A 230,686-nucleotide genomic window follows, 5' to 3' on the forward strand; every position below is an offset into this window, starting at 1 on the left:
GAATGAGGAAGACACCCGGATTGCCAATACCATCATCGACCTCGGCAAGAGCCTGAACCTGACGGTCATTGCCGAAGGGGTGGAAACCGCCGAGCAGGAATATTATCTCAGCCAGCGCGGCTGCCAGCTGGCCCAGGGCTACTACTTCAGCAAACCGCTTCTACCAAGCGATTTTGAGACCTTCGTAAAAGGCTTCCACGAGAAAATCCTGGAAAATAACACCTGATTCACCACCCTGAGGAGTTGCCATGGGAACTACCATCATTGGCCTGATTGTTATTGCTGTTGCCGTTATTTATGTGGTTTTTATCTACAACCGCCTGGTTTCCCTGCGCAATCAGTTCAAGAACGGCTTTGCCCAGATTGATGTTCAACTGCAGCGGCGCCACGACCTGATTCCGAACCTTGTTGAAGCGGCCAAGGCCTACCTCACCCACGAAAAGAGCACGCTCACCCAGGTTATGGAAGCCCGGAACAACGCCGTCAGCGCCCAGAAAGACGCCGCCGGGGACCCCGGTGAAACCACCAAGATCCAGCGCCTGGGCAGCGCTGAAAACCTGCTGACCAAGGCCCTCGCCAACTTCTACGCCGTGGCCGAGAACTACCCGGACCTGAAAGCCAACGAGACCATCCAGCAATTGATGGAAGAGCTTTCCAGCACCGAAAACCGGGTTGCCTTCGCGCGCCAGGCCTATAACGACGGCATAATGAGCTACAACATCTTCCGGGAGCAATTCCCCAACAACGTCATTGCCGGCATGTTTGCCTTCAGGGAAACTGCCCAGTTGCAACTGGATTCACCGGAAGCCCGCCAGGCACCGAAAGTGGCTTTCTGAGGCTCCGGGCCATGGCTCATTCCGGGTTCTTTCAGCGCCAGGCTCACGCCCGGCGCAACACCAGCCTGCTGGTGTTTCTGTTTCTGACCGCGGTCGCGCTTATCACCCTGGCGGTGTGCCTGGTGGGTTACTTTGTAACGCGCAGCGAATCCTCCGGCCTCGCCTTTCACCACTGGTTGCTCTCCAACCACGGGCTGCTGACCGGTGCCACTGTCATACTGCTGATTGGCCTCGGGTCCCTGCTGCGCTGGGTTGATCTGGCCGGCGGCGGCAGCCGGGTCGCAAAAATGGTGGGTGCGCGGCCGATTGAACCGGACACCCGGGATGGCGAGGAGCGCAAACTGCGCAACGTGGTTGAGGAAATGGCTATCGCCAGTGGTGTTCCGGTACCCGAACTCTATGTGATGGATCAGGAAACCGGCATCAACGCCTTCGTGGCGGGCTACACGGCCAACGAAGCGGTGATGGTGGTGACCCACGGGGCACTTACGCAGCTATCCAGGGACGAGCTGCAGGGTGTGGTTGCCCATGAGTTCAGCCACATCTTCAACGGCGACATGCGCCTGAACGTGCGTCTTATTGCCCTGCTGGCCGGCATACTGATGATTGGTCAGATCGGCGGTTTCCTGATGCGCGCATCCTTCTATCGGGGGCACCGCATTGGCCGGTCCCGGGACGGTCGGGCACAGGCCGCCATGGGCATTATCGGCCTGGCGCTGTTGGTCATTGGTTACGTCGGCGTGTTCTTCGGCCGGCTTATTCAGGCCGCTGTCTCCCGGCAGCGGGAAATGCTGGCAGACGCCTCTTCCGTGCAGTTTACCCGCAATCCCGACGGGATCGCCGGCGCTTTGTTCAAGATCGGTTTGAAGGGCGGCTACCTGGACACCACCAGCCACGCCAGCGACATGAATCATATGTGTTTTGGCGAGAGCGCACGGATGAAATTCACCAGCCTGCTGGCGTCTCACCCGTCTATCGACGACCGTATTAACGCGATCCAGCCCGGCATGCTGGCCCGGCTGCGCAGCCGGCTCCGGGATACCGAACCGGGTGCCACTCTGTATCGGGGCTCGGCCCCGGGCGATTCATCGGGGACATCCGCATTCACCGCCGCGGCATCCGAGATTCTGGGCCCGGTCACCGGACAGGCGGCGCGAACTTCGCCACTGGCTTCCCGGACAGAACCGGCAAACCGCCCGGTCCGCCGCTTCTCGAACCAGGTTGGCACCATCAACCGGCAAAGCGAGGATTTCGCCCTCGGCTTCCTGAGCCGGCTTCCGGCTACCTTCCGCAACCTTCTCTACACCCGGGCCGGTGCGGTGCAGCTTTGCTATGCCCTGCTGATCAGTGAGCTTCCACGGGACCAGCAGTTGGCAAGACTGACCGGGCTGGCATCTCACCCGGTGTTGGGCAGCCAGCCAGACCTGCTGGAAAAGCTGCTACCTGCCCTCGACAGCATTGGTGATGGAGTCCGCTTCCCGGCCCTGGAACTGGCCATGCCGGCCTTGCGCAAGCTGGACCCGGAAGAGCGGGAAATGCTCATTGCCAACGTTCAGAAACTGGTTGCGGCGGATAACCGGGTCAGCCTGTTTGAACTGGCGCTGACCAGCTTCCTGCACCGGCATCTCGGCACTGGTGCGGACCGGGTGGTTCCTGTTCGCTACAAGAGCTACAGGCCGGTATTGCCAGCCCTGCAGAGGCTTCTGGGCCTTCTGGCACGGGCCGGCTCACCATCCCTTGTGGAAGCGGAAACCGTTTACCGGGAGGCAATGGCAGGCTTTATTGATGCCGGGAGGCCGCCTGAGGAGGTACCGGAGAAAGTCACCATGCGCCAGCTTCAGGAGGCGCTAGTGGTGCTGAATGGCCTGTCGCCGCTGCTGAAACCCGCGGTCATTGACGCCTGCGGCCACTGCATTACCCACGACGGCAAGGTTGAGCCCCGGGAATACGAGCTGATGCGGCTGGTGGCGGACCAGATGGATTGTCCGATGCCGCCACTGCTGGTCTAGCGCTTACTGCACCCGTGTGCTGCTACCCGCGTCAAACAGCTCGTCGATAGGCGGCTGGGCACCTCGCTTGGGCAGGCCGAGCTTCTCCCGCACATTGAGATTGACGTCCCACAGCTCGCGGTATTTGACGTCAGTGGCCGCCACCGCGTCTGCCTTACCCAGCATAATGGTCGGCTTCAGGAACACCAGGAGGTTCCGCTTGACCCGGCTGGTGGATTCGGACGAGAACAAACGCCCGAGAAACGGAATGTCGCCCAACAATGGTACCTTGCTCTTGGTGACCTGGGTGTCTTCCCGGATCAGCCCGCCAAGCACAATGGTCTCGCCATCGTCGGCCAGTACCGTGGTCTTGATCTCCCGTTTGTTGGTTACGATATCCGAGGCATTCTCAATGCTGTCTGCAACGCTCTCCGTGGTCTGCTCAACCACAAGGCGTACCAGGCCATCCGCGCTGATGGTCGGGGTGACTCTCAGGGTGAGGCCGACGTCCCGACGCTCAATGGTTGTAAAGGGGTTGGTGGCACCATCGGCGTTGGCGGTGTATTGCCCGGTCCGGAAGGGCACGTTCTGGCCCACGGTGATTTCCGATTCCTGATTATCCAGGGTGATGATACTGGGTGTGGACAGCAAGTTGGCCGCCGTGGAGGTCGAGAGAGCCTGCAACAGCACACCCCAGCTCACGCCGTTTTCATTGCGCTCGCCGGCGCCGATGGTAATCCCGCCCACGGCCGGGGCAATCACGGAATTAGACAGTATGGCGGTGAGCACATCACCCAGGCTGCGCCCGACATTGCCGAAGTTGGTGCCGACCACCGGCGTCGATCCGCCGGACTCGTCTCCGGCGGCCAGCTGTACACCCAGATCACGGCCCATTTCATCACTGATTTCGACAATGGCCGCTTCGATCATCACCTGAGCCCGGCGTACATCCAGCGCCGCCACAATCTGCTCGGCCTCCTGCATCAGCGACGGTTCACCGCGCACCACCAGGGCATTCAGGCCTTCGTCGGCAAAGACCGCAAAGGAACTGCCCGGATTGCCGCCCCCCGACGCCGACGCGGCCGCGCCGGTGCCTTCTTTCGCCACTTCCCCCATGACACCTTTGAGGATCTCAGCGAGGTTTTTGGCATCGGCATGCTTCAGGCGAATCACCTTGGTGGTCCCGCCGGTTGCCGAAGGCTGGTCCAGCTGTTCAATCAGCCCCCGCATCTTGTCGCGGAAAGCTTTATCGCCCCTGAGAATCAGGCGGTTTGAACGCTCGTCAGCGGTAACACTGTAGTCATTGGCCCCGGCTTCTCCGGCGGTCTTACCCAGTTGGGCGGGCGCCAGTTCCTGCAGCAGAGTCACCATGTCGCCAACCCAGGCTTCGTCCAGCTGAATAACCTCCACCTCGTATTCCGGCGGGGTATCCAGTTCCCTGACAATCTGTTCGATCCGCTGGATATTGGAGGAATGGTCGCTGATGATCAGCGCATTGGCCGACGCCACACCGGCCAGGTGCCCGTATTTCGCCACCAGGGGCCGGAGAATCGGCACCAGCTCAAGGGCGTTAGCGTTTTCGATCGGGATGACCCGGGTAATCAGCTGTTCCGAGGGGGTTTCCTTGAACCGGGAAAGGATTTCGGCGGACTGTTTGGCATCCACCTGTTGCACAACCTTGATCACTTCCTCGCCGGGAATCGCCGTGAAGCCATGCACGTTGAGCACCGCCAGGAACAGGTCGTAAATCTCGTCCTTGTTCATGGGCGCGCTGGACAGCACCGTCACCTTGCCCTTAACCCGCGGGTCCACCACAAAACTGTAGCCGGTAATGTCTGCCACCTGGGTCACGAAGGCACGAATGTCAGCATCCTTCAGGTTCAGTCGCCAGGTCTCCTCCTGCCCGTATGCCAATGACATCATCGGTAACAGTATAAGCAGTGCAATGGCCCGTAACAGATTGGTCTTGTGGTTATACATCTGGCGATTTCTTCCTGTTTCGATGAACCCGGTCAGCGCCACTGCTCGGGTATGGCATAACTGATGGTGAGGATGGATCCGTCACGCTCGATTTCGATGTCCAGCCGGGGCTGGCCCCGCCAGCTTTCAAGCAGGGCTTTGTCCTGGCTGATATCCCCCAGCCGCTGGCCATTGATGGCGGTAATCACATCGCCGGCCTGCAGGTTGACAGCGTTGAGCATGGCGTTAGAGCCGTCATAAACATACCCGGACATGCCGCTGTCATCCACCGGGCTAAGCCCGTAGGGTGCCAGTGCGGCGATGCCCTGGCTATCAATCTGTTCACGGGCGGTGGCCAGAAACGCCTCGGGGGATGATTCTGCCGGCTCCGCTGCAACTTCTGCAACCAGATCCGAAGATGCCGGCTCTTCGAACGTCAGCGACTCATAACGCCCTGCCCGCCGAATCAGTACCCGCCCGGGCTCCACCTCCGCCAGCTCGGCATTGCCGGGCAACAGGTCCCCTACCTTGTAATACGCTGTTTCACCATTGCTTCCTGCAACTATAGCACCGGAGTCTTCCGGGCGCTGCGCCACCAGTACGCCTTCGAGCCGCAGACTCAGGCGGGTCTCCGGCGCGGAACGGCGAACAGCATCGGCAACCTTAACCGGCTGTGCCGAACGGCCAAAAAAGTCGTAGATGGCGATGGACCCGCCCGGACGCCCGCCGGAGGCCAGATTCTGTGCGCCATCCGATACCGGCGCGCGGGGAACCGGCCGGTCATCCCAGGCGATGAGCCAGGTAATCCGGGCCATGGCCACTGCCAGATAGAGCACCAGCGCCAGCAATAACAGATTGGCAAGGGTCCGGGCAATTCTGGCCTGGGCGTGAATACTCGGCAGTGGCATATTATCCGGCCCCCGGAATGAGTGGCTGACGCACCCGGAATACCACATCACCCGGGCTTGCAGAGTCCGGCCAGGACTGACCAGCCAGGTCCACCATGCGCTTGTAGACCCGCAACTCCATCATTCCGTTCCAGAGTATCGTTGCATCCGCCGCCGGGCCGTCGCCGCCCTGCCTGGCGATGGTGAGGGAAACGCCGCCCTGGCCGGCATCCACCGTATCGAGCGTCGCCTGCATCGGCGGGAACTCGGCCTGGCCCCGCTGATCTCCCATGGGCCAGGTGACCAGGCCGCCTTCCCAGCGCCCGAGGCCATCAGCCCGGGTAAGCCGGTTATCGGCCCAGGCCATTTCCAGGCGATCGATCGTCACATCACCCTCGATCATTGCCCCACCGCTCTGACGGATGAGTTCTTCAAACTCGGCAACCGTTACCCGGCCACTTGCATCCAGCCGGGCACTGGCTGGCCAGCCAAGCGTAACATCGCCTTCAAGGGAGGATTGTGACGATTCCACCACAATATTCAGCGGCAGTTCCAGGCTGGTTACCGAAGGCGCCTGCAGGCGCCAGTCCACACGGAGCGGAAAACCCGCCACAACAACGCCGGCCTCACCATCCCAGAGTGTGCCAGCGACTTGCTGCACCTGTACTTCTGCCGGTAATGGCACATAGCCGGACGCCTGCTGCCAGACCCAGCCGGCGGGCACCAGAAACACCAGTGACGCCAGATAAACCAGGGCACCCAGAAACAGCAGCAGAAACACCTTGCCGGGGCGCAAAAAAGACTTTTGTTCAGCGTCACTCATTCAGCTACACACAGAAAGCAGGCCGGAAGCCGAGTCTAGCAAAGGCATGGGGCAAGTTCATGACAAAAAAACAAAAAACCCCGCGCCGGTGTGAACCAGCGCAGGGTTTTTCAGGATAGATCGGGCCACTTTCCGAAGACCGGAAGGTGGCCGGGATCAGGCCGGCATTACATCATGCCGCCCATGCCTCCCATTCCGCCCATACCACCCATGTCCGGCATACCGCCGCCGGCTTTCTCGTCTTCCGGCTCGTCCGCAACCATCGCCTCGGTGGTGATGATCAGGGAAGCCACGGAAGCAGCCGCCTGCAGCGCGGAACGGGTGACCTTGGCAGGATCCAGAATACCCATTTCGAGCATGTCGCCATAGGCTTCGGTCGCAGCGTTGTAGCCGAAGGAGCCATCGCCTTCGCGAACCTTGGCAACCACCACAGAAGACTCACCGCCTGCGTTGTAAACGATCTGACGCAGAGGAGCTTCCATGGCACGGCGCAAGATGTTGACACCGGCTTTCTGCTCTTCGTTGATGGCGTCCACCTTGTCCAGGGCAGCAATGGCGCGGATCAGGGTGACACCGCCACCCGGCACGATGCCCTCTTCAACCGCAGCGCGAGTGGAGTGCAGTGCATCCTCAACCCGGGCCTTCTTCTCTTTCATTTCCACTTCAGAACCGGCACCAACCTTGATCACGGCAACACCGCCGGCCAGCTTGGCAACGCGTTCCTGCAGCTTCTCCTTGTCGTAATCGGAGCTGCTGTCTTCGATCTGCTTGCGGATCTGCTCAACCCGGGCTTCGATATCGCTCTGGGCGCCCGCGCCACCGATGATGGTGGTGTTTTCCTTGGTCACGTTAACGCGCTTGGCGGTACCCAGATCGTCCAGCGTGGTGTTCTCCAGAGTCAGGCCGACTTCCTCGGAAATCACGGTACCACCGGAGAGGATGGCGATGTCCTGCAGCATTTCCTTGCGGCGGTCACCAAAGCCAGGCGCCTTGACAGCGTTGACCTTCACGATACCGCGCATGTTGTTCACCACCAGGGTAGCCAGCGCTTCGCCTTCGATATCTTCGGCGATGATCTGCAGCGGCTTGCCCGCCTTGGCCACGGATTCCAGCACCGGCAGCAATTCGCGGATGTTGGAGATCTTCTTGTCGACCAGCAGAATGTACGGGTCTTCCAGCTCGGCAGACATGTTGTCCTGGTTGTTGATGAAGTACGGGCTCAGGAAGCCACGGTCGAATTGCATACCTTCAACCACGTCCAACTCGTCTTCCAGGCCACGACCTTCTTCAACCGTGATTACGCCTTCCTTGCCAACCTTTTCCATCGCGTCGGCGATGATCCTGCCGATGGTCTCGTCGCCGTTGGCAGAGATGGTGCCGACCTGGGCGATCATCTTGCTGTCATCGCACGGCTTGGCCATCTCGCGGATCGCCTTCACGGCTTCGGTAGTGGCCTTGTCGATGCCACGCTTCAGATCCATCGGGTTCATGCCGGCAGTCACTGCCTTCACGCCCTCGTTAACAATGGACTGGGCCAGAACCGTAGCGGTCGTGGTGCCGTCACCGGCAGTATCGTTGGTCTGGGAAGCGACTTCCTTGACCATCTGGGCGCCCATGTTCTCGAACTTGTCTTTCAGCTCGATTTCCTTGGCGACAGACACACCGTCTTTGGTGATGGTCGGCGCACCGAAGGATTTCTCCAGAACCACGTTACGGCCTTTCGGGCCGAGGGTTACCTTGACTGCGTCCGCAAGAATGTTGACACCCGCGACCATGCGCTTGCGGGCGCTATCACCGAATTTGACTTCTTTTGCTGCCATGTCTTCTATTCCTGTTCGTTAAACCGAAAATGTTGAACTCATCGGATTAATGAGCGTTCGCGCGAGTTGCCTCAGCGATCACTCAAGCACGCCGTAAATATCGCTCTCGCTCATGATGAGCAGTTCCTCACCGTCGATTTTGACGGTGTTTCCGGCGTACTGACCAAAGACCACGGTGTCACCCACCTTGACCGCCAGCGCGCGGGTTTCGCCGTTCTCGAGGATACGGCCATTGCCCACGGCAATCACTTCACCCTGGGACGGCTTTTCCTTGGCATTACCCGGCAGCACAATGCCACCTGCGGTTTTCTCTTCTTCTTCCTTACGGCGCACGACAACACGATCGTGTAGCGGACGAATTTTCATTGCTCGGTTTCTCCAATAGTCAGATTAATGTGGCAATGACATTGTTGATGTAGGTCGGATTAGCGAAGCGTAATCCGACAAATTGCCCGGCTTGATAACCAACTGTTTTCAGAGGAAATCAGCCCGCAGCGAACTTGTGGTTCCTATTTGGGGTAGCAGGTAGGGGTTTTCAACACCCCGGAGGAAAATTTTTTCACTTTTTTTCGATGCGATCGCGATCGGATTCCGTTTCATCCTGATACTCGCCTTCAATGATGTCGCCGTTACTGTCACGCTCGAACGGTCGCGAGCCGCCAAAGGGGTTCTCGCGGCCCCCAAACGGTTCCTGACCAAACGGATTGCCGCCGCCGGCTCGAAACGAAAAGCTCCGGCTCTGGCCAGCCACCACCATCCGCTTCAGTGCCTGGGCCGCCAGCCAGTGCCGGGTACCCGGAATCAGGCACAGGAAGCCGACGGTATCGGTGATGAACCCGGGAGTCAGCAATAGCGCCCCGCCCACCGCCAGAATCAGCCCTTCGGCAACCTCTTTGGCCGGCAACTCGCCACTGTTCAACCGCTGATTGGCCCTTAATAACGTCGCCAGACCCTGCTGGCGCAAAAGCCAGGCACCGATTACGGCGGTCAGCAGCACCAGCCCGACGGTATTGAACACGCCAATCATGCCGCCCACCTTGATCAGTACCGCCATCTCGGCAATTGGCAGGATGATGAATAAGAACAGAAACACGGACATCGGGACCTCAGGGTCTGAACAGGAATTTCGGAAGGTCTGGTATACTCGCAGCCCTTCAGTTCTAACAAGAAGCCACGCACATGGCTCGTCGCACCAGTGACACCGGGCCTCCGTGGAATGTTGGAGGCCATGGATGGCCGAAAACAAGCGTACATGGACGTACTTGCAGCGGTTCCACGGAGGCCAGGTGTCACTGGTGCCAGCACCCAAGCCGGATGGCAAAGGTCAAAAAGACGCACAGCAACCGTAAACCACCTGATAACAGTAGTTAGGGCAAAACATGAAACTTCAAGATTCCGTGATTGCAATTACCGGTGGCGGCCAGGGTCTGGGCCGTGCCATGGCCGAATACCTTGCTGCCAAAGGCGCAAAGCTGGCACTGATCGACCTGATGCCGGAGAAGCTGGATGAAGCCGTCACCGCCTGCGTGGCCGCGGGCGCCGAGGCCAGAAGCTACGTCTGCAACGTCGCGAAAGAAGCAGACGTTGAGGAAACCTTCGAAGCCATCGTAAACGACTTCGGGCACCTGAACGGCCTGGTTAACAACGCCGGCATCCTGCGGGACGGCCTGATGGTGAAAGTGAAAGATGGCGAAGTCGAGCGCCGCATGGAACTGTCCCAGTGGCAGGCCGTTATCGACGTCAACCTCACCGGCGTGTTCCTCTGCGGCCGCGAAGCCGCCACCCAGATGATCAAAAACGGCGACCAGGGCGCGATCATCAACATCGCCTCCATCTCCCGCGCCGGCAACATGGGCCAGAGCAACTACTCCGCCGCCAAGGCCGGCGTCTCTGCCCTGGTGCCGGTCTGGGCCAAGGAACTCGCCCGCTACGGCATCCGCTGCGCCGGCATCGCCCCGGGCTTTATCGAAACCGAAATGACCGCCTCCATGAAGCCGGAAGCCCTGGAAAAAATGACCGCCGGCATTCCGCTGAAGCGCATGGGCAAACCGGAAGAAATCGCCTCGGCGGCGGCGTTTATCTTCGAGAACGATTATGTGTCCGGGCGGATGATTGAGGTGGATGGGGCTTTGCGGCTCTGATCTTTTGGGAAGGATGATCGACAAGTGTCGGATTACGGCCCGCTGGGCCTAATCCGACCTACAATTGCGGCGCCACGGCCGCACCCCCCATAGCTCGGATTCCGTAGGTCGGATTCCGTAGGTCGGATTAGGCGAAGCCGTAATCCGACAAGAACCATCCTCCCCACCTCCAAACCTGATCCACCCACCTACTCCCGCCCAACCCCAACCAACAAATCCTCATCAGCCGCCCAATCCACTGGCAAAATCCCCTCTCGAACAAACCGATGAAAACTGGAATACGGCCAATCCGATGCCCTCGCCACATACCCATGCTTCACAGGGTTGAAATGGATGTAATCCACATGTCGCTCAAAATCACGACCATCCCGGATCGTATGCTCCCAGAACCGCTTCTGCCAGAGCGAACCATTTACGCAGGTTGGAAGCCCGGGAACACCTTTAACTCTCTTGGTGAACCCGGTTTTTATCAATCGCCAACGTCTGGAGAAATCATGATCGTCTTCGGGCAATGTCCATATGCTGTGGAGATGGTCGGGGAGTACCACCATGGCCTCTATTGAAAAAGGGAAACATCGCTTGACCGAGCTGAATGACGACCGCAGGCAGGCAACGGCAGTGGCGGAACTGAAAACAGGGGCGCGATTGGCAGTTACGACGGTGAAGAAGTAGGTGCCGCCTTGTACGCGGTTTCTGCGGTAGTTCATCATACGTCCTTGTATGGGCTGGTTTTGTCGGATCAAGGCCCGTCGGGCCAAATTTGACCTAGGTTGCTATTCTGACCTGCGACTTTGGAGCTCTGGGTTGTCGGATTACGGCTTTGCCGAATCCGACCTACTTTCAATCTGACCTATGGTTGCCATTGGAATTGGCGCATTTGGACGCGGCCGTTGGTGACCTCGACGCCCTCGCTCTTCAATCTGCCAACCTGGGTTTCGTAGGCATCGGAGCCTTGCGGGAAGGCGATCTGGCCGTTACTGCGGATGACTCGGAACCAGGGGATATCGTGGCCGGCGGGGAGCTTGCCCAGGGCTCGGCCTATGTATCGGGCTTGTCGGCCCAGGCCGGCCATGGCGGCCACTTGGCCGTAGCTGACGACGCAACCGGGCGGAATGGCGGCGACGACTTGCCAGATTTTTTGATCCTTGGTTGGTTCGGACATTTTTTCGGCGTCTCGTTCTTTGTCGGATTACGCTTTGCTAATCCGACCTACAGCGTCTGGATTTGTCGGATTACGCTGCGCTAATCCGACCTACGTTACTGCGCTGTCGTTTCACTCCTCGCAAATGTAGGTTGGATTAGCCGTAGGCGTAATCCAACGTTTTCTGTCGGATTACGCTGCGCTAATCCGACCTACGTTCCTGGGTATCAGGCTGTGCTTCATTTCTTGGCGCCAGGGCATCCAGGCGCCTGCCCTGGCGGATCAAAAACATCGCCAGCAGTACCGCGGGCACGCCCATTACAGCCGAGACCAGGAAGAACTCGGCATAGCCGAATCCTGCGACCACGATGCCGGAGAAGCCGCCGAGGAATTTGCCTGGCAGGGTCATCAGGGAGCTGAACAGAGCGTACTGGGTGGCGGTAAACGAAGCGCTGGTCATGCTCGAGAGCCAGGCGATCAATGCCACATTGGCGATGCCGCCGCTCAGGTTATCGGCACTGACCACCGCCGCCAGCGTCACGAGATTGGGCGGATACTGGGCCAGCAGAACAAACAGCAGGTTGGTGGCTGCGGTCAGGATGGCACCGAGCAGCAGAATGCGCCGCACGCCGTAACGGACCACCATCACGCCCCCAAGCAACGAACCGGCGATGGTCATAAAGAAGCCAAAGATCTTGGTTACGTCCGCCACTTCGGTCTTGCTGAACCCCATGAAATCCAGGTAGAACGGGTTCGCCATCACCCCCATGGCGATGTCCGCAATCCGGTACACCGCCACCATCAGCAGAATGGCGATGGCCAGTTCTTTATAACGGCGGAAGAAATCCAGGAAGGGCCCGGCCACGGCCGCATAGAACCAGCCGACCAGCCTCGCCAGCCGGGGATGGAGATGGGTGCGCTTGCCGGCCTCCTGCTCGATCTTGTGGGCAATGTCCTGGGCCGCCGCAAAATGGTTTACCCGGGGTTCGCGCACAATCAGAACCGTCAGGGCACCGACCCCCACCAGGGCCGCCATCACCTCGTAAGACACCTGCCAGGACCAGAATTCCGCCAGATACAGGGCGCCGGCACCGGCCACCAACAGAGCCAGCCGGTAACCGAAAATATAGGTCGCCGCCAGAGCCGCCTGCAGCCGTTCGCCGGCAATCTCGATGCGGTAGGCATCAATAGCGACATCCTGGGTGGCAGAGGAAAAGGCCACCAGCAACCCGCACAAAGCCATCATCTCCGGTGCCACCGTGGCATCCACATGGGCCATCAGGTAAAGCCCCGTGGCGATGCCGGCCTGCGCGAAGATAATCCAGCTCCGCCGCTTGCCCAGTAACCTGTCCAGCAACGGCAATTTCAGGCGATCGACCACCGGAGCCCAGAACACCTTGATGGAGTAGGTAATCCCGAGCCAGCTGAAGAATCCGATAGTGGCCGTTTCCACCCCGACATCCGCCAGCCGGGCGTTCAGGGTGGAAAACACCAGCAGAAACGGCAGACCCGCCGAAAAGCCCAGAAACAGCAGGGCAATTACCTGCCAGCGAGTGTAGGTGTACAGCGTATCCCGAATCAGGGAAAGGCGGGTGCCGGTTACGATGGTAAAACCTCCGGATCAGTCTCGGAAATTGTTGAACTGCAGCGGAATATCCAGCTCGGCTTCGCGCAGCAGGGCAATGGCTTCCTGGAGGTCATCGCGCTTCTTGCCGGTTACCCGGACCTTGTCGCCCTGGATACTGGCCTGGACCTTCATTTTCTGATCCTTGATCATCTTAACGATCTTCTTCGCCATATCCGTTTCGATGCCCTGCTTCAGCAACAGATGCTGCTTTACAAGCTTGCCGGACTTGCTGTCGCCATCCTCGGCCAGCGCCCGGGAATCAATATTGCGCTTGGCAAAGGCCATCCGCAGCATGTCCAGCAGTTGCTCCAACTGGAACTCCTGCTCGGCGCTGATGGTGATGCCCTTGTCGTCCAGTTCAACGTCTGCCTGAACGTTCTTGAAGTCCCAACGGTTGCCCAGTTCCCGCTTGGCCTGGTCCACCGCATTGGTGACTTCGTGCATATCGATTTCTGAAACAATGTCAAAAGACGGCATGGTCGTTATTCTCCGTTACGCTGAGCGGGTATACTGAGGAAAAGCTGAAAGTGGGGTCAGATGAAAGCGTTCATCTGACCCCGGGTTCAACCCCGGGTTCACATTCCGCGCCCGTTTGATTTGCAGGGAATCATACCAACCTGCAGCCTACACCGCACCTGACAACGGACTGGTAAAAGTAGATAACAATGCCAAATCTGGACCTTCCCATCCTCGTAGTAGACGACGCGAAATTCAGCAGTATGGTGGTTGGACGCACCCTGCGAAATGCCGGATATCGCGACGTACGCATCGTCAATAATGCCCCTGAAGCCCTGCAGCTGATCGAGCAGCGCCCGGTAAGCGTGCTGATCGCCGACTGGCTGATGCCCGAAATGGATGGGCTGGAACTGGCCGACCAGGTGCGCCAGCAGGACGAGCAGAACAACCACTACACCTACGTGATCCTGCTAACCGCCCGTGAAAGCGTGGAGGCACTTTCAGAAGCTTTCGACCGGGGCGTGGACGACTTTATCTACAAATCCGATATGACCAAGCAGCTGATCCCCCGCATCTTCGCGGCGGACCGCATGGCCGACCGGCAGAATACCCTGCTCCGGGCCAATTCGCTGCTGATCGAGAACAACCGGGAACTGGAGTCCACCAACATCATTGATCTGGAAACTGGCCTCTGCAATACCAAATACGGCAGAGAGCGGCTGAACAAGATGCTGCGCCATGCCGAATCCCGGGGTGGCTCTTCAGCCTATGTGCTCTGCGGCATCCGCAACTGGCAGGAACTGAAACGCAAACACCCGCCCACGGTAATGAGCGAACTGGCCATCGGCATCGCCCGCCGCCTGAGCACCCTGATCCGCCCCATCGATGCCCTGTGCCGCGTGGGCGACAACCAGTTCGCCATCATCGCCTACTTCCCGACCAGCGACCATTGCACCACCACCGCCTTCCGGCGCGTGTTCGACGGCATCAACCACAAGGCCCTGAAAACCACCGCCGGTTATATATCCGTGGAAGCCGGCATGGTGCTGTGCAAGGCCGATGCCCAGAAAGGCACACCCTCGATTCAGGAGGTAGAGCGGGCTGCCGTGCAGGGGCTGGTGGATGCCTACGATACCCGGCGGTTTACCGAGACGGCTCCGGAAGTTAGTGCAACGGCATAATCAGTTTGTCGGATTACGGCTTCGCCTAATCCGACCTACCCTTCCTTCGAAATAACCTGGGGTCAGATGAAAACGGGGTCAGATGAATAGTTCATCTGACCCCGTTTTCATCTGACCCCGCCTTCACATGCGGTAACACTGCGACACACTTCACAAACAGACAGGAAGGCGCGCAAGACTTATTCTGCAATTGTGGATTCAAGCAGTATCCCCCATGGCGGAGGAGCCGTGTAGTACCTCCGCCGCCATATGGGGAAACGAATCCACCGGATTAACGAATTTTTCAGGCACTTTCGTTCTTTCCTTGTTTTTTAGGCCAGCTTTTTAGCTGGCCTTTTTATTTTCTCCTCAAGTCCCCCGGCGTCTGCCCTGTCGCCGCTTTGAACTTCCGGTGGAAAGACGTCGTCTCGCTGTATCCCAGCCGGAAGGCGATATCCGGAATACTCATTTCCGTGTTTCGAAGGTAGTCCTCCGCCATCTGCTGGCGAACGTCATCCAACAGTTTCTGATAAGACATCCCCTCCTGCCCCAGTTTCCGCTGCAGGGTTCGGCTGGTCATCCCCAGATCCTCGGCAATCATGTCCTGCCGGGTAACGCCGTCTGCAAGTTGTTTCTGGATGCTCTGCTTCACCCGGCTAGTAAGATCCGTATCCGAATCCAACAAGGCCAGTTGAGATAACGCGTGAGCCTCGAGGGTCTTCCGCAACAACGGATCTGGCTGGCGCAGTCGTGTGGACATAAGACTCTGGTGCAGAACTACGCTGTTCTCGTCGGCCCCGAATTCCACCGGGCACTGCCAGCGCTCAAAGTAGGCTTTTTCATGAATGCCTCCCGGGGAGGAGCGCCGAAGCTTTACCCGTAGTGGCGAAGCCTCATGATCATCCGCCAGCCAGCGGGCATAGTTGATCCAGGAAGCAAACACATTGTCCACGACCTGAGGCCATACCACCGGATCGGTAAAGTTGCAGGTCCACACCAGGGCGACTGCATCACCTTTCATCCGCAAGCCCGTGGTGCCCATATCCCCAACCAGCTTTTCATAGGGAGCGATTCGGGTAACCGCCTCGGCCAGGGTGGCACAACTCATGGTGATGTAGCCCAGCACGCTGTAGGAGCCCGGTTGCACGTAATCACCGGTTTCCAGGCCCAGGACAGGATTGCCCGTTGCTTCGGCAAGCAGCCTGATAAACGTTTGGAACTGCTCGCCATTCAGGCGACCGTCGTCAGTATCGAGAATGATTGGCTCGAGGCCTGCTTTGCTGAAAAGAGGGGTGGTATCAATGCCTTTGGCATCCGCGTAGCGGACATATTGGCGAAAGGCGGAGACAGAGGCGGTTCCTAGAGGAGGCATGATAGCTGAGATCGTTGTTGGTATTTTGTCGGCCAGTATAACCAAAAACGTCGAAATGCGGATTAAACGGGGTCAGATGAAAAAGGGGTCAGATGAAAAGTTCATCTGACCCCTTTTTCATCTGACCCCAGGTTCACGCCTTAAAGCTTGCGGCCTTTCCCTGCAGCAATCCGCAGGCGCAAGGCATTCAGCTTGATAAAGCCTTCCGCATCTTTCTGATTGTACGCACCCTGATCTTCCTCAAAGGTGGCAATCTTCTCGTCGAACAGGGAATCCTCAGACTTGCGGCCCACAACGTCCACATTACCCTTGTAGAGCTTAAGGCGAACGGTACCGTTAACATAGTGCTGGGTCTGGTCGATCAGCGCCTGCAGAGCCTCACGCTCCGGGGACCACCAGTAACCGTTGTAGATCACCTCGGCGTAGCGGGGCATGATGCTGTCTTTCAGGTGTGCCACTTCGCGGTCCAGAGTGATGGACTCAATGGCACGGTGGGCACGCAGCATGATGGTGCCGCCCGGTGTTTCGTAACAGCCGCGGGACTTCATGCCTACGTAGCGGTTCTCGACGATATCCAGGCGACCAATACCATTCGCGCCGGCTACCTTGTTGAGGGTTTCCAGCACTTCATGCGCTTTCATCTCCTGACCATCGATGGCAACAATGTCGCCCTTCTTGTAGGTCAGCTCAACGTAGGTCGGCTCATCCGGCGCAGCTTCCGGAGACACACTCCAGCGCCACATATCTTCCTCGGCTTCCGCCCAGGGATCTTCCAGGTTGATGCCTTCGTAAGAGATGTGCAGCAGGTTGGCGTCCATGGAGTAAGGGCTCTTACCCTTCTTCTTCTCCACCGGAATGTTCCGCTCATCGCAGTAGGCCAGCAGCTTCTCGCGGGAATTCAGATCCCACTCACGCCAGGGCGCAATCACCTTCACACCCGGCTTCAGCGCGTAGGCACCCAGTTCGAAACGCACCTGGTCGTTACCCTTGCCGGTGGCACCGTGGGAAATGGCATCGGCGCCGGTTTCATTGGCGATATCGATCAGACGCTTGGCAATCAGGGGACGGGCAATGGACGTACCCAGCAGGTACTCACCCTCGTAGATGGTGTTCGCGCGGAACATCGGGAACACGTAATCGCGCACAAATTCCTCGCGCAGGTCCTCGATGTAGATTTCCTTAACGCCCAACGCCTCGGCTTTCGCCCGCGCCGGCTCCACTTCCTCGCCCTGGCCGATGTCGGCGGTGAAAGTCACCACCTCACAGTTATAGGTATCCTGCAACCACCGAACGATCACGGAAGTATCCAGGCCACCGGAATAGGCCAGCACCACCTTTTTGATATCAGACATGCCCTTGCTCCAGACTGAACCGAATGGATATGAACCGGGGATGAACATGGGGCCAGACGAACGCGTTCGTCTGGCCCCTCTTTAAGAAAGCCCCGAGTACACTCAATAAATAAGGCGCATATTGTACGGGAGAGCGGGGGGAATGGCTATTGGGAGGAACATGGAGTCAGATTGAACATGGGGTCAGATGAAAGCTTTCATCTGACCCCGTCTTCACTCAGACCGCCTGCTGCTGACCCATCGCTTCCTCACGAATACCATCCCAGCCTTCCTTGATGGAACGCAGCAGGTTAGCCACCTCGTCCAGCTTGGCCGGGTCATTTTTGGCGTTCGCCTCGAACAGCGACCGCTCCATGTAGTCATACAGCGCTTCCAGCCGAACCGCCAGTTCGCCCCCCTGGTCAAAATCCAGGAAGCCACGCAGCCCACCAATAATCTCGATGGCCTTGGTGATCAGCTTGCCCTTGCCCTCAAAATCCTTCGCCTGCATCCGGGCCTTGGCCATGTTGATGCGTTCCAGGGCGCCGCTGTACAGCAGCTGGATAAGCTTGTGGGGATCGGCATCGGTGATGCTGGTTTGGGTGTTTACCCGCTGGTATGCCTGTAAGCCGTTCATATTAGACCTCGCTTGTCTCAAAAAACCGACTCTCTGTCATCAGTTCTTCTGGTTGTTCTGGGGGGCCAGTGCGGCCAACTGCTGCGTGATGTAATCCCGGGTGCTGTTCAATTGCGCGATCAGCGAATCCGCGGCGCTGAACTGGGAAACCAGGCGTTCACGGTAAGAGGTCAGCCGCTCTTCAAGATCCAGCCGGTCCTGCTGAATATCCTCCAGGGATCGGTTCAGGCTCTCCGTGCGAGAGGCGATGGCACCGTCCGCACTCAGGATGCCGGTCACCAGGTTAACCGTCCGTTCAGCCACCCCTTCAATAAAAGTGATCGTGCCGCGGCTGCCGGTGTCCGTACCCGTCACCCTGACCTGAAGTCCGGACGCATCACCCCGGTCTGAGCCCAGAAACAGAACCTGGCCATCACCTTCGGCCAGTTTCCCATCAATGGTACCCGCTACGTCCTGCCCGGCGGTTCCAGTCGATACAGCCAGACCATAGACCGAACCATCCTCAACGCTGGTAATGCTTACATTTGAGCTGTCACCGAATTTCTCGGAGGTAAACCGTAAGGCGCCGGTGCTGTCCAGATCTACCGCCACTGACGTACCGGCGGCCTTCAGCGCGCCGCTATCATTGAACTTGGCCTGAATCTGATCAACCAGGTCCTGGGGCGTTGCATAGGTCCCCGCATCCAGCGTGATGGAAACAGACGTACCGCCGTTAACCTCAAAGGTAATTTCATCATTGGCGGTGGTAATGGAAACGTTCGAGCCAACCGGTGCGACACCCGAAAGGGAACCCTGGGTCGCAGCACGGGTGATATTGATGTCGTAACTGCCGGGAACTGTACCGGTGCCGCTGCGCACGAATTCGATCTGGCTATCGGAAGCCCGCCCCTGTTCCGCGAACAAAGCGGTCACATCGTCAGGATTCTGGGCCAGCTTCTCCTCAAATTTCGCCCTGTCAAGCTCAAGGCCGCCGGTGTCCGGATTGGTTGATATACCGACATCCGCCAGGGTTCTGACACTGGCATTCTCAAGCCCCGGAACCACCCGGGTCAGCAGATTGCGTAACTGGTTCTGGATACCGCGTACGGTGGAATCACCATTGAGAATCCCGCCCCGACCCGCTTCCGCATCATAACCCGCCAGGCTGTCGATCGTGCCCTGAAGCGCATTGAACTTGTCGACAAACGACTGGACACGATCGGCCACCGCGCCAAGGTCCCGCTCAACCTTGATAACCGACGTCACGCCCTCTTCCTTCACCTCAAAGCTCAGCCCGTCAATCACGTTTTCGATATTGTTGGAAGAACGGGAGATCTCGATACCGTTAATCCGGACCTGGGAGTCCTTGGCGGCAACGGTTTCGGTCAGATTGCTGGTGGTGCCATTAAAGGCGAACTGCGACAGGCCCACCGCGTCGGTGTTGTTGCCGTCATCGTCATTGACCGTCAGGGAGACGGCATTGGCAGTGCCGGTTTCCTCGGAGGACATCACCAGCCGGTAGCCATTGCCGGTATCGATTACACCCGCGGTCACACCCATACCGGATTCATTGATTTCGTTGGCCAGGCCCTGAAGCGTGTTATTGGTGCCGTCGATGGTAATCGTCTTACTGGAGTCCCCGGACTTCAGAGTAATACTGCCGGTGCCAACCGTGGTGGCATCCTTGTCGGCAAAGGTACCCGATGCAAGCGACTGTGCCTGGGCCAGGGTGAGTACCTCCACCGTGTAACTGCCCCGCCCGGCTTTGCTGTTATCCAGGCTCACTTCGACGCTTTCGTTGGAGGATGTCGCGGAATAGGCGGTCAAGTTGTCGGCCGCGCTCAGTTGGCGCATGGGAAGGCGTAGCTCGGTTACCGCACTGCGTAACTTTCCGTAGGCGGACAACAACGCTTCACTTTTTTGCGTTTCGAGCGTGAGCCGGTCCTCAGCAGGCTTGCGCTCTGCGGCCACCAATTGGTCCACGAGATCGGAGCTCAGAACTCCCGAGCCAATCCCTAATGATGAAATTCCGGCCATAACGGTGCCTCCTCATAGGGGCAAATTTCTCTACTGACTACTTTATCGGCAAAAGGCGGCAAAACTTTGCCATTTTCTTTCGCCTATTTGTAACAACCTGTAACCTGCCTGAAATTCCGAAGGCCAAGCCGGGGTCAGAAGAAAGCCTTCTTCTGACCCCATTTTCATCTATGCACAAAACGCAAAACACCGCCGAACCCTCTCAGGTGTGGCGGTGCTGAAATACCGTCGTTTCCATTAGTACAAAAGCGGCAAACCCTTACACTTTAATAATAAACAACGTCAGCAGTTCATCCATCTGCAATTTTTCTGCCAATCTCAACAGAGCTAGAGGTATTCATCGCTCAACTTACCACCCATTAAAAACAGCAGAAACCTGAAAACCGGGCGTTCTGAGTTTACTGTAGCAGAGACAAAACCTGCTGCGGCCGCGCGTTGGCCTGCCCCAGCACCGATATACCGGCCTGCTGCAAAACCTGAGCCTTGGAAAGCCTGGCGGTTTCTGCCGCGAAATCCGCATCCAGGATTCGGCTGTTGGAGGCGCTCAGATTCTCGACGGAGGTCGCCAGGTTGGCGATTGTGGATTCGAAACGATTCTGAAGCGCGCCCAACTCACTTCGTAGCCTGTTAATCTCGGTCAGCGCATTGTCTACACGAATCACCGAATCCTGCGTTCCTGCAACAGTTGTTATATCAACACCTTCAAGCGACCCCGCCGGGCTGGCTTCCGCCGCATCGAACGCTGCCACAAGATCCGTCAGGTTACCGGTCAGAACAATGGCCTCACTCGAGGTCACGCTCACCGTGCTGCTCTCTGGGTCCAACACCGCAAGCGCTCCGGGCACCTGGGCGTTGATAGCCGACACAAAGTCGGCCGTTGTTGCAAAGTCTCCCACAATGTCAACGGCCTCGGCATCGCCAACCTGTATGGCGAAATCGCCCTCGGCCAGGCCGTCGGAAATGGAAGGAACGCCATCAGTCGTATCAGCGGTGTTTGAAAAGCCTGGAAAAAACGCTGTACCGCTGTCGAATTCCGTCGTTGAGAAGTTCGTGCCATCCTCCCGCAAAATCGACAAAGTTCCATTAGTAATGGCCTCCGTCAGATCTGCCGAAGCGCCAAGATCGAGGCTGTACCCACTCTGCACACCGCTTCCATCATTCCCAAACCCCGCGCCGGTAAAGCCCGCGACCATTTGGGCAACTGTCACGCTGCCGAACGGGGTGTCGTTGGCCTGAACCATGAGCGAGTTGCCGTTTCCGTCATCAAACGTCAGTTGGTAGATGTCGTTACCATTACCAAAAAATCCATTGCTAAACGTTCCCAGAGCAAGTGTGGCAGGGTTCCCTCCAGCGAGAGCGCCATCAAAAAGCGTAGCGCTGACCTCAGCCTTTGCACCCAGATCCTGCAGGCGACTGCCCGTGAGCGAGGTGATTCCGATCGCCTCGCCAGCGTTCGCACCCACTTGGAAACTCAGCTCGCCGAGCGAGCCGTCCAATACATTCAAACCGTTAAACGCCGTCTGGGTCGCAATCCGGTCGATCTCATTGAGTCGTTGCCGCACCTCATCATTCAGAGCTACCCGGTCGGCCGGACTGTTCGTCGCATTGGCAGACTGAATAGACAGCTCCCGGATTCGCTGGAGGTTGCTGACGACCTCCTGAAGTGCACCTTCAGCGGTCTGCGCCAATGAAATACCGTCATTAGCGTTTCGCCGGGCGACGTTCAGGCCTGATATCTGAGATTCAAAACGGGTCGAGATAGCCAGGCCGGCGGCGTCATCACGGGCAGAGTTAATTCGCAGGCCTGAAGATAGCCGTTCCAGCGCGACCGCAGACAGAGCGGATGATTGTTGCAACTGACGTTGTGCGTTTATTGATGCAACATTGGTGTTGACGCTCAAGACCATCACAGCTTCCTCTTGAAATACTGCCCTGCTTGAGCAACTCAGGCGTCCACTGCGCCCCAGTGCGGAAGTAAGCCAGGGCCAGCAAAAAGCGCCCCGGAGGTTCTTTAGACTTTTATGTTAAACAACGTCAGCGGTTCATCCTGCTGCAATTTTTCCGCCAACCGCAAAGCCACTTCATCAGGAATCTGGCGAATCACTTCCCGGGTCTGCTGATCGACTACTTTTACAACCGTCTGCCCCAGCTCGTTATCCACCTCGAACTGAAGATCCCTCTGAACACTCTGGACAAAATCGTTCAGTTGCGACACCGCATCATCCAGATCCTCCCGCCGCGCCTCATTCTGTTTCTGAAGCTCTTCCGCCCTGGAAACATTCTGAGCGGCGGAAGCCGGCTTATCAGTCGCAGCGGGCCCCACTGATGAAGAAACCGGGGCGGAGGCATTCCTGCCTTCGGCCGGAGATGACGAAATTGCCCGAGCCGGTACTTGCTCACTGGTTGGAACCAGCTTCAGATCCGGGCTATTCAGGTTAACGCCATTCATAGCTCACCTCGCTATTCTCTCTAACGGCGGAGAACCGGAACCCGAAGGTTCCGGCTCTCACCGCTCGCCCCTGTTTACTGCAGGAGGGACAGAACCTGCTGCGGACGGGCGTTGGCCTGGGCCAGCACCGAGATACCGGCCTGCTGCAGTACCTGAGCCTTGGACAGCTTGGCGGTTTCCGCCGCAAAGTCCGCGTCTAGGATACGGCTGTTGGAGGCGCTCAGATTCTCGACAGAAGTCGCCAGGTTCGCGATGGTAGACTCAAAACGGTTCTGAATTGCACCGAGTTCGCCGCGCAGACTGTTTACTGTCTTGAGCGCGGAGTCCACCCGCTGAATCGCGTCGTTGGCGTTATCGACAGTATCCACAGTCACACCGCCGAGGTTGCCGGAGACACCGTAGTTATCAGTTCCACCAATCACTCCGCTGGCGTCAGTGACCGAGAATGATTCCAGGGCATTGATGCTTACGGAGCCGTACTGGACGGTGCCACTAGCTGTGACGGTAGACGCGAAGCCTTCGCCACTTGCTGCCCCGGAAGGTGCCGCTTCGCTGATCGAGAAATTCTCGCCGTCGGCAACAGTGAACTTAAGCCCGGCAGAACTGGTCTCGACTGACAGGCCTTCAATACCCGCGGAGTTGATCGCATCCGCTACCTGATCTTTTGTCGCAGTGCCGCTGGAGGCGATATCAACAGAAACAGTAACTGCATCTGCATCGCCAACCTGAAGTGTCACACTATAAGTCGATCCACCAGTGCTGGCTGCATCATCAACAGCACCGAATGCCAGGTCTTTAACGTTCGTTGCCGATACCAGTGACAGCCCATTGATATTTTCAGCCTCGATCGCCTCAGCAACGTCCTTGGCACTTGCGCCAGAGGCGACAGTGACATCAACAGCATCAGCAGAACCAACCTTGATACTAAAGGTGCCACCGCCGGAGCCTATAGCCTGGTCACCGGTAGAGGCAATCTCGCCAATGGAGTCCTTGGTAGTGCCCTGGGTGAGGTCGATGCCAATAGTTTCGCCAGCATTCGCGCCCACCTGGAAGTCCTGACGACCAAACGAGCCGTCGAGAACCTTGAGGCCGTTAAAGGCAGTCTGCTTGGAGATACGGTCGATTTCTTCGATGCGCTGCTGAACCTCATCGTTCAGGGCGGCGCGGTCAGACGCACTGTTGGTAGCGTTCGCGGACTGAACCGCGAGCTCACGGATGCGCTGCAGGTTATTGGTGATTTCGTCCAGGGCACCTTCAGTGGTCTGGGCCAGGGAGATGCCGTCATTGGCATTCCGGGTGGCGACATTCAGACCGGAGATCTGTGACTGGAAGCGGGTGGAAATTGCCAGGCCGGCGGCATCATCTTTTGCAGAGTTGATACGTAAGCCGGAAGACAGACGCTCGAGCGCCTGATTGGACAGTTGCTGAGACTTGTTCAGCTGGTTCTGGGCGGAAATTGACGCCACGTTTGTGTTGATGCCGAGAGCCATGTGCTTCTCCTTAACCTTTGTGTCTTCAGTTAAAAGGTTTAGCGACCGATGTCTCGCCCCGGTGCGCTGCCCTGTTGATCAAGTTAACGGCCATGCCCCGGATTGCTTTAGGCGCTTGCATAAAGTTTTTGTAAATTAATGTAAATCATGCCAAATAAACGGCAAAACCCTGCCTTTGCCGCCCTTGCCATACCTCAGGGCCGTCGAAAACGATTGGATTTAAACTATATTTTTCATAGACATAATGGGCAAATAGAACAAATGGCACACAATTCGCTTATTCCCCTGCAACGCTCGAAAAAAGAAACCGCCGACACCTGAATTTCTCCGAAACAGGCGACGGCACCCATAACAGGGGAATGACAATGCCTCAGGTAATCAACACGAACATTGCTTCACTGAACGCCCAGCGCAACCTCGAACGCTCTCAAAGCGAAGCGAACGTGGCGCTGGAACGACTGTCCTCCGGTCTACGTATCAACTCTGCCAAAGATGATGCCGCAGGCCTGGCCATTTCGACCCGATTTGAATCACAGATTCAGGGCCTGAACGTCGCCACCCGGAATTCCAATGACGGCATCTCCCTGGCCCAGACCACCGAAGGTGCGCTGGCGGAAGTCATTTCCAATCTGCAGCGCATTCGGGAACTGTCCATACAGTCTGCCAACGCCACTAACAGTTCGTCCGACCGGATTGCCCTCGACCAGGAGGTGCAGCAGAGAGTTGCTGAGATTGATCGTATCGCCAAGCAAACTACCTTCAACGGCCTCAAGGTGCTGGATGGCTCATTCGGGATCCAGAGTTTTCAGGTTGGCGCGAATGCCGGCGACACCATTGATGTGAACCTGTCCAATGGTTCAACAGCGGAGGACATCGGCAAGATCGCGATTGCCAGCGGCCTGACAGTACCGGCCACAGGGGGAGGCACCTTCTCGGTTGAAGTGGGCTCTAACGATCCCGTGACGGTTGAGATCGCCTCCGGCGCATCGGCCGCAGGCGTCGCCACGGCGGTGAACGACGCAAATATACAGGGCGTGGCACTGGCAACAGCTTCCAATGAACAGACCCTCGCCTTCAACGACGTCCCGGACAGCGCGGCTACCGGCGGCGGTCAATATACCGTCACCATTAAAATAGGCGACGAAGACCCGGTGACCGTTGCCGTGCCCGTGAGTTCCGGAGGCGCAGTCACCAAAGGCAACGTTGCTGCGGCGTTAGAAGACGCCAACATCCAGAACCTTGAAGTGTCCGAAACCACCGGCGGCCTTAAATTTACCGTTCGAGGCGGCGAAGACCTCGTGATTACCGAAGGTGGAACCGGAGTATCTGGCGTAGCTGGATCTGGCGTAGGCTTCAGTGAAGCAGTCATCGGAACCTCGGGGACGCCGCTGAAAGGGGATATCAAGATCCAGGCCCTGGAAGCCTTCACCATCAACGACACCAATGGTCTTCTTGGCGCCTCAGGCTCGACGGACTATTTGACGACAGGCAACCTTGAAGGCGTGAGCATTAAAACCGTTGAAGGCGCCAACGACGCCATCATCCGGGTTGATTCCTCACTCACCTTCATTAACGCACTGCGCAGTGAACTCGGTGCGGTTCAGAACCGGTTCGAGTCGACCATCGCCAACCTCTCTACCACCAGCGAGAACCTCAGCGCTGCCAACAGCCGGATCAAGGACGCGGATTTCGCCAAAGAAACGGCGGAGCTGGCCCGCACACAGGTGCTCCAGCAGGCAGGCCTGTCGGTGCTCGCACAGGCCAATGCGCGGCCCCAGCAGGTGTTACAGTTGCTGCAGGGCTAATGCCCCTCCAGTATCAAAAAAAACGGGCCTCGATTGGCCCGTTTTTTTATCCCTCAACCACAGTCTCCGGATCGTGGATGGTCATCTCAAGCCATCGCCGGCCCTCACCGGTCGACTGGTCGGTGATAACGCTGGCATAGTGCGCCGGCACCGCTTCAAGAAAGCCGGCAAAGGCTTTGCTCCAATGAGCAGCAACAACAGTCGCCCCTGAGTCATCCGCGGCCGCCATGGAGTGGTAGAGCCCCACTGTCATGTAATGCATCAGAGTACCACGCAGCAAATGCTGAGCCACATACTGTTCGGGTTGAGGCACATTGAACCCTTTTGGCGTTTCAACTATCTGGGAGGCATCAATCAGCGGAGCCATCAATCGTACAACATCCTTCTTCCCTCTCAGTGACGAACGCAATATCCGTCTGAGATTATCCGCGCGGCCAGAGAGGAAGGTCCCGACCTTAGCCAGGCGCTGTTCCAACTCAGGGTCATGGTGAACCTCAACCAGCCCGGCAATGACGCTCTCGGGGGCCGGCTCACTGACGGCCCCATCCAGAATCCTGCCAATCGTGCCGGCAAAATTGTCAGGCGCAAGCCATGGGGCCCCCGATATGACTGCCCCATCCGCACAATTCCAGACCTGAATGTCGTCATCTCGCTCCCGGGCCCAGTGCAGCAAGTTCTCGACACTGCGCATCGCGGTGAAATAGTCCGAGCGTGTGAAGATCTTGCCGCCGTCAACGGCATCCACTTCAATGAGTTTGCCTTCCAGAAAGTTCTTCCGGGCCAAGTCGTTCAGTAGTACCGACACTTCACTACTCTCGTCCCGGCTGCCATAAACCGAACCGGATGCGTGGTGTTTGGTTCTGTCTTTAAATCCGTAGTCGGTCCCAAACAGGAAGAAGTTCCGGAAGCCAAGCTGCTGGAAAATGGCGAAAGCCGCGTTGGTGCAGGTGGGGTTACAGTGCTCGAAGGCATACTGTTCAAGCCGGAACCCCTTGGGGGCCGGATTGTCTCTCTTGGCGTAGAGAACCACCTCATCAAACAGCCCCGGCACGAGCGCGTTGATCTCATTCACCGCAATCAGAGTGATGCCCTTCAACTTGTCCCGGCCAATATCGTTCAGCAACTGATAGATCAGATAGTCCGGGTCCAGCTCCACGTGAAAATCCGGAGTCACCCCGTTGTTGATCAGGGCTTTCAGGCCGGTACCAGCCGATACCAGGGTGATGGTATCTCGGCACTCGCGAATCAGAGGTAGCCGGTCATCAATGGACGGCCCGCTCCCGGCAATCACGACCGGTTTGTGAAAGCTGCCGGTCACGGAGTTGCGGAGGAACTTGCTGCCGGCACGCAGATTGAACGCGGTGTTGTTCAGCCGCTTCATTTCATCGTCATAGTTGCCCCATGAGGCAAACAGCGTTGGCAGATCCTTGCGGATTTCCTCGGCAATGCTCCGGTTGATGTTGCAGGCCTGGTGGTTGAAGTAAATAGTCATGGCTGGATGCAGTGGCACCCGTTTATTCAGGTTACGCTCTAGCAGCTCTTTGAGGTTCCGCTCCGTCGCATCCACGCCGATCGCAAACCGGATATCGTAGCCCTTCCTGGACAGAAAGCGATCGCAAATCGACTCCCAGTCCACCGTAAACAGGCTGGCAGCGAACTTCTCCTCATCCGGTTCAAAGACAAGGGCATTTACCACATCAGCGCGCTCTACCAGGGCTTCGATCTGATAGCCGAGACCGCACCCGAGAAACACAATGAATGGAAAGAAATTGCCCATAGGGTAGCCGGCAAACTCCTTTTCGCGATCGGGCAGCATCTCCAGGCAGTGGCGAATGCTGCGACTGGCAAAGCGGGGGTAGTTGTAACCGCTAACACTTGGCGGGCGGAAGGTCTTCAGCTTCTGATAGGGCTCATTGTCCGCCAGGAACATCTCGGCTTCACGCAATCCCGTCGCTTTCGCCCGTCCCTGATAGAGGCTTCTGCCCTCAACCTGCAGATCGACATCCGATTCAACCGGGCTCACTACCAGCTCCACCCGCTTCATGAGCAGGTTTCCGTAATGCTTGTGTATGGCTGGAAACCGCCGCTTAAAGAATTCGAGATTTTTTGCTTTTCGCCGTAGAAATGACTCAGCCGTTTCTTGTTGATCTGGGCGCATCGGTTCAACCTTGAGTGGGAATAATCACATTGCCCCAGAGTTTAGCGGAATGTCCCCGCCGAATAAAAACCAATCCAGAAGCCGAAAATCCACATCAGAACTTGGCACACCTTTCGCAGCACTGCTTAAAGACATCTAATTGCGCCAAAAAAGCTGCAGATCAATGCCACCACCATTGGCATTCCGAAAACGAGGTATCCCATGCAAGCCAAGCATCAAGTTCAGGTATCCCAATCCCAACAGGCCCAGGTTGCCCGCCTGCTTCTGCAGGCCAATCTTGCCTACGGGGAGTCCAACAGCAATGGCCTCAGCCATATCCAGCGGCTGAAGGCGCGCCATGAATGCCGGGACTACCTGACCGGAGCGCTGGTTATTGAGCCACACAACGCCGGGGCTCTGGGGCTTCTGGGCCGGGTGGAATTGGACGAAGGTCAGCTTGAGAAAGCCCACACCCTGTTCAACGCCAGCCTCACCCATCAGCCGGGCCAGGCGCAGCAGTATTGCAACCTGGGCTACTGGGCTTTGAAAACCGAGCGGCCAGCGCTGGCGGAGCAGTATTTCCTTGAGGCCCTGGACTGCGACCGGCAATCCGCCGCCGCTTTCTGCGGTGTTGCCCACTCCAAGCGCTTGCAGGGGCAGTTCGATGTGGCCTACCTGCATTACCGCAAACTTCTGGAAACCGGTGCCGAATGGGAGTCCGTCTACAGCGGCATGCTGACCTGCGCCCAGCACCTGGACGTGAACAAGGCGGATTCTGCCCTGGCCCGGGATGCCATTGCCCTGCTCCAGCGGGATGGATTGCCGCATCAGGAGCTTGGCCGGTTTGTCAGTGCGATCATTCATCAACAGTACGATCTTGATAACCCGGATGCCCGGATTTTTCTGGAAGCTGCCTGCGAGGATGAACTGCTGATCCTGGCCCTCCAGAAAACCCTGATGCCCAATTCGGCCGTTGAGGAACTGGTCACCCTGCTGCGCCGGGCGATCATTGCCGAGGTGGCACAAGCCGTTGAACTGCGGGATGAGCTCCAGCGTCTGGCGCTGGCCATTGCAGAGTATGCCGACAGAACCGGCTATGCGCTGGCTGCCGAAGACGATGAAGAGCGACTGGTCTCTGCCATTAACAACAGCATCCAGGCCCAATTCGCTCTTGGCGAGGAACAGGATGGACTGATCGGCTCGCTGATGATCAGCGCCATGTACGGCGCCCTCTTCCAACAGAGTTTTGCCGTCCAGCTGGGCCAATGGAACCTGGTGGACTGGCCATTGGCGCTGCAGCCGGTTCTGGCCGCCAGCTATTACAATAGGGCCGAAGAGGAAGCCATCAAGCAGAATTTCGATGAGAAATCCGAGGAACTCTGCCTGGATAAGACCGAGATTCCCCAAGCCTGGCCGGCCTGGTCGCAGCTGGCCTATCGCGCCGAAAGCAGCCTGAAAACCCTGATGGCAACCGAACTGGGGCTGACCACCGAGAGCCTGCCGGCCACCCTGCGCATCATGGTCTGCGGCGCACAGTCCGGCCAGCGGGCGATGGAACTGGCCAGTTACCTGGACGATGTGGAAGTCATCGCGGTGGATGAATCCCTCGCCAACATCGCCAAAGCCACCCGCATGGCAAACGAAATGGGCATGGACAACATCGTGTTCTGGCCCTGGTCCATCGCCCAGCGTTTTGTGGCCGATGGCCACCAGGTGCACTGGATTGAAGTGGGCCGTCTACCCTCACCGGCCATGACCAACCTGTCACTGGCGGCACTGGTAAACGAAGCCACCGGGTCCGGCGCCGTGGTTCACATGCACACGGCCATTGCTGAACAGACGGCAGGGGACAAACAGATCCGCAAACTGGTCAACGACCACAAGCTCCGACCCACCCGCCAGGCCCTGCGCCAGCTACGTCGAATGGTTCTTACCAACCGGAACGATGCTACCTGGCAGGAACTGACCGCCGACGCCGACTTCTACAGCCTCGGCGGCTGCCGGGACCGGTGGTTCCGGCCCCAGGATACCGCCCAGCTGAAAGAGCTGATGGCGATGGTGAGCAACGAAGTGGAGTGGAAGCTGGTAAAAGCCCGGGATGAGGATGGCCACAGTTTGGCGACCGGCCCGGTTCAGAAGCAGATTCAGGCCGAGGCGCTGGGGAGTGAGGTGCAGAGTCTGATGGGCCAGAATCTGAGTGTTTATTTCCTGAAGCGGCGGTGAATTGGGTTCAGGTCTGGAGTGTCGGATTACGGCTTCTCGTAATCCGACCTACGGGGTTTGGGGTGTCGGATTACGGCTTTGCCTAATCCGACCTACGCGATGGAATTTGCGGGTATGGGTAAGGAATTTGCGGGTATGCCTAAGCCAAGTAGGTCGGATTAGGCGAAGGCCGTAATCCGACAAAAAAGCACCTCTCCACTTACCGGAGAAGGCGCAATAAAGAATGGCGGCTCCTTTGGAGCCAACATCCTTGTCAGATGTAAGGAATCAAAGACTCCCCATACAAATGCAAGTCCTCAAGAATATGCCGCCTCTCCGGCGTCAATTCCGGGTCCGCCGCCAGTCGCTGTAATTCCTGGGCATACGCCTCCAAAGACCGCCAGCCCTTCTTCGGATGCATCAACCTCTGGCTGCGGAACTCCTCCCAGCGCTCCAGCTCTTCACCCATCAGACTGCCGGGGTAATTCCGGGCGCGGTAGCGGAACAGCAGTTCCTGCAGGCGATCATCTTCGAAGGTCACATCCTGCTCACCCAGGGCTTCCACCGGCTGCTCCAGCACCCGGTTCAAGGCTTCCCTGTCAGCTTTGCTGATGAAACCACCGGCGTAAAGTTGCTCATCCGGGTCAGTGAGATCGCCCTTGTGGGGCTGATCAAACGCCTCGGCAATTCGGCGCGGTAAGTCGGGGGCTTTGCGAAGTATGGCCAGATTGGCCCGAAGGGTGTCGCCGTCCAGGGCCAGCTCTTCCAGTCGTTCTTGCGACAAGGTTGAAAGCATATTCGCCGGCGCCAATACCGGGCATTTGTTCAGTTGCACACCTTTCAGCGGAAAGCGGCTTACGCCCTCCCCCAATTCCGCCTGGGAAGTAAACACCCGCTCACGAATCTGCTCAGGGCTGGCGTTAATCAGCTCGCTCGGGTCTTCCCGCAGGTCGTAGACAATCACCAGGTTCTTGTTGGTGGGATGCTCAGCCACCGGGGCAACCAGGGCGCAGCAACCCCGGCTGGCCGGGTACTTGGCGGAGATGTGGAACACCGGCTTCATGGTGGCGGTATCCAGCATGGCGCGGGCGGAGTGTTTGTCTTTGTTCTGCAGAACAAAATCAAACAGCTTGGGCTGCTTCTCCTTGATCAGCCTGGCCACCGCAATCGTCGCCTCAACATCCGACATCGCATCGTGGGCGGCTTCGTGGGCAATCCCGTTGGCCCGGGTCAGCTCTTCGAGCCGAAAGCTGGGGCTGCCGTCTTCCTTGCGGGGCCAGTTGATCCCTTCCGGACGCAGGGCATAGGTCAGGCGCACCATGTCGATGATGTCCCAGCGTGAATTGCCGTTCTGCCATTCGCGGGCGTAGGGATCGCGCAGGTTGCGATAAAGGGTGTGGCGGGTAACCTCGTCGTCGAAGCGCAGACTGTTGTAGCCCACCACACAGGTGCCGGGCTGGCTGAAGGCCTCGTTGATCTGGGCGATAAACTCTGCCTCGGGGAAACCGTCTTCCAGTGCTTTTTGCGGGGTAATGCCGGTAATCAGACAGGCTTCGGGCGATGGCAGGTAATCGTCCGCGGGTTTGCAGTAAATCACCAGCGGCTCTTCAATCACGTTCAGATCCGCATCCGTGCGCACACCGGCAAACTGGGAAGGCCTGTCGTGAACCGGGTCTACGCCGAAGGTTTCGTAATCGTGCCAGTAAAACGAGCGGATCAAGGGGCTAAGCTCCTGCCGAATGGGTTAATCTCAGGCAGCAGTTTAGCATTTAAAACAATCGGGTACCCATATCCTGCCGATGCGTCTGCAACCGCTCCACGCCGCTGTTAATCAACTGGTTCATGTTCACGGTCATGCTGGTGGGCAGATTGATGAACACGCCTTTGCCCGCATTGATCACATTGGCACCATCCGGGCTCTGCCAGTCCACGTCTTCACGCTGAAAGCCAATGAAGAAGTCGTCGGTGAAACCGGTGGTGCCGTCGGTATTCTTTTCTCCGACAATGATCGACTGCAGGTGAGTCAGGGGGGCGCAGTTAGTGGCCGCGCCCTCGGTACAGTTAGCCGGGGCAGCGGCAGGGTCGACAATACCGATATGGCTAGCCCGGAGAGATGTGACTTGGGCATTCTGGTCAAGCAACGTCGCGTCGTATACCGCGCCGGAACCATCCTCCAGCTTGAGGCCAATGTTGCCGCTGAAGCTGCTGGTCAGCGAAGAGACGGAACCCCGCGCCTGTGCGAAGCCCATCCGGAAACCGGAAAGCTTGCCCTCGACGGGATCTTCCGCAAGCTCTATGTAAGGCTGAACGGCTTCGAAATGCACCGTATCGCCGGAACTGTAGGTTCGGCCGTTATACTGAACGCCATCAACCCGCGCAATGTGTCCCAAGGCCACATGCTGGGCGGCAAAATCCGCCCCGCCATCTATTTCGCCGACTTTTATATCATCCACATTGATCCGGGTTTCAACATCCATGCCCAGCGTCATGCGGGTAAACTCATGAGGGTTACCCGGAATGTCCTGAATGTTCTGGATCTGCATAAAAGCCTGCCCGGTCACCTCGCCCATGGTTGCATCAGAAATGGGCTTCAGCTCGGCCTGGGCAACGGGCGCAATACCCAGGCAGAACAGGGTGATGGCAGCGTATCCATACGCTTGCTGTCTCATAATTGTTGTCTCTGAAGTAGTCGGTTGGAACCAGTTTTCGACGCCCGGCTCCGCTGCAGCCCGGTTTGTTTTTGGTTTCCCGGTACCCGCAGGCGGCTGTGTCTTGCGATCTTTTTATTTGCCGCAAACTCACTATAGCCAAGGCAGATCGGCCAATAGAGTGAGCAGAGTCACAATCACCGCTTACAATCCAGTAATACTCGGTCAAATTTGAACACAGTCACAAAACGTTCCATCCTAGATACTTACAGGACCTTACCAAACGTTACGAATGCTGTAGCGAACGTGTACACAACAACCTCCACTGGTATACTTGCCGACTTTATAAGTAACCCCCAACGGCCACCTGAATGACCACCCGCATCCTGATCTGCGACGATTCCGCGCTTGCCAGAAAACAGATGGCCAGAACTTTGCCGGCAGGTTTGCAGGCGAAGGTCAGCTTCGCGGTGGACGGCAAGGAAGCGTTGGCCAAACTGCGGAACCACGAAGCCGAACTGATGTTCCTGGATCTGAACATGCCGGAAATGGACGGCTACCAGGTACTGGAGGAGATCCGCACAGAAGATCTGCCCGTGATGACGATCGTGGTCTCCGGCGATATCCAGCCCGAGGCCCGGGCGCGGGTAAAAAAACTCGGCGCGATTGATTTCATCAAAAAACCGACGGACACCGACCTCGTGATGCGCCTGCTCATGGAGTATGGCGTCTACCGCCCCGGAGAACTCGAAGACGCCGCATTACAGGATGCCAGCCTCCAGAGCAAAGGCAGCACCACACCGGAAATCTCCGTTTCGCTGAACGACTACCTGCAGGAAATCGCCAACGTCGCCATGGGCCGATCCTCGGATCTGCTGGCCCGCCTTCTCAGGGTGTTTGTGAAGCAGCCCATTCCAAGGGTGGCCTTCCTGGCCAACTCGGAACTGCACATGGCGATTTCCTCTGTCAGCAACAGCAATACCTACTCCGCCGTTTGCCAGGGCTTCACCGGTGCCGGCATTGCCGGTGAGGCGTTACTGCTGTTCGCCGACGCCAGCTTCCGAGACATGGCAGAAATGCTGCACTACGAAAACCTGGAAGGCGAAGCGGTTAACGTGGAAGTGTTGATGGACATGTCCAGCATCCTGTTCGGCGCCTTCCTCAAAGGCATCGGCGACCAGCTGGATCTGAAGCTTGGTCTCGGCCACCCCACCGTACTGGGCCAGCACCGACAGATCACAGAACTCCTGGAACACCACAGCGCCCGCGATGAACAGCTGCTGTGCATCGAAATCTGCTACACGCTGGAAGACCGTGACATTGAATGCGACATGCTGGTGCTCCTCACCGAGGATTCAGTGCCCTTTCTCGAAGATCGTCTGCAATATCTGGTGGACTGACCCATGGCCATGACCGATTTTGAAGCCAACTCTTTCCACTGGCTGGTGGACATGCTGGAATCCGTCGAAGTGGGCCTGGTGGTGCTGGACCTGGATTTCCGCGTTCAAGCCTGGAACGGCTTCATGGAAAACCACAGCGGCATCACCGCCAGCAAGATCCGGGATCAGGTGCTGTTCGATGTCTTCCCGGACATCCCCAAGGCCTGGCTGGCCCGAAAGGTAGACGCCGTTGCCCTGCTCAATACCCGGGCTTTTACCTCCTGGGAGCAGCGCCCTTACCTGTTCCGGTTCCGCAATACCCGGCCGATCACCGGCACCGAAGAATACATGTTCCAGAACCTCACCATCAGCCCGCTCTCCGGGGTGACCGGAGAGGTCGAGAAAGTGTGCCTGATGGTGTACGACGTTACCGACATCGCCAGCAGCAAACGCGCCCTCGAGCGGGCCAATGAGCAACTGGCCACACTCAGCATGACCGACCGCCTCACCGGCCTGCTCAACCGCGGCACCTGGGAAAACCTGGTGGACGCCGAATTCGAACGCTACCGCCGCTACGGCCATACCACCAGCCTGGTGATGCTCGACATAGACCACTTCAAACCCGTCAACGACAGCCACGGCCATCTCGCCGGTGACGAGGTGATCAAACACACCGCCAGCATCACCCGCAACGCCATCCGCCAGTCTGACAGCGCCGGCCGTTACGGCGGTGAAGAATTCGGCATCATCCTGCCGGAAACCGATGCCGAAGGCGCGAGAATCATCTGCGAACGCATCCGGGAAAGTATTGAGCTGAGTGTCGTAGAAACCAGCGTGGCGCCGATTCGCTACACCATCAGCATTGGCATTGCCCAGCTTACCGACGAACCGGAAAACTACATGCAGTGGATGCAGCTGGCGGATGAGGCACTGTACGCGGCGAAAGAGGCCGGCCGGAACCGGGTGGTGGTGCGTTAAGTCGGGGTCAGATGAAATTGGGGTCAGATGAAAAGTTCATCTGACCCCAATTTCATCTGACCCCATTTTCGAGATTGAGCTCACAAATCCGGCGGATAAAACCCGGTAAGGTTTCATTGCTACGATCACCAACCGTCACAAGGATGTGATGCCATGCCCAGACCAGGAAGGCTCTGCCCTCCCGGCGTGCCTCAGCACGTCATTCAACGCGGCAATAATCGCCAACCCATTTTCAGGGGGCGGGTCGATTATGCTTTTTATTCAAAACTGATGGAGCAATACGCGGAAGAACACGGCGTTGCCCTCCATGCCTGGGCGCTGATGACCAATCACGTTCACTTTCTTGCCACGCCCTCGGCAGAGCACAGCCTCTCGAACTTCATGCAATCAATAGGGCGGCGTTACGTACGCTATTTCAACCGCCGCTATGACCGAACCGGCGGCCTGTGGGAAGGCCGATTTCGTTCCTGCCTGATTGACTCAGAGAACTACCTGCTCAGTTGCCAGCGCTACATCGAAATGAACCCGCTAAAAGCCGGCATGGTAAACAACCCGGAGGATTACTGGTGGACAAGCTATCAGTGCCATGCACTTGGAAAGCCGAGTAATATGCACCAGCCTCACGAACTCTACCAGTGCCTGGCCAAAACCCCGGCCGACCGGAAGCGGCGCTACATACAGCTCTTTAACGTGCCCCTTCCCGATCACGTTGAGGCCAGCATAAGAAAGACGGTTAACAACGGAAAGCCGCTGGGCAGTGAGGAGTTTCGCCGCAGATTTGGAGAGAGATGAAATTGGGGTCAGATGAACTTTTCATCTGACCCCAAACTGGCGATCAGTCCTGCTGCCAGCTCTGCACCGCTTCCTTGCCATGCTTCTCACGCCACTCATTCAGAGTCTTGTGATTACCGCCACGGGTTTTAACCACTTCACCGGTATGCGGGTTCTTGTAGGTTTTCAACGGGCGCTTCGGGCGGGTGCCAGCGGTTGAATCGGCTTTGCCACCGGCCACAGAAGGATCAATTGCAGAAAGAATCTGAAGAACGTCTTTGGGAGACTTGTCGTATGTCTTCATCAGATCGCGGACTTTATTTTCAAAATCCAGCTCCTTTTTCAGGGACTGGTCTTTTTCGAGTTGTTCCAACTCTACCGCGAGCTTTTCCATAAGCTGTTTTTTCTGATAATAATCGTTAATCTTTGCCATGGAATTAAAACCTTATTTATATAGGGGTTTTAAAATCTGATTGAATTTGACTGAGAGTCGGAACTGATAATATACAAATCCAGGTATTTTGGCAAAATCATTTATGATAATTAATAAAAAGCCGGTCAATCTGACCGGCTTTTTGAACGTAACTGGTCAAATAACAGACTTACAATCTGAGGTCTGCTTCACCTAGGGGCAGCACACCCTTCAGATCAAACAATACACCACCGTCTTTTAAATAAGCCCGGAGTTCTGTTGAAGACTTTCCGGCATATTCCCGGTGTGGCACCGCAAGAAACACCGCCTCATAGTCACCGGCTTTCGGGGTATTCACTAAAGAAATACCATACTCATGCAAGGCTTCCTCATTATCCGCCCAGCAATCGGTAACATCCACCGAACACCCGAAATCTTTGAGCTCACGGATAACATCCACCACCCGGGTATTGCGTAAATCCGGGCAATTCTCCTTAAAGGTCAGGCCCATCACCAAAACCTTTGAAGACGCAACGGTATGGCCTGTTTTGATCATTGCCTTGATAAGTTCCGCAGCGGCATACGGGCCCATATTGTCATTTACCCGACGGCCGGCAAGGATAATTTCCGGGTGATACCCGATAGCCTGGGCTTTATGAGTGAGATAATACGGGTCCACACCAATACAATGCCCGCCAACGAGGCCAGGTTTGAAGGGCAGGAAATTCCATTTGGTAGCAGCGGCCGCCAGCACTTCATGAGTATCAATCTTCAACCGCGCGAAGATCATTGAAAGCTCATTCATCAGCGCAATGTTCAGATCACGTTGGGTATTCTCGATAACCTTAGCCGCTTCAGCCACCTTGATGGAACTGGCCTTGTGGGTACCGGCCGTAATAATGCTCGAATAAAGCGCATCCACTTCACTGGCAATCTCCGGAGTGGAACCGGAAGTGACTTTCATAATGGTCGCCACCCGATGCTCCTTATCACCCGGATTAATCCGCTCCGGGCTATAACCGGCAAAGAAGTCCTGATTAAATACCAGCCCGGAAACCTTCTCCAGAACCGGCACACAGACCTCCTCCGTTGCCCCGGGATATACCGTGGATTCGTAAATCACGATATCGCCCTTTTTCAGAACCCGGCCCACCGTTTCACTGGCTTTTACCAGCGGCGTTAAATCCGGCGTTTTGAATTCGTCAATGGGCGTGGGCACCGTCACAATATATATCTGGCAATCGCGAATGCCTTCCAGATCGTCGGTAAACGATAACCCTGATGAGACGGCCAATTCCTCCCGGGATACTTCCCGGGTAAAATCAACACCGTCTTTGAGGTCCGCAATGCGTTTACCGTTGATATCGAAGCCGACGACTTCCCGTTTTTCACCGAAAGCGGCGGCCAGGGGGAGACCGACGTAGCCTAAACCGATGACTGCAATTTTTTTCATTTGAAATCCTTTCCCAAGAAATTAACCCGGCGTCGTTTCGCGCTATCCAGTTGGGATAATTATGTCTGTACCGGGCGGGGATTGAAAATATCTTTTCAAGGCCTGCTAAGCTTCTGGTCACCTGGCAGCAGATATGTTCGCTGGGGAAATCGAAAACATGCTTAAACGTCCTTGTGACTGCTATCACTTGCCTCTCGGGCCAAGTGCTTTGGGCTTGGCCTCCAACCTACTGGTAGTCAGATTCCTTAACCGGAGAATTTCTGCTGATGTCCTGTGTAGCAACCTTACCAATAATGCTTTTGAGGTATTTCGGCGCCAGTCCGAAGCCCGGGCGAACACTTCGTATATCATCACCAGTTATCACTTTGCCCGCTTTGATATCATTCACAAAGTACAGAGAGCGGCGAAACAGCGCATTCCCCTGTTCGCTGGATTTTCGCCCGTAATCCACCTTGCCCAGAGCCTTCCAGGCCGTCTTGCTATTTTGACAAAGCGCCTTCATATCCGCAGGTTCTAGTGAAAAACTGTCATCCGGGCCACCGCCAGACCGGTCAAGGGTAAAGTGCTTCTCAATGATGGAAGCTCCCAGAACAACACTGGCAATTGCGGTTGTATTGTCCAGCGTGTGGTCAGACAAACCGGTTACCAGCCCAAAACGCTGTTGCATATCCACGATGGTGCGCAGGTTATAGTCCTCCGCTGGTGCAGGGTAGCCACTTACACAGTGGAGGATAGCCAACTGGTTACAACCCGCTCCCCGTGCTGCATTGATGGCTTCCTGAATCTCTTCAGCGTTTGCCATTCCCGTGGAAATAATCATCGGTTTGCCGGTGCGAGCCACGTACTCTATCAACGGCAAGTCTACGGCCTCGAAAGAGGCTATCTTGTAAGCTGGCGCGCCCAGATCCTCGAGCAGGTCAACTGCAGTGGTATCAAACGGAGAACTGAAAATCGTGATCCCCCGCTCCCGGGCACGATCGAAAAGTGGCTTGTGCCACTCCCAAGGCATATGGGCCTCTTCATACAATTCATAAAGCGTTCGTCCGTCCCACAACCCGCCCTTGATTTTGAAGTCGTCATCGTCGGAATCGAGTGTGATGGTATCGGGCCTGTAAGTTTGTAACTTCACAGCGTCCGCGCCAGCCTCAACCGCCTCATCAATGATTTTCAGGGCGGTTTCGAGCTTGCCATTATGATTGGCAGACAGCTCTGCAATAATGAAGGGACTGTGCTTCTGCCCTATTTTACATCCGGCGATTTCAATTTCTGGCCATTCATTCATCAGACGCACCCAACATTCTCAGAATTCTTTCCACCATCAGATCCCTTTTTTCCGACCAGTCCGTGGCCAGCAGTCCCAGGCAATAAATATCGACGAATTCACCATCGACTTTATGTTGCTCCCTGAGAATTCCTTCAACGTGAAACCCGAATTTCTGATGTAATCTGATTACACCATCATTGAAAGCCAAGACTTCGCAGCAAAGCTTGTGGAGATTCAAAGCCCCAAACGCATAATCCAGCGCAAGCATCTCCATGCGGCTCCCGGTTCCACGCGGAGCCTCCGGTGCAGCATAGAACGCCCATGAGGCATTCCTATTTTCCTGGTCGATCTGGCTGAAGCCAACAATGCCCTGAGCCAGCCCCTGGAACTCGTACATGAAATATTTGCAGGCATCGCTTTCTCTGGCTCGCTCCCACCACCGCATGTGCTCATCGAGAGAGATTATATGGCGCGTGTACATATTCTGCCGAACAGCCGGCTCATTCCGCCACGAAAGCATGAGCTTGAGCTCGTTTTCATTGATGTCCCTGAGACACCCTAATTTTTTATTCTCGTAATTCATGATCACCCCCTAACTCGAGCAAGGTAGCGACAACCCGGAATACACCCTGCCCATCGGTTGTTGCAGCAGCAGCCTTGGACATTGCTATCAACTGACCCGGGCATGAATCAATGTCTTTCAGAACTCCAATAAGGGAGTCTTCAAAACGCTCTCCGCTCTCCAGGATCCTTACCGCTCCGGTTCCCTCAAGTTCACGGGCCGCAAAAACCTGATTCTCCGCAACAACAACCATCGCAGAAGGCAAACCAAGACAGCACCTTTCCCAAATCGAAGAACCGGCGGCCCCAATTACAAAGTCCTGTTGCTCCATCACCTCAGCCATGTTTCCGATGCCTACAAGAACTTCTACTTTCAGTTTTATGGAGCCTGCCAGCCTTCCGATATCCTCAACCCATGGAGAAGAAGGCCCCATAACAACCGTCACGTTCTTTTCCTGATACCACTCCAGAGAATCCAGTACTCTCAGGGCGCGATGAGTGAGATTATCCTGATCGACACCACCTATACTGATGAGCATATTCTGAAGCTTTGGCCGAATCCGTCTCTGCAAACTGGAATAACGCAGTTCAGAGAATTCCGGGCGCAATAATGAGAAATGGGCGCCGCACAGCAATCTCGCTTCAGGAGGAACTAGTTTCCGGTAGCTGGCAGGCAAACGACCGTAGGTTTGGTCCAGCAACAAATCGCAGTCGTGCTCCCGATCCGCAAGATCATCAATCACCATCAGGCGTTTTGCGCAGCCGGAAACGAGCGATTCCCAGCGATAATCCAGGGCATAGTGATCAACCACCAGCCAATCAAGATCCATTCCAGCCAGGGCCGCGAGAGTTCCAGAGGCATCCGTTATCCAACCGGTTCCCAGCCAGGAGGCATGGGGTGACTCATTGTCAGAGGGGCTCGCATTAACATCAGGTTCAACCGGTGAAAGCACCAACACCTGATGCCCTCTGGCACTCACCACAGCCTCAAGGCTCCCCGGTTTTTCGCGCATTACGAAATAACACCGGGCACCCGCCTCTGCCAACGCATCTGCCAGGGTAAGACAGCGCATAACGTGGCCGGATCCAATCAGCGTGGACGCATCGACCCGAAAGGCAATCGAAAGCGAATCACTCATTGCGCGCCCGGGCCCTCACGGCTTCGAACAGGTATTCCGCTGATTCCCAGTCCTCCAGCGTATCCACATCCTGCACACGATACCTGGGAATCGGAACCCCGAGGGAGTCCGGCCCAAATATAACCCGCTCCTCAAGCCAGGCCTCTGCGGTCCCCCAATAGAACTGCCCGGCATCGTGCCAGGCTTCTTCCAGATCCTGGGAGCGCGTTGAAAACTGTTCGGGATGAATCATTTCTACCCTGCAGCCATCAATCAGGCGCAGTGCCCGCTGAATGGGAAAGGCATAGCTGGTCACAGAAAACGCAAAGCTGCAACCGGCCGCTTTAAGCCGGCGCTCTCCTTCCTTCAGGTCTGAAAGCGTCACAAATGGGGCCGTGGCATAAATACAGCAGGCAAGATCGACAGGGTGGCCCGCCTCTAAAAACCACTCTACCGCGTGCCGGATAACCGGGAGAGTCCCGGTGTAATCGTCCGAAAGACTCGCCGGCCGCCTGAACGGCACAGTCGCTCCATATTTCCGGGCAAACTCGGCGATCTGCTCGTCATCGGTTGAAACAATCACCTCGTCAAAACAACCGCTGGCGCGAGCAGCCTCAATGGACCAGGCAATCATCGGCTTACCACAAAAATCACGGATGTTTTTGCCCGGAATCCGTTTGCTGCCTCCGCGGGCCGGAATAATAGCAACGTTCATACCTTCAAAGCCTGCTTCAGCGCCGCAACTACCGCATCTTGCTGGTCGAAGGTCAAGCCATGGAACATGGGAATGCTGATCGCATCGCGGTAGTAACGCATGGCTTCCGGAAAATCATCGGGCGCAAACCCCATGGACGCATAGAAGGGCTGGGTATGAACGGGGATGTAGTGCAGATTCACGCCGATGCCCTGCTCTCGGAGAGATTCGAATACCTGCCGGTGACTGACGCAAATCTCATCCAGCTTCAGACGGATCACATAAAGGTGCAGCCCGGAATAACTGTCATAGTGCTGCCAAGGAGTTATTATCGGCAATTCAGACAGTAGCCCGTCATAACGTGCGGCCAGTTCATGCCGCCTCGCAACAAAACTGTCCAGCCGGTTCATCTGGCTCACGCCAAGGGCCGCCTGCAGTTCAGTCATACGGTAGTTGAAGCCAAGAACTACCTGCTGATAATACCAGGGGCCGTCTGGCTCATGAGTCATCCTGGCGGGGTCACGAGTGATGCCGTGGCTGCGCAGCAAGTCCATCCGTTGTGCCAGTTCCGGATCATTGGTTACAGCCATACCGCCTTCCGCAGTGGTCACAATTTTTACTGGATGGAAGCTGAACACCGTAATGTCGCTGTAACGGCCATTGCCGATGAACTCACCCTGATACTTCCCGCCAATTGCGTGTGACGCATCCTCGATGACCCGAAAACCATAACGGTCGGAAAGGGCTTTGATCCGTGCCATATCGCACGGTTGACCACAAAGATGAACAGCAACGACCACCTTCGGCAGCCGGTTTTCAGCCCTGGCCTTCTCAAGTTTGCGCTCCAGCCCATCCGGGCAAAGATTGTAGGTGTTGGGGTCTATGTCGATAAAATCGACCTGTGCGCCACAATAAAGTCCGCAGTTCGCGGAAGCCACAAAAGTGAGGGGCGAAGTCCACAACCAGTCACCTTCACCCAACTCCAGTGCGACACACGCAATGTGCAGCGCCGACGTTGCACTGTTAACGGCCACACCAAAAGCCGCCCCAACATGACCAGCGACCTTTTGTTCAAACTCGGGAACTTTTGGCCCCTGAGTCAGAAAGTCCGACTTGAGGACTTCAACTACCGAATCGATATCCTGTTGCGATATTTCCTGTCGCCCATAGGGAATCATGAATCAGATACTCCCGATCTTTTCCCGGTTGGCGTCAATCCAGGTGCTCAGCTCATCGTCCGACATCCACTCGGTATTGTTGTCGCTGGAGTAGACGAAACCTTCAGGGACTTTTTTTCCGTCCTTGATTCTCGCCGTATCCGCACTCCAATCGTGGATTGCGGGCAGAATCTTGAAATGCTCTGGATATTCATAAGTGTAATAGGAATCTTCCGCACCAATCATCTGCTCGTGAAGCTTCTCCCCCGGGCGGATACCAACAATTTCCTGCCTGGCGTCAGGCGCAACAACTCTGGCAAGGTCCGTAACCTTCATGGAGGGAATCTTCTTAACGTAAATCTCACCACCTTCCATGTCTTCAAAGGCGTGCCAAACCAACTCCACGCCTTCTTCCAGCGAAATCATAAAGCGCGTCATTCGATCATCAGTAATGGGTAAAACACCCTGATCCTTAACCGACATGAAAAAAGGAATGACCGACCCGCGGGACCCCATCACGTTGCCATAGCGAACAACCGCAAAGCGCGTTTCATGCCCGCCAGCATAGGAGTTTCCAGATACAAACAACTTGTCAGAGGCCAGCTTGGTAGCACCGTAAAGATTGATCGGGCTACTCGCCTTATCTGTAGACAATGCCACAACGCGCTTTACCCCCTTATCGATACAGGCATCGATAAGGTTCATGGCGCCGTTGATATTCGTCTTGATACATTCGAAGGGGTTATATTCGGCAGTGGGAACGATTTTGGTAGCTGCTGCATGTACCACGAAGTCAACGCCATCCAGCGCCCGATAGAGCCTGTCTTTGTCGCGCACATCCCCTATAAAAAAACGAACTCGCTGATCACCAGTAAATTTCTTTGCCATCTCCCACTGTTTCATCTCATCCCTGGAAAAAATAATCACTTTTCTTGGATTATATTTTTCAAGAAGCATCGGAACAAAGGTATGGCCGAAGGACCCTGTGCCGCCGGTGATCAGAATGGAACTATTATCAAACATCGGGAGTCTGTATCCTCAGGTCGTTTTTTTGCAATGTGCATGAATTACCAAGAGCATTTATGCATCATATAAGAAGCCACCCACCTCTCTCTACTCAAAACGCCCACACCATCGGAATCAAACCAACCGCTGTTGTCCCCACCAGAATACTCAGCGGAAAGCCAATCCGAAAATAGTCAACAAACCGGTATCGCCCCGGGCCGTAGACCATCAGGTTCGTCTGGTATCCCAGCGGCGTCATAAACGAGGCCGAGGCCGCAAACATCACCGCAACGGCATAGGGCATGAAACTGACACCCAACTGCCCGGCCAGGGCGATGGCTATGGGGAACATGAGCACCGCTGCCGCGTTGTTGGTGATCACCTCGGTAAACAGCACGGTGAGCAGGTAAATCAGCGCCAGTGCCACCCAGGGGGTCAGCTCGCCGAAGCCGAGCAACATTCCGGCAACCCATTCAGCCGCACCGGTCACCGTCATGGCGTTACCCAGCGCGAACGACGCGGCAATCACCACCAACACCGGCAAATCCACACTGCGCCGGGCGCGGCTTGCTGTAATGCAGCCGGAAACAATCATCGCGGCGGCGGCGAGGAACGCAGCTTCCATAATCTGCAAAAGCCCGGAGGCGCTCACCAGCACCATCAGTGCCAGTATCCCGAGCGCTCTTGGTGCCTTGCGGAAGTCCGGCGGCGTGGAATCATTGAGCGCGCTCACCAGCAGAAAGTCCCGCCGGAACCGGTACTGCTCAACGAACTGATGGCTGGCCTCCAGCAACAGGGTATCCCCCATCCGGAACGTGATATCGCCAAGCTTGCCCGGCACCCGCCGGCCCTCCCGGGACAGGGACAGAATCACCGCGTTGAACCGGGTGCGGAACCGGCTATCACGAATCGTCTTGTTCAGTGCCGGGAATTCCGGCCCGAGCACCACCTCCACCAGGCAGCGTTGGTGATTTTCCACCTCCAGCTTGTGCACACTGCCATTGGCGGGTTTCAGGCCCTGGATACGGCGCAGCTCACTGGCGCACTCCGGTGCTCCCACAAAATAAAGCCGGTCTCCGGCCTGCAGCGTCCGGTCCGGCTCCACGGCGGTAATCAGGCGGCCACCGCGATCAATTTCCGTGAGATAGCCATAACTCAAGGCCCTCAGCCCGGCCTCGGCGATGGTTTTACCCACCAGGGGGCCCGGAGCCATCACCTCCACCTCTACCCCGTATTCCCGGACCTGGTCCAGCTCCTCGATCACCCCGCCCCGGTCCGGCAGGATCCGCGAGGCAAAGAGCACAAGAAACGTGCCGCCCACGAGCAGCAAGGGAACACCAACCCAGGCCAACTCAAACAACCCGAGATGAACGCCAAGACGGCTCTGAAGCATGCCATCCACGACCAGGTTGGTACTGGTGCCGATCAGCGTGCAGGTGCCCCCCAGGATGGCGGCATAGCTCAAGGGCAACAAAAGCTTGGAGGCCGGCACTCCAAGGCGCTGGGCCCAGCCCTGAATGGCGGGGATGAACATGGCCACCACGGCGGTGTTATTCATAAACGCGCTGAGCATGCCGGTCGGCACAATCATGCGCAGCTGGGCCCCCTTCTCGGTTTTCGGGTGCCCCAGCAACAGGCGGGCAATCCACTGCACGGCTCCGGTCTCCTTCAGCCCGGCCGCCACCACATAGAGGGTTGCTATGGTGATCACACCCGGATTGCCGAAGCCCACCAACGCCTCTGCCGGGCCCAGGATGCCTGTAATCAGCAGAAACGCCAAAGCCGCCATCAGGATCAGATCAGCGGAAACACGGGTGAGTGCGAGTGATGACAACACCGTGAACAGCGTTATCAGCGTTACTATGCCTTGCCACTCCATGGAATCAATCCTTGCGGGTAATCAGCTCCCGCTCAAGCAGGTAGGCAATGAGAGAATCCACACACTCGTCCACCGAGTGCCGGGAGGTGTCCAGGCGGATCTCGGGGTGTGCCGGCACATCATAGGGCGAGTCGATCCCCGTGAAGTTCTTGATCTCACCCGCGCGAGCCTTCTGGTAAAGCCCCTTGGGGTCGCGCTCCTCGCAGGTGGCCAGCGGCGTATCCATGAACACCTCGATGAACTCACCCGCCGGGAACAGTTTGCGAACCAGGCGCCGGTCACTGGTGAACGGTGAAATAAAGGCACTCATCACGATCAGGCCGGCATCGGCAAAGAGTTTGCACACCTCCCCCACGCGGCGGATATTCTCCTCCCGATCGTCGTCGGAAAAGCCCAGATCCTTGCACAAACCGTGGCGGACGTTGTCACCATCCAGCAGGAACGTGTGGTACCCGCGCTTGTGCAGGGCCACATCCAGGGCGTTGGCAATGGTTGATTTACCAGAACCGCTCAGGCCGGTGAACCACAGCAGGCAGGGTTTCTGGTTCTTGTTAACCGAACGTTCGGCGCGGGTAATCTTGTGATCGTGCCAGATTATGTTGTTTTCCAAGACTTTGTTCCTTTTTTTAGCCACGGACACTCACGGACTCACACGGACGGAAAAGAAAAAACGGACAATTTTAATGTCTTTTGTCCGTGTGGGTCCGTGGCAAAAAGCATCAGCCAGCCCAGAATTCCGCCATCGTATCCAGAAACGATTGCAGTTGCCCCGCCGGCAAGGCATTAATCCCGGCCGCCGCCTTTCGCCCACCGCCGGTGGGAAACTGTCGGGCCACTTCATCGGCGCCAGTGCGATTGTTCAGGGGCGCGCGAATGCTTACCTGAAAACTGCCGCCGGCCTTCTCGGTAACAATAGCGCACGCCTTACCGGGATTCCGGTTGGCAAGTTCATTGCCCAGCACGCCACTCACCCGGCGCGCCCAGGCTTCATTAGGCAGGTTCACCAACAGTGAGGTCTCGGTTTCAGAGAGTACCGGTGCCGCCAACCCCTTGGCCATATCCGCCTTGTAGCCATCCTGCAGTTGCTGCCATGCTGGCGGCGCGGAATCAATCAGATCGAGAGGGTCCTCAAACTTCACGCACTCCCGGAACACATCCGCGGGGTGGAAATGCAGGTCCTCAACCGAATCACCATACCCATTGTAGTTGATGCAAACGCCGAGTGTTTTAAGTGCGCCAGCCTGGTCAGCAGACAGACCGGCTCGGGCCGCCAAATCCTCCCCGACAGCATTGAGATTATCGCCAAAGGCAGCCGCAATCGCCCAGTGATGAAACCGGCCACCCAGATACTGATCCATCAACAGGCTGGTGCAGGTAGTTGGCTGGGTATCGATCAAGGCAGTGAAATTGGGGTTATCAGGCAGCGCCTCACCCGGGAAGTGATGGTCCACATATAACACGGAGCAGCCCGCGGCAAGCAGTGAATCCACCGCACTCCGGTTTTTATCGAGACTGATATCAAGGATGTTAACCCGGGCAGGAGCACCGGCCGGCACGCGCCTGGCCAATGCCGTGTCTCTCTTGACGCCTGTAATGAGTGTTGTGTTCACAGGCTCGGCGAGGCGAAGCTGGATCAGTGCACAGATGCCATCGGCATCGCCGTTAAACACATCGTAAATCTGCATACTTTCTCTTTAAATAGAACACCAGTGGCTCTTTAATAGAATACCAGGGGCGACCAGACTCCCGGCTGAAGGAGGGGTCTGACCCCACGGGGTCAGACCCCATTTTCAGGAGCATGGCCGTAGATCCGGAGTCAACGGCGAACCTGGGGTCTGACCCCGCGGGGTCAGACCCCATTTTCATCCTCGGAGTTAACGGTCAGTTCGTGGCAGGGGCCGGTAACGCCAGAAATTGGCAGAGTCAGTCTCCTTTTTCACATCTCTCAAGACGACATTTTGCCTTGCGGTATACATCGGCCCTCTCGCGTTTGCCTACGGCGATAACAGTCACCGTAACCGTCTCATCCTGAACTTCGTAAACAAGCCGGTATCCGACACTTCGCAGCTTGATCTTGTAACAATTCTCCAATCCTGAGAGGGCATCTGCGGCAACGTGAGGGGTATCGAGCCGTTCCTCAAGCTTCTTCTTGAACTGCTTCCGGATCGGCTCAGCAAGTTTTTTCCATTCTTTCAGCGCAGACGTCTTGAAAGCAAGCTGGTATTCAGAGCTCATTCAGCGCGACCCGCACGCTCGGCTCCGAACGGCGCTCTCGCACAATTTCTGCAAGGCTCTGGTCATCAAGACGCTCCAGCATGGCCTCATAGATATCGGCCGGCACACAGTAAAATGCCGGCTTATTTCTGTTGAGCACGGCCACAGGGAAGCCGTCTCCATCACGAACAGTCGCCATGGGATTCTTTTTGAGCTCTGACACACTCGCAGTTACTTCTGAATAGATTGGACTAGTCATAACCATTCCTCGAGACCAGTTAATAGGTCTTATTTTAAGCAACGGGAAGGTCAGTCGCAAGAAACATTATAACCATCGTAAAAAAGGGGTCTGACCCCACGGGATCACATGAACAATCCCGGCCTGGTCATAACACCACCCGCTTTACCACAGCCTTTGGAAACGAAAAATTAACCAACAGACCAAGCTCTTTCCCTGTGGCTTTGAGGTAGTTGATTAACTGCAGTTCCTGAATCAGCGCCTTCTGGTAGACCGACTCCAGAAAACCTGCTCCCAGGTGCCGGTATACCTCATACACACAGCCGGTAATACGGTAGCAAAGCTCTTTTTCCTTGAGCATCTTATATCCTTATTTTTAAGAACCTTTTTGCCACTAAATCTTTATCTTTTCCATGTCAGGCCGCGTGATCACGTTTTGGGTGGGTCTGGTCGCCTTGGCCGGCCAGCAAACCCTGAATGCTAATATCCTCATCCAACGAATCCCAGTGAATACCATGGACACTCAGATCAAAGTCTTCCCTGGCTTTTTTCTCGGCATGCAGCAGACGCGGAAACCAGGCCAATGGAGCACCGATTGTGCGACCGTCGGAAATGGTGACCCAAAGATTATCTTCGTCAAACCAGACTTTTTCAGGCGAAATAGTCATACCACGCTTCCTCAAACCTCTGTCGGTTCTGCTCTGTTACTTCCAACAATACTCTAATTGTACGGGCATCAAAACCATCATTACGCGCTAGCGCTGCAGTTGGACACAGCCAGAACTTGGCTTCTTTGCCCGAAGCTCGAACATGAACATGGGCAGGCTCCAGGGGGTTGCCCTCGTTCGAGTAGAAAAAGAACTTGAACCCCTGATACCGGAAAATAACTGGCATAATTACTCCGCTACTCGGGGATCAAAACCTGAGGCTGAGCCAGCAGCCCTTCCAACTTGGTCTTCAGCGCCTCTTTTGCGCTTCGATCCCCATGCACCACCCGAATCTCCTTCGGAGCCTGAGGAATACCCTGGACAAACCGAAGCAAATCACTCTGCCCCGCATGCGCCGAGTACCCGCCCACCTGATGAACCCGCACCCGGATATCGTAGCGCTCGCCATCCAGCTCAACCCAGCCACCCCGGGGGCCATAGGTCAGAATGTCCCGCCCCGGCGTACCGGCCGCCTGATAACCCACAAACAAAACATCATTGCGCTGATCACCCAGCATGGCTTTCAGGTAGTTCACCACACGGCCGCCGGCGCACATACCGGAACCGGCCAGAACCACACAGGGGCGATGGGAGCGGGCAAGGTAATCCACGGCATTCAGATGGTCTTCATGGGAATTGATCACAGTGAGCTGCTCGAAGGACAAAGGGTGCCGCCCCTTGCGAACCCGTTCTGTGGCTTCGGCATCCCAGTAAGGCTTCAGATCGCGGTAGATGCGGGTGAATTCCGCGGCCAGCGGGGAATCGACAACGATTTCCAGAGACTCCCAGGTGAAGGAGGGGTCTGACCCCGTGGGGTCAGACCCCATTTTCACGAGCTTGCCGGCAGATTCGGAGTTAGCGTTGAAGTCGGGGTCTGACCCCACGGGGTCAGACCCCTTTTTCATGCCCGAAGGTACGCCGTCACCACCAAACTCATAAATCAGACTCTCAATCTCATACAACAACTCCTGCGTCCGCCCAATACTGAACGCCGGCACCAGCACCGTGCCGCCATCCTCCAGCGCATGCTCCAACACCGCCTTCAACCGGCACCGCCGAGTCTCCCGATCCTCATGATCCTTATCACCATAAGTACTCTCAATCACCAACCGGTCCGCCCGCTCCGGCGATTCCGGCGCCGGCAGCAATGGGGCATGCGGCGCGCCCAGATCACCGCTGAACACAATCCGCTCCTCAACATCCCCCACACGGGCATCACACTCCACATAAGCCGAGCCCAGAATATGCCCTGCCCTCTGCAGCCGAACTGCCAGCGAGCTATCCCCCTCGGAAAACACCGAATGCCACTGGCCATAGGGCACCGGCACCAGCCGGGAACGAATCAGCCCGAGAACCCGCTCAATCAACCGGCGATCCCGCGTGAAACCAATCTTCAGGGCATCCTCCAGAATTTCCGGCAGCATGATGGCGGAAGGTTCCGAACAAATAATCGGCCCCTCAAAACCCGCCGCCAGCAAATAGGGTATGCGGCCAACGTGGTCGATATGCACGTGGGTAACGACCAGGGCGCGGATATGCCCGATGGGGAAATCAATGGAGAGATCAGAAGCGGAAGCGCCGCGGCCTTCGTCCTGGCCCTGGAACAGACCGCAGTCTATGAGAATGCCGGCCGAGCTGGAGGGCATGAAGGTGGGGTCTGACCCCACGGGGTCAGACCCCGTTTTCATCCCCGGAGCAAACCCCGTAGGCGCCGTTTTCAGAATCTCCAGGATTTCCCCGCAATCAAACTCATGGCTGGCCCGCATCAGCCGGTTCAAGGTCTGCTCTACCTCGCCCCAGGCCATGGCTACCTCGCGCGCCATCATGATGCGCGGATGGGGCGTACGGCCTTATCGGTGGAAATCAGAACAAAGCGCTCCACACCGGCGGCAGTAGCAGCCTCGGCAACATGGAAGGCACCAAACACATTGTTCTGAACACCCTCAATATGGCTGATGTCGTAAACCGGGATGCCATTGATCAGCGCCCGGTGATTGGCTTTTCGAAACGTTATAAAGGCTGAGGGACGATATTCGGTGCCCTGCTCCAGCGCGTTCCGCTGACAAAAATAAACGCCAGTGCCCCATAAATAACCGGCACCGACCGGGGAATCAGTACTTCAAGCCAGTAACCAAGCAGGATTAAAGTAACCGCAGAAATGCAGACGCTGGAGAAAATGTGGAAACGTGAGAGGTTCAGAAATCGTTCAAACATAACACCCCTTCATGTCGACTGCTCCTTGAATTTACCGCAATTAAGTCTTTCAACCACAGAGCAGTCACGACTGAAATAACGACAAAGCGTAAATCAGTTCTTGCCTGGCACCCGATCCCCTGCACCCTTACCTGCCACCGTCATAAAGATATACTTGAAGTAAGCGCCAACCGTCAGGTTCTCAAGCATTTTCTGATCTGTCTCTGCCAGCAATTTCGGGGTAGACATATCTATATTATTCACCTGTGCCAATCCCGTAATACCCGGGCGAGCAGCCAACACACCCCGGCTTTCGCGTTCCGCGATCAGTTCTTCCTGATTGAACAAACAAGGGCGAGGGCCTACCAGGCTCATCTCACCCTTGAACACATTCCAAAGCTGTGGCAGCTCATCCAGCTTGGTGCGCCGAAGGAAGTGACCAAACGGCGTAATCGCACGGGCACTGGCCAGGTGGCTTGCAACAGAGGCGGTGTCCTTTTTCATGGTACGGAACTTCACCAGCGTAAACGGCTTTCTGTTACGCCCAACCCGCTCCTGCCGAAAAAGCGGAGAGCCGGTGTCGAACAGGCCGATAACGGCCAGAATCAAAAGCACGGGAAAGCCGAACAGCAAACCAGTGAACGAAAAAAAGACATCAAAAACCCGAATCAATAGCCAGCCCCCAAACCAAAACCGCTCCAAAGACAGCGGAACCGGTGTTTTTCATCGCCAACAATCCATGGTGGACGTCATCATTTTGAATAGACCTTAAAAGTGCCGGATAGTAACATTCGGCACCGTTGCGATCACGCCTTCCCAATCAAAAGACAGAACGCTGAATAATTCCATGACACGCCCAATCTCTACTACCGATTCCATCATTCAATCCAGCCACATTGCCTTTGGCACAAGTGGCGCCAGGGGGCTGGTGGAACAGTTTACAGCCGATGTATGTGCCGCGTTTACCGTCGCTTTCTTGCGTGAAATGCGAGCCAGATTCACCTTCGATCGTGTGGCCATTGCCATCGACCGGCGCCCAAGTAGCCCACAAATGGCGGCCGCCTGTATTGGTGCCGCGAACAGCCTCGGGCTGAAAACAGACTACTGCGGCGTTCTCCCAACGCCTGCGCTGGCACTGCAATCCATGACAGACGGCATCCCGGCGATCATGGTTACCGGCAGCCACATCCCGTTTGACCGCAATGGCATCAAGTTTTATCGCCCAGACGGCGAAATCAGCAAAGCCGATGAAGCAGCCATCATCAGCAACCCAGAGATCCTGCCCAACTACCAGCCCACTCTGCCTGAGCCATCCAACAGAGCGAAAGAAAACTACATTCATCGCTACACAAGCCTCTACCCGGCTTCCGCACTTGCAGGCCTGCGTATCGGGCTTTACGAGCACTCGGCAGCAGGCCGCGACATAAACCGGGATATTTTCGAGCGACTGGGCGCAGAGGTTATCTCCCTCGGCCGCACCGAAAGCTTCGTGCCGATCGATACCGAGGCGGTCTCTGAAGAAGACCGCGCCCGCGGGCAACAGTGGGCCGGGGAATACCAACTGGACGCGCTTTTCTCAACCGATGGCGACGGCGACCGCCCGCTACTGGCCGATGAAAACGGGAATTGGTTGCGAGGTGACATACTCGGCTTGCTGTGTGCGCAACACCTGAACGTAGAGGCTCTTGCCGTACCGATCAGTTGTAACACCGCAATCGAACTTAGCGGTGCCTTCAAAGCCGTAGCGCGCACCCGAATCGGCTCGCCTTACGTTATTGACGCCATGGAGAAACTGAATCACCACACCTCCGTAGCCGGCTTTGAAGCCAACGGCGGCTTCCTGACTGGTTCCGATATTGAAACCACAAGCACCACCCTCAAAGCGTTGCCAACAAGAGACGCGGTGCTCCCGGCACTGGTCGCCCTCAGTGCGGCGAGCAAAAAAGGTGAACCACTTTCCCACCTGCTTGCGACCTTGCCACAGCGTTACACCGCAAGCGACAGGCTAACCCAATTCCCTACGGACAAGAGCCAACTGCTCCTGGCAACCTGGAAGGCAAATCCTGAACGCCTCGCCACAGACCTGGCTCTTCCGGCTGATATCCGATCTATCGATTTCACTGATGGCCTAAGAGCGACCCTGCAGAATGAGCAGATTGTACACCTGCGCCCCTCTGGAAATGCTCCGGAACTCAGGTGCTATTGTGAAGCGGAGACACCTGAAGAGGCCCAAGCCTTACTTGAAGCGGGCATGCAATCCTTGCGAAAGCAGGCATGAACCATCGGTCAGTTACAAAGGGCATTGTGATGGGCGTATACAAAGGCGACAGCAGGAAGGGTGAGATAGAGATACTGGAAGAAAGGGAGGTCTTTCGGAATCAATACGCCACGCTAAGCAATGACAAAGTCCGATTCCCCTCAGGCACCACTGGTGAGTACCTGCGGTTTCGCTGGAACGCCCCCTACGGCGTTATGGTTTTTGCCCGTAACCCAAATGGCGATCTACTGTTGATTCGCAACTTCCGCCACGAAACACGGGCATGGCACTGGGAGATTCCCAAAGGCTTTGGTATGGAAAACCTATCCCCGCAGGCGTGCGCGCAAAAAGAGCTGGAAGAAGAGACCGGCTACTCTGCCCAAGACTGGCGATTGTTCCGAACGTTCCAACACGCGGAGCACAGAACCTACCTGTTTGAGTGCACAACCCAGGCACTAGCGAACACGGCAAAAGAGCACAGCGAGGCCATCACGGGGTGCCGCTTTTTCTCAAAGAATGAATGCAAACAGATGATGATGGACGACACCGCGGTAACCGATGCTACCACGCTCTTTTTGATAGCCTACATTCAACTGGCAGACGTATAAAGGGTCTCAAGATTACTGCGCGCCATAACCCGCGCGCTGATTTGATCATTCTGCCCGCTTGTCATGATTTCGGTGTGGAAATCCCGCTTTTCCAGTCCAAAACGCGCTTCTTCCCGCTTACCTTTTCGGTCCAGCAGCTCACAGGCAAAGAAGTTGGCCAACGATAACAAGCCGCCACCCAGCACATCCGAAAGCACCAGGCCCAGAGAGAACACGCCGCTCTCATGCCCCACCTTCATGACCGGCTTTATAAGCCTGCTTGCACCCGTAGTGATCGAGGCCTTTCGGCCAAGATGTTTATCAAGGATATAGCGATCAATAGCAATCTGGTAATCCTGCAGCGCCTCCATGACATCCTTCAGTTGCCCTTCCCGTTTGATCGCACCGCCAGACAGGTTTTGAAAGCGTCGGAATTCGCTTGAGGAACGCAACCTCAACACATCCTCGATAGACAGTTTACGAAGTGCATACTCGTACGAGCTGAGATCAAGGCCGGAATACATTGCCAGCTCTTTCACTCCCTCTACCGGCTGCGCCTCCGATGCTTTGGCGTCGTAGGCCAGCTCAAATGACGCCTGGTGCACCGGTGAATAAATCGGATTGGCTTCCATTACACTAGGAATCCCTGTGACATAAGGCGCATCGGAGAACTGCACAATCTGCTCCCGAAACTGCTCCCAGATCCGTTCCTGTCCACGGGCGCTCAAGATTTTGCCCAGCCCCTCATACAAAAAAATCCGCCCAAGGCCATTATTTCGAGCCGATTCTTCTTCCATCAGAGCGAGCAAGAGCGACTGCGTATCGTCACCAAAGACCCTGGCAGCCGATTCACGACGGAAAATATCAAAGACATTACTGGTGTAATGATCCCGCAGTTGCGCATAGTGATATGGGCGAATGTCGCATAATTTACTCATGCTCTGGAGATCGTCGTCCTGGAAAAACTCTTCAACAACATCAGACCGCTGCTTGCCCTCCCTTGCAAAGGCGTCCCGCACCTTGGTAAGCGGCTGCCCATCCACCGCGTCTTCGGTTGCCCGCACCGCGATGGATATCAGAGAATCATCCAGCACCAATCGGAAATCCGGATCGGTACTCAAAAGGCGGCGAAAGTTCATGCAGTTAACGGCCTGCGCATCGGACAACATCAGGCGCTCATTAAAGAGCAGGGCATGTTTGAAATAAGCCGAAAATGCATCAAGCCTGTTTCTATCCCAAGCCAGAGGTACTTCGGTATCTGCGAGCATCCAGTAGGAGGGGTTTGTCATAAAGCATATCCTCAATTCAACCAAATACGTTCCGGTAAACCATAACCGTCTCCTTCACGCAGCGGCCCCAGGTGAAGCCCTCTGCTTGCAAGAGCCCGCCTGAAATCATTCGCTTCCTTTGTTCATCATTTCCCAGGGCCAGCGAAAAGGCATCCGCCAAACCGACTAAATCATCCGGACTTTTGTGTAACGCGGCATCGCCGACCACCTCCGGCAAAGATGCCTGATTAGAACAAACCACGGGCACGCCGGACTGCATCGCCTCCAACACAGGAAGCCCAAACCCCTCATAAAGCGAGGGAAACACAAACAACCGCGCCGCTGAATACATTAGTGGCAGCTCTTCGGCCGGCAGAAATCCCAGGTACTTAGCCCAGCCTTCACGCTCCGCATCTTTTATCCGGGCGTGTATGTCGTCACTCTTCCAGCCCCGGTAGCCAGTGAGAACCAGCGGCCACCGCTGCCGGACAGACTTTGGTAACTGCTCATAGGCTTCCAATAGCCGGATAATGTTTTTTCTGGGCTCAATCGTACCAACGAACAGACTGTAACCCTGGTACGTTAGACCGTATCGACTCAGAACCTTACGAACCTCGCTTTCAGTTCTAGGGCGAAATTCTGGGCCAGCCGCCAGGGGAATCGCGTGGATTTTTTCCAAGGGCCAGCCAGCAAACTCTGCCAGTTCATGGCGGGTGAACTCCGAATCCGTTATCAGTGCGTCTGCGGTATCCAGTGTTTTTCGAAATTCCCGCTGAAGGTATTTCACCTTAACCGGATCAAAACACTCGGCCCATTTGAACGGAGACAAATCATGAAAGGTGGCCACTTTTCGGCCCGGAAAGGGAGGCAGAAAAAAGTTGGGGCCGTGGTAGATAAAATCTTCATGGCCTTTAAGAGCCTGCTTCCTGAGAATCGGCATCAGCAGCCGATAGGCCTCCATAGCGAGACTGCTCTTCTGCACCAATTGCTTCAGGCCATGGGTTCCACCAGACGAACTGGCAGGCTCCGGCAACCCGGGCAAGAACCGGGTGCCGGAAAAGAGTTTGAGCTCTTCAATCTCGTCGCTCGACTGCATGCCCTTCGCGAGCTCATAGGCATAGCGGCCGATACCCGTTAACGGGAAACGAACCGGCTCAACAGAAAGGATGACCTTCACGCATCACCCATCAGCATCCATCGGAGCGTCTCTTCCAGTTCCGGCGTTTGCCACTCGCCAATGCAGTTGCGAAGTTTGGAGGCATCACCGCACAGGGTTTTTACCTCGTTGGCTCGCACAAAGGCTGGGTTCACACGCACCTCGATTTCATGGCCCGAAATCTCGGAACACATTGCCAGAACTTCCCGCAACGAGTGCGTTTTGCCCGAGGCAACATTGAAGGTTTCGCCGACCGGCTGTTTTTCGATCAGCTTCCGATAAGCCTGCACCACGGCGCGCACATCGCTGAAGTCCCGCCACACGTCCAGATTGCCAAGTTCAATTACATCCGCCTTACGTTTGAAATGCGAAACAATCTTGGGAAGCAGGAAGTTCTCCGCCTGACCAACGCCACTGTAATTGAAGGGCCTGGTCAGCGTAATCGGCAGACCCGGCAACCAGGTTCTGGCCATGTACTCCATAGCGACCTTGCTCACGCCGTAGTCGTTGGCTGGCGCAGGCGGCGTACTTTCATTGAGTACGCCGCCTGCCTGGTTACCATAGACGTTAGCGCTGCTGGCCAGCAGAACACTGTCTAGCGTTTTGCCGGAAGCGTTGATCGCTTCCAGCAAATTACGCGTGCCCATCAGGTTCACATGGTAAAACCCGTTAGGGTCTCCATGGCCAACGAAAGCAAGGGCGGCGAGATGGATGACCACATCCGGCTGCACCTCAGCCATTACGGCTTTCAGGGCCGCAGCATCGGTGAGATCTGCCTGGACGTAATCGGCAGACGCCGATTCATGACTGCCCAGGCCAACCACGCCATAGCCGGCGGCCCGAAGTTCGGAGACCATATAACGGCCGGTAAAGCCTTCGCTACCGGTAACCAGAACCCGTTTTTGCATCAGAACGAAAACCCGATTTTATTCCGGCGAAGATCGGCTTCCACCATCATCTGGCAGAGCTCTTCAAGCGTTGTTTTCGGCTCCCAGCCCAGTTTTTCGCGTGCCTTGGACGGATCGCCAATCAGCAGCTCTACCTCGGCGGGGCGATAGAAGCGCGGATTCACTGCAACGATGGTTTTTCCGGTTGAGGTATCTATGGCCTTTTCCGCCTCACCCTCGCCTTGCCATTCAATCCGGATATCCGCAGCTTTGCAGGCCAGCGTTACGAAGTCCCGCACGGTTTCCGTGCGGTTCGTGGCCAGCACGTAGGTATCCGGCTCATCGGCCTGCAGCATGCGCCACATTCCGTCTACGTAGTCTTTGGCAAAGCCCCAGTCGCGCTTGGCGTCCATGTTGCCAAGCTCCAGCACATCCTGCTTGCCCAGCTTGATACGGGCGATGGAATTGGTGATTTTCCGAGTCACAAATTCCTGACCGCGCAGCGGTGACTCATGGTTGAACAGGATGCCACTGGTACCGAAGATGTCGTAAGACTCCCGGTAGTTAATGGTCATCCAGTGGGCATAGAGCTTGGCCACGCCATACGGGCTTCGAGGATAGAACGGCGTATCCTCCTTCTGGGGAATGGCCTGGACCTTACCGAACATTTCGGAGGTTGACGCCTGGTAGAACCGGATTTTCGGGTTCACAATCCGGATCGCTTCCAACAGGTTAACCGGGCCAAGCCCTGTGATGTCACCCGTGGTGATCGGCTGATCAAACGAAACACCGACGAAGCTCTGAGCCGCGAGATTATATACCTCCATGGCCTCGGTCTGCTGCAGCAGGCGGATGCTGGAGGAAAGATCGGTCAGATCGTATTCAACTAGGTGAAGATTTGGGTGCTGGTCGATACCCAGTTCTTCGATACGCCAGAAGTTGACTGATGCGGTGCGACGAAAGGCGCCATAAACGGTATAGCCTTTGTCAAGTAGGAGCTCAGCTAAGTAGGCTCCGTCCTGGCCGGTGACGCCGGTAATGATTGCTTTTTTCACTGCTTGTCCTTCTTAGCTAATTTTATCAGTCGAAAATCGGAGTGAATTGTTTGAAAGGTTGTCTCTGATACATTAGCGACATCTAAGTTCGACACTGAGGCTCAGATTCCATCACCAACACAGCTTCCGACTCTGTTATTGGGCTTGGCTCGGAATCGTCTATCAAAACCTTCAAAAGCTGCAGGGCACTCTCCCTCCAGGTAAGCCAGGGCATGTTGTCCGAAATCGGGTGATCACCCTTTGCATAAAGGTCGATCCAGCACTTAACTGAATCCGCAAGATCCTTGGGATGTTCGCTATTAAAATAATAGGCGTTGTCTCCGGCTACTTCGCGGAAAACAGGAATATCTCTGGCGATCACGGGGATTTTGTGTTGAGCAGCCTCAATTAATGGGAGACCAAAACCCTCACCATAGGAGGCGGCAAGCAAGCACGTGCTGGCCTCGTAAACCTTTTCCAAGTATTCATCACTGATCCCTTCCAGCCAGACGAAGCGCTTGTCACGCTCGGGGTGAACTCGAAGACGATCGACAAGCCGTTCGACCATCCATCCCTGCTTACCCACTATCACCAGACTTACCTCAACCTCTGATTGCCAGAGTCTTTCAAAAGCGTCGAGAACTTGAGCGTAACCCTTTCGCGGTTCAATTGTCCCTACCATCAGAAACGTAACGGTGGAGTCTAGGCGTGATAAAACTTCACTCGCATCATCGGGGAGCCCTTTTGTTGGGTGGCTTTCTTGAATATCAGCACCTAAGTGGAAATATTCCGTCTTAATGTTGGGCATAGTTTTAAATCGACATTTATGCCAATTTAAAAATTCATCTCTAACTGACTTAGAAATACAGATTACGCCATCACTCTCGCTTATACAGTCAAGCCAACTGATATGACCTTGAGAATCATTGTTACTAAAATAGTTTTTGGCCACGACAGGAAGGAGGTCATAGACGACAAAAAACACCTTCACACCACGTAAACGTAGATTAGAATACAGCCTTTGGTTTGTTGCAGCAATGACATAGCCACCCGCTAAATCGAGACCCAAGAGAATATCGCCGTCCTCCGGCTGGATTTTTTTCTCAGAGCCTGAAGGCCCAGTACTATTCTGGTTTTGATCCAAAAAATTTTTATTCTTATGATAATAAGACCATTTACCATTTGCCTCGCTTAGATAAACAGGGACCACTTCGTAGTTTTTAGGCTGATTCTTGACAAGTTCAAGTAGTAAAGCGCGCACCACGCGCTGAATTCCTGTACGAAAATCGTTTCGACATACAACTGAGACGTCAATATACAGCCTAGATTTTCCTTTTATAACCTGATCAGATAGCAGTCCATAGTGAAACTCATGACACTCTCTAAAACCTTTATCACAAATTATCTTTACCAGGTTTTGAGCACTCTCCGTCCAGCTTTGGTGTAATACCAAACCTCGATTACCAAAAGAATTGTTAATATAGCTTATAATTGAAGAGCTTATGTCTTGAGGTAAGTTACCGGTAAAAAAATGAGCGGAAGAGCCAAGCACTTCTCGGAAGACTGGGATGTCACGAGCTACTATGGGAATTCCATATTGCGCAGCCTCAATAAGAGGTAACCCGAACCCCTCACCATATGACGCTGCAATCAAACAACTGCTCAATGAGTAAACCCTTTCTAAGTATTCATCGCTAATCCCTTCAAGCCAAAATAGACGCTTTCCAAGCTCTGGGTGTGCTCGAAGAGTTTCTATGGTTTCAGGGATGTCACGCCGTAACGTGTTAGGCAGACCTTTCCAGCCTTCAGCCCCAACAATGACGAGGTTGACGTCAAAGTTCGCTTCCCAGAGCATGCTGAAAGCCTCAATGGCTTGCAGATAGCCTTTACGTGGCTCAATGGTGCCAACCATTAAAAAACTGCGGCGTGAATTGAGTTGTTTTAGAACTTGCGCAGCATTCTTTGGCATACCAGTACTAGGTGCAGAACTCGCCACATCAAATCCGTGATGCGACCATCCAATACGAAAACGACGTTGACTACGGCGAAGGGCACCTTTTTCTTTTAACCAATCGGCTAGATCAACAGCAACGCTTCTGGAAACACAAACTGCGCCATCGAATTTCGCTATTACATTTAACCAATTGGCATGATTGAGATCTGCGCCTGGCGGAAAGACTTCAGGAAGCCGGACAGGCAATAAATCATGAACCATAAAATAGATAGAAATGCCATGATTGCGCAAGTTTTCGAATAGCCCTCCACGATCAGCTTCAACCAATATCTCACCGGAAAGATCTAGCCCCAAGACAAGATCTCCAGATTCGGGTTCAATCATCTCGTCAGAAAGTCCCTTTAAGGGGCATCCGAGCAAAGCAAGCGTGTAACTGCATGCACTCCGATAGTGCCACTTTCCACCTGCATTACTAAGATACACCGGCTCGACACGGTAACCTAATGGTGGTTTTTTCAACAGTGATATGAGGAGGGCCCGCGCAACCCTCTCAATTCCTGTTTTAAGATCACTTCGGCAGGTGGCTGTCACATCCAGATACAACCGTTTTGCCCTTTTATGAGGGGGATGATTTAGGGCTAAGACTTCAGCCAACTGCATCTTCTCAGCCTCCGAAAATGCGAGAGCCGGCTTGTTCGCGAGCGATTTGATAACCCCACGCAGACCATTGGCTGCACTCGAATAAACAGTTTCTATCGCTTCAGCATACTGCCGGGCGCAGGTCTCCGGGGCATGGTGCGTCAGTATGCGCTCTCGTGCACGCTCGCCGAATTGACCGCGCAATTGCGGAGATCGCCAAAGTTTAACCAGAGCGTCCTCCAACTCACTGTTTTCAAAATCGTCCGGAAGTTTCCAAACTACATCCTCGTCGAGGTCGGCCATGCTGCCGTTGGCATTGACGATGGTCGGGAGACCGTAATTCATGCAGTCGAGTACTGTTCCGGAGGTTTCGCCACGCGATAGGGTTCGCAACTGGACAGCGGCATCTGCAGCGGCGAGGTACTGCTCGAACATCTTCCTGTCCGCCCAACCAGTGATACGGATAGTTCCCTTCGCTCTGCCCCTTCGGATAGTAGCAAGCAACTCCTGCCCATAGTCACCCCCATGGTTCTCGCCAACAAAGACAAGATGACAAGAGTCGCCTCGAGCTAGGTCAGACTCCAGCCAAACATCTATGAGGCGCTGGTTGAGCTTCGAGGGTCCCAGCATGCCGAATGCGCATACCAGGAAGTCCTCATTCCCCAGCCCCAATGCCTTGCGGGCTTCGGCACGGCCCACCCTAATACGGGAATTGCGCAGATGGGGAACGACCGCCGAGCCATCCGGTTCACGCCCGTACCACTGGCGAGCAAGCTGAAGCGAGTGCGGCGAATGCACGATAATGCCCAAACTATTCTGGATAACGCTCAAACTGCATGGGTAATCCCTGACTAAGTCCGCCGTTTCTTTAACGTGAAAGCGATCATAGAGCGCCTTGTAACCGTGGCTGGTATACAACTCCTTAGACCAATATCCCGGTGCACGTCCATTGACGTCAACATGAGCCACGACGTCCGAGAGGAAAAAGTCATGTAAAACCACAACACCGGGGACAGCCTCAAGCAGGTCAAACATGTGCTCGTGAAACGGCGAATTACCGACGTGGTACAGAACCCGATCATACTGTTCGCCATTCTCGACAAACCATTGCGTAGATCGCATGGGGCAATTCGCGTTGATCCATGGGTCTTCAATCGCCTCTTGCGCTACGATGACCTCAATCTCATAGTGCTTTGCCAATTCGGGCAGCAGTTCAGCACTGTAGTCCGCTATACCGGTTCGCTCTGGGGGCAGGGGTGAAACATAGGCGAGCCTCGGGCGTGGACAATCACCCGTTCTGACTGACGACGCTATTTGGCGATTGGAGTGCAGGCGCTCCATAGCCGCGATCGCTCGCTTGGCCGTCTCATCCCAGGAAAACTTCTCAGACTGGACCTTGGTATTCGTGACGAGGCCCGCCCGAAATTCTTCATCAGACAGCGCGCGCGCCATGATTGTTGCCATCTCTTCGTCGTTACGAGGGTCGAATAAGGCTTCCTTCCAGCCGATCATCTCAAGCAGACTGGGCGTATTCGTACCGATCACCGGAGCCCCACAACGCATGGCCTCCAATGCAGGGAGGCCAAAGCCTTCATGCCAAGAGGGAGAGACGAAGAGTGAGCAAAGATTGTAGAGAACTCGAAGATCCTCCTTGAGCACAACCCCTGTAAGAATTACCGAGCTCTTGCCCAAGCCCTCTTTCCCAGCCAAATCTTCAAGCAATTGGCGACTTTCTGGCTCCGCGGAACAAACAATTGCCAGTTGGTAGGTTTCACGCATTTCCCTCGGCAATTTGGAAAAGGCTCGGATCAAACCTTTGATATTTTTCCGATGATCGATGCCACCGGTATACATGACGAACGGGCGATTCAGGCCGTAGCGGGACCGCACTAAAGATTCTTCTTCATCTGAAATATTGAGTTTCTGAAAGTAGGATTCCGCGGAAGTAGAGACATTGACCACCCATTCCTCGGATAGGCCAAGTTGCTCAATGCCTTCCTGCCGGGAAGACTCGGAAATAGCCAACCAAATATTGGCTCGGCGCATGGAATCAATTTTTTCGGAATACCACGCGGCAACCGTTGGCTTCTCAAGGTAAGGTTTACGGTAACTGAGGGGATTAAGATCGAAAAGCGTTACGGACGTTGGCACCTTACTGGAAAATAAGCCCACACTGGTTACGGTGTCATCCTCGAGACCCTCGAACAACGAGCTAACATGCACCACATCGGGATTAAGGCTGGCGAGAAACGCTTCCCGAACCAGCTCCGCCGCGCGGCGGCGCAATTGATTGGCGTCATCAGCGAATGCCACATTAGCCGGCGCATGCCAAACACGGATGTTACCCTGCGGCAGCAGGCCGTCGAAGGCGGCGCGGATGGGTTCGATGGTCTCCGGGAACAAGCCGCTGAGGGCGAGAATGATCTCGTGTTCGCCACGATTAAGGATGAGTGCCTGGGTAAAAGCCATGGTGTAACGACCGATACCCCGACGGCAATTTGAGGCCTGCGCACCCTGCATATCAATCACAATTCGCATTACTTGCGCTTCCTGTTCTTTTCAATGGCCACTTTCAAGTCTTGGTATATCCGCCGAGCATGCGGCGTTAGGTGTTCTAGCTCTGCTGGAACCTGACGATCATTTGAGGTCTCAAAAACGACTCTTTGCCGCCCAATACTGATAAGTCGATTCTTTAGCCTCGGCAAACGACCGATTACTTTTATCAGCAACCGCTTTAACCGTGGGCGCCTCTGAACGAAAAGAAAGGCATGTTGCAGCACTATTTTTATTCGACCTCGAACTGGATGCTGAACATCCTTGAAACCTTGACCAAGTGTTCTTACCGGCGCCGTTATGCGCCATGATCGGCTATTAAGCAAGGCTTCGATATTTGCCACCGCCTCACCTGCTCTAGCCGCGGCTTCACTTGCTCTGCCTTCAGCTTCACTTGCTCTGCCTTCAGCTTCACTTGCTCTAGCTTCTGCCTCACCTGCCCTGGCTTCTGCCTCACCTGCCCTGGCTTCTGCCTCACCTGCCCTGGCTTCCACCTCGCTTACCTTCACGTCAATGCTCAGTGCTCTGCTATCGAAGCGAGTAAGTAGCGTATCCAGGCTCAAGCCGAATTCTTTTGCAAAAGCATTGTCAAACCTGCCCATTACCTCGGGCTCAGCCTGCTTCTGGGCAACAACCGCATAATCCGGGCTGACACCATTTAACAGTTCGCGTAGATTCACATCCGCCTGGCTGACTAACTCTTTTGGCTCCTGCAAACGCAAAGTTTTAATGCGCTTAAACCCCGAGAATTCAGCAGCAAAAGATAATAATTCTGACGGAATAGGGTTTTGATGAGTTGGGTCCAAGTAAAAACTACGCGTCCCAACGACTATGTTCTCTGGATTAGGCGTCTCCATGATCAGCAAACCGCCAGGCTTCAGCGCACGCATTGCCTCGCTGATCAGAAAACGAAGCGCTTCGAAGGATATGTGCTCCACTACATGAAATGCTGACACTAAAGCGAGAGAGTCGCTTTCGACAGCCTGTATGTATTCCAGAAGGTCACTTTTTTCTGCGGAGAGCCCTTGGTCTGTGCAGCCTGCGAGCATACCTTCATCGATATCTACACCATGACCGGAGAACCCCAACTCCGTTATAAACTCAAGCCACTCACCACGCCCACAGCCCAGATCCAATGCGCGTGCCTCAGGATAAACGCTTAATAACGGTTCCAGAAAAGGCTGATAGGCCCTCAACCGACTTTTAATCAACTCTCGCGAGCCACGATATTTTTCTTCGAACGCTCGGTAAAATTTATCTGTCATTCCAAACACCTGATTTGGGGGGGCATCCAGGCAACGCCAACAAAACTTTCTACGGATGTGTTGACTACTGAAAACACCAGCACGTGGTCTCTCCACTCATAATTTCGAGCTACGTGGGTGTCATCGCCATGCATAGCTACCGAGATCGAGTAACTGCCTTCTCCGAGATTGAGGTCAAACGAAAACTCCTGCGTGGCCTCTTTCCCTTCCGGTAAGTCACGAAGTATCTGTTTATGATGGAAGGTGTTTGTGCCAAATACCGGCTGGCCCAAACGATCTTTAATCAAATAGCCAACCACAAGGTCATCAACAGGTTTCGTGCATCTGAACGCAACTTGTAGCTTCACTGCCTGACCCACGGTTGCGACCTCGATCGGTTGCGCCTCCGAATTCAAAAGTTTTGCCGAGACCAGGGTTACATCCCCTGTACCAGAAACTGTCTGAACCTTTCCGTCATCGCGCTTAACCTGCTCGACTTTATGATTCTCCCTGTCCGCCAGCATCGCGTTGTAAAAATCCATTACTGACTCAGGATCACCCTCCATCGCCAGCTTTCCAGAGTTCAGCAGAATGGCTCGGTCGCAGAGTGCCTGGATGGAACCCTTATCGTGAGAAACCAACATAAGGGTTGTGCCCTGATCTCTGAACTTTCGAATGCGATCAAAGCTCTTGTGCTGAAAATAGGCATCACCCACCGAGAGAGCCTCATCAACGATCAGGATGTCCGGCCGCTGCGCGGTGGCAACGCTGAATGCCACCCGCATCTGCATTCCGCTGGAGTACATGCGTACCGGTTGATCCATATAATCACCGATTTCAGCAAACGCCTCTATCTCAGGCATCAGGTGATCAATGTCTTCGACCGTCAGTCCAAGAAGCTGCCCCGCCATGTAGCAATTCTGTCTGCCCGTGAAATCCGGGTGAAATCCCATGCCCAATTCCAACAGGGCCGCTACCCGGCCTGTGATTTCAACCGATCCGGTTGTCGGCATGGTGGTACCGGTGATCATTTTGAGCAGAGTGCTCTTGCCCGCCCCATTCATGCCCACAATGCCCACGGCTTCGCCCGGGCTGATCGTGAAATTTATGTCTTGCAGAACCCAGGTCAGCTCATGGCGCATCTGGTTGCCGGGAAGCACCCATTCAGCTAACCGAGACCAGCGAGTGGGGTATTTTTTATAGGCTTTTCCAAGGTTGGTTACGGTGATCTGTCCCATCAGAGCTCGTCCACTATTTCGCCGGCGTGTTTACGGAACAGCCGCATGCCCGTTAAACAGAAGAAGATGCCCAGAACAAGTATCGGCAAAAGAGCCTGCCAGTCCGGGAGCTCGCCACGGGCCAGAATTGTCTGATAAGCGCCCATCAGTCCTACCATGGGGTTGTACCCCATCAATTCTTGAGCCCTTTCTGGCAATATGGTAATCGGGTAGACAATTGGGGTTAACCAGAACCAAAACTGAAGAATTACACCGAATGCTTGGCCTACATCCCTGAAAAACACGTTGAGCACCCCCAGCGTGATGCCCAATCCGATCGCAAAAATTACCTGCACAATCAGCACCGGCACAATCGCGAAGTAAACGAGCCCCGGAAACGTCCCGGAAACTATCAGAAACAGAGAGAACAGCCCAAAGATGATCGCAAAATTGACCATTGCCGTTGCAACCACGGTGACGGGCAAACACAGCCTGGGGAAGCTGAGTTTTTTAAGCAAATTACCATGCTCAAGAAATGTATTCTGGCCCCGGCTGACGATCTCTGCGAACAGACCCCACGTGAGAATACCGGCACAGAGGTAGATGCTGTAACCAAAGCTGCTTTCCACGCCCGGCAGTTTCGCTCGCATGATCTGGGAGAAAATGATCGTGTACACGATGATCATGGAGAGAGGCTGAATAACCGTCCAGGCGACACCCAGCAGGGAGTTAAGGTACTTGGACTGGAATTCCCGTTTTACACTGCCGAGAATAAACCCGCGGTATGCCCATAAAGCATTAAGAGCGCCCATACGTATCCTCGAATCGAACGATATCATCTTCTCCCACATAGGCGCCCGACTGAACCTCCACCAATTCCAGCGGTACTTTACCGGGATTGGTCAGGCGATGGGTGGCTCCAATGGGGATAAAGGTGGACTGGTTTTCGGTGAGCAGCTTTTCTTCACCATTGCACTCCACGATGGCGGTGCCTTTTACCACTATCCAGTGCTCTGCGCGGTGGTAGTGCATTTGCAGCGACAGTTTTTCCCCCGGCTTCACAGTAATGCGCTTCACCTGGAAGCGGTGGCCTTCGTCGATGGACTCGTAGTCACCCCAGGGGCGGTAGACTCTTACGTGGGCGTGGTGCTCGGTGCGTTCCTGCACCTTGATTTCCTGCACGATTTTTTTAACGTCCTGAACGCTGTCTTTGTGAGCCACCAGCACGGCGTCTTTGGTTTCCACGATTACCATGTTATCCACGCCAACGGCGGCGACCAGGCGGCTTTCGCCGCGGATGTAGGAGTTGCGGGAATCGTGGGTAACAATATCGCCAATGCACACGTTGTTATTGCTGTCCTTGTTCTCCACGTCCCACAGGGCTGACCAGGAACCGAGATCGTTCCAGCCCGCGTCGAAGGGCACTACGGCGGCTTTTTCGGTTTTCTCCATCACCGCGTAGTCGATCGACTCGTCCGGGCAGGCCTGAAAAATGTCTGCGGGCACTCTGTCAAAGTCGGCGTCCTGCTGCATGGCACCAGCCGCTTTTTCGCAGGCTTCGAAGATGTCCGGGCGGGAGTTTTCCAGCTCTTCCAGGTACACCGAAGCCCGGAAAATGAACATGCCGCTGTTCCAGTAGAAATTGCCGGCTGCGAGAAATTCTTCGGCGGTTTTCTGATCCGGCTTCTCGACAAACCGGCTCACCCTGAAGGCTTTCTCATCGGCCCCGAGAGCTTCTCCAGCATCGATATACCCGAAGCCGGTTTCCGGGCCTGTGGGTACAATGCCGAAGGTCACCAACCGGCCTTTTGCAGCCTCCTCGGCGCCTTGGCGCATCAGGGCGAGAAAGCGCTGGTCGTCATCTATCAGATGGTCAGACGGCAATACCAGGAGCAAAGGGTCTTGCTTACGCGCTTTCTGTTGCATGGCAACCAGGGCGATTGCGGGGGCGGTATTGCGGCCGAATGGCTCGAGCAATATTTTGTCCAGCTCAATACCCGCCTGCCTGGCCTGTTCAGCCACAATGAACCGGTGCTCCTCGTTGCATACCACCGCCGGCGCCATGGCATTCAGGCCGGTGGTGCGGGCAAGGGTTTGCTGCAGCATGGTCTGGCTGCCGGTCAGGCGGATAAACTGCTTGGGCATCAGGGTGCGGGATAAGGGCCAAAGGCGCGATCCGGTGCCGCCAGCAAGAAGAACAGGAAGTATAGATGTATCTGCCATGTAGTTCGCCTGTAATACGGTAATGATTAAATGGAATCAGGTTCCAGCAGTTTCCGATAAAGGTTCAGGTATCTCTCGCCCACCTGGTTGCCGGAAAATACGCTGTCAAATCGCTCCCGTCCAGCCAGGCCCATGCGCCGCGCTTTTTCGGGGTTTTCGTGCAATTGCTGCATGGCACCGGCCAGCGCTTCGGAACTGCGCGCCGGCACGACCAGGCCGGTTTCACCATGCTGATTCACGAAGCTGGTGCCTGTTCCGATCTCACAGGTGATTAATGGCAGGCCATGCAACTGCCCTTCAAGCAGGGTTACTCCGAAAGCCTCTGAGCGCTCGCAGGAGGGGAAAACAATCGCTGCGGCCCGCGCCATCAAGGCCTGTTTGACGTCATCACTTACGAAACCTGCAAATTGTACACTTTTTGCGCCAACTCGTTCTGCCTGTTCCCGGAGTGCTTTCTGTTCCGGGCCGTGGCCGGCTATAACCACGGGCAATCCCGTTCGGGCCGCAGCCTCAATCAGGAAGCGCAACCCTTTGTAATAGCGAAGCACACCAATAAACAGGAAAAAACCCGACCCGTAGGACTGCTCAACGGCCCGCAGCGCCTCTTCACTCGGAGGCTGATAACTTTCCGGTGCCAGGCCCAGGGGCACAACTTCAACTCGCGGTTGCAAACGCTGCAATAAACGGCTTGTGGCGAGGTAGTTGGGCGATGTGGCGACAAAACGGCCAACCTTCCGGAAAAAAAGCCAGCGCAGCGGCGCGTAAAGCTTTTCCAGCAGAGACTGGCGGATAATGTCGGAGTGATAGGTTACGAGAACCGGCTTTTGAGCACCCGAAAGCAGGTGTACCAGATCGGCAAACGGCCAGGGGTAGTGGATGTGAATCAGATCGGCCCACTCTGCCTGCTCCCGGTATACCCGAAAGGCTTCAACGCCCATTGAGCAGGATGCCGGCTCAGCCTGAACCGGCACGCGTATCACCTGCCCTTCTGGTAGCTCGAGAGTCTCCACATTCTGCACGTGGGCCATTGTAAGCACACGCTGAACCACGCCGTGTTTCCGGGTGGAGAGACAAATCTGATGGATCGCCTCTTCCACGCCGCCGTGGGTTTCTGGCAAATACGTTCGGTAGAATTGGAGCACTCGCATTGCTTACTTCGGCGCTCCGTTTTTTTGGCAGTACTCATCCTGCATGTATTGGAAAGCACTATTGGTGGTCTTGAGCCCGGCATCCGGACATTGACGGGCCAGAAGCTTCAGGCTGAGCTCCAAATCCCCCATAAGCTTTTCCATGGCAGGCCGAAACCCAACGAGGCTGGCAAGAGCACGCAGCCATCGGTCAGGAAGAGAGAGCAGTCTGGTGGGCCTGGAGGACGATTCGGCAATTATCCGCAGGAGATCCGGCGTCGAGACGGGCTCGGGGTCAGCCACATTCAGCTCAAAAAATGACCACCGGTGTTTTTGCAGAAGGCACAACACCACCATGAGCAAATTCGCCAGCGCAAGTACACTTCGGCGATTCCTTACCCCACCCAGGGGAACCGGCAACCCCGATAGCGCCAACTTTCTGAGTCTCGCAAAGTTTGCCTTGGCTTGAGCGCCATAGACCAGGGGCAGGCGAAGGCAGCAGATCTGCAGCTCGTCACTCTGATAGCCTTTCAATATCGCCTCCGCCTGGCATTTGCTGCGGCCGTAGTCATCTTCCGGCTGAAGTATATCGCCCTCTGCGAAGGGCGGGCGCCCCGAGGTTGACTCGCCGTATACTTTAACACTGCTGAGAAAAATCAAACGCCGGACACCAGATTCCCGGCAGGCCTTTGCCAATGAGTCAACGGCATGACAGTTTACGCGGAAAAGGTGCTCAACTGCTGAGGGGTGTTTTTTCAAGGGGGCGTGGGCCAAAGCGGCGCAATGAATAACCGTATCGACACCCTGGAGGCAAGGGGTCCATACCGGGTCGGCACCCAGGTCCCCGATGGCAAACTGGTCGGCGCCATTGCCTCCGTTTCGGCTCAGCTCACGAACAGAGTAGCCATCTGCCCTGAGGCCTTCGCAGAGATACTGCCCAACGAAGCCTTTGGCGCCTGTGACCGCCACCGTCCCTGACTGTTCCACTCGTACCGACCTGAAATTGCTTGATGTCACTGAAGTCCGACCATGCTAGTCTCACCGCATTCCGGACACTGTCTTTTTCGCCCTGATAAAAACGCGCAAGGTTATCATAATGAGCCGGGGTTGTGTCGCAGAACGGTATAAATTCTGTAACGGAAGAACATCTTTTTAGTCCGTATCCAGCATACACCGGTGAAGCCTCGCTAAAGCGGGAGCCGGTGTATATTTCCCGGTTTACCTGAGGCCTGAGGGCTCCGGGAACTTTCACTTACACTGCGCCCCTGAAGCCGGTCTTCAGGTTTGTACGAAGGTGAGTAGCCCGTTGGCGCGTTACGCATCAACTCAATGGCGGCCTCGTAATCAAACCTCTTGCATGCCGAAACCAGCTTCGAGAGCAACGCCTCAACGCTCGGCCAGGACAATGATTCTTCCCGGGCCATCATGATTCTTGGGTGGACGGTTTGAAGAGCATGCTCTCCGATCAGCAGCTCTTCGAAGAGTTTTTCTCCCGGCCTAAGCCCGGTAAACCGGATTTCAATATTTCCATGGGGATCAGCTTCCGTTTTCTCGGTAAGCCCCATCAGCCGGATCATTTTCCTCGCCAGATCGGCAATTTTTACCGGTTCTCCCATATCCAGAACAAAGACCTCTCCGCCCTCCCCCATGGCTCCGGCCTGGAGCACCAACTGGCTGGCTTCCGGGATGGTCATGAAATAACGGATGATATCGGGATGGGTGACGGTTACAGGGCCTCCATCGCGAATCTGGTCACGAAACAGCGGCACCACCGAGCCGGATGAGCCAAGCACGTTGCCGAAACGAACCATAGAAAAAATGGTTCCGCCCTGGCGCTGCGCCAAACCCTGAAGAACGAGTTCGGCCAACCGCTTGGAGCATCCCATAACGTTGGTGGGCCGTACCGCTTTGTCAGTGGATATCAGTACGAAGCGCTCAACCCCTGCCGCGATGGCCGCCTCTGCGCAGTGCCAGGTTCCAACCACGTTATTCTGGATGCCCTCCAGAATATTGCCCTCAACCAGAGGAACGTGTTTGTACGCTGCGGCATGGTAGACAATGTCGACACCAAACGACTGCATGATTACCTCGTTGCGTCGCCGGTGTATAACGCTGCCAAGAAGCGCGTTTATTTCGACCCCGAGGTTCTCGACTTCGTTGATGGACTTGAGTTCGCGTTCAATGCTGAACAGGCCGAATTCGGACTGCTCAAGCAGTACAATACCGGCCGGCCCGTTGCGCACGATCTGACGGCAGAGCTCCGAACCGATAGAGCCCCCTGCGCCAGTGACGAGCACCACTTTTCCGCTGAGGTTCTTCGCCACCACGGCTTTGTTCGGCAAAACCGGATCACGCCCCAACAGATCGGCAATATCGAGCTCCCGGATGTCGTTAATCCGGGCCTGCCCGGCAACCAGTTCCGACATCGCCGGCACGGTCTGTACCGGAATAACCAGCTCCTCAAGGGTTTCAATCAGTTCCCGCCGGCTGATTGAGCCCTTGTCCTCAAGCGCCAGAAACACACGCTGAATACCCTGTTCTCGGGCCGCACGCTTGATGTGTTCAACCGGGTACACCTGCAACCCGGCAATAAGAGATTTGTGTTTTTGATGATCGAGAGACACAAAGCCCATGGGCCGGTATTCCGTGCCTTGCATCAGGGCAAAGTGGAGCTGGAGCGCCTTCGGACCTGTCCCTACGATAAGAACGCGCCCTTTGGCTTTTTCGCGGGGCCGGTTGATCATGGTACGAAATGTGAACCGGGTGCCCGCTACCATAATGAAAAGAAACGCCCCGTATATCACCGGGACAGATCTGGGCACCAAAGCCTGGAAAACAAAGCCGGAAAGAATAAGCGCCAACGCAGAGGCTGCAACTCCAGCCATCATCACCATCAGCGCTTTTTCGCTGATGTATCGAATGACCGCCCGGTAAAGACCGATCCTCACAAAAACGCCAATGGAGACAAGTATGGTAAGACCAAACGTCATCCATTGTCGCTCATTGGGCATCCAGGCCAGATCTTCGAAACGCAGCGCAAACGAGGTCCAAAACGCAATGCTGATAAAGCAGAAATCGGCGAAAACCGAGACCAGGCGTTTTTGCGGCCTCGGTAACTCAAACAACCATTCTCTCAATCGAAGGAAAAACGTCATCCGTGCCTCACTCTGTCCCTCGCCCCTTACCAGCGAAAGTCAAAAAATATACCAGTTTCCCGCAGCAATGAAATACGGATTTAGCACATCCTGCTTGCCGTATTTTAGCGGCTGCCCCTCCAGAGTCTCCACTTTACCACCCGCTGCCACCAAAACAGCCTGAGCCGCGCCGGTGTCCCACTCGCAAGTAGGCCCTAACCGCGGGTAGATATCGGCATGACCCTCAGCAATGCGGCAGAACTTGAGGGAGCTGCCGGCCTGCACCAGTTCATGCTCGCCGATCTGCTCCTCTATGAACGCTGTTGTTTCCGGGTTCAGGTGGTTCTTGCTGGCCACCACACGCTTTACGGCTTTCGGTTCGGCAACGCGGATGCGGTGAACTCTGCCAGTGCGATCCCTTTTGTGGGCGCCCTCGCCTTTCAGCCCCCAATAGGCCTCATGCAAAGCGGGCGCGGTGACCACACCCAGAATGGCCTCTCCATCCTCAATCAGGGCAATATTAACGGTGAACTCCCCCGTGCGCTGGGTGAAATCCTTGGTACCGTCAATGGGGTCGACTAGCCAGAACCGGCGCCAGTGCTTGCGCTCCTCCCAAGGAATATCCTTGCCCTCTTCGGAGAGGATGGGAATGTCCCGGCTGATGGTGCGCAGGCCCTGGGTGATGATGTCATGGGCGGCGGTGTCTGCGGCGGTGATGGGTGAATCGTCGGCCTTGTAGCTCACCTTGAAGTCCGACTGGTAGATGTGCAGCACTCTCTCGCTGGCCTCGTCGGCTACTTTAATGACATCCGGGAGAATGGAGCTGTAATCCATGGGCGCGTCCTTAAAGGCGGGGTCAGTGAAGACGGGGTCAGAAGAAAGCTTTCTTCTGACCCCAATTTCAAAAACTGGCTACTACGCCGCGTGACTACAAAGCAAAGGCCAAGCCCCCTGCCTGGAAGCCTCCAGAATGACAACTTCGACTACGGTGCCATCATCTGCATAGCTGATATGCGTATTCCAATCCTGAGAAACCTCTTTCACGATGGGCTTCTCTGAGAGGTGCAACACCAGAATATCATCCGCCTCGTCATAGGTTGTTCTCATCCCTCAACCTCCCAACTAAAGTGATGCATCACCGTCTTTACGACCAGCGTGTCTTCGAGCGCGACTGCCACGCAGATCAGGTTATCACACCGGTCTTCAAATGCCTTGGCTACCCATAGCCGTTGGCTATCTTTATATCGTATTTCACCGGTTTCCATGAGTTCTGCGATTTCTGAGTCACTAACCCTTCTCTGAACCATGCGTTCGCTGGCATGGCGGGTAATGTATACGTCCAACCCAAAGCGTTGGCAGTGCATTAACTTGGTCCTCCTTGACCTGACGCAAAGCGAGCCGCGATGAAAACCTTCATCAGTCCCTATTTTTACGCCATAGTATCACTGTTAAAGATGGGGTCAGAAGAACGCTTTCTTCTGACCCCGATTTAATCAACAAAAAGGATCTCAACATGAAACTTCGCTTCCTCGGCGCCACAGGAACGGTCACCGGCTCCCGTTATTTGCTCTCGGATGAGAAGCACAGGGTATTGGTGGACTGCGGTATGTACCAGGGCGTTAAAACCCTGCGCAAGCGCAACTGGGCGGCGTTTCCGGTGGATCCTTCCACGATTGATGCCGTGGTGCTTACCCATGCGCACATTGATCATTCCGGCTACCTGCCTGCCCTGGTGAAGAACGGCTTCAAAGGCAAGGTGTACTGTACCAAGGCCACCCACGAGCTGTGCAAGGTGCTGCTACCCGATGCGGGCTTCCTGCAGGAGGAGGATGCCAGGTATGCCTTCCGCAAGAAGTTCTCCAAACACGAGAAACCGGAGCCGCTGTTTACCGAGAAAGACGCCTGGGAGGCGCTGAAGCACTTCGAGTCGCTGCACTACCATGAAGCCTTCGAGCCGGTGAAAGGCTTCCGGGTAACCTTTACGCCGGCGGGGCATATTCTGGGCTCCTCCTGCGTGCACGTTCATCACCAGGGCTCGGACCGCACGGTGGTGTTCAGTGGCGACGTTGGCCGGCAGAACGACATCATCATGCGCCCGCCGGAGCCGCTTCAAAAGGCGGATGTGCTGGTGTGCGAATCCACCTATGGCGACCGGGCCCATGGCGAGTCGGATCCTGAGGCCGTGCTTGCCGAGATCATCACAAAAACAGCGGGGCGCGGCGGTATCGTGCTACTGCCTGCATTCGCCGTTGGCCGGGCGCAAATGCTGCTGTATGTGATTCACAAGATCATGGGCGACGGCAAAATTCCAAAATTACCGGTGTTCCTTAACAGCCCCATGGCGATCAAAGCCACCGAGATCTTTTGCAAACACCACAAGGAACACAAGCTGAATGCTGCCCAGTGCGAGTTGATGGATGAGAAAACCGAGTTTGTCCGTACCGTGGAGGAATCCATCGAGCTGGATGCCGTGCGCTACCCCTGCGTGATCATTTCCGCCAGTGGCATGGCCAGCGGCGGGCGGGTGCTGCACCATCTGAAGACCTTATTGCCCAATCCCCGTAACAGCATTGTGTTCGCCGGGTTTCAGGCGCCTGGGACTCGCGGGGATGCTCTGGTGAACGGTGCGGAATCAGTGAAAATTCATGGTGAGTACTGGCCGGTGAAGGCGGAAATTCACAATATGGATTCGCTCTCGGCGCATGGGGACTACAACGAGATTCTGGCCTGGCTGGAGCAGGGCTCGCTCAGGCCTGAAAAAGTATATGTCACTCATGGGGAAATGGTGGCGAGTGACGTTATGCGCAAGCGCATTCATGAAAAGTTTGGCTGGGATGCCGAGGTACCGGAGTTGTTTGAGGAGGTGGAAATCTAACTCCCGGCCGTGAACTTGGGGTCAGATGAAAACGGGGTCAGATGAAAAGTTCATCTGACCCCGTTTTCATCTGACCCCATTTTTACAGACGCCATCTTTTCTCTATAGGCATCCATCGAAATCTTCCCAATCTGCGGCGTCAGCCTGCAGGTGCATTTGTTCCAGGGATACTCGACCTGACGTTTCAGCCACTCCGCCCCTTCGCCCTGCTTCCAGGATTCCAGATCCAAATCACGCCAGAATCGGGAATCACGTCCGGTACGCTGGTCGTGTTCGACCGTCACCGGGTCCAGGTGGCGGAAAGGCTCCAGCCTTGGCACATCCGGCAGCGGTTGGGAAACATCCATATAGCGCTGCAGCATGTCCCACAGGGCCATGACTTCTTCTCTGGCTGGTTCTATCCGGCTGATGGAGGTCTGGCTGAACTGCTTGCCGGTGTAACGGTGGACAAACATCAGGCGATAGAAGATGCCACCATGCTGGACTACTCGTTCCACGTAGGCATCGAACTCCTCAAAGGGGGCCGTCAGTTTCTTGTTGCCCGACAGGGCGAAGCTCACCTCGCCTGTTTCACGGTTGAAGGCGCTTTCGCCCGACTCCAGGCTGCGATCCAGGAGTTTTCCCAGCAACTTGTCGAATGGTCTGAGTAGCAGGGCGAAACCGCCCATGACCCAGGGCATGGTTTTTATGAGGATGCAGAAGGAGACTCCTATCCAAGCAAAACCTGCAAAAAGAATCCAAAAAAACTTCAGGACCTTAGGTATGTCTACCAAATCGGCAAAATATAGGGCCAATATTCCGCCACCGACCAGAACCACGCCACCCCAAACATAAGGTATCAACAGCAGCAGAGCCGAAAGGCCAATAAATGCCTTACCATTAAGAAATCGAATCTGACGTTGATCCCACCACCAGTCCCCCGATGAGAACCCATTCGGATCGTTCTGGTACTGATGCTGGACAACCTCTAGATCCTCACACACCCGGTAGTAGGGGTTGATTCCTGCATAGTCACCGACAGGTTGAAGATCCTCACCGAGCCGGTCCCGACTTTTTGCAGATTCCGGAAGATACCGAATCTTATCCGCCCGAAAACCGCGTTTTTCGTGGCTGTCTTTTTGGCCATTCTCACTCACACGGCAACCTCTTTCACAATCCAGTAAGGTACAGGCTCATTGTTGAACGGATTAAAAGCCTGGCGCTCTTTATCCGGCAACACACCGTGACGAGCGGCATCAAACGGCTGGTAATCATCAAGTACTGGCATGGGGATTCTGAAGTAGCCAACCTCGCTCTCGATGCAGGCCTGCAAGACCATCCTCAGGCTAATCGTTCGCCTTTCATTATGATTAAACGCATTGGTTTCGCCACCCGTCAGGTTCCGTTCTACCAGAAAGTGCACCGCGTGATCTTCCGGTACCGGAACCCAGCCTGTAATCCGTTTCAACGGTGTGTTTCGGGTCAAATTGAAATCATCGACTTGTCCGACGCCCGTCTGCATTGTGCTGTGGGTATATTCCAGTTCCTGAATCCCCAGTCGCAGGTCCGGCGTTTTGTTTTTGGCTTTGCCTTCTGTTCGCTGGCCAAGCTTGAAACGACTGATCAACGGGGAACGCGATCGAATCAAATCGGTGACAATATCTGGCGTGGCTGTCGCGTTTTCAAGAAAGGTTGAAGTACTCTGGAAAGAGAAAAAGGCGGCGACAAGCAAGCCGACACCCACGAGTGCAAAAATCACCCGCAGCGTGTTGAAAGTTTTCATAGTCATTCCTTTGAAAAATCGTTGCTTCCTTGCCCGAGAACGCTCTGTTTTCGGGAGTAGAAATTATACTCGAATTGGCTGGCCATGAAGGCCGCAAAGTGAGACCTGGCGTAGCCAATGAACACAAACTGTGTCTATGGGAATTCTGTTACGTCACGCAACTTGGTAGAATTGGCGCGACACACGGAGTGTTAACCCCAATGCACGGAGCAAGCATGCGTTATCTCGTTTTTTCTTCCCTTGTTGTTACTTCTACCCTTTCCGGGTGCAGCCTCGATTACGAATCCCAGGCAGAAGACATGATCCAGCGACAGATGAATGCCATGGTTTTTGTCGAAGGTGGAGAGTTTATGATGGGGAATCCTGGAGGGTGGGACGGAAGCAGGGACAGCTGGCCGCCCCATAAAGTGGTTCTGGATGATTTCTATATTCAGAAGTATGAGGTCACTCAGGGGGACTTTGAGTTGTTTATGGCTACGACGGGATATGAGTACTCAAGCAAATATTATGAACAGCTTCGCGAGGAAAAACCCGACCGTTACCAGCCGCAGCTTCCAGCAGTGGTCTCATGGTCAGATGCATCAGAATTCTGCCAGTGGCTGAGTGGGCAAACCGGTAAAAACGTAAACCTGCCAACAGAAGCTCAGTGGGAATACGCGGCCAGAAATGGCGGCAAAATGATGCGTTATGGAACTGCAACCGGAAAAGCAGAAAGAGGCGTAACAATGGCCGCTCGCCCGTCACAGTACCGTCGACAAAAACAAGTGCTGCCCAAGCCTCCCGGCAGCTTCCCCCCAAACCCGCTTGGCCTATATGACATGTCGGGCAATGTAGCCGAGTGGATAAGAGATTATTATCACGGTGGTTACTATGAAGACTCCCCAATTGATAATCCGGAAGGCCCCGTCGACCCTGTCATAGAAAACTGGAGTAACGAACCCTACCGGGTTCTCCGAGGTGGCGACTTCAAGGACTTTTCCGGCAACACAACGGTCACGAGACGCAAAGCCATTCAACGAGTAACCAATGAAACCACTGGTTTTCGTTGTTCCTTCTCAAAAAGTTTAACTGCCGAACATGCTTGAATTGTAGATTTTCCGGCTGCCCGCGTCTTTATCGCTTGGATCCATCTGATTCGGAAGCTCAGACTACGGTACTGCCTTGAGTAACCTTAGCCTTCATCCATGGCATCCAGGTCACACTGATTGGCCTCGAAAGTCACAACATGGGACTCGGTCCTTCCAGTCCGCACAAACTATCTCTCCGGTAATTCTGTTGCTTCACGTAAGTTGATAGAATCGAGAAACACATGGAGTGTTAATCCCAATGCACGGAGCAAGCATGCGTTACCTCGTTGTTTCTTGTCTTGTTGCCACCTCTACCCTGTCAGGCTGCAACCTTTATTACGAATCCCAGGCGGAAGACATGGTCCAGCGACAGATGGACGCCATGGTTTTTGTCGAAGGTGGGGAGTTTATGATGGGAAATCCCGGCGGGTGGAGTGTTCGCAGCGATACCATTCCGGCACATCGCGTCATCGTTGATGATTTTTATATTCAGAAGTACGAAGTGACACAAGGGGATTTCGAGTTGTTTATGGCGGTTACGGATTACAAACCCTCCGATGATCGATATGGCGATATGAGGGGCGAAAACTCTGAGCGATTTGAAGCAACGTTGCCAGCAGTCGCATCTTGGTCAGACGCGCAAGCATTTTGCGAATGGCTTGGTAAACGCGCCGATGCTAAAGTCCGGCTTCCTACAGAGGCAGAGTGGGAGTTTGCAGCTAGATCTCGCGGACAAATGCCTCGCTACGCCACCGGGAGCGGAGAGGCAGTTGAAGACGTCACTATGGCAGCAAAAGTCGAATACAGCCGTTACTCCCCTCCCTCTGATAAAGTTGCGTTACCGAAACCGCCGGGCGCATTTCCACCGAACGGACTGGGCTTGTATGACATGTCAGGGAACGTTGGAGAATGGGTGAGCGACAATTACTCACATGATTACTACGAGAAATCTCCAGTCGATAACCCTAAAGGTCCTGTCGAGGGGCAGAGAGATATATTTGAAGAGCTGCCCTACCGAGTCCTCCGGGGCGGAAACTATAAAGAATTTCACGGAAACACAACAGTAACTCGTCAAAAAGGGTCGGAAACCCTGGCTGCAGAAACCAGGGGGTTCAGGTGCACGATGAATTAAAAAGAACCCAGATTAAGCTCTTTATCTGAGTTTGGTGATCAGTTGATACGTTCAGGATGGTTGACCACGCAGCGGAAGCCCGTGCCGGGGGCCTCAACATGGACTCCACTCCTGACAAAGACCGTGCCGCCACCGCCAAAGCCACCCCCCTTTCCAGCCCAATCTCGTACGGTTTTCTCTGGCTTTTCCGGGTCTGGCGGCCCCACAGGGCCACTCGGATTATCAAATGGCGCATGCTTGTAGTAGTCCTCCTCGAACCAATCCTGAGTCCATTCCGCCACGTTCCCACTCATGTCATAGAGGCCTAGTGGGTTTGGAGGATAGGTCCCAACGGGTCTGCGTTCCATAATGCCCGAGTCGTGGCTCAACATGTTGCCGGAGGGAGGTATGCTTGGGTCGATGTACTCTCTGGGTCGTTGTAAATAGGTGTCGTTGTGCTCTTCACCCGTGTCTGTCGCGTAAGGGACATTGCGCCCCCGACTTCGGGCAGCGTATTCCCACTGAGCCTCAGTCGGCAGCGCAAAGGGGAGGCCTGTCTGATCAGACAGCCATTCACAGTACCGTTCAGCCTCGTAATAATTGGGTACCCGGGCTGGTTTGCGGTTATAATAGGGCGACATTGGATCGTCCGAGGCGTTCAAATACTTGCGGTCCGTGTAGTCATCCTCGTATAGATGAGCTCGCCCAACATCCTCGTAGTAAACTTCCATTTCCCCCCAGGTCGTCTCGTATCGGGAGATAGAAAAGCTGTCGACTTTGACCTCAACCGGTGGCAGTGCATGATCTGTCAGTACCATGTACGGAGTTCCGTTTGGTCGCCCTATGTCTCCAAGTTTAAACGTCCCTCCTTTGACGAAAACCTGATTCTCGACTGCCTGATCGGCAACAGCCTTCACAGAACTGGGCCATTCATCACCTCCACCCACTCCCCCACACGCTACTAAAACAGCGGGCGACACAAGTAAACCCACTACTTTTAGAGGGCAAGGCTTCAACATAAACAATGCTCCTTTATCCAATGCGACAGATACGGCAGACGTCAAAGGGATCCATTTTCACAGGCGTGCCTGCAAGAGCAGACCGATCCCGTAATCCGCGTATAAAAAGCCGCTGATCTGATTCAGTTTTCCCAATGAAATCGAATAAGCGCTCAAGGTTCTTATCGAACTCTTTTCTTCGTGCAAGCCCCTCGGGGTTCATGCGGACCAAAGTTTCCTCGAAGTCTCGCCAACTCTGGAACGAGCTCATGATCTCGGTTACGGCTTGAATTTTTATATCGTTCTCGTTCCAAATATCAGGTGTCACCCACCAGTCGTAGAGAATGTTATCCAGCACTGTTCCTTTCACCTCTGGAGGAGAGTGAAGAAACACAGAATTTTCCGCGGATTTGATATCTTCGACCACATTCTCGGCAAGTTCCCCTGCTTCAAGTTCACGTTTTCGAGCAATAAACAACTCGTTGACGAATTCTTCGATCCGGTCCGCTGCAACTTCAGTAAATTCAACCGCTGTATCAATCGCTGTCAATCCGCGACACAGCGCATACAGGCTAAACCGCCGATACCAATCGAACGCGGCTGTTCTTCGCTCGAACAATTCCAAATATCGGAAATCTACGTCCAAGAGTGCGTTATAGACAAAATGAAGCATCCGAATAACTTTTTGGGTTTCAATCTCTAGAAGAAAGCTTCCAGATGGTCCCACCCCCAACACGAGCCCAGCATGTAAGTTGAGATAAAATTTGCCAGTATCCCTGCTGAATAACAGCCTGAGCTCCGCCTCAGCCCCCACGCCCAACGCTGCTTCAACTTTCTTCCCGATTCGACAAAGCTTGTCCCACTCTCTCTGTTCGGTCAGAACATCCTTCCACCGGAGCTCACCGGAAACCTCGCAACCTCCACGAACCCCGGCAAAAACACTTCCTTCGATACCGGCTTTTTGCCCATGTGTCCTTGCAGCAATACCTTTCACAGTGGGCAGCCCATCGGTGGTGGAAACATGAACGTTGGCAGCCATTAGCGCCGAAGCGCCCGCGAAACCTGAAAGCGAAGCATTAATTGCAGCCTGGAAATGTCCCAACGAAGCAATTCTTCGCTCGCCATCCCATCCTCCAACACGGTAGGGCATCCGGATTTCGGACCGGTTATTCACGGGGAAGGCCTGTTCAACACCAACCTTGCCCTGTGCCAGCGCATATTGTCCTTCCACTTTCGCCTGGAAATGCACTTTCCCTTTGCGCGGATCAAATTCACCCGAGGCCGTCGCACCGGCTGCAAACCGCATGAACTGGGCCTCTGCAGAAGCATCGAACCCGGTCTCGTCGACCGCTTCCCGTCTGGCTTCGGCGTCTCCCCAAATAGACCAGGATGCCTCATCGTAAAACTTGTTCAACGTCGTCATAAGCGCTCCATTTTTATCCGGCTCCCATAAGGTTGCGTTGAACTTGATATTGAGTTCGCTTCGGATGGCTTCTTTTAGCTTCGCCGGATCGACACCTTTCCCAGTTAACCAGCCCTTACTTCGCGCCCTGTCTCTGGCTGCTATGGAATACCGGCGGCGGTGGTTTGCGATCTTGTCAGAACGCACAAAGGTGACATGTTTGTTGCCCGCCAAACGCTTTATTTCGGTAATTGGCGGGATGGTCTGCATGTCATTGGTCAGTACGGAGCGTGCTTCAAGCTCGTTGACCAGCCGCTCTTTCTCTTTCTGGACCTCCGACAGCAGCTGCCCTTCGCCGTCTGTCGCGCCTAATTCTGAGTCGGTCTCGCCATCATCAAGCCCGTCCAGCTTGCTATAGAATTCGGTAACGGGGCCACAGACAAATTCCTCTTCTTCCACCCACTCCGCAAGTTCCTCCTCCGTCAAGAGGATCAGCTCGTCCGCTCCCGTTACGTGAACGACCTCCACGATTTCCTCGGAACATGAGGGCTCCTGAGCAACAGCACCCACTTCGCAGTTGGAAAACCCCTCATCGTTGGCCGCCGGCATCTTGAGCAACTGCCCGGGAAAGATACGATCGGGATTTTCAATGTCGGGATTCAGCCGCATCAAACTGCTCAGGGTGGTTTGATGCCTTTGTGCGATTGCACCGAGTGTGTCGCCGGAGCGAACGGTGTATTCAGAACTCATCAGGCAACTCCGTATGCCAAATGTTTATCCAATGCGTTCAGACGCGCGCCCGTGGATTGCTCTGGGTTTGACAAGATAGCCTGACTTTCCAGGCGCTTGATGCGCTCCCCATGAACCAATGCCAGCTCCGCGTATCGGCTCACTTCCTTCTCAGTTCGGAAACCCTGGGAATTTGCATCCTCAATCAATCGGTACAGCCGCACGGGATCATTCATCGCCAGAAAGCGCCCCAGCTTTTCCACGAACTCGTTCTTTGCGCTGTCCGACAGGGCCGCCAAATGCTGTTCCGTGAGCAGGAACCAGCCTTCGTCGGAAGCGGCTTTGGCGGGCCTTGACGCCTCCGAGCGGAAACGGGACAAAGAGCCGTCCGACTGGAAAGCCAACCACTCCTTGATCGGTCCGCTGAACCGATTTCGCTCCTGTTCGTTGAAGGTGAACATCAGCCGCCGAAGCTGATTGGGCGAGTAATACCTCAGATAGGCATACCCGCCATCCGGCAATTGCACGCTCAGCAGACTTCGCAAGTGGCCCGCAATGGCTATCAGACTCTCGTCAGCAACGAGAAGGATGCCTTTATCCTGCCACTCAGGCTGCGCTTCCCATAGACGGGTCACTTCTGAAGGTTTCACCAGGCATGGGGTAACTTCCAGTGCAGCCTCATGGGGCGTGCCGAGGAACAGGTATTCCAGCTCGGGCTGATCGTCTTTCTCATAGATAAATCTTCGCGCGTCGAAAACCGCTCCATCCAGCAGGAGAAAGGCCTTCTCTCTGGTTCTTGAATCCAAGCCAATCATGCAGTCGCACCTTCAGTCGCATTCTCGCAGGAGCAGGAAGCTAGCGCGCAGGTACCATCCGGCTTTCGCCCACATTGTTTTACCAATGCAAAATCCTTCTTGGCCGCCGATTTCAAGGCTTGAGCAGAAGCTGGAGCAGGGGCCGCGATGGATCGGGTGTCGGTTTCCGCGAGCTCTTCCGTTTCACTGGTGCCGGAGGCTTCAGTCAAGCTGGCCGGCAGAACCGGACCCTGCGCTGCCATCCCACTACCACTACCCGGCCCACCCCCGGAATTCAGCCGTACCGAAGGCCCCGATACCGTCACGCCACTGGGATCCACCTTCACAAAACTGCCCCCAGCTTTTAGCGTCACTTCCGCACCGGCTTCAATAACGATCTTCATACCCGCCTTGTGATGAATCTCGCTGCCAGCTTCGATGAGCTGGTTTTTTCCCTGTTTGCTGTGGTGGCTGCCGTTGACAGTGAGACTGGAATCGCCGCTGATGCTCTCGCGATGTTCGCCATCCACGGTGCGATGGTCGTTGCCTTTGATATGGCCGAATCGGTTGTTCTCGACAGTCAGATGGCTGTCGTTCCTGACGACCTCGGTACGATTGTGTTCGGTGAGCAGGTCCAGATCCTTCTGGGCATGCACGTAGATCTGTTCCTGATCCGCTTCGTCCTCAAACCGAAGCTCGTTGCTGCCCTCGCCCTTGTGGGTTTTGGTTTTCAGGGTGGTGCGGGTCTTGTGTTCCGGCAACGGGTACGGCGGGGTGTTGGTGGCGTGATGGGTGCGGCCGGTGATGATGGGTTGGTCCGGGTCGCCGTCGAGAAATGAGACAATCACCTCATGGCCGATTCTTGGCAGTGCCATGAAACCATACTGGCCACCGGCCCAGCCCTGGCTTACTCTGAGCCAGGCGCTGCTGTGTTCATCGTTTTTCGAGTATCGGTCCCAGGGGAAACGGACCTTTACCCGGCCGTGTTCGTCGCAGTGGATCTCTTCGCCTTCAGGCCCCGTGACAATGGCAATCTGCGGGCCGTCCATCAGGGGGCGGTGGGGTGTTTGTGGCCGCCAGGTGCGGTCGGCGGGGATGGCCGTGAAACGGTTGTGATAGGTGGTCGGCGCGCTGCCACCCTCTTCTTCCAATGCCTGGGGCTGGGTCCCGGTGTGGGTTACGGCGGTCAGCAGCCATTCCCGGTTCAGGGCGTCGCTGTCGTGCTCCGTCAGTTCAATCTTGGCGCCGGCGCTGAAGTCCGGGCGGTTACTCTCACCGGAGGCGGTGCTGGCGTCGTTACGCAGGGCCTGAAGCCGGGCTTCGGTAAAAGGCTGGCCACTGGCGTCGGCCTTAAACCGGCCGGGGTAGTCGAAGTGCTGGTAGTCTTCCCGATGGTTTAATCCGCCGGCCGCTTGTTCGTGCATCAGGGCGTAAGCGGGATTCTGGAAGGTGTAATCCTTCATCGCCACGGAGGCTACCCTTACCCGCTCCTCATACCGGAACCGGTAGACCACCGGGCGCCGGGTTTGGCCACCGGCCTTGGCGTTGTATGCTGCCGGCTCCAGTTTCGGTGTATCGCCGTGGTGGTCGGCAATAACCAGCGCGGGCTGAGTCTCGCCATCCACGCTGCCGTGTTCGTAGCGGTAGTGCCAGCCTTCCTCGGCGGCCAGGCGTTCGAGAAAGGCCAGGTCGCTTTCCCGGTGCTGAACACAGTATTCCCGCTGCTGTGGCGGGCGCTTCAGATCGAAGGCCGAATCGATAATGCCGCGCTCTTCCAGCAACGTGCGCACGATGGTGTCAGTGCTCTGGGTCTGGAACATCCGGCTGTTGTGCATCAGGCCCAGGCGCCAGAGCGGCGGCTGAATGACCAGTTCATAACGGGTGCGCCGGTGGCCGGAGTCGCCCCGGGCAAATTCGTTGACCACACCGGTAAAGCGCCGCAGCGGCGCACCGTCCTGCCAGATCACGAGATCGACCGGCTGTTCCAGTATCTCGGAGGCCCGAATCGACGGGTCGGTACTGGCCAGCTCAAGATGGCCGTGAAACACCCCGGAGAGGCGCTCAGTCAGTATGAAGCCGACCACAGAGAATAGATCAGAGGGGAGTTCGCCAACACGGGCGGTAAACTGCAATCCGCTTGCCTGGGGCATGTCTTCGGTCCCTGAAGAAATGGTTATGTCCTGTCACTGGCAGCCTTTGGTCAACCACATCCCTGGTTGAGCGACCGAATGACAACTGGCGGGAAAAGTACCAGCACTGGCTCAGAAAATCCAGTGGCTGGTCGTGTACCTGTGGGCTTGAACAGGGGGTCAGATGTGAACAGGGGGTCAGATGAAAATGGGGTCAGATGAAAAGTTCATCTGACCCCATTTTCATCTGACCCCGTTTTTACGCTACTCGGGTTTATAGAGCCGCTGGATGCTGGAGAAGTCCAGGGTGCCATTGCCCTGCCCGGCGTGCAGCTCGAACAGGTTGCGGGCCAGCGAGCCCATGGGGATGGCCGCGTGGTTCTTTACCGCGTTGTCGAAGGCCAGGCCCAGGTCCTTGTTCATCAGGTTCACCAGGAAGCCGCCCTCGTACCCGCGTGATGCCGGCACGCCGTCCATCACGCCCGGCCAGGGGTTGTAGACGTTCAGCGCCCAGTTGCCGCCGGAGCTCTGTTTCATGATTTCCGAAAGCACTGCCGGGTCGAGGCCGTTCTTCACGCCCAATGCCAGGGCTTCGCTGGTGCCCGCCATCAGGATGGCCAGCAGCATGTTGTTGCAGATCTTGGCCACCTGGCCGGAGCCGTGATCGCCGGCGTGGAAGATGTTCTTGCCCATGGCGTCCAGGATTGGCCTGGCCTTGTTGAAGGCGTCTTCTGCCCCGCCGCAGATGAAGGTCAGGGTGCCGGCCTTGGCGCCGCCCACGCCGCCGGATACCGGCGCATCGAGGAACGGGATGTCCTTCGCTCTTGCCACTTCGGCCACGCCCCGGGCGGTTTCCGGCGCGATGGTGGAGGAGTCGATCACGAGGGTGCCGGCCGGCAGTCTGGCCAGCAGGCCATCGTCGCCCAGGTACACCGCTTCCACATGTTGCCCGGCGGGCAGCATGGTGATGACGCACTCGGCACCATTGGCCGCTTCGTGGGCGGTGCCTGCGGTTTTGGCGCCTTCGGATACCAGGGCGGCAACGGCGTCTTTGGACAGGTCGAATACGGTGACTTCGTGGCCCGCTTTTACCAGGTTACTGGCCATGGGGCCGCCCATGTTGCCGAGGCCGATGAAGGTAATTTTTGCCATGTTCATTCCCCTTGTTCTTATATTTCGGATGTTTGTCGGATTACGCTTGGCTAATCCGACCTACGGTTTGATTGCGCTCCGGGTAGGTCGGGTTAGTTTGTCGGATTACGCTTCGCTAATCCGACCTACGGTCTGGTTGCGCTATGGGTAGGTCGGATTAGCGAAGCGTAATCCGACACCCAGGCCTGCTATCATTTAAAGAAATCGTCAATCCACGCGCTGTCCATTTCGGCAAGGGACGCATAGCGCCAGCGCGGCTGCTGGTCCTTGTCGATCAGCAGGGCACGAATACCCTCGGCGAATTCACCCTTGTTCAGGCAGTTGGTGGAAATCGTCAGTTCTTTATCGAGCACCTGTTTCAGGCTGTCATGCTTGCTGGCATGCAGATGACGCCAGACCAGCGCCAGCGAGGTGGGCGAAGCACCCGCCAGGGAACGGGTTGCTTTTGCCACCCAGCCGTCACCGCCAGACAGCTCTTTAAGCTGGCTGACCGCGTCTTCGAGAGAGTCGGCATCGGTTACCCGGTTTATCTCGTCGAAATGGCTGCGCACCGGCGATTCCGGCATGGCATCCGCGCTCTGTTGCTCGAACTGCCGGAGTACACTGCCGACCACGGTGTGGGCACCCTCTTCCTGCCAGTTGCGCTTGCACAACTCGGCTACCACATCGGCTTTCAGATCGTGCCGGATGAAACGGTCTGCCAGGCCGGTGAATACTGCATCGGCACCGTTGAGGCGAGCGCCGGTCAGGCCCAGGAACAGGCCGGTACGGCCAGGCGTCCGGTTCAGGAACCAGCCTGCAGCCACATCGGGATAGAGGCCAATGGTGATTTCCGGCATGGCGAGCTTTGAGCCCTCGGTCACTACCCGGTGGGAAGCACCTTCCATGATGCCCATGCCGCCGCCCATCACAATGCCATGGCCCCAGCACACAATGGGCTTGGCAAAGGTATGGATCAGGTAATCCAGCGCGTATTCCTCGGAGAAGAAGGCCTCACCCTCACTGGCGCTGGCACCCTGGGGCTCGGTCATGCTGCGATACAGGGCCACGATGTCGCCGCCGGCGCAGAACGCCTTGTCGCCTTCCGCCTCGAGCCAGACCGCCTGAATCGCGGGGTCTTCCGCCCAGCGCTTCAGTTGCGGGGTCAGCAGGCGGATCATCTCCAGAGACAGCGAGTTCAGTGTTCTGGGCATGTTCAGCCGGGCCACGGCGATCAGCGCGCCGTCGGCGGTTTTCCACTCTTCAAAGATAATCGGGTGATCACTCATAACAGATCCTTGAGCTAGCGTTCACTGCGCCGGCTTCAGCGGTTTTTCCATTCCGGCTTGCGCTTGTCGAGAAACGCATTCACGCCTTCTTTCTGGTCGTCGGTGGAGAACAACTCCACAAACAGTTCCCGCTCCATGCGCCAGCCGTCATCGTGGCTGCGGCCATCCCGCGCACTCATCACCAGGGTCTTGCAACGGGCGGTGGACGAGGGGCTCTGTTTGCAGGCCATTTCGGCCAGCTCGAGCGCCTTCTCCAGGCTCTTTCCGGTGGGCACTACTTCTTCCACCAGGCCGATTCGCAGCGCCGTATCGGCCTTCACGCGTTCACCGCACAGGATCATCCGCTTGGCCCAACCCTCACCCACCAGCCAGGGCAGGTTCTGTGTGCCACCGGCGCAGGGCAAAAGACCGACGCCCGCCTCAGGAAGCGCCATCTGGGCATGCTCTTCAGCGATGCGGATGTCGCAGGCCATGGCACATTCCAGACCGCCACCCATGGCGTAGCCGTTCACCGCGGCGATCGAGACACCCCGGAACCGGCCGAGGGTGGCAAAGGCCTCGCCGAACAACTGGGCCATTTCGTTGGCCCGGGCCTTGTCGCCGTCGGCGAAGGTTTTCAGATCGGCGCCGGCGGAGAAGAATTTCTCGCCCTGCCCGGTCATGACCAGGGCAAAAATATCCCGATCCTCGTTCAGCTCCTTGATGATGTTTATCAGGGCAATGAGGGAATCCTTGGTCCAGGTGTTGGCCGGCGGATTGTTGATGGTCAGTACTGCGATGTGGCCGCGTTTTTCGAGCTGGATCAGGTCGCTCATAGTGTTGTCCTCTGCTGCAAATGGGGTCTGAACATGGGGTCAGATGAAAGCGTTCATCTGACCCCGGAGTCTGGCCCCCGGTCTGAAATTGGGGTCAGATGAAAACTTCATCTGACCCCGTCTTTACCGTCTTTACTGAATGGCCTCTGCCACACCATCCTCAAGCAGCCGGCGGGCCACGATCAGGCGCATGATTTCGTTGGTGCCTTCCAGGATCTGGTGCACTCGCAGGTCGCGCAGGTAGCGCTCCAGCGGGTACTCACGAATATAGCCGTAACCGCCGTGCAGCTGCAGGGCCTCGTTGACCACCTCGAAGCAGGCGTCGGTGGCGAAGCGCTTGGCCATGGCACAATGCAGGGTCGCTTCCGGGTCGGCGTTATCGAGTTTGAAGGCGCCGAGGCGCACCATCTGCCGCGCTGCCACCAGGTTGGTGGCCATGTCGGCCAGCTTGAACTGCAGGGCCTGAAAAGCGGCCAGCGGTTTGCCGAACTGTTCGCGTTCGTGCATGTAGTTGCGGGCCCGCAGCAGGGCGGCCTGGGCACCTCCGAGGGAGCAGGTGGCGATGTTCAGGCGCCCGCCATCCAGGCCCTTCATGGCGATGGCGAACCCCTCGCCTTCCTCGCCCACCCGGTTGCTGGCCGGAATGCGCACATTCTCAAGGCTGATCATCCGGGTCGGCTGGCTGTGCCAGCCCATCTTCTCTTCGTTTTTACCGTAGGAGACACCCTCGGCGTCTGCCGGAATCACAAAGGTGGAAATGCCTTTGTAGCCGGAAGCCGGCGCGCCGGTGCGGGCCATCAGTACCAGTATGTCGGTGGCGCCGGCGCCGGAAATAAACACCTTGCTGCCGTTGATCACATAGCTGTCGCCTTCCCGCACCGCCCTGGTAAGCAGGCTGGCCGCGTCTGAGCCGGCACCCGGCTCGGTCAGGCAGTACGAGGCGAGCCACTCGCCGCTGGCCAGTTTTGGCACGATTTCCTGTTTGAGGTCGTCCGAGGCGAAGCTGGCGACCATCCAGGTGGCCATGTTGTGGATGGTGATAAACGCGGCAGTAGAGGGACAGGCGGCGGCGAGTTCCTCCACGATCACGGAGGTGTCCAGCCGTGACAGTCCCATACCACCCAGGGATTCCGGGGTGTAGAGGCCCATGAAGCCCATCTCGCCCGCTTCTTTGAGGACGTCCTTGGGGAAGATATGCTCGTCATCCCACCGTGCGGCGTGAGGCGCCATGGATTTTTCCGCAAACGCGCGCGCTGCCTCGCGAAACGCCAGCTGATCTTCGGAGAGATTAAAGTCCATCGTTACGCTCCAGATAAATAGGGCTTGGTATTGGGCGGGGAAAACAAGGGGCCGGAAACGGATTCCGGCCCAAATACCCCACCTTCAACGCAATTAACGCAACTGGATCGAGAAGTTGGCTTCCGTGCTGGCCGCCTCACTGGAGAACCAGCGGGAGGTAACCGTCTTGGTTTCGGTGTAGAAGCGCACCGCCTGCTTGCCGTAGGCATGCTGATCGCCGTAGAAGGAACCCTTCCAGCCGGTGAACGAGAAGAACGGCAGGGGCACCGGAATGGGAATGTTCACACCCACCTGGCCCACATCGATTTCATGCTGGAAGCGGCGTGCGGCACCACCGGAACTGGTGAAGATGGAGACACCGTTGCCATACGGGCTCTTGTTCACCAGCTCGATAGCCTCACCAAGAGTGTTGGTTTCCACGCACGACAGCACCGGGCCAAAGATTTCTTCGTTGTAGATGTCCATGTCGGTGGTGACACCGGAGAACAGCGTGGGGCCAACCCAGTTGCCATCGGGCAATCCGTCTACGGTACAACCGCGGCCGTCCAGCAACAGCTTGGCGCCCTGGGCTTCGCCGGTGGCAATCAGGGACTCGATACGGTCTTTCGCCTTGGCGGAAATGATCGGGCCATAGCTGGCTCCGGAATCGTTCCACGCACCCGGGCGTACTTTCGCCATGGCCTCTTTCAGCTCGGGAATCCACTGCTGGGCTTCGCCCACGAACACGGCGACAGAAATTGCCATGCAGCGTTGACCGGCCGCACCCACGGAGGCGCCGACCAGGGCATTGATCACCTGTTGTTTGTCGGCATCCGGCAGGATCACCATGTGGTTCTTGGCACCGGCGAAGCTCTGTACACGCTTCATGTTGCGGGTACCGGTTTCGTAGATGTAACGGCCGACCGGTACGGAACCGACGAACGAAACCGCCTTGATGGCGGGATCGGTCAGCAGAACGTCTACCTGTGCCTTGCCACCGTGAACCACCTGCAGCACGCCCTTGGGTGCGCCGGCCTGTTCAAACAGCTCGGCAAGGCGCATGGGCGTCATCGGGTCCTGCTCGGAGGGCTTGAGAATAAAGGTGTTGCCGCAGGCGATGGCCATCGGGAACATCCATAGCGGAATCATGGCCGGGAAGTTGAACGGGGTAATACCGGCGCACACCCCCAGAGGCTGGATCCAGGAGTGGGTGTCCACTTCACGAGCGACGTTTTCAACGGTCTCGCCCATCATCATCGAAGCGACGTTGGCGGCGTGTTCAACCACCTCGATGCCGCGCCAGACATCACCTTTGGCATCGTCGAACGTCTTGCCGGTTTCCTGGGACAGGATCTCGGCGATTTCATCGTGGTGTTCTTTCAGCAGGGCCTGGTAACGCAGCATCACCCGGGCACGCTCGGAGACCGGCACTTCCTTCCAGGTCTTGAAGACTTCACCGGCAAATTCGATGGCCTGGCGCATTTCCGCATCGGTGGTGCACGGCGCCTTGGCAATGACTTCGTTGGTGGCGGGGTCGGTGACGTCGATCCATTCACTGGTTTTGCTATCGACAAACTCACCTGCAAGATACAGCGGTACATTTTTCATGTTGAGATCCCTGTTTGTTGTTGTGCGGGAAGCCGGCGACAACCGGTAAAGTGCCAGCCACGTTTGATCCAAGGCTAGCACGGTACCGGGCCGGGTGTGATTGACTAAATTTCGCTCGTGATGGACTATCTTTCGATAACAGCCAACAACACAAGACAACTGATGACCCAGACCTCGCAATGGCCGGTGCCCAAAGACAGCATCCGTTATGTGGTACCCGAGCCAATTATCCGGCTTCTGGCCAGCCACCCGCTCACGCGGGACCTGTATCCCCTCGCTTTCGGCCATTACCGCCGCGCCGTGGGGCACCACATGCACCGGGAACGCCACCACGACAATCTTTTGATTTACTGCACCGAGGGCAAGGCGTTCCTGAATGTTCAGGGCGAGCCCTACACCGTGGAAGCCGGCGACCTGCTGCTTCTGCCGGCCGGCGCCAGCCACCGCTACACCGCAGACCCGGACAACCCCTGGACCATTCACTGGGTGCACTACACCGGGCCGCTGGCGGAGGATTTTCGGAATTACATGGGGTTTGACGGCGCCACTCGCATCCGCCATCTGGGGCGGCAGCCACGGCTGCTGGTGGATTTCAACGGCCTGCTGTCGGTACGGCAGACCGGTTTCCGCGCCCGGGGGCTGATCCACGCTGCCAACCGGCTCCGCCAGTTGATGGCGGCGGTTCCGATCAACGCCGATGAAACCGGCCAGGAGCGGCAGGCGGAACTGGAGACGATCCACAATTATATGCGTGAGCACCTGGACGAGCGCATCAGCCTGGAACAGCTGGCCGATCTCGCGGGCCTCTCGCCGGCGCATTTTGCCACCCGTTACCGGGAGCAGACCGGCACCTCCCCGATCCAGCATTTTCTGCACCTGAAAGTGGAGCGGGCCTGTCAGATGCTGGATACCAGCAGCCTGAGCTTTGCCGATATCAGCCGGCGCCTGGGGTATGACGACGCCTACTATTTTTCCCGGCTTTTCAAGAAGGTAATGGGCCAGTCACCCCGGGATTACCGGCATACCGCCCGGCACTGACCCGGCGCACCGGGCCAGATTGAAACCGGCGGCCAATCCCTGGGATTACTGGTCCTTCTCCATGTCGCCGTCCTGTTGCGAACCGGGCACAGGCGCTCCCTCGTTCATCATGTTGCCCTTGTCGTCGCCCATGGCACCCGCCGCGTCTTTCTCTTTGCCAGCGGCGGTCGCTGGCAGATTTTCGATATCCTCCACCGTCATGCCCTTGGCCCGGGCACGTTCGATCATTTCCTGACGGTGCTCCTCTCGAAGGGCCTGCCGGTCCTCGGCCGAATCAAGTGACTGCATCTTGGTGTGAAACTCGCGACGCTCCTCTGGCGTCATCATGGGGTAGCCGAACACAGGCTTCCCGTCCTGGTCCTTGATCTGGGTATTCATTTCGCTTTGCATGCCTTTGCCCATGCCGTCCTGCATTTTCTGATCGTCCGCGGCAAACGCGGCGGTAAGTGGCACGGCACATGCGAGTGCGACAGATATGGTCAACATCTTGAAGTGTTTCATTGCAGTAGCCTCCTGTTAGCCAATGGATCCCTGGCCCAAGGAACAGCTTGAAGTTACCCGGCTATCGTCCCTTAAATCACTCTGCCGGAACCTACAGACTACACCCGGTACCGCCGGTTCGGTCAGCTTTTTTGATTAATTTTTAGCCAGACGCAACAAACAAAACGTTACTTTAGGAATATCAGATAATTGACCTGTGGCAATGGTTCACATTTGTCAATTTTGTAATCTCCGCGCAGCTTGCAATATCCGGCCACTCCGGCCGGATTCCTTTGTTTTCAGCGGGAGACCGAAATGGCAGCCGAACCGATTGTCCTGTTCGATTCCCTGGTAACCGGCGAGGGCGTGCAGTCCAACCAGTTCCTGATTGTTGATGGCAAACACGAAGCGTTGATTGACCCGGGCGGAGACCTGACCTACACGCCGCTCTCGGTTGCCGCCTCACGCTACATGAACATCCGTGAGCTGGACTATGTGTTCGCCTCCCACCAGGACCCGGACATCATCGGCGCCATTGATCGCTGGATCGTGCACACCCGCGCCAGGATCGTTACCTCGAAACTCTGGGCCCGGTTCCTTCCGCATCTGGTGTCCAGCTACGTTACCAGCCAGCTCAGCGGCAGTGTGTACGATCGTATTGTCAGCGTCCCCGACGCCGGCGCCAACGTCAGGTTCGGCGATTCATTCCTGCAGTGCCTGCCGGCGCACTTCATGCATTCCGTCGGCAACCTGCAGTTCTACGACCCGGTATCAAAAATCCTGTTTTCAGGAGATCTGGGCGCCTCCCTTGGCGGCGAGGATGACCACCTGCCGGTAAAAGATTTCGACAAGCACATCCCGAACATGGTCGGCTTCCATCGCCGTTACATCGCCTCCCGGAAGGTCTGCCAGCTCTGGGCCAGCATGATTCGCGACATGGACGTGGCGATGATTGTGCCCCAGCATGGCAAGCGCTTCGAGGGGCCGGTGATGGTTGAGCGCTTCCTGGACTGGGTGAGCAACATGGAGTGCGGGATCGACCTCATGACCCAGGACAACTACCGGCGCCCGGTCGATTATGTCTGACAGTTACCCGCTGCCAAATAGGCCTGTCCCAAACCGGCAATGTTGAGTAAAATCCGGCCTTTTACAAAGAACCAAGGGGCAGTGCAGATGGGCAGAGCCTACCAGAACCGTAAAGAGTCCATGGCCAAGACGGCTGCGGCGAAAACCAAGGTCTACAGCAAGTACGGGCGCGAGATCTACATGAGCGCCAAGTCCGGCGGAGTGGACCCGCAGGCCAACCTGTCGCTGCGCGGGCTGATCGACCGCGCAAAGAAAGACCAGGTGCCTTCCCACGTTATCGAGAAAGCCATCGACAAGGCCCGGGGCGGCGCCGGCGAGGACTACTCACCGGCCCGTTACGAAGGCTATGGCCCGGGTAACTGCATGGTGATAGTCGACTGCCTGACCGACAACCCGAACCGCACCTTTGGCGACGTGCGCCTGGCCTTTACCAAGACCAAGTGCAAGATCGGCACCCCGGGCACTGTTGCCCACATGTTCGACCACAGCGCCATTTTCGCCTTCAAGAGCGACGATGAGGAAGCGGTGCTGGAAGCGCTGATGGAAGCGGATGTCGATGTCACCGACATTGAGAACGAAGACGGCCTGATTACTGTTTTCACACCGAACACGGAATACGCCAAGGCCCGCCAGGCCCTGGTGGACGCCATTGAAGGCATCGATTTCGAGGTGGACGAAATCCAGTTCCTGCCCAAAACCACCACCCCGGTGGAAGGCGACGACATTCCCATGTTCGAGAAATTCCTCGACATGCTGAACGAACTGGACGACGTGCAGAACGTGTTCCACAACGCCGAACTCCCCGACCAGTAAGCCCGAGGCCGAAGCCATGCAGGAAGACCGCACCATGCAGCAATCCTCTGCCCCGGACTGCAGGGCCCGGGTCGTGGTGCTGAAAACCGGCAGCACCTACCCCGGCCTGCTGGCGCGATTCGGTGATTTCGAGGACTGGTTCCTGCGCGGCCTGTCACCGGAACTGGACATCACGGTCATCAATGTCGAGGCCGGCGAACGGCCGGGTAACCCGGAAGACTGGAACGGCATTGTGGTAACCGGCTCCCCGGCCATGGTGAGCGACCGGGACGAGTGGAGTGAAAATACCGGGGCCTGGCTGGCCCGGGCCGCTGCCGCCGGGGTTCCCGTGCTGGGCGTGTGCTACGGGCACCAGCTGCTGGCCCATGCCCTGGGCGGCGAAGTGGGCTACCACCCGGACGGCCGGGAAACCGGCACCCATGAGGTTGAACTGCTGCCCGAAGCGGGCACTGACCCCCTGTTCCGAGACCTGCCGGCCAGATTTCCGGCCCAGTTGACGCACCGGCAGTCGGTGCTTCGCCTGCCCCCGGATGCCGTCTTGCTGGGGCGCAACCGGTTCGAGCCGCATCAGGCATTCCGAATCGGTTCCTGTACCTGGGGCGTTCAGTTCCACCCCGAGTTCACCGATACCGTCATGAGGGCCTACCTGGAAGTGCAGGCGCCAGACCTGGCCCGTGAAGGGCTGGATGCGCAAGCGCTGATCGCCGGCGTGCAGGCCTCGCCAGACGCCTCCTCACTACTGCCGCGGTTTTCCAGGCTGGTGATTGAGCGGGTCCGGTAACCGCCGGGCCACGATTCTGCGTCAGTCGAGGATATAGGCGGTCTTTTCCAGTGCCTGCTCTTCTTCATCAATAAAGCGGAACTCATTCCAGCCAATGCGCACCATGTCGTTGCTGTTCAGCCGCTGCCGGGCCTCTACCCGTAATTCGTTGACAAAGGTGCCATTGGTGCTGTTGCTGTCCGTGATGTAGTAGTCCACGGTGCCTTCCAAGTAGGCATTGGGCACCGCCTCGATCAGGGCGTGCTGGCCACTGACCGAGATTTCATCAATCCGGATGTCGTTATCCGGGCGGCGGCCCAGGCGGGTGTCGGGCTGCCCCAGCTCAAAGGTGTTGACCACCACGTTATCCACCAGTTGCGAAAGCGAAGCCATGTCAGTTTCCTCAATACTCCAGCGTCAGTAATACCACAGACAGATTATCGCCAGCCCCGTTTGCCAGGCCGGCGTCAATCAGCGCCTGAACCGTTCGTTCCATGCCATCCTGCTCCGTGCTTATCTCAAGCCACTGCGCTTCCGGGACCGAGTTGGTCAGTCCGTCGGAGCACAGCAACAACACATCCCCCTCTTCAAGAGGCTCAACCCGGTAACTGGGCTCTGCCAGGTCAATCGCCCCCACGGCCCGGGTGAGCACATTGCGGAAGGGCACATTGGGAACGTCCGCCAGGGTAATGCTGCCATCCTCCAGCATGTTCTGGACCACGGTATCGTCCCGGGTCAGGCAGGTCGCCTGGCCGCCCCGCAGGCAGTAACACCGGGAGTCGCCCATGTGGGCAATGTGCGCCCTGTCGCCGATGACCCAGGCCAGCACCAGGGTTGTGCCCATCTTGTCGAGCCTTGCGTCCTCTGCTCGCCGGCCCAGTATGCGTTTGTTGGCCAGGACAAAAGCCCGCTCCAGGCTTTCCCGGACAGCGCTTTCCGTCAGCCCGGCGGAATCGCCGGCCAGCTCCGGCTCCAGTAATTCAACGACCGCTTCAACCGCGAGGCGGCTGGCAATCTCACCACCCTGATAGCCCCCCATGCCATCGGCAACCACCAGCAGCGCCTGGTTACCGGCCTCATTAACCCGCCAGCCCACCACATCCTGGTTGGTTTCCCGGACCGTGCCCCGGTGAGTCTGGCCTGCGATGCGATAGTTCATCAGGATACCTCCTGGCCCGCTTCGCGAACCGCCAGCCGACGCACCGCCTCGGCCATGGTCGCCGCACTGGCAAAGCGCTTATCCGGCTCGCGCTGGATCGCCTTGTTGATCAGCCGGACCACGCCATTGGGCAGGTCGGCATTGAACTCCCGGACGCTGCGCGGGCGTTTGTTGAGGATCTGGTAGGTCAGGTTGGCAAGGGTATCGCCCTGATACGGCGTTTCGCCGCTCACCAGCTTGTACAGGGTGACGCCCAGGCTGTAGATATCGGAGGCGCCGGTAACCTTCTGCCCCTTGAGCTGCTCCGGCGACATATAGAGCGGGCTGCCCATCACCGCGCCGGTGCGGGTGCGGGAGTCATCGGAGATTTTGGCAATGCCGAAATCGGTAATCTTTATGTCGCCGGTATCCGGGTTGAAGATAATGTTGCCCGGCTTGATATCGCGATGAACGATTTTCTGGCTGTGGGCATACGCCAGTGCATCGGCAACTCGGGCAATAATATCCAGCACCCGTGGTAGCGGCAGCAGCCGCCCCGGTTTGCCGAATTCGCTGAGCGGCCGGCCCCGGGCGTAATCCATGGCGATGTAGGCGAGATCCGCCTCCTCGCCAACGTCATACACCGTCACGATGGCTGGATGGTTCAGGCGCCCGGCCGCTTCCGCCTCCCGGAAGAACCGCTCCTTGAGATCCTGCAACTGGCCGTCGTCGAACGCCTGGTAGCTCAGGGTCTTGATGGCCACGGTGCGGGCTATTTTCGGGTCCTTGCCCAGGTACACCACGCCCATGGCGCCCCGGCCGATTTCCCGCTCGATTTCATAACGCCCCAGGGTCGGCCGGCTTACCGAGGGTTCCGGCATCAGCAGGGTACGGGTGGTGTCGAAACTGCCGGCCTGCATCAGGGCGCTATCCGGCGTCAGTTTCTCCAGGGCCGCCAGGCGGGCGGCACTATCCCGGAAATTCTTCCGGCGCTGCAGGATGCTTTGGTAGGTGCCCACCGCCTTGTCATACTGGCGTTTGCGCTCCTGCTGTATGGCGATGTCGTAGCGCAGTTCAAGCTCGCCCTCACAGCGCGGGCAACCACCCAGGGCCTCCAGGGCATCGTCGGTGTGCCCCTGCTGCAGGAACACCCTGGCCAGTCGGAGGCGGGCTTCCCGCACATTGTCTGTCAGGGAGCGGATGCGGGTATGGGGCTGCAGCCAGAACAGCATCAGCACAAAACCGGCCACCAGCAGGGTCAGCACTTCTCCCAGGGACACCCAGGCGTTGTGGTAGAACATCAGCGCTGCCTGCAGCACCACCAGGGAGCCGCCCAGCAGCAGTGTAACCGGCAGGGAAGCCGCCGCGCCCATCAGCGGGACGGCCAGCGTCAGGTAGAGCGCCGTGATGGCCAGGCCGGCCGTTACCGCAATGTCCGCCCACAGGGGCTCCGCCAGGCCCCGGCCCGCCAGGGCACCGCGAAGCGCCTCCGGTGACAGGATGCTGGCGGGGCTGGCACCCTCGGGCACGCCAAGAATGCTGAACAGCACCCTGTCGGCCCAGCCAACAAGCACAAGCTGGTCTCCGGCCAGCGCAAACACCACGGCAGCGAGGAGAATGACCGCCCGCAGGCTGAACAGGCGCGGTATGGAAGAGATAATGGCGTTCACAGGCAACTTTGTTGTAAATGGTTGATCTGCATAGTTTAGAAAGCGTCGCCGCCGCGCGATACTGGCTCGGGCGTGTTTTTTGTAAGGGTTTGTTTACCTGCGAGCAGGATCACGGAGCCCGGAACTGTACAAAGTCTTAACATTGTCCAGGTTGAGGGAACGCAGTGCGGTGTTCTATCGTCCGGGTACTACACTTTGACTGAAACCATCAGTCATATCAGAACCCGAAAACAACAGGAGTGAACCCATGTCCGGAATTCGCAAGCACCTGAGGTACGTTTCTTTCTTCATGGCCCTGATGATGACCCTGGGCTCCGTCTGGTCGACCACGGCAAGCGCCGGGATGGTTGGAACCGGCGAGGTACTTGGCCAGCAACAGGTCCAGCTGGACCGGCAACAACTGATCAACATGCTCGACCGGCAGGACGTCCAGGACAAGCTGACAGACCTTGGCGTAAGCCAGGACCAGGTCAAGGAACGTATCCAGAACCTCACCCCTGCGGAACTGGCGGATTTTGAGCAGCAACTGGCCGAGGCCCCGGCCGGCGAGGGTGTTGTCGGCATTATTGTGCTGTTCCTGCTGGTATTCATCATCACCGACATGCTGTGTGCCACCAACATCTTCCCATTCGTGAACTGCATTCGATAGCGTCGGGCCGTGACGGTTAATTTTTCCGTTAAACCGGCAAGCGCCGGCAGGCTGATCCTGTTCTTTCTGGTCAGCCTGCTGGCCGGTTGTGCCAGCTCGCCGAACTGGCCCGGCCAGGCCGCCGCGCCAGGCTCCCCCGCCCTGCCCGAACGGGTGGTTCTCGAGGATGTGCCTTTCTTCCCCCAGGAACGCTACCAGTGCGGCCCCGCCTCACTGGCCATGATGCTGAACAGCCAGGGCCTTGAGACCAGTCCCGAGATTCTCAAGGAGCTGGTTTACATTCCCGGCCGGGAGGGGGCCCTGCAGGTGGAAATGGTTGCCGCAGCGCGCGCCCACGGCATGCTGGTTTACCCGCTGGACGGCAGCCTGGAAAGCCTTCTGAGGGAAGTTGCAGCCGGCCACCCGGTGCTGGTGATGCAGAACCTGCGGTTTGGCTGGTGGCCCCAGTGGCACTTCGCCGTTGTGATCGGCTACGACCAGCAGCAACGGGACCTGATCCTCCATACCGATACCCGGGAGCGCCAGCCGGTCGACATCGAGGTGTTCCACAATACCTGGGGGCGGGCGGACAACTGGGCGATGACCATTCTCCCGCCAGACCAGGTACCGGCCACCGCCGAGCCCCTGCGGTTTTTGCAATCGGCTCATGATCTGGAGACAACCGGGCGAACCAACGCAGCGGCGGTAGCCTACAGCACCGCAGAAAGCACCTGGCCCGGGCAGCCAGCCGCTCCCATGGCCAGAGGCAATCTGGCGTGGCAACTGGGCCGGCAACACGCCGCGACACAGCACTTTCTGCGCACGGTAAGGCACTTCCCGGACTTTGCGGAAGGCTGGAACAACCTGGCCTTCGCGTTGGACGCCACCGGTTGCCCGATAACCGCCCATGCCGCCGCCAGCTGCGCTGCCATGCTGGCACCGGCGCGCTTTGGTAATTCGGAACTGCTCAACCCGCAACCCGGAGCAGCACCAGACGGGTGCCCTGCACTGCCGGCGTGCCCGCCGTAAAGGCTGCGGAGGCTCAGTGAATCAAGGGCATAGCGAGACAGAACATCAGCCTCGCTTGCGAAACAGCGCCACGTCCTTTCTCGGAATCTCCAGTTGCCAGCCCATCTGCTCGGCCAGCCGCCGGAAGGTGGCTTCCCGGTAGAACACCACGTGGGTCGGATCGCGCCGGTAATGCCAGTGCTCGAAACGGGCATCGTCGGTCTGGAAACAGGTCATCACCCCCAGCCAGCCGCCCGGCCTGAGCAGCCGGTCCAGTTGCCGGAACACCCCGGCGGGCTGGTACAGATGCTCCACCACTTCGGTACAGGTAATAAAATCGTACCGCCCCGAGAGTACCGGCTCCGACGGGTAAAAGAAGGGATCATAGAGGGACATTTCCATGCCCGCCTCTTCCATCATCTGCGCCAGGGCCGGCCCGGGGCCGCACCCGAAATCGAGCCCGCGGGCACCGGCCGGCAGCCGCGACAACAGCGGCCCGGTTAGCCGGGCAAGGAAGGACCGGTAGCCCGGGTCGTCGGGCTGGTTATCGTGCAACTCGTACACGGCGCGTTCGGCATCGGGCGGCAGCCGGCATTCCGGGTGCAGGAGCGTCGCCTCGCAGACCGGGCACCGCAGGTAGCGGCGCTCCCCCAGCGAGCAGAAGGGACCCGGCATGCCCTGTTCACACACCGGGCATTGACCACCGGTTTGCCCTTTGTCCTGACGAATCTGCACCCCTGGCCGCCTCCCGTCTGATTGAAGTTTCATTGTCATATCCGGCCATCGCGCCGGAATCGTGATCCGCCACGAAATTTCCCGCCGCCAGCCCTGCCTATACTGGGCGCTCTCATAATAACGGACCGCCCGAGACGACACGACCGGGGCGGCACCGGCGCAGGGATGAACGCATGGAAACTTCGGATCAACTGGCACTTGAGGTGCCCATTATTTCCGCTCGTTATGCACGGCGCCTTATTCACTTCATGGAACGGCGCGGGGTGAAACGGCAGGCCATTCTCGCGCATGCCGAACTGCCGGACGCCATACTCGAGAACCCCGATGCCAGCATTTCCATGGCACAGGTTACCAGCCTCCTCGATAGAACCGAATGGCTGATGACCGACGAGCGGGCGCCCTTCCAGTTCGGCCAGGAGCTGGACCTGCTCAGCCACGGCCTGCTGGGATTTGCCGTGCTGGGCCAGGAGAACCCGCGCCAGTTGATCAGCATGATTGTCCAGTATCTCCGGGTCGGCTTGCCACTGATGGACATGGAACTGAGCTCCAGCGGCACCACCTTCCAGATCCGCCTTGTGGATACCTGGGCCCTGGGCCCGCTGCGCCCCTGCCTGACCAAGATCTACATGGGCAGCATCCAGCGGATCGCGGCCCAGGTCTGCAGCCATTTCGAGATCCAGTTCGATTTTGGCACAGCACTTGAACCTCACGCCTGGATGGCCCTGGCATCAAATTGCGAGTTCCGCTTCAATGCGCCGGTCAGCCAGATAACCATGCCGCTGGCGGGACGCCCCGTTCAGGGGGATAACGCGGGGCTGCAGTTCCTGCTCGCCCGCAATCGCAACCCCGCCGAAGAGCGCCCCAGGCAGGCCGATGAGACCGTGATGCAGGTGCGTGAGCTGATCATGAGCCAGCCCGGCCGGCCCTGCACAACCGAAAACGTCTCCCGCCGGCTGGGCATGAGCACCCGGACCCTGCGCCAGCACCTGGCCAGCGCAGGCACGTCGTTCCGGGAACTGCGAAACAGCATCCGCGAAGACTTCGCAACCCTGTACCTGAGAGACACCAATGTGTCGCTGGAGTCTATTGCTGAAAAGCTCGGGTTCAGTAATCAGGCCGGATTCACCAAGGCCTACCGGGCCTGGACCGGCACCACCCCCGGTGATGTTCGTCGGCAATCCCGCAAGGGCGAGTAAGCATTACCAAATTTGAAGCCAGTCACGGTTTCAACATTCTCTACCCTCCCTCTCCGCTTTGGACAAAAAGCCTGCCGGGGCAGGCAATGACCTGTGACTATCCGCAAAGGCCTAATGGTCATGCACACATGCGTTTGCGCGCGTGGCAAAGGGATAGTTGCAAGTCCGATTGAGCAGTCCTTGTCGGTGTTGTCTGCACCCCTTCCTACAACAACGAAAGCCTTACAGAGGACGAACTCATGAAACTCAGGAAACCCAACACGGGCGTGCGCGCTCTCGGGGCGGCCATCGCCGCCGCGGCGCTGATGTCCGGCGCGGGCCAGGCGGTGGCCGAACCCGTCTCCATCGAACTGGCATTTACCTGCCCCTTCCCGCTGATCGGCGATCAGCCCATCCGGGCGCAAATCAGTGCGGACATTCCCAGCCAGGCCACCGTTGGTGAGCCGACGCCGGAATTCACCATCGATGCCCTGACCGTGGTGAACGAGGATTCCCGCACCGGGCTCAAACTGGTGGGCTCGGAAACCATCGAGGGCACGGCCACCAACCAGACCACGGTTGTTACCCCGAGCCGGAACATTGACCTGACGGTACCGCTGACCATTCCACCCTCGCCCATTCCGGATGAAACGGGCGAGTTCACGGTGCCGGCTTCCGGCACCTCACCGGCCATAACCTTTAACGGGGACGACATCGGTGAAGCGAAGATTACCGTCGGTAACCTGACCCTCGACATGATCGCCCGGACCGCGAATGGCGACATCGCACCCGCACCGATCGGTGAATTCACCTCCGCCTGTACCCAGAACGCCGGACAGAGCAACGTGCTGCAGACCATCCAGGTGGTGGGCGAGGTGGTGGAAACACCGCGTATTGCTGTCAATCGTGAGACCGTGGACTTCGGCAACGTCCAGGCCGGCCTGACTGCGGAAGAAACCGTGACCCTGTCCAATACCGGCAATGCCGCTCTGGGCATCAACAGCATCAGCCTCACCGGCCCCAATGCCAGTGCCTTCATGCAGACCAGCAGTTGCACGACCATTGAGCCCACCGCAAGCTGCGATGTAACGGTTACCTACATCCCCAGTGGTGAAGGCGACCAGAGCGCGACCCTGACCATTGATTCCACCGATGCCGACACCCCGACAGTCGATGTCCCGCTGACCGGCCGCAGTGTACTGGCTCCCGTGCCGGAGATCGCCGTGACCCCGGAAGCCGTTGATCTTGGTCGGGTTCAGGTAGGCCAGAGCACATCTGCCCAGGTAACTGTGTCCAATGGCGGCAATGAAACCCTGCTGATCAACAGTGTGACGCTGCAGGGCGCGGATGCCTCGCAATTCCTGCAGACCAACAACTGCACCACCGTGGCACCGGACCAGAGCTGCACCGTGGAACTGAGCTTCACCGCCGCTTCGGCAGGTGCCCGCAGTGCCCAACTGATCATTGGTTCCAGTGATCCGGAAAGCCCCGAACTCACCGTTCCGGTCAGCGTTGAAGGCTTTGACGCACCGACCGATACCCTGGAGCTGCTGCTCGGCCTGAAAGGCTCGACCTACATCAATGCCTCCGACAGCACCCTGCCCCTGAACGGCACCATTGCCACCTTACTGGAACTGGCCAGCGGTACCTTCGAGGCGGACCTGGCCATTGAGCCAACCACCGGCTACTTCTCCATCAAGCTGCTGTTCAGCCAGCTGAAAGCCGCCGCCAACGTGGAGTTTGAGCAATCCGCGGTGACCACCGGCACGCTGGTGAACGGCACGCTGACCGCCAATTCCCACCTGTACGTGAAAGTGCCCAAGGTAGCCGTGAAGCTCTTCGGCCTGCCCATTCCCGTGGGTGGTGGCGACCAGTGCCAGACCATCGAACCGGTGGACATCACGCTCACCTCCGAGGAGGGCAGCAACTTCTCGCCGGCCACCGGTGGTGCCGTCAGCGGTACCTATCAACTGCCACCACTGCAGAACTGCGGCCTGCTGACCGACGTTCTCAACCAGTTCCTGACTGGCCCGGGCAACACCATCGACCTGATGTTGACGCCCGAGCAGTAAGGAAAGCGGGTGCCCGACACCCGCGGTCAGCCGGCACCCTGCCGGCTGACCTTTCACCGATAACCAACACAGAATAACAAGGAAACATTATGAAAAGCCTGAAGAAAACTGCGCTGGTGCTGGCCATTGCCGGCCTTCCACTGGCCACACATGCAGAATTACGACCCCTGGCAGACACCAGCATGGGCAACATCACCGGCCAGGCCGGCGTGACCATTGAGCTGGAAACCCAGGTCAACATTGGCGAATTCCTCTACACCGATGAAGGCTCGCTGTCGGTGAAGGACATCTTTATCGGCGGTGCCAATCGCACCGACATGTTCCAGGAAATCACCACCGCACGGGACCTGCTGTTCGGGGAGACCAGTAATCTGATCGACAACATCAAGGTCGAAATCGACATTGCGGACGATGGCGATGCCCTGATCAACGTGTTCCCGTTGGTGGCCGCACCCATTGATTTCGCGGTACGAACCGGCGAGTGGACCCTGCAAGGCAGCACCGACAGCACGCTGATTGCCAACAACCTGTCGATGGAAGGCATCGTCACGGAGCTCAAGTTCCGGGTTGATACCGCCACCGATGTGCTGAACCTGCAATCGCTGTTCGCCATCGATGATCTGGATGTCGATGTTCCCTTCCTGGCACTGGGTATCCGCGATCTGCGCCTGACCGGCGCCGACTACGACGATAACCCGTCCATCCTGACCGTTGGGGCGAAGGTGGATATGGACATCTACAACGGCACCCGCGCCAACGGCGATTCTGCCCTGGCTGTAGACCTGAACACCTTCGAAGCCGATATGTCCATCGGCCAGGTTCTGGTTGGCGGAACGTCTATCGGCTCCGTCGCCCTGGATAACCTGGCCATCCAGAATACCGCCATGCGGATCTACGGCCACTAACCCCGCCCGCCGGTTCCGACGGGGCAATGCAACGCCCTGCCGGAGCCGGCCAACTCCCTATCACTACCGGCCAACTCCCTATCACTACCGGCCAATATCTGCCAGTACCTGCCAAATCCGGCGGCAGGGCTGCGGGTGGTTCCTGTGCCTGCTATCATGCTCCGCTTAAAATGCGCGACCCGGATAGCCGATGACCAGCACCTCCACCACCCGACTAAACAAATACATCAGCGAGAGCGGCATGTGTTCCCGCAGGGAGGCCGACCGCTATATCGAGCAGGGTAATGTCTACATCAACGGCAAGCGGGCCACCGTGGGGGACCAGGTGCTGCCCGGGGATACCGTCAAGGTCAACGGCCAGGTGATCGAACCCCGCGCCGAGGAAGACCTGGTGTTCATTGCCCTGAACAAGCCCGTGGGCATCGTCAGCACCACCGACAGCGCCGAGAAGCACAACATCCAGCGTTTTGTCGGCCATAGCGAACGCATCTTCCCGATCGGCCGGCTGGACAAGGACTCCCAGGGCCTGATCTTCATGACCAGCAACGGCGACCTGGTCAACAAGATCCTGCGGGCCGGCAACAACCATGAAAAGGAATACCTGGTCACGGTCGACAAACCGGTGACCCGGGAGTTCGTAGAGGGCATGGCCAACGGCGTGCCCATCCTTGGTACCGTCACGAAAAAGTGCAAGGTGGCCCGGGAATCCCGGTTTGTCTTCCGGATTACCCTGGTGCAGGGCCTCAACCGCCAGATTCGCCGGATGTGCGAGTACTTCGGTTATGAGGTGACCAGACTGGAGCGTATCCGGATCATGAATGTCAGTCTGAAGGGGCTGGCGGTGGGCCAGTGGCGGGACCTGACGGAACAGGAGCTGGCCGGCCTGTTTGACGCCATCCGGGATTCCTCGTCAGAGGCGCCGCCCAACGCCGGCAAACCTGCGAGAAAGAAACCTTCGGCAAAGCCCAGCCTTCGCCCCAAAGGCAAACCGGGGGCACCCGGTTCGTCAGGGCCGGGACCGAAAGGCAGACCAGCACCAGGCAGAAAGCCCGCCCCGGGCAAACGCCCCAAGGCCGGGAAACCCCGGCAGAAGAGCGTCAAGCGCTAAGGACCCTGTCGCTTGATGACTGGATCTGCTGCGCCCCGGAGGGCGAGGCTATTTCTTGACCCACTCGCCGTTCACCTGAATGAACTGGCCGTCCGGGGTTCTCTCCATCGCCTTCTTGCCGGCAACGGTTTCAACCTCCAGAACCGGGATATTATGTTTCTCGGCAATGCGTTTGTACTCATCCCGGCGGGCGCTGTTGATCGCCTTCACCACTTCCTTCGCGGCGCCCTGGTCCCGGACTACTTCCAGATAACCGGTCGGCGTTTCGCCCACCAGGCCCTGCTGTTTGACGTCATCGAGTTTCTGCTTGGCCTCATCCAGCCCCATGGCGAACACGGATGCACTGACACCGAACGCGAGAACCAAGGCAAACATCTGCAGTAACTGTTTCATCATTACCCCCTCAATCTATGCGGATCAGGTCAGAACAACCCTTTTTCGCTGAACATGTCTTCCACTTCCTTATCCACTTTCACGTAGATTTCGTGCTTGATCTTCACGTTCAGGTTGATCGTAATCGGTTCTTTGGGTGCCGCCATCTGCACCGTTGGCGTACAGGCAGCCAGGGCCAGTGGCAACATCACTGTCATCAGCACTCTGGCCAAAGGCGACCTTGCGGGCTGCAACGATTTTTTCATGGTACTGCCTCCTTGCCGGGCTTTTGCTCTTGGCCGGAGCCCTGCAAAAGCTTCCGGACCCGTTCTGTAACCGCTTCGTTTACGCTGCCACTCAATTGCAGGCTGGTCAGCAGCGCAGGAATGTCTTCCTCCAGATTCACGTTAAGCACAACCGGCTGGCCGCCCCGGACTTCAGGGTTATTCCCTTCAAGGCGAAGATCCAGTGTCAGCTTACCCGTGTCATCGTAGTCTATCGTGCTGGACAACACCGAATAGTGAAAGTTCTGCAAGGCTTTCACCACCACGTCCATGGCCTGGTTGCCACCAAGCATGCCCTGGAGCTTATCTGCCGGCAACTGCAAACGGCCACCTGGCGACTCCGCGGATACGCGCCCCTGCTCCACCTGAACACCGTCACTGCTGAAGCTGATAGGGATGAGACCGCTGAGCAGGCCACTGCCGCCAAGCCCCTCGGCCGGATAGACTTCCATAAGGCGGGCCAGGGAAATATCCTGCAATTCAACCGGTATCCGGCCGGCGCCACCTGCCAGATCGTAGGTGCCGGGCGGTATCCTAAGTGATCCCCCAAGGAATTGGGCGTTCGCCTGCTGGACCGCCAGCTTGCCTGCCAGTTTTTTACTGATGGGCGCTGTGTAGCTCCCGGTAAAATGAACCGCGCTCACCGGGATGCCGGGGTTCACCTGCTCAGCAGTCAGACCCGTGGACCGGGCCGTCATGCGGTCACCCTCCAGGGTGGCAAGCACCTCGCCCGTCAGGCCGGTGAACGCGGTTCGGTTGAACACCCCGTTGACCTCATCCAGCGTGGCAGCCCCATCCACCGCAAGGCCCCCTTTCGGGCCCAGGTGTAGCTCGGCCGATACCCGGGCGCTGCCGCTATCCACCGACAGCAGTTCCGGCCATCCGGTGAATGTTGCGGCCAGGGCGCGCACATCATCCGGCCCTTCAATGACGGATCCGACCGATATCGATACTGCACCATCGGGGCTGAGTTGAACGTCGAGGTCGGCTTCAACCCCTGCATTCGAGACCAGAGTGCCCTGAATCCGAAGGTTCGCCAGATGGCCAGCAACATTCCCCCGGAAACTCCAGGCCTGCGGGACAAGCCGCGGGTGGGTGATACGGTTTGCCTCGACCTTCACCTTGCCTTTGACGGCAATCCGCTCGGCCCAGGTACCCGACGCTCCGTAATCGATCGTAAGCGTCACATCGCTGAGATTGGTTCGCAGATCCTGCAGCAGCAGAGGCTGCTCGGAACCGGTGTAGGCCAGGCGTTCGGTAACAACCACTGAAGCGGGGTTGAAATCAAAGACCGCAGAGTCGCCACTGGCAGTGATTGACGGCTGCACATCGGCCTTGCTGCCAGTCACTTCCCAACCTGCGGTGTGGATATCCGGCAGCGCCATGCCGATGTCTCCCTGCTCCACCACCAGCGACCAGCCAGCGGCCATGAGCGGGCAGAGCAATAAACCGGTCATCAAGGCTCGGCGCATCATGCGGCTCAGCGTTGCATTTCGGTTCACGGGCAAAACGACGCTCCTGTCGGCTCGGGCTACTCACCACGCCAGGTCACGCTGTAAAGATCGTGACGGCGATCCTGAAGGTTTTTCACCGTACCACTGTTGCGGGCGGTGATCAGCACCTCCGGCCGCAGATCGGCGAAGGCGACGGTTTCCACATTGGGTTCTGTGTCGGCAGCAATACCGTCCCTGGCAAACGGGAAGTCACAGGGGGTGAGAATGCAGCTCTGGCCGTACTGGATTTCCATGTTCGGCACGTTCGGCAGATTGCCCACGTTGCCGGACATCACCACATAGACCTGGTTCTCCACCGCCCTCGCCTGGCAGCAGTATCGTACCCTGAGGTAGCTCTGGCGCTCGTCGGTACAGAAAGGCACAAAGATGATATGAACACCCTGATCAACCAGATGGCGGGTGAGCTCCGGAAACTCCGCGTCGTAGCAGATCAGCACGCCGATGGTGCCGCAGTCGGTCTCAATGGCGCTGACCCGATTGCCGCCCTGCACGTTCCACCAGAAGGCCTCGTTGGGCGTGGGGTGAATCTTGGGCTGGCTGAATACCTGGCCGTCCCTGAGAAAGACATAGGCCATGTTGCGGATGGTACCATCCTCTTCGCGCACCGGCGTGGAGCCGGCCACGATGTTGATATTGTGGCGCAGGGCCAGGTCCCGCATCAGTTCCCGGTAGCGCTCGGCGTAATGCGTGACTGCGGCGAAGGTTTCCGCCGGGCTGCCCTTGCGGGCCTCTATCGACAGCAGTTGCAGGGTGAAGAGCTCCGGAAACACCACGAAGTCGCCCTTGTAGGTGGAGACAACATCCACGAAGTAACGGACAATTTCGCTGAATTCGTCGAATGATCCCACCGGTCGCTGCTGGTACTGGACCGTGCCAATGCGCACGGTATCCCGCATCCGCTGGCCGTAGCGTTTGCGCCGCCCGTTGTGTTCCGCCTGCGGGACTTTCGGGTTGCGCCAGATCAGGTGAATGCCGTAGCCCATGGAATCGTGATCGGCATCGAGGTAATGGGGAATGATGCCGTGCACCGAAAAACCCTGCTGAAGCTGGAAGGACAGCACCGGGTCTTTCTGTTCCTTGCCCTGGATGGCCTCCACATAGGCCTCGACACTGCCGAACTTCTTCAGCCGCTGGCGCAGGCTGGGCAGGCGGCCGGCAAACACCACCCCTTGCAGGTTCAGAGACTGGCACAGTTGTTTGCGTTCGTTATACAACCGCTCGCCGATCCGGTAACCACGGCACTCGGGATCAACACAGACTTCCATGCCATAAAGCCAGTCGCCTTCGGGATCATGCCGCGAGGCGTAGCCGTTGCCGGTGATGGAAGTCCAGTCGTGAGCCTTCAGCGCCACCTCTTCGGCAATGCGGAAGGTGGCACAGTAACCCACGACGGTATCGCCCAGCATGGCGACGAACTGGCCGTCCGGGAAGGTGTTGATCTGCCCGGTCAGCGGCCCCTTGGTGTAGCCGTACATGCCAGTGCCTTCATAAACGCGGCGGCTGAGCTGGATGATGCCTGGGATATCCGCCAGGGTGGCATTACGAACATACAGGCGCTGATCAGGATCGGAAAACGGCGGGCACATAGACACCTCGAAAAGGCGTTGATTTGCCTTCATCTTTGGTGGCCGGGCGCGATTCCGTCAAGGGAAATCGGTCTGGCCAACGGGGGACGTCGCGCCCGGGGCAAAGCCCGGGCATCGTTTCAGTCCTCGTAGATCATCTTGCGCACCATGCCGCCATCTGCCACAAAGTTCTGGCCGGTAATGAACAAGGCTTCCGGCGAGATCAGATAAGCGGCCAGCGAGGCAATATCCCCGGGCGTCCCTACCCGGCCCGCCGGATGCTGCAGATGGTCCTCCTCGGAGAGCGGCTCAACCGATCCTGCGTCACCTTGCCAGGCCCGGGTATCAATCCAGCCCGGGCTGATGCAGTTAACACGGATCTCCGGCCCCAGGCTCACGGCCAGGGCGTGGGTGAGTGCCACGATGCCGCCCTTGGTGGCGGCATAGGCTTCGGTGTCCGGTTCAGACTGAAGTGCCCGGGTAGACGCCATATTCACGATGGCGCCCTTTGTTGCTCGAAGGTGAGGAACGGCGTGCTTGGTGACCAGAAACGGCCCGGTCAGGTTCACATCGAGCCGCCGCTGCCACTGCTCAAGGCTCAGGTCCTCCACCGGACCATTCTCCGGGCCGGCAATCCCGGCATTGTTGATCACCGCATCCAGACGCCCGGCCCAGGCGACTGTCTCTCTGACAATGCGCTCGACATCCGCTTCCGATGCCACATCGCCGGGCAGAAAGCACAGTTCATCATGCTCCGCGCTGGCAGCCAACTGCTCTCCCACGACTCTGTCGGTGTCACAGAACGCCACTTTCCACCCCGCGGCCGCAAGGTGCAGCACAATGCCCCGCCCGATCCCCTTGGCGCCGCCGGTCACCAGGGCAACACGATCCATTGGACTCAAAATAACCTCCGTTCTGGCTGCATTGCCGGCTTACTCAACCTTGGGCGTAGGCCGGACAAGAATCTCGTTCACATCCACATGGGCCGGCTGGGCCACGGCGTACATCACGGCATTGGCGATGTCCTCCGGCTTGAGGGCGTGGGCTGGTGGTTCGTCAAAGAACGGTGTATCCACCATGCCCGGCTCGATCAGGGTAACGCGGATTCCGGAACCACGCAGTTCCTCACGGACACCGTAACCGATGGCGGAAACCGCCCATTTGGTGGCGCTGTACATGGAGCCCGGAATCGTGACGCGGCCGGCGGCCGAGCCGGTCAGCAACAGATGGCCCTTGCTTTCCCGCAGCGCGGGCAGGCAGTGCTGAAGAGTCAGGCCAACACCGTAAATGTTAGTCAGGATCATGTCCTTCCAGACCTCCGGGTCAGCGCCGCTGAAGCCACCGGGCTCGCCACCCCGGCCGGCGTTGGCAAACACGGCATCGATGCGGCCAAAGGTCTTGAGGGCCTGGCCGACCATGCGCTTCTGATCGTCGCCATTCTGGACGTCACACTGCACGGTGAGCACCTTCGACTCGCCGCCGAGCTCCTGTTGCAGGCCTTTCAGCTTGTCTTCAGAGCGGGCTGCCAGTACCAGGCGGTAGCCCTGCCTGGCAGCCGCACGGGCGGTTTCTGCGCCAATGCCCGATGAGGCACCGGTAATGAGCATTACGGGTTGATCTGCCATAGCGTTCTTCTCCTGTCATGGAATGGTGTGGGAGGGGCTACGCCCGCGGGCGCCAGCCCGATCATTCAGTAGATCTGAAACAACAGCAGGCCGACAATAGCCAGGGCCAGCAGGAACCAGCGGGCGTATTGATCGGGGCGGTCGCCCTCGTTTTCCGTGAGCTGGCAGGAACTGCCGCCGGGGGTTGCCTCATATTCGGTGACCAGTTGGCGCGCCCGGTAGAGATCGTCGTCATGAACGTGCACATTGCTGAAGCCGGCGGTGCCGATTTCACCCATGGCACCCTGAAGGTAATGGCCGCCGACAAAGGCGTCGATGCCGTTGGCTTCGAGCAGCCCGGCCACGATATGCGCTTCGGTAATGTCTCGCGCCCGATAGGCAATTTGCAACACACGACTCCTTCTGTGACCGATCCGGGCAGAACCGGGGCAAATCTGCGAGTATTATCAGGACTCCCCGAAAGCATAGTTCGCCCCTCGCATTGGGGCCAATAACATACGGACTGCCCATGCTCTGGATTATTCTTGTCATCATCCTGTTGATCGTTGCCGCCACCCTGCTGCTGTTCCGCCTTGAGGATCTGTCGCATCTTGACCAGGACGACTACCCCGTTCGGCAGGGCAAACCCAGCGATGCAAACCGGGAGGTGCTGGGGCGCATCCGGGAACTGGGGCAATCCTCGAAGGGATTGCGCGGCAAAGCGCGGCTGGTGGCCCTGCGGAAACACATGGACGGGCTCAGTGAGGGGCTGACGCTTGCCTCCGAGATTCGCTATTGCGAATCGCCCCGGGGGGAGTGGGTCCTGGCCCCGGGCTGTGATACCCGTCGCCGGATTCTGTATATCCATGGCGGCGCCTGGGCCGCAGGCAGCCCCCGAAGCCACCGGGCGATTACCGATCGGTTGTCACAGATTGCCGGAGCGGCGGTGTTTGCGGTGGACTACCGCCTGATGCCGGAAAACCGGTTTATGGACGGTGTGCGGGATTGCCGCGGGGCCTATACCTGGCTGCTGAAACACGGCCCGGAGGGCCCCGAACCGGCCGACTTCATGATGGTGGCCGGGGATTCCGCCGGCGGCAGCCATACCCTGGCACTGCTTGCCTGGATCCGGGATAAGGGGCTGCGGCAGGCGGATGCTGCGATCGCCTTCTCGCCATCAACGGACCTGACCCTGACAGCGCCGAGCAATCGCAACAACATTGGTACCGATCCCTTGCTGGGGCCGGCCTTCGGAGGATTATCGAAAATCCCCCTGCCAGTCATCTGGTGGGCAACACTCGCAGCCTTCCGGGTTTCTCCGACCAGCCCGATTGCCTCGCCGCTCCGGGGGAACCTGAGAAACCTGCCACCAACCCTGATTCAGGCCAGCGATACCGAAATGCTGCTGGATAACGCCCGGCGCTACGCGGCACGGGCCGAAGCTGCAGGCTCCCCGGTCACTCTGCATACCTGGCACAGTATGGTGCACGTATGGCAGATCTTCGTGCCCTTGCTGCCGGAGGCAGAAGAGGCCTTCGATGACATCAGGCAGTTCCTGGAGCAGGTTGAATCAGGCACCGCGGCAAAGGCGCCGGCCTAAACCGGCACCTTGCCGCGAAGCGCCTTGGTTTTACCCTTTCTGGTTTTCTTGTCGACCCGCTTGCGCTGGGAGGAGCGGGTTGGTTTGGTGGGCCGGCGCGCCTTGCGGGGCTTCACCGCCTCCTGGATCAACTCCTTCAGACGCTCCAGCGCGTCCTCCTTGTTCAGCTCCAGGGTGCGGAAGGATTGTGCCTTGATAATCAGCACCCCTTCCTTGCTGATGCGCTGGTCATTGAGCGACATCAGCCGTTCCTTGTAGAACGGCGGCAGGGTGGAATGCGGGATATCAAAGCGCAGGTGCACGGCGGAAGCCACTTTATTCACGTTCTGGCCACCGGCGCCCTGGGCCCGGATCTGGGTGATTTCAATTTCCCAGTCAGCAAGTTCAACAGCGTTGGATAGTTTCAGCATCTGCTAAGGTTAACAAAATACGGACCCGCGGGCTTTGGAAACCGGGACTCCGTCGGGGCTCTCGTCGAGATTCAGGAAGGAAACCACCATCAATCATGTGCGGACGATTCACTTTTTACACGCCACCAGACACCCTGATCCTCGAGTATTTTCCCGAGGGTGTGGAGGTGGACGGCCAGTTTGACCCCAGCTACAACATTCCCCCTGGCACAGGCATTCCAATGATCCGCATGAGCATGAACGGCACCCTGATCATGGCACATTCCCACTGGGGATTCCGCCCGGCCTGGGCGGGCGAGAAGGCCCCGGCTCCGATCAATGCCAGGGCGGAAACTGCGGCAAGCTCGAAATATTTCCGCGACGCCTTCGCCCACCACCGCTGCCTGATACCGGCCAATGGCTGGTATGAATGGCAGCAGACGGAACATGGCAAAGAACCCCGCTACATCACGCCGGCGGATGCCCGGAAGTATCCGGCAATTTTCCTTGCCGGCCTCTGGACGCCGAGGGAGGGAGACGAAACCACGACCTGTGCCATCATTACCGAACCCGCCAGCGAGCAGCTGAAACACATCCATGACCGCCAGCCCGTAGTACTCGACCCGGCCTGCCTGAGGGACTGGCTGAACCCGGAAATCACAGACCGGGCCCGGGTGCGGGCGGTGACCCACCGCCTAGACAATACTCAGCTGAAAGCTGTTCCCGTTTCCGCGGAGGTGAATAACCCGAGGCATAACACGCCGGACCTGATTCGCGAGGCCTGAGGCCTGTAGTAGTCCTTTAATACCCGCTGCACCATCGCCGCTGCTACTGTTTCCGGAAATGGCACGACAAACACAAGGAGACAGCCATGAGCGGGAAGAAGATTCTGATGATTACCGGTGATTTCACCGAAGACTATGAAACCATGGTGCCATTCCAGGCCCTCCAGGCGGTGGGCCATACGGTTCATGCCGTCTGCCCGGACAAAAAGGCCGGCGATACCGTGGCTACAGCCATTCATGACTTCGAAGGGGACCAGACCTACACCGAGAAGCCCGGGCACAGGTTTGCCCTGAATGCGGATTTTAACGGGCTTGATCCAGCTAAGTACGACGCGTTGGTGGTGCCCGGCGGTCGTGCACCCGAATACTTGCGCCTGAACAAGGAGGTGCTGAACCTGGTTCGCCATTTCTTTGAAACCAACAAGCCGGTGGCAGCCATCTGCCATGGTGCCCAGTTGTTGGCTGCAGCGGGAGTGCTGGAGGGTCGCAAATGCTCTGCCTATCCGGCCTGCCAACCGGAAGTGGAATTGGCGGGGGGTACCTTCGCCGGTATCGAGGTTGATCAGGCAGTAACCGATGCTAATCTGGTAACAGCGCCCGCGTGGCCTGCGCATCCGGCCTGGCTGGCGCAGTTCTTCAAACTGCTCGACCAGTAACTCAGCAGGGGCCGGCACCGGCCCCGCAATCCATGCGAGGCCGTCATGTGCAAGCTTTTTATCAACGCCAACCCGGAGCTTTGGGTCAGCAAAACCCACTCACTGCGCATTGATGGCATGGTGACCAGCGTACGCATGGAAAATGCCTTCTGGCATGTTCTGGAGGAACTGGCAAAACGGGATGGTATGAATCTGCCCCAGATGATCACCCGGCTCTACCACGAGTCTATTGATGCCGGCCACGACCTCGGCAATTTCACCTCGTTTCTGCGGGTTTGCGCGCTCCGTTACCTTGAGCTGCAGCTGAGCGGCGACGTTCCGAGCGATACCAGGGTGCCCATCGCCTCCCTTGATGCCGACCGCATTCTGGGCGGCAAAGCCAGTAAACCAGTGCCGCCCGAGGTGGTTACCAAAGCCAGGCACTGATCGACGATCACTCGCTCTCTTCGGCGCTAGCGACGTTTGAACTGCTGCGTCTTGCTGTCTCCGTTACCCGGGGCTTCAACCACCTCCTGCAGATTGCGCCTTGGTACCGCCGGCAGATCAGTCGCAGGATAACCAAGTCTGAGGAGGATCTGGGGGAAGCCGGAGCGGCCGAGCAAATGCTGAAGTTTCGGCCGGAGTACCGCCACCTGGATCGGCTGGTTCAGGTATGAGGCCTGCAACCCCTGGCCAAGGGAGGTGAGCAGAACCCGCGCCAGAGCCTGGCCGGCTTGCAGCCAGTCCGCCATGCCGTCTCCGGAAGTGCCCAGGGCGGCAATTACCGGAGATTCATCCGCCAGTTGCCGGTCTTTGGCGCCAACTCCGTTTCCCATATCAAAGGTTCGCACCACCAGTTGGGCCACCGGCGCAATCATGCCCGGGACGGTTAGCCCGTCGCCTTTGCGGCGGGGATGCATCCAGGCCGCCAGTTCGCGCCGCCAGCTGGGGTTGGACCACTGGGAAGCATCGCCTTCGGCAACCAGTTCGGCCACCTGCTGACGATCCGGCTCCGATTCCAGCACCTGGAACCATGCACCTTCCGCCTCCGCCGCTTCGGCCAGTGCATCCAGCACACTGGCCGGCACCGGTTTTGGCTCGAAACGCTTGCGGTAGGTACGTCGCCGGGCAATCGCCTGGAACAGCTCAGCTTCGTGATCTTCTGATCCGGTAAAACGCTTAAACGATACCCGGGCCAGCAGATCTTCCTCTTCCGGGCTCGGGAGAAGTTCGCAGCTTGCAGCAAACCCCGCATGGGCAGCCGCAATCCGCAGATTGAACAGGGCGCAGCCGCAACTGATGGTAAGTTCCCTGTCGTCCGGGTCATTCACCGGCAAGGCCCGCAACCGGTCGGCAAACAGTGAAACGCCACTCTCGCTGACTTCAAACCGCCAGGGTTGGGTGTTGTGGCTGGACGGCGCCAGAACGGCGCTTTCCAGAATAGCGGCAAGGTCATCTGATGATATGGAATCCGGACGGCGTCCTTCGCTCATGGGCGACTCTCCTCGTTGGACTGATCCCAGACTATGCCCGCGGGTGGTAAAAAGATAGCCGGCAGGTGCAAGGGCATTCCAGGGGTACCATCTACAAAATCGCACGAATCGTAACCTGACATAGTCGTGTGCGAATAATACAGTGGAAGCAGAGGACACGAGCTCAGGGCTGCAAGATGTTTGATTCATTCCGGCACATTATTATTCTCGCCTTCATCACGCTCGCATTAGGCGGTTGCGCCAGCACCGGGCACCTGCAACAGGCGCGGTCAGACCAGCCAGGGCATTTGCCGCCTGCGGCAATCGAGGGCTCAGAGAAAGCGCAGAAACTCTGGCAGGTCTTCGAGCGGTACCGAGGTACGCCGTATGAGTACGGCGGTACCTCCGCCGACGGCTTCGACTGCTCGGGTTTCATACTCACTGCCTACCAGGAAGGCCTGGGCAAACAGTTGCCTCGAACCACATCACAGATGCTCGCCAGCGGTGAAGTGGTTCAACCCGGACAGATTGAACCCGGTGATGTGGTGTTTTTCCGGATTGAAGGCAAGGAGCAGCACGCCGGTATCTACATGGGCGGCGACCGGTTTATCCACGCCTCCACCTCAGCCGGCGTTACCCAGTCGTCGATCCGTGGTTACTACTGGAGCGGCCGCCTTACCCAGGCCCGGCGGTTTGACTGAGCCTGGCGGCCCTTGCCGGGACGCTCCGTAACGCCTCTCATGATATGCGCGGCCTAGAGCGCTTCTCCAAACGCAAGATGCAAGGCAATACCTGCCATCATCACGCCGATAACACCATCAATGATCCGCCAGGCCAGCGGCCGGGAGAGCACCGGCGCCAGCGCTGAACCGCCCCAGGCGAGCAGGCCAAACCAGAGAATCGAGGCGCTGCTGGCGCCGGCAACAAACGTTGTGGCATCGTCCTGCTGGGCACCCACTGCCGGAATTAACAGAAGCGTGTCGAGATAGACCTGGGGGTTGAGCAGGGTCACCGCCAGGGTGGTAAAGACCACCGCTTTCAGGCTCCGTTTTGTGACCTCCCCGGCTTCCAGAGCGGCCCTGCCGCGACTGGCACGGACGAAGGACTGGATGGCGAGCCAGCCAAGAAACGCCACCCCCAGCCAGCGGAGAATTTCCAGGGCCTCCGGCTTGGCCATCAGGGCCGCGCTGACGCCGAACATGCCCAGCGTGAACAGGGTGACATCCGCCACCATGCACAACCCGGCAGACCACCAGTGGTGTTCCCGGCGGATGGCCTGGCTCAGCACATAGGCATTCTGCGCGCCGATGGCAACGATGATGCCGCCGCAGACGATCAATCCGGTCAGGTAACTCTCCAGGTAACTTGCAAGCACGTCGGTGTCTCCTCGATCAATGGCGCAAGGTTACCGGTTTCTATCTATACTTGAAATTCATACTCATAATGCTGCATCAGTTTTACTTATGATTGATTACAAGCTTCTGGAAGCGTTGGCAACGGTTATTGAATGTGGCGGGTTCGAACGTGCTGGCCTTGCGCTCGGTCTCAGCCAGTCGGCCATCTCCCAGCGCATCCGTACCCTCGAGATCCGGCTGGGGCAACCGGTTCTGGTGCGCAGCCCGGTGCTCAGAGCGACACCGGCCGGACAACGCCTGCTCAACCACGTCCAACAGGTGCAGTTGCTGGAACGGGACCTGGCCAAATCCATACCGGCACTCTCGGAACCCGCGGCGCGACTGCGAATTGCCCTGAACGCGGACAGCCTGGCAACCTGGTGGGCAACGGCTGTGGGCAGTTTCTGCGCCGATGAGGGCCTGCTGCTGGACCTGGTGGTCGAGGATCAGGATATCGGCCTGCGCCGGATGCGTGAGGGAGACGTGGCGGCCTGCCTGTGCAGCAGCCCGCAACCCGTGGCCGGCGCCCGGTGTGTGCCCATCGGCACCATGACTTACCTGCCGCTGGCCGCTCCGGAATACGTGAGCCGGTATTTTGCTGAAGGGTTGAACGAAACAAGTCTGCAAACTGCCCCGGCCATCGTCTTCGGGCCCAACGACCAACTACAGCACCGGTTCCTGGCCCAGTGCGGCTACCATGGCAGCTTTCCCCACCACCTTTGCCCTTCGTCGGAAGGTTTTGTAAAACTGGCACTGGCCGGCATGGGTTACGGCATGATTCCGGAAATGCAGGCCCGCCCGGAAATTACTGCGGGGCACCTGATCAGCATTGCCCCGGAACAAACCCTGCAAGTCCAGCTATACTGGCATTTCTGGCGCCACGGCGGCGGTGTCATGGACCGCCTGACACAGGCTCTGCAAAGGGCCGGGACATTCCAGGCGTCCTGATCCGCTGCCCACAGGCATCGCCTGAAACTCATTTATCCGCCCATGAGCCCATGAAAGGAACCAACGATTGGATCTGACAACGCCTGCCCTGCTCTTCCCCGCCATTTCGCTTCTGTTGCTGGCCTACACCAACCGCTTTCTGGTGCTCGCGCAACTGATACGCCAACTCAAGCAAATGGACACCGAAGAGGACAACTCCCTGATCGCCCGGCAGATCGGCATGCTGCGCAAACGGATTGTGCTGACCAAACGAATGCAGGCCTTTGGCGTACTCAGTTTCTTCCTGTGTACGGTCTCCATGTTCCTGCTGTTTCTCGGCGCAGATATGCCGGGGGTAGTCGCCTTTGGCGCCAGCCTGGTGCTGTTGTCACTCTCGCTGCTGTATTCGCTCTATGAAATTCAGATCTCGACCAACGCCATCAACGTTGAACTGGCCAGCTTTGAAGCCAGGAAAAACGCCAGGCGGGAAGATCCCGATTATTCGTGAAACCGGCGACGATCGGCAGTGGTGACACCGAACCAACTGGGAAAACGGAGCAGGCAAAACAGGGCGATCATATCGTAGACAGCATGCCAGACCATCACCAGCAACAGGCTCTCCGAATACGCATAGACTGAGCCCAGTATCAGCCCAAGCCCGGTTGCCACCAGGAAATAGGTGAACGAGATATAGTGCACCAGTCCGAACAGAACCGAGGCTGCCAGCACCGCCGTCACCGGGCCGGTGTGCGCCATCAGCCAGCCCTGAACCGCGCCACGGAACAGCAGCTCCTCACCGATACCCGCCAACAGAGAGAGCAGAAGCAGAACCATCGGGGAGTAATTGGAGGCGAAGTCGTACAGGCCCTGCATCTGACGTTCAAGATTTCCCGGGAACAATCCAGGTATCTGCGTGAGCAGTAACAACAGCGCATAGGTACCGGCGGCGCCGACAACGCCATAAGCGAGGCTCGGCCACAGCCCCGGCCCCAGCAGCAACACCGGAATACCGAACACCAGAATACCAATGAGTCCAAATACCCCGATGCCCCCCTGAAACAGCAGGGCGGCGTTTGGGGAAATACCGGATTTTCTACGATTTCTCAGGGCCATTTACTGATCGAACAATGGCTTCACCGGAAACAGCGCATCGTACTGAGGTGCCTGCTTCCCGGCTTTGGCCTGGAAGGATTTCATCATGTCTGTCGGGCGGAACATGCCCGCCTGCCAGGTGGCCATGTACTTCAGACTGTCTTCCACGCTGTGGTCGCGGCTGTAATTGAGCATTTCCTTGCACCCGGTGACAGCCAGCGGGGAATTCGCGGCAATCTGACCGGCAATATCCATAACCGTTGCCAGCATGGATTCCTGGTCGGCATAAACGGCGTTCACGAAGCCAAGATTCTGTGCCTCTGCGGCGGAAAATTTGCGCCCGGTGTAGGCCAGTTCACGAACCACGCCTTGCGGCATGAGCTTGGGCAGGCGCTGCAGGGTGCCGACATCGGCTGTCATGCCCAGTTCGGTTTCCTTGATGGTGAAGTAGGCGTCTTCGGTGCAGTAGCGGCTGTCGGCGGCACAGACCAGATCCAGGGCGCCGCCGATGCAGCCACCGTGGATGGCCGCCAACACGGGAAGGCGAATCTGCTCCAGGGAGGTCAGGGTGTCCTGCAGTTGCAGCACTACCCGGCGCAGGTTTTCTGCCATGCGCCCGGGGTCACCATTCATGGGCACCGCCTTGGGATCACTGAATACGCCCAGATCCATGCCGGCGGAGAAGTGTTTGCCGGTGGAGGAGATCACAATCACACGGGCGTCGGTATTGGCCTCGATATCCTGCATGCAGCGGGGCAACTCAAGCCAGAACGCCTTGTTCATGGTATTCAGCGCCTCGGGGCGACTGAACTGGACATGGGCAATGTGATCCCTGACCTCAACAGAAAAACTCTCGTAAGCGGACAGCTCAGACAAGACAGCACTCCTTATGTATGTGTCGCAAACCGGCTCATTAGCGGTCGCCCCGGCTAATGGTTTCGCAATTCTGCTACCTTCGTATTATGTGAGACAAAGAAACGACACGTTAACCCGAAAAGGCCTGGTATGGAATTCACCTTCCTCGGCACCTCAGCCGGAACACCCACAAAATCCCGCAATGTGACCGGTCTGGCACTGAGCCACGGCGGACCGAAACACTGGTACCTGATTGACTGCGGAGAAGGCACCCAGCACCAGTTGTTGAGAACACACCATTCAGTGATGCAGCTGCAGGCCATCTTTATCACCCACATCCACGGCGACCACACGTTCGGACTGCCAGGGCTGCTAACCAGTGCGTCAATGCTCGGCCGTACCGCCCCTCTGTACCTTGTGGCCCCCAGTCCGGTGAAAACCTTCGTTGAGGCAGCCATCGGTAACAGTGACTCCAGCCTCAGTTTCGAACTGAGATTTGTGGATTCCGAGGCAGAGGGTTTCCACTGGGAAGACGACGCTTTCTCGGTTTCGACAGTGCCCCTGTCCCATCGCGTGTCCTGCCGGGCCTTCGTGTTCACCGAAAGGAATCTGGAACGTCAGCTGCTCCAGGACAGGCTTGACGCTGATGGCATCGAGGCCGGTCCGGCGTGGGGTCGGCTACAACAGGGCCACGATGTGGTACTGCAGGACGGGCGGCTTGCCCGTTGTGATGATTACACCCGAATTGCCAGAAAACCGCGCAAGGTTATTGTCGCCGGTGACAACGATCAGCCCGACCTGCTTCTGGGGGCGAGCACTGATGCTCAGGTGGTTATTCATGAGGCGACCTATACCCAGGAAGTCTCTGACCGGGTCGGCCCCTGGCCACAACACAGCTCCGCCGCCCAGGTAGCCCGCTTCGCCGAGGCCGCCGGTGTCCCGAACCTCGTGCTTACCCATTTCAGTTCCCGTTACCAGCTCAACCCGGATGCCTATCCGCACATTGGCGAGATCGAATCCGAAGCCAGGAGCATCTATCGGGGAAACCTGTATCTGGCCAGGGATTTTGCCAGCTATGATCTGGGCAGGGACGGCTTTCTCAGGCCCGGTGCCGAGTGAACATTCGGGTCCGCCCGACCTCCCGGTTTATGCCTACAAGAAATAGCTTTGCTTTTCCCGGAGGTAAGAGTACAGTGGGCCTCGTTGGAAAGATTTAGCAAAGCATTTCATCAATAAGACCGCTCAGTTGTAACAAGTAGCACGTCCTGTTTTTGATCACGCCAGTTTTTTGTTTCCGCATATCGCTGATCAGGCGTCACAAGATGATCTGACAGCACATTAAATGATTGAAATCAGGAAAGTATATTATGTCTACAGTTACCGGCAACGTTAAGTTTTTCAACGAAGCAAAAGGTTTTGGCTTTATTACTCGCGAGAGCGGCCCGGACGTTTTTGTTCACTACAGCGCTATTCAGGGCGGCGGTTTCAAGACTCTGGCTGAAGGCCAGCAGGTCGAGTTCACCGTTACCCAGGGCCAGAAAGGTCCTCAGGCGGAAAACGTAGTCGCTCTTTAATCTATAAAGAGATGCTCTGCAAATAGCAGACGACACGTTCAGAAAAAGGCAGCTTCGGCTGCCTTTTTTCGTTGTTCATCCCTGCCGAATCTACGGAATGCCTTCCACCGGGATCGTCTCGGTGTTCTTTATCTCCCGCAACGCAAAGTTCGAGTTCACCTGGGCAATACCCTGCAGGGTGAAGATCTTTTCGTTCAGGAACCGGTCGTAACTGGCCATATCCGGCACGACAACCCTGAGCACGAAATCGGCGTTACCGGTCACCGCAAAACACTGAAGTACCTCCGGGTAACTGCTGACCTGCTGCTCAATCTCTGCGGTACTGTCGATGGTGTGCCGCTGCAGTGAGAGGTTGACCAACACGCACAACCCCTGGCCGATGCGCTCCGGGTCCACCCTTGCGCAGTACCCCTGAATCACTCCGCTTTCCTCCAGTGCCCGCACCCGGCGCCAGCAAGCCGCCGGCGACAGGCCCACCTGCTCGGCCAGTAACTGGTTACTGACACGCCCGTCCTGCTGCAACAATGAAAGGATTTTCCGGTCCAGTTTGTCCAGTTCAACCTGTTTCATTTAGTAACACCTGATTTTTATCAAAGGTTCTTTCGATTTATTGTCTTTTATCAAACGTTCTTTCGCAAATCACCAAAACCCTCGCCCAATAAGCAAGCACCTTTTGCGGACTTCCTTTTAAAATTCTGGTTATAAAATCGACAAAAAGGAGGACGCCATGTCCACCGTGACCCCCCAACTCGACGACTACAAACTCGAAGACCGTTACCTGCGGGAATCCGGTCGGGTTTTTCTGACCGGCACGCAAGCGTTGGTGCGAATTCCGCTGATGCAGGCCGCCCTGGATCGTAAACAAGGTTTGAACACCGCCGGCATGGTCAGTGGCTACCGGGGCTCTCCCCTCGGCGCAGTCGACCAGGCACTCTGGCAGGCCAAGGACCTGCTGGACAAGAACCGGATCGATTTTGTCCCGGCCATCAACGAGGATCTCGCCGCTACCATCATGCTGGGTACCCAGCAGGTGGAGACCGATGACGACCGTCAGGTAGAGGGCGTATTCGGCCTCTGGTATGGCAAGGGTCCGGGCGTGGACCGCGCCGGCGACGCTCTGAAACACGGCACCACCTATGGCTCCTCCCCACATGGAGGCGTGCTGGTGGTCGCCGGTGACGACCACGGCTGCGTGTCATCGTCCATGCCCCATCAGTCCGATGTGGCGTTCATGAGCTTCTTCATGCCCACCATCAACCCGGCTAACATCGCCGAGTACCTGGAGTTCGGTCTATGGGGTTATGCCCTTTCCCGCTACAGCGGCTGCTGGGTCGGCTTCAAGGCGATCTCGGAAACCGTGGAAAGCGCAGCCTCTGTCGAAATTCCACCGACGCCAGATTTTGTTACCCCGGACGATTTCACTGCGCCGGAAAGCGGCCTCCATTATCGCTGGCCAGACCTGCCAGGGCCGCAACTGGAAACCCGGATCGAACACAAGCTCGCGGCCGTTCAGGCTTTCGCCCGTGCCAATCGCATTGACCGGTGCCTGTTCGAAAACCCGGACGCCCGCTTCGGCATTGTCACGACCGGCAAGGGTCATCTGGACCTGCTCGAAGCCCTGGATCTTCTGGGCATTAATGAAGACCAGGCCCGGGACATGGGGCTGGACATCTACAAGGTCGGCATGGTCTGGCCCCTTGAACGTCAGGGCATTCTCAACTTCGTGCACGGCAAGGAAGAAGTCCTGGTCATCGAAGAAAAGCGCGGCATCATTGAGAGCCAGATAAAGGAATACATGTCTGAGCCGGACCGCCCTGGCGAGGTTCTGATTACCGGTAAACAGGATGAGCTGGGCCGCCCGCTGATCCCCTACGTCGGAGAGTTGAGCCCGAAGCTGGTTGCCGGCTTCCTGGCGGCCCGCCTTGGTCGCTTCTTCTCGGTGGACTTCAGCGAGCGCATGGCTGAGATCAGCGCCATGACCACCGCTCAGGATCCGGGCGGCGTCAAGCGCATGCCCTATTTCTGCTCCGGCTGCCCCCACAATACGTCCACCAAAGTCCCTGAGGGCAGCAAGGCCCTGGCGGGCATCGGCTGCCACTTCATGGCCTCCTGGATGGACAGGAACACGGAATCCCTCATCCAGATGGGGGGCGAAGGCGTCAACTGGATTGGCAAGAGCCGCTACACCGGCAACCCGCATGTATTCCAGAACCTGGGTGAGGGAACCTACTTCCACTCCGGTTCCATGGCTATCCGTCAGGCGGTAGCTGCCGGCATCAACATTACCTACAAGATCCTGTTCAACGACGCCGTGGCCATGACCGGCGGTCAGCCTGTAGACGGGCAGATCACCGTCGACAGGATTGCCCAGCAAATGGCTGCAGAAGGGGTGAATCGGGTTGTTGTGCTCAGCGATGAGCCCGAGAAATACGATGGCCATCACGACCTGTTCCCCAAGGATGTCACCTTCCACGACCGGTCCGAGCTCGACAAGGTGCAGCGCGAATTGCGTGACATCCCCGGCTGTACCGTGCTGATCTACGACCAGACCTGTGCTGCCGAGAAGCGCCGCCGGCGCAAGCGCAAGCAGTTCCCGGATCCCGCAAAGCGGGCCTTTATCAACCATCACGTGTGTGAAGGCTGTGGCGACTGCTCGGTGCAGTCGAACTGTCTCTCGGTTGTGCCCCGCAAGACGGAACTGGGCCGCAAGCGCAAGATCGACCAGTCCTCCTGCAACAAGGACTTCTCCTGTGTTAACGGTTTCTGCCCCAGCTTCGTGACCATTGAGGGCGGTCAGTTGCGCAAATCCCGGGGTGTTGACACAGGCTCCGTGCTCACCCGCAAGCTGGCTGACATTCCAGCCCCCAGACTGCCGGAACTGACGGGCTCCTACGATCTGCTGGTGGGCGGAGTTGGCGGCACGGGCGTGGTGACTGTGGGACAGCTGATCACCATGGCAGCCCACCTGGAATCCCGCGGTGCCTCGGTACTGGATTTCATGGGCTTCGCCCAGAAAGGCGGCACCGTGCTGAGTTACGTGCGGATGGCACCGTCTCCGGACAAACTCCGTCAGGTGCGGATCAGCAATGGCCAGGCCGATGCGGTCATCGCTTGTGATCTGGTGGTGGCCTCGTCCCAGAAGGCCCTGAACGTGCTCAGGCCCAACCACACCCGGATTGTTGCCAACGAAGCGGAACTACCCACCGCCGATTATGTGCTTTTCCGCGACGCGGACATGAAGGCCGACAAGCGACTGGGCCTGCTCCGGGATTCCGTTGGTGAGGATCATTTTGATCAGCTGGACGCCAATGGCATCGCCGAAAAGCTGATGGGCGATACCGTGTTCTCCAATGTGATGATGCTCGGTTTTGCCTGGCAGAAGGGCTTGTTGCCTCTCTCCGAGGCGGCTCTGATGAAGGCCATCGAGCTCAATGGCGTCGCCATCGAGCGGAACAAGGAAGCCTTCGGATGGGGCCGGTTGGCGGCCGTGAATCTGAGCGCAGTCACGGATCTGCTGGACGACAACAAGGCCCAGGTTGTTGAGGTCAAATCCGAGCCAACCCTGGACGAACTGATCAACATCCGTCACAAGCACCTGGTCAACTACCAGAACCAGCGTTGGGCCGACCAATACCGTGACACGGTTGCCGGAGTCCGGAAGGCCGAGGAAGCCCTCGGCGAAACCAATCTTCTGCTGACTCGCGCAGTGGCCCAGCAGCTATATCGGTTCATGGCCTACAAGGACGAGTACGAAGTGGCGCGGCTGTTTGCCGAAACCGACTTCATGAAAGAGGTAAATGAAACCTTCGAGGGCGACTTCAAGGTCCATTTCCACCTGGCCCCGCCCCTGCTCAGCGGTGAAACCGATGCCCAGGGTCGCCCGAAAAAGCGCCAATTCGGCCCCTGGATGTTCCGGGCCTTCCGGCTGCTGGCGAAATTTCGCAGCCTGCGCGGAACCGCGGTGGACCCGTTCAGCTACTCCGCAGACCGCAAGCTCGATCGCGCCTTGCTGAAGGACTACCAGAACCTGGTTGCGCGAATTGGCCGTGAACTCAACGCCAGCAACTACGAGACCTTCCTGCAGCTTGCCGAACTGCCCGCTGATGTACGGGGCTACGGCCCGGTCAGGGAACAGGCGGCAGAGAGTATCCGTGAAAAGCAGACACAGTTGACCAAGGCGCTGGACACCGGTCGCCCGACCCTGATCCGCACCCAACAGGCCGATGAGGAGGCAAACCATGTTTGAAACACTCCAGCCCCTGCCCCAGGATCCGATCCTGCAACTGATGCACACCTTCCGTGAGGACACCCGTCCGGACAAGGTGGATCTGGGCATCGGTGTTTACAAGGATGACGCGGGTAATACACCCATCATGGCCGCCGTTCACGAAGCTGAGCGTCGCCTGCTTGAGGGTGAAACCACCAAGAGCTACGTGGGGCCTGCCGGTTCTGCGGGCTTCAACAACGCCATGGCCGAGCTGATCCTGGGCAGCAACAGCCCACTGGTCCGTGACGGCCGTGTATCGGTCATCCAGACACCGGGCGGCTGTGGCGCCCTGCGTATGGCCGCCGAGTTTCTGCGCCTGTGCAAGGCGGACACAAAAGTCTGGGTCAGCACGCCCACCTGGGCCAACCACTTGCCGCTTCTTGGTGGCGCGGGCCTGACTATTCGCGAATATCCGTACCTTAATCCACAGACGCTGCAGGTAGACTTCGGCGCCATGCTGGAAACCCTGGAACAGGCCGACGCGGGCGATGTGGTGCTGCTACACGGATGCTGCCACAACCCTTCGGGCGCCGACCTGAGCCTGGCCCAGTGGCAGGAAGTAACCAGCCTGATCCAGCGTAAGGGTCTGTTGCCCTTTGTGGACATGGCCTACCAGGGCCTTGGAGAAGGCCTGGATGCGGATGCGGCCGGCCTGAGGCATCTGGCCGGTGCGGTACCGGAAATGCTGATCGCAGCGTCGTGTTCCAAGAACTTCGGCCTCTACCGGGAGCGCACAGGCGCCCTCGCCCTGATTTCGGGAACAGCAGCCGTGAACGCAGCCGCCACCAGCCAGTTGCTCAGCGTTATCCGGTCTCATTATTCGATGCCACCAGCTCATGGTGCTGCGATCGTGGAGACCATCCTGGGCGATGACGACTTGCGGGCCCAGTGGCAAAAAGAGCTTGGCGGCATGTGCGAGCGCATCCTGCACCTGCGTCACGCTTTCGCAGGCGCGCTCTCACCGGTGGGCGACTTCGACTTCATCGCCCGTCAGCGAGGCATGTTCTCATTCCTGGGTATCAGCCCGGAGCAGGTTGGCCGGTTACGGAAGGAACACGGCATCTACATGCTGGAGAGCAGCCGCGTAAACGTCGCCGGTTTGAACGACCGCGTCTTGCCACAAGTCGCTTCCGCCCTGCGCGAGGTTCTGGGCAAGTAAGCCTTTTTTCGACAACGACCAATCAATCCGACAAAAATAACTAGCCGGAGAGAAGAATGAGTGAGAGTACCCAACCACACCAGCAGGCCAATAACCTCTGGTCCTCACGGATGGCCTTTATCCTGGCCGCTGCCGGCTCGGCGGTGGGCCTCGGAAACATCTGGAAGTTTCCCTACATTACCGGAGAGAACGGCGGCGGTGCCTTCGTTCTTGTCTATCTGGCCTGCATCTTCCTGATCGGCGTGCCGGTATTGGTCGCTGAAACCATGATCGGGCGCAAAGGTGGCCAGAGCCCCGTCGCCACCATGCGCACCCTGACCAAGACCGAAGGCACGGCCAAAGGCTGGCGAGCCATCGGCTGGAACGGGGTTATCGCCTCATTCCTGGTGCTGTCTTTCTATGCGGTAATCGGCGGCTGGGCTCTGGTTTATATCGGCAAGGCCGCTGCCGGTCTGTTTACTGGCGCAGATGCTGAAGCCATCGGCGGCCAGTTCGGCGGACTTTTGGCAAACCCCTGGGAACTGCTGCTGTGGCACTCCGTATTCATGGTGATCGTCGTATTTATCGTTGGCCGGGGCATTCGTTCCGGGCTTGAAAAAGCTGTCAATATGCTGATGCCATTGCTGTTCCTGCTGCTGGTTGCGATGGTGATCTATGCCATGAACAGTGGCAGCTTCGGCCGGGCGGTGAGCTTTATGTTTTCTCCCGATTTCAGCAAGCTCACTACCACCGGTGTACTGACTGCCCTGGGACACGCGGCATTCACCCTGAGCATCGGCATTGGTGTTCTGATGGCTTACGGCTCCTACCTGCCCAAGACAGTGAATATTGCCAGAACCGCCATGACCATTGCCGTCGTGGACACCAGCGTTGCCCTTCTCGCCGGGCTCGCCATTTTTCCGCTGGTATTCGCCAACGGGCTTGAGCCAGGCGCGGGGCCGGGCCTGATCTTCGTAACCCTGCCACTGGCGTTCGGCCAGATGAGCGGTGGCGCCCTGTTCGGCACCATTTTCTTTGCCCTGCTGCTGGTAGCGGCCATTACGTCGGCCATTTCCATGCTGGAACCGGTGGTGGAATGGCTGGAAGAGCACAAAGGCGTCAGCCGGGCGAAAAGCGCGCTTGGTGGCGGGCTGGCAATCTGGTTTATCGGTATTGGAACCGTGCTGTCCTTCAATGTCTGGGACAGCGTGCACCCGCTAGGATTCATCCCCTTTTTTGAAGAAAAGACCGTGTTCGACCTGCTCGATTTCCTGGTCTCCAATATGATGATGCCTCTCGGCGGCCTGGCCATTGCCCTGTTTGCCGGCTGGGCCATGAAGCGCGAGGGGCTGCCTGCGGAGATCGGCCTGGAAGGCATCGCCTATAAAGCCTTCATGTTCGTGCTCAGATATGTGACACCTGCCGGTATCGCCGTGGTGTTCCTTTACAATCTGATCTGAAGCAAAGCAGTAGCCTTTGACCGCAAAAGCCCGGTGAACGTCGCCGGGCTTTTTTGCATCTCTGCGTGGGTACTGCCAATCTTTAGGCAGGACCTTCAAACGAGGCTTTCAGCCTCAGCGGCAAAGGAGCACTCTTATGTACAGCAAGATCCTCGTTCCGGTCGACCTGGCCCATACCGATAAAATGGTGAAGGCGCTCAATACTTCCATTGATATTGCCAAGCATTACAGCGCCACGCTTTGCTATGTGACCGTAACCAACAGCACGCCGGGAGCGGCCGCCCACAATCCGGGGGAACTGGAGGAAAAACTCAGCGTCTTCGCAGAAGAGCAGGGGCAATCCCACGGTATCAACACCGACAGCATGGTGATGGAATCTGTCGATACGGCCGTAGAACTTGACGATAAGTTGCTCGAAGCCATCAAGACGACCGGTGCCGACCTGGTGGTAATGGCTTCACACCCGCCGGGCATCGGAGACAAGCTACATATCCTCCACTCCAACGGCGCCGATATCGTCAAACACAGTGACATTTCGGTGTTTGTAGTGCGTTAAACCGGAACTATCGGACGACAGGTTCTGCAACCCGGATCCTGTCGTTCCTTATAGGAAACGCACCATCAATAGTCAACGCCAGCGGCTCACCTCCAAATGCTGCCTGCTCCGGCAGCCCCCGCTGGGCATGAACGTGCAGGTGAGGCTCTGAGCTGTTGCCGGAGTTGCCCATTTCTCCCAGTAAATCGCCGACAGCCACCCGGTCACCGGCAGAGACCGTGACGCTCCCTTTTCTCAGATGGGCTAGAATCACAAAGAACCGGCCACAATTGATCGCCACATAATTTCCCGCCATGTGTTCCCGGTCCATCACCGGAACCGGCATATCCTCCCGACCATCGACGACTTTCGCGATCTCGCCGTTGCAGGGTGCCACCACCGGGGTGCCGAACGTTGAATAGCGAGCCGGATCGGAAGGCAGCCAGCCACTCTTGTGAATACCCAACGGAGAAATGCGGAAAATATCCAGAGCCCGGCTTTGTCCTTGCCATGGCCTGAAACGCTCGACCGCTTTATCCAGTGTTTTCAGGTGTACATTCACCATGGCGCTGGAACCGCCGTGGGCCACCAGGTAAGTACCAGGCCCGAACGGCGGTGCGATGTCGACAGTCTCAACCGCCGGCAAAGCCCTCCCCTGATAGGCCAAATACGCCATGTACCCACCAAGGCAGCCGAGTCCCAACGCAAACAGAACAAGTAATGTCTGCCCGGCAGACGCCCGCCAGAGCCCATTACCCATAAACCGCCCCTGCCACAGATGGCAAACCACGATCACTGCGAAAGCTCCGTAATAGATATACGGCACCCAGAACGGGGGCATGGTCCAGAGGGCTGCCAGGCCAATGCCAAAGAGTACCGCTGCAACTGACAGTGCCTGAACTCCAAGTGCAAACACTCCCCTGGCTGGGAACCATGCCAACCACACCAACAGGAGAACTGGCAGGGCGATTTGGGTAAGCATGACCATCACGGACATCAGTCGTTACTCCCGATCTTGTTGGATCGAGGAAATTCTATCTTGCTGACGTCGGCAATGAAGAACGGGAAATATTCCTCCGTCGCAAAGAAATTCCCGGCTTCCACTCGGGTCGGCAAGACAAATCCTTCAAACTCCCGAAACTCTGACAGGTATCCGCCAAAAGGCTGCAAGCGGTGGACCTTTTCCGGATTCGCATTGCTCCAGCGGTCGAAACTTACCTGCAGGGGGCGGCCATCATCGGCCACGACAATATCCACCGCCTGCTCCATACCCTTGTGGCGGACAATCACCCTGACCGTATTTACATCAACAAGCTTCCACGCAACGCCCGGGCCTGGCAGCAGCGCAGCCGGCGTCCAGAACACCGCCTCTGCCACATACCGGCCGAATGCTGAACGGGTGTGATCCGGGCCGCCTCCAGTCCGGGCCACCGGGAGCAACCCCATCAGCCAGAACCGCGTCCACTGTTCCGCGTCTGAGCCAGAAATCCGGAGGGCGCCACGGCTGGCGCTCATTTTCCAGATAAAGCCTTCGGGCATGGCCAGCATCTGGCTGGCCTGCATATCCATGTAGTCCGGCGCCTCCCGGTTGCCCATACCGAATTTTCCGGTCATGGATATCCGTGCCACAGTATAGAGTGGTGTACCCGGTTGAATGGTGAAGCGGAAATACCGCCGGGCCGGCTCCGGCAGGCCCTCAATGAGAGAAAGATCAAAGCGCTCCGGTGAATCCGGCTGCAAGGCTGCCAACCTCGCCATGGCGGCATGGTCCGCGCTGTGGTCAGCCTGTCGCCAGAACCACAGAGCGACAGTGGCAGCGGCCACCAGAATCAACAGGATCAGGAAAAAGATTTTCATGTAAGCTATGCTCCGTAGCAGTCATTGTCCCTGCCCTGTCCGAATCCGGCCTTGTTCCAGATCAACGAACGTGGCCGGCCGACTCACAGTCAGTCAGAAAGGTTTTATGAAAGTACCGAAGAGATTACAACCGCTTGTCGATGACGGCATGGTGGACGAAGTGCTCTACCAGCTTATGAGCGGTAAGGAAGCACAGGTTTATGTGGTGCGTTGCGGAGACCAGACTCGCTGCGCCAAGGTCTTCAAGGAAGCTTCGAAGCGGAGCTTCAAACAGGCGGTGGAGTATCAGGAAGGCCGAAAGGTCCGAAACAGCCGACGGGCCCGGGCCATGAGCAAGAAGACCAAATACGGCCAGAAGGAACAGGAAGACGCCTGGCTCAACGCCGAGGTGGACGCACTCTACCGGCTGGCGGCTGCGGGGGTTCGGGTGCCGGAACCGCTGGGCTTCGTGGATGGGGTGCTGCTGATGGAACTGGTCGCCGACGACGATGGCAAGGCCGCGCCCCGCCTGGACGATGTCACCCTTTCCCCGGAGCAGGCCCGGGACTATCACGGCCAGGTGATCCGTGAGGTAGTCCGAATGTTGAGTGCCGGGCTGATCCATGGGGATCTGTCGGAATTCAACGTTCTGGTTGATGCCAACGGACCGGTCATCATTGATCTTCCCCAGGCGGTCAATGCCTCGGGCAATAATAACGCGGAACGCATGCTCGAGCGCGACGTCGACAACATGCGCCGTTACTTCGGCCGCTTCGCCCCGGAGCTGCTGAGCACCGATTATGGCAAGGAGATCTGGGCGCTCTACGAATCAGGCGACTTGCACCCGGACAGCAAACTCACCGGCTGCTTCCAGCACGATGATACCGCCGCCAACGTCGACGAACTGATCGAAATCATTGACGCCGCCAGGGAGGAGGAACGGGAACGTCAGGAACGTATGAAGGATGAGGAGGAAGACTGAAAGCACCTGTTCACGAGCCTGGCAGGTCTTTCTGTTCAGCAAGCATCGCTGACATGACCTGCTGCTCTTCAGGCCCGGGCAAGACGCCGGTCAGCCAGGCGTCGATCACCGCCTCGCCATACTGGTTCGACAGCACCGCCTCGGCCCGGGCACGGTTGCGCTCATCCACTTCAGTAATGGTGAATGCACAGGTGATGGTGTCGCCGAAATACACCGGCCGGCGGAACCGGAAGTTCATCCCGGACGCCAGCCATCCGATCTGTCCACCCACTTCCGTGATCATCCCGCCAACCAGCAAGCCGTGGCAGATCTTGCCCTGGAGATTCTTTGCCCGGGCGAACTCATCGCTGTAATGGACCGGGTTCTGGTCGCGACTGATCTCACCGAAGGTCAGGGTTTCCTCTTCAGTGAAGGTTCGTGTCAGTGAGAACGAATCCCCCGCTTTCAGCCCGGCAATGGTTTTCTTTCGGATGTCGGACATACAATGAGGTCCCCTCAGGCATCAGATAACTGCTAAGTTAACATGGCAACCATCCGCCTCAGAGGAGTGAGATGATGTTCGATACTGAAATCCCGGCAATGGACATGCTTATCCGGCTATCAGTCGCCGCCGGCCTGGGTCTGCTCCTGGGGCTTGAACGGGAACTCCGGGGCAAAGCCGCGGGGCTGCGTTCCCACATGCTGGTGTCACTGGGCTCTTCGGCCTTCATCATGATGGGCCTGGATATCATGTTCTCAACAGCCGCAGGCGACCCCTCTGCCCGCATCGACCCGACCCGCATTGTCCAGGGCGTGATTGGCGGCATCGGGTTTCTCGGCGCCGGCAGCATCATCCAGAGCCGCGGCAGCGTCCAGGGCATCACCACGGGTGCATCCATCTGGACGTCGGGGGCTATTGGCGTGGCCTGCGGTATCGGCAATTTCGTACTGGCAGGCATGGTGACCATGCTGGCACTGATTATTATGGTGGTGCTCGGACGCTTTGAACGTGAAGTCATGGATGGGAACTGAACTTCAGACGGTTTCCAGCTCCACCCGGTTCCGGCCACTGTTTTTGCTTCGGTACAGCGCGGTGTCGGCGCGACTGACTGCAGTACTCAAATCGTCTCCGGCACGAAGCTCGCTCACCCCGATGCTGATGGTAACCTCAACATCACCCCCGGCAATTTCTGCCCAGTCTTTCTCCAGGAAGGCATTCCGCACCCGTTCAGCGCTGGCCTGGGCCTTGCCGGAATCGGTATCCGGAAGAACGGCGAGGAACTCCTCTCCTCCCCAGCGACCGACCATATCCTGTGCCCGCAATTCCCGCCGGATGAGATCGGCAACGCTTCTGAGTACCCTGTCGCCGGTTTCATGGCCATATGCATCATTGATCGATTTGAAGTGGTCCACATCCAGCAAGAGAAACCCGACCGGATGGCCACTGCGCTGGAACCGGGCCAGTTCTTTTTCCGCCAGGTAGGTCATGTGGCGGCGATTGAGTAACCCTGTCAGCGAATCGGTGGTTGCCATTTCCCGCAGCTTGCGCTGGGCCGACACCACCATTCTGAGGTAATAGGAAGACAGATAGCTGAACATGGCAAAAACCACACTCAGGTTGAACAGGTGGACAATATGCAGGGCTGTCGGATGAATAGGCTGCAGAGGCGGAATGAACCACATCAGCACATCCAGCGCGATGAAATAACCCCAGAGTCCCAACAGCGCAAAAACGGCCCATTTTCGGGCTGCCGACACGCAGATCGCCGGTATGAACATCAGAAGGTAATAGTGGAAACCACTCTCCCAGCCGATAAGAACAATGCCGAGGGCAGCGTGGATCAGCACTTCGGCCCAGATCAGAACCACGGCGGTTTTATTTCTGCGGTATTTGAGCGCGTAATAGGCGCCGGCGTACATGGCCACACTGACCACGTTCACCCACGCCAGAATCGGTGACCCCAGGGCATGAAAAAGAAAGAAAAAGATAACGTCGACCGAACCGGCAATCTGGGCGCACCGCATGGCCAGACGCCAAAACTCAGGCCGGCGCTCGCGGGCCGGCTCATAGGTAGCTGTGCTATTCACGCTTTCCATATACTGCAAAATCCCTCTGACTTGCCATAAGGTTATCCTGTAATACGGTGTTCTGCGTCACGGAATTGCAAACAACTGAAAATTCTTTGATCTGCATTCCCGGCAAAGAGAAAATGCCGCGGCATACACCAGACCTGCGGCCACAGATCCTTTTTCTGTAAGATAGCCATTAACCCACCGGACCAGAGCCTGGAGCCGCATGTCAGAAGCACTCATATTTGCAGTCTTCGCCGTAACCCTGATTGCGGCTGCCGTCTTCTTCCTGTTCTTTTACCGATCCTGGCGCCGCGAACGGGAACTTAGCGAGCCGTTTCCGGAGGTCTGGCGCCGGCATCTGGAATCTCAGGTACCGCTTTATTACAAGCTTCCCGGGCACCTCAGGCAGGCCCTGGAGCAGCGAGTGCAGCTATTTCTTGCCGAGAAGGGGTTCTACGGCTGCGATGGCTTCGAGGTGGATGACGTCGTGAAGCTTACCATCGCCGGCCATGCCTGCCTGCTGATACTCGCCCGCTCCTACTCGGATTTCGACGAGGTGCGCAGCATTCTGGTCTACCCGGATGCGTACCATGTGCGAGACATTGAAAGCGATGGCATGGTGGTCAGTGAAAGTGATGAAATCCGGGCGGGCGAGGCCTCGAGCCGCGGCCAGGTGGTGCTGGCCTGGAAAGAGTGCCAACAGGCCGCCGAACATCCCCACGGCAGCCACAATGTGATGCTCCACGAATTTGCTCACCAGCTGGATTATCTGGACGGCACTGCCGATGGGGCGCCGCCGCTGAGCGGCGAGCAAGCGACGCACTGGCAGCATACAATGACAGAAGCCTACCAGGATCTCCGGCATTCCCTCGGTCATCATCACAATCCATGGCTCGACCCTTATGGCGCAACCGAACCGGCCGAGTTCTTTGCAGTGCTGACCGAGGCCTTTTTCCAGCAGCCCGGCCACCTGAAGGCAGAGCAACCGGAAGTGTACAAGGCTCTTGAGGGCTATTACCGGCTGGACCCACTGAGCCTTTCGGCGGAATCTGCCGGGGCCTGAGCCGGCCGGCGTCCCAGGTTACTCGCCCACAGAGCAGGCCAGAATCCGGGACAAGTGGCTGTATGGCAGCCCGGTTTCACGATGCCAGTTATTGAAGGCCTGCTGGGCCTGAACCAGCGCCTTTTTGCTTCCCGGCGTGGCATCCAGCAACTCTTCCCGGCGCAAGCCCAAGATCACATCGTTAGAGAGGATAAAACCGTCCCAGCCGACACGGCGGAGAAAATACTGGGCGGTATTGCCGCCAAGACGGGCGCCATTGCGCTTCAGCCAGAGCAGAAGACCGACCTGATCATCCGACGGCCACTGCGCCAGAAACCGGCCGAAACTACCGTGATTCCGGGCCGCATCAACGATCATCCGGGCGTTTTCCGGCACAGTACGGACCTTCTGCATGTTGCGGACGATTCGCTCATCCCGGCAGAGATCCTCCAACACTTCCGGCGGCACCTGCTGCCAGTAAAGCGGCACAAACCCTTCGAAAGCCGCTTCAAAACCCGGCCATTTGTTCTCGATCACCCGCCAGACGAAGCCGGCCTTGAAGATACAGCGAGTCAGCTCGGAGAGGTAACGATCATCGCGTTTCGCCTCCAGCTCATCGCTCCCGGCAATCGGGGGCAGGAGGGCGTTTAATGCATCTGCGCCGCCCTTGTGGGCGACCGCCTGATCGTGGATTCGGGAGAAAGACATTCAGTGTCCCGTCCGGATATCTGGTTGTCGATAGAGTGTGGAGTAGTTCACTATAAAGGAAACCGGAGCAATCAGGGAGCCACGCACATGCCAACAATAGGATGGGTCATTATGTTTCTCGCACTGGCGCTGATCGTCGGCAGCATGATGCTTCTGCGTAACAGCGCCCACAGCATGAAAATCTCGGACGAGAAAATGAAGAAAATCCAGGCCCGCAAGGCGGAAATCGAGGCCGAGGAAAGTGCCGAAGACCGGGAGTGGTAGGCGCAACGCCCGGCGCAGATGCCCCGCGACCGGGCCATAGCCTCAGTTTTCGCTGTGATTCATGCCTCCGCCGGAGTGGTTCATGCCCTGGCTTTTCATCATCGGGCCGTCAAGAGGCTCAACCTTCAACGCCACTTCAATATCCGGTGCGCCTTCAAAGCTGAGGGTTAACGGGACGGATTCGCCTTCACGAAGCGGGCTCATCAGTTGTTCTAGCATCAGGTGAAAGCTGTTGGGCTTGAGCTCCACGGTTTCGCCAGCCGGAATTGCCAGTCCACCGTTTACTCGCACCATTCGCATAATGCCCTCCTGCATGCTGCTCTCGTGGATCGACACACTCTCGGCCCGTGGAGTTCGCGCACCGACAAGAACGATGGCGCTGCCGCCTGTGTTGGAGATACGCATGTAGCCCACACCGAAGGGCGTACCCGGCGGTGTCGGACGACTCCACGGGTGATCGATTTTCAAATCACCCTGAGTGTAATCATGGGCCAGGGCAGGTGTGGCGGTCAGGGCACTGCTGGCAAACAGCAGGCCGGCGGTCAATGTTGTGAGTCTGTTCATGGTGTCTCGCGTCGATCCGTTTTTCAGAAATGTCATTCGGAGACTAGTGTTGCCTCTGGATCTCCCGATGACAAGCGGGCAAGGCTGGATGCGGCGAATGGTCGCAACTCCCCATTGCCTCACCCCCCACAGCTCTGGCACTCCCGGCCCATTGCAGCAATGATCAAGGGAACTAAATACCCTGATCTGGGCGCCCAGGCACTGGCACGAATGGCTGACTCGCCCCGGGCAAACCGGGAAATCTACGTCATCAGCGCGGTGATGATCTACGAACAGAACCCCATGGAACGGGCATGGCTGGACCCGCTGGCATCGGTCCTGAACCTTGAGGCCGGAATGGCCCGAGAGCTGGAACAGCAAATCCAGGTTGCCGCCAACGCCTGATCAACCAACCTCGGAGGTAGTGCGCGATCAGTCATCCCATTCATGATACTGATTGCCCTGCCTCAGCAACCAGTAGGTGAGTCCCAGCGCCAGCGTGGTTGCAGCAATCCCGATCAGGTACATGGGTGTCAGTGTCTCGAAATCCAGCACGATCACTTTCCGGGCAATGGCCATTAGGGCCGTGGCAACAACCAGTTGCACCGGGAAGACATTGGTGCCGAGATAAAGCCGGATGTTGATAAAGATCTCCACGGCAATCAGCACCGCCATGAACGCACCAAAGGTATAGAATATATCGTTGATGTTCAGAAGCAGGAGGGGCGGCGTAATCAGCCGGTCGTAAATGATGTAAATGACGTCACCAACGCCCCAGAGAATAACGGCGACCATCAAAACGGCGAGCACCCGGATTGCGAAACGAATAACCCGGTGCAGACCACGGAAAAACGGATCGGGGAAATCGACCGGCAGCTCCTGATGGAGCTCATGCTTTCGCTCTGTCGGCGATTGAACCGGCTTGCTTTCATTAGCATGATCAACCATTCAAGTTCTCCCTGTCGACCCCGAACACCTTTTAGAATCAGGCCTTCTTCACAAATTCCGATTTCAGCTTCATGGCACCAATACCGTCAATCTTGCAGTCGATATCGTGATCGCCCTCCACAAGGCGGATATTCTTAACCTTGGTACCGACCTTCACCACAGAACTGGAGCCCTTGACCTTCAGATCCTTGATCACCGTGACCGTGTCGCCGTCCTGAAGTTCATTGCCGTTTGAATCCCGAATCACCTTCCCGGCCGCATCAGCCGCGGCTTCCGCCTCAGACCATTCATGCCCGCACTCGGGACAAACCAATTGCACACCGTCCGCATAGGTGTATTCAGAACTGCACTGAGGGCAGGGAGGAAGCTGCGACATTATCATTTCCTGTTAATTGAATGAGTGCTGAATTATACCATCAACGCCCGGGTGAAACTCTCGTCAGCACCCTCGGATCTTCAGACAAGGGCAATCCGATAATTACCCCCTCATTGGGCGAAGGATACACACCGGTCAGCGCCGTGGTATTCACCTGATGGGACACCAGAATCACCGGCGCCCCGACCCCCAGCCCGTTAACCAGAGAAATGGTTTGCCGAGTCTGCGCCGAACCATCCCCGCGATTGCCAAAAAACGAATTCAGCGACGGCCACTCAGTAACCTCCCCCATGTTCATACCCCTGGCCGTGTCCAGACACCGACACCACTGACTGCTGAACACCCGCGCCTCAGTGATCCCCTGGCTCTCCAGAAACGGCTTCCAGGCCCGAGCCTGCTCCCGCCCCGTGGCGTTCAGATTCCGCTGGGTGCTGCAGTCGTTGACATCAAAATTGGCCGGATCCCCGGTACCCGGTGCCAGAGCATGACGAAGCATCAAAACCGCCCGGCCCTCACGAAGGGTCTGCCAAGCGTCTGCGTTACTGTCAGCGGCGAACGCCGAGAATGAAAAGAAAATGGTTAACAATCCAGATAACAGAATCCGATGAATCATCATCACCTCTCGGAAAAATGTCGTAGCGATCGTTTAATGCCGCGGATATATCTGTGATGTCAGACAGAGGCATTGGGGCCGCCCTTCCAAAAATGTTGGAGGCCATGGACGGCCGGAAACAAGCCCACATGGACGTGCTCGTAGCGGTTTTTGGAAGGGCGGCCCCAATGCCTCCTCCACCAAAAGCCAGGTCCACATAACGAGATACGCGGGCCACCCCTACCAGGCTCACAACAACCCACGGTAAACTCACTCAAAACCAAGCCAGAAGAAGGAACCATCATGCCAATCTGGGTCGACGCCGACGCCTGCCCCGTCCCAATCCGGGAGATCCTCTGCCGCGCCGCCACCCGCTGGCAGATCGAGACAACCTTCATTGCCAATCACGTCATCACCCTGCCCCCAAGCCCCTGGATAAAACGCCGCCAGGTCCCCCAGGGCTTCGACGTTGCCGATAACGAGATCATGGACCAGATGCACAAAGGCGACCTCGTGATCACCCAGGACATCCCCCTGGCCGCCGAAGCCATCGAAAAAGGCGCCGACGTCTTCAACCCCCGTGGCCAGGCCTTCACCAAAGAGAATATTCGCCAGCGCCTGGCCATGCGCAACTTCATGGAAGAGATGCGCAACGCCGGCCAGGTGACCGGCGGCCCTGCCCCGTTCAGCCAGACCGACCGCAAGGAATTCGCCGACAAACTCGACCGCTGGCTGCAACAGAACCGGAAGCGTTAACCCCAGGACTGGCAATCCCCGGCACACTTGTCCAAGGTACAGGGAAACCATCCAACGCCAACCTGGAGGACAACCATGACTCAGAAACCCGCAGATATCGCTCGCCTTGAACGTTATGGGCCGGAAACCGATGCATACACCCTGGCCATCATCACCGACGAAGACCACGCCTCGCAGGTCGAACTCGAAGACGGGCAGACCGCCTGGAAGTCCACTCTCCGCTACGACAGACTGCTTCGTCAGAAAGACCCTGCCACCGGCAAAGTCCGTTATCACATGGAAGAGATTCCCGAAGAAGACGGTGGTGAACACCAGTTGATCAGCCTGATCGCCGAGGGCGGCCGCGGTGCCGAATTCTCCGAACTGGTGCAGTTCGGCAAGCGACTGATCACCTTTGATGACCGCACCGGCCTGGTGTGTGAGATACGCAACGAGAACCAGTTGATCCCGCGGCACATACTCATGACCGGCAGCGGCGACGAGAAATTCAAGGGCTTCAAGAGCGAATGGGCGACCCTGAAAGGCGACAGCATGGTCATCGGCAGCCATGGCAAGAACAACCAGGAGGAATGGGTCAAGATCCTGGACCGCAAGTACGGGCTGGAAAGCATCAACTGGCATCAAAACTACCAGGCCATGCGCAATGCCCTGGGCGTGGGCGAACAGGGCTACGTGACCCACGAAGCCGCGGAATGGCACCCTTACCGCAACTGTTGGCTGTTCTTCCCCCGGAAAATTTCCACCAGCCCGTTCGACGAAGAGCTGGACGAGCGGGAACGCGGGGGCAATACACTCATTATCGCCAGCCCCGACTTTACCGATATCCGAACCCTGGAAATCGGACCACGAACACCCGAGCGGGGCGTATCCTCATTCAAGCTGATTCCCGGCCGAACCGACGAGTGCATCGGCCTCAAGAGTGTGGAAATCGGTGACCGTACCGAAACCTACCTGTTCTGTTTTGATCTTGAAGGCAACCTGTTGCAGGAGGATACATTAATAGGCCGTTACAAATGTGAGGGCATTGAAATCCTCTGATACCCGCCACAGCGCCGTGCGCGGGGCAAATTTTCCGGGAGCGGCTCAAGGTTTCCAAAACATTAACAGACATTTAGAAACCTTTATTTTCCGGAACTTGTTATTAGCTTGATGGACACAGGCGTCGGATGTGGTGAATAACCCAACACACCGCATCCATACACTTGAAGATCAAATACCGGAAACGGTAAGGAGATCTGACTATGAAACGCGCAGCACTTTCCATCGCAATCGCCTCAACCCTTACTGCTGTACCCGCAGTAACCATGGCTGCCGACCCGGGCGCGGAAAACGAGTCACCGTACCTTGCACCGGACGGTTCCTGGATTACCCTGAGCGGTAAAGTAACCAGCACCACCGCAGACACCTTCATGCTGGACTACGGCAAAGGCCTGGTGACCGTCGAAATGGACGACTGGGACTGGTTCGAAGAGAACGGTGAAGTCCTGCCGGGTGACAATGTGACCGTATACGGCGAGGTCGACGATGACACCTTTGAGGGTGCGAAAGTCGAGGCCAGCAGTGTCTACGTCGAGAGCCTTGGCACTTACTTTTATGCCAGCGCCATGGACGAGGAAACCTTCAATGATCTTGATGTTGCGCCGACGATCGACCCTGGCCAGGTGATCGTTACAGGTACAGTCACCGGTGAGACCGGTTCCGAATTCACCATCGATTCCGGAGCCCAGCAGATGACCGTCGATACCGCCCTGATGGCCTACGATCCGATGGATGACGAGGGCTATCAGCAGATCGAAGAAGGTGATCTGGTGTCGGTAACCGGTGATCTGGAAGATGATACCTTCGAAACCACCGAAGTGATGGCAGACACAGTTGTCACGCTTGAAGACGACAGTGCCTCCTGATCACCTGAGGTAATGTAGTCCAGAAGCCCCGTGATGAGCGGGGCTTCTTTATGATAATGATTCTCTTTTAATTCCCTCAATAAGCCGCTACCCTTTGCGTTCTTGCTGACGGCCTTGCCCCCAAGGCCAACGCCACGATCACCATCAAGAGCGCCCCATGCCAAGCGAACATCCCACTAACGCCAGCAGCTTTTCCGCCCTGGCACGTCTTCTGCGTTACGCCCGCGGATACCGCCGGCAGATCATCGCCGCCGCCACCTGTTCCATCATCAACAAGCTTTTCGATATCGCACCGGAAATTCTTATCGGTGTCGCGATCGATGTGGTGGTCAACCAGGAAGAGAGCTTTGTGGCCGGCCTGGGGTTTGAAACTGCCCAGCAGCAGATCACCATTCTGGCGGTACTCACCTTCTTCATCTGGGCCGGCGAATCGGTGTTCGAGTACCTGTTCCAGATCCTCTGGCGCAACCTTGCGCAGCGGCTGCAGTCGGACTTGCGGCAGGACGCCTACGAGCATGCCCAGCGCCTCGACATGAGCTTCTTCGAGGCCCGCAGTTCCGGCCAGCTAGTGGCCACCATGAACGACGACGTAAACCAGCTTGAACGCTTCCTCGACGGTGGCGCCAATGCCATGATCCAGGTGCTGGTCACGGTGGTGGCCGTGGGGGCGGTGTTCTTCGTGCTTTCCCCGCTGATTGCCGTGCTGGCATTCACCCCGATCCCGCTGATTATCTGGGGCGCCTTTTATTTCCAGCGCAAGGCCGGCCCGCTTTACGCCGATGTGCGGGAAAAAGTGGGGGATCTCTCCAGCCGGCTGGCCAACAACCTGGGCGGCATCGCCACTATCAAGAGCTTCACCGCCGAACAGCGGGAAGCGGCACGCCTCAGGGAAAGCAGCGAGGCCTATGTCGAGGCTAACCGCCGGGCCATCCGTATCAGCTCTGCCTTTATTCCGGTGATTCGAATGGCGATCCTGGCCGGTTTCCTGGCCACCTTTACCGTGGGTGGCATGATGGCACTCGAAGGCTCCCTGAATGTCGGGGCCTATGGCGTACTGGTATTCCTTACCCAGCGGCTGCTCTGGCCCCTGACCGGCCTTGCCGAAGTTATCGATCTGTTCGAACGGGCCATGGCCAGTACCCGGCGAATCCTCGACCTTCTTTCCGAGCCCGTGCACGTGCGGGACGCCGCCGGAAAACAACTGCAAGCACCGGTGAAAGGCACGGTGGAGCTGGACAAAGTAAGCTTTCACTATCCATCCAGCGGCGCCGGCATACGGGATATCAGCCTCACTGTGCCGGCTGGACATACCCTGGCTCTGGTCGGCGCGACCGGCTCGGGAAAATCAACACTGATCAAGTTACTGCTGCGGTTTTACGACCCCAGCCACGGGGAAATCCGGATCGACGGCCAGCCCATCCGCGCTATCAGCCTGAACTCCCTCCGCAGTGCTATCGGGCTGGTCAGCCAGGATGTTTACCTGTTCGAAGGCAGCATTCGCGAGAACCTGGCCTACGGCAAGCCGGATGCCTCGGACACCGAGATCATGGAAGCCGCGAAAACCGCCGAAGCCTGGTCCTTTATCGAAGCCCTGCCGGCCGGCCTGGCAACACCGGTCGGCGAACGGGGCATCCGGCTATCCGGGGGCCAGCGCCAGCGGCTGTCCCTGGCCCGGGCCCTGTTGAAGAACCCGCCGATTCTGGTGCTGGACGAAGCCACCAGCGCCGTGGACAACGAGACCGAGGCCGCCATCCAGCGCTCGCTGAGGCGGATCGGCCACAACCGAACGGTGATCATGATTGCCCACCGGCTTTCCACCATCGTGGATGCCGACACCATTGCCGTGGTCGACGCCGGCCGGGTGGTGGAAATCGGAAACCACCAGGCACTGCTCGACGAAAACGGCGCCTATGCCGCCCAGTGGCGGGTTCAGACGGGCCAGGTCTGAGCTATTCGGCCCGGCACCCAATTATTATTGATAGTGATTTGCATTTAGATTATCCTGCAGGCCCTGAGCCTTTTGGGAGCCTGCATGTCTGCCTTCTTCAACGTATCCAGCCTGAACGTATCCATCGGTAGCACGGCCATTCTTCGCAATGTAAACCTCGGGTTTCGCGAGGGTGAAGTCACCGCACTGCTGGGCCATAACGGGTCGGGCAAATCGACACTGCTGAAAGTTCTGGCTCGCCAGCTCGCGGCTTCATCCGGTGAGGTAAGCCTGCTGGGCAAAGCCTTTCGCCATACCGGAACCCGCGAGTTTGCCCGCAACGTCGGTTACCTGCCCCAGCACCCACCGGGTACCGATGGCCTGACGGTTCGGGAACTGGTCGCCCTCGGGCGCTATCCGTGGCGCGGCCCCCTGGGCCGTTACAACGAGGAAGATCACCGGCTGATAGACCAGGCGATCGACGACACAGGGCTTCGCCTGTTCCGTCACCGTTCGGTAGACACCCTCTCCGGTGGTGAACGCCAGCGCGCCTGGATTGCCATGCTGCTGGCCCAGCAGACCCGCTGCCTGCTGCTGGACGAACCCATCTCCGCACTGGACGTAAAGCATCAGGTGGAAACCCTGCGGCTGGTGCATCGCCTTGCTGAGGACCGGGCATTGACGGTGATCGTCGTATTGCACGATGTCGATCTTGCCGCCCGTTTCTGCGATCGCCTGGTAGCCCTGAAATCCGGCCAACTGGTCGCCGATGGCAGCCCCCGGGAAATCATGGACACCGGCATTCTCGAAACCATCTATGGCGTACCCATGGGGGTAATGGAGCGGGCCCCCGGGCAGTGGGTTTCCTATGTTCACTAACCGCTGTTCCCTGCACCTTTGCTGGCTGGCTGCATTGATCGGCCTGTTCCCTGTGCTCGCCAACGCCGGAACCTGGCAGCACGAACAGGGCAGCCTCACCCTCGAGACCACGCCCCAGCGAGTGGTTGCGCTCAACTGGGCGGCAACCGAAGCCCTGTTGCTATTGGGCGTGACACCCGTCGGCGTTGCCGACCGGGACGGTTACAGGGTGTGGGTGAAGGAGCCGGAACTGCCTGAAGACGTCGCCAATATCGGGACTCGCGTTGCCCCGAGCCTCGAGGCTATCGCCCAGCTCAAGCCGGACCTGATTGTCTCCAGCTCCGAGATGGCGCCGGCCGCCGATTTGCTGCAGCGCATCGCCCCGACCTACGTTGTCAGCGTTTACAAGGAAGGCGCCCGGCCCTTCAAAAAAGCCCGTGACATGTTGCTCACCCTCGGCCGGATGCTGGATCGTGAAGCCCGGGCCGAGGCTGTTCTGCGCGATATTGAGCAGACTCTGACAACCCAGCGCCAGCGTCTTGAAAGCGCCGGGCTTACCGGCCGGCCTGTCGCCCTGGTGAATTTCCTGGATGACCGCCACGTTCGTATCTACGCAAAAAACGGGCTGTTCCAGACTACCCTCGATGCCCTGGGGCTGGACAATGCCTGGCCCCACGAAGGTAACTACTGGGGCTTTTCCGTGGTGGGGTTGGAGGCCATCGCGCCCTTATATAACAGCCGGATTGTGGCTATCGCCCCCACCCCGCCCGGGCTTGCCGCCACCCTCGCCAGCAGTCCGTTCTGGACTTATCTGCCAGCGGTGAAACGGCAACAGGTCTACCGGATCGAACCGGTCTGGCCTTTCGGTGGCGTCTATCCCGTCAAGCGTCTGGCGATATTACTCGCCGACAGCCTGCTGGCTGAAGGCTCCGACAATGTACGCTGAATCAGCTCCGGTAAATGCCCGCCAGCCGGCGCTTCCCGCCAGGCTACCGGTGGCCGCTGCATTGCTCTGGTTCGGGGCCCTGATAGCCAGCGCCGCACCCTGGTTTGGCGAGCTGGACCCCGTTGCCCTGATAACGTCGTTCTGGGCCTTCGACGCTGAAGACTACGCCTCGGTTCTTGCCCATTACAGCTGGGCCCCCCGGGTTGCCATGGCAATGCTGATTGGCTGCGGGCTTGGCCTTGCCGGGGCGGTGACCCAGCAGATTCTGGGCAACCCCCTGGCGTCTCCGACTACCCTGGGTGTGGAGGCCGGCGGCCAGTTCGGCATTACCGTCACCACCCTGTTTTTCCCAGGGCTACTGGCCTTCAGCCCCGATCTGGCTGCGGTGGCCGGGGGCTTGCTGGCGATCGGCCTGGTGCTCGCCCTCACCTGGCGACTCGGCTTTTCGCCGGTCACCGTCATTCTGGCCGGCCTGGTGATCACCTTCTTCCTTGGCGCCATGAATATGGCGTTTCTGTTGCTCAAGGGCGAATGGCTGGGCAATCTGTTTATCTGGGGCGCCGGCTCTCTGGTGCAGAATAACTGGCACCCCTTTGTGGAACTCTGGCCCAGGGTCACGGTGCTTGGCGGCCTGATGCTGTTGCTGATGCGACCGCTTCAGGTACTGCAACTGGGGCAGACCTCTGCCAGCGCCCTGGGAGCAAAGGTAGGGCTTATCCGCATGCTGGCACTGCTACTGGTGGTGCTGATGACCGCCACGGTGGTGAGCCGGGTTGGTGTGGTAGCCTTCGTTGGCCTGGCAGCCCCGGTACTGGCCCGCCTGCTCGGCGCCCGAACCCTGGCCGCCCGCCTGCTCTGGAGCAGCCTGCTCGGCGGCGGCCTGCTACTGCTCGCCGATACCCTGGCCCACTGGGCCTCCACCTGGGGCGACGGTTCCCTGGTTCCAACCGGCACCACCACCGCCCTGATCGGCGGACCGATTATCTTGCTGGCTCTTCAAGGGTTCAAAAACACCCACCATATGCCCGGTCAGGAAGCCAACCCGGGCGCATTTCTGCCAGAAAGGCGCCCAATGATGACCCGGGTGGGTGTCCTTGCCCTGCTAGTGGTCATCACCACGGTGGTGTCCATGGGCTGGTCGCCTGGCCTTGAGGGCTGGAACTGGACCGGAATGTCACACTGGGACGATGCCTGGGTCTGGCGCGGCCCGCGATTGCTCGCGGCCGTACTCGCTGGCATGGCGCTGGGTCTCGCCGGCACGCTCATCCAGAGGATGACCGGCAATGCCATGGCCAGCCCGGAGATGCTTGGCATCAGTGGCGGTGCGGCTGTCGTGATGGTGCTGATCGTGCTATCCGGAGCCGATATTGGCCGGGCCGGGCAATTGGGGGGCGCCACCCTGGGCGCGGCCGCAGCACTGGGCCTGCTGATCCTGCTGGCGCGGAAACACAACTTCGCCGGCAACCAACTGCTGCTTGGCGGCCTGGCGCTGTATGTGTTCATGGACGCCGGCCTGCGCCTGGTGATGGCTTCCGGCGGCGCCGTGGCCTCGCAACTGCTCAACTGGATGTACGGCTCAACCTGGCTGGTGTCTGAAAATGAGGCCCTCGCGTTGCTGGCGTTGATCCTGCTGATTGCCGCCACGCTGCTGATGGTTGTTCGCCCGCTGACCATTCTTCCCCTGGGCGAAACGTCTGCAAGGGCCCTGGGGTTGCCGGTGGCAAGGATGCGCCTTGCGCTGTTATTGCTGGCAGCACTGCTGACCGCCTCGGCTACTGTGGTGATCGGGCCGCTGAGTTTTGTCGGTCTGATCGCGCCGCACCTGGCCCGGGTATTGGGCCAGCATACCGTTGGCCGGCAACTGATTGTCGCGGCACTGGCCGGCGGGCTGCTGCTGGGCCTGGCGGATTACCTGTCCCGGATTGTGATCTACCCCAACCAGTTGCCGGCCGGCCTGCTGGCGGCCCTGGTGGGCGGGGTGTATTTTCTCTGGGGGCTGAGCCGCCATGGCCGCGCCTGACACCACCCAATGCCCGGATACCTGGCCGGAACGCTATGCCCGCCTGCTGCAGGCCTCCGGGCTGGACCGGGCCGCGGTTCTTGCCCGGGCGCTCGCGCCGGCCTCCGGCGAACAGCAGGCACTCTTTTCTCTGGCGCAATGTCTGGATCAGCCGGCACTGCTGATCGATCAGGTGGCCCGGGATTACCCGCACGCCGGCGATGCCAGCGCCCTCAGGGCACAGCTTTCCGTACTTCAGCAGGATCTGGCCTTGAGCGTTATTGCCCCGCTCACCCTGCGCCTGTTCCTGCACGGCCGGTCTCACTTGCCAGACCCCGCGAGCATATTCCTCGCGCCCCCTGGGCAGGGGGTACAGGCCTCTGCGCGGTGGTTTCATGTGGCGAACGGCGACCCTGTGGATGAGACCAGGTTTATCCGATCTCTGGCGCGCCTGGCTTCAGACTGGTATCCGGTTTTCCGTAAATCGTTCAGAGTCAGCCCCGGCGCCTACTGGAGCAGCATCGGGCTGGGGCTAGGGGCCCCGTTTTCGGCGGTCTGGAACCTGGCGGAGCCGGACGCACTCTGCGATCTGGCCCAGCGCTGGCTTGACGAGTCTGGCAGTGAGGCCAGCCAGTTCATTGACTGGATTCCGGCGGTGTTCAGTGGGCAAAGGGCGGCCATCCCACAGCGCAAGGGCTGCTGCCTGAAATACCTGCTACCAGCGGGCGGTTACTGCGGCACCTGTGGCGTTTATCGCAAGGAGCGCCTGGCGGCTCTCACACATCAGCGAGCGAGTACCTAGGCGCCAAAGGCGGAACCCAGAGCCAGGCCTATGGCCACCAGTCCTATAAACGCTCCGGCGCCAGCGGCCAGTTTCAATCCTTCAATCATTTCCTGCTCGGGTGTCATTCCATTTTCTCCCCATTTATATCGAATAAAAAGGGCGGGGATGGTTCCCGCCCTCACCTTTCCGGTCAGTAGACCCAGGACACTGTCAGGCTGGCGTTCGCCGGCTCTCCGTAGAAACCCTGGGCGGAGGTGCCAAACTTCTTGAGGCTCTCGATGTATTTTTCGTCCGTCACATTGTTCACGTTCAGCGTGGCGTTCCAGTGGCGCGCGAAATCGTAGCTGGCCATCAGGTCAACGATGGCATAGCTCTCCTGTTCGGTGATTATGATGCTCCCGGCATTGGGCCCGGTGGTGGCAACGCCCTGTTCCTGAGTAATGGATGACTGCCAGCGAATTTCACTGCCAACCTCAAGACCCTCAATGCCAGGCACTTCCCAGGTTCCTCGCAACTGGGCCAGATGTTCCGGCACAAAGGGTTTCGCGGGGTCACCTTCCGCATCTTCAATATTCACGTAGGTATAGCCGGCAAACAGCTGGATACGATCAGTGACCTCACCAACGAACTCCAGCTCAACACCCTCACTCTGAATGCCATCCATGCCGCGGTAATAGGCATCCTGGGTGCCGGAGAAGGTTCCGGCCACCTCGGCGACGTTCTGCTGCTCGGTCCGGAACAGGGCCACCGTGGTATTGACCCGGTCGGCCAGGAATTCGCTCTTGAGTCCCAGCTCGTAGTTCACCCCGTCGATCGGGTCCAGGCGATCCCGGTTGATGTCCACTTCAGTTTGCGGGGTGAATATCTCGGTGTAACTGACGTACACGGAGTGATCCCTGTTGAGATCGTAAATCAGCCCTGCATAGGGCGTTTCCACCGCGTGGTAACGGGTGTTCCTGGCGGCCCCGTAACTGGTGCCCTTGCTTTCGAGCCAGGTAAGGCGGAGACCGGTAATGGCGGTCAGGCTGTCGGTCAGGGTCCAGCGGGCAGCGGCGTAGGTTGCGGTTTCACGATCGGTCCAGTCCGAGCCGGCAACGCCGTTGTCAAAGGCCGGCCTGGGATAGTTGCCATCCCATTGAGTCAGAGGCGGCAGCGGGTTGCCGATGCCCTGGCCATAGCGGGATTCGTCCACCGTCTCGGAGCGCGACCAGGTGGCCCCAATTACTAGTTCGTGAGTCCGGTTGGCGAGGATGAAGGGGCCGGTGGCATAGACGTCAGCCACCCACTGCTCGATATCCAGATCATACTGACTCGGGTAGGCCATCAGGCCTTCGCCGGTCTGCGGGTCCGGGGTCCCGTACTGGTAGAACAACTCTGAGTCGCTGTCCTTTTCCAGCCGCAATACCGAGCCTTTGGCACGCCATCCACCCGCCAGCGCCTGTTGCAGCTCCACAAAACTGTTCTGGCGGGTGTTGTCCCAATAGGACCAGTCCGACGCGGTACTGGTGGACCGGGCAAAGTCGGTTGCGGTGCCATCGGTATAGAACAGCGGTAGCGCCCCCCATAGCGGGCTGTCAGTATCGGAAGTCTGGATGGCGTGGCCCAGGGTCAACAGGGTGGTATCGGTCAGATCTGCCTCAAGCACCCCATAGAACATCTGCTTTTCATTGCTGTAGCGGTCCAGGTACGAGTTTTTATCCTCGTAACCGGCCACGACCCGGGCACGCACCGCGCCGGATTCGGAAACTGCGCCGGAGACATCCCCGACAATGCGTTTCCTGCCCCAAGAGCCACCCGTAACCGCCACGGAGGCACTGGTTTCTTCGGTCGGCCTTTTGCGAATGAAATTGACGGTAGCCGCCGGATTGCCGGAGCCGGCCATCAGGCCGTTGGCACCCCGCACCACCTCAATCCGGTCAAAGAAAGCCGTATCCAGCTCGCCCTGTACGTTGTCGTACACCGCCGGCAGGCCGACGCCGTCGTACTGGAAGTTGTTGATCTCAAAACCTCGGGCGGTGTAGTAGGTGCGGTCGGTCTCTACCGATTCCACGGTTACCCCGGTTGTCCCCTCCAGAACGTCGTTAATGTCATTGAGGGCAAAATCATCTATCTGCTCGCGGGTCACCACGGTCACCGCCTGGGGCGTTTCCCGGTGGCCGAGTGCCATCTTCATGGAGGTTGTCGTTGCGCCACCGGTGTAGCTGCCGGTAGCCTCAGAGGAGACCGGGCCACGCTCTGCCGACACATCCAGCACCTCAAGAATTGTGGGCTCGCTGTCCTGCGCCGCGGCTACAGCAGGCAGGGTCACACACAGGATTGCAGTAAACAGCGCCTTGCGGCGGAACAGGGGTTCCGGATTCGGGGACATCGTCTTCTCCGTTTTATGAATTGATACAGCATCCAGTCATCACTCGCACATCTTAATGCGAATGATTTTGATTTGAAATACTGAAAAGACAATTACGGAGGTTTCTCGTGCCCTATGAATGCATAGGGCCATTCTCAGCCATCAACCAGTGTCCCGCTTGGCGAGGACGAACCGGGGCTGCCATGCCTGCATGGCTAATGGGTAACAAGTAGCGGGTAACAGAGACAGGCTGGTTCAGTGAGGATCGTTGGTGCGCTCGGTTTTCTCGAATTGTGGCAAGTCGTCGGTAATCTCGAACCAGTCGGATTTGGAGCCGGCAAAAACATGTTGGGCCGCCCCTTTTCCGAGGGGTTCGTTGATCCACCCCACCCGCAGGCGGAGAATGCCGGGAATGGCATCCACGCGGCTGTAGAGCTGGCTGCCACAGCGACGGCAGAAGGCCCGGAACTTGCCGGGACGGGATTCAAACTCGGTAATGCAGTCTTCGCCGGAGACGAAGCGGAACCGCACCTTCTGGACCGGCGCACTGGCCGAAAAAGCACTGCCGTGGGCCCGGCGGCACTGGCCGCAATGGCACAGGGCAACCGGGCCGAGAGTGCCATCGTATTCAAAACGGATGTCGCCACACAGGCAATGGCCGGTATACATTGTCTTGGCCTCGTTGTTGCGGTTCTCGGATTTCACGCGCCGATGATACCCGTGGGCCACTTGAAGAACCAGCGTGCCGGCACCACTTTAAAGACACACGATTCGCAAAGGAGGACAGTATGTCATTCAGCGCACTTCCAAAGATCGGTATGGGAACTTTCCGGCTCAAGGGCAACGATGCCCGGGACGCCGTTAAGAGTGCCCTGTCTCTCGGTTATCGCCATATCGATACCGCACAGATGTACGGCAATGAAGCGGAAGTTGGCGATGGCATTACCTCCAGCGGCATTCCGCGCCGCGAGATTTTTGTCACCACCAAGATCTGGCACGACCAGCTCCACGCCAGCGACCTCATCAACAGCCTGCACGACAGCCTGGCGCGCCTGAAGACCGACCATGTCGATCTGGCACTCATTCACTGGCCATCGCCGGACGACGAAGTTCCCATGGCAGAGTACCTTGGCGCCCTGCGGGATGCGCAGAAAGAGGGGCTGGTCGAACATATTGGCATCTCCAACTTTACCTGTGCCCAGATGGACAAGGCCAAAGACATTCTTGGGGATGACGCCATCTTTACCAACCAGGTGGAGGTCCATCCATTTCTGGCCAACCGCAAAGTCGTGGAGCATGCACAGAAGCTTGGTATTACCGTGACCGGTTACATGCCTCTTGCCGTCGGCAAGGTAATGGACGACGAAACCCTTCAACGCATTGCCCAAGAGCGTAATGCCACTCCGGCACAAATTGCCATTGCATGGGTAGCCTCTCGAGGGGTGGTTCCGATTCCTTCCTCCACTCGCCCGGCCCACCAGAAGGCCAATCTTGATGCCCTGGATATCCAACTGAGTGAAGAAGAAATCCGCGCTATTGACGCTCTCGACCGCAACGACCGGATCGCCAGCCCGGATTTTGCCCCCGCCTGGGACTGAGCCAGCAAGGGGCCAAGGGAATGCTGCCGGAGACCTCAGCCCCCGTAATGTCGGTTGAGGTACCCGAGAATGCGGGCAGACTCGAATAATCCCTCACCGGTGTTCGGGTCTTCCAGATAGGGCACCTGGACGCGCTTGTGCACCTGGAAAAACGCATCCCGCTTGCCCCCGGGAATCGGCGTATAGGGCCCCGGCTTGAGGCGTTGCTTTGCCGGCCCGATTTCTGTCCAGTGCTCCTTGCCCAGATTATGCAGTGTGTACGGAATCTCAAGTTCACACAGCCGTTCCCGCACCAGCCGGGAAAAGGGGCTGCCCTCAAAACTCCACAGGTGCAAAGGCTGCTCCGGGCGCTTCCCGGGGCTCACCCTTAACCCCCTCATGGCGCTCGCCACTGAAGCGAACGAGCCAAGAACCGGCTGCCAGACCCTACCGCGATAGTAGGCCGGCACAGGCCGACCGGCATACTGATCAAAGAGATACCCGATGATCTCCTCGGACTCATACATCACGATTCCGGTATTCTGATCCGCCAGCAAGGGAAACTGCTGCTTGCCGCCCAAAGCCTCAGCCTGGCCCCGGAATACCGAACCGCCTTTCGGGCAGGGGCGGATTTCAACGTCCAGATTCAGTGCCGTCAGGGCTTCACGAACGCGACGGCAATAAGGGCAGCCCTCCATATCGTAGAGCACGATGGGCTTTTCCGGCTGGGGTACCTGCTTGACCACCAGGCAGCCGCGCCACGCAGTCAGCGAAGACGTGGTAACCGAACCCAGCACATGAACATTGTGAGACAGCATATTGGACATAAAAACACCTTTTGTTGGAACGCACGCCATTATCACGCAATCTGACGAATTTCCATTGGCCCCGGGGCGCCGCCCGGAAAAACATTAAATTTCATCCACCTAGCTCGATTGCGAACAGGCTCGCTTACATGGCGTCACAAAAATTCAATACAAACAATGACACTACTGGCATTTTTTAACGTCATGTAGAGCTTTTCTGCATAGTACAGCCGGCCAGAATGGGCTATGTTAGGAACAATAAGAACTCATTTATCGACCATTATGGTGGCTCAGGGTATGCAACGCGCGCGCAATGCAGGAAAGGTCTGTCCCGGTTTCAGGCGCATCCTTATGGCCTCGGTGGCTGTTCTGTCGCTGGTTGGCGCCGGTGCACAGGCCGACGACCACCAGGGTACCGGCGAGAAAAGCTTTACCGGCAATGGCCTGTGGAGCCACGAGATGCGTGACTACGCCCTCGATGCTCTGGACAGCAAGAACGCGCTGAGTGTTGCCGCCATCCCCCTGAACGGGCCGGGCATAGAGCAGTTCATCAATGCTGACCAGGCGATGAGCCCCGGCTCCATCATGAAGCTGATCACCACCTACGCAGCCCTGGAAATCCTCGGCCCGACCTACCGTTGGGACACCGATTTCCTGACCGATGGCGAGATGGTGGGCGATACCCTGAAAGGTAACCTCTACGTTCGGCTGGGTGGCGACCCCAAACTGACCATCGAGCGCCTGTGGGGCACACTGCGTGATTTGCGCAACATGGGCATTGCCCGGGTGGACGGCAACCTGGTACTGGACGGTACCGTGTTCAGAGTTGACGGCGGCTTCCCGCAATTCAATGACAACGGCGACAACCCTTATGCGCCATTCCTGGTGGAGCCTTCGGCCTACCTCACCAACCTTAACCTGTTGCACTTTGAAGTGCGGGCCGACGAGCGCGGCACCCAGGCCTGGAGCACGCCACAGTTGCAGGACGTGGTCATCGACAACCGGGTGACATCAACCGCGGCGGGCCCCTGCCCGAGCCGTCACAACTTTGACTGGCAGCCCATTTTCCACGAAGACCAGCGCGTAACCGTGCGGGTCAGTGGCCAGATCCCGAAAGGGTGCCGGACCACCACCTACCTCTCGCTCTTGCCCCACGAACAGTACACCGCCGCCCTGGTTCGCTCACTGCTCCGTGATATGGGCATTACCATTGCCGGAAACAACCTGATTGCTGGCACCCCGGAAGACGCTCACCTGCTGATGCAGACCACCTCACCGGACCTGGTAACCATGGTTCGTGACATTAACAAGTGGAGCAGCAACGTCATGGCCCGCCAGTTGCTGCTGACCATCGGTTCGGAAAACCGGCTGGAAGGCGAGAAGGATGACCGGGTCGCCGGTATCCGCGTGATCTACAACTGGCTGGAAAGCAAAGACATCAACACCGCAGGCATGGTCATCGATAACGGCGCCGGCCTCACCCGCCATGGCCGGATCTCCGCCCGCCAGGGTGCGGAAATTCTTCAGCGCGCCTGGAACAGCCCCTACGCTGCAGACCTGATGACATCCATGCCGATTATTGCCATGGACGGAACCATGGCCCGCCGCCTGCGCGATACCGGCATGGCCGGTGAGGGCCGGATCAAAACCGGCTATCTTGAAAACGTCCGCTCCATTGCCGGGTTCACCCGAGACGCCAATAACACCACCTGGGCTGTCGTCGGGATGGTCAACAACGATCCGGCCTGGAATGGCCAGGCGGTGCTGGACCGGGTGCTGTATTCCCTGCATTTCCGGCCACCCACAGGCACGGCGATTTCGCAGGCCAATGCCGGTACGCAGGCAACAACCATCCAGTAACACCGTATTTCGGCTAACGGCTTGCCAGGCACCACCCCGGCAATGCACCGGTACACTGAGCCCCGTTCAGTTTGCCGGAGTATGTTCGTTCTCGAACCGGCGCATGGTGAAGGCCGTCATCCTCCCCGCCAGGGGCGCTATGAAGGTAACCAGTGGGAAGGCAACGGCCCAGGCAACCAGAAAAGCGGGTATCCAGCGATAAGCGAAGCCGCTGTCCATGCCCGTGTTGATGAACGTGATCACCCCGGACATCAGTAGCGACATAATGCCGGACATGTAAAAGCCGAACACCAACTGGCGTATGCGTGAAAGCTTTATCTTGCTCATGGCCTTTCCTGATGGCTTGTTCTGTACCCGGGTGATGGGACCTGACGTCTTCCAGCTCTGGTCCGGTTAAGTAATACGTAGCCCGAATGATAGTGAGTCTGAAACCTTTTTTCGATTCTTCTTTTTACCAGATCCGGTGCGATAGGGATTTATTTGCCAGCAAATTGCAAAAGGGGCGGGTTAAAGTTGGAGCCACAAAGTGGGGGTCAGATGAAAAGTTCATCTGACCCCGACTTTACCGTCAGATTGTCAGGTAACCACCGTCGGCATTAATGCAGGCACCGGTGGTGTAACTGGAGGCATCAGACACCAGGTACAGCACGGTGCCGGCCATTTCACCGGGATCGGCCACGCGCTTCATGGGAATGTGGGCCATAGCCTGTTTCTTGATGGCCTCGTTGGTGGTCAGGGCACTGGCAAACTTGGTATCGGTCAGTCCCGGCAACAGGGCGTTCACACGAATCTTCTGCTGGCCCAGTTCCATGGCAAAGGATTTGGTCATGGAAATCACGGCGGCCTTGGTGACCGAGTAGATGCCCTGGAAGTGGCCCGGGTTTACGCCGTTAACAGACGCCACGTTGACGATCGAGCCGCCACCGGTCTTTTTCATCATCTGGGCGCCACGGGCGCACATGAAGAAATAGCCACGGATGTTGACATCCACGGTTTTGTTGAACGCCCCCAGGTCGGTTTCCTCCACCGGCCCGAAATAGGGGTTTGCCGCCGCGTTATTAACCAGAATGTCCAGCTTGCCGTGGGTCTGCTCGATATGGGCCCAGATGCTGTCGATCTGATCCATTTCACCAATGTGGCAGGCGTAGGCTTCGGCACTGCCGCCGGCCTCACGAATGCTGCTGGCCACCGCTTCGCAGCCGTCAATCTTCCGGCTGCTGACTATCACATGGGCGCCATAGTCCGCCAGGGTGCGGGCGATGTTCTCACCGATGCCTCGGCTGGCGCCGGTTATCAGGGCAACCTTGCCAGTCAGGTCAAACAGGTTTTTGCTGCTCATTCGTTCACCTCAATGCATTATCGGAATGTCACCAGGGCGGGATCTTCCGCTTCCAGGTGGCTGTAGTTATTGAAGACGGCCAGGCTGCGACGGGGCCCGGAGTGAAGAACGCGGGACACACTGGTATTGGCAATCACGTTGTTCATTTCCAGCGCTTTCCTGTCACTCAGCTCAAGCAGGTGCTGGGCAATGACTGAAATAGGCCCACCGGAAGTGGACACCAGCGTGTCGCCGCCATCGGTATACTCAATCAGTTCCTCCAGTGCGGTAATCACCCGAGCGCGGAACGCCGGCCAGGTTTCGGTGTAGTCATCATCGAACTCACCGCTGACCCACCGGGCCATGGCCTTCTCGAACGACTGCTGAAACGCCTTCGCAGGTTTCGGGAAGGAAGCCAGATCCGAAGCCATGCGCTGCCGATCGGCCCATTCCGGCCGCAAGCGCTCAACCACCTGCATGTGATCAAACTCATTCAGCCCTTCGACCGCTTGCATATCGGGCAGCGCCTCACCGAAACCGCTGGTGATGGCTTCAACGGTCTCGCGGTGGCGCTCCATATTGCCGCCAAACACGGCTTTGGGCTGCACCTTGCCCGCCAGCCAGCGGCCAAGCACCCTGCCCTGCTCCCACCCGCGGGGCGAGAGCTGGTCATAATTGTCTTCGCCGAAACTGGCCTGGCCGTGGCGCACAAGATAAATCGTCGCCATTACAGGGAGCTCTCCGCAATCAGTCGCTGGCAGCGCTTCTCAAGGTAATTGGCGGCGTGACCAAAGGCCGCAAAGCGCTTGTCTTTGGTCTGACCATGGTAGAAGCGGTAATAGATCTGCTGGATGATCACCGCCAGCCGGAAAAGGCCATAGATCTCGTAGAAGTCGAAATTGCCGACCTTGAAGCCGGACTGCTCCATGTAATACTCCACCACTTCCTTTCGGGTGAGCATGCCCGGGCGATGGGTCGGTTGTCGGCGCAGCATCTGGAACGGACCTTCATCGTCCGCCTCAATCCAGTAAGCCAGGCTGTTACCCAGATCCATCAGCGGATCACCGATGGTGGCCATCTCCCAGTCCAGCACGCCGATCACCTCGAACGGGTTGTCCGGGTTCAGCACCACGTTGTCGAAGCGGAAATCGTTGTGGATCACCACCTGGGCAATGTCGTCGGGCATTTTGTCGTTGAGCCAGCTCATGACCTGCTCGAAGTCGCCCACATCGTCGGTGCGGGACTTGCGGAAACGGTCACTCCAGCCGCCAATCTGGCGCTGAACGTAGCCCTCGCCCTTGCCCAGTTTATCCAGCCCTGCTGCTTTGGCATCCACCCGGTGAAGATCCACCAGTTTGTCGATCACGTTCAGGCAAAGCTTGCGGGTATCGGCTTCGCTGAGCTCAAGATCCTTCGGAAAATCCTGGCGCAAGATGATGCCTTTGAGGCGCTCCATCACGTAGAAATCGCATCCCAGAACATCATGGTCATCGCAGATGGCGATAATGTTGGGCACGTAGGGATAGACTGGCTTGAGCGCCCGCATGACCCTGGCCTCACGCAACATGTCGTGAGCTGACTTGGCGATCTTGCCGAATGGCGGCCGTCGCAAGACCAAGGACCGGTCGCCGTAATCCACCTGATAGGTCAGGTTCGAGGCGCCACCCGGGTACTGCCGAATTTCCGGCTCGCCTTGCAGATCCGGGATCGCCTGTTTCATGAACCGGTCCACCGCGGCTTTATCCAGCTCCTCGCCTTCCCGGATGTCCACGGCCTGGTCGATCTGAGTCATTCAGGACTCTCCTCTTGAATCGTCAGTATCCGGCAGCGGCATCAGGCCTTACTGCCTCCCATCTTGCTCATCCAGCGCTTGCTCTCCTGATGCATCAGCCAGTCAAACGCCCAGGGCGCATGGCGCTTCAGCATCCACATGCGGCGCTCCTTGGCGTGGGGCAATACCCAGAAGCTTTTGTCTTTTACCGACCGGTAAATATCCTCGGCCACGTCCTCCGCCGTCACCGTGGACCGCTTCATCAGTTTGTTCACATTCTGCTGGATGCCGGGAATATCCGAGCGCATGCTGCTGGTCAGGTTGGTCTGGAAAAACGCCGGGCACACACAGCTGACATGAATACCGGCATCCCGAAGCTCCTGACTCAGGGTCTCGGACAGGGCAATTACCCCCGCCTTGGTCACATTGTAGCTATCCATCAGAGGCGCCAGCATCAGCCCGGCCATGGAAGCCACATTCACAAACGCCCCGGCGCCCTGCTGTTTGAACTGCGGCGTGAACGCCTTGCAGCCGCGAACCACACCCAACACGTTGATATCGAGAATCCACTCCCAGTCCGCCATGGTGGTGTCTTCAATGGAGCCGGCAGAAGCAACACCGGCGTTGTTCACCACCACATCCACGCCACCCCACTTCTTCACCAGGTCGTCCCGGACTTTCTCAAAATCGGTCAGGCGGCGAACATCGCACTCGACAAAGTAGCCCTCGCCACCGGCCGCGTTGATTTCGCTCTCAACCCCAACGCCCTGCTCCGGGTTGATATCCCCGATACAGACTCTGGCGCCTTCTTTCGCGTACCGCAATGCAATCGCCCGACCGAGGCCGCTGGCCCCGCCGGTTATGAATACTCTCTGTGTCATCGCTGTTTTTCTCCGTCAGGTTTGGAGTTCTTGCTCTTTTTTTGGTGCAAGAGCTGCTACCGGGTAGGCCTTTCCAAAACACGCTGTGAATACGTCCATGTACGCTCTGCTCCGCCATCCATGGCTCCGCAAGGTTTTGGAAAGGCCTACCCGGCAACAGCTCCCGAACTTTCGAGTTAGCTGATCTGCATCTGCATCCCCAAAACCGGCAGACCACTCCAAAGTTTGAAGGAGCGGGTGGGGACAGGTTTCTGAAACTGTGCGGAGCCATGGATGGCGGAGCCCAAGCGTCACAGGGATGTGCCGCAAGGAGCGTGTTTCAGAAACCTGTCCCCACCCGATCCCCGCACCAAATGTCGAATACTGATCAGGATTTGTACTTCCGGAGTTCCAGCCGAGCCACCATGGCCCGGTGAACCTCATCAGGCCCGTCGGCCAAACGCAAAACCCGAGCATAGGCGAACAATTGCGTGAGCGGGAAGTCATCATCACTGACACCGGCACCACCGTGAATCTGAATGGCCTGATCGACAATGGTCTGCAGCATGGACGGAACCACCGCCTTGATCATCGAGACCTCCTGCAACGCCCCCATGATGCCCTTGGTGTCCAGCGCCCAGGCGCATTTCAGCGTCAGCAGCCGCGCCTGCTCAATGGCCATACGGGCATTGGCAATAATGTCCGGGTTACCGCCCAGCTTGGCGATCGGTCGCCCGAAGGCCTCACGAGTGGTGGCACGCTTGATCAGAAGCTCCAGTGTGCGCTCCGCCGCGCCAATCGCCCGCATGCAGTGGTGCACGCGGCCCGGCCCCAGACGGCCCTGGGCAATCTCAAACCCGCGACCCGGGCCGGCGATGAACGCGCTCCTGGGCAGGCGGACGTTGTCGAACAGTACCTCGCCATGGCCGTACGGCTCGTCGTATTCACCGAATACCGGCAGCATACGTTCAATCTTCACGCCCGGGGTATCCAGCGGCACCAACACCATCGAGTGACGGCGGTGCTTGTGGGCATCCGGGTCTGTCAGGCCCATGAAGATGGCGACTTTACAATTCGGGTGTCCGATACCGGTACTCCACCACTTACGACCGTTCAGAACCACTTCGTCGCCTTCGACAATGGCGGTGGCTTCCATATTGGTGGCATCGGCAGAAGCAACCGCCGGCTCGGTCATGCAGAAGGCGGAGCGGATTTCGCCGCTGAGCAACCGGGGCAGCCACTCGGCTTTCTGCTCTTCCGAGCCATAGTGGATCAGCACTTCCATATTGCCGGTGTCCGGTGCGTTGCAGTTGAAGATCTCCGGCGCGATAAAGCTGCGCCCGGTTTCCTCGGCAATGAGGGCGTAGTCGGAATTCAGCAGGCCGCACCCGTACTTCTCGTCCGGGAAAAATATGTTCCAGAGCCCCTCGGCCCTGGCCTTCTCCTTCAGCTCCCGGATAACCGGCAGCACCACCCAGCGGTTTTCCAGGCTTCGAAGCTCGCTGTGGTACTGCTCCTCAATGGGAAAAATCTCATCCTTCATGAATTGCTTCACGCGGTTGAGGTAATCCTGGCCTTTCTCGGAAATATTGAAATCCATCGCCGTATCCTCGCTGACAGTTGCACGGTGGCGTGCACGGAATAATCACGTTGAAACCAGTCTAGGGAGGACTTAACTATTACGCGACTGAATTATTCTTATCGTTTATTATTAGCGAAACTTATCCACAAACGGACCTTGATCATGGCCCTGAACCGCCTGGATCTGAACCTGCTGCATGTTTTTGACACCATCTACCGGGAAGGCAGTCTGACCCGCGCCGCCCGGGCCCTGCACCTGACCCAGCCGGCGGTCAGCCACTCGCTGTCCCGGCTGCGGGATCATTTTGATGACCCGCTGTTTACCCGCCAGGGCAACCAGATGGTACCGACGCCCCTGGCCCGGCGGTTCCTGGAATCCATGCGGCCGGGCCTGACCCAGATCCAGGGGGCGGTAAACCAGTTCCATGCCTTTGATCCGGCCACCCAGCGCAAGACCTATTCGCTCGGCTTGCGGGATATTCTCGAATCCACCTTCCTGCCCCACCTGATGGCAAGGCTGGACGCCTACCCGGAACTGGAGATTGTGAGTCAGCGCGTGGCGCGGCGGGATATGGCGACGCAACTGGCCGCCGGCAAACTGGATTTTGCGGTCGATGTTCTGCTGCCGGTCAGTAACCAGACCGCCCACGAGCTGCTGCGCCGGGACCGGCTGGTGGTACTTGCCCGGGAGGGACACCCGCTGGCGGCGAAAACGTTGGATATGGCGGGGTATCTGTCTGCAAAGCACGTTCTGGTGTCTTCACGCACCGAAGGGCCGGGGATTGAGGATTTCGAGCTGTCGAGGCTGGGCGTTCAGCGCAGCATCCGGCTGCGCTGCCAGCACTACTATGCGGCCTGCCGGGTGGTTGAGGATACTGACCTGCTGCTGACTATGCCGGAAGCCTATGCCCGGATCATCGCCGAGCGGGCAGACATCCGGATTATGGCTCCGCCAGCGGAGCTTCCGTCGATTGATGTGCATCTTTACTGGCACAAAGCCTATGAGAAAGAACCCGCGTTAATCTGGTTTCGGGAACAGCTCAAGGCAATCAGCTAATGGCTAATACGCGCCCACGGCCACCAGAAAACCGAAAAAACCGGCGGCGGTGATGGCCAGTGACGCCAGAACGATGGCAAGGCCCCACCAGATCGCGCTGGCATCGGAAATGCCGACATCGTGGCCCCGCAGGGTTCGGTAAAAGGCCCAGGGGCCGAGAACAAACGCTCCCACAACGGCAAAAACCAGCCCCACGCTGATGCCAGCGAAAGTCCAGGTGGCCAGCACCATGGCGCGATCTTTTACCTGGTCAGTAACGCCATGGCGCTCGAGGAATTTCTGGCAGAAAAACCAGATCAGGGCGAACAGGACAATAACGAAAACCAGCCCGCCAACAATGGTTATGATTCGGTAGAGCAAGGGGTCAGTCCTGTCAGTTCAAAAACGGCTCACGCCGGAAACACAGGCTCCGGGAGACACTCAAAGCCGGGCTTGGCGAACAGATAACCCTGGTACAGGTTTATGCCCTGGGAGCGCAACCAGAAGTACTCTTCCTTGGTTTCCACGCCCTCGGCGATAATCTGGCCGCCCAGTTGTTTCATCATGGTGATAATACCCGCCACGACCGCCTGCTTGTTCGGCTCTTCATGAACATTGCGAATCAGAGCCATGTCCAGTTTAAGAAGATTTGGCGGACTGGCAATCATGATGTTGTAGCGGGAGAAGCCTGCCCCGAAATCATCGATCGCGGTACTGAAACCCATTTCCTGATAGGCCTCGATGATAGACACCAGATGGTCCACCGAGGTTGAGGTGAGGTTTTCGTCCTCTGTCAGCTCAAAAATAATCTTGCGGGTGTCGAAATTGTAGGTTTTGGCCGCAGCCAGGGTGGTTCGGATGCAGTATTCGGCACGGTACACGGCGTTGGGCATGAAGTTGATGCTGAGCATCGTTTCCATGCCGAGTTTTGAGGCGAGTTTTACCGCTTTTACCCGGCACACCTGGTCGAACGCATACCGGTTCTGGTCGTTCACCCTGGAAAGCACGCTCATGGCACCCTGCCCTTCCGTACCACGCACCAGTGCCTCGTAGGCGTAAACAGACTTGTTCAGTACATCCACAATGGGTTGGAACGCAAAGGTGAAGGAGAAATCCAACCCTGTGCCACAGGCGCATTGCTCACAGTGAGACTCATCAAAAAGTACGGCGGGCTGGTTCACTTCAACTCCTGGACTTCAATTCTGGCGGTTGTGCGATGTCGATAAGGCGTATTTTCAACTCACTATAGCCGTGATCTTTTTACCGGTAAAACCAATTACGGTTAAAGCGTGTAAAACGCTGGCATACCCCGATCACATGACTAAACTGGGGTTTGCTGCTTATACGAGTCTGTTCATAAAAGGAGTCTCCCGAATGGCCAAAACTACCCGAATCGCAGTCACCCCGGGCGATGGCATTGGCCCTGAAGTCGTGGCCGAAGCTGTACGCTGCCTGGAAACCCTGCGCGCCAGGCACAGCCTTGATATGGAGTGGGCGCGATTCCCCTGGCCGTCCCATGCCTGGCACGAAGAGCACGGAGAATCCATGCCGCAGGACGCGCTGGATCAGTTGCAGAAATACGATGCCATTCTGCTGGGCGCTCTGGGTGATCCCGGCCCTGTGGATGATCCGGACCGCTATCTGCTGTCCGACAGCGTTTCCCTGGCACCACTGCTGGATATGCGCAAGGGCTTTGACCAATGGGTCTGCGAGCGCCCGGCAAGGCTGCTTCCCGGCGCCCGCCAGTACCTGGCCGATGAGCGGGCCAAGGACATTGACATGCTGGTGATCCGGGAAAACTCCGAAGGGGAGTACGTCAGCCAGGGTGGCCGCCTGCGCAAAGGTACGCCCGATGAAGTGGCGACCCAGATCGAGGTGTTTACCCGAAAGGCCACCGACCGGATCATCCGGTATGGCTTTGAACAGGCCCGCAACCGGGCAACCAACCGGGTCAATGAAGGCCGGACCCGCACGTTCAAAACACTCGATGGCCGCACCTGCGAAAGCCAGGTCTGCCTGGTCACCAAACGCAATGCCCTGCGCTACTGGGGCGACATGTACACCGAGGCCTTCGAAGCCATCAGCAAGGAATACCCGGATGTGGCGACTCACCATGAACTGGTCGACGCCGCCTGCATGAAGTTTGTGCAGAGCCCCTGGGCCTTTGACGTGGTGGTTGCCAGCAACCTGCAGGGCGACATACTTACTGATCTCGCTGCCGTGCTTTCCGGCGGCATGGGCGTGGCGCCTTCGTGCAACCTGAACCCCACCAATCCGGACATGCCTTCCATGTTCGAGCCAACCCACGGGAGTGCGCCGGACATTGCCGGACAGGGACTCGCCGACCCGACCGCGATGCTGTTCACCACGGCGCGCATGCTGGAATGGCTCGGCCGAAAGGACCCAAAAATTGCTGCGGCTGGCAAGGAATTGTTCGATGCAGTCGCGGCAGACCTCGCCGAGAATGCCGGAACCCGGCGGGGTACTCACGAAATCGGGGCTGCGATCCGCAAGCGCCTGTCAGAATGACGCCGGATTGTGCCAAGGCGCTCTGCAACCCTTCAGGTCGGAGCGCCTGACCTACGGCGTCACTCATCCGCCATAACGAACTCGAGCCGGCCCGGCGCCACCCGGATATCCACGGGCATCATGCCAAACATGCGCTGGGCAAAGTCGGTTTCATCAAGCCGGTATACCGGCATGGTTTCCAGCATCTGCGCGACCAGCCGCATCACCGTGTCGGTTACCGGCTTCAGGTCACCCTTGAAAAACGGCGAGTCGATGCTGCTTTCCAGCAACTGCAGCCGCCGGATGAAAATGGCTTTTTCGGTGCTGTCATAAACCGGGGAACCTTCCACCTTGAGGGCAATCTCCACCGGCAATTTGGCCATTAGCGCATTCAGCGCAACCTGCCCCCGCACATCGATCACCGCAACGTCGCGGCCATCCGGCCCAAGGGTGATATTGGCGTCGTCCAGGCTCAGGCTCAGGGGGGAGCCGCTGTTCAGCTGCTGGCGGTCAAATTCACTCACCACGTCCTGCAGGTGCCGCTCCAGCTCACCTTCAGAAATGGCATAGGGTGACATGCTGGCGCAGCCACTGGTCATCACCAGTGCCAGCACAAGAAGTGCCCAGAACGCTTTACGGGATGCTCTATTCATCAGGGTTTCTCCAGGGAATCTGCGTCTATCCTGCGGCACGCAGGAAGGTCGGGCTAGGGCAGCGGGTTAACGATTGGTCAGAAATGGTCCGGGCCGGCTATTCGTTTTCCGCCCGGGCCTCGACCTGAGGTGTCAGGTTGTCGTCAAAGGTCACCCGTAACAGAATGGGCTGGCAGCAGACCTGGCAATCCTCGACGTACTCCTGTTCAGGCACCGAGGGGTCGACGCTGATATCCAGCGTCTCCCAGCAATACGGGCACTGAATGAGGACCGAGTCGAGAGCTGACATGGCATCCCCTCAGAACTGCTGCTTCGCCATCCACGGGATGACGCGATCAAAGGCCTGTTCCAGTTTCTCGCAGGTGGTGGAGAAACTGATCCGGACGGCATTGGTACACCCCTCCCCGAAGGCATCCCCGGGCACCATGCAAACCCCGGTTTCCTTCAGCATCCGCAGTGCCAGATCGGAACCATCCACGCGGGCTGGCAAATCCGGAAACGCAAAGAAGGCCCCGCCTGGCTTGTAGCCCGTCATGTAGGGCGTCTGGTCGATCAGCTCAACCACCTTGTCGCGGCGTTCCCGATAAATATTGACCATATCCCGCACACATTGCTGGTCACCGGTAAGCGCCGCCACGCCGGCAAACTGCGAAGGCGTATTGGCCACCGAGGTGGTGAACATATGGAGCCGGCGCAGAGACTTGATGGCGGCCTGGCTGGAAATCACCCAGCCAACCCGCAGACCCGCCATGCTGTAGGTTTTCGAGAAGCTGCTGATACACATGATGTTGTCCAGGTCCATCGAGCAGTTCAGGACGCTGGCGAAATCATCATCGTCGAAAATCAGGTGGTCGTAGACCTCATCGGCATAGACCTGAATACCACGGTAGGCGCACTCCTCGAGAATGGTCTCCACGGTACTGCGTGGGTAGACCGCGCCAGTGGGGTTGTTCGGGTTGTTCAGGATGAGAGCGAATGTGCGCGACCCCATGGCACGGATCACTTCGTCCGGATCGAGCTGGTGGTTGTTCTCCGCCCGGGTTGGCACATACTTCACCTCGCCGCCGTTCATCCGGATCAGGGGCGCATAGAGCAGGAAGGAGGGATCCGTAACGATAAACTGCCGGCCCGGCGCAGACGTGGCGGAAATGGCCAGGTACATGGCCTCGGTGGCGCCACTGGTGATCAGGATGTTGTCGCGGGTCAGCTTCCGGTTGTAGCGCTTGCCGTAGTAGTCACGCAGCGCCACCAGGAGTTCCGGCAGCCCGGCGTCCATGGTATAGCCCGTTTGTCCCGCATTCAGGGCATCGACGTAAGCATCAATAATATGCTTGGGGGTCGGCAGATCCGGCTGACCTATGGAAAGATGAATCACATCCTTCATGGTGGCCGCCATATTCACCATCCTCCGGATGCCAGGCACCGGAATCGCCTGCATGGCCGGGTTCCAACTGGCCTTGGTCTTCCGGTACTTCACTTTACGCGGTTTGGTCTGGCCGGTTTCTTTGTTGGCGGCTTCTGCCATAAACACCTCCTGCAAACGGGGCAAATAGAATCCACTACTGCAGGTTAGTCAGTATGAAAGACCTCTACAAGACAAAACTCAATAAAGATAATGTACGTGAAAGTACCGCCATCACCGCCGCCAGAGGCAAATCTGTCGCCCCGCAAGTTGACCCGACAACACCTGCCGACCAGACTGTAAATACCCCCTCGCGGGCGACCACCAGTCACACATCAAAAAGGCGGAGGCTCAATGACTCAGCACAGCAAACCTGTTGTAACCGTTCTTACCGCGCCGGAAGAACAGGAACCGCCGGGAATGGATGCACTGAGGGCCCGCGCTGATGTGCGGTTTGCCTGTGACGAACCCACCCTTCGGGAGACTCTGCCCGGCACCGAAATCATGATGGTGACCGACTTCCGTACCGACGCCCTGGAAGCGGCCTGGCACACCGCGGACAAGCTGAAATGGATCCACGCCACCAGTGCCGGCGTTGATGCCCTGATGTTCCCAGACCTGATAAAGGGTGAGGTGACGGTTACCAATGCCCGAGGCATTTTTGACCGGACCATTGCCGAGTATGTGCTCTGCACAATCCTGATGTTCGCCAAGGATTTCCCGAACTCTATCCGGCTGCAGATGAAGCACCAGTGGAAGCACCGGGATACCGAGCGAGCCGAAGGCAAGCAGGTTCTGGTGGTCGGCGCCGGCTCCATCGGCCGGCAGATCGGCCGACTGGCAGGTGCCGCCGGATTGAAGCCCCATGGTATTGCCCGCAAGGCCCGAAAGGAGGATCCGGATTTTGTGGCGGTACACGGCAATGATGATCTTTACGAGCAGCTAGGCCATGCTGATTTCGTGGTCATCGCGGCCCCGCTGACCCCGCAGACCGAGGGCCTGTTTGATGAAAAAGCCTTCAAGGCCATGAAACAGTCAGCCCGTCTGATCAACATCGGCCGTGGCCCGATCGTCAAGACAGACGACCTGGTGGCCGCGCTCAGAAATGGCGATATCGCCGGTGCCGGCCTGGATGTCTTCGAAGAGGAGCCGCTGCCGGAAGACCACCCGCTCTGGGACATGGAGAATGTCACCATGACCGCCCATATGGCCGGTGATTTCATCGGCTGGAAGCGGGCGCTGACCGATCAGTTCCTGGAGAACTTCGACCGCTGGCACAAGGGCGAGGAATTGTTCAACCTGGTGGATAAGGAACTGGGGTACGCTGGCAGCAAGTAAGAATTTCGCAGCAAACACTGGAGCGAGCGTCGGAGCGGGTTTCCAAAACCGTGCGGAGCCATGGATGGCGGAGCCGAGCGTACAGGGACGTATTCACAGCGTGTTTTGGAAACCCGCTCCGACGCTCGCTCCTAAGTGCTGTGTTTTATCTCTGGCCATACAAGAAACGGGAGCCCAGGGCCTCCCGCTTCATATTCAAACCGGAAAACTGAATCAGCTACCGGACAACGACTGATCCGAAGGATCAATCTCCATCTGCTGAATCGCGATCACCGCCTGGGTCCGGTTACGAACTCCAAGCTTCCGGAACACCGCCGTAATATGCGCCTTGATGGTAGCCTCGGAGACATCCAGATCGTAGGCGATCTGCTTGTTCAGAAGCCCCTCGGCCAGCATACCCAGCACCCGGAACTGTTGCGGCGTCAGTGACGCCAGTTTTTCGGAAAAGTCCGTGGCATCCGAATGCATCTGCTCGATCTTGTCTGCCACACCCGCAGGCAACCAGACATCCCCTTCCAGAACGGCCTGAATGGCCTCGGTGATGGTGGGCAACGGCGCCGACTTCGGAATGAAGCCCGAGGCGCCGTAATCAATCGAGCGGCGCATGACCTGTAATTCCTCGGATCCTGACACAACCACCACCGGCAGCCCCGGATATTGCCCGCGCATGAACACGAGCCCCGAGAAACCGTGGGCACCCGGCATATTGAGATCCAGCAGAACCAGATCCGCGTCCGGGTGGGAATCTACCGCCGCCTGCAGCGCCTTGATGCTGTCGACTTCCACCGTCTCGGCATCGGGTACCGCCTGACTGACCGCCTGCTTCAGTGCTGCCCGAAACAGCGGGTGATCATCAGCGACGATAATTGTTTGTGCCATTCAACAGATTCCTCACAGGTAGATGGCCCGTTTACACACAGGCCTTACTGGTTCGCACGACCGCTGATCAGGTCATCCACGACGCCCGGATCTGCCAGCGTAGACGTATCGCCCAGCTGATCATGCTCATTTGACGCAATCTTACGCAAAATCCGACGCATAATCTTGCCAGAACGAGTCTTGGGCAGTCCAGGCGCCCACTGGATGATATCCGGGGAAGCGATCGGACCGATTTCCTTGCGAACCCACTGCACCAGCTCCTTCTTGAGCTCATCCGTAGGCTCCTCGCCGTGCACCAGGGTGACATAGACATAGATCCCCTGCCCCTTGATCTCGTGCGGGTAGCCAACCACGGCTGCTTCGGCAACCTTGTCGTGGGCAACCAGCGCACTCTCGACTTCCGCGGTGCCCAGGCGGTGGCCGGACACGTTCAGCACGTCATCCACCCGGCCGGTGATCCAGTAGTAGCCGTCTTCGTCACGGCGGGCGCCGTCACCGGTGAAGTACATGCCCTTGTAGGTGCTGAAGTAGGTCTGGGCAAAGCGCTCATGGTCACCGAAGATGGTGCGCATCTGGCCCGGCCAGCTGTCGAGGATAACCAGGTTGCCCTCCGTCTTGCCTTCGAGGATATTGCCTTCGTTATCCACCAGCGCCGGCTGGACACCAAAGAACGGCACGGTCGCGGAGCCGGGCTTCAGGTCAATCGCGCCAGGCAGCGGGGAGATCAGGATGCCACCGGTTTCGGTCTGCCACCAGGTGTCGACAATCGGGCACTTGCTGTTGCCGATGACCCGGTGGTACCACTCCCAGGCTTCCGGGTTGATCGGCTCGCCCACCGAACCCAGCAGTTTCAGACTTTCACGGGTGGTGCCGTCCATGCAGGATTCACCCTCTGCCATCAGGGCCCGGATCGCGGTCGGTGCGGTGTACAGGATGTTGACCTTGTGCTTATCGACCACCTGGCCCATGCGAGAGGTGTCCGGGTAGTTGGGCACACCCTCGAACAGAAGGGTAACGGCGCCGTTGGCCAGCGGGCCATACAGGATGTAGCTGTGGCCTGTGACCCAGCCAAAATCGGCGGTACACCAGTACACATCACCTTCGTGATAATCGAACACATACTCGTGGGTCATGGAGGCAAAGACCATGTAACCACCGGTTGTATGCAGAACACCCTTGGGGGCACCGGTGGAACCGGAGGTGTACAGCATGAACAGCGGGTCCTCGGCGTTCATGGCCTCCGGCGGGCAATCCGCCGATGCGGATTGCATCAGGTCTTCATAGCGCGCGTCGCGGGCGTCGTTCCAGGGCACCTCGGAATTGCCGGTACGGGTGACAACCACCACTTTCTCGACATTGGCGGCGTCTTCGTTCTTCAGGGCCGCATCCACGTTCTTCTTCAGCGGAATCTTGCGGCCGCCACGAACACCCTCGTCAGCGGTGATCACGAAGCGGGATTTGCCGTTCACAATACGGGCACCCAGGGCTTCCGGAGAGAAACCGCCGAACACGACCGAGTGGATCGCACCGATACGGGCGCAGGCCAGCATGGCAACGGCCGTTTCGACAATCATCGGCATGTAGATGGTGACCACGTCGCCCTTCTTGACGCCCAGGCCTTTCAGGACGTTGGCGAACTTGCTGGTTTCCTCGTGCAGCTCGCGGTAGGTGACGTGGCGGGAATCCGCGGGGTCATCACCTTCGAAGATGATGGCCGTCTGGTCTCCGCGCTTTTCCAGATGACGGTCCAGGCAGTTGGCAGATGCGTTCAACTGGCCATCCTCAAACCACTTGATGGCCAGGTTGTTGTAGTCGTAAGTCGTGTTTTTTACCTTGGTGTAGGGCTTGATCCACTCAAGGCGCTTGCCGTGTTCACCCCAGAAGGTGTCCGGGTCTTCAACTGACTGACGATACATTGCCTCGTACTGTTCCCGGTTCAGAAGTGCCCGCTTGGCGACTTCCGGGCTTACCGGATATACCTGTTTATCAGTCATTGTGCTCCCCCTTTGTCAGAGTCTGTTGTCATTGTCGGTTTTGGAATTCTGAGCGGTGGGACCTCTAGGGTCCTCTGGACGGATAGCCGTAGTTCATCATGTGTGCCACTAAACAATGAATTAGACTAACGTCCTAATGCGCTTGAACTTTTAGCCAAAACCAGCCCTTAACCCACAATAAAATAAGGGTTATTTGCGTTGAACGAGAAGCTCTTAAAAGGATAGTTCGATCGGGGGTAATGGCAAACCGGTGGCAGAAACGGCCAGGAGATGAGAGCAGCCCGGCCAACGCGACCGGGCTGCCGGTGTTACGCCGCCTTCTTTCGGGCCTTGGCAGAGTGGAGGCTGTAGACTTTCCGCTCTTTCAGGGCATAACGGTTAAGCCCCGCCAGGTGGATTTTCCGGAGGTAGACCGCCCAGTCAATCTGGCGGGCATCCACCGGGAACAGCACTTTGTCCAGCTCCCCCATCCGGGCCGCGAGGGCCAGCAGGTCGTCATTGCGGAAGATGTAATTCGGCGCCGTATAGAAGCCGAAAATCGTTGCCAGTGAACGGGTGGTATCCAGGTTGCGGAGCACTTTCAGCTCACGGTTCTGCCCCAGCATTCGCAGGACCCGGCCGGTAATGCTCAGAGGGATACGCACGCCGCCAACCACGGCATCAAAGAGCCGGCGGTTGACCGCAATGAACGGCTTGGTCGGCTGGCGGTAGAACAGCTGATCATACGCGGCGTAATTGGCCCTGGATTCTGCCAGCAGATAATCAATGAACTGGCCCAGCGAGACCGGATTCGAGCTGCCACTGCAGCACTGATAGATCCGGTGACGCGGGGTTTCTCCCAGCGCCTCGGCGGCGGCCAGAATGATGGCATTGGCCACGAGGTCAACGGGAATGACATCGATCACGCCGGATCGTTTGCCCGGGAACAGGGTAACCTTCTCACGGGCGTAGGCCAGGATAATGGCGTCGGCCACCTTCACCCCTTCAATCCAGCCGGGTGCGGGCTCCTCAAGCGCACTTTCGATAATGGCCGGGCGCACGATGGTCAGCGCCCTTCCTGACAGGGCTTTCAGCAGAAGCTGCTCACCCAGCCACTTGGTAAAGGTGTAGGTGTCGCTCCAGCCGTAGTAGTTGGCTTCGCGAATCCCCAGGTCTACCAGTTTCTTTTCCAGCATCTTGCCGGAGTAGCGGGACCGGACATCAGCAATCTTGTCGTCCAGCAGCCGGACCAGCTCCTCAATCTCGTAATAGCCTTCGGTGCTGCGAGGAATAGACTCGCCCGCTGGCTTGATCACCGATTCGGTAATCTGGCCGGCATTCATGCCGTTCACATAGCAGGTAGAAACCTGAATCACCGCCAGGGATTTGTTCTGGCGCGCCAGCTCGGCAACGTTTTCCAGGCACAGGGTGTTGATGGCCAGGGCTTTGTCCAGTTCTTCGCGGAAGTTGACGCTGGCCGCCGAGTTGATTACGGCATCAATGCCGTTGGCCAGCTTGCGGAAGCGCTCAGCGGGCAGACCAAACAGCGGCTCGGTGACTTCACCGGTCACGCAATACACACGCTCTTCAATGAAGGCTTCAAAAGCCTCGTTATCGTCCTGGCGAAGCCGGTCGAATACCGAGGAGGTGGCGATCTCTTCATAAAAGCGCTCCCGGGCCTCCGGATGGCGCTTGTTACCACGGATCAGCAGGTGAATGCCGCCGATATCAGGAACGGCGCGAATCAGTTTTTCCAGTACCACCTTACCGAGAAAGCCGGTGGTTCCGGTTATCAGAACGTGCTTTCCGCGGAGCTGCTCAAGCACCTTCGATGATGCCCCGGGATTCAGCTGCTGTGTTGCCATGGGAGAACTCCTTCTCATTCAAAGTCTTCACCGACACGAACCTGCCGGCAGGGAAAAGTTTGCGAATCAGGTACACCATATCCGGTGCATATTGCGGGCCACGATCCAGATCAATGCATAATCTTTGCACAACTCTGGTGACAGAGTGGTGACACACTGCAAAGTTACGCTACAAAAAGTACAAAAAAAATGACGGTGAAAGAGGTAGGTTCTAGTGCCTAGTCAGGAGCCACCCTGATCGTTACCCGAGAGTGACCGCAAGAGCTGGTCCAGGGAGATATCGGCGGGTTGCTCCTTCAGCACACGCACCAGGCGATCCTGCTCTCCAAAGCTGATGCGATCATAGAAGGGCTCCCGCAGGACGGGATGGCCAGGCTCGGGCGGTGGCGGTTGCCTGGCCGCGGGCGCAACCTGGTCGGCCAGCTCCCGGAGGTGGGAGGCCAGATGACGCTTGCGTTCGGGGCTGAGATTTTCCCAGGGAAGCGCCGCCAGCCCGGTCTGGATAATTTCGATTGCATCGCTGTCCAGCGTGCTCCCCAGCAGTGCAAAAAGCCGGGTAAATGCCTCATAACGCAGCAACGGGTCAACGGCGCCATGGCTGAAAACTGCCTCGAGCTCACCGACGGCATCGACACATTGCTTTTTGATGTCTGGCGCTGGCGCTTCTTCGGCCGCCGCGCTCTCCGACGACGCCGCGCCGGGCGGAGATGCCACCACTCCTTCCCTGCGGGATACCCGGTGCCAGTAGGCGGCAATACCCGCCTTTCGCCTGGGAAGCTGGGACAGCCGAACGTTCAGCATATCAGCGAGGGTATGAAACTGGCGGCAGGATGGGTCGGATACTGGCAGCAGTGCAACCGGCTTCTGATTCAGCACCGACTGGCGGAGGGTTTCATCGCGCCATATTCCCCCCATGTAATGAAGCGCCAGACCCAGGTGACGCTGAGCCGCAGCGTCGAGGCGCTGGAATACCGAACGGGCCTGGCTGGCGCCCTGGGCCATATTGACGAGGATGCTGGGAACCCGGTTGTAACCTCTGCGCCGAAGAACCTTGATCAGGGAGAAGGCATCGGTCAGGGACGCAGGGTCCGGGGTTACCACCATGCAGGCCAGCTCCGTGGCCGCTATCATGTGAAGCCCGACCGCCTGCAGGCCGGCGGCGGTATCGGTAATCACGTAATCGTACCGGCTCTCGAGGTTATACAGCGCCCTGAGAATTCGCAGGCCTTCGGCCTGGCCCATGTCCATGCATTCCTGCACGCCGGATGCGCCGGGAATGATGTGCAGGCCATAGTCTGTCTCGAGAATGACGTCTTCCAGACGGCATTCGCCGGCCATGACATTCGCAAGGGTTTTTTGCGGATAAAGGCCCACCATGATGCTGACATTGGCCAGATCGGTGTCACCGTCCAGAAGCAAAACCCGGTTATCCTGCCGGGCGAGGGTAAGCGCAAGGTTCAGGGCGAGCGAGGTTTTGCCCACCCCACCCTTGCCACCGGTAATGGCGATCGTCCGGGGCTGGTGCGGATTGTGCTTGGCGGGTGCTGTGGCAGTCATTACCGGTGATCCAGGTCCCTGATTTTACAGTTGCAGGCAAACTAACCTGTAAAAATTCTACACATATCACGGATTAGATAATATATTGCTTAAAAAATCAGCAATAAGTATTTAATAACGACGGGTTATTGTCTAAGCTCTTTTCCAGCAACAAGAATGAACACCCCGTCAGCTACTGACTTGTTACATCGCACGGCAGGTAAGCCTATGCACATTGCGCCTGATCTTCAGCTACCGAGTCTCCCGGAAGTGACCTTGCGGGCGCTCGAAGCTTGCCATCAGGACGCAAGCTACCGGAAGATCAGCGAGATCGTCGCCGCCGACACAGCCCTGGTGGCCCGCATACTCGCCCTTGCCAACTCCGCGCTCTATGGCCCTGCAACGCCGATCCGCTCAATTGATCAGGCGCTACTGAGGCTCGGGACACGCCGGTTCCACACCCTAGTGCTCACTGCGGCCCTGCGCCAGCTCCTGTTCGAGCTCGGCGGAGACGAATGGCAGCAGCTCCGGGACTTCTGGCGCCACTCCCTGACCACCGCCCTGACCGCACGGGCCCTGGCCACCCTGACCCGTTACCCGGAGCCCGACGAAGCCTTCATGCTGGGCATGCTTCACAACATTGGTGAGCTGATCGCTATTAAAACGCCAGCAACCGAAGCGAAGCAACACTATCTTGATCATCAGTCCGACATTGCCGCCGAGCTTGTCACCTCCTGGGGGCTGGGGCCGATGGCCGCCGATGCCATGCGCTACCAGCAGGCGCTGCCATCGGAGCTGCGGGATGCCGGCCATCTGGTCAAGCTGATCAGCCTGGCTACCCGCCTGGCCCTCTCCGATGCCGCCGGTATTGCTGCGGCCGGGACGGTGTTCGGGCTGAATGAGGAGCTGACGAGGGAGATCAACCGACGGATTGGCCATGAAGTCACCGGTATGGCCAACTCTCTCGGCATCCCGCTGGATGAGGACTACAGCGGAGAAAGTGCATCCAGAAAACTGAAACAGACCATTCTGCGACAGGCCATGGCCAGCCAGGCGCTCAACCTGGCTGATATATCCGGTGAGACTGACGACATCCTGGCCGAAACGGTCAACAGCCTGACCCTGATCACCGGCCTGCCCGCCCTGTGTTTTGGCCATGCCGGGGACAACCTTGTGCTCCTGTCCGGGACCATCGGCGACATCCCGGAACTGGCCGTGACAGCCAAACCCGGCGGCAGCGTGCTTACCGAGGCATTCATTTCCGGATTGCCGGTCAGCCTGGGCGAACGCCCGCCCACGGTACTCGATCGTCAGCTACTATCCCTGTTACATACCCCGTCGCTGCTCGCCATTCCGGTTGTCAGTGATGACCAGTGCCCCGGCATCTTTGCCCTTGGCACCGATAGTGAGCAGCTACCGACCACGCTGGAACTGGCGGATATTTTCGTCCGCCAGCTCGCCCCTGTTCTCGCCAGCCGGACAGGCCCGGATGCCAAGACTGCGCCAGACAGTAAGCAACTGGACCAGGAAGTTGCCCAAGACCGGTTGCGCAGGCAGGTGCACGAAGTCAGCAACCCCCTGACCATCATCCGGCAGTACATCTACCAGCTCCGGAGCCGGCTTGAGGATGGCGATGTTCAAGAGGAACTGGATATCATCCGGGATGAGCTTGACCGGGCCGGTAACCTGTTGCTGCAGATGAGCCACACTGACGCCCCGGACCACGATGGCGGCAGCGTTGAGCTGAATTCGGAACTGGAAAGCCTGGCCCGGATACTGGAAGACAGTCTGTTTAGCGACGACAATCGTGATCTGACATTAAAACTCGGCAACCAGTCGACACAGGTTGCCGCCGGTGCCACGCGCATTCGCCAGGTGGTGATCAATCTCGTCCGCAATGCGGCCGAGAGTCTGCCGGAGAACGGAGGTATCGTAGAGGTCCGCACCGCGTCCCCGGTATGGCAGAATCAGCGTACCTGGGTAGAGCTGGAAATTACCGACACGGGCACGGGAATACCCGGTGAAATCAGGGACGCCCTGTTTTCGCCGGTCACAAGCACAAAAGGAGAGGGCCACAGCGGGTTGGGCCTGAGCATTGTGAAACAGCTTGTTGATGACATGGAGGGCATCATAGCTTGTCGCACGGGGCAGGAAGGCACCACCTTCAGGATTCTGTTACCGGCGGCCAGCCATAAAAAGAACGAGACCGACTGACGAAGAATCAACGGACACAGACCGATGGCACCTGAGCTTACTGATCAGCCTTTCAGTTACGGGGTAACGGCACGGATACTGGTGGCGGATGACGAACCCCGCCTGCTGGACTCACTGGCATCGCTGCTGCGCAGCCGTGGTTATGAGGTTTCCGAAGCCCATGGCGGCAGGAAGGCCTGCGAACTCATTGACCAGCAGGGCTTTGACCTGGCGCTTCTGGATCTGCGCATGCCGGAGGTGAACGGATTTGATGTCATGGCCCACCTTGCCAAAGGCCAGCCGGAATGCGGCGTGATCGTGGTCAGTGGCGAGAGCTCCTTCAGTTCTGTCAGCCGGGCGCTCCGGCGCGGCGCGCTGGACTACATCCGCAAACCCTTTGATCCGGAAGAATTGCTGGCAACGGTCGAAAGCGTCATCGGCAAACGGTCTCTGCTCAAGGCCCACGAACATATCCAGTTCCGGCTGGAAAAATCCGAAGCCCTGCACCGCTATATCGTCAACAGCTCCCCCGACATCGTGTTCATGCTCGATGAAGATGGTCGCTTCTGCTTTATCAACAGCAAGGTGGAAAGCCTGCTGGGGTACCAGCCAGACGAGCTGTGTGGTGAACACTTCCGGCAGATCCTTGATGACCGGGACGTTACCCGGGGAACGCTGGCGCTCAAAGGCCCCAATATCACCGCAGACAATCCCAGAACCCTGGAAGTACGCCTGAAAACCAGGGGCAGCCGCCGGGCAACGCGGCATTTCGAGATCACGGCTTTCCCCATCGACCCGCAAACCTGGCCCCACACCGGGGCAACCCAGGGCGGAGGCAACGGCAGCGGCGCGCGATACTACGGCACCGCCCGGGACGTGACCGAACGCAAAGAGGCCGAGGCCTTTATCAATTTTCAGGCCTACCATGACCTGCTCACCCGGCTTCCCAACCGGGCCCTTTTCAAGGACCGCCTCGAACTGGCAATCACCCACGCGAAACGCGGGGGCCAGAAGCTGGCGGTGATGTTCCTCGACCTAGACCGTTTCAAGGTGATCAACGATACCCTCGGGCACGCCATGGGGGACCGCTTGCTGCAGGCCGTCACCCACCGGCTGGAAAAATGCCTGCGCAAGGGCGACACGCTGTCCCGGTTCGGTGGCGATGAGTTCACCCTGTTGCTGCCCTCCATCCACAACCATGAGGATGCGAGACAAATCGCCAAGAAGCTGATTGACGCGCTCCGGGCGCCCTTTGAACTGGGTGACCACGAGGTTTTTGTTGGCGTAAGCATTGGTATTTCTATCTTTCCGGAAGCCGGCGAGTCCATGGATCAGCTGATCCAGAATGCCGATATTGCCATGTATCACGTCAAGGCCCGGGGCAAGGACGGTTACCGCTTCTATTCCGAAAGCATGAGCATCGACACCGCCAACCGGCTGAACCTGGAGCGGGACCTGCGCCAGGCGCTGGAACGGGACGAGCTGCGGGTGTTCTATCAGCCCCAGGTGTGCTCAACCAGCAACCGGGTGGTCGGGCTGGAGGCACTGGTACGCTGGCAGCACCCGGAAAGGGGCCTGCTGTACCCGCGGGATTTCCTGCCCCTGGCAGAGGAAACCAAGCTGATCGGCCAGCTCAGTGAGCGGGTGCTTGACCAAGCCTGCCAGGATGTCGGGCACTGGATTCGCTCGGGGCACCCGGACCTTCGCCTCGCGGTCAACCTGTCGCCGATTCAGGTCGAGCATCCCCGATTTGTGGAAACCCTGATGCAGCGGGTAAAAGCCCACAATTTTCCGGCGGGAAACCTGGAAATCGAAATCACCGAAAACGTGATCATGAATGATCTGGAACAGATCAGCCAGAAGTTGCGGGAACTGGCGGCGCTGGGAGTCCGGATCGCGATCGACGATTTTGGCACCGGTTATTCCTCACTGAATTACCTGCACCGCCTGCCCATTCACACCCTCAAGGTTGACCAGTCCTTCGTAAAGGCCATTCGCAGCGGAGAGGACGGCGCCTGCATCGTGAATGCGATTGTCGCCATGGCCCACGGCCTCAAGCTCGAGATTGTTGCCGAAGGCGTGGAGACTGACGAGCAGTTGGAATACCTGAGGGGGCTCGGGTGCCACCAGGTCCAGGGCTTTTTCTACGGGCCGGCACGGCCGGCAGCCGAGATATCCAAGAGCCTGGGACTCACCAGGGCCCGGGCCGCAGCCTTCTGATACCCGATTATTTATTGTCTGACACTCTGATATAAATTCGCGATCTGGTTTGCAAAGTATTGCAACTGGTTACTTTTTGTATCCGGAAATGCGCATTACTGCACATATTTCTCCCACCCTGTTCTCTAAGCTCAAATCCATCAGGCGCTGCCACCGGAATGTCCGACATTCTCGGATACATAACGACAAAAACGGTGGCGGCATCCAGGGAACAAGAACAGGCAGCAGTCATCATGCGCGATAAGTACAAGTACATTGGCCCGGTATACGATTTTCTGAGCAACCTTTACAGCGGCAAGAACATTCACCGCTGCAAAACCGCCATGCTGGACGTGGAAACCGTCAAAGCCGGTGACCGGATCCTGTTCGCCGGCGTTGGCCACGGCAGGGACGCCATTCGCGCCGCCGAACTGGGTGCCGACGTAACCGTGGTAGATCTTTCAGAGACCATGCTGCGCAAGTTTGCCGAAGCCCAGCAGAAAGAGGCACCGCACCTGACCATTCGTCGCATCCACAGCGACATCATGAAAGTGCATGAATTCGAGCAGTACGACATGGTGGTCGCCAACTTTTTCCTGAACGTGTTTGACGAGGACATGATGGTTCGGGTCCTGGAACACCTGATTCGACTGGGCAAGGCCGATGCCAGTGTCGTGGTCGGTGATTTCTGCTACCCCACCGGCAACATCTTCTCCCGGATGTTCAAGAAGCTTTACTGGTATATGGCCGTCTTCATCTTCTGGCTGTTTGCCAATAACGCCTTCCACAAGATCTACAACTACCCCGAACACATGCAGCGCCTGGGCCTGCAGGTTACCGAGAAGAAGCATTTCAAACTTCTGAACATGAATTGCTACTGGTCCATTCTCGGCCGCAAGCAGGCCTGAACAGCACCGCTCAGGGACCACCCAACAAAAACAAAAGGGGAGCAGCAGGATGTCGGATCAGATACTCGCACTGGACACGGTCGGCGCTCTGGAAAGCGGCTCATTCAGCTTCGGTGAGCGCGTTGGTTTTCTGAAGAAATTCGGAACCCACTCTCAGTCTTTCTCTACGCTTCAACCAGGCATGCAGTACTTTGATTTGCCTGGCGTAGGCTATATCGCCTACATGCGTAAATGGGGCGGCACCTTTGTGCTTTCGGATCCGGTTTGCGCACCGGGCGATTTCGGCAAGCTGCTGGAGAGTTTTCATCAGCGCTTCCCCAACGCCAGCTACATTCAGGTCTCAAAACCGGTGGTAGATTTTCTGCATCTGCGGTTTGGCCTCTATGGCACCCAGTTTGGTAGCGAGTCCCGTATCGATCTTGGCCAATGGTCCCTGACCGGAAAAAAGAAGCAGATTCTCCGGACCGCGCTCAACCAGGCCGAGAAAAACGGCATTACGGTCATGGAGCGGTTCAGCGACGATCACACGCGGGAAATCTCCGAAGCCTGGATACGTACAAGGAAGTGCAAAAGTAATGAAATCCGATTCCTGATCCGGCCGATGGAAATGGAATACCGGGAGAACGAGCGGCATTTCTACGCCTATCAGGATGGCAAGGCGGTTGGTTTTATCTACTTTGATCCGATTTACCGCAACAACGAAATTATCAGCTACGTGCCCAATATTTCCCGGGCCAATGCCGATTTTCGCCAGGGTATTTTCTATACCCTGATGGCACATGCGATGGACGTGTTCAAGGCTGAGGGCGTGCCCTATCTCGACCTTGGCCTGATCCCCCTGTCTCTGGATGCGACGACCGAACACCAGGAGAGCCGCTTGCTAAAACGCCTGTTGCACGGTCTCTATGAGAAAGGCAATTTCCTGTATAACTTCAAGGGGCTGGAGTTCACCAAGTCACGCTTTCGCGGCGACAACTTCAAGACCTACTGCTGCCACAAGCGATCAATTCCGGCGCTGGAATTTCTCGCCATGTTCAAGCTGACCCGGCTTCTGTAGCGACCAGCAGCTCCGCAGGCCAGGCGCCGTGCACCCGCCGGGGAGACAGGCCAAGCCCGGCCATAAAAACCGCAATGCCTTCCGGGGCCGGGCCGGAAAACAGCGCCGCGGTAACCGGCGGGGAAGCAGGCTCCGCCACGGGGCTCCGGGCGACGGCAAGCTGGCCTGCCTGATCCAGCAGCCAGGCTACCCGGCGGGCAATAGCCTCGCCCGAATCCACCCAGAATTCAACGGCCGGCAGGCTCTGCCTCAGATTCTCCAGCAGCAGCGGATAGTGGGTACACCCCAAAACCACCGTATCGACCCCGGCCTCCCGAAAGGCCGCCATGGCTTCCCAAAGCTCAGCGGCCGGAACCACGTTGCCGGCCACCAGGTCTTCCGCCCAACGCACCAGGCCGTGGTGCCCGATTCGCTCGACCCGGCAATCTCCGGCGAATTCCTCGATCAGCCGGTCCAGGTAGGGTCGGCGGACCGTCGCCGGCGTTGCCAGAAGCCCGATGCGCCGGTTCCGGGTTTTTGCTGCCGCGGGCTTGATCGCCGGCACCACCCCGACAACCGGCACCGGAGTCATCCCGCGAAGGTGTGGCAGCACCACCGTGCTGGCAGTATTACAGGCCACCACCACAATGTCAGCGGGGTATTGTTCGAGAGCCCGGCCAATCAGGGTGCAGGAGCGTTCAATCACCACCGCTTCCGGTTTGTCGCCGTAGGGAAAACCGGCGTTGTCGGCCAGATATACCAGGTCTGCTCCCGGCAGATGCTGGTGGATGCAGGCTGCAACACTCAGCCCGCCGATACCGGAATCGAAGACCAGAACCCTGGGAGGCGACTGTCCGCTCAAACCGGAATGCCTCCCCGGGAAATTTCCTTTTCCATCGCCCGGATCAAACGGCCGGAAATTGTGGTTTCCGGAGGTACCGGTGGTGTGTTGCCCGGTAGAAACCAGCCGGCATCAGCCAGTTCCTCTTCCTGCAACACCAGCTCGCCTCCGGCGTAATCGGCAAAGAAGCCAACCATCAACTGGTGCGGGAAGGGCCAGGGCTCCGACGCGTGGTAGCGGATATTGTTCACATCCAGGCCGGTCTCCTCTTTCACCTCCCGGTGAACAGCCCCTTCCAGGCTCTCGCCCGGCTCAACAAATCCGGCAATCAGGCTGTAGAAGTCACGCCGGGTTCGCGACGATTTCGCCAGCAGCAGACGGTCATTCCTGCGGATCACAACAATGACGCAGGGCGCGAGCCTCGGGTACCAGGGAATCCCGCAGGGCTCGCACCATTTGGCGCGCTCCCGGGGGTGCACGCCGGTTTCCTCACCGCAGCGGCCGCAGTACCGGTGGTCGCGCCACCACTGCCAGACCTGGAACCCGGTACTCAGCATATCCGCCGGGGAGTCGGTCATCATCAGCAATGCTTCCCGAAGGGAGACGACCTCCTGTCCCTGGACGATACTTTCCGGCACCTCGGTGACAAAGACATCCCGACCGCCGTAAGCCCCCAAAGAGACGGCATCGCGCAAGGAGCCAGCGAGCATGGCGCTGTCACAGCTGTGCAGCCAGCCGTTTTCAGGCTTCACCACGCCCGGTCCGGAAAGCGCCAGGACCAGATCACCTTCCTCCGGCGACCGGTTTGTCCAGCCGGGTTTCCACTGAGTCATAAAGACTGCCCTCTGATGTGTCACCTGTGTGATTATAAGGCCAAGCTGAAATGTACCACACTGCGATACTGGCCAAGAACGTAACCCCGGCTTTCCGGCCTGTACTCAACCAAGTAAACTTGGCACCTGTCTTTTCAATGGAGTGGCACTTTATGCGTCTTTACCAGGGCATTCGCAGCCTGATCCTGACCCTTTTTCGCAAGATACTGTTTATCTGGGTCCGGACAGATGTCAGCGGCAACAGCGTTGACGCCCTCGCCCTGGATCCGGACAAACCGGTTTGCTATGCGCTGCAGTACAGTTCCCTCTCCAGCCGGCTGGTGCTGGAGCAGGAGGTTATCCGGGCCGGCTTGCCCGGGCCGGAAGACGCACTGCCGGTCAAGAACGGCCCTTCGCACTCCTTTTTCTTCCTGTACCGCCGGATTGGCGGTTTTTTCCGGGGGCGCCAGGCGCCGGCACCCACCAGCGAGTTCCGGGCACTGGTTCACTACGGTCTTGAACACCCCGACCAGGATGTCCAGATTGTTCCTGTGTCCCTGTTCTGGGGTCGGTCCCCGGACAAGGAAAAATCCCTGGTCAAACTGTTGCTGTCTGACACCTGGTCCATTGCCGGTCGGTTGCAGAAACTCCTGATCATCATGGTTCACGGCCGCAATACCTATGTGCAGTTCAACCAGCCGCTCTCGCTCAAGCAAATGATCGATGAATACCGGCATAACGAAGAGCGGGCCCAACGCAAGCTGGCACGCATTCTCAGAACCCACTTCCGCCGGGTACGCCAGGCGGTGCTGGGGCCGGATCTTTCCCACCGCCGCACACTGGTCGCGGGCCTGGTGCGAACCCAGGCGGTCAAGGAGGCGATTCGCGAAACCGCGGCCAAAGACGATATTCCACCGGAAAAAGTGCGCGCCAAGGCCTACAAGTACGCCGACGAAATTGCCGCCAGTATGTCGATTGTCACCATCCGGTTTCTGGAGGTGGTTCTGTCCTGGCTGTGGAACCGGATTTACAAGGGCATCGCCATCAATAACATCCGGGTGGTGAAAGAGGTCGCCCAGGAAAACGCCGTGGTTTACGTACCCTGCCATCGCTCCCACATCGACTACCTGCTGCTGTCCTATGTGCTCTACAAGAATGGCCTGATGCCGCCGCATATTGCGGCGGGCATCAACCTCAACATGCCCGTCGTGGGGCCGATCCTGCGCCGGGGCGGGGCTTTCTTCATGCGCCGCAGCTTCAAGGACAACCCGCTGTACGCCACCGTATTCAACGAGTACATGCATGTGATGTTTTCCCGGGGATACTCGGTGGAATACTTTGTCGAGGGTGGCCGAAGCCGCACCGGCCGGATGCTGCAGCCCCGCCCGGGCATGCTGGCAATGACCGTGCGCAGCTTCCTCCGGGACCACCGCAAGCCGATCGTGTTTGTTCCTGTCTATATCGGCTATGAAAAGGTCATGGAGGGGCGCTCCTACCTGGGCGAGCTTCGTGGCAAGAAAAAGCAAAAGGAGAGCGTGTTCGGGCTGGCCAAAACCGTTCGTAAACTCAGCAATTCCTTTGGCCGGGTGGCCGTCAATTTCGGCGAGGCGATTCACCTTTCGGATGTGCTGGACGACGTCCATGACAGCTGGCGACAACAGGCCTATGACGCCGAATACCGGCCGGCCTGGCTCAACACGGCAGTGTCCGAACTGGCCTTCCGGGTGGCTTCCAACATCAATGCCTCGGTCGCGGTCAATCCGATCGGTATGACCGCGACGGTCCTGCTGGGCACCGAACGCCTTGCCATGGACGAAGGCCAGTTGATCCGGCTGATGGACCAGTATGCCGCCCTGCTGAATGACTTCCCCTATGCAGGGACCGTTACCCTGCCCGAGGGTAGTGGCAAGGATTGGGTGGCCTACTGTGAAGACATGGGGCTGATCAGCCGCATGCCCCAGAAGCTGGGCGACATCATCGGCCTGGAAGGCAGCAATGCCATTCTGATGACTTACTACCGCAACAATATCCAGCACCTGTTTGCGCTGCCGTCACTGATCGCCAGCCTGTTCGAGAACAAGGATTCCCTGAGGCGGGACAAGATCGTGTTCCTGGCCAGTGTGGCCTACCCCTATTTGCAGTCCGAGCTATTCCTGAAGTACCAGCCGGATGAGGCCGAGCAGGTGATCAACCAGTGGATTGACGTTCTGATCGCCCAGGGCTTGCTGAAGTCTCTGGACGACGACCGCATCGGCCGACCCGATGAGGGCACCGAGGCCATGCTGCGATTGCGGGTGCTGTCACGCTTTATCATCCAGACCGTCGAGCGCTATCACATTGCGCTCGGCATCCTTCGAAAATACGGCTCGGGCAAGATCAGTGCGGCTGAACTGGAGGAGCAGAGTGCGCTGCTGGCTGAGCGCATGTCTATCCTGTTCGGCTTGAATGCACCGGAGTTTTTCGACAAGAGCCTGTTCCGGAACTTCATTGCCAACCTGCAGAAGAACGGCGTCATTACCACGGATGACAATGGTCTGCTGTGCTATGGCGAGGGCCTGGACGAGGTGGCTGAGGACGCAAGGCTGGTGCTGAGCGTTGAAAAGCGGCAGGCGATTCAGCAGGTCACGATGATGGGGGCCTGAGGCTCCTCACCGGCCCGGGTTCACTGGGCCGGCAGCGCCTTGATGGAATACAGATCGTAGCGGCTGCTTTTGCCCTCGATCCGGGTGGTTGGCTCGGGCCCGTCGATCGCCGGTGCCTTCCGCGGGCGCTTGACCACAACCCGGTAACGGGCGCATGCCAGGGCAGCCGCCAGCAGGTGGCCGGAATCGTCATCGTCGCCGACAACCGTTCGGAATACCTGCATTTCCTTTTTTACCAGGGCGGATTTATCCCGGTGCGGGAACATTGGATCCAGATAGATCACATCGGCGGCGCCAGAGCCCGCCTGCTCAAACCAGTCGACACTGCTGCCTGCCATCAAGCGCATGCGCTCAACAATCAACCTGCAATCGGTGTTCAGCGCGGCACGGGCCAGGCCGTCCGCCAGCAGCGCATGGATGACCGGGTTGCGCTCAAACAGGGTTACCCGGCAGCCGAGACTGGCGAGGATAAACGCGTCCTGGCCAAGCCCTGCCGTGGCATCAACAACATGCAGGTCGGCCCGGGTTTTCTGCAAGCCGACCGCCCTGGCAACCAGTTGCCCGGCGCCACCGCCGTGCTCACGCCGGTAGCCCATCTTGCCGGTGACAAATTCCGCCCGCACCGGGCCGGGCGCACCCTTACCTGTGAGTTGCAGGCCAAGGCCCTGCTCATCAAGAAACAGCACAACCGGGAATTCGTTAATGTCTTTGGGCCGGATGACATCAAGATTCTTCAGTGACAGGGATTCCGCCAGCTCGTCCGCCTTGAGTCTGTCTCCCAGGGGACTTCGGCCGACCGCAATGCGCGTTTTGAGGTTGGCGGGCTTTTCCGGGTCAGAGTGAGGCATCAGACCAGGATATCAATGCCGGCAAGGGTACCCGTGCTGCCGGTTTCCTGGCCGGCGGACGCCACCGCTGCAAAGGTGGACAGGGCCCGGGCCGCGGGCAGGGAAAGCTCATCAGCACGGAAGCGCTCAAGACGGACTTCTTCCGACGCCCGTCGGGCCTCAACCCTGCGCTCCAGCGTTTCCGTCGGGCTGCGCTCGGTAACCGCCCCCTGGCGACTTTCGGCCAGATCACGACGCGACGATTCGTCCGTTTTCTCAGGCGTGGCGGCAGGCGCACGGGCAACATCACTGCGCTCGCGAACGGGGCTGTTATTGCCCGACTGCAGACCGAAATTGTTGCCCGGATTAATGCCGCCAATCATTGTTCAGATACCACTAGCCCGATGACAGGAAAACGCGAATCCAGAGTATGAAAGATTACGGTCCTGAAGAAAAGCCAGTTGATCAGCATTTAGCCAGACCGGAATTCAAGAACATCAGCGCCCAGGCAGCTTTTTCCAGGCCACTTCATCCCGGATATACACCGGTTGGGCCTGTTCCGCCGGCACCGCCCGGCCCTGCTGAAATCCGGTAACGGCCAACCTGGCAACCCAGGAGGCACGAAGCACCAGGGTTGCATCCACCTTGCCGGGAAGATCGGCCACCGCAGACGGCATGTCAGTGCGGTACTGCCAGCCCTGGCCAACACCGCACCAGTGGTCGGGCCCCGCCGGGAGTGTCAGGTTCGCTGGCGGGCAGACCTGCTCTTCCCCCAGCAAAACCGGCACCCCGGCGCGACATTCGAAACAGCCCCAGTAGACTTCGCCCATGCGGGCATCGAAGGCGACGGCAACACCGCCGCCCGCGGAAACACCGAGGGTTTGAATCGCACCAAAGGCAACCGCTTCCAGTGAAGACACCGGGACGACCGGAATATCCAGCCCCCAGGCCAGGCCCTGCACCACGCCGGTTGCGATCCGCAGGCCGGTAAAGGAGCCCGGGCCACTGGCAAATGCCAGGGCGTCCAGATCTGCCGGCACCAGGCCCTGCTCCGAGAGCAACTCCCGCACCATGGGCATCAGAAGCCGGGTATGACCTCTGGGGGCAAGCTCAAAGCGTTCAGATATCTCGCCATCAACAAGAAGGGCTGCGGAGCAGCCCTCTGATGACGTGTCCAGTGCCAGCAGTTTCACAGGCGTGAAATCCTCGGGTCAGGATGCCATGGATTTACTTGAGTTCAGACAGGATCTGGTCGCGAATGCTATCCAGGCTGCCGACGCCTTCCACCCGCACGTATTTCGGGGCAGCCGCCGGTTCTTTTGCCGCCCAGTCCTGATAGTAGCCCACCAGAGGCGCCGTCTGATCGTGGTAGATTTTCAGGCGCTTGCGCACCGTCTGTTCCTTGTCGTCCTCACGCTGCACCAGTGGCTCACCGGTTTCGTCATCTTTACCTTCCACCTTGGGCGGATCGTATTTGACGTGGTAAATCCGGCCGCTGCCTTCGTGAACCCGGCGGCCGGACAGTCGGCTGACGATTTCCTCGTCATCCACCGCGATCTCGACAACATAATCAATGGCAATCCCCTGATCTTTCAGGGCCTCGGCCTGGGGAATGGTGCGCGGGAACCCGTCCAGCAGGAAGCCGTTCTTGCAATCCGGCTGCTGAATGCGCTCCTCAATCAGCGCGATGATGATGTCGTCAGACACCAGGCCGCCGGTCGCCATGACTTCCTTCACCTGCTTACCCAGCTCGGACTCCGCCTTCACCGCCGCCCGCAGCATGTCGCCGGTGGAGATCTGGGGAATATCAAACCGTTCCGTTATGAACTGGGCCTGAGTCCCCTTACCTGCGCCCGGCGCGCCTAACATGATGATTCGCATAACGCTGTGCTCCCGTTTTAGTCATTATCGTTTGAAAAGCTGTGGCAAAAACTTCTGCCTTTGCGACAGCCTCTCCCATCCGGAACAGGTGTCCGCCGGAGACGGCGAGGGCGCATTATACGAAGTCAGCCACCTCAGAGAAAGTCGACCTCCGTATCATGCACCGGAAGCGCGCCTTTCTCCGCAAACAGCATCAGGGTGTCAGGATGACAGGGAGCTGGCCAGGGCGTCCAGATCCGGGGCTACCCGTTCAATTTCCGAGGTAAGTTCATCGATCACATCGGGCTGCAGCCCCAGCCCTTCCAGCAGCGGCGGCACATCATCAGGGTTGAATTCATCCCCGATGCCACGCTCCTTCAGCAGCGCATTAGCCAACTGCACCATAAGCACATAGTTTTCATGCTCACCGTGATAGCCGGGCTGCTGATGCACCCCGGCCGCCTTGACTACCGGATCCGGCAACTGCCACAGACGGTGCAGAATTCCACCAATGGCGCCATGGCCCACCGACAGGATTTCCTGCCCGTTACCCTGGCCGAACACCTGCTGCTCCAGGGAGTGCATGCTGGCCTCCGGGTTGCTTTCCCGAAGTTGATTGAGCTCGGCAAATTCAGCCGGAAACAGATGCCCCACCAGCAACAGGCCGAAGTTATGCAGCAGGCCGCACAGGTAGCCCAGGCCTTTATCGGCACCACACCTCGGCGCAATGCTCTGGCACAGGAAGGCACAATACAGCGAGTGTCGCCAGAAGCTGTCCATGCCCAGCATGCCCTGGCGGGGCACGTCGAACGCCCGGACCGAGGCAATACCCAAGGCAATATGAGCAACGCGGTCAAAACCCAGCACCCGGGTAACCGCTTCCTGCACCGAGTTGATCTGGCCTGGGTAGTTGAACAGGGCGGAGCGGGCGTAGCGCATGACCTGGGCGGTCAGGCTCGGATCAAACTCAATGAGTTCAGCCAGTTCCCGGGCGGTGGCGTCGGTGTTGGCCGTCAGTCTGAGAATACGCAGGGCAAGGGCCGGCATGGGCGGCAGGCGGTAGAGTTTCTGCAGCTTGTCGGCCACTTCCTCAAGGGTCAGTGACTCACGGTTGCCGTTGCCCGGGCCGCGTATAACCAGATGTCCCGCCCTGGCGCCCGCCAGCGCAAGCCTGAATGACCGGGCATCCATTTCGATCAGGGAATGATCGGTACCACTGGAGAAAAGTACCCGCTCGGCCCGCCCGACATCCTCATCTACCACCACCGGAAGCTCGTACGCCTGGCCAACGGGTGGCGTGAAGCCCGGATCGCAGTCTCCGAACAGGCGGTTGCTCTGGCGGGCGGTGAGCGGCTGCAGCCGACGGCCCGTCAACTGGTACACCGCATCCAGGTCAAGACCGCTGTCAAACTTGTGGACGGCCATAACCACACCACTGATATCAATCAGTAAGGTCGCCTGGACAAAATCCCCCTGGGGCCGCCCCGAGGCCATTACCGCCGCATCCAGGCTGGTCACCTGCTCAATCGGCAACTCCTGAAAGCCGATACCCTCGCGGGTCAGAAAACGCTCCAATCGTGCAGCCAGTGCCACAGCTTACTCCTGTTATCCAATGTCCGTGGCCAGTAAACCGGCCTCTTACCCGCTTTTTAACCGGTGTTGCGCATGCCGGCCGCGATGCCTGCCATGGTTACTTTCAGGGCACGCTCCACCAGTTCGGGCACTTCGCCTTTGCCTTCGCTTTCCCGATCGCGCTTGAGCAACTCCGCCTGCAGGTAATGCAGCGGGTCCGTGTAGGGGTTACGCACCCGCATGGAGTGGGCAAACACCGGCTCATCTTCCAGCAGGTCCTTCTGTTCCTTGAGCTCCAGAAGCCGCTGAATGCACCCCTGCAGCCGCGCTCTAAGGCTTTCGCCGAGGGTTTTTAACCGGTCATCATCCAGCAGGGTCTGCTCATAATAGCTGGCGATGCGCAAATCCGCCTTGGCCAGTACCATCTCGAGCATATCCACGTAGGTGCGGAAGAACGGCCAGCCCTGCATCATCTCCCTGAGGACAGGCAGTCGATTATCCCGGGCCGCCGCTTCCAGCGCCACATCACTGCCCAGCCAGCTGGGCAGCATCAGCCGCATCTGGGTCCAGGCGAAAATCCAGGGAATAGCCCGCAGGCTCTCGACACCGCCGGTTGCTTTCCGGCGTGCCGGCCGGCTGCCAAGGGCCAGTTTACCCAGGGCCTGCTCCGGCGTGACCTGGCGGAAATAGGGCACGAAATCCGGATTCTCCCGGACCACATCCCGATAGGCTTTCAGGGATCGCTCGGTGAGCCAGTCCATGGTTTCCCGCCAGCTGTCCTCCGGCTTGGGTGGCGGTGCCAGGGTCGCTTCAATAACCGCCGTGGTATAGAGCGTCAGGCTCTGGACCGCCAGCCTTGGTAAACCGAACTTGAACCGGATCATTTCGCCCTGTTCGGTAATCCGGAAGCTGCCGTTTACCGAGCCGGGCGGTTGGGACAGGATCGCCCGGTTGGCCGGACCACCACCACGGCCAACGGTGCCGCCGCGGCCGTGGAACAGGGTCAGGTGCACCCCGTACTGGCTGGCAACGTGGGTGAGCTTTTCCTGGGCCTGGTACTGCGCCCAGGCCGCCATCAACTGGCCGGCATCCTTGGAGGAATCGGAGTAGCCGATCATGACTTCCTGCCGGCCCTGGCAATACTCCCGATACCACTCCACCTCATACAGAGCGGCCATACTGTCCGGCGCGCCGCGCAGATCGTCGAGGGTTTCGAACAGCGGCACCACCCGCATCGGGTACTTCATGCCCGACTCCCGCAACAGCAGGATCACGCTGAGCACATCGGACGGCTTGCTGGCCATGGAAATCACATAGGAACCCAGGGCCTGGGGCGTCTGCTGCGCCACCACTTCACAGGTTGCCAGCACCTCGCGAACCGGCTCGGAGGGCTCCCAGTTGCGCGGCACCATTGGCCGGCGACCCTGGAGTTCCCGCACCAGAAACGCCTGCCGCTCCTGCTCGGACCAGGACAGGTAATCCCCCAGGCCAAGATAATCCACCATCTCGGCAACCGCTTCGGCGTGGCGGCTCGCCTCCTGGCGAATATCCAGCCGGATCAGTGGCAGGCCGAAGGTGTGAGCCCGCCGGATGGTGTCGAGCAAGGGGCCATTGGCTATCGTCTCCAGGCCGCACGCCACCAGCGACCGGTAACAGAGCTCCAGGGGGCCGGTAAAGTCTTCGTTCTCGAACAGGATACCGGCGGCATCCGCAGGATCGCCGTTCACACTGGCCTCCGCCCAGTCGCGGGTTTTGATCAGCCGCTCCCGGAGTTCAGCGAGGACATGGCGATACGGCTCCCGGGAATCGCCAGCCACCTTCTTCAACTCGTCGCTGGCCTGCCACATGGACAGTTCCGCCCGCAGTGCCTGGATGTCCCGCAGATAGAGATCCGCCGCCATCCACCGCCCCAGCAGGAAAACCTTGCGAGTGACCTTGTGGGTTACATTGGGGTTGCCGTCACGATCACCGCCCATCCAGGACGCGATCCGGATAGGCGATGCCTGCAGGGGCAGCCCTTTGCCCGTGGCGCCCTGCAGGGAAGTGTCGAGGCTTCTCAGAAACTGGGGTAACGCCTGCCACAGGCTGTTCTCGATAACCGCGAAGCCCCATTTGGCTTCATCCACCGCGGTTGGCCGCTCATGGCGTATCTCGTCGGTGTGCCAGGCTTCGGTAACCAGCTGCGACAGGCGGCAGGCGATTTCGTCACTCTCCGCGGGCATCAGATCATCATGATCCAGCTGCGCCAGGCAATCCGACATTTCGTCGTATTTCATGATCAGGGTGCGGCGAGCCACCTCGGTGGGATGGGCAGTCAGGACGAACTCGATCCGCAGGTCGGCAACCCGCTGGTGGAGCTCTTCCGGGCTGACGCCTCCGGTTTTCAGGCGATCGAAAACCTCGCCCAGTGACTCCACCATTAGGTCGGACTGATGGCCCCGTTTGCGCCGAATGCCGTGGTACTGTTCCGCCAGGTTGGCAAGATTGAGGAACTGGTTGAAGGCCCGTGTGACCGGCAGAAGCTCGTCATCCCTCAGCTTGCCCAGCAGATTGACCAGCCGCTGGCCGGAGCCGCTTTCCTGGCGGCGGTCGGCCTTGGCGGCTGCCCGGATTTCCTCAATCAGCTCATAACAGTCCTGGCCGGGGTAGCGGCGGATACTCTGGCCCAGAAGCTCGCCCAGCATTCGCACATTTTCTCGGAGGTCGGGGTGTAGCTCAGTCACATTGGCGTCCTTTTGAATTGACGGAGGCGAAGTAAACTTACGATACTAAGGAACAGCCGAGAAAGTCTATTGGCGATTCAAGCCTCTAGCCGCAAGGAGTCATCATGAAGGTCACTGATTTGCCCAAACACTGGGAAAGCGAAAAAGAGCCCGTGGACCGTACCCACGATTACAATCTGCGCCTGCCGCTGGAAGACGCAGCACGGGTGGCTGCGCTGGCAGAGCTGTACCCGGACCGCACGGAGAGCGATATTCTGAACGATATGATCGGCGCGGCTCTGGACGATCTGGTTCGTCAGAGCCCGCTGAAGGACAGGCTGGAGGGGAAGGACAAGCCGGTCAAATAAGCAACGGCGGGCAGTTTAACTGCCCGTCAGGCTGCTGATTCCAGCTGGCGAGCCTTGAGGCGCTGGATGTGCTTCTGGCTCAGGCTGACAAACCTCGGCGTCAGGCCCTGATCTTCATAGATCTCGAAACCATCCTCATCAAAAGCCACCACCCTGGTGCCCTGGACATACGGGAAGCTGGTTTCCATCTCGTCCAGCGCTGCGGAAATGAGATCCCGCATCAGATCCTGGGGTGACTTCATAGGATACAGCGCCGCGAGTTTTTCGAGGCGCTTGTGATGCTGGTCAGACAACGCCATGAAGTAGGCGTCTCGGGTAAGCCGACCGCGAGCATGCTTGTCCCAGTAGTTGACCAGATCTTTGATTTTCATGGTGCCTTCACTCCTGCATCTTATTGACGGCGCACGGTGCACGGAATCTGTGCATCCGTTTCCGGAAGTTTAGACGAAGCCGCAGGTCCGGGGGCGAGAAAATTGGTAACGGATTGTACTTACCGGAAGGCCCTGTTTATCAGCCCTGTCCGCCCCGCTCTACCCCCTTGACCGCCTGCCAGATGGCATCGAGCGCTTCCAGGGATTCGTCATCCATATTGCGCCCCTCCTGATCAAGCACACGTTCAATGGCGCGGAAGCGGGCATCGAATTTGTGGTTGGTTCGTTTGAGGGCCTGCTCAGGATTAACCTTCATGAACCGTGCCAGATTGACACAGACAAACAGCAGATCGCCCAGCTCGTCCTCAACGGCGTCCGGGTCGCCGGCGCCCGACAGGGCCTCCTGCCACGCCTGCTTGAGCTCGTCGATTTCCTCGTGCAGTTTGTCGAACACCGGGCTTATATCCGGCCAGTCAAAACCGTGGCGGGCGGCCCGCTTCTGGAGCTTCTCGGCTCTGGCCATGGCGGGCAGGGTTCGGGCAATGCCATCAAGCCGGCTGACCGGTGCAGTGCCCTCCGGCGCTGGCTTCAACGCCCGCTCCTCGGCCTTGATGCGCTCCCAGCTTTCCTTGATCCAGGCTTCATCCGGGCGGTTATCGGGGTCGATACGGCTTGCCAGCGTGCCCTCGGGAAAGACGTGCGGGTGCCGGCGCACCAGCTTCCGGACCAGGTGATCAACCACGCCGTCAAAGTCGAAGTGCCCGTCTTCCCGGCCGATCTGGGCATAGAAGATCACCTGGAACAGCAAGTCGCCCAGTTCATCCTGCAGATGCGGGTAATCCTCACGCTCGATGGCATCCGCAACTTCGTATGCCTCTTCAAGGGTATGGGGCACAATGGTCTTGTAGGTCTGCCGGGTGTCCCACGGACAGCCGGTCTCCGGGTCGCGGAGCCGGGCCATCAGGGTTTTCAGGTCTTCAATGGTGTAGCTCATCCACGCTTACGCCTTACGTCAATGATATTGGGCAGATTACGGATCTGCGCCAGCAGGCGGGCCAGCTGTTCCAGGCTGGAAATCTCCACGGTCAGCAGCATGGTGGCGGTATTTTCGTCCTTGTTGCTCAGGGTATTCAGCGCCAGCACATCACTCCGGGACGACGACAGTACCTGGGTAATGTCCCGCAGCAGACCTGAGCGGTCATAGGCCTCAATCTCGATGTCCACCGGGTAGACCGCCGCCGGCTGGCCACCCCAGCTCACCTCGATGATACGGTTCGGCTCAAACTCCCGCAGGTTCAGGAACGTCAGGCAATCCTGCCGGTGCACGGTAACCCCTCGCCCGACGGTGATGTAGCCGCCAATGGCATCCCCCGGCAGGGGTTTGCAGCACTTCGCCACCTGGGTCTTGAGCTTGCCGACACCGACAATCTGGATATCGGATTCCGTGTCGTAGGGCTTGCGCCGCTGGGCGCTCAGCTTGAGATCCAGTTGCTCGGATTTCGGCTCCAGCATCTGCTGGGCGACGTTGGCCACATGGGTCGGGCGCAGATCGCCGGCACCCACGGCGGCAAACATGTCCTCCGCGCCGTGATAGTTTACCTTCACAGCCAGCTCGCCAAGGTCCACGTCGTAGAGCGACAGACGCCGGAATTCATCCTCCAGGATGGCCCGGCCATCGATGATATTACGGCCGCGATCCTGCTGCTTGAACCAGTGCGTCACCTTGGCCCGGGCCCGGGAGGTCTGGATGTAGCCGAGGCTGGGATTCAGCCAGTCCCGGCTGGGGGACGGATTGTTGGAAGTCAGGACGAACACCTGATCGCCGGTTTTCAGCGGATAGGTAAGCGGCACGATACGGCTGTTCACCCGCGCCCCACGGCAGGCGTGGCCGATTTCGGTATGCACCCGGTAGGCGAAATCCACCGGGGTCGCGCCCTGGGGCAGATCCACCACATGGCCTTCGGGCGTGAACACATACACCCGGTCCGATGTCACATCGGACTTGAGATGGTCCGCCAGCCCGGACAGGTCACCCAGATCTTCCTGCCATTCAAGCACCTGGCGCAGCCAGTTGATCTTGGCATCATAGCCGGTGGACTTGTTGCCTTTGTCCGTGCCCTTGTAAAGCCAGTGCGCGCACACGCCCAGCTCCGCTTCCTCGTGCATCTTGTGGGTGCGGATCTGGACTTCCATGACCTTGCCTTCCGGCCCGATCACCGCCGTATGCAGGGACTGGTAGCCGTTTTCCTTGGGGTTGGCAATGTAGTCATCGAACTCGTTGGGAATATGCCGCCACAGGGTATGGACAATCCCGAGCGCGGCATAGCAATCGCGCACTTCCGGCACCAGGATTCGAACGGCACGGACGTCGTACACCTGGGAGAAGTCGATGCCCTTGCGCCGCATTTTCCGCCAGATGCTGTAGATGTGTTTGGCGCGGCCGGAAAGCTCGCCTTCGATGCCGAAGGCCTTCAGTTCTGTCTGCAGGGTATCCAGTACCCGCTTGATATAGCCGTCACGGTCCAGGCGCTTTTCATCAAGCAGCTTGGCAATCTTTTTGTAGGCGGTTGCATGCAGGTAACGGAAAGACAGGTCCTCCAGTTCCCACTTGATATGACCGATGCCAAGTCGATGGGCAAGGGGCGCATAGATATCGAACACTTCCCGGGCAACGCGCATGCGCTTTTCCTGGGCGCCATTCTTGACCGCCCGGATGGCACAGGTTCGCTCAGCCAGCTTGATCAGGGCGACGCGTACATCGTCGATCATGGTCACGAGCATCTTGCGGACGTTGTCGAGCTGGCCCTCGCTCTGCCCCAGCACATTGCCCTTGAGCGGATGGTGAATGGAGGAAATCGCGGCCATTTGCTGTACGCCGTTGATCAGGCCGGCAACTTCGTCACCGAACTCCTTACGGATTTCCTCGAGCGACACCCGCTCCTCACGAACCGCGCGATAGAGTATGGCGGCCACCAGGCTGGCCTGGTCCAGATGCAGCTCGGCAAGCACCTGGGCCATCTCGATACCGATGCGGAAACTGCTGGAGCCCGGCGCCCAAAGCCGGTCTTCCCGAAATGCCTGCAGATCAATCTCTGCCGCCTTTTCGCAGGCTCGCCGGAACTGATCGACGTCTTCCAGATGTGTTTCCGAGGCAATCTGGTGAACCCAGCCCTCAATGTCCACCTGGCCGTCGCCAGTCATTGCGTAGTCTTCGCGAACTTTTACCATATCGGTCTTGTTGTTCCTGATGTGTCACACAGCCATCCCTGACTGCCCGAGTGCCTTCAGCCGGAATCCCGCTCAAACAGCGCAATCGATTCCACGTGCGTGGTGTGGGGGAACATGTCCATCACACCCGCACGCACCAGACGATAGCCGTTGCGCGCCATAACTCCGGCGTCCCGCGCCAGGGTCGCGGGGTTGCAGGAGACATAGACGATTTTCCGGGCACCGAAGGCGGTCAGGTACTTGCAGATCTCCTCGGCACCGGAGCGGGGCGGGTCTATCAGGACCTTGTCGAACCCTTCCTTTGCCCAGCTCTGGCCGGTGAAATCCCCGTGCAGATCAGCACCGTGAAAAGCGACATTGTCCAGACCATTTAGTTCCGCGTTCTCACGGCCCCGTACGACCATGGTCTCGTCCCCTTCCACGCCGACAACCTGCCCGCCCCTTCGGGCCAACGGCAGAGTGAAGTTGCCCAGACCGCAGAACAGATCCAGGACACGCTCACCCGGCTGGATATCCAGCCATTCCACCGCCCTGTGTACCATCGCGCGGTTAATGCCTGCATTGACCTGGGTAAAGTCCATGGGATGAAACTGCAGGGTCAGGTCGAATTCATCCAGCCGGTAGCTCAGACGCTCATCCTGCCGGCCGGCCGATTCCGGCCAGATCCGGTGCACGGTATCCGGCCCCTTGGGCTGCAGGTAGATATGCAAATCGTGGGCCTGACCAAAGGCAATGAGTTTCTCCCGGTCACCCGCCGAGAGCTCATCCATGTTGCGGAACACCATCACCGCCACATCATCACCACAGGCCACCTCGACCTGGGCAATCCGGCTGTAGGCCTCCAGATCCTCAAGCATGGTGCGCAGGGTCATGATCCGCTCCCCGATCCGCGGATCCAGCACCACGCAACGATCAATATCCGTCAGGAAACTGTTGCGTTTCTCCCGGAACCCGACCAGAACAGATTCCCGAGCCTTCACATAACGAACCCCCAGGCGCGCCTTCCGGCGATAGCCCAGGCTGCTTTCCGAGCGCAGGGGTTCAATCCACTGTTCCGGCTCGATGCCCCCGAAATGGGCAAAATGTTCACGCAGGGTGTCTTCCTTGAACCGGATCTGGGCGTCGCCACTCATGTGCTGGAGGCTGCAGCCGCCGCACAGATCGGCGAACTCGCAGGGCGGCGCCTGGCGTTCCGGCGCGGCTTCCAGCACCTGCTCGGCTCGCAGCTCATCAAATTTGCTGCGGCTGGACACCACCTTGGCCATCACCGTTTCCCCGGGCAGGGCGCCGTCCACAAACTGAATTTTGCCGTCCTGGCGGGCGATGCCCCGGCCGTCATGGCTCAGGGTCTGAATGTCACAGCGCACGGGTTCTTTGGGAAGAACCTTCCTGCGTCGTCTGCTCATATTCGGGTCTCTTGATAAAAACGGATTCAGGCGCCGGGAAACACCCCGGTCGACAGGTAGCGGTCGCCGCGGTCACAGATAATGGCTACGATGATCGCATTTTCAACCTGCTGCGACAGTTTCAGGGCGGCGGCGATGGAACCGCCCGAGGAGACACCGCAAAAAATACCTTCCTCGGCGGCCAGGGCCCGCATGGTGGTCTCGGCCTCTTCCTGGCCGATATCCAGCACCTGGTCCACCCGGGCGGCATCGTAGATTTTCGGCAGATAGGCCTCGGGCCAGCGCCGGATGCCGGGGATGGATGCACCCTCCTTCGGCTGCAGACCGATGATCCGGATATCCGGGTTGCGTTCCTTGAGATAGCGGGAAACGCCCATGATGGTTCCGGTGGTGCCCATGGAGCTGACAAAGTGGGTCACACGCCCTTCGGTCTGTTCCCAGATTTCCGGTCCGGTCCCCCGGTAGTGCGCCAGGGGGTTGTCCTGGTTGCTGAACTGGTCAAGCACCTTGCCCTTGCCTTCTGCTTCCATCTTCAGGGCCAGATCCCGGGCGGTTTCCATGCCCTCGTCTTTTGTCACGGTAATGATCTCTGCACCAAAGGCCCGCATGGACGCCCGGCGCTCCTCGCTCATGTTCGCGGGCATGATCAGCACCATGCGGTAGCCCTTGATTGCTGCAGCCATGGCCAGCGCTATACCGGTATTACCGCTGGTGGCCTCAATCAGGATGTCGCCCGGTTTGATTTCACCACGGCGTTCCGCTTCCTGAATCATGCTGATGGCGGGGCGATCCTTGACCGAGCCGGCAGGATTGTTGCCTTCCAGCTTGGCCAGGATGATATTGCTGGTGTCACCGGGGAGGCGCTGCAGGCGAACCAGAGGGGTGTGCCCGACATAATCTTCAATGGTGGGGAAATGCATATAATAACCCTGTGGTACACTTTTGGCTTCGCATGATACGCGTTATTAGGCCGGTCTCCCAATACAGCTTCTCGCTATATCCATGACCGGCGGCTATAACCGGCACGAGATTTTCCGGCGCTACCGGGACTGATACCACGGTTATCAGTGCCAGGATCATCTATTCTTAACAGGGAAGTTTTCCGCACCCGGGTGCGGACAAAAGCAATAATTCAGGAACACGGTATGCGACGTTGGGGCATTCGCAAGAAAGTTTTGGTGGTAACCCTGGTTCCCACACTTCTGACTACCTTGATGCTGGGGCTGTTCTTCACCTATAGCTGGGTCGCCAATATTGAAACCCTGCTCAAGGATCGGGGCGAATCCCTGTCACGCCAACTGGCGGCGGGTTCGGAGTATGGCCTGTTCACCGCCAACCGGAGCCTCCTCAGCAGCCTCTCCAACGCCCTTCTTGAAGAACAGGACGTTCGCTCAATCACCTTTTTTTCCAGTGATGGTTCACGCCTGCTGCACACCGGGCCGGGCAGTTCCGAGACGGTGAATATCAAGGAACTGACCGCCGAGCGTGCAACACGAATCTCCCGGGCGGACAGTACCCGCTTCATTACCCCGGTTTTTCTTCAGGATCTGATGATTGAGAGCATGATGGACCCGGATGCCCGCCAGTCCATGTCCGGCTTGCAGACTCCTCTGGGCTGGGTTGTTGTTGAAATGTCCCACATCCGCACCGAGAAAGAGACCTACAAGGCGTTGCTGATCTCCCTGCTGCTGGTTCTCGGCGGCGTCATCCTCAGTATGGCAATTGCCCTGAGGCTCAGCCGCGCCTTCACCAACCCGGTGTTCGAACTGAACGAAGCCGTTGCCAGACTGAAAGAAGGCAAGCTGGAAACCCGGGTCTACACCGGGGCCGGCCCCGAATTCGAGCAGCTCGAATCCGGCCTGAACGCCATGGCCGAGGAGTTGAGCAAGGCCCAGGCCGAGATGCAGCAGAACATTGACCAGGCCACGGAGGATCTTCGTGAAACCCTGGAAACCATCGAAATCCAGAACATCGAACTGGACTTTGCCCGGAAGGAAGCCCTGGAGGCCAGCCGGATCAAGTCGGAATTCCTGGCTAATATGTCCCACGAAATCCGCACCCCGCTCAACGGTATCATCGGTTTCACCGAACTGCTGCTAAAAAGCCCGCTGCCAAGACAGCAAAGGGATCACCTGAGCACCATCCGGAAATCCTCGGAAATCCTGCTCACCATCATCAATGACATCCTGGACTTCTCCAAGATCGAAGCCGGCAAACTGATCCTGGACCGGGTGCCGTTCCAGTTACGGGACATTGTCGAGGAGGTCATGGTGATGCTGGCACCGGCCGCCCATGCCAAGAACCTGGATCTGGTACCGCTGGTGTATAACGACGTGCCGGACAACATCATGGGCGACCCGCTGAGGGTAAAACAGGTCATCACCAACCTGGTAAACAACGCCATCAAGTTCACCCAGACCGGGGAAGTGGTGTTGCGCGCGAGCCTGGAAGAGGAAGAAATGGACAGCAACCGGGTGACCCTGCGCCTGAGCGTTTCAGATTCCGGCGTCGGGCTCTCCCGGGCCCAGCAGCAATCCCTGTTCAATGCCTTCAGCCAGGCCGATGCCTCCACCGCCCGCCAGTACGGTGGCACCGGCCTGGGCCTGGCCATATCCAAGCGACTGGTTGAGGAGATGGGTGGCAAGATCGGTCTTGAAAGCGAACTGGGCAAGGGTTCGACCTTCTGGTTCACGCTGACCTCGGAACTTGCCAGCAGCGGAGAAGCGATTGCTCCCAGAGATGCCCTGCAGGGCGAGCGGGTTATCTATCTGGAACAACAGAAGACCACCGGCCTGGCCGTGGAACATCTGCTTAGGGAATGGGGCATGGTGGTGGACCGCGTTGCCTCGCCCGGTGCTCTGCAGGAGCAGATAGAGGAAGCCCAGAAGAGCCAGGCCGGCTATGCCGTCGCCATTGTCGGTATCACCCGACACCTGCTGAATTCCAGCCAGTACTGCGGGCTTTTCAGAACCCTGGAGGTTGATCGGGACTGCCGGACCCTCTTGCTGACCCCGACCCTTGAAACCCACGACACACCTCTCTCCGGGCTCGCCAGTGGCCACCTGACCAAACCAGTGTGCCGGGAGGCACTCTACGACGAGCTTCTGCTGCTTGTTCACGGCATCAACTCGGCCGGCCGCACCACCGTCGAATTCCAGAGCGCCATGCGCCGGCCGGCGACAGGCAAGGTTCCGCGGGTACTCGCCGTGGACGACAACGACGCCAACCTCAAGCTGGTACTGACCCTTCTTGAAGACTGCCAGCTGGATGCCGAGGGCGCATCCAGCGGCTTTGAAGCACTCAGCAAGGCCCGACAGAAACCCTTCGACCTGGTTTTCATGGATCTCCAGATGCCGGGAATGGACGGCGTGGAAACGACCGCCAGACTCAGGGAGATGGACACCGACAACCACCGGACCCCGATCATTGCCCTGACAGCGCATGCCCTGGCCGATGAACAGGAAAGGCTGTCCCGGCAGGGTTTTGATGGTTACATGCCGAAACCCATCAGCAGCGGCCAGCTCACCGAAATCATTCACGAGTACACCGGCTATATTTGCCAGGGAACGCCCGGCAGCGGGCGATTTCGGGTACCGGAAGTGCGCGATACCCGCCGGGCCCTGCGCCCGTCAACCCGCCAGATGCAGCAGGACTGCGTGAGTGTTGACGAGAGCATTCAACTGGCGGCCGGCAAGGCGGATCTGGCCGAGGAGCTGTTCAGCATGCTGCTGGAACAGGTTCATGCCGACCTGGAGCGGATTTCAGGATTCTGGAGGGACCAGAGCCTCGATGAACTGCTGGAGTGCGTTCATAAGCTTCATGGCGCTGCCCGCTATTGTGGTGTGCCGGAACTGAGGGCGGCGGCCAACCGGTTCGAAACCGCCCTCAAATGCTCGGCACCGGATCTGGAGCAACAGAAGGACCGGCTGCTTTCGGCCATGGAGCGCCTGGAGATCTGGACCGAACAGACCGACTGGCAGCAACTGTTCCGCAACCAGCACCCGGCTGCGGAAACCTCCTGAACCGGAAAGATCAGGCCCGGCCCCGGGCCTGATCGAGAATAGCTTTCATATCGCAAACGGCCTCTTTCAGGCCGGTAAAGACCGCGCGGGCGATAATGGCATGGCCGATATTCAGTTCGTTGATGCCCTGAATTGCGGCCACCCGCTCGGTATTGTGGTAATGCAGACCGTGGCCGGCGTTGACAATCAGCCCCTTCCTGCGGGCATAGGCGACGGCATCAGCGATGGTTTTGAACGCGGCTTCCACGGCCTCGGCGGTGCCGGCCTCCGCGTATTCGCCGGTATGGAGTTCCACCACCGGGGCGCCGCAACGAACCGCGGCATCGATCTGCACCGGATCCGGATCAATAAAGAGTGACACCTCGGCACCGATCCGGGCGAGGCGTTCACAGGCCTTTGCCACCCTGGACTCCTGGCCGTCAACATCCAGCCCGCCCTCGGTGGTCAATTCTTCCCGCTTTTCCGGCACCAGACAAACACACTCCGGACGCACTTGCTCGGCAAACGCCAGCATCGCATCGGTTACCGCCATTTCGAGGTTCATTTTGGTCTGGAGGACTTCTTTCAGGAGCAGCACGTCCCGATCCTGGATATGGCGCCGGTCTTCCCTCGGATGAATGGTAATGCCATCGGCCCCGGCTTCCTCGGCCATCAGCGCCGCCTGCACCGGGTCTGGGTACCGGGTTCCCCGCGCCTGCCGGAGGGTGGCAACGTGATCGATATTGACGCCAAGCAAAACTCTAGGATTCATGGGATTCTCCCCGAAGGTGAGTGAAAAGGTTGCGACTGTTCAGGGGGCGCCCCTGCAGAAGATAATCGGTCAGCACCCGCATTACCCGCTTGGAAACCCGGCGACAACGGTCGGACTCGAAGTCCCCCCGGGCCAGCGCCAGTAACACGTCCCCCGGCAGTTGCTGCAGGCGGACTCCGGGCGAGACGGCGGATACAATGCCCTGCTCCGGATCATAACAATACTGTCGCCCGGCCTCGACGGATTCGCTGGTGTCGGTGGTAATGTCCCAGGAAAAGTCGTAGCCCAGTGCGGCGGCGAAGGTCAGCTCGAACTGGCGGAGCACCGGCTCGACATCGCCAGTAACGGCCAACCGGCCGATGGCTTCAATGTAGGCAGCAAACAGGATCGGATAGGGATCGGCCGCCGGAAGTACCCGCTGCACCAGTTCATTCAGATAAAGGCCGCTGTAGAGGGAGGTGGTACGGGTCAGCGAGGGCCCGGTGTGCACATCCACCTGGGTAAGGGTCTTCAGGTCGCCCCGGCCGGTCCAGTCGATAACCAGCGGCTGGAACGGCTGAAGCTGGGCCTTCAGGGGGCTTCTGGCGCTGTTCGCCCCCTTGGCAATCACGGTCATGCGACCGTGATTCAGGGTGAACACATCCACCATCAGGCTGGTTTCCCGCCACGGGCGTCGGTGAAGAACATAGGCGGGCTCCTGCAACTCAGGCCCTTTCATGCCCGCCTCAGAGGTCGTTCATGCCCAGGCTCTTGAGGGCCCGGTCGCTGTCTGCCCAGCCACGCTTTACCTTCACCCAGAGCCGGAGCATGATCTTGCTGTCGAACAGACGTTCCATATCGGTGCGGGCTTCCTGGCCGATACGGCGCATCCGCTCGCCCTTGTCACCGATCATGATTTTTTTCTGTCCCTCCCGCTCCACCAGGATAAGCGCAGAGATATGCAGGGTTTTGCCCTCGCGTTTGAACTCCTCGATTTCAACCGCGACCGAGTACGGCAGCTCTGCCCCCAGTTGCCGGGTGATCTTTTCCCGGACAATTTCCGAGGCCAGAAAGCGTTCGCTGCGATCGGTGATCTGGTCATCCGGGTAGAAGTGGATACTCTCCGGCAGGAAACGACCCACCGCTTCTTCAAGAGGCTTCAGGTTGGTTTCCTTGAGGGCTGAAAGCGGAATAATCTCTGCGAACTCGCGTTTTTTCGAGACCATGTCCAGGTGGGGCAGCAGGCTTTCCCGCTTCTCGATCTTGTCGACCTTGTTGACCGCCAGGATAACCGGACAGGTCAGTTTGCTGAGTTTCTCCAGCACCAGCTCATCAGCGGTAGTCCAGGCCAGCTGGTCCACCACAAAAACCACAACATCCACGTCAATCAGGGCCGATGTGGCCGCCTTGTTCATATAGCGGTTCAGGGCCCGTGGCTCTTCTTCATGCATGCCCGGGGTATCGACATAAATCGCCTGTACCGGCCCGACAGTCTTGATACCGAGTACCTGATGCCGGGTAGTCTGGGGCTTGCGGGAGGTAATACTCAGCTTCTGCCCGAGAATATGATTCAGCAACGTGGATTTACCCACGTTCGGGCGGCCCACGATGGCCACAAAACCGCAGCGACTGTCCGGATTCTCCGGACGGGTGATATCGTTCATTACTGGTTCTCCACGCCCAGTTCTTTCAGGGCGTTACGGGCGGCCTTCTGCTCGGCCACACGGCGGCTGCTGCCGGTTCCGGTGGTCTTTCTGTCCAGCGAAGGCAACGCACAGGATACGTGAAACGTCTGGTTGTGGGCCTCACCATCAACCGAAATCACCTCGTATCGCGGCAGAGGGAATTGCCGGGACTGAAGGTATTCCTGCAGGCGGGTTTTCGGATCTTTCTGGGTATCCTGAAGATCCAGGCTCTCCAGACGGTGTTCGAACCAGCGGAGCACCTGCTCACGACAGGTGAGGAAATCGCTGTCAAGGTAGATGGCACCGATGATGGATTCCACCGCATCGGCCAGAATCGACTCCCGCCGGAATCCACCACTTTTCAGTTCACCGGACCCCAGGCGCAGGTAATTGCCAAGCTCGAACTCCCGGCCGATTTCCGCCAGGGTAACCCCCTTTACCATGCGGGCGCGAAGCCTGCTCAGCTGCCCTTCCCGGGCTTTTTCAAAGTGCAGGAACAGGTATTCTGCGATCACCATGTTGACAATCGAATCGCCCAGAAACTCAAGGCGCTCGTTATTCTGGTTCCCGTAACTCCGGTGGGTAAGCGCCAGCAGAAGTCGCTCCGGCGACCGGAACTGGTAGCCGATGCGACGCTGTAACTGGTCCAGATCCGGTTGTGAGCTCACTTGCCTGTCATCTCATATTCATGCTTGAAGTGAACCACCGTATCCACATTGCTGAACAGGTTGTTTCGGACTTCATAATCAACTTTGATCACAACAAACTCACCGTTCTTCTCAACGGTAATATTCTTGGCATCGAAACCCCGGACGTTGTTCACACTGAGCCGCTTGTTGATCAGCGTGCGAACCTGCGCCGGCCCCATATTCGACAGGCCCTCTGTACCATCAAGGCTTTCCAGTGCTTCCTGGATGGTAATGTCGTCCAGGTAAACGGGACCGAGCTTGATCACCAGGGTCAGCAAACCGCCAAAAAACAGCACCATAACCATCATTATCAGTGCCGAGGCACCGCCCTGACGGCCCATGCCGGAAAAATTGTTTTTCTTCATTGTGACTGCACTCCAGGTAGTCCGGGTTACTCGATTCCGCCCACACGATCAAAGGATGGCAGACTGGTAAAGGATTTCCAGTGCATCCAGATGGCAAACGCCTTGCCCACCACCAGCTCATCGGGGACCATGCCCCAGTACCGGCTGTCGTTGCTGTTGTCCCGGTTGTCGCCCATGACAAAATAATGGTCCTCGGGCACCACCCACTCACCTTCACCACTGTCACCGGAGCGACCCATGGTCAGGAAGATGTCGTGTTCAACCTCGCCCAGGTCTTCCCGGCGTAACTCCACGGGTGGCAGCCTTGCAATGAACCGGGTGTCAACAAGCTCGCCATTGATAAAGAGCTGCTTGTCTTCGTAGCGGATGCGGTCGCCAGGCTCGCCAATCACCCGTTTGATGTAGTTGGTCTCGCCGTCTTTCGGGTACTTGAACACCATGACATCGCCCCGCTGGGGGTCGTCAACAGGCAGTATCTTTGTGCCCAGAACCGGCAGCCGAACCCCATAGGCATATTTGTTCACGAGTATGAAATCGCCCACCTCAAGCGTTGGCAGCATGGAGCCGGACGGAATCTGGAACGGCTCCACCAGAAACGACCGCAACACCAGCACAATGGCCAGCACCGGAAAAAAGGAGCGACTAAGATCTACCAGGTAGGGCTCTTTGGGTTCTGTTGTCCCGGCCGCTGAACCGTCATCCACGCCAGTGCCATTATCACGGGCAGCGGCGAGCCGCCGCGGCCGAAGAAACAGTTTGTCCGCCAGCCAGATCAGACCCGTTGCAAAGGTCAGTACCACCAGAACCAGGGGAAAATTGATATCCATCCAAGGGGCCTTTTAGTTATCCACTTTCAGTACGGCAAGAAACGCTTCCTGAGGCACCTCGACATTACCCAGCTGCTTCATACGTTTTTTACCTTCTTTCTGCTTCTGCAGCAGTTTCTTCTTGCGGCTGACGTCGCCGCCATAACACTTGGCCGTCACATTCTTGCGCAGGGCCTTCACCGTCACCCGCGACACGACCTGGTTCCCGATCGCAGCCTGAATGGCAATATCAAACATCTGCCGCGGAATCAGTTCCTTCATCTTCTCGATCAGCTGACGCCCCTTGCGGTGGGCCTGCTCCTTGTGAACAATCAGCGCCAGTGCATCCACCCGCTCCGAGTTAATCAGCACATCCAGCCGAACCAGGTTGGCGGTCTGGAACCGGACAAAATGATAATCCAGCGACGCGAAACCGCGACTGGCGGACTTGATCCGGTCAAAAAAGTCCATCACGACCTCTGCCATTGGCAGTTCGTAGGTCACCTGAACCTGGGTCGACATGAAATGCATGTTCTTCTGAACGCCCCGCTTCTCCTCACACAGGGCAATCACGTTGCCGAGATGCTCCTGGGGTACCAGGATATTGGCTTCCACCATCGGCTCCCGCATTTCCTCAATAGAGCCAATATCCGGAAGGCTCGAGGGGTTGTCCACCGACAGCGTCTCACCCTGCCGGGTAATCACTTCATAGATGACCGTCGGGGCGGTGGTAATCAGGTCGATATCGTATTCCCGTTCCAGCCGCTCCTGGATGATCTCCATATGCAGCATGCCGAGAAAACCGCAACGGAAACCAAAGCCAAGGGCATCCGAGCTCTCAGGCTCGAAGAACAGGGAGGCGTCGTTCAGGGTCAACTTCTCCAGTGCGTCCCGGAAATCGTTGTAGTCGTCCGCACTGACCGGAAACAGCCCGGCATAGACCTGCGGCTTGACCTTCTTGAAGCCGGGCAACATCGGCGTTTCGGCGGCATACTTCTGGTGCACAATGGTGTCGCCTACCGGCGCGCCATGGATATCCTTGATGCCGGCGACCACGAAGCCGACGTCACCGGCTTCCAGCATGTCGGTATCGGTTGGTTTGGGATTGAAAATACCAACCTTGTCAGCATTCCATGCTTTGCCGGTGGACTTGATGACGATTTTGTCACCCTTTTTAAGAGTACCTTCGGTCACCCGGACCAGGGAGACGACGCCCAGGTAGTTATCGAACCATGAATCGATAATGAGTGCCTGCAAAGGCGCGCTGCGATCGCCCTTGGGCGGAGGAATCTTTTTGATCAGGTCTTCCAGCACGTCCTCGACGCCCATGCCGCTCTTGGCACTGCAGCGCACGGCGTCAGACGCCTCAATGCCGATGATATCCTCAATCTCCGCCGCGACCCGCTCCGGCTCGGCCTGAGGCAGATCCATCTTGTTGAGGACGGGCACCACTTCCAGACCCTGCTCAATGGCGGTATAGCAGTTGGCGACCGACTGGGCTTCCACGCCCTGCCCGGCATCCACCACCAGCAACGCCCCTTCGCAGGCGTATAGCGAGCGGGACACTTCGTAGGAGAAATCCACATGGCCCGGGGTATCAATGAAGTTGAGCTTGTATACCTGGCCGTCCCGGGCTTTGTAATTAAGCGTGACACTCTGAGCCTTGATGGTAATTCCTCGCTCACGCTCGAGATCCATCGAGTCCAGGACCTGTTCAGCCATTTCACGGTCGGTCAGGCCACCGCAGACCTGGATAAAACGGTCGGCAAGTGTGGATTTACCATGGTCGATGTGGGCGATGATGGAAAAGTTACGGATTCGGCTCAGTTCAGTCACAGACGATGAATACTCAGTTAAGACGAAGGATTGAGCCCGGAGAGGCCGCTACCCGGACCCGGGAACGGCGTGATTTTACCGGTTACCGGCCGCCATTGCCATGATCAGGAAATCAGCGGCCTTTCGTACTGCCGGATAAGAAAGCCGATCAGGGCATCCTCGTCCAGCGGGTAACTGAACAGGTTGCCCTGGCACTGGGCACAGCCGTGGGATTTCAGGAAACTCAGCTGCTGCGGTGTTTCCACGCCCTCGGCAACGACCGTGAGATGGAGCTTGCGGGCCAGTGCAATAACCGCCGAAGCAACGTCGGTCGCACCCACATTGTAGGGGATGTCGCGAATAAACCGGTGGTCAATCTTGATGACATCGAGCGGCAGCTGCTGCAAGGTGACCAGTGAACAGGATCCGGTGCCAAAATCGTCGAGAATCAGGCAGACGCCAAGATCGTGCAGCGAAACCAGCAGCTCGCGCAGCATTCTCGGGTCTTCGTTGAGCAGCTCGGCCGGCATTTCCAGCTCCAGACGCTCGGGCGATACGCCTGTCTCGGTAATTACTTTCCGGATCATATCCAGAAAGCCGGAGTCGGTCATTTGCCCAACCGACAGGTTCACCGCCATCTTCAGGGATTCAAAACCGGCCCGTTCAAGGGCCTGAACCTGGATACAGGCCTGGCGAAGGGCGATCTCGCCGAGGCGAACAATCAGCCCTGTCTCCTGCGCCAGGCCGATAAACTGCTGGGCCGAGACCAGCCCCTTCTCCGGGTGGTGCCAACGCAGGAATGCCTCCACCCCGATCACCCGCTCGCTGGCCAGGTCGATTTTGGGCTGGTAATGCAGAACGAAGCGATCGCCCTCCAGAGCCGTTGCCAGTTCCTCCTGCTGCAGCAGCCGTCGGGCCGCCTTGATATTCATTGCCGGTGTGAAGAACTGGTAGGTGTTGCGCCCCAGCTCCTTGGCCCGGTACATGGCCAGATCCGCATACTTCATCAGGGTTCCGGCGTCCTCGCTGTCATGAGGAATCATGGTGACGCCAATACTGACCGTTATGCCCACCTCATGATCATTGAGACGGACGCGCTGGCAGAGGCTGCGCAGAATGGTTTCTGCCACCTTGCCGGCATCGTCCGGACCACCGATCCGCGACAACAGCACGACAAATTCATCACCGCCGAGCCGGGCAACCGAATCCTCCTCCCGGACACAGCCTGTCAGCCACTGGGCCACCTGGCACAGCAGCTCGTCACCGGAATCATGCCCGAGGGTATCATTGATGCGCTTGAACCCGTCCAGATCCAGGAACATCAGGGCGGCCGGCTCGCCGCTTCGGCGGCTGCGGCTCACCACATGGTTGAGACGATCCCGGAACAGCTGCCGGTTTGCCAGCCCTGTCAGCGGGTCATAGAACGCCAGTCGATGCAGTTCAGACTGGGCCGCTTTCAACTGGGTCAGATCCCGGAGGCTCAGGACAACACCCTCCACGCCGGGCACAGACAGCATATCGGTAAACGTGCCCTCCATATCCCTCCAACGGCCCTCGGCATCGCGAATCCGAACCCGCATAACGGGCATCTGTTTGCCCGACGTGTTCACGGAATCGTCAAAACCCTTCTGCAACTGGGGCCAGTCGTCGCCATGCACCAGTTCTTCAAAGTTCAGGGCCTGTACCTGTTCCGGTTCAAAGCCCAGGATGTCGAGACTGGACGGACTGGCATAAAGCGCCTGCCCGGCGCGATCCATCACCAGCGTGACATTGGCCGCACCCTCGGTAATGGCCCGGTAGCGCCCGGCACCGATCTGGGCCATCAGGCGTGAGCGGATCAGCGCCAGCACGAACAGGAACAGCAGCACACTGATCACCAGGCCAGAGCCAAGCACAATGGGCGGTCGGGGATCCGATGCCAGAAAATCGAACGCCGGTGTGGAGCGGGTCTGCAGCAACCATTCCCGCCCTCCATGGCTGATGGTCTGACTCATCTCAAAGCTGAACTCGTTATCCAGCGAACCAAGGTTGGAGCCGTACATCAGGTTCTGCCGCTCCGCGACACCGGCATCGTAGATCCGGACATCGAGGAATGGTGATATCAGGCCTACGATCCCGTCAATCAGGTTGTTCATGCGGAACGCACTGAATACGAAGCCGGCAAGCATCATGCGGCGCTCAGCCCGGATCTCGGGTACCTTGCCGCCCTGATACACGGGGTAATACATCAGAAAACTTGCCTGATCCTCACCGAGCTCCTCCTGAACCAGTACGACTTTCCCGGTTACCGTGGGCACCGCATCGTCACGGGCCCGCTCCATGGCGCGGCGATGAACCGGATCACTGAAGGCATCGTAGCCCAGGGCGCGCCGGTTCCGCTCGGTTCCCGGTTCCAGATAGACCATGGGGTAGTAGTAGGGTCCGATGCCGAGTGGTCTCACCAGATAGTTGTGAACGCCCCCGGCCCGAACCGATGAAATGTGCTCGGCCATCTGCCGCACGCCAATCCGACGGACATAGCCAATACCCTGGATACCGGGGTAGTAACGATTGATATCCACCTTGTCGATGTATTCCCGCCACTCATCCCGGGACACATCGCCGGCCACGGCGAAAAGACCGGCGCTGCCGGCAAGAACCTGCTCATAATTCAGGAGGCGTTCAGCGATGGCCGATTTCAACTGCAGCGACTGGGTGCGGAAACGGGCTTCGGTGCGGTCTTCAACCAGCTTGATCGAAACCTGCCAGAGCAGAAAGGTAACGGCAACCGCCACCGCAAATACCAGCCACGCAACCCAGGCATTGCGGAATTCCAGCAGCCGGCGGAGGGAGAGTTCCTGTGTGTTCATCATTGATCCTGGTCCGTTCCTTGACCACTCATTCTTATTGGTGCCGGCGAGTATAACAAAAAGCCCCCGGATATGTCGTTTTCCACACACCCAGGGGCTTTCAGGGACTGCCTGGTATCAGTGCATGAGGTTCAGGGCTTCATCACCAGATACAGCGCACGGCCCTGGCGCACCACTCTCACCGAGACCGCCTTGCCATCCGGCAGGTCCCGCACCACCTCACGGAAGCCTTCAACGGAATCAACCTTTTTGCGATTGATTTCAGTGATCACGTCGCCCGGCCGGATGCCGGCTTCATAGGCTGCGCCGCGGGCCACATTGGTAACCACCACACCGCTGTCAATACCGAGCGAATCGGCCGCATCCGCAGGCAGGGGCTCCACGACCATACCCAGAGGCGCGGATGAGGGGCTGCCACCGTCAACCGACGGAGCTGCCGCCTGCTGGCCTCCTTCCTCGGGCAATTGCCCAATTTCCACGCCCAGCTCAATCACTTCTCCGCCGCGAAGCACCTTCAGTTTAGCCATTTCACCAACCGGGGTACGGCCCACCATCGGCGGCAGATCGGACGACAGCTCAATCGGCTCACCATCATAGCTGAGCACGATATCGCCGGCCTGCAGTCCTGACTCTTGCGCCGGCGAGTCTGGCATGACCTCGGCAATCAGGGCGCCTCTCGGGCGTTCCAGACCAAAGGACTCCGCCAGATCGCGATTCACTTCCTGGATCAGGACACCGAGCCAGCCGCGGGAGACTGAGCCCTTGTCGCGCAACTGGCGGAAAACGTTCATGGCGTCGTCAATCGGAATGGCAAATGAGACGCCCATGAAGCCACCTGAGCGGGTATAGATCTGGGAATTGATGCCCACGACTTCACCATCCATGTTGAACAGCGGACCACCAGAGTTTCCGGGGTTTATCGCAACGTCAGTCTGGATGAAGGGAACGTAGTTTTCGGAGGGCAGCGAGCGGCCCAGGGCGCTGACAATCCCAGACGTAACGGTGTAATCGAAACCGAACGGCGAACCGATGGCAAATACCCATTCACCGACTTCCAGATCGCTCGACTGGCCAATTTTCACAACCGGCAGATCTTCAGCGTTCTCGATTTTCAGAACCGCCATATCGGATCGTGGATCTGTTCCCACCAGCGTTGCCGGCAGCTCACGACGGTCATTCAGGCGGACTATGATTTCGTCGGCCCCTTCAACCACATGATTGTTGGTGAGTATGTAGCCATCCTCGGACACAATAAAACCGGAGCCCATGGACCGGCGCGGCTGAGCACGCCCGGGGGCACCACCACCGAAGGGCGACCTGGGGCCATGGAAAAAGTCCTGAAAAAACTCTGGCATCTGTTGGAGCTGGCGCTCGTCAAAAGGCATGCCCCGAGTATTGCTGGCCTCGGGCATCGTGGTCGTGCTTATGTTGACCACGGCGTCGGCATTTTCCTTAACCAGCCCGGTAAAATCGGGCAAAGCCTGGGCAGCCACTGCCTGGCTCCAGGCAGCCAGCACCAGGACCGGCAGCATAGCCAGCAGAGTAGCCAGCATTCCACCGGACTGGAGATTCCGGGGTTGCTGGGTGACACCTGTTATTCTCGACATAAAATATCCCCTGTAGTGCAAAGCCTTCAATCAGTTTTCAGGTCAAGGCAACGATTTTCAACTTAAAAAACGGTAGGATTTATAGACAGTTTTCAGAGTGAATCCGGTTAACACGAACCAGTCGGGGTTCGTAGCCTGTTTTGCCGGGCCCCTGCAGTTTTCGGGCAACCAGAAAACCCAGGCCAAGCCCCCCGGCTGCCGCCAGCATGGCGCCACTGTCCTGCCCACCCGACAGCTGGTGGCCAAGCACCGTTGCTACCAGCATCAGAAGCAGCGGAATGGCATAGACGATCAACGAGGCGCCAAGCAGCGCCTGCTCGTCGATGCCGATGGTAACTTCATCGCCGACCCGGGCACTGACCGTGTTCGCCACCAGAATCTGGTTCGCCCGCCCCCCTGTCGCGGCCGCCAGCACTTTCTGCCCGCAACCACTGCGGGCGGCACAGCTCTGGCATGCACTGGCACGGATGGTCTGGACCCAGACCCGGTCCCCTTTCAGCGCAACAACTTTTCCGGTTTCAACAATCATGATCCACCCGCCCTGAGCGCCAGCTCGTTCTCGATCCGGACCGACTCGGCAACCCGACGGGCCGTTTTCGGTGGCAGTTCCCCGACGACAGTGACAAGAAATGCACTTCCGCTTTTTCTGACCTTGTGCATGTACACCGTCGTGGCGCCGATGCGAGAGGCTCCGGTGGGCATATTCAGCTCATCGGCTGGCTCAACAAACACGGAAAAGGCGGCGAGCCCATCGGAAAACGCAACGGCCTGCCCCTTACCCGGGCCAGGGGCGGCAGCCGGCATGAAGCCATCCGGTCGCCAGCCAAGCTGCCAGCCTTTCATGTGCTGAACCGTCGATGCCCGGGAAGGCGGGCTGTTCAGTGTCCCTGACACTTCCCTTCCTTCGGTCCGGATTTCAAATTCGCTGTCCGGAATATCGCCCCCGATCTGCAGACTGGTGAACTGGAAATGCTCCAGCACGTCGCCCTCGGCGTTGCTCACCTGGCTCTTGACAAGAAGCCCGCTCGACTTTTCGAGCCAAAGCCGGTAACTGTAGCGAAAGGAATCCCGGGCGCTCAGGGCGAGCGAGACGACATCGTAGCCAGCCACCCGGCCCTCCCCCTTCATCTCGGCGCGATACCAGCGCCTCACCGGCACCCACTGACCGGCGAAAGCGTCGGCAAAGGGGCCCAGCGGAATGACCTGATCAAGCTTTATGGCTCCCGTTTCGGGAAGCACACAGACCACGTTCACGCCCTTCCTGAGAATTTCACCGCTGCCGCCGTCCTGCAGCACCAATCGCTCCTCGACGACACCCTTGTGGTAGCGATGCGCAATCTGCATTGAATGGACACTGTCACCCCGGGCATAGACGAACACGCCACGGTAGGATGTCATGTTCAGCGCCGGCCCGAGCCGCTTGAGCCAGGCAGCCGCCTCGTCTCCCTCGGCTGCTACAGGCAATGACCCGGCAAGCGCCAGCACAAGAACGACCCACAAGGACACTGAGCGACTCCGGGCAACGGCATTCAGGGGGCTGCGCATAATTACTCCCATGCTCAGTAACCGCTGCCATTCGCGCTGACCAGGCGGGCATAGCCAACAGCGCCCCGTCCCGCGCCGACACTGTTGTGCTGCGCGTGCTCCAGCAAATAGCGACTCATGTGTTCCCACTGTGCTTTATCCAGCCCCTGCAGGGCGATCTCCCTGACCGGCTGATCCTGTGCGGGAACCTCTGATGCGGATGCAGTCACGGACTGGACAGGCCCGGCACCAAGGGGCCGCCATCCTGCACCAGCGCCGAAACCGACGAGCAACGCCATGGCAACCATCGCCGCCACCGGCCAATGCCAGCGCCGGCCGTTGGTTTTCGGCTCAACGGAAATGGTGGGGTCAGAAACCGACGACCGACCGTCGAGCAGGTCACGTACAGCAACACTCACATCCACCTCATGGGCCGGCAAGTGGCCATCATGCAAAAGATCCCGCACATCCTGCCAGCGCTGCCATTGCGCCCGAACCTCGTCCTGGTGATCGTGTGACAGCAGGCGGCGCACCGACAGCTCATCAGCTTCGTCGTCCATCATGGCGGACAGTGTTTCTCTGAGACGATCATCCATGGGATGCAACCTCAATTACGTGATCGAGTGGTTGAGCAAAGGGCCTAGATGGCGATCAACTGCATCCCGGGCCCTGAATATTCGTGAACGAACGGTGCCGATGGGACACTCCAGAATCCCGGCAATATCCTCATAGCTGAGTCCATCGTATTCCCTCAGCAGAAACGCCGAGCGCAGCTCCTCGGGAAGCTGGGAAATTGCCTTGTTCAACTCCTTCTGCAACTGCTCGCGCTGGAGCAGCCGTTCCGGAGAGGCGGTATCGCGAAGCCGGGAGCCGTCGTCAAAGTTCTCCGCCTCGGCGGAATCGGCACTGCCCTGGGGACGCCGCCCCCGGGATTCCAGGTAATTCTTTGCGGTATTCACCGCAATGCGGTAGAGCCAGGTGTAGAAAGCACTGTCTCCGCGAAAACGCTCAATCGCCCGGAAGGCCTTGACGAAGGTCTCCTGGGTCAGATCCATGACTTCCTGGCTATCGTAAACGTATCGGCTGATGATCGACGCAACTCTCGACTGGTACTTGACCACCAACAGATCAAAGGCGGCGCGATCGCCATGACGAACCTTGCGAACCAACTGAAGGTCCGTCTGGCTGTCGGATTTTTCTCCCTGCTGCTTGTCGGTGTCAGGTGTCATGGACTGGTTGCCGGGGTTCCCTGATTTCACGGCCAGTTGCCCGGCCTGTACCAAGTTTCGTTGCGTCATTGATGCTGTCCGGCGTCCGTTAACGAAACGGGCGAAGCCACCTGCCAGGCAGCTCACCCTCTAAGGCCAAATAGACAGCAAGCGTAAAGTTTAGTTCAATACACATCCACATTATGGCCTGCGATAACGACCCGATGCCACAGTCCTACGAATACGATGTTCTCATTATCGGCAGTGGCGCTGCCGGCCTGACCGTTGCCCTCAATCTGCCAGAGCACCTGAAAGTGTGCGTGGTCAGCAAGGCCGACATCAGCAGCGGTGCCACCCTCTGGGCCCAGGGCGGGATCGCCGCGGTTCTGGATGATCAGGACTCCACGGAAGATCACATCACCGACACCCTGAATGCCGGCGCAGGCCTGTGCCATGAGGATGCGGTCCGGTTCACGGTGGAGCACGCCCGGGAAAGCATAGACTGGCTGATTGATTCCGGTGTCGACTTTACCCGTGACCAGGATGCCCAGTATCACCTGACCCGCGAAGGTGGCCATAGCCACCGGCGGATTATTCACGCCGCCGATGCCACCGGTCATGCGGTCTCAACTACCCTTACGTCCCAGGCCAGTGCCAGGCCCAACATTGAACTGCTATCCGGCCGGGTGGCGGTGGATCTGATCACCAACCGGAAACTGTCCCTGCCGGGAAACCGCTGTGTCGGCGCCTATATCCTGAACCTGGAGGACAACCACGTGGAGTTGTTCCGCGCCAGGTTCACCGTTATTGCCACCGGCGGCGCCTCCAAGGCCTACCGCTACACGACCAACCCCGATGGCGCCTCCGGAGACGGGATCGCCATGGCGTGGCGCGCCGGCTGCCGGGTGGCGAACATGGAGTTCAACCAGTTCCACCCGACCTGCCTGTACCATCCCCACGCCAAGTCCTTTCTGATCACCGAAGCCGTGCGCGGTGAGGGTGGCTTGCTGAAACTGCCCGATGGCAGCCGGTTCATGGATCGCTTTGACGGCCGCGGCGAACTGGCCCCGCGGGATATTGTTGCCCGGGCCATTGACCATGAGATGAAGCGGCTGGGTGCAGATCATCTGTACCTGGACATCAGCCATAAACCGGCGGACTTTGTTAAACACCATTTCCCGACCATTTACGAGAAGTGCCTGGGCTTTGGCATTGATATCACCAGAGAGCCCATTCCGGTGGTCCCGGCTGCCCACTACACCTGCGGTGGCATTGTCAGTGACGAACGCGCCAGAACTGATATCAACCAGCTTTACGTAGTGGGCGAGGCGGCCTTCACCGGCCTTCACGGAGCCAATCGCATGGCCAGCAACTCGCTGCTCGAGTGCCTGGTTTACGGCCGGGCCGCGGCGGCCGACATTACCCGCCGTGAATCCGATATCCCGCCGTCCCCGGAAGCCCCGGACTGGGATGAGAGCCAGGTTCGCGATTCCGATGAAGACGTGGTTATCTCGCACAACTGGGACGAACTGCGACACTTCATGTGGGACTACGTAGGCATTGTGCGCACCACCAAACGACTGCAACGTGCCAAACATCGGGTCGACCTGCTGTCAGCGGAAATCGGTGAGTTCTACAACAATTACCGGGTTACCAATGACCTGCTTGAACTGCGGAACCTGGTGACCGTCTCCGACCTGATCATCTGCTCGGCGCTCCAGCGCCGGGAAAGCCGCGGACTGCACTACACGCTGGATTATCCGGGACTGCTCCATGAGGCCCGTGATACCGTGCTGGTTCCCACGACCTACCGCACCCTGTCGCCGTAAACCTGCACGGCCCCAAACACTCTATTCAATGGTAATGACTATGTCCGAGACCCCCGCAACATCCGATAAAACAGAGTACAACCGCCTGTGGTGGCACAGCCGTCGCGGCATGCTGGAGCTCGACAACCTGCTGATCCCGTTCGTGGAAGAAGCCTACCGGGACCTGAACGCCGACGACCAGGCCCGCTACAAAAAGCTCCTCAGTTGCGAAGACAATGACATGTTCGAGTGGTTCATGCAGCGCAGCCGCCCGCAAGATGCAGACCTGCAACGGATAGTTGATCTGATCCTCAATCGTGTCCAACCGGATTGAGCTGACACTCTCACCCTGCCGGCTGGTCGGGGTTCTGGCCATTCTACCCTGGCTGGCGCTGGTGGTTTTCCTGGTGGTTGCAGCGCTGGCCGGCAAAGCCTGGCTGCTGGCAGCCATTCCGGTCGCCGCAATGGGTGGCCTGCTGCAATACCGGCGCAATGGCCTGCTCAAGGGCCGTCGGGCCATCAGCGACCTGCTTGTGCAGCAGGATCAGCTGTACGCGGTAACCTCAGACAAGCGGCGGATCCCGGTCTCTGCGTCGGCGGAAAGCCGGCTCTGGTCTGGGCTGGCGCTCTTGAAACTTCGCCCTGAAGGCACCAGATACTGGCCATACACGCTCATCCTTCTGACATCGTCTGCCGGCAGGCCCGGCAATGTTACTGATGAGGAATTCCGACGCCTGCGAATGTGGCTCAGACTGGGCCGTTCCGGGCTACCGTCCAAATGATGTACCGATCCGGAGCATTCCATGGCTGACCCAGACAAGCCTGTAGCAATCGTTGCAGACTTTCCGCTGCCCGGTAATGGCTGGGCGATCCTGAACGACCGGGTGATAGTCCGTATCAGCGGCCCGGGCACCGACAAGTTTCTCCAGGGCCAGTTCAGCCAGAACCTGAGCGAAGTCACCTCGGACCGCTCGCCCAGGGCCGCAGCGTCCACGCCCAAGGGCCGGGCCTACTGCCTGACACGCATGATCAGGGATGGCGACGATATCCTGATGGAACTCCCCGCCGCCCTGGCTGAGGATACTCTCGCCCATTTGCGCAAATACCTGATGCTGTTCCGGGGCACCTCAATGGAGGTGGATCCGCAAGTGAGCCTTATCGGCCTTCTCGGAGAGGAAGCCGCCCGGGCGCTCGCGGGAGCGCCCATGGACACACTGAAAGACCCCGGGGATTCGCTCGCACTGGCTGCCGGATTCCTGGTGAGAGCAGAGCCGACTGCCGAGGGTACGCCCCGTTTCGAATTCTGGCAGACGTCGGGGAATGAGGCCGGCCTCGAGACCGCAACTCAGTTGCCGGCCGCAGACTGGTACGCCTCCGAGATAGCTGCCGGCGTGGCATCCCTCACGGCCGCCACGCAGGCGTCCTTCGTACCCCAGATGTTGAACTGGCAACACCTGGGTGGGGTTCACTTCAGGAAAGGCTGTTACACCGGTCAGGAAGTGATTGCCCGGATGCACTTTCTCGGCCAACTGAAAAAGAGCCTGTTCCGGTTCCGGATTGAGCAAGCCGGGCCAGTCCCCGCACCCGGCAGCGCGTTACTGGCCGGCGATCGTTCGGTTGGTGAGGTCGTCAACGCCGTCGAATTTCGCGACGGCCGCTGTGAACTGCTGGCCGTGGTCCGCCATGATGCGGCCAAAGAAAGCCTCCGTCCGGAGGGGCAGCCCGACACTGTCCTTGTGCCAATGCCCCTGCCCTACACAGTACCCGAGAGGGAAAAAAGCCCACAATCAGATACATAAGTTGACAGGCAAATGCCGAAGAATTTGCTATTTTGCTATGCAGTAGCTCATATATTTGATTTTCTTGGGTAACCGCCAAGCTTTGTAACGGGTATCCGGAACCAACACGTGGACCATGACTGACCATGTCGAATATTGTTGAAACCATTAAAGTCGACCTGAATGCCGCCATCGAAAATGACAAGCTGGTGCTTCCCACGCTTCCGGAAGTCGCCCTGCAGGTGCGGGACATCGCACAGTCTGAAGATTCGGCGATTGTCGACCTGGTGAAGGTGATCAGTAATGACACCGCGCTTTCCGCCCGCATTATCCGGGTGTGCAACAGCCCACTGTTCCGTGGCAGCCGTGCGATAGAGAATCTCAACATGGCGGTGAGTCGCCTCGGCATGGCCTACACCAGTAACCTGGCAATGGGCCTGGCAATGGAGCAGATGTTCCAGGCCACCTCAGACATGATTGACAAGCGGATGCGCGCCACCTGGCAGACCAGCACCGAAGTTGCGGGTGTGTGCCATGTGCTGGCCCAGCACTACACCAAGCTCAAGCCGGATCAGGCGACTCTGGCAGGCCTGGTTCACTTGATTGGTGTTCTGCCGATTCTGCGTTATGTGGAGGACCAGGACATCCAGATCAGCAGCATCATGCTGGACAATGTCATTGAAGAGCTGCACCCGAAGATCGGGGCAACCATCCTCAAGAAATGGGATTTTCCGGCGGATCTCCAGAATGTGCCGCTGGAATACGCCAACTTTGATCGTGAGGTCCCATCAGCGGATTATGCGGATCTGGTGATGATTGCGAATCTGCAACTGGTTGCCGGCTCGGAGCATCCGTGGACCGAGATGGACTGGACGAAGATTTCGGCCTTTGATCGTCTTGGGCTGGATCCGAATATCGACATGAGCGAGGAAGAGGATCTGAACGCCCAGATGGAAGCGGCGATGGCACTGCTTAAGTAATACCCGCCCCGGCCCCTTGGCCCCTCACTTTTGGGGGCTGGCGCGGAGGTGGTCAGTCTTTCCCTCGGGAAAAGAACTCGCTTCGCTCAGACAGCTTTTCCTGTCGGGAAAGACTGACCACCCCCACACCGATCCTGGCTCTGAGGCGCCCCCTGCCTTTTCATACCGGCCAGCTTCAGGCCTTTTGGGATACCTTTCCATACCGGTCAAGCAGCGCTTCTTTTGACGGCAGTTCCCAGTTAACCGTGGGCTTTCCCTGCTGCAGTAACCAGTCGTTCGCTTTTGAAAAGTGCTTGCACCCGAAGAAGCCCCGGTAAGCGCTCAATGGCGAGGGGTGGGGGCCGTCGAGGACCAGGTGCTTGGAGCGGTCGATGTGCTGGCCTTTCTTTTTGGCGTAGCTGCCCCAGAGCAGGAATACCACGCCTTCCCGTTCGCGATTGATGGTTTCGATGACCTTGTCGGTGAAGGTTTCCCAGCCTTTGCCCTGGTGGGCGCCGGCCTGGCCCTGGACGACGGTGAGGACGCTGTTGAGCAGCAACACGCCCTGTTCGGCCCAGGGTTGCAGGCAGCCGTGGTCCGGTGGGGCGATGCCCAGGTCGTCCTGGATTTCCTTGAAGATGTTCACCAGCGAGGGTGGAACGGCCACGTTCGGGCGCACGGAGAAGCACAGGCCGTGGGCCTGGCCGGGGCCGTGGTAGGGGTCTTGCCCGAGAATGACCACCCTCACGTTATCCAGCGGCGTGCTGTTGAGGGCGTTGAAGCAGTGATGACTGGCCGGGAACAGGACTTTGCCGGCCTGCTCCTCGGCGGCCAGGAATTCCGCCAGGCTCTGCATGTAGGGCTGGCGGAATTCTTCCGAGAGATGTTTGTGCCAGCCCCGGTCGGGCCTGAGCTGGTTGGCCAGTACCTCAACCGGGTGCATGGATCAGGCCTCGTCTTTCCGGCCGTCGGGTTTGTGCTCCGGGCGCATGGCCGGGAACAGGATGACGTCTCTAATTGACGCTGAGTTGGTCAGCAGCATGGCCAGCCGATCGATTCCGATGCCTTCACCGGCGGTGGGCGGCAGGCCGTATTCCAGGGCCATCACGTAGTCTTCGTCGTAGAACATGGCCTCGTCGTCACCGGCGTCTTTCTCGGCAACCTGGGCCTGGAAGCGCTCTGCCTGGTCTTCGGCGTCGTTCAGCTCGGAGAAGCCGTTGGCGATCTCGCGACCGCCCACGAAGAACTCGAAGCGTTCGGTAACGAACGGGTTGCTGTCCTTGCAGCGGGCCAGGGGCGACACTTCTTTCGGGTATTCGGTGATAAACGTAGGCTGCATCAGGCGGTGCTCGGCCGTCGCCTCGAAGATCTCGATCTGGACCTTGCCCAGGCCCCAGCCATCCTTCAAGTGGATACCCAGATCTTTTGCAACCTGGCGGGCACTGGCGTCGTCCGTAAGCTGTGCAGGCTTGATGTCCGGGTTGTAGCGCAGGATGGCGTCGACCACGGTCAGGCGCTCGAAGGTCTTGCCGAAATCGTATTCGACGGTTTCTTCGCTGCCATCCGCCAGGGTGCGTGTATTCACAACCGTGGTGCTGCCCAGTACTTTCTGCGTGATGGTGCGCAGCATGTCTTCGGTCAGATCCATCAGGTCGTTGTAATCCGCGTAGGCCTGGTAGAACTCGACCATGGTGAATTCCGGATTGTGACGGGTCGAAAGCCCCTCGTTGCGGAAATTCCGGTTGATTTCGAACACCCGCTCAAAGCCACCCACTACAAGGCGCTTGAGGAACAGTTCCGGTGCAATGCGCAGGTACATGTCGATGCCCAGGGCATTGTGATGGGTCACGAACGGCCGCGCAGTCGCGCCGCCGGGGATCACCTGCAGCATCGGGGTTTCCACTTCCATGAAGTCCCGGTCGGTGAAGTACTGGCGCATGGCACTGATGATTTTCGAGCGGGCATAGAATACCCGGCGGCTGTCCTCGTTGACCATCAGGTCCACATAGCGGTGCCGGTAGCGGGCTTCGGTATCGGTCAGGCCCTTGTGCTTTTCCGGGAGCGGGCGCAGTGACTTGGTGAGCATCACGTACTCATCCATGGTTACATACAGATCGCCCTTCCCGGACTTGGACAGTGTGCCGCGGACCCCCACGATGTCACCCAGATCCCAGTGTTTGGTGTCTTTCTGGACATCCTTGGACGCGTATATCTGGATCCGGCCGGTCATGTCCTGAACCACCTTGAATGCCTTGCGATCGAGCATCATGCGGCCAGCAATCGCCACCTGGATACCCATGTCGGCCAGCTCTTCCTTGCTCTTGTCACCGTATTTCGCCTGCAATTCGGCGGCGGTGGCGTCACGACGGAAGTCGTTCGGGAAGGCGCTGCCCTGCTCGCGCATTTCTGACAGCTTGGCGCGACGCTCGGCAATCAGCTTGTTGTCGTCATGCTGTGCGGCATTCTGAGTTTGATCAGTCATTTTGGCTCACTAGAAATCGGGGGTTGTCCGGGTTAGCGTGGCGAAGGCGCTGGTTACAGCGCCATCTTCAGGCTGGCTTCGATGAACTTGTCAATGTCACCGTCCAGCACCGACTGGGTGTTGCTGGTTTCCACCTTGGTGCGCAGATCCTTGATACGGCTGTCATCCAGCACGTAGGAGCGGATCTGACTGCCCCAGCCGATGTCGGCCTTGGCATCCTCGGCCTTCTGTTTCTCGGCGTTACGCTCCTGCATCTCACGCTCAAACAGCTTCGCCTTCAGCTGTTTCATGGCCTGGTCCTTGTTCTGGTGCTGGCTTCGGCCAGCCTGACAGGCCACAACAATACCCGTGGGATTGTGAGTCAGACGCACCGCAGATTCGGTCCGGTTAACATGCTGACCGCCAGCGCCGGAGGCACGGTAGACATCCACCCGCAGATCCGCCGGATTGATTTCAATCTCGAAGCTGTCGTCCACTTCCGGCGATACGAACACCGAGGAGAATGACGTATGGCGGCGATTGCCGGAATCGAACGGCGATTTACGCACCAGGCGGTGAACGCCGGTTTCCGTCCGCAGCCAGCCATAGGCGTAGTCGCCCTGGATGTGAATGGTGGCACTCTTGATGCCGGCCACTTCGCCTTCCATCAGCTCGACAATCTCGGCCTTGAAACCACGGCGCTCGGCCCAGCGCAGATACATGCGCAGGAGCATGTTGGCCCAGTCCTGGGCTTCGGTGCCGCCGGAGCCGGCCTGGATGTCCAGGTAGGCATTGTTGGCGTCCATTTCGCCGGAGAACATGCGGCGGAATTCGAGCTTCTCGAGCTCTTTATCCAGGCTTTCCAGGTCGGATTCGATCTCGGCGACCGTGCCTTCATCCTCTTCTTCCGCGGCAATATCCAGCAGACCTTCGGCGTCTTCCAGCCCGGAGGTGAGGTTGTCGATCGTTTTGACGATCAGCTCGAGGTCGGCCCGCTCTTTGCCCAGGGCCTGGGCCCTATCCGGATCATCCCAGACCGTGGGCTGTTCCAGTTCCCGCTCTACTTCGACCAGTCGTTCGCTACGCTGATCGTAGTCAAAGATACCCCCTGAGCGCTTCGGTGCGCTCACGAAGCTCTTTAATCTTCGTCACAATGGGATTGATTTCCATGAAACCCTTACTCGCTCTTGAAAATGGAGAGTAAAAACAGAGGCGGGATTCTACCGGAAATCCTTCCGTAAATCAGCCTGCGGGTTTCCGCAGCGGGCTAGTCCTGACTGTGACTTATGAGCTTGCTGGGCTGGGGGCTGGCTACGCGGAGGGGAGCACTTTTCTTTCGTAAAAAGAACTCGCTTCGCTCAGACACCTTTTTACTGCAGAAAAGTGCTCCCCACCACGTAGCCGAGAGACCTCTCTGCTGGCCGCCACGACAGGTGGGCTGGAATGCACACGCGGCGTTACCTATTGCCCTCTTTCTCAACATAGCCTGATCGGCCGGGGGCCGGGGGTGCTTTTTCTGCCGGGAAAAGGTGTCTGAGCGCAGCGAGTTCTTTTCCCAGAAGAAAAAGCACCCCCGGCTCGCGGCCAGCCACCAGGACTAGCCGGCCCAAGGAATTAAGAGAGCGGCTCCAGGTAATCCACAAGCAACTGCAGATTGGTCCGGCCACGGAAGGTATTGGCATCCGGCTTGTAAACCACCCGGGCCCCGGTGCGGGTGTAATCAGGCACTTCCGGACCGGTGTTGAAGGCTATGCCGTCGATAATTCCGCCGCCTTCGACCGGTTGAAGAACCAGTTTAAGATGGTTCTCGCCGACAATTCGCTGGCTCACCACACGGAACTCACCGTCGAACAGCGGCTCAGGGAAATGCTGCCCCCAGGGCCCGGCCCGTTTGAGCAGCGCAGCGGTATCGAGGGAAAGCTCGTTTGGTCCCAGGGGCCCGTCGGTGGTGATCGCGGCTTCCAGATCTTCGGCCGACAAAGTGTCGCGAACGGCGCGATCGAAAGCCTCGGAGAAGGCATCCAGATCGGCTTTGGCGAGGGTCATGCCCGCCGCCATGGCGTGGCCACCGAATTTCTTCATCATGCCAGGATGCCGGGCATCGACCACGGCCAGCACATCCCGGATATGCAAGCCAGGGATGGAACGGGCGGAACCCTTGATGTCTTCGCCGTTGTCGTCGGGGGCAAAGGCGATGGTCGGCCTGTGGGTCTGCTCTCGAATCCTGGCAGCAAGGATACCGATGACCCCCTGATGCCAGTCGGGATCAAACAGGGCCAGACCCCAGGGCAGGCCGTCAAGGTCCAGCGACATGGAGGCCAGCAAATCCTGTGCCTGGGCTTTCATGTCTTTTTCGATGGTCCGGCGTTCCCGGTTGAAGGTATCCAGTTCCCGGGCCAGACGGCGGGCTTCGTCCGGGCTGTCGGCCAGCAGGCAGGCTATACCGATACTCATGTCATCCAGGCGACCGGCCGCATTCAGCCGGGGACCAACGACAAACCCGAGGTCAGTTGAGCTGATGGCGGCATGATCCCGGCCAGCGACTTCCAACAGCGCAAGGATACCGGGGCGGGCCTCGCCCTGGCGGATTCGGCGCAGGCCCTGCTCTACGAAGATCCGGTTGTTGTGGTCCAGCGGTACGACATCGGCGACGGTTCCCAGTGCCACCAGGTCGAGCAGACTGCCCAGATTCGGTTCCGGATTAGGCAGGCGGCTGGTTTCCCGAAGCCGCTTGCGCAAGGCCGTGAGGACGTAAAACATGACGCCAACGCCGGCGGCATTCTTGCTCAGAAAGGGACAACCCGGCTGATTGGGGTTAACGATGGCATCGGCATCCGGCAGTTCTTCACCTGCCAGGTGGTGATCCGTCACTACCACTTTCACACCGAGCTCTTTGGCGGCCCTGACGCCTTCAATGGCGGATATGCCATTATCGACAGTGACCATCAGGTCCGGGAGCTGCCCCTCGTCACGCAGGCGCTCAATGATTCCCGGAGTCAGGCCGTAACCGTCGGCAAACCGGCTGGGCACGCGAAAATCGATACTTTGCAAACCAAGCATCGAAAGGCCAAGCATGGCCACTACGGTACTGGTGGCGCCATCGGCGTCAAAGTCACCCAGCACCAGAACCCGCTGCTGCCGGTCAATGGCCTCGGCAAGCAGTTCTACGGCGCGATCAATGCCACGCAGGGACAGCGGCGAAGCCAGGTGTTTGAGGGTATAACTCAGTTGCTCATCGGAGGTGACGCCACGGGCGGCGTAGAGGCGACGCAGCAAGGAAGGCAGGTTGTGCCCCCAGTCCGGGTTGGTTTGGGGCTGGGGGCGACGCAGGATCTTTTTTGGCGTCATACCGGATCAGGTATTTTTCCAGTTCTTGGCGATAAATTCCTGAACGCCGGCGATGTTGTTGTCCAGCACCGTGTAGCGTTCTTCCCGCTCGAACAGGTCCGCCATGTGGGCCGGCAGCGGCGGTTTCACACTCAGGCCGGATTCCGCAACGGCGTCCGGGAACTTGGCTGGATGGGCGGTACCCAGGGTAATCATCGGCACGGCCGGATCCCGGCGGCAGTTACGCGCGGCGTGAACACCAATCGCAGTGTGAGGGTCCAGCAGGTACTCGTTCTGCTGGTAAATCTCGCGGATGGTATCGCAGGTGGTCTTGTCATCCACCGCGTCGCTGTCGAACAGTTTGCGGGCGTGCTTCCAGCGGTAATCTTCAATGCTGACCGGACCTTTCGAAGCCTTCTCCAACAGGGTCTTCACCGCCAGCCCGTCACGGCCATGCAGATCAAACAGCAGGCGCTCGAAGTTGCTGGACACCATGATATCCATACTCGGCGACAGCGTGTGCTCGAGCTGGTGCTGTTCGTATTTATTGCCGCTCATGAACCGGTGAAGAATGTCATTCCGGTTGGTGGCGATGACCAGCTGGGAAATCGGCAGACCCATTTTCTTCGCCAGGTAGCCGGCGAAGATATCGCCGAAGTTACCGGTGGGAACCGAGAACGCCATGCTCCGATCCGGCCCGCCAAGGGCAAGGGAGGCGTGGAAGTAGTAAACAATCTGGGCCATGATCCGCGCCCAGTTGATGGAATTCACCGCCGCCAGTTGGGTTTTGCCGCCCAGGAAGGACTGATTGCCGAAGCTTTCCTTCACCATGCGCTGGCAGTCATCAAAATTGCCACGCACGGCGATGTTGTGAATGTTGTCACCCTGAACGGTGGTCATCTGCCGGCGCTGGACCTCCGACACCCGTTGGTAGGGGTGCAGGATGAAGATGTCGACATGTTCACAACGACGGCAGCCTTCGATGGCCGCCGAGCCGGTGTCACCGGAGGTCGCGCCCATGATGACCACGTGCTGCTGGCGTTTCTCCAGCACGTAATCCAGCAAACGGCCCAGCAACTGTAAGGCAAAATCCTTGAACGCCAGGGTAGGCCCCCGGAATAGCTCCATCACCCACTCGTTGGTGTCGAGCTGCACCAGCGGTGCAACAGCCTTGTGGGCGAATACGGCGTAGGTTTCATCCAGCATCCTGCGGAAATCCTCCGCAGGAATCGCGTCATCGACAAACGGGTGCATGACATTGAAGGCCAGCTCGCTGTACGAGAGCCCGCGCCAGCTCCGGATTTCTTCCAGACTGAAGTGCGGCAGGGATTCGGGAACGTAGAGGCCGCCGTCTGTGGCCAGCCCGGTCAGCAAAACGTCTTCAAAGCCCAGTGCGGGCGCTTCGCCCCGCGTACTGATGTATCTCACGTGCGTACCTGTCAGTTAAAGTTTTCGGCGCGGATGCGGACAACCTGACCATCGGTATCGGACAGGGCTTCAAGCTCTTCGATGGCACGGTTGATCTGCCGCTCCTGAACGGTATGGGTCAGGATAATCACCGGAATACGGCCGTCTTTCAGCTCGGACTCCTTCTGCATGATCGATTCGATGTTGATGCCGTGCTCACTCAGGATGGAGGCAATCTTTGCCAGCACGCCCGGGCGGTCAAGCGCCGTAATGCGCAGGTAATAGGCCGAGTGGATATCTTCCATGGAAAGAACACCCAGGTCTTCCATCGCTTCGGGCGAGAAGCCGAGGTAAGGTACACGCTGGTTGCTCTGGCTGGCCACGGCACGGGCGACGTCGACGATATCGGCAATCACAGCGGAAGCGGTCGCTTCATCGCCGGCACCCGGGCCGTAGTACATGGTCTGGCCAACGGCATCGCCATCCACCAGCACCGCGTTCAGAACACCGTCAACCTGGGCAATCAGGTGGCTCTGGGGAACCAGGGTGGGATGCACCCGAAGCTCAATGCCCTCGTCCCGACGACGGGCGATACCCAGGTGCTTGATGCGATAGCCCAGCAGTTCGGCATGAGCGATATCGTACGGCGTGATCTTTGAAATCCCCTCAGTGTAGGCTTTTTCAAACTGCAGGGGCACACCAAAGCCGGCCGAGGCAAGAATCGTCAGCTTGTGGGCGGCATCAATACCTTCAACATCAAAGGTCGGGTCTGCTTCGGCGTAGCCCAGGTCCTGAGCCTCCCTGAGCACTTCCGCAAACTCGCGCCCGGCGCGCATTTCGGTGAGGATGTAATTGCCTGTGCCGTTGATAATACCGGCAATCCAGTCAATCCGGTTCGCCGCCATACCTTCACGCACGGCCTTGATAACCGGAATACCGCCGGCAACACCGGCTTCATAGGCAACCACGACACCTGCCTGCTCGGCAGCCTCAAAAATTTCGTTGCCATGAACGGCAATCAGGGCCTTGTTGGCCGTTACAACGTGCTTGCCATTGCGGATGGCCGCCAGCACCAGCTCGCGGGCAGCATCGTAGCCGCCGATAAGCTCCACGACGATATCCACCCCCGGGTCGTTCACCACGTCATAAATGTCGGTGCTGAAGGGTACGTCTCCGAGATCCATGTCTTCGCGGGCCCGGCGACTGGCGATCCGGGTAATCCGGATGTTGCAGCCGGCCCGGCCGGCAATGAGCCTGGCATTCCGGGTCAAGACATTAAAGGTACCGCCGCCGACGGTTCCCAGTCCGCAGATTCCGACACTGACGTCTTTCAAACTCTCACCTCTGATCCCGAAGGGGTGCTGATGAATTGCAATAAGGGGGGATAGTATACCGATTCAGGACCCACTGAATAAGCCCTGAACCGGAACCAACTCAAATACCGGAAATTTCCGCCAGTGGCGTCGACAGAAACTGCAGTCAGAGCAGTCCGAGGCCTTCCGCCAGACGCTGCGCCGGGACATAACCACGGATCATGGTACCATCTTCGAGCACAATGGCAGGTGTTCCGGTGACCCCGACCTGCCCGCCAAGTCGGTACTGTTCCAGAACCGGATTTTCGCAGGTGACCGGCTCAATGCTCTTGCCCGCCTTGGCTGCCGTCATGGCTGCCTGCTGATCGTCAGAGCACCAAACCGATTCGTATTTGCTGAATGACGGTGTGTTCGGGCCCGAGCGTGGAAAGGCGTAGTACTTGACGGTAATGCCATAGTCATTGAGCTTGGACACTTCCGCGTGAAGCTTCCGGCAATACGGACAATCGATATCGGTAAAGACACTGACGACCGCCTTCTCGTTTTTTGCCGGAAAACTGATCGCACCCTCGACGCCAAACTCGGCCAGCGCTGCCTTGCGGGCCTCCGCGCGGGCCGCTTCAGTAACGTTCGCAATGCCCTGGTCCGTAACCTTCAGCAGATCACCAGTCATCAGGTACTGGCCATCCTTGGTCGCATAAATGGTTTCGCCGTTATTGCTCTGCACTTGATAGAGGCCTTTCGCCTCGGATTCCTTCACCGAAATCACCTTGAGGCCCGGCACCACGCTGCTGAGGCGCTCGGCAATCCGGTCCTCCACCTCGCCGGCGCTGGCGCTGACAGCGCCGGCCAGACCGGCAAAAACACCCAGCACCATGACAAGTCGATTGATATTCATTCTGGCAAACATATTGTTTCCTGTAGCAGGTTAAATAACCCGGGCAGTATTGTCACAGGCCGGGGGTCAAATCAATGCGACATCCGCGAACGGCGAAAGTTCATCCCGCACCCCGCCAACACCCGGCGGCAAAGGCACTCAGCCGCGCGGATGATGCGCCTGATGCAGCGACTGAAGCCTCTGGCGGGCCACATGCGTATAAATCTGGGTGGTCGACAGGTCCGAATGGCCGAGCAGCATCTGCACAACCCGCAGGTCCGCGCCATGATTCAGAAGGTGGGTGGCAAACGCATGCCTGAGTGTGTGAGGAGAGAGGTGCTTGCGGATACCCACTCGCACAGCGTAGTGCCGGATTCTGTGCCAGAAGGTCTGGCGCGTCATCGCCGCGGCCCGGTTACCCGGAAACAGGGCATCACAGGATCGGCCTTTGAGAAGTTCCGGGCGCCCTTCCTTCATATACCGTAACAACCAGTCCGCGGCTTCCTCACCCAGAGGAACGAGGCGCTCTTTGTCTCCCTTGCCGGTAATCCTCACCACACCCTGGCGCAGATTCACCTGATCAACCCGCAGCTCCGTCAGCTCGGACACCCGCAGGCCGCAACCGTAGAGAATCTCCAGCATGGCCCTGTCACGAAGCTCAATGGCAATAGCGGGGTCTGGCTCCGACAACAGGGCGTCAACCTCCTCTTCGGTCAGGGAATCCGGGAGGCGCCGCGGCAACCGGGGGCTGTCAATCCGCAGGGTCGGGTCCTCGGAAATCACACCTTCCCGCAGCAAAAACCGGTAGAACCTCCGGAGCCCTGAAAGACGCCTTGCCGCCGTCGAGCTCTTGATACCGTCTGCAAGCCCGCGGGACATCCAGGCCAGGAGGTCGGTTCTGCTAACGTCCGTCAGCATCGGGCGACCCGGCCGGCCCTCCAGCCATCCGGACAAGCTTAACAGATCGCTTCGGTATGCCTGCCTTGTCTTCTCGCCAAGCCCGTCTTCGAGCCAGATGGCATCGACAAACCGGGCGACCACTGATTCGTCTTCGGATCTCACGCCCAAGCCCTCAAGCTGAGACTAACCGACAGCAGGCCCTTCGGACCGCCGGATCATTACCCACAAAAAAGGCAGCCATGGGCTGCCTTTTTTGCCTGGTGTTCAGCAAAACGCTGATCAGCCGAGCTTTTCCTTGATACGAGCTGCCTTGCCAGACAGGTCGCGCAGGTAGTAAAGCTTGGCCTGGCGTACGTCACCACGACGCTTCACGCTGATGCTGTCGATCAGCTTGGAGAAGCTCTGGAAAGTACGCTCAACACCCACACCGTAAGAAATCTTACGAACGGTGAAAGAGGAGTTCATGCCGCGGTTACGCTTGCCGATAACAACACCTTCGAACGCCTGCAGACGCTCACGGTTACCCTCGGTTACGCGAACCTGGACAACCACGGTATCGCCCGGCGCAAAAGCTGGGATTTCCTTGGTCATCTGTTCTGCTTCAAGTTGACTGATGATGTTGTTCTTGCCGCTCATCGTAATGCTCCTGATACCCAATCTGTTAATGCCCTGATCATTCAGAGGCACCCGGTTCGTTCAAAATCTCTTCCAGCAACTGACGCTCTTCATCCGTAAACACCCGCTTTTCAAGCAGGTCGGGGCGCCGTTGCCGGGTTCGCCTCAGCGACTGCTTGAGTCGCCAACGCCGGATCTGATCATGGTGACCGCCCAATAAAACATCCGGCACCGCCAGGCCTTCGTAAACCTCGGGCCGGGTGTAGTGCGGACAATCCAGCAAACCGTCAGCAAAAGAATCCTGCTCTGCCGACTGCGCATGACCCAGCGCTCCGGGGATGAGGCGAGTAACCGCATCAATGACAGCCATAGCCGCCAGTTCGCCACCGGAAAGAACAAAATCACCCAGTGACACTTCCCGATCGACTTCTGTCGCAATCAGGCGCTCATCAACACCTTCGTAACGGCCTGCCACGAGGATCAGCCGCTCTTCTGCCACCAAAGACTCGACCACAGACTGGTTCAGTGTCTCGCCCTGCGGCGACAGATAAACCACACAGGCCTTGCCCGGCGCTGCTTCCCGTGCCGCGCTGATGGCATCCCTCAGGGGCTGAATTTTCATCAGCATTCCCGGGCCACCACCATAGGGCCGGTCATCCACGGTACGGTGCCGGTCATGGGTGTAATCACGGGGATTCCAGCTCCTGAACGCCAGAAGTCCGTCCCGAACCGCTCTACCCGTGACTCCGTGCTCTGTTACCGCACTGAACATTTCCGGGAACAGACTGACTGCGCCAATCCACACCCGTTAGAACTCCGGATCCCAGTCTACAACCATGCGCTGTGCGGCCAGGTCAACCGACAGAACCACCTGGTCCGGAAGGTACGGTATCAGGCGCTCACGCTGGTCGATGGAGCTGGCAGTTGCCTGCACCACCAGAACATCGTTTGCCCCGGTTTCTATCAGATGGTGCACTTTACCAAGACACTCATCTTCAACCGTGAAAACTTCGAGACCTTCCAGTTGGAACCAGTAAAACTCCCCTTCAGGAAGCTCCGGCAACTCGGCCCTGGAAACCATCACCTCGGCGCCGCAGTACGTGCGCGCGAGATCACGATCATCAATTCCTTTCAGCCTGACGACGATAGCCTGCCCCTGGCGGCGACCCTCTTCAAGCCTGGCCGGAATACGCTTGCCATCCAGGGCCAGCGTCCAGTCCGGATAGTTCAGTATTCCTTCCTTGGGATCTGTGTAGGAGAAGACTTTCAGCCACCCCTTGACCCCAAACACCGAGGTAATCCGGCCGATCACAGTTTCCTGCGAATTCTGTGTCATGCCACAAACCCCGGTGTCAGTACTGAGTTACTCAGCAGCCTTCAGCAGCTGGGCAACACGATCGCTGGTCTGTGCGCCCTGGCCCAGCCAGAACTCAACACGATCGCGATCAACGCGCAGACGCTCTTCCTGACCGCGCGCGATCGGGTTGAAGAAGCCTACACGCTCAATGAAACGACCGTCGCGGGATTTGCGGCTGTCGGTGACTGTCAGATGGTAGAACGGGCGCTTCTTGGAGCCGCCGCGAGCCAAACGGATTGTTACCATTTAACCAATATCCTGTTCTGTTGTACGAACTTTGTACGATTCGCGCCTGCTGATGACCAGCTGGCACGAAGACCCATACTCGAAAGGGGCGCTATTCTATGCTAAATCAACGCCAAAGAAAACAGGAAAACAGGTTGTTTCCCAGTTTTCCCTGTAAGGCTTTTTACATACGACCAAATGGAGGCATGCCACCACCACCACCGCCCGGGGGCATCATGCCACCCAGGCCGCGCATCATATTCGCCATGCCGC

At 58.1% G+C, this 230,686-nt stretch carries 216 protein-coding genes and 1 pseudogene (2 of these 217 cut by a window edge); 68 read left to right on the forward strand and 149 right to left on the reverse strand.

What is annotated here, in order from left to right:
- The 3 genes in view from msub_RS05820 to msub_RS05830 are tightly spaced (at most 22 nt apart) and all read left to right on the forward strand, a layout consistent with a single transcriptional unit that may run on beyond the window.
- On the forward strand, positions 1 to 226 hold the end of the coding sequence (locus msub_RS05820; RefSeq protein ID WP_227506651.1) for a putative bifunctional diguanylate cyclase/phosphodiesterase. It extends 1,772 nt beyond the left edge of the window; the window shows 226 of its 1,998 coding nt (coding positions 1,773-1,998); the start codon falls outside the window, past its left edge; its stop codon occupies positions 224 to 226.
- A gap of 22 nt (positions 227 to 248) precedes the next feature.
- The gene (locus msub_RS05825) at positions 249 to 836 is read left to right on the forward strand and encodes a LemA family protein (protein ID WP_048495141.1); all 588 of its coding nucleotides are present in this window, start codon (positions 249 to 251) and stop codon (positions 834 to 836) included.
- Between the two features lie 11 nt (positions 837 to 847).
- Positions 848 to 2,845 carry a M48 family metallopeptidase gene (locus tag msub_RS05830; protein ID WP_048495142.1) on the forward strand — a complete coding sequence of 666 codons (1,998 nt, stop codon included), beginning with the start codon at positions 848 to 850 and terminating at the stop codon, positions 2,843 to 2,845.
- Between the two features lie 3 nt (positions 2,846 to 2,848).
- On the opposite strand, the gene gspD is transcribed toward msub_RS05830, so the two are convergent.
- From gspD to msub_RS05860, 6 genes are all read right to left on the reverse strand, one after another.
- Positions 2,849 to 4,804, reverse strand: coding sequence for a type II secretion system secretin GspD (gene gspD / locus msub_RS05835; protein WP_048495143.1), 1,956 nt, complete (start codon positions 4,802 to 4,804; stop codon positions 2,849 to 2,851).
- A gap of 32 nt (positions 4,805 to 4,836) precedes the next feature.
- Complete coding sequence (locus msub_RS05840; protein WP_048495144.1) at positions 4,837 to 5,691, reverse strand: type II secretion system protein N; 855 nt, start codon at positions 5,689 to 5,691, stop codon at positions 4,837 to 4,839.
- Position 5,692: 1 nt separating this feature from the next.
- A complete protein-coding gene (gspN, locus tag msub_RS05845) occupies positions 5,693 to 6,493 on the reverse strand; it encodes a type II secretion system protein N (protein ID WP_048495145.1) in 801 nt (266 codons plus the stop codon).
- 167 nt (positions 6,494 to 6,660) lie between these two features.
- Complete coding sequence (gene groL / locus msub_RS05850; protein ID WP_048495146.1) at positions 6,661 to 8,313, reverse strand: chaperonin GroEL; 1,653 nt, start codon at positions 8,311 to 8,313, stop codon at positions 6,661 to 6,663.
- A gap of 78 nt (positions 8,314 to 8,391) precedes the next feature.
- Entirely contained in the window at positions 8,392 to 8,679 is a 288-nt protein-coding gene (gene groES / locus msub_RS05855; RefSeq protein ID WP_048495147.1) for a co-chaperone GroES, read from the reverse strand.
- A gap of 193 nt (positions 8,680 to 8,872) precedes the next feature.
- A complete protein-coding gene (locus msub_RS05860) occupies positions 8,873 to 9,412 on the reverse strand; it encodes an FxsA family protein (protein ID WP_048495148.1) in 540 nt (179 codons plus the stop codon).
- A 280-nt stretch (positions 9,413 to 9,692) separates the two neighbouring features.
- Between msub_RS05860 and msub_RS05865 the strand changes: the two genes are divergently transcribed.
- On the forward strand, positions 9,693 to 10,454 hold the full coding sequence (locus msub_RS05865) for an SDR family oxidoreductase (protein ID WP_048495149.1): 762 nt from the start codon (positions 9,693 to 9,695) through the stop codon (positions 10,452 to 10,454).
- 188 nt (positions 10,455 to 10,642) lie between these two features.
- Here the strand turns inward: msub_RS05865 and msub_RS20985 are convergent, their stop codons facing one another.
- From msub_RS20985 to msub_RS05885, 4 genes are all read right to left on the reverse strand, one after another.
- On the reverse strand, positions 10,643 to 11,164 hold the full coding sequence (locus msub_RS20985) for an REP-associated tyrosine transposase (protein ID WP_082146413.1): 522 nt from the start codon (positions 11,162 to 11,164) through the stop codon (positions 10,643 to 10,645).
- Between the two features lie 140 nt (positions 11,165 to 11,304).
- Positions 11,305 to 11,616: an MGMT family protein gene (locus msub_RS05875; protein WP_048495151.1), complete on the reverse strand. Its 312-nt coding sequence runs from the start codon at positions 11,614 to 11,616 to the stop codon at positions 11,305 to 11,307.
- Positions 11,617 to 11,797: 181 nt separating this feature from the next.
- Positions 11,798 to 13,201, reverse strand: a complete 1,404-nt coding sequence (locus tag msub_RS05880; protein WP_406564701.1) for an AmpG family muropeptide MFS transporter — start codon at positions 13,199 to 13,201, stop codon at positions 11,798 to 11,800.
- A gap of 15 nt (positions 13,202 to 13,216) precedes the next feature.
- Positions 13,217 to 13,699, reverse strand: a complete 483-nt coding sequence (locus tag msub_RS05885) for a YajQ family cyclic di-GMP-binding protein (RefSeq protein WP_048495153.1) — start codon at positions 13,697 to 13,699, stop codon at positions 13,217 to 13,219.
- 188 nt (positions 13,700 to 13,887) lie between these two features.
- On the opposite strand from msub_RS05885, the gene msub_RS05890 reads away from it, so the two are divergent.
- Positions 13,888 to 14,859 (forward strand): response regulator, encoded by a 972-nt coding sequence (locus msub_RS05890; RefSeq protein ID WP_048495154.1) that lies wholly within the window; start codon positions 13,888 to 13,890, stop codon positions 14,857 to 14,859.
- Between the two features lie 337 nt (positions 14,860 to 15,196).
- On the opposite strand, the gene msub_RS05895 is transcribed toward msub_RS05890, so the two are convergent.
- From msub_RS05895 to msub_RS05925, 7 genes are all read right to left on the reverse strand, one after another.
- Entirely contained in the window at positions 15,197 to 16,210 is a 1,014-nt protein-coding gene (locus tag msub_RS05895; protein ID WP_048495155.1) for an AraC family transcriptional regulator, read from the reverse strand.
- Positions 16,211 to 16,350: 140 nt separating this feature from the next.
- Entirely contained in the window at positions 16,351 to 17,562 is a 1,212-nt protein-coding gene (locus tag msub_RS05900) for an argininosuccinate synthase (protein WP_048495156.1), read from the reverse strand.
- Between the two features lie 217 nt (positions 17,563 to 17,779).
- Positions 17,780 to 18,178, reverse strand: a complete 399-nt coding sequence (gene fliS / locus msub_RS05905; protein ID WP_048495157.1) for a flagellar export chaperone FliS — start codon at positions 18,176 to 18,178, stop codon at positions 17,780 to 17,782.
- A 39-nt stretch (positions 18,179 to 18,217) separates the two neighbouring features.
- Positions 18,218 to 20,194 (reverse strand): flagellar filament capping protein FliD, encoded by a 1,977-nt coding sequence (gene fliD / locus msub_RS05910; RefSeq protein WP_048495158.1) that lies wholly within the window; start codon positions 20,192 to 20,194, stop codon positions 18,218 to 18,220.
- Positions 20,195 to 20,592: 398 nt separating this feature from the next.
- Positions 20,593 to 22,101, reverse strand: a complete 1,509-nt coding sequence (locus tag msub_RS05915; protein ID WP_048495159.1) for a flagellin N-terminal helical domain-containing protein — start codon at positions 22,099 to 22,101, stop codon at positions 20,593 to 20,595.
- 104 nt (positions 22,102 to 22,205) lie between these two features.
- On the reverse strand, positions 22,206 to 22,643 hold the full coding sequence (locus tag msub_RS05920) for a flagellar protein FlaG (protein ID WP_048495160.1): 438 nt from the start codon (positions 22,641 to 22,643) through the stop codon (positions 22,206 to 22,208).
- Positions 22,644 to 22,717: 74 nt separating this feature from the next.
- Positions 22,718 to 24,133 (reverse strand): flagellin N-terminal helical domain-containing protein, encoded by a 1,416-nt coding sequence (locus tag msub_RS05925; RefSeq protein WP_048495161.1) that lies wholly within the window; start codon positions 24,131 to 24,133, stop codon positions 22,718 to 22,720.
- A 365-nt stretch (positions 24,134 to 24,498) separates the two neighbouring features.
- On the opposite strand from msub_RS05925, the gene msub_RS22460 reads away from it, so the two are divergent.
- On the forward strand, positions 24,499 to 25,938 hold the full coding sequence (locus tag msub_RS22460; RefSeq protein WP_048495162.1) for a flagellin: 1,440 nt from the start codon (positions 24,499 to 24,501) through the stop codon (positions 25,936 to 25,938).
- Between the two features lie 46 nt (positions 25,939 to 25,984).
- On the opposite strand, the gene msub_RS05935 is transcribed toward msub_RS22460, so the two are convergent.
- On the reverse strand, positions 25,985 to 28,096 hold the full coding sequence (locus msub_RS05935; protein ID WP_082146414.1) for a motility associated factor glycosyltransferase family protein: 2,112 nt from the start codon (positions 28,094 to 28,096) through the stop codon (positions 25,985 to 25,987).
- Between the two features lie 201 nt (positions 28,097 to 28,297).
- Here msub_RS05935 and msub_RS05940 point away from each other — a divergent pair, with 201 nt between their 5' ends.
- Positions 28,298 to 30,298 (forward strand): tetratricopeptide repeat protein, encoded by a 2,001-nt coding sequence (locus msub_RS05940; RefSeq protein ID WP_048495164.1) that lies wholly within the window; start codon positions 28,298 to 28,300, stop codon positions 30,296 to 30,298.
- A 253-nt stretch (positions 30,299 to 30,551) separates the two neighbouring features.
- On the opposite strand, the gene sbcB is transcribed toward msub_RS05940, so the two are convergent.
- A complete protein-coding gene (gene sbcB, locus msub_RS05945) occupies positions 30,552 to 31,997 on the reverse strand; it encodes an exodeoxyribonuclease I (protein ID WP_048495165.1) in 1,446 nt (481 codons plus the stop codon).
- Positions 31,998 to 32,046: 49 nt separating this feature from the next.
- Positions 32,047 to 32,946, reverse strand: a complete 900-nt coding sequence (locus msub_RS05950) for a hypothetical protein (protein WP_048495166.1) — start codon at positions 32,944 to 32,946, stop codon at positions 32,047 to 32,049.
- Positions 32,947 to 33,296: 350 nt separating this feature from the next.
- Between msub_RS05950 and msub_RS05955 the strand changes: the two genes are divergently transcribed.
- From msub_RS05955 to msub_RS05965, 3 genes are all read left to right on the forward strand, one after another.
- Positions 33,297 to 34,325: a response regulator gene (locus msub_RS05955; RefSeq protein WP_048495167.1), complete on the forward strand. Its 1,029-nt coding sequence runs from the start codon at positions 33,297 to 33,299 to the stop codon at positions 34,323 to 34,325.
- A 3-nt stretch (positions 34,326 to 34,328) separates the two neighbouring features.
- Positions 34,329 to 35,282, forward strand: a complete 954-nt coding sequence (locus msub_RS05960) for a GGDEF domain-containing protein (protein WP_048495168.1) — start codon at positions 34,329 to 34,331, stop codon at positions 35,280 to 35,282.
- 153 nt (positions 35,283 to 35,435) lie between these two features.
- A complete protein-coding gene (locus msub_RS05965) occupies positions 35,436 to 36,074 on the forward strand; it encodes a transposase (protein ID WP_048495169.1) in 639 nt (212 codons plus the stop codon).
- A gap of 43 nt (positions 36,075 to 36,117) precedes the next feature.
- On the opposite strand, the gene msub_RS05970 is transcribed toward msub_RS05965, so the two are convergent.
- From msub_RS05970 to msub_RS06055, 19 genes and pseudogenes are all read right to left on the reverse strand, one after another.
- Entirely contained in the window at positions 36,118 to 36,486 is a 369-nt protein-coding gene (locus msub_RS05970) for a histone-like nucleoid-structuring protein, MvaT/MvaU family (protein ID WP_048495170.1), read from the reverse strand.
- Positions 36,487 to 36,655: 169 nt separating this feature from the next.
- The gene (gene tviB / locus msub_RS05975) at positions 36,656 to 37,918 is read right to left on the reverse strand and encodes a Vi polysaccharide biosynthesis UDP-N-acetylglucosamine C-6 dehydrogenase TviB (RefSeq protein ID WP_048495171.1); all 1,263 of its coding nucleotides are present in this window, start codon (positions 37,916 to 37,918) and stop codon (positions 36,656 to 36,658) included.
- Positions 37,919 to 38,144: 226 nt separating this feature from the next.
- Complete coding sequence (gene pseI / locus msub_RS05980) at positions 38,145 to 39,200, reverse strand: pseudaminic acid synthase (RefSeq protein WP_048495172.1); 1,056 nt, start codon at positions 39,198 to 39,200, stop codon at positions 38,145 to 38,147.
- Positions 39,193 to 39,765 (reverse strand): UDP-4-amino-4,6-dideoxy-N-acetyl-beta-L-altrosamine N-acetyltransferase, encoded by a 573-nt coding sequence (gene pseH / locus msub_RS05985; protein ID WP_048495173.1) that lies wholly within the window; start codon positions 39,763 to 39,765, stop codon positions 39,193 to 39,195. The genes pseI and pseH overlap by 8 nt, the downstream gene beginning before the upstream one ends.
- Complete coding sequence (pseG, locus tag msub_RS05990) at positions 39,749 to 40,882, reverse strand: UDP-2,4-diacetamido-2,4,6-trideoxy-beta-L-altropyranose hydrolase (protein ID WP_048495174.1); 1,134 nt, start codon at positions 40,880 to 40,882, stop codon at positions 39,749 to 39,751. The genes pseH and pseG overlap by 17 nt, the downstream gene beginning before the upstream one ends.
- Complete coding sequence (gene pseF / locus msub_RS05995) at positions 40,875 to 41,576, reverse strand: pseudaminic acid cytidylyltransferase (protein WP_048495175.1); 702 nt, start codon at positions 41,574 to 41,576, stop codon at positions 40,875 to 40,877. Before pseF ends, pseG begins: the two co-directional genes overlap by 8 nt.
- Positions 41,573 to 42,733, reverse strand: coding sequence for a UDP-4-amino-4,6-dideoxy-N-acetyl-beta-L-altrosamine transaminase (gene pseC, locus msub_RS06000; protein WP_048495176.1), 1,161 nt, complete (start codon positions 42,731 to 42,733; stop codon positions 41,573 to 41,575). The genes pseF and pseC overlap by 4 nt, the downstream gene beginning before the upstream one ends.
- Positions 42,734 to 42,736: 3 nt before the next feature.
- Positions 42,737 to 43,735, reverse strand: coding sequence for a UDP-N-acetylglucosamine 4,6-dehydratase (inverting) (gene pseB / locus msub_RS06005; protein ID WP_048495177.1), 999 nt, complete (start codon positions 43,733 to 43,735; stop codon positions 42,737 to 42,739).
- Between the two features lie 94 nt (positions 43,736 to 43,829).
- Complete coding sequence (locus msub_RS06010) at positions 43,830 to 45,596, reverse strand: SLC13 family permease (protein ID WP_048495178.1); 1,767 nt, start codon at positions 45,594 to 45,596, stop codon at positions 43,830 to 43,832.
- 4 nt (positions 45,597 to 45,600) lie between these two features.
- Entirely contained in the window at positions 45,601 to 46,206 is a 606-nt protein-coding gene (gene cysC, locus msub_RS06015) for an adenylyl-sulfate kinase (protein ID WP_048495179.1), read from the reverse strand.
- A 109-nt stretch (positions 46,207 to 46,315) separates the two neighbouring features.
- Complete coding sequence (locus tag msub_RS06020) at positions 46,316 to 47,281, reverse strand: DHH family phosphoesterase (RefSeq protein WP_048495180.1); 966 nt, start codon at positions 47,279 to 47,281, stop codon at positions 46,316 to 46,318.
- 238 nt (positions 47,282 to 47,519) lie between these two features.
- Entirely contained in the window at positions 47,520 to 47,831 is a 312-nt protein-coding gene (locus msub_RS06025) for a type II toxin-antitoxin system RelE family toxin (protein WP_048495181.1), read from the reverse strand.
- Complete coding sequence (locus msub_RS06030; RefSeq protein WP_048495182.1) at positions 47,821 to 48,069, reverse strand: type II toxin-antitoxin system Phd/YefM family antitoxin; 249 nt, start codon at positions 48,067 to 48,069, stop codon at positions 47,821 to 47,823. The genes msub_RS06025 and msub_RS06030 overlap by 11 nt, the downstream gene beginning before the upstream one ends.
- 127 nt (positions 48,070 to 48,196) lie before the next feature.
- On the reverse strand, positions 48,197 to 48,409 hold the full coding sequence (locus tag msub_RS06035) for a GxxExxY protein (protein ID WP_048495183.1): 213 nt from the start codon (positions 48,407 to 48,409) through the stop codon (positions 48,197 to 48,199).
- Between the two features lie 55 nt (positions 48,410 to 48,464).
- Positions 48,465 to 48,716: a DUF2442 domain-containing protein gene (locus msub_RS06040; RefSeq protein ID WP_048495184.1), complete on the reverse strand. Its 252-nt coding sequence runs from the start codon at positions 48,714 to 48,716 to the stop codon at positions 48,465 to 48,467.
- On the reverse strand, positions 48,700 to 48,942 hold the full coding sequence (locus msub_RS06045) for a DUF4160 domain-containing protein (RefSeq protein ID WP_048495185.1): 243 nt from the start codon (positions 48,940 to 48,942) through the stop codon (positions 48,700 to 48,702). The genes msub_RS06040 and msub_RS06045 overlap by 17 nt, the downstream gene beginning before the upstream one ends.
- 10 nt (positions 48,943 to 48,952) lie before the next feature.
- Positions 48,953 to 50,443: an MBL fold metallo-hydrolase RNA specificity domain-containing protein gene (locus msub_RS06050; protein ID WP_048496991.1), complete on the reverse strand. Its 1,491-nt coding sequence runs from the start codon at positions 50,441 to 50,443 to the stop codon at positions 48,953 to 48,955.
- Between the two features lie 149 nt (positions 50,444 to 50,592).
- Positions 50,593 to 50,706, reverse strand: a pseudogene (locus msub_RS22045) (polysaccharide biosynthesis protein); the annotation flags it as partial.
- 356 nt (positions 50,707 to 51,062) lie between these two features.
- Positions 51,063 to 51,620, reverse strand: coding sequence for a sugar transferase (locus msub_RS06055; RefSeq protein ID WP_048496992.1), 558 nt, complete (start codon positions 51,618 to 51,620; stop codon positions 51,063 to 51,065).
- Between the two features lie 175 nt (positions 51,621 to 51,795).
- Between msub_RS06055 and msub_RS06060 the strand changes: the two genes are divergently transcribed.
- A complete protein-coding gene (locus tag msub_RS06060) occupies positions 51,796 to 53,226 on the forward strand; it encodes a phosphomannomutase (protein WP_048495186.1) in 1,431 nt (476 codons plus the stop codon).
- Positions 53,227 to 53,255: 29 nt separating this feature from the next.
- A complete protein-coding gene (locus msub_RS06065) occupies positions 53,256 to 53,813 on the forward strand; it encodes an NUDIX hydrolase (RefSeq protein WP_197083789.1) in 558 nt (185 codons plus the stop codon).
- Here msub_RS06065 and msub_RS06070 read toward each other — a convergent pair.
- From msub_RS06070 to msub_RS06140, 15 genes are all read right to left on the reverse strand, one after another.
- Positions 53,795 to 55,081, reverse strand: coding sequence for a hypothetical protein (locus tag msub_RS06070; protein ID WP_048495188.1), 1,287 nt, complete (start codon positions 55,079 to 55,081; stop codon positions 53,795 to 53,797). The two genes, msub_RS06065 and msub_RS06070, sit on opposite strands and share 19 nt — an antisense overlap.
- Before the next feature lie 16 nt (positions 55,082 to 55,097).
- Positions 55,098 to 56,237: a glycosyltransferase family 4 protein gene (locus msub_RS06075; RefSeq protein WP_048495189.1), complete on the reverse strand. Its 1,140-nt coding sequence runs from the start codon at positions 56,235 to 56,237 to the stop codon at positions 55,098 to 55,100.
- Complete coding sequence (locus tag msub_RS06080) at positions 56,234 to 57,124, reverse strand: GDP-mannose 4,6-dehydratase (RefSeq protein WP_048495190.1); 891 nt, start codon at positions 57,122 to 57,124, stop codon at positions 56,234 to 56,236. The genes msub_RS06075 and msub_RS06080 overlap by 4 nt, the downstream gene beginning before the upstream one ends.
- Complete coding sequence (gene gmd, locus msub_RS06085) at positions 57,124 to 58,158, reverse strand: GDP-mannose 4,6-dehydratase (RefSeq protein ID WP_048495191.1); 1,035 nt, start codon at positions 58,156 to 58,158, stop codon at positions 57,124 to 57,126. Before gmd ends, msub_RS06080 begins: the two co-directional genes overlap by 1 nt.
- Positions 58,159 to 58,240: 82 nt before the next feature.
- Positions 58,241 to 63,268: a glycosyltransferase gene (locus msub_RS06090; RefSeq protein ID WP_082146416.1), complete on the reverse strand. Its 5,028-nt coding sequence runs from the start codon at positions 63,266 to 63,268 to the stop codon at positions 58,241 to 58,243.
- Positions 63,268 to 64,548, reverse strand: a complete 1,281-nt coding sequence (locus tag msub_RS20805; protein WP_053077936.1) for a class I SAM-dependent methyltransferase — start codon at positions 64,546 to 64,548, stop codon at positions 63,268 to 63,270. The genes msub_RS06090 and msub_RS20805 overlap by 1 nt, the downstream gene beginning before the upstream one ends.
- Positions 64,545 to 65,765, reverse strand: coding sequence for an ABC transporter ATP-binding protein (locus msub_RS06100; protein WP_048495192.1), 1,221 nt, complete (start codon positions 65,763 to 65,765; stop codon positions 64,545 to 64,547). The genes msub_RS20805 and msub_RS06100 overlap by 4 nt, the downstream gene beginning before the upstream one ends.
- Positions 65,765 to 66,562: an ABC transporter permease gene (locus msub_RS06105; RefSeq protein ID WP_406564702.1), complete on the reverse strand. Its 798-nt coding sequence runs from the start codon at positions 66,560 to 66,562 to the stop codon at positions 65,765 to 65,767. Before msub_RS06105 ends, msub_RS06100 begins: the two co-directional genes overlap by 1 nt.
- Entirely contained in the window at positions 66,543 to 67,967 is a 1,425-nt protein-coding gene (locus tag msub_RS06110) for a mannose-1-phosphate guanylyltransferase/mannose-6-phosphate isomerase (protein ID WP_156182726.1), read from the reverse strand. The genes msub_RS06105 and msub_RS06110 overlap by 20 nt, the downstream gene beginning before the upstream one ends.
- A 26-nt stretch (positions 67,968 to 67,993) precedes the next feature.
- Positions 67,994 to 69,115 (reverse strand): glycosyltransferase, encoded by a 1,122-nt coding sequence (locus msub_RS06115; protein ID WP_048495194.1) that lies wholly within the window; start codon positions 69,113 to 69,115, stop codon positions 67,994 to 67,996.
- 3 nt (positions 69,116 to 69,118) lie between these two features.
- The gene (locus tag msub_RS06120) at positions 69,119 to 70,081 is read right to left on the reverse strand and encodes an NAD-dependent epimerase/dehydratase family protein (RefSeq protein WP_048495195.1); all 963 of its coding nucleotides are present in this window, start codon (positions 70,079 to 70,081) and stop codon (positions 69,119 to 69,121) included.
- A 200-nt stretch (positions 70,082 to 70,281) separates the two neighbouring features.
- Entirely contained in the window at positions 70,282 to 72,249 is a 1,968-nt protein-coding gene (locus tag msub_RS06125) for a polysaccharide biosynthesis protein (RefSeq protein WP_048495196.1), read from the reverse strand.
- Between the two features lie 39 nt (positions 72,250 to 72,288).
- Positions 72,289 to 73,062, reverse strand: a complete 774-nt coding sequence (gene cysQ, locus msub_RS06130) for a 3'(2'),5'-bisphosphate nucleotidase CysQ (RefSeq protein WP_048495197.1) — start codon at positions 73,060 to 73,062, stop codon at positions 72,289 to 72,291.
- A gap of 81 nt (positions 73,063 to 73,143) precedes the next feature.
- Positions 73,144 to 73,335: a DUF2283 domain-containing protein gene (locus msub_RS06135; RefSeq protein WP_048495198.1), complete on the reverse strand. Its 192-nt coding sequence runs from the start codon at positions 73,333 to 73,335 to the stop codon at positions 73,144 to 73,146.
- A complete protein-coding gene (locus tag msub_RS06140) occupies positions 73,332 to 73,592 on the reverse strand; it encodes a DUF4258 domain-containing protein (RefSeq protein WP_082146418.1) in 261 nt (86 codons plus the stop codon). The genes msub_RS06135 and msub_RS06140 overlap by 4 nt, the downstream gene beginning before the upstream one ends.
- Positions 73,593 to 73,741: 149 nt before the next feature.
- On the opposite strand from msub_RS06140, the gene msub_RS06145 reads away from it, so the two are divergent.
- On the forward strand, positions 73,742 to 75,103 hold the full coding sequence (locus tag msub_RS06145; protein WP_048495199.1) for an MBL fold metallo-hydrolase: 1,362 nt from the start codon (positions 73,742 to 73,744) through the stop codon (positions 75,101 to 75,103).
- Between the two features lie 50 nt (positions 75,104 to 75,153).
- On the opposite strand, the gene msub_RS06150 is transcribed toward msub_RS06145, so the two are convergent.
- Positions 75,154 to 76,239 (reverse strand): hypothetical protein, encoded by a 1,086-nt coding sequence (locus msub_RS06150; RefSeq protein WP_048495200.1) that lies wholly within the window; start codon positions 76,237 to 76,239, stop codon positions 75,154 to 75,156.
- Positions 76,236 to 76,865 (reverse strand): hypothetical protein, encoded by a 630-nt coding sequence (locus msub_RS21755; protein WP_048495201.1) that lies wholly within the window; start codon positions 76,863 to 76,865, stop codon positions 76,236 to 76,238. Before msub_RS21755 ends, msub_RS06150 begins: the two co-directional genes overlap by 4 nt.
- 215 nt (positions 76,866 to 77,080) lie before the next feature.
- On the opposite strand from msub_RS21755, the gene msub_RS06160 reads away from it, so the two are divergent.
- Together msub_RS06160 and msub_RS06165 are read left to right on the forward strand one after the other, a co-directional pair.
- The gene (locus tag msub_RS06160) at positions 77,081 to 77,950 is read left to right on the forward strand and encodes a formylglycine-generating enzyme family protein (protein ID WP_197083790.1); all 870 of its coding nucleotides are present in this window, start codon (positions 77,081 to 77,083) and stop codon (positions 77,948 to 77,950) included.
- Between the two features lie 256 nt (positions 77,951 to 78,206).
- Positions 78,207 to 79,064 (forward strand): formylglycine-generating enzyme family protein, encoded by an 858-nt coding sequence (locus msub_RS06165; protein WP_197083791.1) that lies wholly within the window; start codon positions 78,207 to 78,209, stop codon positions 79,062 to 79,064.
- Positions 79,065 to 79,102: 38 nt separating this feature from the next.
- On the opposite strand, the gene msub_RS06170 is transcribed toward msub_RS06165, so the two are convergent.
- The 9 genes from msub_RS06170 to msub_RS06210 all read right to left on the reverse strand — a co-directional run bounded on the left by msub_RS06170 (position 79,103) and on the right by msub_RS06210 (position 91,216).
- Positions 79,103 to 80,062, reverse strand: a complete 960-nt coding sequence (locus msub_RS06170; RefSeq protein ID WP_048495204.1) for a formylglycine-generating enzyme family protein — start codon at positions 80,060 to 80,062, stop codon at positions 79,103 to 79,105.
- Between the two features lie 13 nt (positions 80,063 to 80,075).
- Positions 80,076 to 82,193, reverse strand: a complete 2,118-nt coding sequence (locus msub_RS06175; RefSeq protein ID WP_048495205.1) for a LysM peptidoglycan-binding domain-containing protein — start codon at positions 82,191 to 82,193, stop codon at positions 80,076 to 80,078.
- On the reverse strand, positions 82,193 to 82,987 hold the full coding sequence (locus msub_RS06180; RefSeq protein ID WP_048495206.1) for a DUF4123 domain-containing protein: 795 nt from the start codon (positions 82,985 to 82,987) through the stop codon (positions 82,193 to 82,195). The genes msub_RS06175 and msub_RS06180 overlap by 1 nt, the downstream gene beginning before the upstream one ends.
- Complete coding sequence (locus msub_RS06185; protein ID WP_048495207.1) at positions 82,984 to 85,116, reverse strand: type VI secretion system Vgr family protein; 2,133 nt, start codon at positions 85,114 to 85,116, stop codon at positions 82,984 to 82,986. The genes msub_RS06180 and msub_RS06185 overlap by 4 nt, the downstream gene beginning before the upstream one ends.
- A 243-nt stretch (positions 85,117 to 85,359) precedes the next feature.
- Positions 85,360 to 86,247: a 3-hydroxyisobutyrate dehydrogenase gene (mmsB, locus tag msub_RS06190; RefSeq protein WP_048495208.1), complete on the reverse strand. Its 888-nt coding sequence runs from the start codon at positions 86,245 to 86,247 to the stop codon at positions 85,360 to 85,362.
- A gap of 191 nt (positions 86,248 to 86,438) precedes the next feature.
- Complete coding sequence (locus msub_RS06195; protein WP_048495209.1) at positions 86,439 to 87,515, reverse strand: enoyl-CoA hydratase/isomerase family protein; 1,077 nt, start codon at positions 87,513 to 87,515, stop codon at positions 86,439 to 86,441.
- A gap of 35 nt (positions 87,516 to 87,550) precedes the next feature.
- The gene (locus tag msub_RS06200) at positions 87,551 to 88,330 is read right to left on the reverse strand and encodes an enoyl-CoA hydratase (protein WP_048495210.1); all 780 of its coding nucleotides are present in this window, start codon (positions 88,328 to 88,330) and stop codon (positions 87,551 to 87,553) included.
- Between the two features lie 132 nt (positions 88,331 to 88,462).
- Entirely contained in the window at positions 88,463 to 89,629 is a 1,167-nt protein-coding gene (locus msub_RS06205) for an acyl-CoA dehydrogenase family protein (RefSeq protein WP_048495211.1), read from the reverse strand.
- Positions 89,630 to 89,722: 93 nt separating this feature from the next.
- Complete coding sequence (locus msub_RS06210; RefSeq protein WP_048495212.1) at positions 89,723 to 91,216, reverse strand: CoA-acylating methylmalonate-semialdehyde dehydrogenase; 1,494 nt, start codon at positions 91,214 to 91,216, stop codon at positions 89,723 to 89,725.
- 162 nt (positions 91,217 to 91,378) lie between these two features.
- Here msub_RS06210 and msub_RS06215 point away from each other — a divergent pair, with 162 nt between their 5' ends.
- Complete coding sequence (locus msub_RS06215; RefSeq protein ID WP_048495213.1) at positions 91,379 to 92,254, forward strand: AraC family transcriptional regulator; 876 nt, start codon at positions 91,379 to 91,381, stop codon at positions 92,252 to 92,254.
- Positions 92,255 to 92,299: 45 nt separating this feature from the next.
- Here msub_RS06215 and msub_RS06220 read toward each other — a convergent pair whose 3' ends face one another.
- Positions 92,300 to 92,755: a hypothetical protein gene (locus tag msub_RS06220; protein ID WP_048495214.1), complete on the reverse strand. Its 456-nt coding sequence runs from the start codon at positions 92,753 to 92,755 to the stop codon at positions 92,300 to 92,302.
- Positions 92,756 to 93,049: 294 nt separating this feature from the next.
- Between msub_RS06220 and msub_RS06225 the strand changes: the two genes are divergently transcribed.
- From msub_RS06225 to msub_RS06235, 3 genes are all read left to right on the forward strand, one after another.
- Entirely contained in the window at positions 93,050 to 93,820 is a 771-nt protein-coding gene (locus msub_RS06225) for an oxygen-binding di-iron domain-containing protein (RefSeq protein ID WP_048495215.1), read from the forward strand.
- 87 nt (positions 93,821 to 93,907) lie between these two features.
- On the forward strand, positions 93,908 to 94,633 hold the full coding sequence (locus msub_RS06230; protein ID WP_048495216.1) for a YebC/PmpR family DNA-binding transcriptional regulator: 726 nt from the start codon (positions 93,908 to 93,910) through the stop codon (positions 94,631 to 94,633).
- 34 nt (positions 94,634 to 94,667) lie between these two features.
- Positions 94,668 to 95,414: a glutamine amidotransferase gene (locus msub_RS06235; RefSeq protein ID WP_048496997.1), complete on the forward strand. Its 747-nt coding sequence runs from the start codon at positions 94,668 to 94,670 to the stop codon at positions 95,412 to 95,414.
- A gap of 21 nt (positions 95,415 to 95,435) precedes the next feature.
- Here msub_RS06235 and msub_RS06240 read toward each other — a convergent pair whose 3' ends face one another.
- Genes msub_RS06240 through msub_RS06250 form a run of 3 tightly spaced genes read right to left on the reverse strand, consistent with a single transcriptional unit; the run spans position 95,436 to position 98,201 of the window.
- Complete coding sequence (locus msub_RS06240) at positions 95,436 to 95,786, reverse strand: FHA domain-containing protein (RefSeq protein ID WP_048495217.1); 351 nt, start codon at positions 95,784 to 95,786, stop codon at positions 95,436 to 95,438.
- A gap of 10 nt (positions 95,787 to 95,796) precedes the next feature.
- Positions 95,797 to 96,552: a PP2C family protein-serine/threonine phosphatase gene (locus tag msub_RS06245; RefSeq protein ID WP_048495218.1), complete on the reverse strand. Its 756-nt coding sequence runs from the start codon at positions 96,550 to 96,552 to the stop codon at positions 95,797 to 95,799.
- Positions 96,552 to 98,201, reverse strand: a complete 1,650-nt coding sequence (locus msub_RS06250; protein ID WP_048495219.1) for a serine/threonine-protein kinase — start codon at positions 98,199 to 98,201, stop codon at positions 96,552 to 96,554. The genes msub_RS06245 and msub_RS06250 overlap by 1 nt, the downstream gene beginning before the upstream one ends.
- A 289-nt stretch (positions 98,202 to 98,490) precedes the next feature.
- On the opposite strand from msub_RS06250, the gene msub_RS06255 reads away from it, so the two are divergent.
- Positions 98,491 to 98,850 (forward strand): PA2779 family protein, encoded by a 360-nt coding sequence (locus msub_RS06255; RefSeq protein ID WP_227506777.1) that lies wholly within the window; start codon positions 98,491 to 98,493, stop codon positions 98,848 to 98,850.
- A 9-nt stretch (positions 98,851 to 98,859) separates the two neighbouring features.
- The gene (locus msub_RS06260) at positions 98,860 to 99,858 is read left to right on the forward strand and encodes a PA2778 family cysteine peptidase (protein ID WP_048495221.1); all 999 of its coding nucleotides are present in this window, start codon (positions 98,860 to 98,862) and stop codon (positions 99,856 to 99,858) included.
- A 45-nt stretch (positions 99,859 to 99,903) separates the two neighbouring features.
- Here msub_RS06260 and msub_RS06265 read toward each other — a convergent pair whose 3' ends face one another.
- Complete coding sequence (locus tag msub_RS06265; protein WP_048496998.1) at positions 99,904 to 100,512, reverse strand: class I SAM-dependent methyltransferase; 609 nt, start codon at positions 100,510 to 100,512, stop codon at positions 99,904 to 99,906.
- Between the two features lie 233 nt (positions 100,513 to 100,745).
- On the opposite strand from msub_RS06265, the gene msub_RS06270 reads away from it, so the two are divergent.
- The 4 genes from msub_RS06270 to rluF all read left to right on the forward strand — a co-directional run bounded on the left by msub_RS06270 (position 100,746) and on the right by rluF (position 105,832).
- A complete protein-coding gene (locus tag msub_RS06270; protein ID WP_048495222.1) occupies positions 100,746 to 101,768 on the forward strand; it encodes an AraC family transcriptional regulator in 1,023 nt (340 codons plus the stop codon).
- A gap of 239 nt (positions 101,769 to 102,007) precedes the next feature.
- Positions 102,008 to 103,819, forward strand: coding sequence for a choice-of-anchor D domain-containing protein (locus msub_RS06275; RefSeq protein ID WP_048495223.1), 1,812 nt, complete (start codon positions 102,008 to 102,010; stop codon positions 103,817 to 103,819).
- An 89-nt stretch (positions 103,820 to 103,908) separates the two neighbouring features.
- Positions 103,909 to 104,724: a DUF6160 family protein gene (locus tag msub_RS06280; RefSeq protein ID WP_048495224.1), complete on the forward strand. Its 816-nt coding sequence runs from the start codon at positions 103,909 to 103,911 to the stop codon at positions 104,722 to 104,724.
- Positions 104,725 to 104,914: 190 nt separating this feature from the next.
- Entirely contained in the window at positions 104,915 to 105,832 is a 918-nt protein-coding gene (gene rluF / locus msub_RS06285; protein WP_048495225.1) for a 23S rRNA pseudouridine(2604) synthase RluF, read from the forward strand.
- A gap of 48 nt (positions 105,833 to 105,880) precedes the next feature.
- Here the strand turns inward: rluF and msub_RS06290 are convergent, their stop codons facing one another.
- The 7 genes from msub_RS06290 to msub_RS06320 form a co-directional block, all read right to left on the reverse strand.
- Positions 105,881 to 106,225 (reverse strand): YdbL family protein, encoded by a 345-nt coding sequence (locus tag msub_RS06290; protein WP_048495226.1) that lies wholly within the window; start codon positions 106,223 to 106,225, stop codon positions 105,881 to 105,883.
- 29 nt (positions 106,226 to 106,254) lie between these two features.
- Positions 106,255 to 106,422: a YnbE family lipoprotein gene (locus msub_RS06295; RefSeq protein ID WP_227506778.1), complete on the reverse strand. Its 168-nt coding sequence runs from the start codon at positions 106,420 to 106,422 to the stop codon at positions 106,255 to 106,257.
- Between the two features lie 44 nt (positions 106,423 to 106,466).
- A complete protein-coding gene (locus tag msub_RS06300; RefSeq protein ID WP_227506656.1) occupies positions 106,467 to 107,990 on the reverse strand; it encodes a YdbH domain-containing protein in 1,524 nt (507 codons plus the stop codon).
- A gap of 29 nt (positions 107,991 to 108,019) precedes the next feature.
- On the reverse strand, positions 108,020 to 109,621 hold the full coding sequence (locus msub_RS06305; RefSeq protein WP_227506657.1) for a bifunctional GNAT family N-acetyltransferase/carbon-nitrogen hydrolase family protein: 1,602 nt from the start codon (positions 109,619 to 109,621) through the stop codon (positions 108,020 to 108,022).
- Between the two features lie 86 nt (positions 109,622 to 109,707).
- The gene (locus msub_RS06310) at positions 109,708 to 110,460 is read right to left on the reverse strand and encodes an SDR family oxidoreductase (protein WP_197083867.1); all 753 of its coding nucleotides are present in this window, start codon (positions 110,458 to 110,460) and stop codon (positions 109,708 to 109,710) included.
- A 39-nt stretch (positions 110,461 to 110,499) separates the two neighbouring features.
- Positions 110,500 to 111,192, reverse strand: a complete 693-nt coding sequence (locus tag msub_RS06315) for an SDR family oxidoreductase (protein ID WP_048495229.1) — start codon at positions 111,190 to 111,192, stop codon at positions 110,500 to 110,502.
- A gap of 65 nt (positions 111,193 to 111,257) precedes the next feature.
- Positions 111,258 to 111,584, reverse strand: a complete 327-nt coding sequence (locus msub_RS06320) for a putative signal transducing protein (protein ID WP_264750604.1) — start codon at positions 111,582 to 111,584, stop codon at positions 111,258 to 111,260.
- Positions 111,585 to 111,700: 116 nt separating this feature from the next.
- Here msub_RS06320 and msub_RS06325 point away from each other — a divergent pair, with 116 nt between their 5' ends.
- Complete coding sequence (locus msub_RS06325) at positions 111,701 to 112,771, forward strand: alpha/beta hydrolase (protein ID WP_048495231.1); 1,071 nt, start codon at positions 111,701 to 111,703, stop codon at positions 112,769 to 112,771.
- Here msub_RS06325 and arfB read toward each other — a convergent pair.
- On the reverse strand, positions 112,768 to 113,181 hold the full coding sequence (gene arfB, locus msub_RS06330) for an alternative ribosome rescue aminoacyl-tRNA hydrolase ArfB (protein WP_048495232.1): 414 nt from the start codon (positions 113,179 to 113,181) through the stop codon (positions 112,768 to 112,770). The genes msub_RS06325 and arfB overlap by 4 nt on opposite strands.
- Before the next feature lie 95 nt (positions 113,182 to 113,276).
- Here arfB and msub_RS06335 point away from each other — a divergent pair, with 95 nt between their 5' ends.
- The 3 genes from msub_RS06335 (at position 113,277) to msub_RS06345 (ending at position 115,027) form a co-directional block, all read left to right on the forward strand.
- The gene (locus msub_RS06335; protein ID WP_048495233.1) at positions 113,277 to 113,945 is read left to right on the forward strand and encodes an SOS response-associated peptidase; all 669 of its coding nucleotides are present in this window, start codon (positions 113,277 to 113,279) and stop codon (positions 113,943 to 113,945) included.
- Between the two features lie 86 nt (positions 113,946 to 114,031).
- The gene (locus msub_RS06340) at positions 114,032 to 114,601 is read left to right on the forward strand and encodes a DJ-1/PfpI family protein (RefSeq protein ID WP_048495234.1); all 570 of its coding nucleotides are present in this window, start codon (positions 114,032 to 114,034) and stop codon (positions 114,599 to 114,601) included.
- 45 nt (positions 114,602 to 114,646) lie between these two features.
- Positions 114,647 to 115,027 (forward strand): ribbon-helix-helix domain-containing protein, encoded by a 381-nt coding sequence (locus msub_RS06345; RefSeq protein ID WP_048495235.1) that lies wholly within the window; start codon positions 114,647 to 114,649, stop codon positions 115,025 to 115,027.
- A 26-nt stretch (positions 115,028 to 115,053) separates the two neighbouring features.
- Here msub_RS06345 and msub_RS06350 read toward each other — a convergent pair whose 3' ends face one another.
- On the reverse strand, positions 115,054 to 116,073 hold the full coding sequence (locus msub_RS06350; protein ID WP_048495236.1) for an Acg family FMN-binding oxidoreductase: 1,020 nt from the start codon (positions 116,071 to 116,073) through the stop codon (positions 115,054 to 115,056).
- A 176-nt stretch (positions 116,074 to 116,249) separates the two neighbouring features.
- On the opposite strand from msub_RS06350, the gene msub_RS06355 reads away from it, so the two are divergent.
- A complete protein-coding gene (locus msub_RS06355) occupies positions 116,250 to 116,753 on the forward strand; it encodes a C40 family peptidase (RefSeq protein WP_048495237.1) in 504 nt (167 codons plus the stop codon).
- A 53-nt stretch (positions 116,754 to 116,806) separates the two neighbouring features.
- Here msub_RS06355 and msub_RS06360 read toward each other — a convergent pair whose 3' ends face one another.
- Positions 116,807 to 117,427: a LysE/ArgO family amino acid transporter gene (locus msub_RS06360; protein WP_227506658.1), complete on the reverse strand. Its 621-nt coding sequence runs from the start codon at positions 117,425 to 117,427 to the stop codon at positions 116,807 to 116,809.
- Positions 117,428 to 117,515: 88 nt separating this feature from the next.
- On the opposite strand from msub_RS06360, the gene msub_RS06365 reads away from it, so the two are divergent.
- Positions 117,516 to 118,394 (forward strand): LysR family transcriptional regulator ArgP, encoded by an 879-nt coding sequence (locus msub_RS06365; RefSeq protein WP_048495238.1) that lies wholly within the window; start codon positions 117,516 to 117,518, stop codon positions 118,392 to 118,394.
- A gap of 67 nt (positions 118,395 to 118,461) precedes the next feature.
- A complete protein-coding gene (locus msub_RS06370) occupies positions 118,462 to 118,881 on the forward strand; it encodes a DUF2721 domain-containing protein (RefSeq protein ID WP_048495239.1) in 420 nt (139 codons plus the stop codon).
- On the opposite strand, the gene msub_RS06375 is transcribed toward msub_RS06370, so the two are convergent.
- Both msub_RS06375 and msub_RS06380 read right to left on the reverse strand, forming a co-directional pair.
- Positions 118,872 to 119,486, reverse strand: coding sequence for a CPBP family intramembrane glutamic endopeptidase (locus msub_RS06375; RefSeq protein WP_197083793.1), 615 nt, complete (start codon positions 119,484 to 119,486; stop codon positions 118,872 to 118,874). The genes msub_RS06370 and msub_RS06375 overlap by 10 nt on opposite strands.
- Complete coding sequence (locus msub_RS06380; RefSeq protein ID WP_227506779.1) at positions 119,487 to 120,332, reverse strand: crotonase/enoyl-CoA hydratase family protein; 846 nt, start codon at positions 120,330 to 120,332, stop codon at positions 119,487 to 119,489.
- A gap of 138 nt (positions 120,333 to 120,470) precedes the next feature.
- Between msub_RS06380 and msub_RS06385 the strand changes: the two genes are divergently transcribed.
- Together msub_RS06385 and msub_RS06390 are read left to right on the forward strand one after the other, a co-directional pair.
- Positions 120,471 to 121,439 carry a ribonuclease Z gene (locus tag msub_RS06385; RefSeq protein WP_048495241.1) on the forward strand — a complete coding sequence of 323 codons (969 nt, stop codon included), beginning with the start codon at positions 120,471 to 120,473 and terminating at the stop codon, positions 121,437 to 121,439.
- Positions 121,440 to 121,687: 248 nt separating this feature from the next.
- Positions 121,688 to 121,894, forward strand: a complete 207-nt coding sequence (locus msub_RS06390; protein ID WP_008176018.1) for a cold-shock protein — start codon at positions 121,688 to 121,690, stop codon at positions 121,892 to 121,894.
- A 90-nt stretch (positions 121,895 to 121,984) separates the two neighbouring features.
- On the opposite strand, the gene msub_RS06395 is transcribed toward msub_RS06390, so the two are convergent.
- Positions 121,985 to 122,464 carry an Lrp/AsnC family transcriptional regulator gene (locus tag msub_RS06395; RefSeq protein ID WP_048495242.1) on the reverse strand — a complete coding sequence of 160 codons (480 nt, stop codon included), beginning with the start codon at positions 122,462 to 122,464 and terminating at the stop codon, positions 121,985 to 121,987.
- 157 nt (positions 122,465 to 122,621) lie between these two features.
- Between msub_RS06395 and msub_RS06400 the strand changes: the two genes are divergently transcribed.
- The 4 genes from msub_RS06400 (at position 122,622) to msub_RS06415 (ending at position 129,315) form a co-directional block, all read left to right on the forward strand.
- Positions 122,622 to 126,140 (forward strand): indolepyruvate ferredoxin oxidoreductase family protein, encoded by a 3,519-nt coding sequence (locus msub_RS06400; protein ID WP_048495243.1) that lies wholly within the window; start codon positions 122,622 to 122,624, stop codon positions 126,138 to 126,140.
- Positions 126,133 to 127,320, forward strand: a complete 1,188-nt coding sequence (locus msub_RS06405; protein WP_048495244.1) for an amino acid aminotransferase — start codon at positions 126,133 to 126,135, stop codon at positions 127,318 to 127,320. Before msub_RS06400 ends, msub_RS06405 begins: the two co-directional genes overlap by 8 nt.
- 56 nt (positions 127,321 to 127,376) lie before the next feature.
- Entirely contained in the window at positions 127,377 to 128,759 is a 1,383-nt protein-coding gene (locus tag msub_RS06410; protein WP_048495245.1) for a sodium-dependent transporter, read from the forward strand.
- A gap of 136 nt (positions 128,760 to 128,895) precedes the next feature.
- The gene (locus msub_RS06415; RefSeq protein WP_048495246.1) at positions 128,896 to 129,315 is read left to right on the forward strand and encodes a universal stress protein; all 420 of its coding nucleotides are present in this window, start codon (positions 128,896 to 128,898) and stop codon (positions 129,313 to 129,315) included.
- Positions 129,316 to 129,322: 7 nt separating this feature from the next.
- Here msub_RS06415 and msub_RS06420 read toward each other — a convergent pair whose 3' ends face one another.
- Together msub_RS06420 and msub_RS06425 are read right to left on the reverse strand one after the other, a co-directional pair.
- Entirely contained in the window at positions 129,323 to 130,291 is a 969-nt protein-coding gene (locus msub_RS06420) for a M23 family metallopeptidase (protein WP_048495247.1), read from the reverse strand.
- Entirely contained in the window at positions 130,291 to 131,151 is an 861-nt protein-coding gene (locus tag msub_RS06425) for a DUF6544 family protein (RefSeq protein ID WP_048495248.1), read from the reverse strand. The genes msub_RS06420 and msub_RS06425 overlap by 1 nt, the downstream gene beginning before the upstream one ends.
- Before the next feature lie 106 nt (positions 131,152 to 131,257).
- Between msub_RS06425 and msub_RS06430 the strand changes: the two genes are divergently transcribed.
- On the forward strand, positions 131,258 to 132,112 hold the full coding sequence (locus msub_RS06430) for a PA4780 family RIO1-like protein kinase (RefSeq protein WP_048495249.1): 855 nt from the start codon (positions 131,258 to 131,260) through the stop codon (positions 132,110 to 132,112).
- Between the two features lie 10 nt (positions 132,113 to 132,122).
- Here the strand turns inward: msub_RS06430 and msub_RS06435 are convergent, their stop codons facing one another.
- Positions 132,123 to 132,593: a MaoC family dehydratase gene (locus msub_RS06435; protein ID WP_048495250.1), complete on the reverse strand. Its 471-nt coding sequence runs from the start codon at positions 132,591 to 132,593 to the stop codon at positions 132,123 to 132,125.
- A 74-nt stretch (positions 132,594 to 132,667) separates the two neighbouring features.
- On the opposite strand from msub_RS06435, the gene msub_RS06440 reads away from it, so the two are divergent.
- On the forward strand, positions 132,668 to 133,123 hold the full coding sequence (locus msub_RS06440; protein WP_048497003.1) for an MgtC/SapB family protein: 456 nt from the start codon (positions 132,668 to 132,670) through the stop codon (positions 133,121 to 133,123).
- Positions 133,124 to 133,126: 3 nt separating this feature from the next.
- Here msub_RS06440 and msub_RS06445 read toward each other — a convergent pair whose 3' ends face one another.
- On the reverse strand, positions 133,127 to 134,188 hold the full coding sequence (locus tag msub_RS06445; protein WP_048495251.1) for a GGDEF domain-containing protein: 1,062 nt from the start codon (positions 134,186 to 134,188) through the stop codon (positions 133,127 to 133,129).
- A 199-nt stretch (positions 134,189 to 134,387) separates the two neighbouring features.
- On the opposite strand from msub_RS06445, the gene msub_RS06450 reads away from it, so the two are divergent.
- Positions 134,388 to 135,227, forward strand: a complete 840-nt coding sequence (locus tag msub_RS06450; protein ID WP_048495252.1) for a M90 family metallopeptidase — start codon at positions 134,388 to 134,390, stop codon at positions 135,225 to 135,227.
- An 18-nt stretch (positions 135,228 to 135,245) separates the two neighbouring features.
- Here the strand turns inward: msub_RS06450 and msub_RS06455 are convergent, their stop codons facing one another.
- Complete coding sequence (locus msub_RS06455) at positions 135,246 to 135,914, reverse strand: DNA-3-methyladenine glycosylase I (protein WP_048495253.1); 669 nt, start codon at positions 135,912 to 135,914, stop codon at positions 135,246 to 135,248.
- An 87-nt stretch (positions 135,915 to 136,001) separates the two neighbouring features.
- On the opposite strand from msub_RS06455, the gene msub_RS21000 reads away from it, so the two are divergent.
- Positions 136,002 to 136,178, forward strand: a complete 177-nt coding sequence (locus msub_RS21000) for a DUF2897 family protein (protein WP_082146422.1) — start codon at positions 136,002 to 136,004, stop codon at positions 136,176 to 136,178.
- Between the two features lie 42 nt (positions 136,179 to 136,220).
- On the opposite strand, the gene msub_RS06460 is transcribed toward msub_RS21000, so the two are convergent.
- Complete coding sequence (locus msub_RS06460; RefSeq protein WP_048495254.1) at positions 136,221 to 136,742, reverse strand: copper chaperone PCu(A)C; 522 nt, start codon at positions 136,740 to 136,742, stop codon at positions 136,221 to 136,223.
- Positions 136,743 to 136,901: 159 nt separating this feature from the next.
- Between msub_RS06460 and msub_RS22050 the strand changes: the two genes are divergently transcribed.
- The gene (locus tag msub_RS22050; protein ID WP_227506659.1) at positions 136,902 to 137,126 is read left to right on the forward strand and encodes a DUF533 domain-containing protein; all 225 of its coding nucleotides are present in this window, start codon (positions 136,902 to 136,904) and stop codon (positions 137,124 to 137,126) included.
- A 27-nt stretch (positions 137,127 to 137,153) separates the two neighbouring features.
- On the opposite strand, the gene msub_RS06465 is transcribed toward msub_RS22050, so the two are convergent.
- Genes msub_RS06465 through msub_RS06475 form a run of 3 tightly spaced genes read right to left on the reverse strand, consistent with a single transcriptional unit; the run spans position 137,154 to position 138,658 of the window.
- The gene (locus tag msub_RS06465; protein WP_048495255.1) at positions 137,154 to 137,669 is read right to left on the reverse strand and encodes a phosphate-starvation-inducible PsiE family protein; all 516 of its coding nucleotides are present in this window, start codon (positions 137,667 to 137,669) and stop codon (positions 137,154 to 137,156) included.
- 37 nt (positions 137,670 to 137,706) lie between these two features.
- Positions 137,707 to 138,045, reverse strand: coding sequence for a zinc ribbon domain-containing protein YjdM (locus tag msub_RS06470; protein WP_048495256.1), 339 nt, complete (start codon positions 138,043 to 138,045; stop codon positions 137,707 to 137,709).
- A 40-nt stretch (positions 138,046 to 138,085) separates the two neighbouring features.
- Positions 138,086 to 138,658 (reverse strand): histidine phosphatase family protein, encoded by a 573-nt coding sequence (locus tag msub_RS06475; protein WP_048495257.1) that lies wholly within the window; start codon positions 138,656 to 138,658, stop codon positions 138,086 to 138,088.
- A gap of 282 nt (positions 138,659 to 138,940) precedes the next feature.
- On the opposite strand from msub_RS06475, the gene msub_RS06480 reads away from it, so the two are divergent.
- From msub_RS06480 to msub_RS06515, 8 genes are all read left to right on the forward strand, one after another.
- Positions 138,941 to 139,393, forward strand: coding sequence for a YaiI/YqxD family protein (locus msub_RS06480; RefSeq protein ID WP_048495258.1), 453 nt, complete (start codon positions 138,941 to 138,943; stop codon positions 139,391 to 139,393).
- Positions 139,394 to 139,468: 75 nt separating this feature from the next.
- Positions 139,469 to 140,431 carry a hypothetical protein gene (locus tag msub_RS06485; RefSeq protein ID WP_048495259.1) on the forward strand — a complete coding sequence of 321 codons (963 nt, stop codon included), beginning with the start codon at positions 139,469 to 139,471 and terminating at the stop codon, positions 140,429 to 140,431.
- A gap of 203 nt (positions 140,432 to 140,634) precedes the next feature.
- Positions 140,635 to 141,297: a NirD/YgiW/YdeI family stress tolerance protein gene (locus msub_RS06490; protein WP_048495260.1), complete on the forward strand. Its 663-nt coding sequence runs from the start codon at positions 140,635 to 140,637 to the stop codon at positions 141,295 to 141,297.
- A gap of 157 nt (positions 141,298 to 141,454) precedes the next feature.
- Positions 141,455 to 143,245: an ABC transporter ATP-binding protein gene (locus tag msub_RS06495; RefSeq protein ID WP_048495261.1), complete on the forward strand. Its 1,791-nt coding sequence runs from the start codon at positions 141,455 to 141,457 to the stop codon at positions 143,243 to 143,245.
- A gap of 84 nt (positions 143,246 to 143,329) precedes the next feature.
- On the forward strand, positions 143,330 to 144,103 hold the full coding sequence (locus tag msub_RS06500) for an ABC transporter ATP-binding protein (protein WP_048495262.1): 774 nt from the start codon (positions 143,330 to 143,332) through the stop codon (positions 144,101 to 144,103).
- Positions 144,093 to 145,028 (forward strand): ABC transporter substrate-binding protein, encoded by a 936-nt coding sequence (locus tag msub_RS06505; protein WP_048495263.1) that lies wholly within the window; start codon positions 144,093 to 144,095, stop codon positions 145,026 to 145,028. Before msub_RS06500 ends, msub_RS06505 begins: the two co-directional genes overlap by 11 nt.
- Positions 145,018 to 147,048 carry a Fe(3+)-hydroxamate ABC transporter permease FhuB gene (gene fhuB, locus msub_RS06510; protein ID WP_048495264.1) on the forward strand — a complete coding sequence of 677 codons (2,031 nt, stop codon included), beginning with the start codon at positions 145,018 to 145,020 and terminating at the stop codon, positions 147,046 to 147,048. The genes msub_RS06505 and fhuB overlap by 11 nt, the downstream gene beginning before the upstream one ends.
- On the forward strand, positions 147,035 to 147,829 hold the full coding sequence (locus msub_RS06515; protein WP_053077938.1) for a (2Fe-2S)-binding protein: 795 nt from the start codon (positions 147,035 to 147,037) through the stop codon (positions 147,827 to 147,829). The genes fhuB and msub_RS06515 overlap by 14 nt, the downstream gene beginning before the upstream one ends.
- A gap of 172 nt (positions 147,830 to 148,001) precedes the next feature.
- On the opposite strand, the gene msub_RS06520 is transcribed toward msub_RS06515, so the two are convergent.
- Together msub_RS06520 and msub_RS06525 are read right to left on the reverse strand one after the other, a co-directional pair.
- On the reverse strand, positions 148,002 to 150,179 hold the full coding sequence (locus tag msub_RS06520) for a TonB-dependent siderophore receptor (RefSeq protein WP_048495265.1): 2,178 nt from the start codon (positions 150,177 to 150,179) through the stop codon (positions 148,002 to 148,004).
- A 234-nt stretch (positions 150,180 to 150,413) separates the two neighbouring features.
- Complete coding sequence (locus tag msub_RS06525) at positions 150,414 to 150,827, reverse strand: GFA family protein (RefSeq protein WP_048497005.1); 414 nt, start codon at positions 150,825 to 150,827, stop codon at positions 150,414 to 150,416.
- 119 nt (positions 150,828 to 150,946) lie between these two features.
- On the opposite strand from msub_RS06525, the gene dkgB reads away from it, so the two are divergent.
- Positions 150,947 to 151,756 carry a 2,5-didehydrogluconate reductase DkgB gene (gene dkgB / locus msub_RS06530; RefSeq protein ID WP_048495266.1) on the forward strand — a complete coding sequence of 270 codons (810 nt, stop codon included), beginning with the start codon at positions 150,947 to 150,949 and terminating at the stop codon, positions 151,754 to 151,756.
- A gap of 35 nt (positions 151,757 to 151,791) precedes the next feature.
- Here dkgB and msub_RS06535 read toward each other — a convergent pair whose 3' ends face one another.
- Positions 151,792 to 152,562 carry a glutathione S-transferase N-terminal domain-containing protein gene (locus msub_RS06535; protein WP_048495267.1) on the reverse strand — a complete coding sequence of 257 codons (771 nt, stop codon included), beginning with the start codon at positions 152,560 to 152,562 and terminating at the stop codon, positions 151,792 to 151,794.
- A gap of 330 nt (positions 152,563 to 152,892) precedes the next feature.
- On the opposite strand from msub_RS06535, the gene dacB reads away from it, so the two are divergent.
- Complete coding sequence (gene dacB / locus msub_RS06540) at positions 152,893 to 154,401, forward strand: D-alanyl-D-alanine carboxypeptidase/D-alanyl-D-alanine endopeptidase (RefSeq protein ID WP_082146423.1); 1,509 nt, start codon at positions 152,893 to 152,895, stop codon at positions 154,399 to 154,401.
- Positions 154,402 to 154,467: 66 nt separating this feature from the next.
- On the opposite strand, the gene msub_RS06545 is transcribed toward dacB, so the two are convergent.
- The 6 genes from msub_RS06545 to msub_RS06570 form a co-directional block, all read right to left on the reverse strand.
- Positions 154,468 to 154,728: a DUF2798 domain-containing protein gene (locus msub_RS06545; RefSeq protein WP_048495268.1), complete on the reverse strand. Its 261-nt coding sequence runs from the start codon at positions 154,726 to 154,728 to the stop codon at positions 154,468 to 154,470.
- A gap of 241 nt (positions 154,729 to 154,969) precedes the next feature.
- Entirely contained in the window at positions 154,970 to 155,740 is a 771-nt protein-coding gene (locus msub_RS06550; RefSeq protein ID WP_048495269.1) for an SDR family oxidoreductase, read from the reverse strand.
- A 17-nt stretch (positions 155,741 to 155,757) separates the two neighbouring features.
- Positions 155,758 to 156,447 (reverse strand): histidine phosphatase family protein, encoded by a 690-nt coding sequence (locus tag msub_RS06555; RefSeq protein ID WP_048495270.1) that lies wholly within the window; start codon positions 156,445 to 156,447, stop codon positions 155,758 to 155,760.
- Positions 156,447 to 157,511, reverse strand: a complete 1,065-nt coding sequence (locus tag msub_RS06560; RefSeq protein ID WP_048495271.1) for a phosphotransferase family protein — start codon at positions 157,509 to 157,511, stop codon at positions 156,447 to 156,449. The genes msub_RS06555 and msub_RS06560 overlap by 1 nt, the downstream gene beginning before the upstream one ends.
- Before the next feature lie 41 nt (positions 157,512 to 157,552).
- Complete coding sequence (locus tag msub_RS06565) at positions 157,553 to 158,371, reverse strand: SDR family oxidoreductase (protein WP_048495272.1); 819 nt, start codon at positions 158,369 to 158,371, stop codon at positions 157,553 to 157,555.
- Positions 158,372 to 158,738: 367 nt separating this feature from the next.
- On the reverse strand, positions 158,739 to 159,950 hold the full coding sequence (locus msub_RS06570) for an acyl-CoA dehydrogenase family protein (protein WP_048495273.1): 1,212 nt from the start codon (positions 159,948 to 159,950) through the stop codon (positions 158,739 to 158,741).
- 144 nt (positions 159,951 to 160,094) lie between these two features.
- Here msub_RS06570 and msub_RS06575 point away from each other — a divergent pair, with 144 nt between their 5' ends.
- On the forward strand, positions 160,095 to 160,988 hold the full coding sequence (locus msub_RS06575; protein ID WP_048495274.1) for a LysR family transcriptional regulator: 894 nt from the start codon (positions 160,095 to 160,097) through the stop codon (positions 160,986 to 160,988).
- 3 nt (positions 160,989 to 160,991) lie between these two features.
- On the opposite strand, the gene msub_RS06580 is transcribed toward msub_RS06575, so the two are convergent.
- Together msub_RS06580 and msub_RS06585 are read right to left on the reverse strand one after the other, a co-directional pair.
- Complete coding sequence (locus tag msub_RS06580; RefSeq protein WP_048495275.1) at positions 160,992 to 161,348, reverse strand: hypothetical protein; 357 nt, start codon at positions 161,346 to 161,348, stop codon at positions 160,992 to 160,994.
- Positions 161,349 to 161,377: 29 nt separating this feature from the next.
- Positions 161,378 to 162,148: an EAL domain-containing protein gene (locus tag msub_RS06585; RefSeq protein ID WP_197083794.1), complete on the reverse strand. Its 771-nt coding sequence runs from the start codon at positions 162,146 to 162,148 to the stop codon at positions 161,378 to 161,380.
- A 193-nt stretch (positions 162,149 to 162,341) separates the two neighbouring features.
- Between msub_RS06585 and msub_RS06590 the strand changes: the two genes are divergently transcribed.
- Entirely contained in the window at positions 162,342 to 163,496 is a 1,155-nt protein-coding gene (locus tag msub_RS06590) for an isocitrate/isopropylmalate dehydrogenase family protein (RefSeq protein WP_048495276.1), read from the forward strand.
- Positions 163,497 to 163,555: 59 nt separating this feature from the next.
- Here msub_RS06590 and msub_RS06595 read toward each other — a convergent pair whose 3' ends face one another.
- The 3 genes from msub_RS06595 to msub_RS06605 all read right to left on the reverse strand — a co-directional run bounded on the left by msub_RS06595 (position 163,556) and on the right by msub_RS06605 (position 165,653).
- Entirely contained in the window at positions 163,556 to 164,128 is a 573-nt protein-coding gene (locus tag msub_RS06595) for a DUF1439 domain-containing protein (RefSeq protein WP_048495277.1), read from the reverse strand.
- A gap of 97 nt (positions 164,129 to 164,225) precedes the next feature.
- Positions 164,226 to 164,417: a CPXCG motif-containing cysteine-rich protein gene (locus msub_RS06600; protein WP_048495278.1), complete on the reverse strand. Its 192-nt coding sequence runs from the start codon at positions 164,415 to 164,417 to the stop codon at positions 164,226 to 164,228.
- A gap of 9 nt (positions 164,418 to 164,426) precedes the next feature.
- Positions 164,427 to 165,653 (reverse strand): pyridoxal phosphate-dependent aminotransferase, encoded by a 1,227-nt coding sequence (locus msub_RS06605; RefSeq protein ID WP_048495279.1) that lies wholly within the window; start codon positions 165,651 to 165,653, stop codon positions 164,427 to 164,429.
- 231 nt (positions 165,654 to 165,884) lie between these two features.
- Between msub_RS06605 and msub_RS06610 the strand changes: the two genes are divergently transcribed.
- Positions 165,885 to 166,868, forward strand: a complete 984-nt coding sequence (locus msub_RS06610; protein ID WP_048495280.1) for a D-2-hydroxyacid dehydrogenase — start codon at positions 165,885 to 165,887, stop codon at positions 166,866 to 166,868.
- 213 nt (positions 166,869 to 167,081) lie between these two features.
- Here the strand turns inward: msub_RS06610 and msub_RS06615 are convergent, their stop codons facing one another.
- The 4 genes from msub_RS06615 to msub_RS06630 all read right to left on the reverse strand — a co-directional run bounded on the left by msub_RS06615 (position 167,082) and on the right by msub_RS06630 (position 173,142).
- The gene (locus tag msub_RS06615; protein ID WP_048495281.1) at positions 167,082 to 167,747 is read right to left on the reverse strand and encodes a response regulator transcription factor; all 666 of its coding nucleotides are present in this window, start codon (positions 167,745 to 167,747) and stop codon (positions 167,082 to 167,084) included.
- A 44-nt stretch (positions 167,748 to 167,791) separates the two neighbouring features.
- Entirely contained in the window at positions 167,792 to 169,741 is a 1,950-nt protein-coding gene (acs, locus tag msub_RS06620) for an acetate--CoA ligase (protein ID WP_048495282.1), read from the reverse strand.
- A gap of 308 nt (positions 169,742 to 170,049) precedes the next feature.
- Positions 170,050 to 171,585: a fatty acyl-CoA reductase gene (locus tag msub_RS06625; protein ID WP_048495283.1), complete on the reverse strand. Its 1,536-nt coding sequence runs from the start codon at positions 171,583 to 171,585 to the stop codon at positions 170,050 to 170,052.
- Positions 171,586 to 171,807: 222 nt separating this feature from the next.
- On the reverse strand, positions 171,808 to 173,142 hold the full coding sequence (locus msub_RS06630; RefSeq protein ID WP_048495284.1) for a MinD/ParA family ATP-binding protein: 1,335 nt from the start codon (positions 173,140 to 173,142) through the stop codon (positions 171,808 to 171,810).
- Between the two features lie 207 nt (positions 173,143 to 173,349).
- On the opposite strand from msub_RS06630, the gene msub_RS06635 reads away from it, so the two are divergent.
- From msub_RS06635 to msub_RS06650, 4 genes are all read left to right on the forward strand, one after another.
- On the forward strand, positions 173,350 to 175,335 hold the full coding sequence (locus msub_RS06635; protein WP_048495285.1) for an HDOD domain-containing protein: 1,986 nt from the start codon (positions 173,350 to 173,352) through the stop codon (positions 175,333 to 175,335).
- Between the two features lie 24 nt (positions 175,336 to 175,359).
- A complete protein-coding gene (locus msub_RS06640) occupies positions 175,360 to 177,534 on the forward strand; it encodes a putative bifunctional diguanylate cyclase/phosphodiesterase (protein ID WP_048495286.1) in 2,175 nt (724 codons plus the stop codon).
- 233 nt (positions 177,535 to 177,767) lie between these two features.
- Positions 177,768 to 178,421, forward strand: a complete 654-nt coding sequence (locus msub_RS06645) for a class I SAM-dependent methyltransferase (protein ID WP_048497008.1) — start codon at positions 177,768 to 177,770, stop codon at positions 178,419 to 178,421.
- A gap of 49 nt (positions 178,422 to 178,470) precedes the next feature.
- Positions 178,471 to 179,478 carry a DUF2156 domain-containing protein gene (locus msub_RS06650; protein ID WP_048495287.1) on the forward strand — a complete coding sequence of 336 codons (1,008 nt, stop codon included), beginning with the start codon at positions 178,471 to 178,473 and terminating at the stop codon, positions 179,476 to 179,478.
- On the opposite strand, the gene murI is transcribed toward msub_RS06650, so the two are convergent.
- Together murI and nudC are read right to left on the reverse strand one after the other, a co-directional pair.
- Entirely contained in the window at positions 179,456 to 180,319 is an 864-nt protein-coding gene (gene murI, locus msub_RS06655) for a glutamate racemase (RefSeq protein WP_048495288.1), read from the reverse strand. The genes msub_RS06650 and murI overlap by 23 nt on opposite strands.
- The gene (nudC, locus tag msub_RS06660) at positions 180,316 to 181,131 is read right to left on the reverse strand and encodes an NAD(+) diphosphatase (RefSeq protein ID WP_048495289.1); all 816 of its coding nucleotides are present in this window, start codon (positions 181,129 to 181,131) and stop codon (positions 180,316 to 180,318) included. The genes murI and nudC overlap by 4 nt, the downstream gene beginning before the upstream one ends.
- A gap of 152 nt (positions 181,132 to 181,283) precedes the next feature.
- On the opposite strand from nudC, the gene plsB reads away from it, so the two are divergent.
- Entirely contained in the window at positions 181,284 to 183,752 is a 2,469-nt protein-coding gene (gene plsB, locus msub_RS06665; RefSeq protein ID WP_048495290.1) for a glycerol-3-phosphate 1-O-acyltransferase PlsB, read from the forward strand.
- A 20-nt stretch (positions 183,753 to 183,772) separates the two neighbouring features.
- Here plsB and msub_RS06670 read toward each other — a convergent pair whose 3' ends face one another.
- The 6 genes from msub_RS06670 to ppc form a co-directional block, all read right to left on the reverse strand.
- Positions 183,773 to 184,600 carry a class I SAM-dependent methyltransferase gene (locus tag msub_RS06670; RefSeq protein WP_048495291.1) on the reverse strand — a complete coding sequence of 276 codons (828 nt, stop codon included), beginning with the start codon at positions 184,598 to 184,600 and terminating at the stop codon, positions 183,773 to 183,775.
- Entirely contained in the window at positions 184,600 to 184,962 is a 363-nt protein-coding gene (locus msub_RS06675; protein WP_048495292.1) for a hypothetical protein, read from the reverse strand. Before msub_RS06675 ends, msub_RS06670 begins: the two co-directional genes overlap by 1 nt.
- Before the next feature lie 114 nt (positions 184,963 to 185,076).
- Entirely contained in the window at positions 185,077 to 185,772 is a 696-nt protein-coding gene (gene tsaB, locus msub_RS06680; protein WP_048495293.1) for a tRNA (adenosine(37)-N6)-threonylcarbamoyltransferase complex dimerization subunit type 1 TsaB, read from the reverse strand.
- Between the two features lie 34 nt (positions 185,773 to 185,806).
- Positions 185,807 to 186,460: an adenylate kinase gene (adk, locus tag msub_RS06685; protein WP_048495294.1), complete on the reverse strand. Its 654-nt coding sequence runs from the start codon at positions 186,458 to 186,460 to the stop codon at positions 185,807 to 185,809.
- Between the two features lie 201 nt (positions 186,461 to 186,661).
- A complete protein-coding gene (locus msub_RS06690; protein WP_048495295.1) occupies positions 186,662 to 188,032 on the reverse strand; it encodes an HDOD domain-containing protein in 1,371 nt (456 codons plus the stop codon).
- Positions 188,033 to 188,088: 56 nt separating this feature from the next.
- A complete protein-coding gene (ppc, locus tag msub_RS06695; RefSeq protein WP_082146424.1) occupies positions 188,089 to 190,734 on the reverse strand; it encodes a phosphoenolpyruvate carboxylase in 2,646 nt (881 codons plus the stop codon).
- A gap of 104 nt (positions 190,735 to 190,838) precedes the next feature.
- Between ppc and msub_RS06700 the strand changes: the two genes are divergently transcribed.
- Positions 190,839 to 191,081, forward strand: a complete 243-nt coding sequence (locus msub_RS06700) for a hypothetical protein (protein ID WP_048495297.1) — start codon at positions 190,839 to 190,841, stop codon at positions 191,079 to 191,081.
- 26 nt (positions 191,082 to 191,107) lie between these two features.
- Here the strand turns inward: msub_RS06700 and msub_RS06705 are convergent, their stop codons facing one another.
- The 5 genes from msub_RS06705 to cysM all read right to left on the reverse strand — a co-directional run bounded on the left by msub_RS06705 (position 191,108) and on the right by cysM (position 197,006).
- Entirely contained in the window at positions 191,108 to 191,452 is a 345-nt protein-coding gene (locus msub_RS06705; protein ID WP_048495298.1) for a hypothetical protein, read from the reverse strand.
- A 139-nt stretch (positions 191,453 to 191,591) separates the two neighbouring features.
- Entirely contained in the window at positions 191,592 to 192,446 is an 855-nt protein-coding gene (gene mazG / locus msub_RS06710) for a nucleoside triphosphate pyrophosphohydrolase (RefSeq protein ID WP_048495299.1), read from the reverse strand.
- Complete coding sequence (gene relA, locus msub_RS06715) at positions 192,443 to 194,680, reverse strand: GTP diphosphokinase (protein WP_048495300.1); 2,238 nt, start codon at positions 194,678 to 194,680, stop codon at positions 192,443 to 192,445. The genes mazG and relA overlap by 4 nt, the downstream gene beginning before the upstream one ends.
- Before the next feature lie 56 nt (positions 194,681 to 194,736).
- Complete coding sequence (gene rlmD / locus msub_RS06720) at positions 194,737 to 196,086, reverse strand: 23S rRNA (uracil(1939)-C(5))-methyltransferase RlmD (protein ID WP_048495301.1); 1,350 nt, start codon at positions 196,084 to 196,086, stop codon at positions 194,737 to 194,739.
- Between the two features lie 26 nt (positions 196,087 to 196,112).
- Entirely contained in the window at positions 196,113 to 197,006 is an 894-nt protein-coding gene (gene cysM, locus msub_RS06725) for a cysteine synthase CysM (RefSeq protein ID WP_048495302.1), read from the reverse strand.
- A 225-nt stretch (positions 197,007 to 197,231) separates the two neighbouring features.
- Here cysM and msub_RS06730 point away from each other — a divergent pair, with 225 nt between their 5' ends.
- Positions 197,232 to 200,108, forward strand: a complete 2,877-nt coding sequence (locus tag msub_RS06730) for an ATP-binding protein (protein ID WP_048495303.1) — start codon at positions 197,232 to 197,234, stop codon at positions 200,106 to 200,108.
- Between the two features lie 10 nt (positions 200,109 to 200,118).
- Here the strand turns inward: msub_RS06730 and pdxJ are convergent, their stop codons facing one another.
- The 13 genes from pdxJ to rpoE form a co-directional block, all read right to left on the reverse strand.
- On the reverse strand, positions 200,119 to 200,859 hold the full coding sequence (gene pdxJ, locus msub_RS06735) for a pyridoxine 5'-phosphate synthase (protein WP_048495304.1): 741 nt from the start codon (positions 200,857 to 200,859) through the stop codon (positions 200,119 to 200,121).
- The gene (recO, locus tag msub_RS06740; protein ID WP_048495305.1) at positions 200,849 to 201,577 is read right to left on the reverse strand and encodes a DNA repair protein RecO; all 729 of its coding nucleotides are present in this window, start codon (positions 201,575 to 201,577) and stop codon (positions 200,849 to 200,851) included. The genes pdxJ and recO overlap by 11 nt, the downstream gene beginning before the upstream one ends.
- 7 nt (positions 201,578 to 201,584) lie before the next feature.
- Entirely contained in the window at positions 201,585 to 202,502 is a 918-nt protein-coding gene (gene era / locus msub_RS06745) for a GTPase Era (protein WP_048495306.1), read from the reverse strand.
- Positions 202,502 to 203,191, reverse strand: a complete 690-nt coding sequence (gene rnc / locus msub_RS06750) for a ribonuclease III (RefSeq protein ID WP_048495307.1) — start codon at positions 203,189 to 203,191, stop codon at positions 202,502 to 202,504. The genes era and rnc overlap by 1 nt, the downstream gene beginning before the upstream one ends.
- Complete coding sequence (locus tag msub_RS06755; protein WP_048495308.1) at positions 203,188 to 203,577, reverse strand: DUF4845 domain-containing protein; 390 nt, start codon at positions 203,575 to 203,577, stop codon at positions 203,188 to 203,190. The genes rnc and msub_RS06755 overlap by 4 nt, the downstream gene beginning before the upstream one ends.
- A gap of 26 nt (positions 203,578 to 203,603) precedes the next feature.
- The gene (gene lepB / locus msub_RS06760) at positions 203,604 to 204,404 is read right to left on the reverse strand and encodes a signal peptidase I (protein WP_048495309.1); all 801 of its coding nucleotides are present in this window, start codon (positions 204,402 to 204,404) and stop codon (positions 203,604 to 203,606) included.
- A 12-nt stretch (positions 204,405 to 204,416) separates the two neighbouring features.
- Positions 204,417 to 206,219, reverse strand: a complete 1,803-nt coding sequence (gene lepA, locus msub_RS06765; protein WP_048495310.1) for a translation elongation factor 4 — start codon at positions 206,217 to 206,219, stop codon at positions 204,417 to 204,419.
- A 104-nt stretch (positions 206,220 to 206,323) separates the two neighbouring features.
- The gene (locus msub_RS06770) at positions 206,324 to 209,050 is read right to left on the reverse strand and encodes a bifunctional diguanylate cyclase/phosphodiesterase (RefSeq protein ID WP_048495311.1); all 2,727 of its coding nucleotides are present in this window, start codon (positions 209,048 to 209,050) and stop codon (positions 206,324 to 206,326) included.
- Between the two features lie 128 nt (positions 209,051 to 209,178).
- On the reverse strand, positions 209,179 to 210,600 hold the full coding sequence (locus msub_RS06775; protein WP_048495312.1) for a DegQ family serine endoprotease: 1,422 nt from the start codon (positions 210,598 to 210,600) through the stop codon (positions 209,179 to 209,181).
- A 133-nt stretch (positions 210,601 to 210,733) separates the two neighbouring features.
- On the reverse strand, positions 210,734 to 211,183 hold the full coding sequence (locus msub_RS06780; protein WP_048495313.1) for a SoxR reducing system RseC family protein: 450 nt from the start codon (positions 211,181 to 211,183) through the stop codon (positions 210,734 to 210,736).
- Positions 211,180 to 212,199 (reverse strand): MucB/RseB C-terminal domain-containing protein, encoded by a 1,020-nt coding sequence (locus msub_RS06785; protein WP_197083795.1) that lies wholly within the window; start codon positions 212,197 to 212,199, stop codon positions 211,180 to 211,182. Before msub_RS06785 ends, msub_RS06780 begins: the two co-directional genes overlap by 4 nt.
- Before the next feature lie 14 nt (positions 212,200 to 212,213).
- Positions 212,214 to 212,774, reverse strand: coding sequence for a sigma-E factor negative regulatory protein (locus tag msub_RS06790; protein WP_048495314.1), 561 nt, complete (start codon positions 212,772 to 212,774; stop codon positions 212,214 to 212,216).
- Between the two features lie 15 nt (positions 212,775 to 212,789).
- Positions 212,790 to 213,476 (reverse strand): RNA polymerase sigma factor RpoE, encoded by a 687-nt coding sequence (rpoE, locus tag msub_RS06795; protein ID WP_048495315.1) that lies wholly within the window; start codon positions 213,474 to 213,476, stop codon positions 212,790 to 212,792.
- A 134-nt stretch (positions 213,477 to 213,610) separates the two neighbouring features.
- Between rpoE and nadB the strand changes: the two genes are divergently transcribed.
- The 5 genes from nadB (at position 213,611) to msub_RS06820 (ending at position 217,952) form a co-directional block, all read left to right on the forward strand.
- Positions 213,611 to 215,215 (forward strand): L-aspartate oxidase, encoded by a 1,605-nt coding sequence (nadB, locus tag msub_RS06800; protein WP_197083796.1) that lies wholly within the window; start codon positions 213,611 to 213,613, stop codon positions 215,213 to 215,215.
- Positions 215,216 to 215,255: 40 nt separating this feature from the next.
- The gene (locus msub_RS06805) at positions 215,256 to 215,528 is read left to right on the forward strand and encodes an FAD assembly factor SdhE (RefSeq protein WP_048495317.1); all 273 of its coding nucleotides are present in this window, start codon (positions 215,256 to 215,258) and stop codon (positions 215,526 to 215,528) included.
- Positions 215,512 to 215,976 (forward strand): hypothetical protein, encoded by a 465-nt coding sequence (locus tag msub_RS06810; protein WP_048495318.1) that lies wholly within the window; start codon positions 215,512 to 215,514, stop codon positions 215,974 to 215,976. Before msub_RS06805 ends, msub_RS06810 begins: the two co-directional genes overlap by 17 nt.
- Before the next feature lie 21 nt (positions 215,977 to 215,997).
- Positions 215,998 to 216,993, forward strand: a complete 996-nt coding sequence (gene ygfZ, locus msub_RS06815) for a CAF17-like 4Fe-4S cluster assembly/insertion protein YgfZ (RefSeq protein ID WP_048495319.1) — start codon at positions 215,998 to 216,000, stop codon at positions 216,991 to 216,993.
- A 125-nt stretch (positions 216,994 to 217,118) separates the two neighbouring features.
- Complete coding sequence (locus msub_RS06820) at positions 217,119 to 217,952, forward strand: HDOD domain-containing protein (RefSeq protein ID WP_048495320.1); 834 nt, start codon at positions 217,119 to 217,121, stop codon at positions 217,950 to 217,952.
- 175 nt (positions 217,953 to 218,127) lie between these two features.
- Here the strand turns inward: msub_RS06820 and ung are convergent, their stop codons facing one another.
- The 13 genes from ung to ffh form a co-directional block, all read right to left on the reverse strand.
- Entirely contained in the window at positions 218,128 to 218,874 is a 747-nt protein-coding gene (gene ung, locus msub_RS06825) for a uracil-DNA glycosylase (protein WP_048495321.1), read from the reverse strand.
- Between the two features lie 3 nt (positions 218,875 to 218,877).
- Positions 218,878 to 220,413, reverse strand: a complete 1,536-nt coding sequence (gene lysS, locus msub_RS06830) for a lysine--tRNA ligase (protein ID WP_048495322.1) — start codon at positions 220,411 to 220,413, stop codon at positions 218,878 to 218,880.
- Positions 220,414 to 220,466: 53 nt separating this feature from the next.
- A protein-coding gene (prfB, locus tag msub_RS06835) for a peptide chain release factor 2 (protein WP_156182727.1) occupies positions 220,467 to 221,562 on the reverse strand; the annotation gives its coding sequence in 2 pieces (ribosomal slippage) (positions 220,467 to 221,489 and positions 221,491 to 221,562; 1,095 coding nt in all).
- A gap of 444 nt (positions 221,563 to 222,006) precedes the next feature.
- A complete protein-coding gene (gene recJ / locus msub_RS06840) occupies positions 222,007 to 223,740 on the reverse strand; it encodes a single-stranded-DNA-specific exonuclease RecJ (protein ID WP_048495324.1) in 1,734 nt (577 codons plus the stop codon).
- Between the two features lie 6 nt (positions 223,741 to 223,746).
- Complete coding sequence (thrC, locus tag msub_RS06845) at positions 223,747 to 225,147, reverse strand: threonine synthase (RefSeq protein WP_048495325.1); 1,401 nt, start codon at positions 225,145 to 225,147, stop codon at positions 223,747 to 223,749.
- Between the two features lie 11 nt (positions 225,148 to 225,158).
- Complete coding sequence (locus tag msub_RS06850; protein WP_048495326.1) at positions 225,159 to 226,460, reverse strand: homoserine dehydrogenase; 1,302 nt, start codon at positions 226,458 to 226,460, stop codon at positions 225,159 to 225,161.
- 145 nt (positions 226,461 to 226,605) lie between these two features.
- Positions 226,606 to 227,316: a DsbC family protein gene (locus tag msub_RS06855; RefSeq protein ID WP_406564703.1), complete on the reverse strand. Its 711-nt coding sequence runs from the start codon at positions 227,314 to 227,316 to the stop codon at positions 226,606 to 226,608.
- A 159-nt stretch (positions 227,317 to 227,475) separates the two neighbouring features.
- Entirely contained in the window at positions 227,476 to 228,378 is a 903-nt protein-coding gene (gene xerD, locus msub_RS06860; protein ID WP_048497011.1) for a site-specific tyrosine recombinase XerD, read from the reverse strand.
- Between the two features lie 117 nt (positions 228,379 to 228,495).
- Positions 228,496 to 228,852: a 50S ribosomal protein L19 gene (gene rplS, locus msub_RS06865; RefSeq protein WP_048495327.1), complete on the reverse strand. Its 357-nt coding sequence runs from the start codon at positions 228,850 to 228,852 to the stop codon at positions 228,496 to 228,498.
- A gap of 37 nt (positions 228,853 to 228,889) precedes the next feature.
- Complete coding sequence (gene trmD / locus msub_RS06870; RefSeq protein WP_048495328.1) at positions 228,890 to 229,636, reverse strand: tRNA (guanosine(37)-N1)-methyltransferase TrmD; 747 nt, start codon at positions 229,634 to 229,636, stop codon at positions 228,890 to 228,892.
- Positions 229,637 to 229,639: 3 nt separating this feature from the next.
- Positions 229,640 to 230,167, reverse strand: a complete 528-nt coding sequence (gene rimM / locus msub_RS06875) for a ribosome maturation factor RimM (RefSeq protein WP_048495329.1) — start codon at positions 230,165 to 230,167, stop codon at positions 229,640 to 229,642.
- 27 nt (positions 230,168 to 230,194) lie between these two features.
- Positions 230,195 to 230,434 (reverse strand): 30S ribosomal protein S16, encoded by a 240-nt coding sequence (rpsP, locus tag msub_RS06880; protein ID WP_048495330.1) that lies wholly within the window; start codon positions 230,432 to 230,434, stop codon positions 230,195 to 230,197.
- A gap of 163 nt (positions 230,435 to 230,597) precedes the next feature.
- Positions 230,598 to 230,686: the 3' portion of a signal recognition particle protein gene (ffh, locus tag msub_RS06885; protein WP_048495331.1), read on the reverse strand. 1,300 nt of this gene lie beyond the right edge of the window; only the last 89 of its 1,389 coding nucleotides appear in the window; its start codon lies off the right edge, out of view; its stop codon occupies positions 230,598 to 230,600.

The organism is Marinobacter subterrani, from assembly GCF_001045555.1.
Classification (GTDB): domain Bacteria; phylum Pseudomonadota; class Gammaproteobacteria; order Pseudomonadales; family Oleiphilaceae; genus Marinobacter; species Marinobacter subterrani.

Bases quoted from the DNA above. Each gene is read 5' to 3' on its own strand.
- msub_RS05825 (WP_048495141.1), top strand. From the start codon at position 249: ATGGGAACTACCATCATTGGCCTGATTGTTATTGCTGTTGCCGTTATT.
- msub_RS05830 (WP_048495142.1), top strand. From the start codon at position 848: ATGGCTCATTCCGGGTTCTTTCAGCGCCAGGCTCACGCCCGGCGCAAC.
- gspD (WP_048495143.1), bottom strand. From the start codon at position 4,804: ATGTATAACCACAAGACCAATCTGTTACGGGCCATTGCACTGCTTATA.
- msub_RS05840 (WP_048495144.1), bottom strand. From the start codon at position 5,691: ATGCCACTGCCGAGTATTCACGCCCAGGCCAGAATTGCCCGGACCCTT.
- gspN (WP_048495145.1), bottom strand. From the start codon at position 6,493: ATGAGTGACGCTGAACAAAAGTCTTTTTTGCGCCCCGGCAAGGTGTTT.
- groL (WP_048495146.1), bottom strand. From the start codon at position 8,313: ATGGCAGCAAAAGAAGTCAAATTCGGTGATAGCGCCCGCAAGCGCATG.
- groES (WP_048495147.1), bottom strand. From the start codon at position 8,679: ATGAAAATTCGTCCGCTACACGATCGTGTTGTCGTGCGCCGTAAGGAA.
- msub_RS05860 (WP_048495148.1), bottom strand. From the start codon at position 9,412: ATGTCCGTGTTTCTGTTCTTATTCATCATCCTGCCAATTGCCGAGATG.
- msub_RS05865 (WP_048495149.1), top strand. From the start codon at position 9,693: ATGAAACTTCAAGATTCCGTGATTGCAATTACCGGTGGCGGCCAGGGT.
- msub_RS20985 (WP_082146413.1), bottom strand. From the start codon at position 11,164: ATGATGAACTACCGCAGAAACCGCGTACAAGGCGGCACCTACTTCTTC.
- msub_RS05875 (WP_048495151.1), bottom strand. From the start codon at position 11,616: ATGTCCGAACCAACCAAGGATCAAAAAATCTGGCAAGTCGTCGCCGCC.
- msub_RS05885 (WP_048495153.1), bottom strand. From the start codon at position 13,699: ATGCCGTCTTTTGACATTGTTTCAGAAATCGATATGCACGAAGTCACC.
- msub_RS05890 (WP_048495154.1), top strand. From the start codon at position 13,888: ATGCCAAATCTGGACCTTCCCATCCTCGTAGTAGACGACGCGAAATTC.
- msub_RS05895 (WP_048495155.1), bottom strand. From the start codon at position 16,210: ATGCCTCCTCTAGGAACCGCCTCTGTCTCCGCCTTTCGCCAATATGTC.
- msub_RS05900 (WP_048495156.1), bottom strand. From the start codon at position 17,562: ATGTCTGATATCAAAAAGGTGGTGCTGGCCTATTCCGGTGGCCTGGAT.
- fliS (WP_048495157.1), bottom strand. From the start codon at position 18,178: ATGAACGGCTTACAGGCATACCAGCGGGTAAACACCCAAACCAGCATC.
- fliD (WP_048495158.1), bottom strand. From the start codon at position 20,194: ATGGCCGGAATTTCATCATTAGGGATTGGCTCGGGAGTTCTGAGCTCC.
- msub_RS05915 (WP_048495159.1), bottom strand. From the start codon at position 22,101: ATGGTCTTGAGCGTCAACACCAATGTTGCATCAATAAACGCACAACGT.
- msub_RS05920 (WP_048495160.1), bottom strand. From the start codon at position 22,643: ATGAATGGCGTTAACCTGAATAGCCCGGATCTGAAGCTGGTTCCAACC.
- msub_RS05925 (WP_048495161.1), bottom strand. From the start codon at position 24,133: ATGGCTCTCGGCATCAACACAAACGTGGCGTCAATTTCCGCCCAGAAC.
- msub_RS22460 (WP_048495162.1), top strand. From the start codon at position 24,499: ATGCCTCAGGTAATCAACACGAACATTGCTTCACTGAACGCCCAGCGC.
- msub_RS05935 (WP_082146414.1), bottom strand. From the start codon at position 28,096: ATGCGCCCAGATCAACAAGAAACGGCTGAGTCATTTCTACGGCGAAAA.
- msub_RS05940 (WP_048495164.1), top strand. From the start codon at position 28,298: ATGCAAGCCAAGCATCAAGTTCAGGTATCCCAATCCCAACAGGCCCAG.
- msub_RS05950 (WP_048495166.1), bottom strand. From the start codon at position 32,946: ATGAGACAGCAAGCGTATGGATACGCTGCCATCACCCTGTTCTGCCTG.
- msub_RS05955 (WP_048495167.1), top strand. From the start codon at position 33,297: ATGACCACCCGCATCCTGATCTGCGACGATTCCGCGCTTGCCAGAAAA.
- msub_RS05960 (WP_048495168.1), top strand. From the start codon at position 34,329: ATGGCCATGACCGATTTTGAAGCCAACTCTTTCCACTGGCTGGTGGAC.
- msub_RS05965 (WP_048495169.1), top strand. From the start codon at position 35,436: ATGCCCAGACCAGGAAGGCTCTGCCCTCCCGGCGTGCCTCAGCACGTC.
- msub_RS05970 (WP_048495170.1), bottom strand. From the start codon at position 36,486: ATGGCAAAGATTAACGATTATTATCAGAAAAAACAGCTTATGGAAAAG.
- tviB (WP_048495171.1), bottom strand. From the start codon at position 37,918: ATGAAAAAAATTGCAGTCATCGGTTTAGGCTACGTCGGTCTCCCCCTG.
- pseI (WP_048495172.1), bottom strand. From the start codon at position 39,200: ATGAATGAATGGCCAGAAATTGAAATCGCCGGATGTAAAATAGGGCAG.
- pseH (WP_048495173.1), bottom strand. From the start codon at position 39,765: ATGAATTACGAGAATAAAAAATTAGGGTGTCTCAGGGACATCAATGAA.
- pseG (WP_048495174.1), bottom strand. From the start codon at position 40,882: ATGAGTGATTCGCTTTCGATTGCCTTTCGGGTCGATGCGTCCACGCTG.
- pseF (WP_048495175.1), bottom strand. From the start codon at position 41,576: ATGAACGTTGCTATTATTCCGGCCCGCGGAGGCAGCAAACGGATTCCG.
- pseC (WP_048495176.1), bottom strand. From the start codon at position 42,733: ATGATTCCCTATGGGCGACAGGAAATATCGCAACAGGATATCGATTCG.
- pseB (WP_048495177.1), bottom strand. From the start codon at position 43,735: ATGTTTGATAATAGTTCCATTCTGATCACCGGCGGCACAGGGTCCTTC.
- msub_RS06010 (WP_048495178.1), bottom strand. From the start codon at position 45,596: ATGGAGTGGCAAGGCATAGTAACGCTGATAACGCTGTTCACGGTGTTG.
- msub_RS06020 (WP_048495180.1), bottom strand. From the start codon at position 47,281: ATGCAGATTTACGATGTGTTTAACGGCGATGCCGATGGCATCTGTGCA.
- msub_RS06025 (WP_048495181.1), bottom strand. From the start codon at position 47,831: ATGAGCTCTGAATACCAGCTTGCTTTCAAGACGTCTGCGCTGAAAGAA.
- msub_RS06030 (WP_048495182.1), bottom strand. From the start codon at position 48,069: ATGACTAGTCCAATCTATTCAGAAGTAACTGCGAGTGTGTCAGAGCTC.
- msub_RS06035 (WP_048495183.1), bottom strand. From the start codon at position 48,409: ATGCTCAAGGAAAAAGAGCTTTGCTACCGTATTACCGGCTGTGTGTAT.
- msub_RS06040 (WP_048495184.1), bottom strand. From the start codon at position 48,716: ATGACTATTTCGCCTGAAAAAGTCTGGTTTGACGAAGATAATCTTTGG.
- msub_RS06045 (WP_048495185.1), bottom strand. From the start codon at position 48,942: ATGCCAGTTATTTTCCGGTATCAGGGGTTCAAGTTCTTTTTCTACTCG.
- msub_RS06050 (WP_048496991.1), bottom strand. From the start codon at position 50,443: ATGAAAACGGGGTCTGACCCCGTGGGGTCAGACCCCACCTTCATGCCC.
- msub_RS06060 (WP_048495186.1), top strand. From the start codon at position 51,796: ATGACACGCCCAATCTCTACTACCGATTCCATCATTCAATCCAGCCAC.
- msub_RS06065 (WP_197083789.1), top strand. From the start codon at position 53,256: ATGGGCGTATACAAAGGCGACAGCAGGAAGGGTGAGATAGAGATACTG.
- msub_RS06070 (WP_048495188.1), bottom strand. From the start codon at position 55,081: ATGACAAACCCCTCCTACTGGATGCTCGCAGATACCGAAGTACCTCTG.
- msub_RS06080 (WP_048495190.1), bottom strand. From the start codon at position 57,124: ATGCAAAAACGGGTTCTGGTTACCGGTAGCGAAGGCTTTACCGGCCGT.
- msub_RS06090 (WP_082146416.1), bottom strand. From the start codon at position 63,268: ATGCGAATTGTGATTGATATGCAGGGTGCGCAGGCCTCAAATTGCCGT.
- msub_RS20805 (WP_053077936.1), bottom strand. From the start codon at position 64,548: ATGACAGATAAATTTTACCGAGCGTTCGAAGAAAAATATCGTGGCTCG.
- msub_RS06100 (WP_048495192.1), bottom strand. From the start codon at position 65,765: ATGGGACAGATCACCGTAACCAACCTTGGAAAAGCCTATAAAAAATAC.
- msub_RS06110 (WP_156182726.1), bottom strand. From the start codon at position 67,967: ATGGCAGATACATCTATACTTCCTGTTCTTCTTGCTGGCGGCACCGGA.
- msub_RS06115 (WP_048495194.1), bottom strand. From the start codon at position 69,115: ATGCGAGTGCTCCAATTCTACCGAACGTATTTGCCAGAAACCCACGGC.
- msub_RS06125 (WP_048495196.1), bottom strand. From the start codon at position 72,249: ATGACGTTTTTCCTTCGATTGAGAGAATGGTTGTTTGAGTTACCGAGG.
- cysQ (WP_048495197.1), bottom strand. From the start codon at position 73,062: ATGGATTACAGCTCCATTCTCCCGGATGTCATTAAAGTAGCCGACGAG.
- msub_RS06135 (WP_048495198.1), bottom strand. From the start codon at position 73,335: ATGAGAACAACCTATGACGAGGCGGATGATATTCTGGTGTTGCACCTC.
- msub_RS06140 (WP_082146418.1), bottom strand. From the start codon at position 73,592: ATGCACTGCCAACGCTTTGGGTTGGACGTATACATTACCCGCCATGCC.
- msub_RS06145 (WP_048495199.1), top strand. From the start codon at position 73,742: ATGAAACTTCGCTTCCTCGGCGCCACAGGAACGGTCACCGGCTCCCGT.
- msub_RS21755 (WP_048495201.1), bottom strand. From the start codon at position 76,865: ATGAAAACTTTCAACACGCTGCGGGTGATTTTTGCACTCGTGGGTGTC.
- msub_RS06160 (WP_197083790.1), top strand. From the start codon at position 77,081: ATGCGTTATCTCGTTTTTTCTTCCCTTGTTGTTACTTCTACCCTTTCC.
- msub_RS06165 (WP_197083791.1), top strand. From the start codon at position 78,207: ATGCGTTACCTCGTTGTTTCTTGTCTTGTTGCCACCTCTACCCTGTCA.
- msub_RS06170 (WP_048495204.1), bottom strand. From the start codon at position 80,062: ATGTTGAAGCCTTGCCCTCTAAAAGTAGTGGGTTTACTTGTGTCGCCC.
- msub_RS06175 (WP_048495205.1), bottom strand. From the start codon at position 82,193: ATGAGTTCTGAATACACCGTTCGCTCCGGCGACACACTCGGTGCAATC.
- msub_RS06180 (WP_048495206.1), bottom strand. From the start codon at position 82,987: ATGATTGGCTTGGATTCAAGAACCAGAGAGAAGGCCTTTCTCCTGCTG.
- msub_RS06185 (WP_048495207.1), bottom strand. From the start codon at position 85,116: ATGCCCCAGGCAAGCGGATTGCAGTTTACCGCCCGTGTTGGCGAACTC.
- mmsB (WP_048495208.1), bottom strand. From the start codon at position 86,247: ATGGCAAAAATTACCTTCATCGGCCTCGGCAACATGGGCGGCCCCATG.
- msub_RS06195 (WP_048495209.1), bottom strand. From the start codon at position 87,515: ATGAGTGATCACCCGATTATCTTTGAAGAGTGGAAAACCGCCGACGGC.
- msub_RS06200 (WP_048495210.1), bottom strand. From the start codon at position 88,330: ATGAGCGACCTGATCCAGCTCGAAAAACGCGGCCACATCGCAGTACTG.
- msub_RS06205 (WP_048495211.1), bottom strand. From the start codon at position 89,629: ATGGACTTTAATCTCTCCGAAGATCAGCTGGCGTTTCGCGAGGCAGCG.
- msub_RS06210 (WP_048495212.1), bottom strand. From the start codon at position 91,216: ATGAAAAATGTACCGCTGTATCTTGCAGGTGAGTTTGTCGATAGCAAA.
- msub_RS06215 (WP_048495213.1), top strand. From the start codon at position 91,379: ATGACCCAGACCTCGCAATGGCCGGTGCCCAAAGACAGCATCCGTTAT.
- msub_RS06220 (WP_048495214.1), bottom strand. From the start codon at position 92,755: ATGAAACACTTCAAGATGTTGACCATATCTGTCGCACTCGCATGTGCC.
- msub_RS06225 (WP_048495215.1), top strand. From the start codon at position 93,050: ATGGCAGCCGAACCGATTGTCCTGTTCGATTCCCTGGTAACCGGCGAG.
- msub_RS06230 (WP_048495216.1), top strand. From the start codon at position 93,908: ATGGGCAGAGCCTACCAGAACCGTAAAGAGTCCATGGCCAAGACGGCT.
- msub_RS06235 (WP_048496997.1), top strand. From the start codon at position 94,668: ATGCAGCAATCCTCTGCCCCGGACTGCAGGGCCCGGGTCGTGGTGCTG.
- msub_RS06240 (WP_048495217.1), bottom strand. From the start codon at position 95,786: ATGGCTTCGCTTTCGCAACTGGTGGATAACGTGGTGGTCAACACCTTT.
- msub_RS06245 (WP_048495218.1), bottom strand. From the start codon at position 96,552: ATGAACTATCGCATCGCAGGCCAGACTCACCGGGGCACGGTCCGGGAA.
- msub_RS06255 (WP_227506777.1), top strand. From the start codon at position 98,491: ATGGCCCTGATGATGACCCTGGGCTCCGTCTGGTCGACCACGGCAAGC.
- msub_RS06265 (WP_048496998.1), bottom strand. From the start codon at position 100,512: ATGCCGGGTCCCTTCTGCTCGCTGGGGGAGCGCCGCTACCTGCGGTGC.
- msub_RS06270 (WP_048495222.1), top strand. From the start codon at position 100,746: ATGGAAACTTCGGATCAACTGGCACTTGAGGTGCCCATTATTTCCGCT.
- msub_RS06275 (WP_048495223.1), top strand. From the start codon at position 102,008: ATGAAACTCAGGAAACCCAACACGGGCGTGCGCGCTCTCGGGGCGGCC.
- msub_RS06280 (WP_048495224.1), top strand. From the start codon at position 103,909: ATGAAAAGCCTGAAGAAAACTGCGCTGGTGCTGGCCATTGCCGGCCTT.
- rluF (WP_048495225.1), top strand. From the start codon at position 104,915: ATGACCAGCACCTCCACCACCCGACTAAACAAATACATCAGCGAGAGC.
- msub_RS06290 (WP_048495226.1), bottom strand. From the start codon at position 106,225: ATGAAACAGTTACTGCAGATGTTTGCCTTGGTTCTCGCGTTCGGTGTC.
- msub_RS06295 (WP_227506778.1), bottom strand. From the start codon at position 106,422: ATGACAGTGATGTTGCCACTGGCCCTGGCTGCCTGTACGCCAACGGTG.
- msub_RS06305 (WP_227506657.1), bottom strand. From the start codon at position 109,621: ATGAAGGCAAATCAACGCCTTTTCGAGGTGTCTATGTGCCCGCCGTTT.
- msub_RS06310 (WP_197083867.1), bottom strand. From the start codon at position 110,460: ATGGATCGTGTTGCCCTGGTGACCGGCGGCGCCAAGGGGATCGGGCGG.
- msub_RS06315 (WP_048495229.1), bottom strand. From the start codon at position 111,192: ATGGCAGATCAACCCGTAATGCTCATTACCGGTGCCTCATCGGGCATT.
- msub_RS06325 (WP_048495231.1), top strand. From the start codon at position 111,701: ATGCTCTGGATTATTCTTGTCATCATCCTGTTGATCGTTGCCGCCACC.
- arfB (WP_048495232.1), bottom strand. From the start codon at position 113,181: ATGCTGAAACTATCCAACGCTGTTGAACTTGCTGACTGGGAAATTGAA.
- msub_RS06335 (WP_048495233.1), top strand. From the start codon at position 113,277: ATGTGCGGACGATTCACTTTTTACACGCCACCAGACACCCTGATCCTC.
- msub_RS06340 (WP_048495234.1), top strand. From the start codon at position 114,032: ATGAGCGGGAAGAAGATTCTGATGATTACCGGTGATTTCACCGAAGAC.
- msub_RS06345 (WP_048495235.1), top strand. From the start codon at position 114,647: ATGTGCAAGCTTTTTATCAACGCCAACCCGGAGCTTTGGGTCAGCAAA.
- msub_RS06350 (WP_048495236.1), bottom strand. From the start codon at position 116,073: ATGAGCGAAGGACGCCGTCCGGATTCCATATCATCAGATGACCTTGCC.
- msub_RS06355 (WP_048495237.1), top strand. From the start codon at position 116,250: ATGTTTGATTCATTCCGGCACATTATTATTCTCGCCTTCATCACGCTC.
- msub_RS06365 (WP_048495238.1), top strand. From the start codon at position 117,516: ATGATTGATTACAAGCTTCTGGAAGCGTTGGCAACGGTTATTGAATGT.
- msub_RS06375 (WP_197083793.1), bottom strand. From the start codon at position 119,486: ATGGCCCTGAGAAATCGTAGAAAATCCGGTATTTCCCCAAACGCCGCC.
- msub_RS06385 (WP_048495241.1), top strand. From the start codon at position 120,471: ATGGAATTCACCTTCCTCGGCACCTCAGCCGGAACACCCACAAAATCC.
- msub_RS06390 (WP_008176018.1), top strand. From the start codon at position 121,688: ATGTCTACAGTTACCGGCAACGTTAAGTTTTTCAACGAAGCAAAAGGT.
- msub_RS06395 (WP_048495242.1), bottom strand. From the start codon at position 122,464: ATGAAACAGGTTGAACTGGACAAACTGGACCGGAAAATCCTTTCATTG.
- msub_RS06400 (WP_048495243.1), top strand. From the start codon at position 122,622: ATGTCCACCGTGACCCCCCAACTCGACGACTACAAACTCGAAGACCGT.
- msub_RS06405 (WP_048495244.1), top strand. From the start codon at position 126,133: ATGTTTGAAACACTCCAGCCCCTGCCCCAGGATCCGATCCTGCAACTG.
- msub_RS06410 (WP_048495245.1), top strand. From the start codon at position 127,377: ATGAGTGAGAGTACCCAACCACACCAGCAGGCCAATAACCTCTGGTCC.
- msub_RS06415 (WP_048495246.1), top strand. From the start codon at position 128,896: ATGTACAGCAAGATCCTCGTTCCGGTCGACCTGGCCCATACCGATAAA.
- msub_RS06420 (WP_048495247.1), bottom strand. From the start codon at position 130,291: ATGTCCGTGATGGTCATGCTTACCCAAATCGCCCTGCCAGTTCTCCTG.
- msub_RS06425 (WP_048495248.1), bottom strand. From the start codon at position 131,151: ATGAAAATCTTTTTCCTGATCCTGTTGATTCTGGTGGCCGCTGCCACT.
- msub_RS06430 (WP_048495249.1), top strand. From the start codon at position 131,258: ATGAAAGTACCGAAGAGATTACAACCGCTTGTCGATGACGGCATGGTG.
- msub_RS06435 (WP_048495250.1), bottom strand. From the start codon at position 132,593: ATGTCCGACATCCGAAAGAAAACCATTGCCGGGCTGAAAGCGGGGGAT.
- msub_RS06440 (WP_048497003.1), top strand. From the start codon at position 132,668: ATGTTCGATACTGAAATCCCGGCAATGGACATGCTTATCCGGCTATCA.
- msub_RS06445 (WP_048495251.1), bottom strand. From the start codon at position 134,188: ATGGAAAGCGTGAATAGCACAGCTACCTATGAGCCGGCCCGCGAGCGC.
- msub_RS06450 (WP_048495252.1), top strand. From the start codon at position 134,388: ATGTCAGAAGCACTCATATTTGCAGTCTTCGCCGTAACCCTGATTGCG.
- msub_RS06455 (WP_048495253.1), bottom strand. From the start codon at position 135,914: ATGTCTTTCTCCCGAATCCACGATCAGGCGGTCGCCCACAAGGGCGGC.
- msub_RS21000 (WP_082146422.1), top strand. From the start codon at position 136,002: ATGCCAACAATAGGATGGGTCATTATGTTTCTCGCACTGGCGCTGATC.
- msub_RS06460 (WP_048495254.1), bottom strand. From the start codon at position 136,742: ATGAACAGACTCACAACATTGACCGCCGGCCTGCTGTTTGCCAGCAGT.
- msub_RS22050 (WP_227506659.1), top strand. From the start codon at position 136,902: ATGATCAAGGGAACTAAATACCCTGATCTGGGCGCCCAGGCACTGGCA.
- msub_RS06465 (WP_048495255.1), bottom strand. From the start codon at position 137,669: ATGGTTGATCATGCTAATGAAAGCAAGCCGGTTCAATCGCCGACAGAG.
- msub_RS06470 (WP_048495256.1), bottom strand. From the start codon at position 138,045: ATGTCGCAGCTTCCTCCCTGCCCTCAGTGCAGTTCTGAATACACCTAT.
- msub_RS06475 (WP_048495257.1), bottom strand. From the start codon at position 138,658: ATGATTCATCGGATTCTGTTATCTGGATTGTTAACCATTTTCTTTTCA.
- msub_RS06480 (WP_048495258.1), top strand. From the start codon at position 138,941: ATGCCAATCTGGGTCGACGCCGACGCCTGCCCCGTCCCAATCCGGGAG.
- msub_RS06485 (WP_048495259.1), top strand. From the start codon at position 139,469: ATGACTCAGAAACCCGCAGATATCGCTCGCCTTGAACGTTATGGGCCG.
- msub_RS06490 (WP_048495260.1), top strand. From the start codon at position 140,635: ATGAAACGCGCAGCACTTTCCATCGCAATCGCCTCAACCCTTACTGCT.
- msub_RS06495 (WP_048495261.1), top strand. From the start codon at position 141,455: ATGCCAAGCGAACATCCCACTAACGCCAGCAGCTTTTCCGCCCTGGCA.
- msub_RS06500 (WP_048495262.1), top strand. From the start codon at position 143,330: ATGTCTGCCTTCTTCAACGTATCCAGCCTGAACGTATCCATCGGTAGC.
- msub_RS06505 (WP_048495263.1), top strand. From the start codon at position 144,093: ATGTTCACTAACCGCTGTTCCCTGCACCTTTGCTGGCTGGCTGCATTG.
- fhuB (WP_048495264.1), top strand. From the start codon at position 145,018: ATGTACGCTGAATCAGCTCCGGTAAATGCCCGCCAGCCGGCGCTTCCC.
- msub_RS06515 (WP_053077938.1), top strand. From the start codon at position 147,035: ATGGCCGCGCCTGACACCACCCAATGCCCGGATACCTGGCCGGAACGC.
- msub_RS06520 (WP_048495265.1), bottom strand. From the start codon at position 150,179: ATGTCCCCGAATCCGGAACCCCTGTTCCGCCGCAAGGCGCTGTTTACT.
- msub_RS06525 (WP_048497005.1), bottom strand. From the start codon at position 150,827: ATGTATACCGGCCATTGCCTGTGTGGCGACATCCGTTTTGAATACGAT.
- dkgB (WP_048495266.1), top strand. From the start codon at position 150,947: ATGTCATTCAGCGCACTTCCAAAGATCGGTATGGGAACTTTCCGGCTC.
- msub_RS06535 (WP_048495267.1), bottom strand. From the start codon at position 152,562: ATGTCCAATATGCTGTCTCACAATGTTCATGTGCTGGGTTCGGTTACC.
- dacB (WP_082146423.1), top strand. From the start codon at position 152,893: ATGGCCTCGGTGGCTGTTCTGTCGCTGGTTGGCGCCGGTGCACAGGCC.
- msub_RS06545 (WP_048495268.1), bottom strand. From the start codon at position 154,728: ATGAGCAAGATAAAGCTTTCACGCATACGCCAGTTGGTGTTCGGCTTT.
- msub_RS06550 (WP_048495269.1), bottom strand. From the start codon at position 155,740: ATGAGCAGCAAAAACCTGTTTGACCTGACTGGCAAGGTTGCCCTGATA.
- msub_RS06555 (WP_048495270.1), bottom strand. From the start codon at position 156,447: ATGGCGACGATTTATCTTGTGCGCCACGGCCAGGCCAGTTTCGGCGAA.
- msub_RS06560 (WP_048495271.1), bottom strand. From the start codon at position 157,511: ATGACTCAGATCGACCAGGCCGTGGACATCCGGGAAGGCGAGGAGCTG.
- msub_RS06565 (WP_048495272.1), bottom strand. From the start codon at position 158,371: ATGACACAGAGAGTATTCATAACCGGCGGGGCCAGCGGCCTCGGTCGG.
- msub_RS06570 (WP_048495273.1), bottom strand. From the start codon at position 159,950: ATGGATTTCAATATTTCCGAGAAAGGCCAGGATTACCTCAACCGCGTG.
- msub_RS06575 (WP_048495274.1), top strand. From the start codon at position 160,095: ATGGCCCTGAACCGCCTGGATCTGAACCTGCTGCATGTTTTTGACACC.
- msub_RS06590 (WP_048495276.1), top strand. From the start codon at position 162,342: ATGGCCAAAACTACCCGAATCGCAGTCACCCCGGGCGATGGCATTGGC.
- msub_RS06595 (WP_048495277.1), bottom strand. From the start codon at position 164,128: ATGAATAGAGCATCCCGTAAAGCGTTCTGGGCACTTCTTGTGCTGGCA.
- msub_RS06600 (WP_048495278.1), bottom strand. From the start codon at position 164,417: ATGTCAGCTCTCGACTCGGTCCTCATTCAGTGCCCGTATTGCTGGGAG.
- msub_RS06605 (WP_048495279.1), bottom strand. From the start codon at position 165,653: ATGGCAGAAGCCGCCAACAAAGAAACCGGCCAGACCAAACCGCGTAAA.
- msub_RS06610 (WP_048495280.1), top strand. From the start codon at position 165,885: ATGACTCAGCACAGCAAACCTGTTGTAACCGTTCTTACCGCGCCGGAA.
- msub_RS06615 (WP_048495281.1), bottom strand. From the start codon at position 167,747: ATGGCACAAACAATTATCGTCGCTGATGATCACCCGCTGTTTCGGGCA.
- acs (WP_048495282.1), bottom strand. From the start codon at position 169,741: ATGACTGATAAACAGGTATATCCGGTAAGCCCGGAAGTCGCCAAGCGG.
- msub_RS06625 (WP_048495283.1), bottom strand. From the start codon at position 171,585: ATGGCAACACAGCAGCTGAATCCCGGGGCATCATCGAAGGTGCTTGAG.
- msub_RS06630 (WP_048495284.1), bottom strand. From the start codon at position 173,142: ATGACTGCCACAGCACCCGCCAAGCACAATCCGCACCAGCCCCGGACG.
- msub_RS06635 (WP_048495285.1), top strand. From the start codon at position 173,350: ATGCACATTGCGCCTGATCTTCAGCTACCGAGTCTCCCGGAAGTGACC.
- msub_RS06640 (WP_048495286.1), top strand. From the start codon at position 175,360: ATGGCACCTGAGCTTACTGATCAGCCTTTCAGTTACGGGGTAACGGCA.
- msub_RS06645 (WP_048497008.1), top strand. From the start codon at position 177,768: ATGCGCGATAAGTACAAGTACATTGGCCCGGTATACGATTTTCTGAGC.
- msub_RS06650 (WP_048495287.1), top strand. From the start codon at position 178,471: ATGTCGGATCAGATACTCGCACTGGACACGGTCGGCGCTCTGGAAAGC.
- nudC (WP_048495289.1), bottom strand. From the start codon at position 181,131: ATGACTCAGTGGAAACCCGGCTGGACAAACCGGTCGCCGGAGGAAGGT.
- plsB (WP_048495290.1), top strand. From the start codon at position 181,284: ATGCGTCTTTACCAGGGCATTCGCAGCCTGATCCTGACCCTTTTTCGC.
- msub_RS06670 (WP_048495291.1), bottom strand. From the start codon at position 184,600: ATGCCTCACTCTGACCCGGAAAAGCCCGCCAACCTCAAAACGCGCATT.
- msub_RS06675 (WP_048495292.1), bottom strand. From the start codon at position 184,962: ATGATTGGCGGCATTAATCCGGGCAACAATTTCGGTCTGCAGTCGGGC.
- adk (WP_048495294.1), bottom strand. From the start codon at position 186,460: ATGCGAATCATCATGTTAGGCGCGCCGGGCGCAGGTAAGGGGACTCAG.
- msub_RS06700 (WP_048495297.1), top strand. From the start codon at position 190,839: ATGAAGGTCACTGATTTGCCCAAACACTGGGAAAGCGAAAAAGAGCCC.
- msub_RS06705 (WP_048495298.1), bottom strand. From the start codon at position 191,452: ATGAAAATCAAAGATCTGGTCAACTACTGGGACAAGCATGCTCGCGGT.
- mazG (WP_048495299.1), bottom strand. From the start codon at position 192,446: ATGAGCTACACCATTGAAGACCTGAAAACCCTGATGGCCCGGCTCCGC.
- relA (WP_048495300.1), bottom strand. From the start codon at position 194,680: ATGGTAAAAGTTCGCGAAGACTACGCAATGACTGGCGACGGCCAGGTG.
- rlmD (WP_048495301.1), bottom strand. From the start codon at position 196,086: ATGAGCAGACGACGCAGGAAGGTTCTTCCCAAAGAACCCGTGCGCTGT.
- cysM (WP_048495302.1), bottom strand. From the start codon at position 197,006: ATGCATTTCCCCACCATTGAAGATTATGTCGGGCACACCCCTCTGGTT.
- msub_RS06730 (WP_048495303.1), top strand. From the start codon at position 197,232: ATGCGACGTTGGGGCATTCGCAAGAAAGTTTTGGTGGTAACCCTGGTT.
- pdxJ (WP_048495304.1), bottom strand. From the start codon at position 200,859: ATGAATCCTAGAGTTTTGCTTGGCGTCAATATCGATCACGTTGCCACC.
- recO (WP_048495305.1), bottom strand. From the start codon at position 201,577: ATGAAAGGGCCTGAGTTGCAGGAGCCCGCCTATGTTCTTCACCGACGC.
- era (WP_048495306.1), bottom strand. From the start codon at position 202,502: ATGAACGATATCACCCGTCCGGAGAATCCGGACAGTCGCTGCGGTTTT.
- msub_RS06755 (WP_048495308.1), bottom strand. From the start codon at position 203,577: ATGAAGAAAAACAATTTTTCCGGCATGGGCCGTCAGGGCGGTGCCTCG.
- lepB (WP_048495309.1), bottom strand. From the start codon at position 204,404: ATGGATATCAATTTTCCCCTGGTTCTGGTGGTACTGACCTTTGCAACG.
- msub_RS06770 (WP_048495311.1), bottom strand. From the start codon at position 209,050: ATGATGAACACACAGGAACTCTCCCTCCGCCGGCTGCTGGAATTCCGC.
- msub_RS06775 (WP_048495312.1), bottom strand. From the start codon at position 210,600: ATGCTGGCTACTCTGCTGGCTATGCTGCCGGTCCTGGTGCTGGCTGCC.
- msub_RS06780 (WP_048495313.1), bottom strand. From the start codon at position 211,183: ATGATTGTTGAAACCGGAAAAGTTGTTGCGCTGAAAGGGGACCGGGTC.
- msub_RS06785 (WP_197083795.1), bottom strand. From the start codon at position 212,199: ATGCGCAGCCCCCTGAATGCCGTTGCCCGGAGTCGCTCAGTGTCCTTG.
- msub_RS06790 (WP_048495314.1), bottom strand. From the start codon at position 212,774: ATGGATGATCGTCTCAGAGAAACACTGTCCGCCATGATGGACGACGAA.
- rpoE (WP_048495315.1), bottom strand. From the start codon at position 213,476: ATGACGCAACGAAACTTGGTACAGGCCGGGCAACTGGCCGTGAAATCA.
- nadB (WP_197083796.1), top strand. From the start codon at position 213,611: ATGCCACAGTCCTACGAATACGATGTTCTCATTATCGGCAGTGGCGCT.
- msub_RS06805 (WP_048495317.1), top strand. From the start codon at position 215,256: ATGTCCGAGACCCCCGCAACATCCGATAAAACAGAGTACAACCGCCTG.
- ygfZ (WP_048495319.1), top strand. From the start codon at position 215,998: ATGGCTGACCCAGACAAGCCTGTAGCAATCGTTGCAGACTTTCCGCTG.
- msub_RS06820 (WP_048495320.1), top strand. From the start codon at position 217,119: ATGTCGAATATTGTTGAAACCATTAAAGTCGACCTGAATGCCGCCATC.
- ung (WP_048495321.1), bottom strand. From the start codon at position 218,874: ATGCACCCGGTTGAGGTACTGGCCAACCAGCTCAGGCCCGACCGGGGC.
- lysS (WP_048495322.1), bottom strand. From the start codon at position 220,413: ATGACTGATCAAACTCAGAATGCCGCACAGCATGACGACAACAAGCTG.
- recJ (WP_048495324.1), bottom strand. From the start codon at position 223,740: ATGACGCCAAAAAAGATCCTGCGTCGCCCCCAGCCCCAAACCAACCCG.
- msub_RS06855 (WP_406564703.1), bottom strand. From the start codon at position 227,316: ATGGTGCTGGGTGTTTTTGCCGGTCTGGCCGGCGCTGTCAGCGCCAGC.
- rplS (WP_048495327.1), bottom strand. From the start codon at position 228,852: ATGAGCGGCAAGAACAACATCATCAGTCAACTTGAAGCAGAACAGATG.
- rimM (WP_048495329.1), bottom strand. From the start codon at position 230,167: ATGACACAGAATTCGCAGGAAACTGTGATCGGCCGGATTACCTCGGTG.
- rpsP (WP_048495330.1), bottom strand. From the start codon at position 230,434: ATGGTAACAATCCGTTTGGCTCGCGGCGGCTCCAAGAAGCGCCCGTTC.